At 51.3% G+C, this 205,824-nt stretch carries 199 protein-coding genes, 1 rRNA gene, 1 pseudogene and 1 riboswitch; of the genes and pseudogenes, 83 read left to right on the forward strand and 118 right to left on the reverse strand.

Features of this window, described 5'->3' with window-relative positions:
• The first annotated feature begins 327 nt into the window (after window positions 1-327).
• Window positions 328-750 (forward strand): RNA recognition motif domain-containing protein, encoded by a 423-nt coding sequence (locus CLC93_RS13800; protein WP_095506571.1) that lies wholly within the window; start codon window positions 328-330, stop codon window positions 748-750.
• Between the two features lie 47 nt (window positions 751-797).
• On the opposite strand, the gene murI is transcribed toward CLC93_RS13800, so the two are convergent.
• The gene (gene murI, locus CLC93_RS13805) at window positions 798-1,562 is read right to left on the reverse strand and encodes a glutamate racemase (RefSeq protein WP_095506572.1); all 765 of its coding nucleotides are present in this window, start codon (window positions 1,560-1,562) and stop codon (window positions 798-800) included.
• 139 nt (window positions 1,563-1,701) lie between these two features.
• Here murI and trmA point away from each other — a divergent pair, with 139 nt between their 5' ends.
• Window positions 1,702-2,805 carry a tRNA (uridine(54)-C5)-methyltransferase TrmA gene (trmA, locus tag CLC93_RS13810; protein ID WP_095506573.1) on the forward strand — a complete coding sequence of 368 codons (1,104 nt, stop codon included), beginning with the start codon at window positions 1,702-1,704 and terminating at the stop codon, window positions 2,803-2,805.
• A 17-nt stretch (window positions 2,806-2,822) separates the two neighbouring features.
• On the opposite strand, the gene fabR is transcribed toward trmA, so the two are convergent.
• A complete protein-coding gene (gene fabR, locus CLC93_RS13815; RefSeq protein ID WP_095506574.1) occupies window positions 2,823-3,428 on the reverse strand; it encodes an HTH-type transcriptional repressor FabR in 606 nt (201 codons plus the stop codon).
• A 164-nt stretch (window positions 3,429-3,592) separates the two neighbouring features.
• On the opposite strand from fabR, the gene CLC93_RS13820 reads away from it, so the two are divergent.
• Window positions 3,593-4,681, forward strand: coding sequence for an acyl-CoA desaturase (locus CLC93_RS13820; protein ID WP_095506575.1), 1,089 nt, complete (start codon window positions 3,593-3,595; stop codon window positions 4,679-4,681).
• A gap of 5 nt (window positions 4,682-4,686) precedes the next feature.
• Here the strand turns inward: CLC93_RS13820 and CLC93_RS13825 are convergent, their stop codons facing one another.
• Window positions 4,687-5,817 (reverse strand): pyridoxal-phosphate-dependent aminotransferase family protein, encoded by a 1,131-nt coding sequence (locus CLC93_RS13825; protein ID WP_095506576.1) that lies wholly within the window; start codon window positions 5,815-5,817, stop codon window positions 4,687-4,689.
• A 467-nt stretch (window positions 5,818-6,284) separates the two neighbouring features.
• Here CLC93_RS13825 and CLC93_RS13830 point away from each other — a divergent pair, with 467 nt between their 5' ends.
• Together CLC93_RS13830 and CLC93_RS13835 are read left to right on the forward strand one after the other, a co-directional pair.
• A complete protein-coding gene (locus CLC93_RS13830) occupies window positions 6,285-7,133 on the forward strand; it encodes a leucine-rich repeat domain-containing protein (protein ID WP_095506577.1) in 849 nt (282 codons plus the stop codon).
• A 415-nt stretch (window positions 7,134-7,548) separates the two neighbouring features.
• Window positions 7,549-8,505, forward strand: coding sequence for a ParB N-terminal domain-containing protein (locus CLC93_RS13835; RefSeq protein WP_095506578.1), 957 nt, complete (start codon window positions 7,549-7,551; stop codon window positions 8,503-8,505).
• A gap of 308 nt (window positions 8,506-8,813) precedes the next feature.
• On the opposite strand, the gene CLC93_RS13840 is transcribed toward CLC93_RS13835, so the two are convergent.
• The 8 genes from CLC93_RS13840 to ilvC all read right to left on the reverse strand — a co-directional run bounded on the left by CLC93_RS13840 (window position 8,814) and on the right by ilvC (window position 20,722).
• Entirely contained in the window at window positions 8,814-10,415 is a 1,602-nt protein-coding gene (locus tag CLC93_RS13840) for a recombinase family protein (RefSeq protein ID WP_095506579.1), read from the reverse strand.
• Between the two features lie 95 nt (window positions 10,416-10,510).
• Window positions 10,511-12,538, reverse strand: a complete 2,028-nt coding sequence (gene fusA / locus CLC93_RS13845; RefSeq protein WP_095506580.1) for an elongation factor G — start codon at window positions 12,536-12,538, stop codon at window positions 10,511-10,513.
• 111 nt (window positions 12,539-12,649) lie between these two features.
• On the reverse strand, window positions 12,650-14,182 hold the full coding sequence (gene ilvA, locus CLC93_RS13850; protein WP_095506581.1) for a threonine ammonia-lyase, biosynthetic: 1,533 nt from the start codon (window positions 14,180-14,182) through the stop codon (window positions 12,650-12,652).
• Window positions 14,183-14,184: 2 nt separating this feature from the next.
• Window positions 14,185-16,032: a dihydroxy-acid dehydratase gene (ilvD, locus tag CLC93_RS13855; protein WP_095506582.1), complete on the reverse strand. Its 1,848-nt coding sequence runs from the start codon at window positions 16,030-16,032 to the stop codon at window positions 14,185-14,187.
• A gap of 41 nt (window positions 16,033-16,073) precedes the next feature.
• Window positions 16,074-17,003 carry a branched-chain amino acid transaminase gene (locus CLC93_RS13860; RefSeq protein WP_095506583.1) on the reverse strand — a complete coding sequence of 310 codons (930 nt, stop codon included), beginning with the start codon at window positions 17,001-17,003 and terminating at the stop codon, window positions 16,074-16,076.
• 24 nt (window positions 17,004-17,027) lie between these two features.
• A complete protein-coding gene (ilvM, locus tag CLC93_RS13865) occupies window positions 17,028-17,285 on the reverse strand; it encodes an acetolactate synthase 2 small subunit (protein WP_095506584.1) in 258 nt (85 codons plus the stop codon).
• Window positions 17,282-18,943, reverse strand: coding sequence for an acetolactate synthase 2 catalytic subunit (gene ilvG / locus CLC93_RS13870; protein ID WP_095506585.1), 1,662 nt, complete (start codon window positions 18,941-18,943; stop codon window positions 17,282-17,284). Before ilvG ends, ilvM begins: the two co-directional genes overlap by 4 nt.
• Window positions 18,944-19,243: 300 nt before the next feature.
• On the reverse strand, window positions 19,244-20,722 hold the full coding sequence (ilvC, locus tag CLC93_RS13875) for a ketol-acid reductoisomerase (protein WP_095506586.1): 1,479 nt from the start codon (window positions 20,720-20,722) through the stop codon (window positions 19,244-19,246).
• A gap of 128 nt (window positions 20,723-20,850) precedes the next feature.
• Here ilvC and ilvY point away from each other — a divergent pair, with 128 nt between their 5' ends.
• The gene (ilvY, locus tag CLC93_RS13880) at window positions 20,851-21,726 is read left to right on the forward strand and encodes an HTH-type transcriptional activator IlvY (RefSeq protein ID WP_095506587.1); all 876 of its coding nucleotides are present in this window, start codon (window positions 20,851-20,853) and stop codon (window positions 21,724-21,726) included.
• A 5-nt stretch (window positions 21,727-21,731) separates the two neighbouring features.
• On the opposite strand, the gene CLC93_RS13885 is transcribed toward ilvY, so the two are convergent.
• From CLC93_RS13885 to recQ, 9 genes are all read right to left on the reverse strand, one after another.
• Complete coding sequence (locus CLC93_RS13885; RefSeq protein ID WP_095506588.1) at window positions 21,732-22,052, reverse strand: hypothetical protein; 321 nt, start codon at window positions 22,050-22,052, stop codon at window positions 21,732-21,734.
• A 107-nt stretch (window positions 22,053-22,159) separates the two neighbouring features.
• Window positions 22,160-24,370: a YgiQ family radical SAM protein gene (locus CLC93_RS13890; RefSeq protein ID WP_095506589.1), complete on the reverse strand. Its 2,211-nt coding sequence runs from the start codon at window positions 24,368-24,370 to the stop codon at window positions 22,160-22,162.
• An 83-nt stretch (window positions 24,371-24,453) separates the two neighbouring features.
• The gene (locus CLC93_RS13895; protein WP_095506590.1) at window positions 24,454-24,954 is read right to left on the reverse strand and encodes a GNAT family N-acetyltransferase; all 501 of its coding nucleotides are present in this window, start codon (window positions 24,952-24,954) and stop codon (window positions 24,454-24,456) included.
• A gap of 3 nt (window positions 24,955-24,957) precedes the next feature.
• Complete coding sequence (locus CLC93_RS13900; RefSeq protein ID WP_095506591.1) at window positions 24,958-25,365, reverse strand: MAPEG family protein; 408 nt, start codon at window positions 25,363-25,365, stop codon at window positions 24,958-24,960.
• A 32-nt stretch (window positions 25,366-25,397) separates the two neighbouring features.
• Window positions 25,398-26,018 (reverse strand): 3-isopropylmalate dehydratase small subunit, encoded by a 621-nt coding sequence (leuD, locus tag CLC93_RS13905; protein WP_095506592.1) that lies wholly within the window; start codon window positions 26,016-26,018, stop codon window positions 25,398-25,400.
• A 3-nt stretch (window positions 26,019-26,021) separates the two neighbouring features.
• Complete coding sequence (gene leuC, locus CLC93_RS13910; protein WP_095506593.1) at window positions 26,022-27,425, reverse strand: 3-isopropylmalate dehydratase large subunit; 1,404 nt, start codon at window positions 27,423-27,425, stop codon at window positions 26,022-26,024.
• Window positions 27,426-27,465: 40 nt separating this feature from the next.
• Entirely contained in the window at window positions 27,466-28,554 is a 1,089-nt protein-coding gene (gene leuB / locus CLC93_RS13915) for a 3-isopropylmalate dehydrogenase (protein WP_095506594.1), read from the reverse strand.
• Entirely contained in the window at window positions 28,551-30,116 is a 1,566-nt protein-coding gene (leuA, locus tag CLC93_RS13920; protein ID WP_095506595.1) for a 2-isopropylmalate synthase, read from the reverse strand. The genes leuB and leuA overlap by 4 nt, the downstream gene beginning before the upstream one ends.
• A 326-nt stretch (window positions 30,117-30,442) precedes the next feature.
• Entirely contained in the window at window positions 30,443-32,275 is a 1,833-nt protein-coding gene (recQ, locus tag CLC93_RS13925) for a DNA helicase RecQ (RefSeq protein WP_095506762.1), read from the reverse strand.
• Window positions 32,276-32,439: 164 nt separating this feature from the next.
• On the opposite strand from recQ, the gene rarD reads away from it, so the two are divergent.
• Window positions 32,440-33,384, forward strand: coding sequence for an EamA family transporter RarD (rarD, locus tag CLC93_RS13930; RefSeq protein ID WP_425439856.1), 945 nt, complete (start codon window positions 32,440-32,442; stop codon window positions 33,382-33,384).
• A 115-nt stretch (window positions 33,385-33,499) separates the two neighbouring features.
• Here the strand turns inward: rarD and rpmG are convergent, their stop codons facing one another.
• From rpmG to CLC93_RS13945, 3 genes and pseudogenes are all read right to left on the reverse strand, one after another.
• Complete coding sequence (gene rpmG / locus CLC93_RS13935) at window positions 33,500-33,670, reverse strand: 50S ribosomal protein L33 (protein WP_095506596.1); 171 nt, start codon at window positions 33,668-33,670, stop codon at window positions 33,500-33,502.
• Between the two features lie 10 nt (window positions 33,671-33,680).
• Window positions 33,681-33,917, reverse strand: a complete 237-nt coding sequence (gene rpmB, locus CLC93_RS13940) for a 50S ribosomal protein L28 (RefSeq protein ID WP_095506597.1) — start codon at window positions 33,915-33,917, stop codon at window positions 33,681-33,683.
• A gap of 127 nt (window positions 33,918-34,044) precedes the next feature.
• Window positions 34,045-34,224, reverse strand: a pseudogene (locus CLC93_RS13945) (JAB domain-containing protein); the annotation flags it as partial.
• A gap of 218 nt (window positions 34,225-34,442) precedes the next feature.
• Here CLC93_RS13945 and CLC93_RS13950 point away from each other — a divergent pair.
• Entirely contained in the window at window positions 34,443-34,658 is a 216-nt protein-coding gene (locus tag CLC93_RS13950) for a hypothetical protein (RefSeq protein ID WP_095506599.1), read from the forward strand.
• A gap of 17 nt (window positions 34,659-34,675) precedes the next feature.
• Window positions 34,676-34,957: a hypothetical protein gene (locus CLC93_RS13955; RefSeq protein WP_095506600.1), complete on the forward strand. Its 282-nt coding sequence runs from the start codon at window positions 34,676-34,678 to the stop codon at window positions 34,955-34,957.
• Between the two features lie 56 nt (window positions 34,958-35,013).
• On the opposite strand, the gene CLC93_RS13960 is transcribed toward CLC93_RS13955, so the two are convergent.
• The 25 genes from CLC93_RS13960 to lysC form a co-directional block, all read right to left on the reverse strand.
• Window positions 35,014-45,810: an LPD38 domain-containing protein gene (locus CLC93_RS13960; RefSeq protein WP_095506601.1), complete on the reverse strand. Its 10,797-nt coding sequence runs from the start codon at window positions 45,808-45,810 to the stop codon at window positions 35,014-35,016.
• Between the two features lie 54 nt (window positions 45,811-45,864).
• Complete coding sequence (locus tag CLC93_RS13965) at window positions 45,865-46,575, reverse strand: hypothetical protein (RefSeq protein ID WP_095506602.1); 711 nt, start codon at window positions 46,573-46,575, stop codon at window positions 45,865-45,867.
• Window positions 46,575-47,114 (reverse strand): hypothetical protein, encoded by a 540-nt coding sequence (locus tag CLC93_RS13970; protein WP_095506603.1) that lies wholly within the window; start codon window positions 47,112-47,114, stop codon window positions 46,575-46,577. Before CLC93_RS13970 ends, CLC93_RS13965 begins: the two co-directional genes overlap by 1 nt.
• Window positions 47,114-47,974 carry a hypothetical protein gene (locus tag CLC93_RS13975; RefSeq protein WP_095506604.1) on the reverse strand — a complete coding sequence of 287 codons (861 nt, stop codon included), beginning with the start codon at window positions 47,972-47,974 and terminating at the stop codon, window positions 47,114-47,116. The genes CLC93_RS13970 and CLC93_RS13975 overlap by 1 nt, the downstream gene beginning before the upstream one ends.
• 9 nt (window positions 47,975-47,983) lie before the next feature.
• Window positions 47,984-48,430 carry a GNAT family N-acetyltransferase gene (locus tag CLC93_RS13980; protein WP_095506605.1) on the reverse strand — a complete coding sequence of 149 codons (447 nt, stop codon included), beginning with the start codon at window positions 48,428-48,430 and terminating at the stop codon, window positions 47,984-47,986.
• Between the two features lie 3 nt (window positions 48,431-48,433).
• A complete protein-coding gene (locus tag CLC93_RS13985; RefSeq protein WP_095506606.1) occupies window positions 48,434-49,933 on the reverse strand; it encodes a hypothetical protein in 1,500 nt (499 codons plus the stop codon).
• On the reverse strand, window positions 49,930-53,586 hold the full coding sequence (locus CLC93_RS17805; RefSeq protein WP_211286877.1) for a hypothetical protein: 3,657 nt from the start codon (window positions 53,584-53,586) through the stop codon (window positions 49,930-49,932). Before CLC93_RS17805 ends, CLC93_RS13985 begins: the two co-directional genes overlap by 4 nt.
• Window positions 53,586-54,689: a hypothetical protein gene (locus CLC93_RS13995; protein ID WP_095506607.1), complete on the reverse strand. Its 1,104-nt coding sequence runs from the start codon at window positions 54,687-54,689 to the stop codon at window positions 53,586-53,588. Before CLC93_RS13995 ends, CLC93_RS17805 begins: the two co-directional genes overlap by 1 nt.
• Before the next feature lie 10 nt (window positions 54,690-54,699).
• Window positions 54,700-55,800 (reverse strand): hypothetical protein, encoded by a 1,101-nt coding sequence (locus CLC93_RS14000; protein WP_095506608.1) that lies wholly within the window; start codon window positions 55,798-55,800, stop codon window positions 54,700-54,702.
• Between the two features lie 10 nt (window positions 55,801-55,810).
• Window positions 55,811-56,146 carry a phage tail fiber protein gene (locus CLC93_RS14005; RefSeq protein WP_095506609.1) on the reverse strand — a complete coding sequence of 112 codons (336 nt, stop codon included), beginning with the start codon at window positions 56,144-56,146 and terminating at the stop codon, window positions 55,811-55,813.
• Window positions 56,147-56,156: 10 nt separating this feature from the next.
• The gene (locus CLC93_RS14010) at window positions 56,157-56,375 is read right to left on the reverse strand and encodes a hypothetical protein (RefSeq protein WP_095506610.1); all 219 of its coding nucleotides are present in this window, start codon (window positions 56,373-56,375) and stop codon (window positions 56,157-56,159) included.
• 2 nt (window positions 56,376-56,377) lie between these two features.
• On the reverse strand, window positions 56,378-57,340 hold the full coding sequence (locus CLC93_RS14015; protein WP_095506611.1) for a hypothetical protein: 963 nt from the start codon (window positions 57,338-57,340) through the stop codon (window positions 56,378-56,380).
• Entirely contained in the window at window positions 57,341-57,538 is a 198-nt protein-coding gene (locus tag CLC93_RS14020; RefSeq protein ID WP_095506612.1) for a hypothetical protein, read from the reverse strand.
• Window positions 57,535-58,185, reverse strand: a complete 651-nt coding sequence (locus CLC93_RS14025) for a hypothetical protein (RefSeq protein ID WP_095506613.1) — start codon at window positions 58,183-58,185, stop codon at window positions 57,535-57,537. The genes CLC93_RS14020 and CLC93_RS14025 overlap by 4 nt, the downstream gene beginning before the upstream one ends.
• 11 nt (window positions 58,186-58,196) lie before the next feature.
• Entirely contained in the window at window positions 58,197-59,792 is a 1,596-nt protein-coding gene (locus tag CLC93_RS14030; RefSeq protein WP_095506614.1) for a hypothetical protein, read from the reverse strand.
• A gap of 1 nt (window position 59,793) precedes the next feature.
• Window positions 59,794-60,420 (reverse strand): phage adaptor protein, encoded by a 627-nt coding sequence (locus tag CLC93_RS14035; protein WP_095506615.1) that lies wholly within the window; start codon window positions 60,418-60,420, stop codon window positions 59,794-59,796.
• Window positions 60,421-60,428: 8 nt separating this feature from the next.
• Complete coding sequence (locus tag CLC93_RS14040) at window positions 60,429-60,863, reverse strand: hypothetical protein (RefSeq protein ID WP_095506616.1); 435 nt, start codon at window positions 60,861-60,863, stop codon at window positions 60,429-60,431.
• Window positions 60,864-60,929: 66 nt separating this feature from the next.
• Window positions 60,930-61,943 carry a N4-gp56 family major capsid protein gene (locus CLC93_RS14045; RefSeq protein ID WP_095506617.1) on the reverse strand — a complete coding sequence of 338 codons (1,014 nt, stop codon included), beginning with the start codon at window positions 61,941-61,943 and terminating at the stop codon, window positions 60,930-60,932.
• Between the two features lie 15 nt (window positions 61,944-61,958).
• Window positions 61,959-62,852 (reverse strand): hypothetical protein, encoded by an 894-nt coding sequence (locus CLC93_RS14050; RefSeq protein WP_095506618.1) that lies wholly within the window; start codon window positions 62,850-62,852, stop codon window positions 61,959-61,961.
• Between the two features lie 87 nt (window positions 62,853-62,939).
• On the reverse strand, window positions 62,940-63,119 hold the full coding sequence (locus tag CLC93_RS14055; protein WP_095506619.1) for a hypothetical protein: 180 nt from the start codon (window positions 63,117-63,119) through the stop codon (window positions 62,940-62,942).
• A 3-nt stretch (window positions 63,120-63,122) separates the two neighbouring features.
• Window positions 63,123-65,339 carry a portal protein gene (locus CLC93_RS14060; RefSeq protein WP_095506620.1) on the reverse strand — a complete coding sequence of 739 codons (2,217 nt, stop codon included), beginning with the start codon at window positions 65,337-65,339 and terminating at the stop codon, window positions 63,123-63,125.
• 4 nt (window positions 65,340-65,343) lie between these two features.
• Window positions 65,344-66,843 (reverse strand): TerL, encoded by a 1,500-nt coding sequence (locus tag CLC93_RS14065; protein ID WP_095506621.1) that lies wholly within the window; start codon window positions 66,841-66,843, stop codon window positions 65,344-65,346.
• A gap of 3 nt (window positions 66,844-66,846) precedes the next feature.
• On the reverse strand, window positions 66,847-67,380 hold the full coding sequence (locus CLC93_RS14070) for a terminase small subunit (protein WP_095506622.1): 534 nt from the start codon (window positions 67,378-67,380) through the stop codon (window positions 66,847-66,849).
• A complete protein-coding gene (locus CLC93_RS14075; protein WP_169903036.1) occupies window positions 67,367-67,621 on the reverse strand; it encodes an HP1 family phage holin in 255 nt (84 codons plus the stop codon). Before CLC93_RS14075 ends, CLC93_RS14070 begins: the two co-directional genes overlap by 14 nt.
• A complete protein-coding gene (lysC, locus tag CLC93_RS17985) occupies window positions 67,618-67,893 on the reverse strand; it encodes an Rz1-like lysis system protein LysC (RefSeq protein ID WP_425439857.1) in 276 nt (91 codons plus the stop codon). Before lysC ends, CLC93_RS14075 begins: the two co-directional genes overlap by 4 nt.
• Before the next feature lie 31 nt (window positions 67,894-67,924).
• On the opposite strand from lysC, the gene CLC93_RS17990 reads away from it, so the two are divergent.
• A complete protein-coding gene (locus tag CLC93_RS17990) occupies window positions 67,925-68,140 on the forward strand; it encodes a hypothetical protein (protein ID WP_425439858.1) in 216 nt (71 codons plus the stop codon).
• A gap of 76 nt (window positions 68,141-68,216) precedes the next feature.
• Here CLC93_RS17990 and CLC93_RS14085 read toward each other — a convergent pair whose 3' ends face one another.
• The 19 genes from CLC93_RS14085 to CLC93_RS14175 all read right to left on the reverse strand — a co-directional run bounded on the left by CLC93_RS14085 (window position 68,217) and on the right by CLC93_RS14175 (window position 77,035).
• Entirely contained in the window at window positions 68,217-68,702 is a 486-nt protein-coding gene (locus tag CLC93_RS14085) for a lysozyme (protein WP_095506625.1), read from the reverse strand.
• A gap of 516 nt (window positions 68,703-69,218) precedes the next feature.
• Complete coding sequence (locus CLC93_RS14090; protein ID WP_211286878.1) at window positions 69,219-69,836, reverse strand: hypothetical protein; 618 nt, start codon at window positions 69,834-69,836, stop codon at window positions 69,219-69,221.
• Window positions 69,833-70,213: a hypothetical protein gene (locus CLC93_RS14095; protein WP_095506626.1), complete on the reverse strand. Its 381-nt coding sequence runs from the start codon at window positions 70,211-70,213 to the stop codon at window positions 69,833-69,835. Before CLC93_RS14095 ends, CLC93_RS14090 begins: the two co-directional genes overlap by 4 nt.
• A 12-nt stretch (window positions 70,214-70,225) precedes the next feature.
• A complete protein-coding gene (locus CLC93_RS14100; protein ID WP_095506627.1) occupies window positions 70,226-71,038 on the reverse strand; it encodes an adenine nucleotide alpha hydrolase family protein in 813 nt (270 codons plus the stop codon).
• Window positions 71,039-71,120: 82 nt separating this feature from the next.
• Complete coding sequence (locus tag CLC93_RS14105) at window positions 71,121-71,423, reverse strand: Y16D family protein (protein ID WP_141237402.1); 303 nt, start codon at window positions 71,421-71,423, stop codon at window positions 71,121-71,123.
• A complete protein-coding gene (locus tag CLC93_RS14110; protein ID WP_095506629.1) occupies window positions 71,423-71,632 on the reverse strand; it encodes a hypothetical protein in 210 nt (69 codons plus the stop codon). Before CLC93_RS14110 ends, CLC93_RS14105 begins: the two co-directional genes overlap by 1 nt.
• Before the next feature lie 10 nt (window positions 71,633-71,642).
• A complete protein-coding gene (locus CLC93_RS14115) occupies window positions 71,643-71,936 on the reverse strand; it encodes a hypothetical protein (protein WP_095506630.1) in 294 nt (97 codons plus the stop codon).
• Between the two features lie 172 nt (window positions 71,937-72,108).
• Window positions 72,109-72,498 (reverse strand): hypothetical protein, encoded by a 390-nt coding sequence (locus CLC93_RS14120; RefSeq protein WP_095506631.1) that lies wholly within the window; start codon window positions 72,496-72,498, stop codon window positions 72,109-72,111.
• A gap of 2 nt (window positions 72,499-72,500) precedes the next feature.
• Complete coding sequence (locus tag CLC93_RS14125) at window positions 72,501-72,731, reverse strand: hypothetical protein (RefSeq protein WP_095506632.1); 231 nt, start codon at window positions 72,729-72,731, stop codon at window positions 72,501-72,503.
• A gap of 3 nt (window positions 72,732-72,734) precedes the next feature.
• Window positions 72,735-72,956 (reverse strand): hypothetical protein, encoded by a 222-nt coding sequence (locus tag CLC93_RS14130; RefSeq protein WP_095506633.1) that lies wholly within the window; start codon window positions 72,954-72,956, stop codon window positions 72,735-72,737.
• On the reverse strand, window positions 72,949-73,143 hold the full coding sequence (locus CLC93_RS14135) for a hypothetical protein (RefSeq protein WP_095506634.1): 195 nt from the start codon (window positions 73,141-73,143) through the stop codon (window positions 72,949-72,951). Before CLC93_RS14135 ends, CLC93_RS14130 begins: the two co-directional genes overlap by 8 nt.
• Window positions 73,133-73,537: a hypothetical protein gene (locus CLC93_RS14140; RefSeq protein WP_095506635.1), complete on the reverse strand. Its 405-nt coding sequence runs from the start codon at window positions 73,535-73,537 to the stop codon at window positions 73,133-73,135. The genes CLC93_RS14135 and CLC93_RS14140 overlap by 11 nt, the downstream gene beginning before the upstream one ends.
• Entirely contained in the window at window positions 73,515-74,174 is a 660-nt protein-coding gene (locus tag CLC93_RS14145) for a hypothetical protein (protein WP_095506636.1), read from the reverse strand. The genes CLC93_RS14140 and CLC93_RS14145 overlap by 23 nt, the downstream gene beginning before the upstream one ends.
• Before the next feature lie 3 nt (window positions 74,175-74,177).
• Complete coding sequence (locus CLC93_RS14150) at window positions 74,178-74,753, reverse strand: hypothetical protein (protein ID WP_095506637.1); 576 nt, start codon at window positions 74,751-74,753, stop codon at window positions 74,178-74,180.
• A complete protein-coding gene (locus tag CLC93_RS14155) occupies window positions 74,750-75,160 on the reverse strand; it encodes a VRR-NUC domain-containing protein (RefSeq protein ID WP_095506638.1) in 411 nt (136 codons plus the stop codon). The genes CLC93_RS14150 and CLC93_RS14155 overlap by 4 nt, the downstream gene beginning before the upstream one ends.
• Entirely contained in the window at window positions 75,157-75,729 is a 573-nt protein-coding gene (locus tag CLC93_RS14160) for a replication protein P (RefSeq protein WP_095506639.1), read from the reverse strand. Before CLC93_RS14160 ends, CLC93_RS14155 begins: the two co-directional genes overlap by 4 nt.
• Window positions 75,722-76,600, reverse strand: coding sequence for a hypothetical protein (locus CLC93_RS14165; protein ID WP_095506640.1), 879 nt, complete (start codon window positions 76,598-76,600; stop codon window positions 75,722-75,724). The genes CLC93_RS14160 and CLC93_RS14165 overlap by 8 nt, the downstream gene beginning before the upstream one ends.
• A 2-nt stretch (window positions 76,601-76,602) precedes the next feature.
• A complete protein-coding gene (locus CLC93_RS14170; RefSeq protein WP_095506641.1) occupies window positions 76,603-76,791 on the reverse strand; it encodes a hypothetical protein in 189 nt (62 codons plus the stop codon).
• On the reverse strand, window positions 76,784-77,035 hold the full coding sequence (locus tag CLC93_RS14175) for a hypothetical protein (RefSeq protein WP_095506642.1): 252 nt from the start codon (window positions 77,033-77,035) through the stop codon (window positions 76,784-76,786). The genes CLC93_RS14170 and CLC93_RS14175 overlap by 8 nt, the downstream gene beginning before the upstream one ends.
• 578 nt (window positions 77,036-77,613) lie before the next feature.
• On the opposite strand from CLC93_RS14175, the gene CLC93_RS14180 reads away from it, so the two are divergent.
• Window positions 77,614-78,150, forward strand: coding sequence for a hypothetical protein (locus CLC93_RS14180; RefSeq protein WP_095506643.1), 537 nt, complete (start codon window positions 77,614-77,616; stop codon window positions 78,148-78,150).
• On the opposite strand, the gene CLC93_RS14185 is transcribed toward CLC93_RS14180, so the two are convergent.
• On the reverse strand, window positions 78,140-78,556 hold the full coding sequence (locus CLC93_RS14185) for a hypothetical protein (RefSeq protein ID WP_095506644.1): 417 nt from the start codon (window positions 78,554-78,556) through the stop codon (window positions 78,140-78,142). The genes CLC93_RS14180 and CLC93_RS14185 overlap by 11 nt on opposite strands.
• Before the next feature lie 215 nt (window positions 78,557-78,771).
• Between CLC93_RS14185 and CLC93_RS14190 the strand changes: the two genes are divergently transcribed.
• The 8 genes from CLC93_RS14190 (at window position 78,772) to CLC93_RS17750 (ending at window position 83,320) form a co-directional block, all read left to right on the forward strand.
• Complete coding sequence (locus CLC93_RS14190) at window positions 78,772-79,953, forward strand: PD-(D/E)XK nuclease-like domain-containing protein (protein ID WP_169903039.1); 1,182 nt, start codon at window positions 78,772-78,774, stop codon at window positions 79,951-79,953.
• 9 nt (window positions 79,954-79,962) lie between these two features.
• Window positions 79,963-80,862 carry a phage recombination protein Bet gene (gene bet / locus CLC93_RS14195; protein WP_095506646.1) on the forward strand — a complete coding sequence of 300 codons (900 nt, stop codon included), beginning with the start codon at window positions 79,963-79,965 and terminating at the stop codon, window positions 80,860-80,862.
• A 47-nt stretch (window positions 80,863-80,909) separates the two neighbouring features.
• Entirely contained in the window at window positions 80,910-81,092 is a 183-nt protein-coding gene (locus CLC93_RS17995) for a helix-turn-helix transcriptional regulator (protein WP_095506647.1), read from the forward strand.
• A gap of 2 nt (window positions 81,093-81,094) precedes the next feature.
• Entirely contained in the window at window positions 81,095-81,403 is a 309-nt protein-coding gene (locus CLC93_RS14205) for a hypothetical protein (protein WP_095506648.1), read from the forward strand.
• A 140-nt stretch (window positions 81,404-81,543) separates the two neighbouring features.
• Window positions 81,544-81,978, forward strand: coding sequence for a hypothetical protein (locus CLC93_RS14210; RefSeq protein ID WP_095506649.1), 435 nt, complete (start codon window positions 81,544-81,546; stop codon window positions 81,976-81,978).
• A gap of 195 nt (window positions 81,979-82,173) precedes the next feature.
• Window positions 82,174-82,779 (forward strand): single-stranded DNA-binding protein, encoded by a 606-nt coding sequence (gene ssb, locus CLC93_RS14220; protein WP_095506651.1) that lies wholly within the window; start codon window positions 82,174-82,176, stop codon window positions 82,777-82,779.
• A gap of 23 nt (window positions 82,780-82,802) precedes the next feature.
• Complete coding sequence (locus CLC93_RS17640; RefSeq protein WP_141237404.1) at window positions 82,803-83,165, forward strand: hypothetical protein; 363 nt, start codon at window positions 82,803-82,805, stop codon at window positions 83,163-83,165.
• Window positions 83,162-83,320, forward strand: coding sequence for a hypothetical protein (locus CLC93_RS17750; RefSeq protein WP_169903040.1), 159 nt, complete (start codon window positions 83,162-83,164; stop codon window positions 83,318-83,320). Before CLC93_RS17640 ends, CLC93_RS17750 begins: the two co-directional genes overlap by 4 nt.
• Window positions 83,321-83,376: 56 nt before the next feature.
• Here CLC93_RS17750 and CLC93_RS14230 read toward each other — a convergent pair whose 3' ends face one another.
• Together CLC93_RS14230 and radC are read right to left on the reverse strand one after the other, a co-directional pair.
• Entirely contained in the window at window positions 83,377-84,633 is a 1,257-nt protein-coding gene (locus CLC93_RS14230) for a tyrosine-type recombinase/integrase (RefSeq protein WP_095506653.1), read from the reverse strand.
• Window positions 84,634-84,784: 151 nt separating this feature from the next.
• Complete coding sequence (gene radC / locus CLC93_RS14235; RefSeq protein WP_169903042.1) at window positions 84,785-85,348, reverse strand: RadC family protein; 564 nt, start codon at window positions 85,346-85,348, stop codon at window positions 84,785-84,787.
• Between the two features lie 113 nt (window positions 85,349-85,461).
• Here radC and coaBC point away from each other — a divergent pair, with 113 nt between their 5' ends.
• The 5 genes from coaBC to CLC93_RS14260 all read left to right on the forward strand — a co-directional run bounded on the left by coaBC (window position 85,462) and on the right by CLC93_RS14260 (window position 89,079).
• On the forward strand, window positions 85,462-86,658 hold the full coding sequence (coaBC, locus tag CLC93_RS14240) for a bifunctional phosphopantothenoylcysteine decarboxylase/phosphopantothenate--cysteine ligase CoaBC (RefSeq protein ID WP_095506655.1): 1,197 nt from the start codon (window positions 85,462-85,464) through the stop codon (window positions 86,656-86,658).
• Window positions 86,659-86,675: 17 nt separating this feature from the next.
• Window positions 86,676-87,134 (forward strand): dUTP diphosphatase, encoded by a 459-nt coding sequence (dut, locus tag CLC93_RS14245; protein WP_095506656.1) that lies wholly within the window; start codon window positions 86,676-86,678, stop codon window positions 87,132-87,134.
• Between the two features lie 36 nt (window positions 87,135-87,170).
• Window positions 87,171-87,758, forward strand: coding sequence for a nucleoid occlusion factor SlmA (gene slmA / locus CLC93_RS14250; protein WP_095506657.1), 588 nt, complete (start codon window positions 87,171-87,173; stop codon window positions 87,756-87,758).
• A gap of 152 nt (window positions 87,759-87,910) precedes the next feature.
• The gene (locus CLC93_RS14255; RefSeq protein WP_425439860.1) at window positions 87,911-88,720 is read left to right on the forward strand and encodes an ion transporter; all 810 of its coding nucleotides are present in this window, start codon (window positions 87,911-87,913) and stop codon (window positions 88,718-88,720) included.
• Window positions 88,721-88,830: 110 nt separating this feature from the next.
• Window positions 88,831-89,079 carry a hypothetical protein gene (locus CLC93_RS14260; protein ID WP_245837169.1) on the forward strand — a complete coding sequence of 83 codons (249 nt, stop codon included), beginning with the start codon at window positions 88,831-88,833 and terminating at the stop codon, window positions 89,077-89,079.
• 90 nt (window positions 89,080-89,169) lie between these two features.
• Here the strand turns inward: CLC93_RS14260 and pyrE are convergent, their stop codons facing one another.
• Complete coding sequence (gene pyrE, locus CLC93_RS14265) at window positions 89,170-89,811, reverse strand: orotate phosphoribosyltransferase (RefSeq protein WP_095506660.1); 642 nt, start codon at window positions 89,809-89,811, stop codon at window positions 89,170-89,172.
• Between the two features lie 42 nt (window positions 89,812-89,853).
• Complete coding sequence (rph, locus tag CLC93_RS14270) at window positions 89,854-90,567, reverse strand: ribonuclease PH (RefSeq protein ID WP_095506661.1); 714 nt, start codon at window positions 90,565-90,567, stop codon at window positions 89,854-89,856.
• Between the two features lie 165 nt (window positions 90,568-90,732).
• Between rph and CLC93_RS14275 the strand changes: the two genes are divergently transcribed.
• The 12 genes from CLC93_RS14275 to CLC93_RS14320 all read left to right on the forward strand — a co-directional run bounded on the left by CLC93_RS14275 (window position 90,733) and on the right by CLC93_RS14320 (window position 99,284).
• On the forward strand, window positions 90,733-91,599 hold the full coding sequence (locus CLC93_RS14275; protein WP_095506662.1) for a YicC/YloC family endoribonuclease: 867 nt from the start codon (window positions 90,733-90,735) through the stop codon (window positions 91,597-91,599).
• A gap of 166 nt (window positions 91,600-91,765) precedes the next feature.
• Complete coding sequence (locus CLC93_RS14280; RefSeq protein WP_095506663.1) at window positions 91,766-92,992, forward strand: tyrosine-type recombinase/integrase; 1,227 nt, start codon at window positions 91,766-91,768, stop codon at window positions 92,990-92,992.
• A complete protein-coding gene (locus CLC93_RS14285; protein WP_095506664.1) occupies window positions 92,970-93,566 on the forward strand; it encodes a hypothetical protein in 597 nt (198 codons plus the stop codon). Before CLC93_RS14280 ends, CLC93_RS14285 begins: the two co-directional genes overlap by 23 nt.
• Window positions 93,567-93,663: 97 nt before the next feature.
• A complete protein-coding gene (locus CLC93_RS14290; protein ID WP_095506665.1) occupies window positions 93,664-93,909 on the forward strand; it encodes a helix-turn-helix transcriptional regulator in 246 nt (81 codons plus the stop codon).
• 10 nt (window positions 93,910-93,919) lie between these two features.
• Complete coding sequence (locus tag CLC93_RS14295) at window positions 93,920-94,228, forward strand: hypothetical protein (RefSeq protein ID WP_095506666.1); 309 nt, start codon at window positions 93,920-93,922, stop codon at window positions 94,226-94,228.
• 379 nt (window positions 94,229-94,607) lie between these two features.
• Window positions 94,608-94,772: a hypothetical protein gene (locus CLC93_RS17755; protein ID WP_169903044.1), complete on the forward strand. Its 165-nt coding sequence runs from the start codon at window positions 94,608-94,610 to the stop codon at window positions 94,770-94,772.
• Window positions 94,772-94,975 carry a hypothetical protein gene (locus CLC93_RS14300; protein ID WP_095506667.1) on the forward strand — a complete coding sequence of 68 codons (204 nt, stop codon included), beginning with the start codon at window positions 94,772-94,774 and terminating at the stop codon, window positions 94,973-94,975. Before CLC93_RS17755 ends, CLC93_RS14300 begins: the two co-directional genes overlap by 1 nt.
• Window positions 94,976-96,349 carry a helicase RepA family protein gene (locus tag CLC93_RS14305; RefSeq protein WP_095506668.1) on the forward strand — a complete coding sequence of 458 codons (1,374 nt, stop codon included), beginning with the start codon at window positions 94,976-94,978 and terminating at the stop codon, window positions 96,347-96,349. It abuts the gene before it with no gap.
• A 145-nt stretch (window positions 96,350-96,494) separates the two neighbouring features.
• Window positions 96,495-96,662, forward strand: coding sequence for a hypothetical protein (locus CLC93_RS17760; protein ID WP_169903047.1), 168 nt, complete (start codon window positions 96,495-96,497; stop codon window positions 96,660-96,662).
• Between the two features lie 113 nt (window positions 96,663-96,775).
• The gene (locus tag CLC93_RS14310) at window positions 96,776-97,396 is read left to right on the forward strand and encodes a hypothetical protein (protein WP_095506669.1); all 621 of its coding nucleotides are present in this window, start codon (window positions 96,776-96,778) and stop codon (window positions 97,394-97,396) included.
• A gap of 195 nt (window positions 97,397-97,591) precedes the next feature.
• Window positions 97,592-98,047: a terminase small subunit gene (locus CLC93_RS14315; protein WP_095506670.1), complete on the forward strand. Its 456-nt coding sequence runs from the start codon at window positions 97,592-97,594 to the stop codon at window positions 98,045-98,047.
• Window positions 98,031-99,284 carry a phage terminase large subunit family protein gene (locus CLC93_RS14320; protein ID WP_095506671.1) on the forward strand — a complete coding sequence of 418 codons (1,254 nt, stop codon included), beginning with the start codon at window positions 98,031-98,033 and terminating at the stop codon, window positions 99,282-99,284. Before CLC93_RS14315 ends, CLC93_RS14320 begins: the two co-directional genes overlap by 17 nt.
• A 487-nt stretch (window positions 99,285-99,771) precedes the next feature.
• On the opposite strand, the gene CLC93_RS14325 is transcribed toward CLC93_RS14320, so the two are convergent.
• The 6 genes from CLC93_RS14325 to CLC93_RS14350 form a co-directional block, all read right to left on the reverse strand.
• The gene (locus tag CLC93_RS14325) at window positions 99,772-101,973 is read right to left on the reverse strand and encodes a S8 family peptidase (protein ID WP_095506672.1); all 2,202 of its coding nucleotides are present in this window, start codon (window positions 101,971-101,973) and stop codon (window positions 99,772-99,774) included.
• 25 nt (window positions 101,974-101,998) lie between these two features.
• The gene (locus CLC93_RS14330; RefSeq protein WP_095506673.1) at window positions 101,999-103,108 is read right to left on the reverse strand and encodes an AAA family ATPase; all 1,110 of its coding nucleotides are present in this window, start codon (window positions 103,106-103,108) and stop codon (window positions 101,999-102,001) included.
• A gap of 351 nt (window positions 103,109-103,459) precedes the next feature.
• Window positions 103,460-104,146: a response regulator gene (locus CLC93_RS14335; protein ID WP_095506674.1), complete on the reverse strand. Its 687-nt coding sequence runs from the start codon at window positions 104,144-104,146 to the stop codon at window positions 103,460-103,462.
• Between the two features lie 14 nt (window positions 104,147-104,160).
• On the reverse strand, window positions 104,161-105,651 hold the full coding sequence (locus CLC93_RS14340; RefSeq protein WP_095506675.1) for an ATP-binding protein: 1,491 nt from the start codon (window positions 105,649-105,651) through the stop codon (window positions 104,161-104,163).
• A 124-nt stretch (window positions 105,652-105,775) separates the two neighbouring features.
• Complete coding sequence (locus CLC93_RS14345) at window positions 105,776-107,080, reverse strand: Lcl C-terminal domain-containing protein (protein WP_095506676.1); 1,305 nt, start codon at window positions 107,078-107,080, stop codon at window positions 105,776-105,778.
• 102 nt (window positions 107,081-107,182) lie between these two features.
• The gene (locus tag CLC93_RS14350; RefSeq protein ID WP_095506677.1) at window positions 107,183-108,052 is read right to left on the reverse strand and encodes a LysR family transcriptional regulator; all 870 of its coding nucleotides are present in this window, start codon (window positions 108,050-108,052) and stop codon (window positions 107,183-107,185) included.
• A gap of 137 nt (window positions 108,053-108,189) precedes the next feature.
• On the opposite strand from CLC93_RS14350, the gene CLC93_RS14355 reads away from it, so the two are divergent.
• Window positions 108,190-109,449 carry a serine hydrolase domain-containing protein gene (locus tag CLC93_RS14355; RefSeq protein ID WP_095506678.1) on the forward strand — a complete coding sequence of 420 codons (1,260 nt, stop codon included), beginning with the start codon at window positions 108,190-108,192 and terminating at the stop codon, window positions 109,447-109,449.
• A gap of 73 nt (window positions 109,450-109,522) precedes the next feature.
• Here CLC93_RS14355 and CLC93_RS14360 read toward each other — a convergent pair whose 3' ends face one another.
• Window positions 109,523-110,413 (reverse strand): LysR substrate-binding domain-containing protein, encoded by an 891-nt coding sequence (locus CLC93_RS14360; protein ID WP_095506764.1) that lies wholly within the window; start codon window positions 110,411-110,413, stop codon window positions 109,523-109,525.
• Between the two features lie 154 nt (window positions 110,414-110,567).
• On the opposite strand from CLC93_RS14360, the gene focA reads away from it, so the two are divergent.
• Window positions 110,568-111,470 carry a formate transporter FocA gene (gene focA, locus CLC93_RS14365; protein WP_095506679.1) on the forward strand — a complete coding sequence of 301 codons (903 nt, stop codon included), beginning with the start codon at window positions 110,568-110,570 and terminating at the stop codon, window positions 111,468-111,470.
• A gap of 174 nt (window positions 111,471-111,644) precedes the next feature.
• A complete protein-coding gene (locus CLC93_RS14370; RefSeq protein WP_095506680.1) occupies window positions 111,645-112,274 on the forward strand; it encodes a chromophore lyase CpcT/CpeT in 630 nt (209 codons plus the stop codon).
• A gap of 29 nt (window positions 112,275-112,303) precedes the next feature.
• Here the strand turns inward: CLC93_RS14370 and CLC93_RS14375 are convergent, their stop codons facing one another.
• Genes CLC93_RS14375 through CLC93_RS14390 form a run of 4 tightly spaced genes read right to left on the reverse strand, consistent with a single transcriptional unit; the run spans window position 112,304 to window position 118,670 of the window.
• A complete protein-coding gene (locus tag CLC93_RS14375; RefSeq protein ID WP_095506681.1) occupies window positions 112,304-113,158 on the reverse strand; it encodes a DUF7281 domain-containing protein in 855 nt (284 codons plus the stop codon).
• A gap of 3 nt (window positions 113,159-113,161) precedes the next feature.
• Entirely contained in the window at window positions 113,162-114,373 is a 1,212-nt protein-coding gene (locus CLC93_RS14380) for a phosphoenolpyruvate carboxylase (RefSeq protein WP_095506682.1), read from the reverse strand.
• A complete protein-coding gene (locus CLC93_RS14385; RefSeq protein WP_095506683.1) occupies window positions 114,370-114,999 on the reverse strand; it encodes a condensin complex protein MksE in 630 nt (209 codons plus the stop codon). Before CLC93_RS14385 ends, CLC93_RS14380 begins: the two co-directional genes overlap by 4 nt.
• The gene (locus CLC93_RS14390; RefSeq protein WP_095506684.1) at window positions 114,996-118,670 is read right to left on the reverse strand and encodes an ATP-binding protein; all 3,675 of its coding nucleotides are present in this window, start codon (window positions 118,668-118,670) and stop codon (window positions 114,996-114,998) included. Before CLC93_RS14390 ends, CLC93_RS14385 begins: the two co-directional genes overlap by 4 nt.
• A gap of 192 nt (window positions 118,671-118,862) precedes the next feature.
• Here CLC93_RS14390 and CLC93_RS14395 point away from each other — a divergent pair, with 192 nt between their 5' ends.
• Window positions 118,863-119,273 carry a hypothetical protein gene (locus CLC93_RS14395; protein ID WP_095506685.1) on the forward strand — a complete coding sequence of 137 codons (411 nt, stop codon included), beginning with the start codon at window positions 118,863-118,865 and terminating at the stop codon, window positions 119,271-119,273.
• A 283-nt stretch (window positions 119,274-119,556) separates the two neighbouring features.
• Here CLC93_RS14395 and CLC93_RS14400 read toward each other — a convergent pair whose 3' ends face one another.
• Entirely contained in the window at window positions 119,557-121,680 is a 2,124-nt protein-coding gene (locus CLC93_RS14400; protein WP_095506686.1) for a TonB-dependent receptor domain-containing protein, read from the reverse strand.
• Window positions 121,681-122,097: 417 nt separating this feature from the next.
• On the opposite strand from CLC93_RS14400, the gene CLC93_RS14405 reads away from it, so the two are divergent.
• Complete coding sequence (locus CLC93_RS14405; RefSeq protein ID WP_095506687.1) at window positions 122,098-123,615, forward strand: YifB family Mg chelatase-like AAA ATPase; 1,518 nt, start codon at window positions 122,098-122,100, stop codon at window positions 123,613-123,615.
• 76 nt (window positions 123,616-123,691) lie between these two features.
• Here the strand turns inward: CLC93_RS14405 and CLC93_RS14410 are convergent, their stop codons facing one another.
• The 5 genes from CLC93_RS14410 to CLC93_RS14430 form a co-directional block, all read right to left on the reverse strand.
• Window positions 123,692-124,927: an OmpP1/FadL family transporter gene (locus CLC93_RS14410; protein ID WP_095506688.1), complete on the reverse strand. Its 1,236-nt coding sequence runs from the start codon at window positions 124,925-124,927 to the stop codon at window positions 123,692-123,694.
• A 219-nt stretch (window positions 124,928-125,146) separates the two neighbouring features.
• Window positions 125,147-126,406, reverse strand: coding sequence for an OmpP1/FadL family transporter (locus CLC93_RS14415; protein WP_095506689.1), 1,260 nt, complete (start codon window positions 126,404-126,406; stop codon window positions 125,147-125,149).
• A gap of 184 nt (window positions 126,407-126,590) precedes the next feature.
• Window positions 126,591-127,052 (reverse strand): YiiD C-terminal domain-containing protein, encoded by a 462-nt coding sequence (locus CLC93_RS14420; protein WP_095506690.1) that lies wholly within the window; start codon window positions 127,050-127,052, stop codon window positions 126,591-126,593.
• 1 nt (window position 127,053) lies between these two features.
• Window positions 127,054-127,491, reverse strand: a complete 438-nt coding sequence (gene dtd, locus CLC93_RS14425) for a D-aminoacyl-tRNA deacylase (RefSeq protein ID WP_095506691.1) — start codon at window positions 127,489-127,491, stop codon at window positions 127,054-127,056.
• Complete coding sequence (locus tag CLC93_RS14430; RefSeq protein ID WP_425439861.1) at window positions 127,488-128,390, reverse strand: virulence factor BrkB family protein; 903 nt, start codon at window positions 128,388-128,390, stop codon at window positions 127,488-127,490. Before CLC93_RS14430 ends, dtd begins: the two co-directional genes overlap by 4 nt.
• 61 nt (window positions 128,391-128,451) lie before the next feature.
• Between CLC93_RS14430 and CLC93_RS14435 the strand changes: the two genes are divergently transcribed.
• The 9 genes from CLC93_RS14435 (at window position 128,452) to CLC93_RS14475 (ending at window position 138,283) form a co-directional block, all read left to right on the forward strand.
• Complete coding sequence (locus CLC93_RS14435) at window positions 128,452-128,670, forward strand: hypothetical protein (RefSeq protein WP_095506692.1); 219 nt, start codon at window positions 128,452-128,454, stop codon at window positions 128,668-128,670.
• 2 nt (window positions 128,671-128,672) lie between these two features.
• Entirely contained in the window at window positions 128,673-129,317 is a 645-nt protein-coding gene (locus CLC93_RS14440; protein ID WP_095506693.1) for a DUF2959 domain-containing protein, read from the forward strand.
• 150 nt (window positions 129,318-129,467) lie between these two features.
• Window positions 129,468-130,091 (forward strand): guanylate kinase, encoded by a 624-nt coding sequence (gmk, locus tag CLC93_RS14445; protein ID WP_095506694.1) that lies wholly within the window; start codon window positions 129,468-129,470, stop codon window positions 130,089-130,091.
• Window positions 130,092-130,149: 58 nt separating this feature from the next.
• The gene (rpoZ, locus tag CLC93_RS14450) at window positions 130,150-130,428 is read left to right on the forward strand and encodes a DNA-directed RNA polymerase subunit omega (RefSeq protein ID WP_095506695.1); all 279 of its coding nucleotides are present in this window, start codon (window positions 130,150-130,152) and stop codon (window positions 130,426-130,428) included.
• A 21-nt stretch (window positions 130,429-130,449) separates the two neighbouring features.
• Window positions 130,450-132,567 (forward strand): bifunctional GTP diphosphokinase/guanosine-3',5'-bis pyrophosphate 3'-pyrophosphohydrolase, encoded by a 2,118-nt coding sequence (gene spoT / locus CLC93_RS14455; RefSeq protein ID WP_095506696.1) that lies wholly within the window; start codon window positions 130,450-130,452, stop codon window positions 132,565-132,567.
• An 87-nt stretch (window positions 132,568-132,654) separates the two neighbouring features.
• Window positions 132,655-133,380, forward strand: a complete 726-nt coding sequence (gene trmH, locus CLC93_RS14460) for a tRNA (guanosine(18)-2'-O)-methyltransferase TrmH (RefSeq protein ID WP_095506697.1) — start codon at window positions 132,655-132,657, stop codon at window positions 133,378-133,380.
• 175 nt (window positions 133,381-133,555) lie between these two features.
• Complete coding sequence (locus tag CLC93_RS14465) at window positions 133,556-135,211, forward strand: AMP-binding protein (protein ID WP_095506698.1); 1,656 nt, start codon at window positions 133,556-133,558, stop codon at window positions 135,209-135,211.
• Window positions 135,212-135,287: 76 nt separating this feature from the next.
• On the forward strand, window positions 135,288-137,363 hold the full coding sequence (gene recG, locus CLC93_RS14470) for an ATP-dependent DNA helicase RecG (RefSeq protein WP_095506699.1): 2,076 nt from the start codon (window positions 135,288-135,290) through the stop codon (window positions 137,361-137,363).
• 17 nt (window positions 137,364-137,380) lie between these two features.
• Window positions 137,381-138,283: a DUF3014 domain-containing protein gene (locus CLC93_RS14475; protein ID WP_095506700.1), complete on the forward strand. Its 903-nt coding sequence runs from the start codon at window positions 137,381-137,383 to the stop codon at window positions 138,281-138,283.
• A 76-nt stretch (window positions 138,284-138,359) separates the two neighbouring features.
• On the opposite strand, the gene CLC93_RS14480 is transcribed toward CLC93_RS14475, so the two are convergent.
• Genes CLC93_RS14480 through CLC93_RS14505 form a run of 6 tightly spaced genes read right to left on the reverse strand, consistent with a single transcriptional unit; the run spans window position 138,360 to window position 145,089 of the window.
• The gene (locus CLC93_RS14480; protein WP_095506701.1) at window positions 138,360-139,019 is read right to left on the reverse strand and encodes a CoA transferase subunit B; all 660 of its coding nucleotides are present in this window, start codon (window positions 139,017-139,019) and stop codon (window positions 138,360-138,362) included.
• 3 nt (window positions 139,020-139,022) lie between these two features.
• The gene (locus tag CLC93_RS14485; protein ID WP_095506702.1) at window positions 139,023-139,724 is read right to left on the reverse strand and encodes a CoA transferase subunit A; all 702 of its coding nucleotides are present in this window, start codon (window positions 139,722-139,724) and stop codon (window positions 139,023-139,025) included.
• 41 nt (window positions 139,725-139,765) lie between these two features.
• Window positions 139,766-140,671 (reverse strand): hydroxymethylglutaryl-CoA lyase, encoded by a 906-nt coding sequence (locus CLC93_RS14490; RefSeq protein WP_095506703.1) that lies wholly within the window; start codon window positions 140,669-140,671, stop codon window positions 139,766-139,768.
• Window positions 140,671-142,686 (reverse strand): acetyl/propionyl/methylcrotonyl-CoA carboxylase subunit alpha, encoded by a 2,016-nt coding sequence (locus CLC93_RS14495; protein WP_095506704.1) that lies wholly within the window; start codon window positions 142,684-142,686, stop codon window positions 140,671-140,673. The genes CLC93_RS14490 and CLC93_RS14495 overlap by 1 nt, the downstream gene beginning before the upstream one ends.
• Window positions 142,687-143,487 carry an enoyl-CoA hydratase-related protein gene (locus CLC93_RS14500; protein WP_095506705.1) on the reverse strand — a complete coding sequence of 267 codons (801 nt, stop codon included), beginning with the start codon at window positions 143,485-143,487 and terminating at the stop codon, window positions 142,687-142,689. It lies immediately after the preceding gene.
• 3 nt (window positions 143,488-143,490) lie between these two features.
• Window positions 143,491-145,089 (reverse strand): carboxyl transferase domain-containing protein, encoded by a 1,599-nt coding sequence (locus CLC93_RS14505; protein ID WP_425439862.1) that lies wholly within the window; start codon window positions 145,087-145,089, stop codon window positions 143,491-143,493.
• 183 nt (window positions 145,090-145,272) lie between these two features.
• On the opposite strand from CLC93_RS14505, the gene CLC93_RS14510 reads away from it, so the two are divergent.
• Window positions 145,273-145,920, forward strand: a complete 648-nt coding sequence (locus CLC93_RS14510) for a glutathione S-transferase family protein (protein WP_095506707.1) — start codon at window positions 145,273-145,275, stop codon at window positions 145,918-145,920.
• Between the two features lie 12 nt (window positions 145,921-145,932).
• Here CLC93_RS14510 and CLC93_RS14515 read toward each other — a convergent pair whose 3' ends face one another.
• Complete coding sequence (locus tag CLC93_RS14515) at window positions 145,933-147,573, reverse strand: electron transfer flavoprotein-ubiquinone oxidoreductase (RefSeq protein WP_095506708.1); 1,641 nt, start codon at window positions 147,571-147,573, stop codon at window positions 145,933-145,935.
• Window positions 147,574-147,755: 182 nt separating this feature from the next.
• A riboswitch (molybdenum cofactor riboswitch) is annotated at window positions 147,756-147,889 on the forward strand.
• Here CLC93_RS14515 and moaA point away from each other — a divergent pair.
• The 9 genes from moaA to CLC93_RS14560 all read left to right on the forward strand — a co-directional run bounded on the left by moaA (window position 147,877) and on the right by CLC93_RS14560 (window position 153,612).
• The gene (gene moaA, locus CLC93_RS14520) at window positions 147,877-148,860 is read left to right on the forward strand and encodes a GTP 3',8-cyclase MoaA (RefSeq protein WP_095506709.1); all 984 of its coding nucleotides are present in this window, start codon (window positions 147,877-147,879) and stop codon (window positions 148,858-148,860) included. It overlaps the preceding riboswitch by 13 nt.
• 104 nt (window positions 148,861-148,964) lie before the next feature.
• On the forward strand, window positions 148,965-149,486 hold the full coding sequence (moaB, locus tag CLC93_RS14525) for a molybdenum cofactor biosynthesis protein B (protein WP_095506710.1): 522 nt from the start codon (window positions 148,965-148,967) through the stop codon (window positions 149,484-149,486).
• 2 nt (window positions 149,487-149,488) lie between these two features.
• Window positions 149,489-149,965 (forward strand): cyclic pyranopterin monophosphate synthase MoaC, encoded by a 477-nt coding sequence (gene moaC, locus CLC93_RS14530; RefSeq protein WP_095506711.1) that lies wholly within the window; start codon window positions 149,489-149,491, stop codon window positions 149,963-149,965.
• A gap of 1 nt (window position 149,966) precedes the next feature.
• A complete protein-coding gene (gene moaD, locus CLC93_RS14535; protein WP_095506712.1) occupies window positions 149,967-150,215 on the forward strand; it encodes a molybdopterin synthase sulfur carrier subunit in 249 nt (82 codons plus the stop codon).
• Window positions 150,216-150,218: 3 nt separating this feature from the next.
• Entirely contained in the window at window positions 150,219-150,665 is a 447-nt protein-coding gene (gene moaE, locus CLC93_RS14540) for a molybdopterin synthase catalytic subunit MoaE (protein WP_095506713.1), read from the forward strand.
• Entirely contained in the window at window positions 150,653-151,414 is a 762-nt protein-coding gene (gene modA, locus CLC93_RS14545; protein ID WP_095506714.1) for a molybdate ABC transporter substrate-binding protein, read from the forward strand. The genes moaE and modA overlap by 13 nt, the downstream gene beginning before the upstream one ends.
• Window positions 151,398-152,084 (forward strand): molybdate ABC transporter permease subunit, encoded by a 687-nt coding sequence (modB, locus tag CLC93_RS14550; RefSeq protein ID WP_095506715.1) that lies wholly within the window; start codon window positions 151,398-151,400, stop codon window positions 152,082-152,084. Before modA ends, modB begins: the two co-directional genes overlap by 17 nt.
• Window positions 152,084-152,926, forward strand: a complete 843-nt coding sequence (locus CLC93_RS14555; RefSeq protein ID WP_095506716.1) for an ATP-binding cassette domain-containing protein — start codon at window positions 152,084-152,086, stop codon at window positions 152,924-152,926. Before modB ends, CLC93_RS14555 begins: the two co-directional genes overlap by 1 nt.
• Window positions 152,927-152,928: 2 nt before the next feature.
• Window positions 152,929-153,612 carry a TIGR01621 family pseudouridine synthase gene (locus tag CLC93_RS14560; RefSeq protein WP_095506717.1) on the forward strand — a complete coding sequence of 228 codons (684 nt, stop codon included), beginning with the start codon at window positions 152,929-152,931 and terminating at the stop codon, window positions 153,610-153,612.
• Here CLC93_RS14560 and moeB read toward each other — a convergent pair.
• From moeB to prlC, 3 genes are all read right to left on the reverse strand, one after another.
• Window positions 153,609-154,367 (reverse strand): molybdopterin-synthase adenylyltransferase MoeB, encoded by a 759-nt coding sequence (moeB, locus tag CLC93_RS14565; RefSeq protein WP_095506718.1) that lies wholly within the window; start codon window positions 154,365-154,367, stop codon window positions 153,609-153,611. The two genes, CLC93_RS14560 and moeB, sit on opposite strands and share 4 nt — an antisense overlap.
• A 3-nt stretch (window positions 154,368-154,370) precedes the next feature.
• Complete coding sequence (moeA, locus tag CLC93_RS14570; protein ID WP_141237405.1) at window positions 154,371-155,618, reverse strand: molybdopterin molybdotransferase MoeA; 1,248 nt, start codon at window positions 155,616-155,618, stop codon at window positions 154,371-154,373.
• Window positions 155,619-155,757: 139 nt separating this feature from the next.
• The gene (gene prlC, locus CLC93_RS14575; protein WP_095506720.1) at window positions 155,758-157,791 is read right to left on the reverse strand and encodes an oligopeptidase A; all 2,034 of its coding nucleotides are present in this window, start codon (window positions 157,789-157,791) and stop codon (window positions 155,758-155,760) included.
• 237 nt (window positions 157,792-158,028) lie between these two features.
• Between prlC and CLC93_RS14580 the strand changes: the two genes are divergently transcribed.
• Both CLC93_RS14580 and gorA read left to right on the forward strand, forming a co-directional pair.
• Window positions 158,029-158,745, forward strand: a complete 717-nt coding sequence (locus CLC93_RS14580; protein ID WP_095506721.1) for a hypothetical protein — start codon at window positions 158,029-158,031, stop codon at window positions 158,743-158,745.
• A 153-nt stretch (window positions 158,746-158,898) separates the two neighbouring features.
• Window positions 158,899-160,254 carry a glutathione-disulfide reductase gene (gene gorA, locus CLC93_RS14585; RefSeq protein ID WP_095506722.1) on the forward strand — a complete coding sequence of 452 codons (1,356 nt, stop codon included), beginning with the start codon at window positions 158,899-158,901 and terminating at the stop codon, window positions 160,252-160,254.
• Window positions 160,255-160,376: 122 nt separating this feature from the next.
• On the opposite strand, the gene CLC93_RS14590 is transcribed toward gorA, so the two are convergent.
• Complete coding sequence (locus CLC93_RS14590) at window positions 160,377-161,696, reverse strand: serine hydrolase domain-containing protein (protein WP_095506723.1); 1,320 nt, start codon at window positions 161,694-161,696, stop codon at window positions 160,377-160,379.
• A gap of 357 nt (window positions 161,697-162,053) precedes the next feature.
• Between CLC93_RS14590 and CLC93_RS14595 the strand changes: the two genes are divergently transcribed.
• Complete coding sequence (locus tag CLC93_RS14595) at window positions 162,054-162,995, forward strand: DUF4115 domain-containing protein (protein ID WP_095506724.1); 942 nt, start codon at window positions 162,054-162,056, stop codon at window positions 162,993-162,995.
• Between the two features lie 23 nt (window positions 162,996-163,018).
• Here CLC93_RS14595 and CLC93_RS14600 read toward each other — a convergent pair whose 3' ends face one another.
• The 4 genes from CLC93_RS14600 to CLC93_RS14615 all read right to left on the reverse strand — a co-directional run bounded on the left by CLC93_RS14600 (window position 163,019) and on the right by CLC93_RS14615 (window position 166,695).
• Window positions 163,019-163,396 (reverse strand): rhodanese-like domain-containing protein, encoded by a 378-nt coding sequence (locus CLC93_RS14600; protein ID WP_095506725.1) that lies wholly within the window; start codon window positions 163,394-163,396, stop codon window positions 163,019-163,021.
• 9 nt (window positions 163,397-163,405) lie between these two features.
• A complete protein-coding gene (locus tag CLC93_RS14605; protein ID WP_425439859.1) occupies window positions 163,406-165,091 on the reverse strand; it encodes an NAD-dependent malic enzyme in 1,686 nt (561 codons plus the stop codon).
• 79 nt (window positions 165,092-165,170) lie between these two features.
• Window positions 165,171-165,701 (reverse strand): non-heme ferritin, encoded by a 531-nt coding sequence (gene ftnA / locus CLC93_RS14610; protein ID WP_095506727.1) that lies wholly within the window; start codon window positions 165,699-165,701, stop codon window positions 165,171-165,173.
• Window positions 165,702-165,948: 247 nt separating this feature from the next.
• Window positions 165,949-166,695 carry a class I SAM-dependent methyltransferase gene (locus CLC93_RS14615; protein ID WP_211286882.1) on the reverse strand — a complete coding sequence of 249 codons (747 nt, stop codon included), beginning with the start codon at window positions 166,693-166,695 and terminating at the stop codon, window positions 165,949-165,951.
• A gap of 147 nt (window positions 166,696-166,842) precedes the next feature.
• Between CLC93_RS14615 and CLC93_RS14620 the strand changes: the two genes are divergently transcribed.
• The gene (locus CLC93_RS14620; RefSeq protein ID WP_095506729.1) at window positions 166,843-167,355 is read left to right on the forward strand and encodes a hypothetical protein; all 513 of its coding nucleotides are present in this window, start codon (window positions 166,843-166,845) and stop codon (window positions 167,353-167,355) included.
• A gap of 459 nt (window positions 167,356-167,814) precedes the next feature.
• On the opposite strand, the gene yihA is transcribed toward CLC93_RS14620, so the two are convergent.
• A complete protein-coding gene (yihA, locus tag CLC93_RS14625) occupies window positions 167,815-168,456 on the reverse strand; it encodes a ribosome biogenesis GTP-binding protein YihA/YsxC (protein ID WP_095506730.1) in 642 nt (213 codons plus the stop codon).
• A gap of 172 nt (window positions 168,457-168,628) precedes the next feature.
• On the opposite strand from yihA, the gene CLC93_RS14630 reads away from it, so the two are divergent.
• From CLC93_RS14630 to CLC93_RS14665, 8 genes are all read left to right on the forward strand, one after another.
• Window positions 168,629-169,267, forward strand: coding sequence for a c-type cytochrome (locus tag CLC93_RS14630; RefSeq protein ID WP_095506731.1), 639 nt, complete (start codon window positions 168,629-168,631; stop codon window positions 169,265-169,267).
• A gap of 250 nt (window positions 169,268-169,517) precedes the next feature.
• Window positions 169,518-171,470 (forward strand): multiheme c-type cytochrome, encoded by a 1,953-nt coding sequence (locus CLC93_RS14635; RefSeq protein ID WP_095506732.1) that lies wholly within the window; start codon window positions 169,518-169,520, stop codon window positions 171,468-171,470.
• Window positions 171,471-171,839: 369 nt separating this feature from the next.
• The gene (locus CLC93_RS14640) at window positions 171,840-173,873 is read left to right on the forward strand and encodes a multiheme c-type cytochrome (RefSeq protein WP_245837170.1); all 2,034 of its coding nucleotides are present in this window, start codon (window positions 171,840-171,842) and stop codon (window positions 173,871-173,873) included.
• A 328-nt stretch (window positions 173,874-174,201) separates the two neighbouring features.
• The gene (locus CLC93_RS14645) at window positions 174,202-176,148 is read left to right on the forward strand and encodes a multiheme c-type cytochrome (protein WP_141237406.1); all 1,947 of its coding nucleotides are present in this window, start codon (window positions 174,202-174,204) and stop codon (window positions 176,146-176,148) included.
• Window positions 176,149-177,008: 860 nt separating this feature from the next.
• Window positions 177,009-177,674 (forward strand): class I SAM-dependent methyltransferase, encoded by a 666-nt coding sequence (locus tag CLC93_RS14650; protein WP_095506734.1) that lies wholly within the window; start codon window positions 177,009-177,011, stop codon window positions 177,672-177,674.
• Window positions 177,675-177,685: 11 nt separating this feature from the next.
• Complete coding sequence (gene yihI, locus CLC93_RS14655; RefSeq protein WP_095506735.1) at window positions 177,686-178,231, forward strand: Der GTPase-activating protein YihI; 546 nt, start codon at window positions 177,686-177,688, stop codon at window positions 178,229-178,231.
• A gap of 204 nt (window positions 178,232-178,435) precedes the next feature.
• The gene (gene hemN, locus CLC93_RS14660; protein WP_095506736.1) at window positions 178,436-179,812 is read left to right on the forward strand and encodes an oxygen-independent coproporphyrinogen III oxidase; all 1,377 of its coding nucleotides are present in this window, start codon (window positions 178,436-178,438) and stop codon (window positions 179,810-179,812) included.
• Window positions 179,813-180,077: 265 nt separating this feature from the next.
• Window positions 180,078-180,425, forward strand: a complete 348-nt coding sequence (locus CLC93_RS14665; RefSeq protein ID WP_095506737.1) for a DUF3718 domain-containing protein — start codon at window positions 180,078-180,080, stop codon at window positions 180,423-180,425.
• On the opposite strand, the gene CLC93_RS14670 is transcribed toward CLC93_RS14665, so the two are convergent.
• The 4 genes from CLC93_RS14670 to hutC all read right to left on the reverse strand — a co-directional run bounded on the left by CLC93_RS14670 (window position 180,422) and on the right by hutC (window position 186,724).
• A complete protein-coding gene (locus CLC93_RS14670; RefSeq protein WP_095506738.1) occupies window positions 180,422-182,620 on the reverse strand; it encodes a winged helix-turn-helix domain-containing protein in 2,199 nt (732 codons plus the stop codon). The genes CLC93_RS14665 and CLC93_RS14670 overlap by 4 nt on opposite strands.
• A 160-nt stretch (window positions 182,621-182,780) precedes the next feature.
• Window positions 182,781-184,313 (reverse strand): histidine ammonia-lyase, encoded by a 1,533-nt coding sequence (gene hutH / locus CLC93_RS14675; protein WP_095506739.1) that lies wholly within the window; start codon window positions 184,311-184,313, stop codon window positions 182,781-182,783.
• Window positions 184,313-185,998: a urocanate hydratase gene (gene hutU / locus CLC93_RS14680; RefSeq protein WP_095506740.1), complete on the reverse strand. Its 1,686-nt coding sequence runs from the start codon at window positions 185,996-185,998 to the stop codon at window positions 184,313-184,315. The genes hutH and hutU overlap by 1 nt, the downstream gene beginning before the upstream one ends.
• Before the next feature lie 15 nt (window positions 185,999-186,013).
• Complete coding sequence (gene hutC, locus CLC93_RS14685; protein WP_095506741.1) at window positions 186,014-186,724, reverse strand: histidine utilization transcriptional repressor HutC; 711 nt, start codon at window positions 186,722-186,724, stop codon at window positions 186,014-186,016.
• Window positions 186,725-186,801: 77 nt separating this feature from the next.
• Between hutC and hutI the strand changes: the two genes are divergently transcribed.
• The gene (hutI, locus tag CLC93_RS14690; protein ID WP_095506742.1) at window positions 186,802-188,037 is read left to right on the forward strand and encodes an imidazolonepropionase; all 1,236 of its coding nucleotides are present in this window, start codon (window positions 186,802-186,804) and stop codon (window positions 188,035-188,037) included.
• On the opposite strand, the gene CLC93_RS14695 is transcribed toward hutI, so the two are convergent.
• Window positions 188,034-188,432 (reverse strand): acyl-CoA thioesterase, encoded by a 399-nt coding sequence (locus tag CLC93_RS14695; protein ID WP_095506743.1) that lies wholly within the window; start codon window positions 188,430-188,432, stop codon window positions 188,034-188,036. The genes hutI and CLC93_RS14695 overlap by 4 nt on opposite strands.
• Before the next feature lie 180 nt (window positions 188,433-188,612).
• On the opposite strand from CLC93_RS14695, the gene CLC93_RS14700 reads away from it, so the two are divergent.
• The 4 genes from CLC93_RS14700 (at window position 188,613) to CLC93_RS14715 (ending at window position 192,785) form a co-directional block, all read left to right on the forward strand.
• A complete protein-coding gene (locus CLC93_RS14700) occupies window positions 188,613-190,082 on the forward strand; it encodes an alpha/beta hydrolase (RefSeq protein ID WP_095506744.1) in 1,470 nt (489 codons plus the stop codon).
• On the forward strand, window positions 190,069-190,803 hold the full coding sequence (locus CLC93_RS14705; RefSeq protein ID WP_095506745.1) for an ABC transporter ATP-binding protein: 735 nt from the start codon (window positions 190,069-190,071) through the stop codon (window positions 190,801-190,803). The genes CLC93_RS14700 and CLC93_RS14705 overlap by 14 nt, the downstream gene beginning before the upstream one ends.
• Window positions 190,800-191,933: an ABC transporter permease gene (locus CLC93_RS14710; RefSeq protein ID WP_095506746.1), complete on the forward strand. Its 1,134-nt coding sequence runs from the start codon at window positions 190,800-190,802 to the stop codon at window positions 191,931-191,933. The genes CLC93_RS14705 and CLC93_RS14710 overlap by 4 nt, the downstream gene beginning before the upstream one ends.
• A 102-nt stretch (window positions 191,934-192,035) precedes the next feature.
• Window positions 192,036-192,785: a hypothetical protein gene (locus CLC93_RS14715; RefSeq protein WP_095506747.1), complete on the forward strand. Its 750-nt coding sequence runs from the start codon at window positions 192,036-192,038 to the stop codon at window positions 192,783-192,785.
• A 7-nt stretch (window positions 192,786-192,792) separates the two neighbouring features.
• Here CLC93_RS14715 and CLC93_RS14720 read toward each other — a convergent pair whose 3' ends face one another.
• From CLC93_RS14720 to CLC93_RS14740, 5 genes are all read right to left on the reverse strand, one after another.
• Window positions 192,793-193,896 carry a PQQ-dependent sugar dehydrogenase gene (locus CLC93_RS14720; RefSeq protein ID WP_095506748.1) on the reverse strand — a complete coding sequence of 368 codons (1,104 nt, stop codon included), beginning with the start codon at window positions 193,894-193,896 and terminating at the stop codon, window positions 192,793-192,795.
• A gap of 145 nt (window positions 193,897-194,041) precedes the next feature.
• On the reverse strand, window positions 194,042-194,986 hold the full coding sequence (gene nrfD, locus CLC93_RS14725; RefSeq protein WP_095506749.1) for a cytochrome c nitrite reductase subunit NrfD: 945 nt from the start codon (window positions 194,984-194,986) through the stop codon (window positions 194,042-194,044).
• Window positions 194,983-195,660 (reverse strand): 4Fe-4S dicluster domain-containing protein, encoded by a 678-nt coding sequence (locus CLC93_RS14730; protein WP_095506750.1) that lies wholly within the window; start codon window positions 195,658-195,660, stop codon window positions 194,983-194,985. The genes nrfD and CLC93_RS14730 overlap by 4 nt, the downstream gene beginning before the upstream one ends.
• Window positions 195,650-196,135 (reverse strand): nitrite reductase, encoded by a 486-nt coding sequence (locus CLC93_RS14735; protein WP_141237407.1) that lies wholly within the window; start codon window positions 196,133-196,135, stop codon window positions 195,650-195,652. The genes CLC93_RS14730 and CLC93_RS14735 overlap by 11 nt, the downstream gene beginning before the upstream one ends.
• Before the next feature lie 70 nt (window positions 196,136-196,205).
• Window positions 196,206-196,712 carry a hypothetical protein gene (locus CLC93_RS14740; protein WP_095506752.1) on the reverse strand — a complete coding sequence of 169 codons (507 nt, stop codon included), beginning with the start codon at window positions 196,710-196,712 and terminating at the stop codon, window positions 196,206-196,208.
• Between the two features lie 424 nt (window positions 196,713-197,136).
• On the opposite strand from CLC93_RS14740, the gene CLC93_RS14745 reads away from it, so the two are divergent.
• The 5 genes from CLC93_RS14745 (at window position 197,137) to CLC93_RS14765 (ending at window position 202,646) form a co-directional block, all read left to right on the forward strand.
• A complete protein-coding gene (locus CLC93_RS14745) occupies window positions 197,137-198,045 on the forward strand; it encodes a LysR family transcriptional regulator (protein ID WP_141237408.1) in 909 nt (302 codons plus the stop codon).
• A 134-nt stretch (window positions 198,046-198,179) separates the two neighbouring features.
• Window positions 198,180-199,127: a LysR family transcriptional regulator gene (locus CLC93_RS14750; protein ID WP_169903049.1), complete on the forward strand. Its 948-nt coding sequence runs from the start codon at window positions 198,180-198,182 to the stop codon at window positions 199,125-199,127.
• A gap of 142 nt (window positions 199,128-199,269) precedes the next feature.
• Window positions 199,270-200,229 (forward strand): LysR family transcriptional regulator, encoded by a 960-nt coding sequence (locus tag CLC93_RS14755; protein WP_095506755.1) that lies wholly within the window; start codon window positions 199,270-199,272, stop codon window positions 200,227-200,229.
• Window positions 200,230-200,310: 81 nt separating this feature from the next.
• The gene (locus CLC93_RS14760; protein ID WP_095506756.1) at window positions 200,311-201,222 is read left to right on the forward strand and encodes a LysR family transcriptional regulator; all 912 of its coding nucleotides are present in this window, start codon (window positions 200,311-200,313) and stop codon (window positions 201,220-201,222) included.
• Window positions 201,223-201,314: 92 nt separating this feature from the next.
• Window positions 201,315-202,646 carry a serine hydrolase domain-containing protein gene (locus tag CLC93_RS14765; protein ID WP_095506757.1) on the forward strand — a complete coding sequence of 444 codons (1,332 nt, stop codon included), beginning with the start codon at window positions 201,315-201,317 and terminating at the stop codon, window positions 202,644-202,646.
• 61 nt (window positions 202,647-202,707) lie between these two features.
• Here CLC93_RS14765 and CLC93_RS14770 read toward each other — a convergent pair whose 3' ends face one another.
• Together CLC93_RS14770 and CLC93_RS14775 are read right to left on the reverse strand one after the other, a co-directional pair.
• The gene (locus CLC93_RS14770; protein WP_095506758.1) at window positions 202,708-203,352 is read right to left on the reverse strand and encodes a 3'-5' exonuclease; all 645 of its coding nucleotides are present in this window, start codon (window positions 203,350-203,352) and stop codon (window positions 202,708-202,710) included.
• Between the two features lie 9 nt (window positions 203,353-203,361).
• Window positions 203,362-203,718 carry a YibL family ribosome-associated protein gene (locus tag CLC93_RS14775; protein ID WP_095506759.1) on the reverse strand — a complete coding sequence of 119 codons (357 nt, stop codon included), beginning with the start codon at window positions 203,716-203,718 and terminating at the stop codon, window positions 203,362-203,364.
• A 293-nt stretch (window positions 203,719-204,011) separates the two neighbouring features.
• Here CLC93_RS14775 and CLC93_RS14785 point away from each other — a divergent pair, with 293 nt between their 5' ends.
• Complete coding sequence (locus CLC93_RS14785) at window positions 204,012-205,004, forward strand: cytochrome-c peroxidase (RefSeq protein WP_095506761.1); 993 nt, start codon at window positions 204,012-204,014, stop codon at window positions 205,002-205,004.
• A gap of 556 nt (window positions 205,005-205,560) precedes the next feature.
• Here the strand turns inward: CLC93_RS14785 and rrf are convergent.
• Window positions 205,561-205,676 (reverse strand): 5S ribosomal RNA (gene rrf / locus CLC93_RS14790).
• Window positions 205,677-205,824: the final 148 nt, after the last annotated feature.

A 205,824-nucleotide genomic window follows, 5' to 3' on the forward strand; every position in this document is an offset into this window, starting at 1 on the left:
AACTAGGTTCTAGACCCTGCTGCAATCGCCTTGCGAAGCTGCTCTGCCGTGTCAGTGGATGCGCATTATAGGGAGCTCAGATTTGCGCGCAACCCCTTTTTCAAGAAAAAAGATCGCTTGGCGATCTTTTGCTCAAAACCGGGGATCCAACGGCCGTTTTGCTGAAATATTGAACTATCGTTCTTGGTTTATTGGACAAAAGCACAAAATTTGACGGGTTTTTGACCGTTGAGACTAGAGCCAAGGCCCAATTTTTATTAGTATCCTAGATTGCGCAACAGAATCTTGAAAGCGCTGCCACACAATAACAACATAAGAGAAATAATAATGGCGAAACCATTGTTGATTGCAGGGATCCTCGCGGTGATCGGCGCAGCCGTGATCCATTTTACCGGTCTTCTATCATCTGCCGCTTTAGCCTTTGCCCTTGGCGCCGTAGTAACGGCGTTGGTTTACCAATTCACCAGTTCAACCGATGTCGCTGAACAGAACAGCATGACCCTTTACGTTGGTAACTTGCCTTACCGTGTACACGAAGGGGAAGTTAAAGCCCTTTTCGCAAGCTACGGCTCGGTTCAGTCGGTACGCTTAGTTCGCGATCGCAAGACTGGACGCCGTAAAGGCTTTGGTTTTGTCGAGATGAACGAAGACGGTGCTAAAAAGGCGATGAGTAAACTCAACGACTTCATTTTCCAAGAACGCACTTTGAAAGTTCGCGAAGCCAAGTCGCAAGACAGCGATAGTAAATAAGCCTCAGTGCTAATGAAAACAAGCGCCTTTATGGCGCTTGTTTGTTTTTAAGAGGCGTAACTCTTTAAATAGGTATTGAGTGCTGGCGGCAATTCAGCTCGAGTATGGGAAAACTCGAATCTCTTATTAAAGCCAAAGTTCTCAGCATCCGTATCCACTAATAGCGCCGCAACCCGATTAGCAATCGCACGCCCCGAGTCCACAATGCGAGTCTCTTCACCAAGCACACTGGCTATTTCATCTCTTAATACTGGAAAGTGGGTACATCCCAACACCAAAGTATCGGCACCAGAGTTGCGAACATTGCTCAGTATCATCTCAAGCTCAACCATGTTCACCGGCTCGCCTGCCAGCTTAGCTTCGGCCATAGCCACCATTTCGGACGCGGCAAATAAGTGCACCTTACAGCCGTTGGCAAAGTCTTCTATTAACTGTTGGGTGTAATCGCGCTTGATGGTTCCTAAGGTTGCCAAAACCGCAATCGAATGATTTTGGGTGAGAGCCGCTGCCGGTTTGATAGCAGGTACCACTCCAACCACAGGAATGGCCAGTCGCTCGCGTAAACTTGGCAACACTAATGTGGACGCCGTATTACAAGCGACGACCACCATACCGGCTCGAGTGTTATCGACCGCTTTACATATTAGCTCGACACAACCATCCACCAATTCAGTTTCGGCCAATCGACCATAGGGCAGACGGGCATCGTCAAACAGATAGTGGATATCGAGCTTAGGCAGTTGGCTGCGGATCTCGGCTACAATGGATAAACCACCCACGCCGGAATCGAATACCAATATAGGAGCGGACACTGATGCTTCCTGCACAATTATTGATTGCCCGTCATTTTTCCACAGCTTTAGACAGGATACAAAGCGCAATCTAACACTGGACAAACACTAACCATTCGCTAGTATTCGCCAGCACATTCTGTCGACGGCTTAAACCACCATGAATTTAGACGATCTCAATCCAGCCAACTACCAAACTCAACTCGAGCAAAAAGCTGAGGAAGTCCGCGATCAATTCGCCGATTTTCGGCCACCAGCGCTAGAGGTATTTGCCTCTGAGCCTGAGCACTATCGCATGCGCAGCGAGTTTCGTGTTTGGCACGAAGGCGATGACCTGTTCTACATCATGTTCGACAAAGCCAAACAGCAGAAAGTACGTTGCGACCAATACTTGCCTGCATCGGCGCTGATAAATCAGCTAATGCCCAAGCTGATTGAAGCTTTGCGCCCTAACGAAGTACTGCGCCGCAAGCTATTCCAGGTGGATTTTTTGTCGACCCTGAGCGGTGAGATTTTGGTAAGCCTGCTCTACCACAAGCCGTTGGATGCCGAGTGGGAGCGCGAAGCTCGCGCTCTTAAAGAGCAATTGAGCAAAGAGTTCACCATTGACCTGATTGGCCGCGCCCGTAAGCAAAAGGTCATTATGGATCGCGATTACGTGGTAGAGCGCCTTAATGTCGATGGGCAGGAGCTTGTCTATCAGCAGGTGGAAAACAGCTTTACCCAACCCAACGGCAAAGTCGCCGTCAAAATGCTGGAGTGGGCCATCGATTGTACCCGCGACAGTAAGGGTGACTTACTCGAGCTCTACTGCGGCAACGGCAACTTCAGTTTGGCCTTGGCCAAAAACTTCGACCGAGTGCTAGCCACCGAGTTAGCCAAACCATCGGTTGAATCGGCTCAGTACAACATTGCCGAAAACAAGATCGACAACGTCACTATTATTCGCATGTCAGCAGAAGACTTTAGCCAGGCGATGGCTGGGGTTCGCGAGTTCAATCGCTTGAAAGGCGTGGATCTGAAAAGCTACGACTGTAATACCATTTTGGTCGACCCACCGCGCGCCGGTATCGACGACGAGTCACTCCAGCTAGTGAACCAGTACGACAATATTGTCTATATCTCCTGTAACCCAGATACGCTGGCAGACAATATGAACACTCTAAGCAAGACTCACGAAATTCATCGTTTTGCTTTGTTTGACCAGTTCCCCTACACCCACCATAAAGAAGTGGGTGTTTGGCTTAAGCGCAAAGCCAGCTAACCACTAGTGTTTAGGGCTTAGTGCTTAGGACTTAGTGCCTCAGCGCCTTTAGCCACCATGCGCAACTGCAGCACCAATCGCTCTTTGATGGGTTTGCGTTGCGCCGCTTTCATATCCAGCGCTTCCGCTCCCGAGTGAAATACCAAGGTTACTAGCGCTTCGGCTTGTGCCCAGGCGATGTCTTTGGGACGCTCCGCTTGTTGTTCAATGTAGTGGGCCAGCTCGGCAATGAAGTGGCCAATTTCTCGCGCGACCGCGGCGCGAAATGCTGGAGTGGTACCAGAACGTTCGTGTAATAGAATTCGAAATACGTTGGGGTTAGAGTCGAGCACTTCCATAAAGGTCTCGACGGAGTTGCGAATAACACTGCCACCACTGGCTGCGCGTTGACGACCTTTGCGCATTAACTGGCGCAGTGTCAATCCACCTTCGTCCACCATGGTCAGTCCTAGCTCGTCCATGTCTTTAAAGTGGCGATAAAAAGAGGTGGGCGCAATGCCGGCCTCGCGGGCGACTTCGCGTAAGCTCAAAGACGAAAAACTTCTTTCGGCGCTTAATTGGTTAAACGCAGCGTCGACTAGTGCCCGCCGTGTTTTTTCTTTTTGTTGCGCTCTTACACCCATGTCTCGTCCTAAATAATGCCATTTCGCTCAAGATGATAGCGTAAGCGGCAGTTAATTTCAGCCGCTAAAAAATGCGACTGAGATCAGGTTAGTACTTGCTATTGTGAGCTCAGCTGCCTAGATTAGGCTTACAGTTGTAAGCTTAAATAGAAAGGCATATAAAAATGAAAAAACCCCCGCTGATTTGGCTCAACCTGTTTATCTTCATAGGTAGCGCACTTATTGCTCTAGTCGGCGCGCCTATGTGGGCCTATCAAGTTGGATTTAGCGGCATAGAAATAGGCGTGTTTGTCGCCTTTATTCTGATGAGCGGCTTGTCGATTACCGCCGGCTATCATCGCCTCTGGTCACACAAGGCCTATCAAGCCAACCCTGTAGTGCGCTTTGTGTTTGCATTGGGTGGTGCATTGGCGTTGCAAAACAGTGCGCTGCATTGGAGCTCGGATCACCGCCGTCACCACAAGCACGTGGACGATAATGAAAAAGACCCTTACTCAGCCAAGATGGGCTTTTTCTACAGTCATATTGGCTGGATGATCCGCGAATATCACTCGCAGATTTACCACGACTACAGCAATTGCAAAGACCTGAAAAAAGATAAGATTGTGCAGTGGCAACACAAGCACTACTTGAAGCTCGCCTTTTTTATGAACATTTTGCTGCCAATGATCATAGGGTACTTCACAGGTTCAGTTCTAGGCATGCTGATTCTGGCCGGTGTCACCCGTTTGTTCTTGGTCCATCACAGCACCTTTTTTATCAACTCTCTGGCCCACATTTGGGGGCGTCAGCCATACACGGCTCGCAACACCGCCATGGACAACGACCTACTGGCCTTGCTGACCTTCGGCGAGGGGTATCACAACTTCCACCACATCTTCGAGTACGACTACCGCAACGGCATTCGTTGGTATCAGTTCGATCCAACCAAGTGGTTGATTTGGGCATTATCTAAAGTAGGGCTGGCCAACAAATTACGTCGCACGCCGCAAGAGCGCATCGAAGCCGCGAAAGCCAAAATGCAGCTGCAACGCCAAACCGAATTAGCCCGCAAGCTGGGTGATCAGAGTCTACTAGAGGTGTTGGAAGCCGAGTATGAGGTGTTGGTGGAGCGCCTAACCGCTTACTACCAGGCCAAGCGCGAAAAGTTAGGCAAGGACAGCCAACAAAAATTGGCTCAGTTAAAACAAGCCCTACAACAGCAACAACAGCTGTGGCGACAGTTGCAATTGCAACTGCCGCAACGAGCTTAATTAGCCTAGCGCAGTACCTGCTTTAAGGCCTGAAGGCAAAGCGCCACGTTCTCGGAGCGAGCGCCATAGCCCATCAGGCCGATTCGCCAAGCTTTACCCGCCAAATCGCCAAGCCCCGCACCAACTTCTAAATTGAATTCGTTGAGCAAGCGCCCTCGAATCGCAGCGTCATCGACACCACCGGGGACCTTAACCGTGTTCAACTGAGGCAAGCGGTAATCCGCTTCCACAATGAACTCGATATTCAAATCGGCCAAGCCAGCTGCCAAGGCCTGATGCTGAGCTTTATGACGCGCCCAGGCTTGCTCTAAACCTTCTTCAGCTAACAAGCGTAACGATTCGTGCAAAGCATAAAGCGCATTCACTGGCGCCGTGTGGTGATAGCTGCGTTTGCCATCGCCGCTCCAATAACCCATCACCAAGGATTGGTCTAAGAACCAACTCTGACATGGCGACTTGCGTGCTTTAATCTGCTCCACCGCGCGATCGCTAAAGGATACCGGCGATAAACCCGGCACACAGGACAAACACTTTTGCGAGCCCGAATAAATGGCATCAATACCCCACTCGTCCACTCTAAGCTCCACACCTCCAAGGGAGGTCACCGCATCCACAATCGACAAGCAGTCGTACTGACGCGCCAACGCAGCTAAGGTTTTGGCATCCGACAGCGCACCGGTAGAGGTCTCAGCGTGCACAAAGGCCACGAACTTGGCCTCAGGGTGTGCTTTTAGCGCCGCTTCAACCGCCGTAGGGTCAACCGGCTCGCCCCAAGCGTTGTCCACCACCACAGGTGTGGCGCCCACGCGCTCAACGTTTTGGCGCATGCGCTCGCCAAACACGCCGTTGCGGCACACAATCACGGTATCGCCTGGTTCCACTAGGTTCACGAAACAGGTTTCCATGCCGGCTGAGCCCGGCGCAGATACCGCCAGCGTCATTGGATTTTGGGTTTGAAAGGCGTATTGCAGCAATGCTTTTAGCTCGTCCATCATACGAATAAATTCAGGGTCGAGATGGCCAATGGTCGGTTTGGACAGCGCGTGTACCACCTGCGGATACACATCGGACGGGCCTGGGCCCATAAGCGTGCGTTGAGGTGGAAAGAAAGGCTTAATACTAGGTGCTGAGATCATTGGGGGTCTCCATTTTCCTTATTCTTTTGCAAACCAAACAGGTCGCAAAACAAACGGGTTGCAAATCAAACGGGTCGCAAACCAAACGAGCGAGCTAAACGCTGCGTCTTTACAGCGAGGGTAACAAGCGAGCCGCTTCAGGCAAGCCGCATGTCAAAGTTAGTATTTAAAATCATCAAACGGTCACTATTTACTCTCGCTTTAACGCATTGTAACTCAAAGTAATCGTCAAAACTCATGAGCTAATCTAAAGCACCCCCGTACCCCCATTTCGGTTTGGCCAAACACCCAAACGAGCGGTCCACACACCGGAGGGGAGTAAAAATATAATCTTGTCCTTAACCTGCCTATTGCTAACTCATGGCCTTCCTCCAACAAACCTAAGCTGATTAAATATTGAACTAAAAAGGTGGAAGCTATATTATCGAACTTGAAAGGAATCATAATGTTAAGAAGGACTTAGCTGTATGAAAACATACGCCAATATGAAGCTGCTCACCCCCATTATTCTTGGAATCACCCTCGCAGGCTGCTCCGACTCAAGCGATGAATCGCCCGACGTTGGTGCCTCTTTTACCAACCCAGAAATGCAAGCCTGCTTGGAGAGCTCTCTGTTACACCATACCTCTATTGAAGACATTTATTCATTTGATTGCGGAGTGCTTGAAAACCCGCTAGAGCTAAACCAGTTGCCAAACTTGAAGTCTGTGTATATCAGCCACGGTACTCACAGTAGTGACGCACTCGACCTAAGTGGGCTTACGACAATCACAAGGTTTTCGCTAAGGAATTACACGCTTGATAAGCTAATTCTTGGCGACAACCCAGCTCTAGAGTACCTAAGTGTCGTTCACTTAGAGTCTGAAGACATAGACAGCAGACTAAAAAACCTTGACTTGAGCGGGGCTACGGCAATCGATGATTTTCACCTACGAGGGACTACCATCGAAACGCTTGACCTAAAGTACAATCCAGAAGTTAGGAGCATGACTATTTGGGACTCAGCACTGAGCACTCTTTCGCTTTCCCAAGCCACTGAACTAGAGAGAATCACTATCTATGAATCCCAACTAACGAGTCTGGATACATCCGTAGCTTCCAACCTAGAAAGCGTAGCTGTAAGTCGCTCGCCATTGGCATTGGTTGACCCCAGCAACAACATTTATCTAACCCACTTTCAGGTTAACGACGGCCAGATAGAATCCGTACGCTTTGACAATCATCCATCCCTAATATGGGTCGACCTGAGGGGTAATCCACTCGACGAAGCTACCAAATCCCACCTAGACAGCCTTGGTATAGAGGCTCGCTACTAACAGAAACGGCAGCGGGTAGACGGGTAGTCCTACTTGTTTACTCGCATTTCCGAAGTGCTCTCGTATACTCCAAACGTTAGAAATCGCCTCCTAGCCCCTGCTATTAAGGCATCTTTGATATAAATTTTATATCTCCACCCCCCTTGAAAAATCCTCCCATCACGCGCACACGCACCATCCCAAAAACTAATCACAGGCCTTAAATTAGAGAAAGCTCCAGAAGTGTGAACCTCGCCATTGAACAATAATTCCTACTAGTATCTAATGGTAGTTGACCATAAGGTCAAGCTAAATTAAAACGTCTCAAATTAACCGGCGCACTTCCTGACATACTCTGGAGGTGGATTTTTTATGCAAAAAAACTGACAAGGCTAGCTCAAGATAAAGCTGGCCGACTATAGGAGGATTCGAAAGAATGACAACAAAAATCGTAAGTCTGAATCCAAGTACACTGATTCCTAATCAAGCCCGCGGATTCTTGCCTGACGGCTCAATATACTTGGACGATACAACTGTCGAGCAGTTACGAAAAGAGGAGCAGAAAGAGCCAATCTTGGTCTACTGTGTGCAGGGTGACTTCCATCTTGTTAATGGCCATCACCGTGCAGAAGCTTGCTCCCGTAACGATGTACCTGTTCTAGCTGAAGTACATCACGACAAGACCCTTTCAGATGTAAATCGTGACGCCTCATTATCTAATTTTCGCAATATAACCAATGCGTTGGTAGATAAGAGGCAGCGTGAGCACATGGTTTGGCACTTCTTGCGTAAAGGCTGTGCTGACGGTCTAACTCGCGACGATTTGTTTGAGCTGTTCGGCGGTGGTGATGTAACAGATAACGCTATCAAAGCTCGGTACACTGTTTACCGATTCTTGGTTGAGAATGGCTTGCCTGTTCCGCCTCGTTACGCAGAGGCTCAAGGCCAAAAGCGCGACTTTGAAAATGGTTTGTCTGATGGTCAACGCCATCGTATTAAGGCTGATATTGAGACCGTTAACTCTATACTCCGTGAAGTCCGAGACTTGGATAACGCATCCGCCGAACTGTTGATTAACGGCTTTTACAAGTTGGGCATCTTACGCCGTGTCGAGGTATCCAAAGCCGCTGCCAAAGAACGACAGAAACCAGAGTTTCAAGAATCTGTGACCCGACATAATGAAGCCCTGATTGAGTTCCAGCGTAAGCAACTAGTTGAACAAGAAACTGCTAAAATGCTGTTCTGTCTTACTAAGACCGCTGACCAAGCCTTGATTGACCGATTAGACCCAGTGACAGAGAAGCGTTTGTATAGCCAACTCAAAGATAAGTATGACCCTGAGCCCGAGTTTGTGGCTCCTCGCTGTCCTGATACTGGTGAAGTGTTGTTGTAGTAGCTAACTCTAAAATCGAAACCAAAATGACGCGGGCCGTAACTGGCATGGTTAGGTATCAGCCGCTGATATTATCTGACCTGACTGTACCGTGATAATCAAGGCGTAGTCTTTGGATGGGAGGGTAATGAGCCTGGCTCTGTTCGACCTGTTGCTCATGGTACAGTCATTCCTGATAGCAACATCTGATTCTGGCTACTCTAGACGAAACAAAGGGGCTTCCGTGATGGTTGCCCCTGTGTCTACTCTGTACAGGATTCTGTCTACTTTTTTGTGATGGTGACGAAATCCAGACAGGATTGAAGTCTTTACTCCGGCCTAGACCACTTCAACTTAGTCCGTCCTTTAACCTCGATGGATTCCACTTCCCCATTGTCTTTTCTTGTGGCCTTGACCAGCATCGTGAACTTACTCGGTTTCTCAATCACAATTTTGCTGAACGTCTGACACAGTAGTCGGTTGAACTCAATTCTCTCTTGAGTTTGAGAGGCGTCAACCACCTTGCCCATGTCGAGCGCGTTCCAGTCAATCTTTAACTGTGGGACGTCAATATTAGTTGGTTCCATGATTTCAAGCTCTGCTCTCTTAGCTTCCAGTCGAAGCAGTGCCGCCTCAAGTCCTTTTGATGGTTGCTGAACTATTTGCTCCACTAAGCGGTCGATGGATGTATCAAGTTTTGTGATTTCGCTATTAATCTGCGCCTGAGTCATCCCGTCTCGATTAGGTATCAAGTCAATTGTTTTACCCAGCACACACAAGGCATGGTCAAGCCTGTCGCTACTGGCTCCACCTCCTTTACACGTCTTCATCTCTGCATCAGTTGCCCTGAGGTGTTTAAAACCTGAGGCGCAGCGGTACACAATCTTACCGGTAGGTTTTGAGTCAACGGAATTGGGTGGGACGACTCTAAAGTTACTGACCATATTCGAGCCACAAACAGCGCAGACAAAAAGGCCAGCATATGGGTTGTAGAACTTAGCGCTAGTTCGTTTAACTGAACGCTCTATTCGTCTAGCCTGAAACCTCTCAAACTCTTCTTCGGTCAGCAGCCTTGGGTAATACCCAGTAATGGTGTGGCTTTCCCCTTTGAGGTTGATACGGTGCTCGCCAATCATAGCTCTACCGGTCCCGAAGAACTTCTGCATCCCTCTAGTTGACCATGGTTTACTTGGGTAGTCCCGTTTAAGTTGAGTGACTATTTCATCAATCGTCACGCCTTGGGCGTATTGCTGCGCTGCCCACTGAGCTGCATCAAACAGCTTTGACGGTCTAACATAGCCACTCTTGGCCGTTACCCAGAAAGGATGGCTATTGCCGTTTACCACTGCCTTTCGGTATCCGTCTTCATCAACGTCGAGTCCTGCTTGCGACTCTTGAATGCGAAGTCTAGCTGCCTGCGTAATCCGCTCAGATTTTTTAGCAGATTCTTGGTGCGCCAAATCTAGTGACAATGCCATTTTAATGATATCTGTTAGCCCTGATGTTGGGTCGGTCAGCGTTTTGGTATTGTCATACAGGTGGTTGTCCATTGAGGTGTAAATGCGCAGTCCTGCGTTGATTATGCTCATCAGCATAGGTACGGAGTCATACACCTTTTGGCGGCTTAACCGGTCGGCATTTGTCACAACCAGAATTGAGCCTTGTGCAATCTCACCACTGTGCAACAGGTTCAAAATTCTGCTTAACTCTGAGCCTTCTTTTAGGTTGTCTCCCTTGAACGCAGACTTACCCTCATCGGAAAACACTCGGTTATCGATGGGTAGTCCATGCTGTTCAGACAGGCGTTCTAGCAACGCTTGGTCGCGCTGTTGTTGCAGACCCGTACCGCTCACCTGTCGTTCAGTAGAAACGCGTTGATAAGTGATTATGGTTGGCTGTATAGCCAAGCGAGTGCTGTCTTCGGTGGTCATCTTTACCTCAAACTAGACCATTACTTAAAGACTAACTATAGCACTCGCTAAAGCTAAAGCGGCTCATGTTGTGGTTAAAGTGCGAAGCAGTCCAACTAGTCTTGTTGTTGCAAGTCTCGCTGCACCGTTTCAGGCACTATGTCGTAGCGGTTAAAGCTCATTTCAAACAAGCCCTCACCACCTGTCATCGACTTCAACCGAGTGGCGTAATCCGACAAGGTTGCCAATGGTGCCTCGGCGTTAATATCGACCTTTTGATTGGCCTTCGCTTCGGTACCACAGACCATGGCGCGATTGGCACTCAAGTCACCAGTGATGTCTCCCAGACGCTGCTGAGGTACGGTCACTTTAAGCTCCACAATCGGTTCAAGGATCACCGCATCGGCCAAGCGAGCGGCCTCTTGGAAGGCTTTCTTACCCGCCATCACAAAGGCAATCTCTTTCGAATCGACACTGTGGTGCTTGCCATCGAGCAAAGTCACCCGCACATCTTGCAGCGGGAAGCCGGCGACCACACCTTGAGCCATGGCTTCGCGAACCCCTTTCTCCACTGCCGGGATGAAAGGCCCGGGAACCGCACCGCCAACCACCTTACTGACAAACTCAAAACCCGCGCCGCGCGCCAGAGGTTCGATTTGAATCTCCACTTCGCCAAATTGACCGGCACCACCGGACTGTTTCTTATGGCGATATTTGGCCTTAGCGGGTTTTTGAATGGTCTCGCGATAAGCGACACTTGGCTCAGAGGTTTCCATGTCCAAATGGAAGGTATCATGGGCTTTTTCCAAGGCTACTTGCACGTGCATATCGCCCAAGCCACTTAACACCATTTGATGGTCGCGCTCGCTGTGACTGACCTGCAAGCTAGGGTCTTCGCTCACCAACTTACCCAGTACTTCGGCAATTTTTTGCTCATCGCCGCGACGTTTGGGCGTTAGCGCTAAGCCGTACAAAGGTTGCGGGAAGCGCAATTGGCGAGGATGCCAATCGTCAGCATCGTGGCTGGCGTGAACTATGGCGTCCACATGCAGCGCATCGATTTTAGTCAGAGCGACGATATCACCGGCCACGGCCTGTTCGACCTCGACCTGCTTTGCTCCTTGTAGGCGTAGAATGTGGTTTACCTTAATTGGCTTGCGCTCATCACCGACAAACAGCTTGTCACCATTTTGGATCTTGCCTTGAATAACCCGCAATGCCGCCACTTTACCCACGTAAGGGTCGATATTGATGCGGAAAACATGGGCCAACGCGGGCGCATCTACATCCGGCAGTAAATCTTCGACCTCGACGCTCTCGCCATCGCCCTGATACAGCTGCGGATGGGTACCTTCAAACGGGTTAGGCAACAGCATTTCCATCAACTGCAATATCGCTTCAATACCTATGTCTTGCTCGGCACTGGCAAAGCAAACGGGCACCAGATGACCGCTTTTTAGTGCCAATTCCAGCGGTGCATGCAACTGCTGCTCGGTAAGATTTTCACCTTGCTCGAGATACAGCTCCATCAGCGCATCGTCTTCCTCGACCACCACGTCCACCAGCGCGTCATGGCATTCCATCACATTGCCAAACAGCGGTGTACTTTGCGCTTCAGGGGCGAAATAGCAATCGGCGACGCCATTTTGTGTAGGCAAATTAACTGGCAAACAGCGACTGCCAAATCGCTGCTGAATTTGTGCCAGTAACTCAGGCAACTTGTCTGGATGACCGTCGATGTGGTTTATCACCATCAAAATCGCTTTACCCTGACGTCTGGCCTCTTCAAAGGCGCGCTGGGTTACCGCTTCGATACCCTGTCCGGCATTTATCACCAGCAACACAGACTCTACCGCAGGTAAGGGCAACATAGCGCGACCGAAAAAGTCCGGCAGTCCTGGGGTGTCAATCAAGTTAATGTGGCAGTGGTGATAATCGAGGTTTAGGAAGGATGGTTCGAGACTGTGATGATGTGCTTTTTCTTGCGCGGTGAAGTCCGCGTGATTAGTACCTTTGTCGACCCTGCCTCGACTGCGGATGGCTTGCGCCGCGTATAGCAGGGCTTCAAGTAGAGAGGATTTGCCACTGCCGGAGTGTCCGAGCAGAGCGATATTCCTCAGTTGGCGAGTTCCATAATCGGACATGAGGGGCCTCCTTGAGATCTCAAATCGCAACAACTAGAACCAGTATAGAAACTCGTGCAGCTAGGGACTTGATTCAGCTCAAGAAAAATGTCGCTTTTTTGAGCGATGCGATTAACTCAAAAACGCTTGATATCCGGGTGAGGTGCTCTCGTCTTGATAGACCAATCCGAGCTCTGTTAAAAACTGCTGAAACGCGCTTTGCTCAGCGTCTGGCACTTCAAAACCCACTAGCACGCGACCAAAGGCAGCACCGTGATTGCGGTAGTGAAACAAACTGATATTCCAGCGCCCGCCAAGGGTGGTTAAAAAGCGCTCCAAGGCTCCGGGATGCTCGGGAAATTCAAAACTGTACAAACGCTCTTTGATTTCTACCGGCGGTCGGCCGCCAACCATGTAGCGAATGTGCTGTTTGGCTATCTCGTCTTGGCTGAGATCCAACACGCGATAATCCGCCGCCTGCAAACGCTCAATCAGATCTTGCAGTCCCGACTGCTCAGGGCTGGTTCTAAGCCCGACAAACACTTGCGCTTGTTCACGACTGGAAAAACGATAGTTAAACTCGGTCACCGCGCGGCCGCCGAGCATTTGGCAAAAGGCCAAAAAGCTGCCGGGACGTTCGGGGATTTGCACCGCTAATACCGCCTCGCGGCCTTCGCCCAACTCGCAGCGCTCGGAAACGTAACGCAAACTGTGGAAATTGACATTGGCACCAGAAAGCACCGCCGCCGCCTGCTGATACTCTTCATCGGTTTCGGCCAAATAGCGCTTTAGTCCAGCTAAAGCCAGTGCTCCCGATGGCTCAGCAATGGCTCGAGTATCTTCAAAGATGTCTTTTACCGCAGCACAGATTTCATCGGAAGTAACGGTCACCACGCTATCCAAGCACTCTTGTGCCAATGCAAAGGTCTTCTCGCCAATGCGCTTGACCGCAACACCGTCGGCAAACAAACCCACTTGAGATAGATCCACCGGCTCGCCAGCATTAAGGGCTTGCTGCAAACAGGCCGACTCTTGCGACTCGACCCCAATCACTTTCACATGAGGTAGCAGAGCTTTGTAGTAAGCCGCCATACCCGCCGCAAGCCCACCGCCGCCGACCGGCACAAATACCAACTGAAGCTGACGGTTTTGCTGCACCATTTCTTGGGCCACGGTGGCTTGCCCAGCAATGACGTTGAGATCGTCAAAGGGGTGAATGTAACTACGGCCTTGTTGTTCAGACAGTGACTTGGCATGAGCATTGGCCTGATCGAAACTGTCGCCATGCAGCACCACTTCGGCACCTAGGTTCACAACCGCATCGACTTTGATGTCTGGCGTGGTGGTGGGCATTACAATCACCGCCGAACAGCCACGCGACTTGGCCGCCAGCGCCACCCCTTGAGCGTGGTTGCCGGCAGATGCAGCCACCACACCAGCATCAAGCTGAGCTTGAGATAAGTGAGCAATGCAGTTGTAGGCACCGCGCAATTTAAACGAGTGAACCGGTTGGCAATCTTCGCGCTTAAGTTGCACCTCAAGCCCTAAGCGTTGACCTAGCTTGGTCATACTTTGCAGCGGAGTCACCTCAGCTACGTCATAGACCTTGGCCAGTAAGGTTCGCTGCAGCATTTGTTGCGCGCTGGTCAACGCCGATTCAGGCATGGCTAGTCTCCTAGCTTTGACAAATCACGTACCGCGCCTTTATCGGCACTGGTGGCCAGTAGCGCGTAGGCTTTAAGCGCCGGAGACACCACCCGCTCGCGCTTCGCCGGCTTCCACGGCTGCGCACTTTGCTCCATCTCGGTGCGACGAGCCGCCAGCTCGTCATCGCTAACTTGTAATTGGATACTGCGGTTTGGAATATCAATAGCAATCGCATCGCCGTCTTTCACCAAAGCAATGGTGCCACCGGAGGCTGCTTCTGGTGATACGTGGCCAATGCTCAGACCCGAGGTACCGCCGCTAAAGCGACCGTCGGTGATCAAAGCACAGTCTTTGCCCAGACCGCGAGATTTTAGGTAACTGGTGGGGTAGAGCATTTCTTGCATGCCAGGACCGCCTTTAGGTCCTTCGTAGCGGATCACCACCACGTGCCCGGCTTTCACTTCACCACCAAGAATACCGGCCACCGCATCATCCTGACTTTCATAAACAATAGCGGTGCCATTAAACACCAAGCACTCTTCGTCTACGCCGGCGGTTTTTACGATACAGCCGTTATCCGCCAGATTGCCATTGAGTACCGCAAGCCCGCCTTCTTGGCTAAAGGCTTTGTCTAAACGGCGAATACAACCGTTTTCACGGTCCACATCTAACGTGTCCCAACGACAAGACTGCGAGAAAGCCTTGGTGGTTGGAATCCCCGCAGGCCCGGCGCGATAAAAGTCTTTGACGGCATCGCTAGCACTTTGGCAAACGTCGTACTCAGCCAATACTGCTTCGAGCGAATCACCGGCCACATGGCCCACTTGAGTGTGCAGCAAGTCCGCCCGTTGCAGCTCGCCCAAAATCGCCATCACCCCACCAGCACGGTGCACATCTTCCATGTGATAGTCTGGTGTCGACGGGGCCACTTTACACAGATGAGGCACGCGGCGAGACATGCGGTCGATGTCGTCCATGGTGAAGTCCACACCGGCCTCTTGGGCCGCGGCTAGCAAGTGCAGCACGGTATTGGATGAACCGCCCATGGCGATATCCAGCGCCATGGCGTTTTCAAAGGCTTGGAAGTTGGCGATGTTGCGCGGCAGCACACGCTCGTCATCGTTTAGATAGTAACTCTGACAAAGCTCAACGATGCGCTTACCGGCAGTCAGAAACAGCTGCTCGCGATCGGCGTGAGTGGCCAACATGGAACCATTGCCCGGTAGGGATAAACCCAGGGCTTCGGTTAAACAGTTCATCGAGTTGGCGGTAAACATGCCCGAACAAGAGCCGCAGGTAGGACAGGCGCTACGCTCAATCGCCTTGGTATCCTCATCGGAGACAGACTCATCGGCGGCGGCCACCATGGCATCCACCAAGTCGAGCTTAATTAGTTTATCCGACAGACGCGTCTTACCCGCTTCCATCGGACCGCCAGAGACAAACACCACAGGAATGTTTAGACGCAGCGCGGCCATTAGCATTCCCGGAGTGATTTTGTCGCAGTTAGAAATACACACCATGGCATCGGCACAGTGGGCATTGACCATGTACTCCACCGAGTCGGCAATCAACTCGCGGCTGGGCAGACTATACAGCATGCCGCCGTGGCCCATGGCAATACCGTCATCCACGGCAATGGTGTTGAATTCTTTGGCAATGGCGCCGGCCTCTTCAATAGCACCGGCCACCAACTGACCCATGTCCTTTAGATGGACATGGCCAGGAACGAATTGAGTAAAGGAATTCACCACCGCAATAATGGGTTTGCCAAAGTCCTGTTCTTTTACCCCTGTCGCCCGCCATAGGGCGCGAGCGCCGGCCATGTTGCGGCCTTGAGTACTGGTGGCTGAACGTAGTTTTGGCATGGTCAATTCCTTACATCTAATTCGGAGTTACATGGGAGTCGTTAGGCTTCGTTGACGTAATCTAGCCAACCCCATTTGTCTTCAGTGGTGCCATCAAACAGACCAAAGAAGGCTTTTTGCATTTGCGCTGTGATCGGGCCGCGTTTGCCCTCGCCCACAGGTATTTGGTCAACGCTGCGAACCGGTACGATCTCGGCAGCGGTGCCTGTCATAAAGATCTCATCCGCTAAGTACATAGATTCGCGCGGCATGGCTTGTTCTACCACCTTGAAACCCGCTTCTTGAGCCAAAGTCATGATGGTGTCGCGAGTAATGCCCGGCAAAATCGCCGCGGTCACAGGTGGGGTGTACAAAACGCCATTTTTAACGATGAACAAGTTCTCACCGGCACCTTCAGAGATGCAGCCATTGTTATCCAGAGCGATGCCTTCTTTATAGCCGTGGCGCTTGGCTTCGCGAGAGATCAATTGAGAAGATAGGTAGTTACCACCGGCTTTGGCACCGGTAGGCATGGTGTTTGGTGCTAAGCGGTTCCAAGAAGTCACAGCCACATCAACACCGGCTTCCATGCTCTCTTCGCCCAAGTAGGCCCCCCATTCAAACGCCGCAACAATCACTTCAGCATCAGCGTCTAGCGGTGGGGTTAGGCCCAGACCCACATCGCCAATAAAGGCCATCGGACGAATATAAGCACTGCTTAGATTGTTCTTGGCAACCGCATCTTTACAAGCTTGGTTGATCGCTGCCTGATCATACGGCACGTTCATGCGATAGATTTTGGCCGAATCGAACAAACGCTGGGTGTGCTCTTTTAAGCGAAACACCGCGGGTCCCTTTGGCGTGTTGTACACGCGCACGCCTTCAAACACAGAAGAACCGTAGTGCAAAGCGTGAGACATCACGTGCACAGTCGCTTCTTTCCAAGGGATAAGTTTGCCATTAAACCAAATGTATTCTGCCGTTGTGGACATGCTTATTACTTCCTATTTTTTTAGTTATGCCGTTGCGCTGGCTTGCATGGTTTCCAACTGTGCAACCTGACACTCGTTAACGTCAACCAGTTTCAGCAGTTGATGTTGCAATAATTGTATAGAGCGTTGCGAACAGACGGTGAGCTTCATTACGCCAGCATTGGCACTAGGGTAGCGCATATCCATCTCGGTTACCGCAAAACCTCGATGACGAGTGACACGAAGGATCCGCTCCAATACTTCCGGGCGAGAACGAAACTGTACTGTTAGCTGATGATTCATGGGTTTGCCTCCATCATTTGCGAGTTTGCAGCACCTGGCGGTACCAAAGGCCAGACTTGTTCAAATTCGGGAATACACACGTGCAAAATGAACGCGTGCTCTGAGTTCAGCAGCGCGTTTAAGCCCTGCTCTACTTGGTCGGCACGCTCGATGCGCATGCCGTCGATATCAAAGGCCGCCGCTAGCGCCACAAAGTCCGGGTTATCGGATAAATCGGTTTCGCTGTAACGGGCTTCAAAGAAGAGTTCTTGCCATTGGCGCACCATGCCGAGACGCTGGTTGTCCAACAGTAAAATTTTCACCGGTAATTTACGGCGCTTAATGGTGGTCAGCTCTTGCACGTTCATCATGAAAGAACCGTCGCCGGATACCGCCACCACTTGCGCTTGCGGGCGCGACAGCTGAGCACCAATTGCCGCTGGCAGACCAAAGCCCATGGTGCCCAAACCGCTGCTGGACAGGTGATCTTCGGGACGGCGGAACCACATGTGTTGTGCCACCCACATCTGATGCTGGCCCACATCGCAGCTCACGACAGAGTCACCACTCAAGCGATCCGCTAGACTTTTCAGCAAAGCTGGCGCGTAAATACTCTCACCATCCGTGCTGTAACCTTCTGGGTAGCTCACCGCGCCTTCGGCTTTTAATTGTTCACAGGTTTTCTGCCAATCGCTGATGGTCAGTTTTGAGCCAATGGCGGTTAACGCTTGAGACAAATCGCCAATCAGCGACACATCGGCGGCGCGACGCTTGTCGATTTCGGCCGGGTCGATGTCGATGTGTATTACCTTGGCATTCGGTGCGAATTCTTCGAGCTTACCCGTGACACGGTCGTCAAATCGGGCACCGGCGACCACTAACAAATCGCACCCCTGCACCGCCAAGTTAGCCGCTTTGCCGCCGTGCATGCCCAGCATGCCTAAAAATCCTGGCATTGTCGGTTGCAGGCAGCCGATGCCTTTAAGCGTGGTCACCGAAGGGATGCCGGTTTGTTTGATAAAGGCTTTCACTGCGGCAGTAGCACCTGAACTCACCGCACCGCCGCCCAAATACAGAATCGGCTTGTCAGCATTGGCCAGCAGCTCACGTGCCTCACTCAGCTTTTGCTCTTCCAAACTAGGGGCTTCGTCGGCCAATAACAGCGGTGCTTTGTAATCGATCATCGCCTGCTGCACGTCTTTGGGCACATCCACCAACACAGGGCCTGGACGACCACTCGCCGCCAGCTCAAAGGCTTGATACAGAGTGTCCACCAACTCGTTGGGCTCGGTCACCAAAAAGCTGTGTTTAGTGCAAGATAGCGACATCCCCAACACGTCCATTTCCTGAAAAGCATCGGTGCCAATGAACGGACTTGGTACTTGGCCGGTGATCGCCACCATGGGAATTGAGTCCATCATGGCATCCGCCAACGCAGTCACTAGGTTGGTGGCACCTGGGCCTGAGGTGGCCAAGCAGACTCCGGTGCGACCAGAAGCGCGGGCGTAACCCAGAGCGGCAAAGGCCGCGCCTTGTTCGTGACGACAAAGTAAATGATCCAGCGGATGCTCGTGCAGGGCATCGTACACCGGCATAATGGCTCCACCTGGGTAACCAAATACGGTGCTCACCCCGTGGGCGGCAATCACTCTGAGTATGGCTTCGGCACCTGTAATCATTCGACTCTCTCACGTCTCGATGAACATAAAAAAACCCCCGCTTGGGTTGCAAGCGGGGGTTTGATGTTTGGGTTATTTAAGCGCTACATTTGGCTAAACCCTATCCCCCGCTCGGTGATAATAATCACCACGGTAATCACTAGTAGGACTAGTTGAGATAGGTTTAAAGCTGGCATTTAGTTACCTGTGAAAGCTTGTCGCTTCGCTTAAATTATTCAGTTGATTCTTAAGTTGTAACAAAGCCACCTAATTTGCACAAGCGCGAATTTTGCATCTTGAGCAAATTAGGCTTTAATCGCCTTAATCTAGCGCAATTTGCTTCATTGCAGTCATATATCCACGCAATTCTTCGCCAATCACTTCCACTGGGTGGTTGCGAATGGCCGAGTTAACCGCGATCAATTGCTGGTTATCGACACTGTTGGTGCCCAAATCCAAGCCTTTGCCTACGATTTCGGCAGGCAATGACATCACGTAGTCGCGCAACAGTGGCAGTGCAGCGTGGCTGAATAAGTAACAACCGTACTCTGCGGTATCACTAATAACCACGTTCATTTCATACAATCGCTTGCGTGCAATGGTGTTGGCGATCAGTGGGGTTTCGTGCAACGACTCGTAGTAAGCCGATTCTTCGATGATGCCCGCAGCCACCATAGTGTCAAACGCCAACTCAACGCCGGCTTTACAGATAGCCACCAAAAAGATGTTCTTATCGAAGTAGTCCTGCTCGTCGATTTCACCATCGTAGACTGGTGCTTGCTCGAAGCTGGTGTCGTTGGTTTGAGCGCGCCAGGTCAACAGGTTAATGTCGTCATTGGCCCAGTCTTCCATCATGGTGCGAGAGAACTCACCGCTGATGATGTCGTCCATGTGCTTTTCAAATAACGGACGCATACCTTTACTTAGCTCATCGGCCAACACATAGGCTTGAATTTTGGCTGGATTGGATAGGCGGTCCATCATGTTTGTGATACCACCGTGTTTCAGCGCTTCGGTGATGGTCTCCCAACCCTGCTGAATCAACTTAGCGGCATAGGCTGAGTCCATGCCTTCGGCCAGCATTTTCTCGTGAGCCAAAATCGCACCGGTTTGCAGCACGCCACACAAAATGGTTTGCTCGCCCATCAAGTCAGACTTCACCTCAGCGATGAACGACGAGTGCAACACACCAGCGCGATCGCCACCGGTGGCAGACGCGTAGGCTTTAGCGGTGGCCAAGCCAATCTCTTGTGGGTCGTTTTCTGGGTGAACCGCGATCAAGGTTGGTACGCCAAAGCCGCGCTTGTACTCTTCGCGAACCTCGGTGCCAGGACACTTAGGCGCTACCATGATGACGGTAATGTCGTCGCGAACCTGCATGCCTTCTTCAACGATGTTAAAGCCGTGGGAGTAGCTAAGTACCGCGCCTTGCTTCATCAAAGGCATTACGCTTTTAACCGCGTTGGTGTGCTGCTTATCAGGAGTCAGGTTCAATACCATGTCCGCTTGTGGAATAAGCTCTTCAATGGTGCCAACCGCAAAACCATTGCTGGTCGCTTTTTGGTAAGAAGCGCGTTGCTCGGCAATGGCTTCGGCGCGCAGGGCGAACGAAATGTTCAAACCACTGTCACGCATGTTCAGACCTTGGTTGAGGCCTTGAGCGCCACAGCCAAGGATCACAATGTTCCAGTCCTTAATGAAGTTACAGCCATCAGCGAACTCGCTGGCATCCATGAAACGACATTGACCTAATTGGGCCAACTGCTCGCGTAAACTCAAAGTATTAAAATAGTTCGCCATAACTGCTCCAACTGCTTTTAACGGACGGAAAGTGTGATTGTTTGAATAGACTATAACCTAGCAAAATTCTTGCTTGAAATGATATATTCGAAACTACTGATTGCACAAAGTGAAATAATATACGGATCATGGACATACGATCGCTGCGCCTGTTCTTACACTTAAGCCAAACCCTGCATTTCGCCAAGACTGCGCAACAGATGCACGTAAGCCCTTCGACGCTTAGCCGCTGCATTCAGCGCTTAGAGGAGCAAGTCGGCCAACCGATACTCAAACGCGACAATCGCACCGTCACTTTGACCCACGCCGGCATCGAGTTTTTGAAGTTCGCCCGTCAAACCTTGGACAACTGGCAGTCGCTAAAACAGCAAATTGCCGACTCTAGCGGCTTTGTTACCGGTGAGCTTAAGCTGTTTTGCTCGGTGACCGCGGTTTATAGCCACCTGCCCGGCATCCTTGAGCGCTTTCGCCAAGACTATCCCAAGATTGAAATTCAGCTGACCACTGGCGACCCGTCACTAGCAGTGGATTTGATTCAGCGCAACCAGGTGGACGTGGCAATCACCGCTCACCCAGATGTACTGCCCGAAGCCGTGTATTTCAGTGAGCTCGACGAGATTCCATTACTGGTAATTGGTCCAGCGCTGGCCGGTTCGGTGAATAGCCTGATTAGCCAAAGTCAGATCCCTTGGGCCGAGCTGCCGTTTATTTTGCCGGATCACGGACCCGCTCGACGTCGCGCCGACGCCTGGTTTAAAACCATGGAGTTTGAACCGAAAATCTACGCTAAAGTCAGCGGGCACGAAGCGCTTGTGAGTATGGTGGCCCTGGGTTGTGGAGTGGGGATTGCACCGTCTGTGGTGGTGGACAACTCGCCGGTGAAAGACAGGATTACCACTTTGCCATCCAGTGCCAATATAGAGCCCTTTACTATTGGCGTGGTGGCGCAAAAGCGGCGAGTGCAAGACCCGATATTGGCGGCCTTTTTGTCTATCGTGAATTAGGTTTACTAGCGGCTAAGTCGTTGGGCCAACCAAGCCAATTGTTGCGACTTGCTGCAGCTCTGAAAAAAGCTGCGCTGCACTTGGCTTAGCTCTAGCCACCAGTATTTGACGGCTTCCCATTGGACCAACACCCACACGAAAGCGGCGATCACCGTGCACAGCTGGTAAAAGTTGGCATCGAGCCAAAACTGTGGAGTTGGCCAATAAGCAATGACTGGAATAAGCGCAAAAATCCACAGCGTATTGCCGTACTTGCGACTCCAAAGTCGATGCATCAAGGTCGGGCTTTTTACACACAGACTCAGGTAAGCCAACAGCTGAGACATAGCTAATTACCATCTAGCCAAGGTTAACGAATGGTAACAATAGTGCCGCAAATACAACTTCATATCAACGGTCATTTAATTCCGCTAACAATACAGTTGGTTATGGGTTACTGACCCGCACGGCTTCGGTGTGGCTTGGTTGGTTTACGCCCGCCCTTAGCCGCAGGTTTTCCCTTAGGCTTGAATGGCTTACCCGCATGAACCCCGGTGTGCTTGGTAGCAGCAGGGCGGCTCTTGCCATTGGACGGCTTGCGACCGGAATGGGTTTTACGGTCTTGGCGTCCCGCTGGCGGCACCAAATGCTGTGGGCCGTTACCAATCAAATCGGCGCGTCCCATATTTTGCAGCGCTTCGCGGATCAACGGCCAGCCTTCTGGGTCGTGATAACGCAACAAGGCCTTGTGCAGGCGACGTTGGCGGCCTTTTTTAGCCACAGGCACATCATCGGCACCGTGCTTGACCTTAGTCAGCGGGTTTAGCTCGGCGTGATACATGGTGGTGGCGTTGGCCATAGGAGATGGGTAGAAGTTCTGTACTTGGTCCAGCTTGAACTTCTCTTGCTTGAGCCACAGCGCCAAATTAACCATGTCCATGTCTTCGGTGCCCGGGTGGGCCGAAATGAAGTAAGGGATCAGGTACTGTTTTTTGCCAGCGGCTTTCGAGTACTTATCAAATAGCTCTTTGAACCTGTGATAGGTGCCCATGCCAGGCTTCATCATCATGTTCAAAGGACCGTCTTCGGTGTGCTCGGGAGCAATTTTCAAATAACCACCGACATGGTGCTCCACCAGCTCTTTAACGTACTCAGGATCTTCGATTGCCAAGTCGTAACGCACCCCAGAGGCAATCAGGATTTTCTTAATGCCTGGCACTTCACGGGCGCTGCGATACAAATCAATGGTGTGTTTGTGGTCGGTTTTCAAGTGACCACAAATGCTTGGGAACACGCAAGAGTAGCGGCGACAAGTGGACTCGGCTTTTTCCGAATCACAACCCAGGCGATACATGTTGGCGGTTGGCCCACCAAGATCCGAGATAACTCCGGTAAACCCTGGTACTTTGTCGCGAATTTGCTCAATCTCGCGAAGAATCGAATCTTTAGAGCGGTTTTGAATGATGCGCCCTTCGTGCTCGGTGATCGAGCAGAAAGAACAACCGCCAAAACAGCCTCGCATGATGTTCACTGAGGTTTTAATCATGTCGTAGGCAGGAATTTTTGCCTTACCATAGGCCGGGTGGGCAACGCGTGCGTAAGGCAGGTCAAACACCCAGTCCATCTCTTCGGTGGACAATGGGATTGCCGGCGGGTTAACCCACACACCGCGATCGCCGTGGGGTTGGAATAGTGCACGTGCGCAACCCGGATTGGTCTCTTGGTGCATCACGCGTGAAGCATGGGCGTACAGGTACTTATCGTCTTTTACTCGCTCAAACGCTGGCAGCAAAATGTACTGCTTTTCCCAAGGCTTGGGCTTGGGTGGCTGTACGGTAATCGCTTTGGCCGAGTCGTTGTCGAACACTTTAACTTCGGACGGACCCGAGAGGTTCTGACAACCCACATCATCCGCCCCGTAGGGATTGGGAATCGGGTCGATGCGCTTGAGTTGGTCAAGCTTACGCGAGTCCATGCCACCCCAGTTGGCCAGCGGCTGCTTTTGAATCACAGCGGTACCGCGAACATCGGTAATATCCGCAATCGCCTCGCCTTGAGCCAAACGATAAGCCACATCCACCAGCGGACGCTCGCCGTTGCCATAAATCAGTAAGTCGCCTTTGGCGTCAAAAATCACCGAACGGCGCACCTTGTCTTGCCAGTAATCGTAGTGAGCGATACGGCGCAAACTGGCCTCAATTCCACCTAAGATCACTGGCACTTCTTTATAGGCTTCTTTACAGCGCTGGGTGTATACGGTCACAGCGCGGTCTGGACGCTTCCCGCCTTCGTTGTTGGGCGTGTAAGCATCGTCGTGACGTATTTTTCGATCAGCCGTGTAGCGGTTGATCATCGAGTCCATGTTGCCGGCGGTCACGCCGAAAAACAGCTTAGGACGGCCAAGGCGCATAAAGTCGTCTTTGCTGTGCCAGTCCGGTTGCGCGATGATCCCCACGCGATAGCCCTGAGCTTCGAGCATACGGCCAATCACCGCCATGCCAAAGCTTGGGTGATCCACGTAGGCATCACCGGTCACCAAAATAATGTCGCAAGCATCCCAGCCCAACTGACCCATTTCCTTCTTGGACATGGGCAAAAATGGCGCGGCGTCAAAACACTCGGCCCAGTATTTGGGGTATTCAAAAACCGACAAAGGCGCTTGCATAGGGACTCTCTAAGGCTAGTAAGGCCGCGGATTGTAGCAGCCTTACCGGTAAAGTACGAGGGTGTTGGATAAATTTTAGACAGCTACTGAGCTAGCTTCAAACCGAGAATAGTAAGACTGACTTTGCCCTGCGGCATGGCGGCCAGCTCAGGCAGTTGTCCCCAAGCTGAAAAACCAAAGCGCTCAAACAAATTAATGCTTGGCGTATTGTGGGAGAAAATGAAGGCCAGCAGGGTTTCAAGCCCTAAGCTTGGCGCTTTTGAAATGGCGTGTTTGAGCAGGGTTTTAGCCACGCCTTTGCCTTGAGCGCTATCCGCCACATAAATCGCTACTTCGGCGGTGATTTGATAGGCGGGACGTCCGTAGAAATCTCGAAGACTACACCAGCCCAGTATTTGCCGCTTCTCTTCAAGTACCCACAGCGGGCGCTTGTCGTGATGAGCCTCAAACCAAGCCTGACGGCTAGCCACGGATACCGCTTGAGTATCGGCAGTGGCCAATCCGGCGGGAATGCTTTGATTATAGATATCGACTATCGCTGCCAAATCGGTCTGGGTAGCGTGGCGAATTTGACCCCTGGTCATGATTTATCCTGCGAACGCGCTCGCGACGAAATTAACTATGTTCAGACCTGCTAGAACCACCAGAATAATCCAAGTGAGCAGAGTGCCCCAAAAACGGCCGAAGTGAACCGCACCGCGGCCTTGCACTAAGCCAATGGGGTGAAGCACACGAGCGATAATCCAAGCACTACCAATGGCGTGTAACCAAAGCGGAGACGTGCCTTGCGCCTCGGCGCTGACTAACATAAGCAACACAAATGGGGCGTATTCAATCAGGTTGGCGTGGCTGCGAATGTGCAGACGCATCTCCTTATTGTCACCATCGCCAACGCCGATTCTAAATTTGCGACGTCTTGCCACCACCTGATAACCCAGTGCCAAGGCGATAAGTGCAGTTAGAGCGATATACAACCCGCTGATGGCCAATTCCATTTGTGTGCTCCTGTTATTTTTCTAGTTCGAGCTTAGCTCGGGTTTGGCGCCCCCTGCCATGCCGGTAGGCTTTGCGCGTGGGCGTCGATAGCGGCTTGATGCTCTAGGGTTAATCCAATCGCATCCAGACCTTTTAGTAGATTATGCCTAGCAGCTTCGGCCAAGGTAAAGTCGAACTTTTTACCATCGGCACCAATCACTTGGCAGTTTTCTAGGTCAACTTCGATTTGCTGGGGCTGACTAGTGTCCATCCCCGCCAGCAGTTGCTGGATTTCTTCTTCGCTCAAACGCACCGGCAGCATGCCAATGTTTATTGAGTTGGAGTAGAAGATATCGGCAAAGCTTGGAGCAATAACCGCGCGAAAACCATAGTCGGCCAGCGCCCATGGGGCGTGCTCACGCGAAGAACCACAGCCAAAGTTGTCACCGGCAATCAAAATGGTCGCGCCCTGGTGCTTGGGCAAATTCAGCTCAAACTCAGGGTTGGGCTGGTCACCCGCTTCGTCTAGGTAGCGCCAATCGTGGAACAAGTGCTGGCCAAAGCCTTCGCGAGTTACTTTCGACAAGAACTGCTTAGGAATGATCTGGTCGGTGTCGATGTTGTTGTGCAACAACGTGGCGATCGTGCCTTTATGCTTGGTGAATGCTTGCATGGGTTACTCCTTATGATCGCGAATATCGACAAAATGGCCAGCCACTGCCGCAGCAGCTGCCATCGCGGGGCTGACTAAGTGAGTGCGGCTACCTCGGCCCTGACGGCCTTCGAAGTTACGGTTACTGGTAGAAGCACAACGGTCGCCAGGTTCCAGCACATCGTCGTTCATCGCCAAACACATAGAACAGCCCGGAAGACGCCATTCAAAGCCGGCATCGATGAAGATCTTATCCAAACCTTCATCTTCGGCCTGAGCTTTAACTACCCCAGAGCCAGGTACCACCAAGGCCACCACACCCTCAGCGACGCGCTTGCCTTTGGCTTGCTTGGCGGCGTCGCGCAAATCTTCAATTCGTGAATTGGTACAAGAGCCAATGAACACCTTGTTGATAGCAATCGAGTCCATGTTCTGACCCGCTTCTAAGTCCATGTACTCCAGCGCTTTTTGCATACCGTGACGCACCGACTCGTCAATGGTGTCGCGCGGATTAGGCACCTGCTGGTCGATAGCCACTACTTGACCTGGGTTAGTCCCCCAAGTCACTTGTGGCGCTATGTCTTTGGCTTCTAGCACCACTTCGCGGTCAAACTTCGCACCTTCATCGGTTTGCAGCTGTTTCCAATCGGCAACCGCTCGCTCCCAATCGGCACCTTTAGGTGCGTATTTGCGGCCTTTGATGTATTCAAATGTGGTTTCATCAGGGGCGATCATGCCCGCTTTGGCGCCCATTTCGATGGCCATGTTGCACACAGTCATGCGCCCTTCCATGGTTAGGCCTTTGATCGCCTCACCGCAGAACTCGACGACATAACCGGTGCCACCAGCAGAGCCGACTTTGCCGATAACCGCTAACACCACGTCCTTAGCTGTGATGCCAGGGGCCAGTTGGCCGCGAACTTCGACTTTCATGGTTTTGGCTTTTTGCTGGCGCAGAGTCTGAGTGGCCAACACGTGCTCGACTTCAGAGGTGCCGATACCAAAGGCCAGTGCGCCAAAAGCGCCGTGAGTCGCGGTGTGCGAGTCGCCACAAACAATCACGCAACCGGGCAAAGTAATGCCCAGTTCAGGACCCATCACGTGCACAATGCCTTGGTTTTTATGGTGAATGTCATACAGAACAATGCCGAACTCTTCACAGTTCTTAGCGAGAGTTTCTACCTGCACTCGCGCCATTGGGCTTAGCGCTTCCAGTGAGGCGCTTTTGGTGGAAGTGTTGTGGTCCATGGTGGCAAAGGTTATGCCGGTTTGCGCCACTTTGCGACCCGCCACGCGCAAGCCATCAAAGGCCTGTGGCGAGGTCACTTCGTGCACCAAGTGACGGTCTACGTAGATCAAAGGAGCCTCGTCCGCCTTGGTGGCGATTTGGTGGGCGTCCCAGACTTTCTCATACAAGGTCTTAGCCATACTACTCACTCGCTTTAACTCGATTCGTTAATGTACTGTGCTACTCATTGATGTACTGCACGATGATGTCGCCCATTTCGGCGGTATTGCGCGCTTGCTGGTCGCTATTCGGACCTATCAGCTCACCGGTCAGATAACCGTTGGACAGCGCCTTAGATACCGCAGCGTCGATGCAATCGGCCGCTTCTGCTTGGTTTAAGCTATGGCGCAGCATCATCGAAGCCGACAAAATCTGTGCGACCGGGTTGGCAATCCCCATTCCGGCAATATCCGGTGCAGAACCGCCAGCAGGCTCATACAAACCAAAGCCGCTGGCATTGGTCGAGGCCGACGGCAGCAAGCCCATAGAGCCGGTTAGCATGGCGCACTCGTCGCTGATGATGTCGCCAAACAAGTTGGAGCACAGCATCACATCAAAGTCGTCTGGTCGTTTTAGCAGCTGCATCGTCGCGTTGTCGATGTAGATATGTTCAAGTTCCACTTCAGGGAAGTCTTTGGCGACTTCTTCCACCACCTCGCGCCACAGCACTGAGCTGGCCAATACGTTGGCTTTGTCCACCGAAGTCACCTTACCGCGACGCCCCTTGGCGGCGGTGAAAGCGTTGCGAGCAATTCGCTCAATCTCAAAACGGCTGTAGCGCATGGTGTCGTAGGCGAACTCTTGGTCACCCTCGCCCTCACGGCCCTTTGGCTTACCAAAGTAGATGCCACCGGTTAGCTCGCGTACTACCAGCACGTCAAAGCCACGGCCAGAAATATCGGCGCGCAATGGCGATAGGTGCTCAAGGCCCGGGTGCAAGGTGGCTGGGCGCAAGTTACAAAACAGCTCGAAGTGGCCGCGTAAAGGCAGTAGCGCACCGCGCTCAGGTTGGTCGTTTGGTGGTAAGCCTTCCCACTTAGGGCCGCCGACCGAGCCAAATAAAATCGCGTCGCTTTTCTCACAACCGGCTAAAGTTTCTGGCGGTAGCGGACAACCATGGTTATCAATGGCAATCCCGCCAACATCGTACTCCTGATACTCGATATCGATGGAGAACTTGGTCTCAACAGCCGCCAGCACGCGTCGTGCCTGCGCCATTACCTCTGGACCAATACCGTCTCCGGCCAATACCGCTACTTGATAACTCATACTTCCCCCGCCACTTTAGTTAGTTCGATTTCGTTTTTACGACTCGCCACTTGATCGGCGCGCCAGGTTAGATTCATCACGTGCACCAGTGCACGCACCGAGGCTTCCACCACGTCGGTCGCCAGACCCACACCGTGGAAATTTTGATCTTGGTAGTTGGCCACAATGTCCACTTGCCCCAAGGCGTCTTGGCCATGGCCCTTAGCGCCTAGATTGTAGGAGCTGATTTTAAGCTCACGTTGGCTAGCGCGCTGTACCGCTTTGTAGGCCGCGTCCACGGGACCATTACCTGTGGCCGCTTCAACGATGCGCTCACCGCCTACTTGCATGTCCACACTGGCAGTCGCCATACCACCGCTATCTGAGTGCACTGACATTTGGTTCAACTGATAGTAATCGTCTTGCTTGGTTTGGCTGTCGATAAACACCAAGGCTTCCAAGTCGTAATCGAACACCTGGCCTTTTTTATCCGCCAACTCCAAGAAGCCTTGATACAAAGTATCCATGTCGTAATCACTGTCGTTGTAGCCCATTTCTTCCATGCGATGCTTAATCACGTGGCGGCCACTGCGCGAGGTCATGTTCAAGTGGTTGCGACTCAAACCAATGCTCTCAGGAGTCATGATCTCGTACGTATTTTCTGACTTGAGCATGCCGTCTTGGTGAATACCCGAAGAGTGAGTAAAGGCATTACCGCCAACAATCGCCTTGTTTGGTTGAATTGGCATGTTGCACAACTGACTGACGAGCTGTGAGGTGCGGTGAATCTCTTTGGCGTTGATGTTGCTGCTCAAACCCAACATGTTTTTTCGGGTTTCCAAGATCATCGCTACCTCTTCAAGGGAGCAGTTACCGGCGCGCTCGCCAATGCCATTGATGGTGCATTCGATTTGGCGAGCTCCGGCTTGCACCGCGGCAATCGAGTTAGCCACCGACATGCCCAAGTCGTCGTGACAGTGCACTGAGATGATGGCTTGGTCGATGTTAGGAACGCGATTGAATAGGGTTTGAATGATGTTGGAGAATTCAGATGGGACTGTGTAGCCGACGGTATCAGGAATATTAATGGTACGCGCACCAGCGGCAATCGCGGCTTCCACGGTACGACACAAGTTGTCGATTGGGGTGCGGCCCGCATCTTCACAGGAGAACTCAACATCATCAGTGTAGTTACGTGCATGTTTAACGGCGTTAACCGCCATATCTAGTACGTCATCGAACGAACGGCGTAGCTTGCTCTCAACGTGAATGGTGGAGGTCGAGATAAAGGTATGGATACGGAATTGGTCTGCCACGCGCAAGGCCTCGCCCGCTGCATCGATATCTTTGGCCACTGCACGAGACAGGGCACACACTCGGCTATTCTTGATTTCACGAGCAATGGTTTGCACCGATTCAAAGTCACCGGGAGACGACACTGGGAAGCCCACTTCCATGATGTCTACGCCCAGTCGTTCCAAGGCGAAAGCGATCTGAAGCTTTTCGTTGACCGACAAACTGGCGGCTAGCGCCTGTTCGCCATCGCGCAAGGTGGTATCAAAGATAAAGACTTGGTCCGACATTAGCGTGACTCCTGCAAAACTCGTGTATTGCGATTCAAATAAGTATAAAAAAACCCGCACTTTTCGGTGCGGGTTTTCTGGATTCTTTTGGCTTATCTAGCAACCAAAGCTTATCCCCCCACACGTGTCCGTGCCAGGTCGAGTAGTAGCTTTAGTAGTGAAACTTGGGTTGCCATTGTTTTGTTTAACCGCTCTCTGTTTGAAAGTTCAGTGATTTCGGTATTAGTGCCTGCTGCAAACAATCGCCCAAAGCTGCCAAGGTGTCAACCCTTTAGCCCAAGCTAGACATTGAAAATCCATCAAGATTGCGGATTTGTTAGTAGAAGTTAGGCGTCTCGTTGTGCCAGGTAGGACTCGATTTCCGCCATAAAGTCGGCACCGTAGCGCTCTAACTTGGTTTGGCCCACGCCTGAGATATCCAAGAACTCGTATTCCTGTGTTGGCGTCTTTTGGGCCATTTCGACCAGACTGGCATCGGAGAACACCACGTAAGGCGGTACCCCATGCTCGTCGGCCAAGCTCTTGCGTAAACCGCGCAAGCGATTGAACAACAAGCGGTCGTAGTTCTTAGGCGGCGTCTTGCCCTTAAGGCGACTGTTGGCAATCAGACGAGGCTCGGCTAACTCCAAAGCTTGTTCGCCCTTAAGCACAGTGCGAGCAGCGGCGTTAAGGCTAAGCGCTGAGCCGCGAGTGATGTCTTGGCTTAAAAAGCCCAAGTGAATCAACTGACGAGTCACACTGTACCAATAGTCGTGACTGAAGCGCTGTCCAATGGCGAACGTCGATAGTTTGTCGTGTCCGCGCTCGGCAATGGCTTGATTGCGAGTGCCCATCAGCACTTCGACCGTATGGCCAACTCCAAAGCCTTGTTTGAGGCGATACACGCAGGACAACACTTTCTGTGCTGCCTCTAATCCGTCGAAACGGGTGGGCGGGTTTAGGCATATGTCGCAGTTGCCGCACGGCTTGTGGCTCGGCTCGTCAAAGTAATTCAGCAGTACTTGGCGACGACAGGTAATACCGGCGGCAAACTCGGCCACGCTGTGAAGCTTGTGAAGCTCAACCCTAAGTTGCTCTTCGTTGGTGGAGCCTGAGCTTAACAGGCTGCGCACTCGTCCTTCATCCGCTGGGTCAAATAGCAGCAGAGCTTCCGACTCAAGCCCATCACGACCGGCACGGCCCACTTCTTGATAGTAGGACTCGATGCTCTTTGGCAGGTCGTAGTGCACCACAAAGCGCACGTTAGACTTGTTAATGCCCATGCCAAAGGCGACGGTGGCCACCACAATATCGAGCTCATCGCACAAAAAGCGCTCTTGCACACTGGCGCGAGTGTCTTGCTCCAGACCCGCGTGATAAGCCGCCGCTTTGTAGCCGGCTACTAACAGAGCATCAGCCACTCGCTCAACGTTGCGACGACTACCGCAATAGATGATGCCGCTATTGCCCTTTTGTAGCGACAAGAAGCGCTTAAGCTGCTGCATAGGCTGAAGTTTTTCAGCGACTGTGTAGCGAATGTTAGGGCGGTCAAAGCTAGAAACTTGCTCAAAGGGGTGTTGCAACTGCAAGCGCTGGACTATGTCATGACGAGTGGCCTTATCCGCGGTGGCGGTTAGCGCCATCATAGGCACCCCGGGCAAACAGGCGCGCAAACGCCCAAGGGCTGCGTAGTCAGGGCGAAAATCGTGACCCCATTGGCTAATACAATGCGCTTCATCCACTGCCACAAAGCTCACCTGAGATTCACGCACTCGCTCTAAAAAAGTGCCCGCAAGTAAACGCTCGGGCGAGACGTACAACAGCTTTAACTCACCGCGGCGAATGCGGCTAAATATATCTAGCACTTGCTCGCGGGAGCGCGTGGAGTTGATGTAATCGGCGGCAACGCCAGATTCCACCAGCGAGTCGACCTGATCTTTCATCAAACTGATGAGCGGCGACACCACTAAGGTCAGCCCTGGTAGCAATAAGGCTGGAATCTGATAGCAAACACTTTTACCGCCACCGGTGGGCATGATCACCAGACTGTCGTGGCCATCGAGCGCGGTTTGGATTACCTCGCGCTGGCCAGGGCGAAACTCGCGGTAACCGAACACCTGCGCCAACACCTGTTCTGGGCTGGAGACTTGCGGTGGAATGTCGAGGGCGGTTTCGCTCATGAGTCCTTTCAAGGTGGCTTGTGTTGGCAGAATGCGGCTTATTCTATCGGCTTGCAACGTGCTTGTCTGTAGTTCCTTTGGTGGGTTTTTGGCAGATTTTTGCTGAAACAAAGCTAGTACATTGTCTAATAAAGGAATTGGTGTTCGCCCTATCGAGGCGTACAATGTCGGCCTGCAAACTAACCGCACTGATTGATATGCAAAACTCCCAGCGGCAAGGCATTCTGTTCGCCATCGCCGCCTACGTGATGTGGGGCATCGCCCCGATTTACTTTAAGCAACTCGGCCAAGTCCCAGCCGACGAAATTCTGATGCACCGGGTTATTTGGTCGTTCTGGCTGGTGATTGCCATCGTTGCTCTACAGCGTAATTTTGGTCGCGTCAGAGCACTCGCCAAACAACCGAAAAACCTCATGGTGCTGTGTTTTACCTCTGTGGTTATCGCCGCCAACTGGCTGATATTCATCTGGGCAATCAATAACGACTATCTACTCGAAGCTTCCTTGGGTTACTACATCAACCCTCTGCTCAACGTGCTGCTTGGGGTACTGTTTCTTGGCGAGCGTCTGCGTAAACCGCAACTGCTAGCCGTAGCGGTGGCTGCAACAGGTGTGGCTATTCCACTGATAAGCCACGGTAACATTCCCTATGTGGCGTTGGCACTAGCAGGCACATTTGGGATTTACGGCCTGCTGCGTAAAAAGCTACCGGTCGATGCCTCAACCGGCTTGCTATCGGAAACCGCGGTATTGATGCCTTTTGCTCTGGCTTATTGGGTGTGGTTCACTGACTCGCCGTCGGCCAACTTGATGACCAACACCACTGAGCTAAATCTGTTGCTACTTGCTGCAGGCGTGGTTACTACCCTACCCCTGTTGTGTTTCGCCGCCGCAGCCAGTCGTATTCCGCTGTATATGGTGGGCTTTATTCAATACATAGGCCCGAGTCTGATGTTTGTGCTCGCTGTGGGTTTGTATGGCGAACCGCTGACCGACGAGAAAATCATTACCTTCGCCTTTATTTGGAGTGCTTTGGCTATCTTTACCTGGGATTTAATTCGCCATGCTAGGCGCAAACGCAAAGCGCGTAAGGCAGCCGCTCAGGCCTAATCCGACAAGCGGCTCGCCAGTGCGAGCCGTTTTTGTTTGCCACATGCTCAATCACTTTCTGGCAGGCACAAAAAAAGCTCCCAAGGGAGCTTTTTTCGAAAGGATTAAAAACCAATTACTTGATTTTTGATTCCTTGTACATCACATGCTTGCGAACAACAGGATCAAACTTTTTGATCTCCATTTTCTCAGGCATAGTGCGCTTGTTTTTGTCAGTCGTGTAGAAGTGACCAGTTTTGGCAGATGAAACCAATTTGATCTTTTCGCGAACACCTGATTTAGCCATGAGTTACCCCTTAAACCTTTTCACCGCGGGCACGCAGTTCAGCTAGAACTACTTCGATACCCTTCTTATCAATGATACGCATACCCTTGGTAGAAACGCGCAGCTTAACAAAACGTTTTTCGCCTTCAACCCAAAAACGGTGGTTTTGTAGGTTTGGCAAAAAGCGACGCTTGGTCGCGTTGTTAGCGTGTGAACGGTTGTTACCGGTTACAGGACGCTTGCCAGTTACTTGGCATACTTTAGACATGTAAGTCTCTCCAAAAAATAATCTAACGCTCGAGCATTTAATGTACCTCGTATGGCCGTCGCCCGAGGCACATAAAGAGGGCGCATTTTATACAGCATCTAAAATTAAAGATCAAGCAATCGGTGGTTTAAATCCAACCTCGTTCCGCAAACGAAACAACCTGCTGCTGACCCACTACCAAGTGATCCAGCACTCTTACGTCGATGCTACCTAGCGCTCGGACTAGGCGATCTGTGATGCCACGGTCGGCCTGACTCGGCTCGGCCAGTCCGGACGGGTGATTATGCACTAGAATCATCGCAGCGGCTTAATTGTTTAACTTATTCAGCTACTTACGGCTTCTTATGAAAGAAAGAAACAGTGTTTGGTACACACGTTGGTACACAAATCAGACGCAAGAATAGCCTAATCCAGCTGAGCTGGCTAGATATGCAGAGGCGTATTTAGTGAAAGAAGTGGCAAGCAGCCTTGAGACTCGCAAGCGATTATCCACACTAAACGAAGTTAAATCAAAAAGGCTGTGCTATGACGATTATTCTGATGCTCGTTTTTGTGATCGCTGCACTCGCGGTTGGTACTAAGATTGGATGGATGTTTGGGGTGCCACTGGTCGCATTTGGATTGTGGTTGGCAGTCGAAGCAGGCAGCGCCAGCTGGCGCAAACGTCAGGAGGATCTTTTCTGGTTCATCGGATTGGCCGGTATTGCGTTTGGCGCAATCGCGACTATTTTTAACTGGTGAGCATTAAGGAGGATGGCATGACAATTTTTCGCGGCTTACTAATGGCTTGGTGGATCATGGTTATCTTTAAAGCCATATCCTCTTACCAAACTTTCCTAAGAGCTAAAGAGCTTGGCGCACCTTTAGACGGTGCATCGCAACTATTGAGTCAAGCCTTAGTAGGTGCAGTTGCCGGGGGGATAGTCACTTTGGTATGGTTATCTGTGTTAGGTGTAAAGCATTACATGGGGCGCGAAATAGATAAACGCGTCGCAGAAGGGATTGCCAAGGAGAGGGGCGATCACAAACTAGAAGGATAAAGAGAATTGGGCAAACACTCGGGGGCTATTAAGCCCCCGTTTTTTTTGCTTGGCGATTACCACTGGCCGATTCGGAATTTCAAATAGGCTTGTTGGTAAATCGCATTCTTGCGCTCGTTGATACGATCCAGACGTTGACGCATTTCCTCACTTGAATAGTTCCCACGCCGCACTAACTCAGCCTGTTTGTTCAGGACCGATAGTTGGCGTTGGATTCGATTCAATGCTTGGCGTGCGCCTATCTCTTCGCGATGCGCTTCCATGACTTCCATCGCTCGCTCATGGTTGCCAGTCATCATCGCACTCTTGTAGCTGCCAGCAGCCTCGTTCGCGATATTGAGCGCATCATAGAAAGCGCTTTGTTGCATCGTGCTCGACGGTACCCCGCTGCCTTGGTAGAGCGTGCGGACTAATGGCAAGCGTTCGATGCCCTGGGCCGGCTTAGTAATGCCGAGCAGCTGACGCGCAACAATGTCTGACAACATCAAAGCGTATGATCCGAGCGTACCGGTATAGCCTTTAATCAGGTGTTCAACCTGTTTTGGCGATAGGCCAGTGGCTCCGCCTAGTGCTTTAACCGTGTCGCTGGTGTAAGCGTTATAGCGTTCGCTTGGTAGCTTGTTCCGGTCGCCCATCCCTTCAATTGGCGCATCACGGAAAAAGCTCTTATTGGCAACGACCTCAACGAACGGCAGAACCAATTGCGGTACCGGGTTGATTGCTAGCGTTGACATAAAGGCATGCTGGATTGAGTTGGCGGTATCCTTGCCCGATTGCGAGCCACTGCCCAGCGCAAATAAACGCTCAGGCATGGTGCCAAAGATAATCCCCAGCTCGAACGGCTTAGGCAAGCGCCAGTGTTCATCACCGAAGAAGAAGTGCCAGTTCGCATCCTTATCCCAGTTTGGCAATGCCTGGTAACGTTCGTCATCGTCATTGATTGCAGCCAAAGCAAGGCTGAACGCCATCACCTTTAAGCCTTTCATTGCCAGGTTAGCCGACAGCACTTTTAGTACCTTGTCTTTTTCCCCAGCTTTCGCAGCGCGAACCAACTTGGATAGACCTTGCAGGCGAGCGTTAAAGAAAGGAAGGAAATCGACCATAGTGCCGATTAGCGCCCAGTTACCCTTGCGGCTGTAGTCCATAAGGTCTTTAGACTCGAACGCGGCTTCTCGTACCGATTTGCCAGCTTCTCGCGCCGATTTGTAGGTAGAAAGACGGTTGGCGTTCTCAATTTTGTCGGACCAGCCTCGGTACTTCTCAATCACCTGTCCTGACTTGGTGAGCAACGAGCTCATGTAATTCTCGATCTCTTGTTTGCCCATGCCGCGCTTAGATAGGTTGCGTCGGATCTGTTGGGCTGCAGCTTCCGGATCGGCGGCATGAATGTAGCCACCTTGGAACGCCGCACCAGAGAAGATAAGCGCCTTATAGTCGTCATCCTCGGCAAAGGCTTGCTTAAGCCCTTTCATTGAATCCTTGCCGAACTCAAAGCCATCCTTGTTGATCATCCACGCATGCACCGCATCACGGATAAAGTTACGCAGCATGAAGTCCGGGGAGAGTGTAACGCCAGTGGTTAAGAATCGCTTAGCAGCTCGACCGACACGATTGAGGATTGCCTGGTTAGCCGTATCGGTAACAGCCACTAGGCCGCGCAGTAGCGCAGGATCATGCACGCGGAAGTATTGCGGTTTGCCATCAATGCGCACTGAAACAATATCCTTATCCTTCGGTGGCGTGAGCGCGAATAGTTGCTCATAACCTTGCTTGGGCAAGTCATCGAGTTTTTCGATCACCGCATCAGCTAACGCGCCACTGCGACTGTCGCCTTGTTCGTAGGCTTCTTGCTCAATCAGCATCGCCATTTCGTGATCGCCGTTCGCAGCCATCAGGTGCGCCCAATGCTCGGCTTCCTCCACGCTTTGCTTAACGCGCTGGATGATTTGAGCCTTTGGCACAATCACTGGCTTAAAGCGCAGCGATTCGTTGGAAAGGAAATCGGTACCTTTTAGGTTCGTCACCACTTCGCGCATGGCGTTGTTCTTCAGTGCCGCATCAAGCAAGGTTGATTGACGGCGCAGAATGTTTTCCAGCAAGTCTTTGGTTGAGCGGGTACCGCCTTTCAGTTCGCGGATCTGAGCAGACTGGCTAGCAATGCCTTTCTTAGAAAATGGCGCGGCAATCCAGTCGGCAATCTGGTCCATTTCTGTATCACCTTCTTCACGGAAAAACGGCACGTAGTATTCTTCATCGAATCCACTGCGTTGCTCTTCGCTAATCAGACCGGCTTCCTGGGCAATGTCCAACGTGGCGGAGTTGTGCTGGTTGTATTCCTTGCGCACCGCCTCGAACAAAGCTTCTTTCTCGGCAGGAATGTCTAGCAACTCGTTAATGTCATCTTGAGTCAGGTTGTTTTCACGACCTTGCTCCATTAATCGCTCGGCACGTTTAGCGCCCATCCAAGCTAACCAGTTGTTTAAGTCTTCTTGGGAGAGTTGGCCCAGGGTATCCAAAAGCCCGGTGGTACCTTCTTTGAATTGAATCACGCCGTCGCGCCACTCGGGTACCCCGAAGTTGAACATGCCATGCAGAATATCCGACACACCAGAGGCAAGACGCGCTGACACATAACCCATCTTGTTCAGGTCGTTGACGCCAGCCGCTTCCTCGGCGTTCTTAATCCCCACCAAGGCATCGAACACACCTTCATCAACCCGGTTCCAGAACGAATCGCTTTTCAGCTTGTCGGCGGTGCCGGTGAGGATTTCGCGGATCTTCTCGCTAAGTGACTGACTTGCTTCTTCACCTAAACCAAGCTTTTCTTTGGCGGTTCGGGTGTCAGTCCGCTCTTGACTGTAAAGCACAGAGTCTTGTTCACTATCCCGATTTGTTCGGGAGTATCGAACAGAGGAAGGATCTGAACCATCAGGGTTTATCGAACTGTCATTCGACTTAAAACCCATCACGATAGAGTTCAACATATCGTCCATGAACGCTGTATCTTTTTTGGGTATTAACCCCATCGACTCGAGCAAGCGACGAATGGCATTGGTCAACCGGCGCCACCAAATATTGCGCTTGCCGTTTTCTGGCTTGTATTGCACAAACCGAGCAAACAACTCTTCGGCCTGAACTTCTTCACTGCGTCGCCCGTAGTCGTGGCGAATGCGCTTCCAGTCGCCAGCAAAGGCCGGGTCATCGCGTGTCTTCAAAATGTCATCAATGAATTTCTTATAGTCTTCCGGCTTGATGACATTGCGCAGCCCACCGTGGGCGATAACTTCGTGCGCTAAGGTTCGCACTGCAGCATCAACGCTTTTAATATTCTCAGCAATGATCCCCGCTGTTTGAATCTCAGGGTTGTAAGCGCCAAAGGTTACATAGCTTTTGTTGTAGTGAGCCGGTCGCCCGGCCATCATGTTGTACTCAGCCTGAGTGGGAATGACCTCAATGCGAATGCCAGCAAGTGAGCCGCCTAACTTTCGAGTGATGATCTCAATCGCTTCCTGGGCCATGCGCATTTTTTTGTTGAGCGCTCGTTGTTTTAGGTTGAAGCTGAAGCTAGGAGCTGGTGAAGAAGTCTTGGCTTGAGAATGCCATTCCTTGTTCCACATGCCTTGCTCGCCATTCTCTGAAGATGCCCATCCGGTGTCGCTATTAATCCAGTCTATGACGCGATAGTCGCTTTGACTGTTAATCAGTCCTAACAGGTTTTTCGCCACCTCTTCATCGCTGGATTTAACGATGACTGCAGTGGCGTTCGCTCGATAGGTTGCAGCCAAGATCCGCTTGGCACGTTCCTCGCCTTTGAGATTCTTCGCCTTGTCCGCTTCAAAGCTGATCGAGCCAATAACGTTGTGTGCCGTATTGAGCAGGATAAGCGCATGGTCAGCCTTAACTCGATCTGCTACGCCTCTTGCGCCTATAGAAGTAGTGACACTGAACTGATCCGTAAGCGTGCGCTTTTGCAGTCTGGTTTCGGTGATAGCAACGCGCTTATTGCGGATAGCTGGCGTTGCTTTAATTACGTCCATGTTATAGCGGTCGGTAAAGAATCGCGCCTCACCGTTGTACCCGAGCACCACATGACCGTCATAGTCAATGCCAATCCCTTCAGTCGCCCTCACTATTTTTTGAGTAACCACTAAGTCCGCTTCAGAATGTTGGGTATTTCCTGAAGGATGATTGTGACTCAGGTAGTAACTAGCGGCGTTCGGTGTATCGGCAATGGCGCCAGCGACTAATGATATGTCCACTGAGGCGCCATCGCGACGACCGATAGAATGGCGAATTAACCTGATAGGTTTACGGTCTTTGTCCAGTACAAGAATGAAGAAGTTTTCTTGAGCGCGTTTTCGCAGCGGGGCAAAAATATGGGCCGCGTCTTGCGGCCCAGTTACTTGCTCAATCCCGATGTTTAGTTGCCCGACTTCTCTTTGGGCGTAAAGGGTATTAAAGTTTTCTGTGTAGTCTCGTCTTGCCGTTTGCTGTGATACTTCGGCGGCGGGGTGAAAGTCGAATTCTTGTTGGTTGGGAATATTCTCGTTAAGTTCCCCACTCGGTAGGTCGCTCGCTTTTCCGTCATAATCTGGCATCGCCTCATTCAGTAAGAACCCACCATCAGTTTGCTCAACTTCCAGTGTTTCAAATAAGCCATCAAAGGCATCAGAAATCACCGGCATTTCGCTTGCTAACGGATAAGGGTACTCGTAGTCATCGAGCATCTTCTTAAGCTCTTCGGCTTCAGTCTCTGAAATAACATTGGCCAAAAAGTCGTTGCTATAGCCCTTCGCTGCTGCCTTGTTAATTATATACGTTTCAAAAGCGCGAGCCGCCATTTCGATATTGGTTCCCCAATAAGGCTTAGACTTGCGCTTATCTAGCGTGTTACTGCGCTTTGGCATATCGGTGCTGCGGATAGCATCAATGATCCCATGAAACGCTTCGTAGGTAGCAAGGCGGATATTGAAATCTTCTGGCGTGGTTTTAACCACCTTTCCGCTTTCAACGTCGTGCTTATACACTGGTCGCGCAACGCGAGTGATGAACGGATCTCTTCCGCCATCGCGATTACCAAAGTGATTGTCTAGCGCGTGAAACCATTCGTGCGCCAATGAGCCAGCGCCTTTCTTTTTGGTCAGATTGATAACAACCAGGTCAGGCTCATAATGAGCGCTTGCCGGGTTTTTACCGCCTCGACCTCGAGCGCCGAACGCTAAGCCGAGTTGGCCATTAAGCGATAGCGCGAGCGGTGGCAGATCCAGAATCTCCGCCAAATCTAACAGGCTATCGTAAGCCTCATTGAGATCTTGCTGTCGCTTGTCGTTCTCGACCCAATTACCAAACTGCACACCTCTAAAACCAAAGGTGTTGCCGAACTGCTCAGGGGTAACGTTCTCGCCACCGCGATAGTCTTCACCGATACGCGGGGAGTTATCCGTTCGACGCATCGGAGGCTTTTGGGTTTTGTTCTTGTACTTGGCAAGCACGGCATCGTAGTTGGCATCGAGATAGTTCTTCGCCTCTAGTCCGTTGGCAAAATCGGTACCCAAGATCATGTAGTTGCCGGCAGAGATTTTTCTGAAGATGCTAAAAGTCTTATCCCCACGGAAGCGACCGACAGAGAACTTCACTGGCTGCTTACTGTCGGGTTTTCCGAGCTGGTCTTTGATGTAACTTAAAGCGCCGTCCAGCTCTCCGAAGACTTGGGTTTTACGGTAGTCCTTGTGCTGCACCTTAAACCAGTTGGTGTACTCTTTTGCGTCATCGCCAAGCCCTTTGATCAACTTGCCTTCTTCAGCAAGGATCGAATACTCACCAAGCGTCTTAATTTGGTCGGGGGTCAACTCATTGGCCAGCGCAAAAAGATCCGGCATTGCGCTAAAGGCTTTGGTTTCACGCATGCGTTCGCTTACCTGGTCCACGGTTAGAACGCCGTCAGTAATCAACTTGGCGAAATCGCGAGCGGTTTCCACTTGCTTCACCCAACGGGCGACTTTATGAGGCATGCGAGGCTTAGCGGGGATTGCTGCGCGAGTATGCGCCAATACCGCTAACAACTCAGGCGCCATTCCACCTTCCTGCAACTTCTTATAATCCGGTTGAGGGAACGACTTTGATAGCGGTTCGGCCATCAAATCAATGTCGGAATTCAAGGCGGAAGTTAGGGATGCCAGGTGTTTACGGGCGCGGGGAAGTATCTCGCCAAAGTCTTCAATCTTAGGCGAGGGTTGGTTAGCGTTCGGCTTTGGGGGCGGGTTTGTCTCCGGGGCAGTATCAGAATCCGGGACACCACGAACGGGTTTCCAATCAATCAGAGCAACGTGGTTATAGTTGATGCCTGGTGCAATCACCGCATCAAAACCTTGTGCCTTTAGGTCATCAAATGCAGGTAGATCCCAAAGCTCTTCCATTAGCTCGGCATGCGCTACAAAGAATGGTTTTTTGATGTTTGGCTCAACAATTCGGGCCGACTGATTTCGCTGCGTGATAAACATATAGCCTTTATCAGCGGCAGGCTTGGTGTGCTCAGGACCGAGCGCAGCAATGTCTTTGGCGTAAGGCTGGCCATTGATAGAATCCAGCACCGCTTGAGTATCAGCATCGTTCAGGCGCACGCGGATCACAGCTAAATAATTGTCTGCATTCTGCCAGTAGTCGTAGGCTCCGTCGCTTAACTGAGTGTCATCTTCAGTCTTCGCTATCGCATCATCAACCTTTGCAGAATCCAAACGTCCATCAGTCACCAGGCTGTCGGTGTGGCGGTACAGCGACTGAGCCAATTCAGCCTCGTATTTTGCCACTTCGCTATCGCTTGGCTTCTCGGGCGTTGGGGCCGGCTCTTCGTCAATCGGCATGCCTTTAGCGCGGCGCGTTTCCAGCGTTGGCCAAAACGTCACGCCATCGGGCGTGTAGTAGCCAGCTTCGCGCTTCAGTCGAATGATTTCCTCTTGTGGCTCAGGGTGAGTGTCAGGGTTTACGACCGGCACGGTATGACCCACGACTTGCTGAAGGAACTGGCGTTGCGCATGCGTGTTAGCAGAAACAACCGGCGACCACCACGGCGGCGGGTTGCCGCTGATTTGTGGGCGAGCGTCCATTTCCACAACTTCACCATCGAGCACGGTAAACACCATGGCGTTCTCGTCAACGTCGATTGCGGTATTAAACACCTCAAAGACGGCACCGAATTTAGGCGAATCGACAAATCGAATTTCAAGATTGGGGAAGGTGTTATTTTTGAGCTTGGCGCGGATAGCACGGATCGGCATAGCATCGGCGTTTGCTACGTCGTAGTATTCGTTTTTATTGCCAGGGTAATAAATACGGCGGGTTGGCGTACCCTTGTTGTCGCTGCTGCTCATGCCTTCAGTGGGCTCACTCCCTTCAAGAGCGTCTACTTTACTCTGAGTTTGCCCTTGGGGGCTACTAATAGTCTCGCCAGCATCAATAAACGCTTGCCAGGCAGTCGCGTCGTCGCGTCCAGCTCGAAGCGCAAGATCCATTGCATCTTTTGCCTGATCGGTAACGTCGTCATTGAACGGGCTGAACTGATAAGGGTTTGCCACTTTCACGCGAGCGGCAATCATTTCAGGGGCGAGCTTGCTGATTTCCGCATCGTACAACGCAGCCAACGGCTGTCGCTTGCCATCGGTATCCAGGTACTGTTTAACGCTATCAGCGGGATAACCTAACTGCGCTTCAATATCGCGACGGAATTCTTCAAAGGTTAGATTAGAAACATCGGGGAGTTGAACGGATTTAAAGCTTTCAGGTAGTTGGCCCATCATACCAACGCTAGCGGTACCTTCAGCTTGGGTTACTTGCTCTTGTCGCTGCCGTGTTTGCGTATCACTTCCAGCTCCGCGCTCACCATCATCTGTTGAAACGCTATCGCCTTCGCCTTCCTTGCTCTTGGGGAGTCGTTCTGGATTAGCGCCGAAAAAATCTCCGCCGGGCTTAGGTTGCGATTGTTCTTGCTGGTTCTGGTCTTGTTCGACATAGGCAATGGCTTGAGCTGGGGTAAGTGCATCGTCGCCAAATAGGCGACCGTCCGGGCTCGACGCCTTGATTAAACTGCCGATAAGCCCATCAAACAGTGTAGTCATTTTCTTGCCGCTTCGCAGATTGCGGTCGATGGCTCGAGCTAGCGTTTCCACTTCCTTCGAGACATAGCCATTCATCATATCGCCTTGGCTTAATAGCTCGTCTAAGGCTTTACCTTCACGGCGCGATTTGAACACCAGCTCAGTGGCTTCAGCGAAGATTCCGGATAGTTCATTACCCACTTCACTATTAAGCTCACGCAGCTGGGCCATTTTGCCACTGACGTTTGCGAGGCTGTTAATGATGTTCTTCAGATCCACGGTAACGGTTTCGCTGGCAAGCTCTAACAGCTTGTCCGAGCCAAAGGCTTTCGCGAATACCGCACGCTCAATGCGAGTGGCTAAATCACGATTGGCCTTGCCGTCTTTTTGGGTGAATGCGCCCTGCTCCGCTTCCGGTAGGTTACGCACGAACGCACGCACAAAGGCTTGGTTATCCGGGCTTAGAATGTTGCCGTTATCCGGCACGCTTAAGAGGCTTAGGGTTTCGCCATCCAGTGACTGCGCATCAATGCTCGCCTGCTCCATTGGGGATAGGCCCAGGCTAGCCGATTCGTTCGAGTCTTTGGTGAACTTGCGAATGCCTTCCTGGTCCAGCTCCGTCATACGCTGGCGCACCAAAATAGGCTGACGCATCCCGGCGATTTGCTCAGGGGTTAGGCCAAACTCTTCGGCGTGCTGCTCAAGGTAAGCGCGGTATTGCTTGGCGGTACCTTGGCGGTAGGCTTCAACCAAACCGGCAGCACGACCATTACCAGATTCAACAATGTTGCCATCGACAATTGGCGCACCGCGATCACTCTCCGGGGAGTTTACTAGGCGGTTGGGATTGGGGTTGCGAGAAATCTGCTTCATTTGCTGCAGACTTGCCGAGCGAGTACGGTCACGCGGCTGACGTTCGGCAGGATAGGCAGGGTTGATTCGACCATCAATAAAGTTACTGGTTACAAGGTCGTCGCCTTCAATCAGTCGATACTCAACGTCAATCAGTTGATTGCTTGGGGTGTATACCTTATCGCGACCGGCTTCAGTTACCGGTTTAATCGCAATCGCATGCCCACCTTCGACCGGCTGCACGGTTGGTGAAAGGTTGTCTTTTTGCGCGTCCTTAAACGGCTTAGCGGCTTTGGCGGCTTTGGCACTGGCAAACGGTTTGCCTTGCGCGTTACCTAAGAAGATGATGCCTTTATCGACCAGCTGCTTAGGCGCGTCTGCCAATTCCATTTGACGCTTGCGCACCATCATATTGAGTTTGCGTTTGGCTTTCTTGCGAGCTTGGCGCTCGTCCTTTTGAGCCTGAGCCAACGCTTCGCGCTCGGCTTTGAATTTATCCTGGGCAAACACCACACCTTTATCGGGAATGGCTTTCGGCTGCTCACGTTGAGGCAGTGCGGCAGGCTGTTGCGGCTCGGGAACTATTGACGCTTCGCTGTCGATGTATGGGCTAGCCAGTAAACCAGCGCCACCAGCTTGGAGGTTCTCGCCTGCGGGAATGAACTCGCCTTCTTGCTCATACGGCATAGGCTTGCGCTTATCGGCACGCTGACTGTCTTGATCCAATAAGTCGTCACCGAACTGACCAGCACCAGTGGCGGTATCAAAACCGGCTTTGCGAGCGGCAGCGGGTTGCTCGTAGTCATCGAAGTTTCTGGCGGTCGCTTGTGCCGATTCAACGTCTGCTTGGCGCTTCGCCTCTTGCTCCGTGTTCGCGTCCATCGACGCGGCCAGTGGCTCGTTGTCTTGACGAATTTTATCTGCAGCTGGGTTCTTGGTTTCGTTGGGTTGTGGGTTGCGGTTGGCGATGCCACCAATGCCACCAACGGTACCACCAAAGGCGCCACCTAAGATCCCTTCATTCACGGCAGCGTTCGCAACACCAGCATCCAGCTCGCGGCCATCAAACGGTTGCAGCGCTTGGTTAACGCCATACTTTGAAATCCCCGCTTGCGCGGCTTCGGTTGTACCTTCGGTAATAAAACCGGTTGCTGCGCTTTTCATGACGCCGTTCTTGGCGATACGCATACCCAATAGCGCTTTACCCAGTATCGGATCACCGATAGCAGAGGCTGCAAAGTTGGCCAATAGGACTTTGGGATCGGCACGAACTTCGTCTGCCACTTGCTCCGCCAATTCGGATTTTGCAGCATCCCATTTTTCTTTCGCACTGAGCTCGGGGCTGTCGGCGTGCTGTTTAGCTACCAATTCACCAAAGCGCTTGGATTCGGCCAATATCTGATCCGGCAACTCTAAGACTTCTTGGCGAGCCTCGGCCATCTGCAAGCCGGTGCCGGATGCACCACCTGGCAAAGCGTAGCCAGCGACGTTATTGGCCTTTTTCAGTTTCCCGCCAAGTTTAGCGGTTTTCGCTAACAGTCCTGCCGCACCAGCGCCGGGGATTGCGGTTGAAGCCAGTTGCCCACCCAGTTGAGCGAAGTTCAATAACCACGTATCGAAATCCGTTAGACCTTCGCCAAGGCTTACACTGCCGTCATCATTCCAGTTAACCAACGTCTTGCTGAGCGCTTCCTGACCGCTCTGTGACATTTCGGCATGATTGTCTTGCGCCCATTTATAGAACGACTCAGCGACGGCATTAGCGCCAACGAAATCAAATACCCCGCCTAAACCGGTTTGCGCACCGGCTTGAAACGCGTCGATAAAGTCACCAACGCGACCTTGCTCATTGGTTGCTACTGGGTTGCCTTTAGGGGCGTATTGGCTGGGATCGAATTTGATATAAGCCATGAACTTGCTCCAAGAAAAAACCGGCCTAAGCCGGTTCTGTAGAAAGGGGAGTGATTAGCGCTTTAACGGGTTGTAAGGCGCTGCGCCTCGAGTCGTGAAATTGACCTTGTGGGTATCGACTGTGATTGCTTGTTCAGGCTCTTCCTCCTGAAGTTGTTTCAAATAAGCGTCATAGTCGAACTGAGCGGTTAGCGTTGGCTCCGGTGTGGGTTCCGGATCTGCGGTAACGGTTTGCTCGGTCGGTTGGCCAACCATGGCCAGCAGCCCGTATTTACCCAGTGTCTCGTTATCCAAACCGGATTGGTCGATGATGGTTTGATAAGCGGTTTGAGTGTTCGCTTGCAAGTCCTTCACTGCCGCTTGGTACCCCGCCACATCGGTAATTTGGCCAGTCACCGGATCGGTAAAGTTCGCGGTCAACGATTTAGCCAACAAGGATTGTTCTTGCCCCACGCGAGCGAAAGCGCTGTGAATGTAGTTCAGCTGAGTGTTGCGGTCTTGGCGAGCGTAGTTGGTGCTGCGGTCTTCGCGGTTTTCTTTATGACGGCGCTCCTTGGCGTCTTCCGACTCCTGGTAACGACGATCATTAACGCGGTCGCGTGCTTCTTGGGCTTTCTGAGCGGCTTTCCAGCGGCGTTCGATACTCGCCTCACGCAGTCGGTTTTGCTCGTTCTGGTTAATCATTAGGGCGTATTGCGACAAGCCATGAGCGGCAGCTTTACCCGCGTCCGCAATACCTTTGCCGATGCCATACAAAAGAGACATTACGCACCTCCACCTTGCAGTTTGTTCAATAGCCCTTGGGCTTGGTTAGGTTGGGCCGGCGGTGCCTGCTCGGGCGCGTCTGATAGCAATCCTAAATTGCGACCTTCGGCTTCCGCTTCTTGCACCATGGCTTGCAGTTCTTGAGGGTTGAGCTCGCCGGTTTGCTCTTTCATCGTCAGGTAAGCACTAAAGGCGTGCGATACCACCTGATCAATAAAATCTTCGGTTAGCTCGTCTTCCGACATAGCACCGGCTTCAATGGCCAAATCAGTAAGCTCCATCAGAATTTCGGTACCTAACAGCAAGTGAAGATCGTCGGCTATTGGAAACTCTTTGAGCGTACCCATGAGCACGGTAGCCACCGCATTGCCCAAGCCTTTGGTTAGGTCTTGATTCTCAAGTACCAGGGCGGCAACGCGATCACCGGTTTCACCTTCGCCGTGAATGATCACCGTGGCGACTTTGAACGCTTGTGTTAGCTGCTCTTCTTCTTTGGCGGTTAACTGCTCTTCGCCTTGCGATTGCATTGGCTTATCCATTACTTGCCTCCCAGTTTCTTAGCTAGGTCATCCATGGAGACTTGAGGATTCCAAGCACCGTAACGATCGGCAGCGTTTGGCAGCTGCGTCATCGGGCTTAGGGGAACGGTATTCAGTAGCCCGGAAAGGTTTAAATCCACGCGATTGCCTTCACCGTCCACGCCGTAGTAAGTCATGCGCTTGCGAGCTTCTTCCGCCTCTTTATCGGCGGCATAACCTTGGATGGCGTTGCCTACCAGCTGCGAACCGGCGTTAATACCAGCGGACCACAATAGACCTTCACCGGCTGACATACCGGCAGCGGCTGGCGCGGTATTCACGGCAGCATTAGCGGCGGCGTCTGCGGCAGTTTTGGTGGCTGCGTCTGCAGCGACGTTACCCACGGCAGAACCGGTTACACCATTGGCGGCAGCATTCGACGCGGCTGCATCAATCATGAGCGTTGGGCCTTGAGTGGCAGGCAAGCTAGTGGCGGCAGTTGTCGCGGCAGTTTTGGTGGCAGTCGCGGCAGGCGCAGCATTACCCCAAACACCGGCACCGACAGCGCCTTGGGTTGCGGTTGTTGCAGCGGCACCACCAGCGGCACCAGACCAACCACCGGCAAGCGCTGAGCCTGCACCAGAGAAGTTACCAGCCATGAGCGCGGTACCGGCAGACTTCACGCCGGTCCAGGCACTAGCAATGCCGCCAGCGGCTGTACCTCCCGCCGACATAGCGCCGATCAATGCTGCTCCACCAAAATACACAGCTGCAGCGACAGCGGCGACTTTCACCACCGGCTTAACAGCCTTCCACACTTTCTTGACCACTTTCTTGGCGCCGTTCCATACCTTCTTAACGGCTTTCTTTACAGCACTCATAAGGAACTCCTAGACAGATTTTGAGTACAGCCCGCCAATTGCTTGGAAGCCGTGACGTTCATAAAGCTGACCAATCCGCGCTGCGTCGGTGTGGCCTGAGCTAACCCCTAGCATCAGGGTTTTCACTTTCGGAAACTGGGATGCCCAACGGATGAAGCGACGCAATAGCCAAACGGCTTGGTCGCCATGCTTGGGCGAAACACAAAACGCCATATCGGTGGCGTAAGCGTCTTTAGAAAAGAAATGCTCTTCCCAAAGAGCAATCAAAAATCCAACCACCTGACCGTTAACTTCAGCAACAAAGCAGTCCATGGTTCTATCGGAAATCGCACGGCGCACCATGTAGCGAGCTTTCTTGTCGCTAAACTCCACAGGGTATGAAGGCGATTCCGCTAAGGTGGCTTCGCCAATCGCTAAGATGGCATCAATGTCGTTGTGTGTGGCCAGTCGGATCATGAATTAAGGCTCCGCTCGAGTTGGACCAAAGGAACCGCCACTGCCATCGGACGGACCACCTGGCGTTGCATAGTCAGGCGGGAATACCCCCGGCATTTCGGTACCATCACGACCGCCGCTATCGTCAGGCGCTGGCGGGTACGGGGTACCGCCAATACCGTACAAGGTCGATAGCATGTTCGAGTGTTCGGCCAGTTGGTTGCGGATCATTTCGACGGCTGCTTTTTGCTGCTCCGGCGTCATGTTCGGGTTGTTCAATGCCAAACCCATCGCTTCAAGCGCTTGGTTGACGGCAGAGGCTTGCGCGTTGGTGTACTGAATGCGCATATCGTGGTCCATGCCACGCAGCTGTTTTTCCATATCCGCTTGAATCTGCGCGTTGAGCTCGCGCCAGCGTTGATCGTTTTGCAGGGTTGAAAGCTCTTTCTGGTAGTTCTGCAAAATGGCATCGCGTTGCTGTTGCAGATCCGCGCTGAGCTCCATGTTTGTAATGCCGTACTGCTGCAGCTGCTCGTCGCGCTTGGCTTGCAGTTGTGCGTTGAACTGCGCCGAATCCAAACCGTACTTTTGCAAAATCGCATCGCGACTGGCTTGCAGTGCGGCTTGATGATCCATGCCTTGCAGTTGGTATTGTTGTGCCAGGGCATCGCGTTCGCGCTGAATATCGGCCTGCTGCATGAGGGTTTCAAACTGATAGTTGGCGTTCTTATCCGCCATGCTCGCATCGTGTGCCATCGCTTGATTGGTTTTCTCGGCATCATAAGCTTGCTGCCAGCCAAGCTGCTGCGCCTGGGCGTGCGTTTGTGCGTCTTGCTGTGCAATCGGCAAAGCACGGTCTAACATCGAGCCAAGCGCGGCTGAAGTGGCAATAGAGCTGGATTGCAGCCCACGACTAGCGGCGTATTGATTGGCCAGTGCGGCGGCTCGCTGCATTAAAGGGCTGTCGGCATTCAGAATGCCTTCCATTTGATTCGCCACCATCGAAGCATCGTTCGGGTTGTACTCGCCTTGCGGGGCAAGCGTTTGGCCTGCGTAACCTTCTTTGGTGAATTCACCACCGGCAGGGTTTACTTGCACTTGTGGCGCACTGGGTAGCTGACCTTGCGGCACATCAGGCATCACGGCATCCGGCACACCGGCTTGAGTGGCTGGCGGTGGCGCTGCTGTTAATGGTGGGATCACGGTACCGGGAGTCGGTGGCGCACTCGGGTCGGATTGCTCGCCCGGTTGTGGGGCCGGCTGAAACTGATCCGAAGGTCCGCCCGGCTGCGTCACAAGGCCCGGCTCTTTAATCGTCGGGTATTGCGTCTGGTAGGTCGGGGTCAACGGTTGAGCGGTGTAATTCTGCCCAGTAGAAGGCGCACCGGTAGCCGATAGCAAACTGTCCTTTTGGATCGGTTGAATGGTGTTACCAGGCACCGGCGAATAAACCGGCGTTAATACCTGGTCCTTTGCCTTTTCGATTAAGGCCGGTTGCAGAGAAGAGTCGTTTACAGTGTTCATATTGCTATTCCGCCTGAGCCGGGTAGTGGTAAGAACTCCCAGTTCTGTTCTCGGTAATCCAGAATCAGGAGGTCGCTTTTGAAGATTTCCATTTGGCTCGCGTCCAATGCGATTTGCAGATGACCGCTATCTTTGTTGGTCATCAGCCAGTTGTACTCGGTTGCATCGTCAATCAGCTCGAGCTTACAGCCACGCATGATGCCGCGCAGGCTGTTGATGCGGTTGCCGTTCGCGGCGGTGGTTGCACCAAACATAAACTTGCCCACATCGTTCGAGCTGCCCACGGTGACACCGTAAGACTGCGAAGGAATGAGCGGAGCGCTTAAGTTGTTGTGATTGATGTTGATGCGCGTACCCCAAGTGTGAATTAGGGAGAATTCCCAAAAGCCTTCACGCAGCGGGGTAATCATCTTGATTTCATTTACGTGTCCGCCTAAGCACACTCGCAAAATGTCGTAGTTCGGACCGGTAACTTCGATAAACATGCCTGCGCCGGTCGAACCTTCGTTCTCGTTCGAGCACTGACTAAACAGTGAAATGGTTGGCTTGTTGAACGAAATACGGTCCAGCCAGAAACTCACCGACCAACGCGAGGTTTTTGGTGAGGCAATCATTTGCGAAGGTGCCTGCAAACCACTGGCGTAACCGGTCAGCTGGTAAGCCCAATAGCCTTCTACTGGCTGCGGTGGTGGCTCTACCGGCTGCACAATGATCGGGTCTTCGTCTTTCGGCGGCTGGTCTGGATCAGGGTCCGGTGTTGGATCTGGGTCTGGGTCCGGCGTTGGGTCTGGGTCTGGGTCTGGAACCGGATCAGGCTCCGGTACTGGAATCGAGCCCAAGCCATAGCGCAACAAGTTGGCCCAGGCTAAATAGGTACCGTGCCAGCTCAGTGTTGGCGCGACGTCCTGCATCATGGTGAACGCCTGATCGACCACTCGGTCATCCCAAGCTTGCAAGTGAATCCAGTGCCACGCCGCACAAACTTGCTCGTCACTGCTCGATATACCTGAACCATCGACAAACTCACTGTAGCGCGGGTTTAAGAACATCACTTCGGTAAGGTTGTTGGCCAGCGCCGTCATCAGCTGGTTATCAGGATTGCCACCGTCTTGCTGATACGCCAGCAGGAATTCGATATTGGTATCGCCGTGGTTCAAATCCTCATAAGTGGTGCTTGGGTCAGATACGTGATGCTGATAGCGCGATCGGGCGTACTTGCCGCTGTACTCCACCGTATCTTCAAAGAATTGATAGAGCTTATGCACGCGAGGCATGTAATCCGTTGCGCCGCCATCCCACTTACTGCACAGCATCATCGCGTGAGCCATGTTTAGGTTGTGGTTCTGCGGCAATGGGCGCGAGTAAAGCCCGTTGTCAGTCACTAGGTCATTGCCAACGTGCGGGTAGTAGAACGAACCGGCAACCGTTGGCTGCTTGGTTTCTGAGTAGTCTGTATCGTGACTATCAATGATTTCCTTCGCGTCCGCTAAGTAGCCTGCAATCTTGGCATCAAAACCGCTAATTCCACGGCTCTTAATGAAGTCCACTACCAACATGATGCTGCTTAGGTTGCGACCGTCTTGCAGCACTTGAATGCGCCAGTTATAGCCGTCTTTCACGTAAGGCAAGCGCCAGCCTGGTGCGGCAATGCCTCGGTTGTTTAGGAAGTATTTCGGTGCCGAGCCGTAGCCATCGGTTAGCACATTGATTTCGCCACGCGCTTGGCGTCGCTTATCGGTGTAGTAAAGCATGTGATCGCACAGCTCAACCGCCCAATCGAGATACTTGTAATCGTTGAAGGTTTCGGCCATCGCCAAGTAAGCACGAATCCAAATAGAGCCACGCCATACAAAATCGCCAGTGTCATCGCCGTTGGTACCGGTGGTGTACGGGCGAGCGCCCGGATACAAATCAGCAAACGCCGCATCCCAATCCGCTTGGCTTTGCACTTGCGCTTGGGTCAAGTCAATCACAGCAGGCCCAGGTGTCGGCGGTGGGTCAGTTGGATCAGGCGTTGGATCAGGGTCGGGATCAGGTGTTGGCTCCGGGGTAATCGGCGGCACAATCGGATCGTCCGGTAGAACGTGCGTTGCATTGTGAACCGTCATCGTAGTGAAGTCGGTTAGCGTCACACCTAAGAACGGGAACAAGCCTTCAAAGCCCTGCGCGGTGTAATACATCGGTAGCGCACTGCCGCCCAAGTCTTCAATGCTGAGCGCCTGCAAGATGCCTTCAAAGTAGCCGTTGCGCCAGTATGCGCGGTCGAACACTAGGGTTGCAGGGTCCACGTTCGTAAAGTCAAAGGTAGCGGTTGTGGTTGTGCCATCGCTTAAGGTCAGTTGGCCATCGCCTATTAGGATTTCTAAGAAGCGAGTGTTCTCAACGTCCAGCTGCCCATAGATGCCGGGATAACCACCAGCTGCACTTTGATACTGCACATCAGCAGACTTCACGCGCACGCTGTAGCCCGTTGCACTGTCGGCAATCAGGTGTAGCCAGTCTTGCGGGTTGGTCAATTCGCCAAACCATGCACGAATGCGAACGCTGCCAGAAGCGTTGCTAAATACGGGATAGGTGCCATAGGTGTTCACGCCATTAAAGACGGTACCCGCACCAGCAGGGCCAACCGGTTGCACCACATCAGGACCGTCAATCACAGGTGGTTGCGTTGGCGGCTCCACTACGACTGGCGGCGGCGTTGTTGGTGGCGGTAAGACTGGCGCCAGCGAATCTTCCACTAGCGCTTCGTAAGCCAGCTGGAAACGGTTATCCGTGCGTTGGCCTGTGTGCTTCAATACCAAGCCACCCAACTCAATCGGTAGTGGGCGCTCAATCTCAAAGTTCTCATGCAAGGCTCGCATGTAGGCTTTGCCCTGGCGAACGTAGAACAGCATCGCATCGCCGTTGTGTGCGTCATCCAGTAAATCAAAGCCTGCCAGAATGTTGCGACCTAAGCCCAGTGGCTGAGTCACGAACGCGGCATCGTCCGGGCTGTACCAATACAGCTTCAGAGTGTTGTAGCCGATGCGATAGAAAATAATGGGGCGTCCAGCCTTATCGAAGGTTAATTCGATTTCCTCAATGGTTTCGGTTTCATTGAATACAAACAATGGGAACTCCCAACCGTCATAGCTGGCGATCTCCGCGCTGGCGTTTAACGAAAGATTGGCTTGCGCACTCAGGAACAAGCGAAGAGAAAGGTCAGTGACCGATTGAAGATTGAAGCTAGAATCTGCGCCAAACTTGATACCGTTGAAATACTCCACCAAGGCGTAAGCCGACAGTTTGGAAGTGGCGACCTCTAGCGGTGGCGCTGGCGTATTTACGTCACGAATGAGCGCATAAGGCGATAGCTTTGATGTGTCCACATTCGGTGGCGGTACCGGCGTATTAACGTCTTTAACGAGCGCGTAAGCCGATAGCTTTGATGTATCAATGTTGGTACTTTGCATCGGTTCGGTGCCATCTTCGGCAATCAGGGCGTAAGCAGAAATTTGACCAAAACGCGATCCATCAGTCGTTGGTGGTCGCTCGCTAGTCTCCACAAGGGCGTAAGCAGAAATTTGACCAAAACGCGATCCATCAGTTGTGGGGAAACTGCCCTTGTCCTCAATCAGCGCATAGGCGCTTATCTGGCCAGTTTTTGCAGCCATTAGACGCTACTCACTAGCTTGTGACCAATGCGTAAGCCATCCAGCTCGGTCAGATCCCAATCCCCACCATCCGGTGCGTCGACAAAGATGTGCGAGTGAATGTTGTAATCCGCCACGGTGGTTTCAAAGTTTGGTGAATAATCCGTATTGGTGCCGTCGTGAATGAGACTTTGGACGTTGGTGGTCAACGGCACCTCACCGGCAACCGATTGGCAAATCTCAACCGCTAGCACAGTACCCGCGTCGGTCCATGCGGTTGAACCGTCCTCAAGTCCATACAGGTTTTCGTGGCCCACGGTGGCAATTTCCACATGCGTACTAGGCGTTAAATCCCAAGTGGTATCGTCCACATCGTCATGATGCAAACCGCCGCTTGACGCGGTGGAGCTGGCGGCAATGGTGTCGTCGCTGTTGGGGTAGAGCGGCACCACACGAAGCACCCCAGCATAGCCGTTATGCTTGCTGCCGCTGCCGTCCATGATGGCGAGATGATCAAAGTCAACACTGTCGGAATAACTACTGTTTGAGTAGCCGCCCCAGCGTACCGAAACTTGACCGTCAAGCGCTGCGTCGGCAGTGATGATGCCACTGGTATCGTCTATCACTACGCCGTTACGGTAGACCTTTATCGATCCTGTCGCCGTGGTCGCTAATTCAATCTCAAAGCAGTAGTGATCAATTTCATCAATCACTAGCGCTATGGGGTTAGTGTTAAGTTTCGGATTACCATCATCCATTGCCCCCAACGAAAACTTAAACTCTCTCACCGCAACGTCAGCAAAATCTGTAGCTAGAGTAATCAGTGGGGTATCCGCGCCGTTCCACACCTCAAAAATGCGCTGATAATGGGCGGTTGAGATTGAAAGATCGTGGCCAGTTCGTTTAAGCCAGCAATTGATAATCAATTTATTGCCGCTCATGGTCATTTTTTGGGTTTGACAAGAAACAAGCCGGAAAGCACTACCTATCGCGCCAGCACCAAGCGCCGTTACGTCTTGATTGCTAAACACGCTCGTCCATTTGCCGCTATTGAGCATTTGCGTTGTTGCGGTGGCGGAACTGCCAGAGTAATCATCCAGCCCGTCCATAAATAAAAGTGCCATAATTTCCCCCTTAACTGCTGCTGATGTGCTTGTGGCCGACTTTGAGCGCGTCTAGCGTAGCTAAGTCCCACGCACCACCATCCGGTGCAGCGTCAAAGATGTGAGAGAAGAGTTTGTGAGCGACGGTCGTTGCGGTGTGCGTATCACCTTGAGCCGTATTTGTGCCGTCGTTGATGACAGCCGCTATCTCACTATTGGTTGGCGCGTTGGTGCCGACGTTCTGCTTCACCTGAAGCGCGATCACCTGGTCCGCGTCAGCCCAAAGCGTTGAGGCGACCGGAACGTCATACAGGTTCTGATCGCCTGCAGTGGCGGTTGATGTGTAGGTGCTATCGGCACCGTTGAGAAATTCATCGTCCACTTCTTCAAAGTGAGAGCCACCATTAAGCGCGGTGGCGCCTGCAGCAATGGCGTCATCACCATTAGGCAGCAAAGGCAGTACGCGAAGAATGCCAGGGTAATCGTTATTCTCGGCACCACCGCCATCCATCACAAAGAGATTGTCATAGGCCAGCCTTTCCCAGTAGTTACTGGATTGCACCTGACCGGCAATGATATTCACGTTTGCATTGTGCGCCGATACGGTGGCGACGTTTTGAATGTCAATAACCTTGATGCCGTCCTTGTAGACTTGCACGCGACCGGTGGCGCTAGTGGACTGGTCCACAATACAAACAATGTGGTGAGTCACGTTTTGCTCGAGCGTGAAATAATCACCTGCTCCACCGAGCTCAATGCCTTGGTAGTTAAAACTGCCGCGCTTGGCATACACGCGATTGGGCTTGCTCATGTTCATGCTGAGATTAAAGTGATTGTTAATCCCTACAAGACGTTGCCACGCGGTAGCGTTGTTCGAGGATTGTTGAGAAGTGCGGCGAACGTGAAAACCGATGATCACGCGATTACCGGCAATCGGCAGGCTTTTAGTCTGCCAGTAGCTTGAGTCGTCGTTAAAGACTAATGCGCTGCCCAGACCATCACCGTAGGCGGTTTCACTGGTGCGCTCCATGCCAGATGATGAAACGTAATCACCACTGCCGAGCATTTGCGCTGAAACGTTGCTGGCGCTGGTATCGTAATGATCAAAGCCATCCATAAATAACAAAGCCATCAGTGACCCCTTATAAATTCAATGCAGTGTTAGCGGCTTGCAGGATTGCTTGACCGTCTGCTGTCATGTTCGCGTCAGTAACATCGACGCGGCCTTTGAAGGTGGTGCCTTCCCAGTAGCCAATCCATGCGACTGCATCGCCGTTGGCTAAGTCGAACAACACATCAGCACTGAGCTGACGCGAACCGTTAACCGCTGCGTTAAAGGCGCAAGACTGGCGAGCGTAGCTAGCTGAAGCCAGTTCGTTGTCGGTACCGTTTTCGCCGGGATCACCGTCATGCAAACTCACGCTGTCGATGGCCATGGCGTTGAGCATTTCGTTCTTTAATGCGTTGCTGGAAATCATGCTGTCATCCTCACGATTGTTTGGCGGCGAATAGCACTACATCGCCATTGGCGTTTTGAGCGACTGCCCAATAACGTTGATTGTTTAAGCCTGAGTCGTCGCCCAGTGCCTGTGGACCAATTGCTTTGTCCTGAATCGCGTGCGGAAGATTTGGCGGCTCAGGAAACGGAAACATGGGGTATGGGCCGGCTTCGGTAATGTCGGACCATTGGGGATAGTTGGGAAACATGCTTAAGCTCCGCTATAGGTGCAAGTGGCTTCGACTTCAAAAGCCTTGGTGTTGTCTTTCGGGATCGGTGGGTTATAAACCACCGTCCATTGATTGCCCTCGGGCGTGATCTCGCGACTGCCAAAGGTCAAGCGGGTGAAGCCTGACGGTTGGGCATTGGCTTGTGTGGTGCGCACGCGATTGCGAACGTGATGCCCATCGCCTTCACTTGCTGGCGTGATGCGTACCGGATAAAACAGGTCGGCTTCATCGACCACATAGCCATTGGTTAAGTAACCAGGAACGCTGGTATCTAAGTCGAGCGAGCGCACAGACCATTCGCTAAAGCGCTTGCTCATTGAGTTGGTTAAGTTCTGCAGCCACGGTAAGGCGTATTCAGTGCCATCGCCTAAGTCGCCGGTCTTACTCACTGTGAACGTGGTTTGAACCCCGGCAATATCGACGGTGCCGGTAGACTCCATCGAAAAGCCCGGAGCAAGGAATTCGTAATACACCACCAAGGCTTCGCCCGGATTCACGGTAACGGTGGTTGGGTCGCCAGCGCCGTCTTGAATCAAAGCGCGGCTAACCAAAATCCCTTCGTTGGTGTAAATCCCCACTTCACCAATCGTGCCGGTGGCAGTATCTGGCATGAACTCATAACGCATCAGCACGCGAAAATCGGCGGTTTTACTTGGACCGTCATAGCTCGCTTCAATGGCCATGCGATCGTAGCGAGAGTTGTAGGCTATCGGCGCTTCCAGCTCGGTATCGTCGGCGGTCGGTGGTGTGGTGCCACTACCGACATAACACTGAGCAAAAACGCCACCAGCGTGCGCGGGGCAGCTCGGTGCGTAACCGGCATGCAGTGCATCGGTAAAAGCTTTTAGGACCAGGTTAGAGCTCGGCTCACCTAACGGGCGCTCACCGTCCTTAGTGATGACTGCCAAACGATACTGGCCTGATAAGGTTTGAGCGCTATTCATTTACGCATCCTCAAGCGAGTGAGTGTGTAAGTTATGAGTGACGGTCAGGCTGTCGCTGGCGTCAGGGGTTTGGTCGTCGCTCGGCGCAGTGGTTGGGTACTGTTGGCTAACTAGCGCCAAATCCGTGGGTACCAAGTTTTTCGCCAAGCGACGGTTGTGAGATAACACCGCGAACAACAAATCAAAGGTGTTTATCATGCGCTCAGTTCCTCGGCGGGATATAAGTCGCCCACCAATACCCAGCGGTCATTGCCAATGCTCTTCAGTGCAACGACTGAGTTGCGACCGTTGGCGCGTGCTGCCGATGGCGAGAGCACTTGAACGTTGTAAATTGAGTCGCCTTGAAACCAAACTTCCGCGTCGGTATCGACCATAAAGAAAATGACGCTATTCGCGCCGGTCACAATATCGCCATCCAATGCGCGAGCGGTGCGACCGACGTTAACAATGACTTTGCCCTCGTCTACGGTCGGGTTGGCCGGTACTTCGTAATTGAGAATGAAGAAGGTGCGGTGATCCGTACCAGTGACCGATAGCGCGTTGGTGTCGTGCAACTTGTCCACTATGTCTTCAAGCTGGCGCGAGCTCAGTTCTGAAACACGCATCAGATCCACATCGCCATCCTGGTTAATGTGCAACAGCGAATCCGCGTAAGCGCCATCAGGGATAGTGGTCGAGCCGACAAAGCTTTCAGGTAGCTTCAAATGGTTGTCGTTCAGCTGCTCAGTGATTTGGCGCAAATTGACCGAAATGCCGTTGAGCTTGGCATTCATTTCTTCGGCTTCGATCAGGGTATCCGGCACAAACGGATCGCCGTTTTGCCAGTAAGACAGAGTAAATGACATGAGGTTGCTCCTTAGCGCCTACGTCCAAGAACTTTGGTGTGTAAGTGGAGTTTGGAAAATACGTGCGGCGGCATGCGCTTGCTGCTCATGGCCAGCTGAACCGCCACGCTGCAGCCAACGCCTTCGGGGTACAAATCCGCTCGAGCGCTCGAACGGCTCGCCCAATGCGCCTGGTCCCAATGCGCGACGTCCCAAAGCGCACCAGAGCCAAAGACCAATTGCTGTGGTGGTGCATCGGGGTTGTCTTCGTCAAAGTACAAGCGCGACTGCAGTTGCACTTCGATCACTTCGTCTAATTCCACAACTAACTTGTGCCAGCGCTTTTTAATTTCAGGACTGCCAAAGTCCATCAGGTTGGTGCGCAATACACTGGGGTACTCGGTACCGTCAAAGCTGAAAGACTTATCCAGTTGATACAGATAGCCGTCGTTGCCACCAGCAAATAACAGCTCTTCGCCGCTTAGGCTTTCACCAGAGGCGGTGCAAGCGAACGCGGTGCGATAGTTGAGTTTGAAGTAATGCGGTTGACCGTCCGCCATGAAGGTAACGCAGAGCGCGGTACCGTCATCGAAAAAGAGGCGATATTGGTTTTTGGCCTTAACGACCATCGAGCAAGTGATTTGCTCAATCTTGTTCACCAACAGGGATTCGACCGCTTGGCTAATCAGTGCCTGGTCAAAGTCACCGAACTCTTGAATGCGGTGCAATTGGGTCAGACCGCGATCATCGACAAACACCGAATCGCTAATCGTTTGCACAGTACCGGAGCGCATACCGATGCGCGTGCTTAAGCTCTTCAGCTGAAAGTCGGCATCACTGGTGCCATAAAGCACGTAGGTACGATTCTTACAGCCAATCGCGCAAGTGTTATCCGGTTGCACTGCCATCGCCGTGATCTCGTCACCGACAGCGATTTCACCACCACCGTTGTTGGCAGTGAAGTCAGTCGGCTCACCAACCGCTGAGTACACAAACGAACCGCCACGATAGCCGAGTAACAACACTTGGCTAGGCAGCGCTTCAATGGTGATTGGCGCATCCGGGGAAATGGGGCCGGCGATTTGGGTAAAGGTGGTGCCATCAAATGAGAAGGCGGGATTCTTACCATCGACGCCATAGATTTTCACGGCATCGGCGTTGCCCTTAAAGTTCATCAGGCGGGTTTCGAGTTGACCGCCAGCGTTTAGCGTTGGGGTCACTATTACTTGCCAGCCAGTTGCGGTGGCTTTATATAACTTCGCCTCAGCGCCACCGACTTCGTTGCGCATCGCAAACACTTCGCCTTGATACAGGAACGCGCCGATCACCGGGCCTTCGCCTGGCACTGGTTGAATCAAAGCGCGTTGCGCATCCATAGCAGCATCTAACGCCGCCAGTGCAGTCTCGTTATCGGGGAATGGGTAATCCGGCAGATCACCAATCTGAATCGTGGTGGGCGAGCTGCGTCCGTCAAAGCGCTCAAAGCCTAATACGCGGCGATAGCGCCCAAGCGGGTCTATCTCGATGTTGGTTAGCTGGCGACACATGCCCGGCGGTACATCGCTATCGGCCATGGCGAGGTTTAAGCCGCCATACAAGCGAACCGGCGCGTTACTGTATCGACGCATGCTAAACCCTTACCGAAGGCAGCTGGTCGATGCACAGCTGATTGTAGAGGTCGCCAAAGCGCATGCTCGCCTTGGTATAAAGGTCATCGTCACTTTCATACAGCGCGTAATACATCAGCGCCTTGTAAACGATGCAGTCGTGATACTGAGCAGGGACCAGGCTGCGATGATGATCCCGAACTAGGTTGTTGTAGATACGCTGGTAGCTTATCTGCAAGTCATAGGCTTGATCGGGCGTTGGGTAGAGGTAGATACGGTTATTCGGTGCAATCACCGCGACCGTTGGCATACCGGTTTCGTCTTGGCGACCGTCAAACTCGGCATCCCACTCTTCCCATTCGAGTAAGCGCAAGTTGCGAACAATCTTGAGCTTGTTGAATTTGGTTGGGGTACTGATACCAAGCTCACCGGCTCGGTATTCCCACTGGTTCACAATTAGTGAACTTGAATCACGGCGCCACAAAAAGCGCCAATCATCCTGAGCTTGTTGGATTTCACGGTTGGCTTGCTGAACCCAGTTCACCAACCGCTCGTTAATCCCGCTTTGGTTTTCAGTAGTCAGTAACTGCGACTGCCCGGACAAACCTGATTCCAGTCGCAGCAGGGCGACCATTTCTAAAAACGTCATGGCGAGCCCTAGTCAATGAATGCAATCGGTTCGAAAGGCCAGCGTTGAACCTTCGACTCTTTCAGGATGTTTTGTTGAGTGACTGGATCTTTCACTGTTTTGTAGCGCTTCTGGATGGCGTTCCGCAGAATGTCATAAACGCCATAAGGCACCGTAACTTCTTCGTCCTTTTTAATTTGGTAAGGCACACTGTTGAAGATGACCTGAATGTAATTCAAGCCTTCGTCGTTATCTGAGAAAACTCGAAGAGTGACTTTACTCGGTTGTTTCTTACCGGCCTTTGGAGCGGCAGTTGGATTGGCCGTTGCTTCGAATAGAGCCGGTTCTTGCTCTTCAAGAAACGCGATAACGTCTTTGCGGTCTTGACCTTTCAAATCAACGCCGTGTGTCTCAGCTGCGTATTTCACAAGCTGGGCAGTCGAAGTTTTTTTGGTTATTGCCATGGGGTTGTCTCCAATTGGGCATAAAAAAGGCTCCCAAAAAAGGGAGCCTTAGATAGCGGGGTTAGGTTATGAAGGATCGACCTCGGCACCCACCTCGACACGGACCATCCACGCATCGTTGAGGATCTTGGCGACATACCAAGTCTTCCAACCAACGGAACCGTTTTGGCCCAACTCGTCGCCATGCTCAGGCTTACCAGGCTGGCGAACCATCGGCTTGATCGCGCCACCGGCTTGCTTAGAGCCTTTCAGCGGGATACAGCCAAACGCGTTCTGCGCCAGGAACAACACCGGATACACATCCGAGCTAGTGCCACCAGTCGAAATAGCGGTGTCACCGTGCGCGGCACCGGCATCAATCCAAGGGTCAAACAGCGGTGAAGACACATAACGCACATCTTCTACGCTGCCCAACTCTTCCATGCAGATAGGCTTACGAGAGCCGTACTCTGCAACAGGGGTGAAGTTCGGCATCTTACGAATGCTCGCTTCAATGTCGGTGTGACACACAGCCACATACGCCGCTTCCACCGGAGTGGTCGAGTAGTTCACGCTGCCAGATAAGATGCTGGTGATCTTCTTGGCGCGTCCCGCCTTCAGGGTGCGAACCGCTAGACGCTGCTCGCGAATGGTTAACGGGGCAACCACTTGGTTACGTGCGCTTACGCCATTGGCGTAAATCACGTTGGTACCACCGATAAGCTCACCGAAGGTGATCATTTCGACAGTTTCCGCCGCTTGCTCACCGGCCATCATCGACATATCAGAACCCACTGGGTCTTCATGCAGATCGTTAACCTTGTCGCTCAGCGGCATCCAAGCACCATGCTGCTGCAAGGTGGCTTCTACATCGTCGTAACGAAAATCGGTACTAGATGGACGCACACCTTCAGTCAGCGGAGTAAGCGCTGGTGGTAGCGGGATTGGGCGACGAAACTTAATAACTTCGCCTTTGTTGCGGGGCATAGGCTTGTTCAAGCCCATTTTGGATAACACGATGATAGGTTCAGCGTGCTCCAACATTTTCTTTTCGGCATAGGCGCCTAAACGCGCACCAAGATCGCCGTAAGTATTAGCCATAACAGACTCCTAGAGTTAGCTAGTGATTTGGTTGAAGTAATCAATCGGATCAACGTCGTCATCAGCGACTTGCGCACGCGCTCCGCCTTTGCGGGGCAACTCGGCATGCTGAGACAACTTGGTTTGTTGCGATTGTTGTGAGGCTTGAGCGGGTGGCTTCTGGTCCGAAGATTGGAAGCTGCTCGACGCCTTATAGAGATCGAGAGCGCCACTGACTTCGCTGGCGAGTTTGGAGTTCGCCGCCTTTTGCACGAATTCCGGCTGCTGTGATAACCAGTTCCCAAAAGCGGGGTCGCTTTGGAATGTGGCTGCGTCCGGGTGACGTTGCAGTAAAGCTTGAACTTCCGACTGCTCGCGCTGCGCTTGCTCCTGGGCAAGTCGCTGCTGCTCTATCGGGCTTAATCGTTCGTCTATGTACTGGGCAATTTCGGGAAAGTCCTCACGCAACTGAGCCGCCAAGTCGCCTTGATCCGGGTCAGTGTTGTTAGGGTCATCCTCGGGTTTGCCTTCGCCAGAACCGGCGTTCGGCTGCTGTGCTTGCTGCAGTTGCTTTTCAAGCTCGCTCACCTTGCGGGAGTAACCAGAAACGCGGCCTGCATTGGCCTGCACATCGTTGTGAAGCTGCTGGTTCTGTTGTGCCAAAGCGTTAAAGGCTTCGCGTTGTGCGTCAGTCGCGCCAGCCCAAATGTCTTCCTCACCAGGAGGGTCGTTTGGGGTGTCGTCGTCCGATGCCTTTGGCTCGTCTTTATTGCCCGGCTGATCCAACTCATTAACGTCATCCTCGGTACTGCTAGGGTCTTTCGAGCCTGCGTTTTCCTCGGTTAATTCGTTAAATGCGTTGATTGCATCCTCTTCCGTTTCCACGGTCGGGGCTGCGCTTGATTGCTGTTGTGCTTGGTCTTTACTCATGGTGTGCCTCTTTGCAGTCCATAAAAAAACCCGCTCAACAGCGGGTATAAAAAAACCGCCAAAAGGCGGTCGGTATTTGAGGGGCGATTAGTCGTCTGCCAGTTCAGGCGTGCTCGGGTAATCGTCCAGAATGTGTTTAATCTGCGCTATCTGTCCGCGGATCTCGGCGGCGTCGATGGGGTCGCGCATTTCGGCTAAGTCTTCTAGCAACTCCTGACGCTCTCGCTCAAGGCGCTTAGCGACTTTGCTCCAAGTGAGAAGGCTCATGACTTACTCCAAGCCGTAGTTAGCGGTTTGACCGGCATTTTGCTTAATGCGTACTTCGGCCATGAATTTATCCCACTCCAACTGATTGCGAGTTCGGATCTTCTCAAGCTCAGTGAGTAGCTTCTCGGTATTGATTTGCTTCGCCTGGGCCAGCTTCATCACTTCGATGCGCTCGGCAGACTCGTTAGCTTGCATGCTAGCGGCAATCTCTTGCTGTTTGGTTTGCGCAGAGAGGTGCAATTCAGACATATCCATTTGATGCTTCTGTTGCGCTAACTCCTTCTCAAACGCCATCTTCGCTTGTTGACCTTGCTGGCGCATCTGCTCAACCACAATCGCCGGGTCGCTCGGTTGGCCAGCGCTCTCTTCCTGTTGCTTGTGATAAGCCTTGAGCTCGTCTTCGGTAGGAATAATCGACTTCGGCAACTGCTGAGTCTTCGCCCATTCGCGTAGGATCTCAGTAGCTTTTAGCGCCAGCACTGGCCTAAAGACTTCGCTATTGCCAGCGGTGTTAATGAAATTGGTCATCGCTTGCGCCACTTGCTCTTTAATCAGTAAAGCGCTGGTGCCGCGTGCTTGGATCTGGAAATCGCCTTTAATTTCGTTATCGTCGCTGTGTTCCATGTTGAAGTGGTAGAAGTCGCTGATTAGCGGCGTGGTGATATGATCATCCCAATACTTCACCTGTTCACGGCGAACGGTATTAGCGGCGTTCATTAGCATGCTCATGCCGCCCAAGGTTTGACTGGCCGGGCCTTGCTCGCCTTGTTGCAGCATTGGCACGCCAGAAACTTCGTCAAACAGCACGCGAGCGACTTGGTAAACGCTGGATAGGTCAGCGATGTGGTTGTTGAACTCAAACGCGCTCATGGCTTGCTTAATGTCCTGAACGTTGCCGTTGAGCTCCCACAGTTTCTTGGGTCGCAACTTCCAGTCTTCGCCCGAACGCGGCTTCACGCGGTCCTTACGAATACCCAATTGCGGACCGGAGGTAATGGCACCGTTATCCACCATCATGCGCCAGAAGGCGTTGATAATGCTTTGCTCGTCGCGTACTGAACGCGGGATACCATAACCAAAAATACACGCATCATCCGGCTCCCAGCAAAACACGCGATAAGGCATCGCTTGGCTGTATTCCATCAGCGAGAGTTTGGCGCCTAGAACAATGCCACCGCAGTAGAACACCACGGCATCAATCTCGTCCTGGTAATCCTCATGCTCTTCGTCCATCGGCTCAATCACTTCGAGCTCTTCAAGCACTTCGCGAGCAATCGGACCGTGATACTCCCACGTTTCAAAGCGGGTATCGTTTAAGGTGTCACTCAAACCGGCTAAGGTGCGAATGTCATCCATGTAGGTGGAGCGATGCTGTGTTTGCTGCGCTGTCATGGCCAGCAGCTTCTTTACGCGGTCCCGATCAAAGCCTCGACGGCGCGGTAAGTTGCGGACTTGCTTGCGCGAAAGAAAACGGCGCTCGAATACGAACTCAGCTTCTTCAATCGTGCTGGCAGACATATCCGGAAAGAAATCCCAAGGGCGTACCACTTCGCAGCCCGGAACAAAGCTGTGCTTGAGCACTTGCTGAAAACCTTCAGGCGTATTGAGGTAAACCTTGTCAGTCTTGCCCAGTACCACCGGACCTTTAACCACACCACTACCAACCACACAGGCATCATGAATGATGCGGCGTGATTTGGCGTTGTAGCGAGTTTCGACCAACTGGTCATCAATCTTTTGTCGCATCTTGTCGCACGCTTCATCGACCATAGCCTGCTTGCGCTTGGCGACTTGTGAGCGGGAAACGATATTGCCTTGCTGGTCTTTAAACTGAAAATCGCCTTCACGGAACGGGGTTTCTTCGTCTTCCACCATTGCCGCTAAATCAGGATCGGGCGTAGGGTCGATGCCCCAGTTCTTATCGTCATTGGGAAACAGCAAATCAATCAATTGCGCCTTACCGGCGTTGGTCTTGGCTTTAGTGAGCTTGATGAATGCCTGGCAACCGTCGTTCTCTTTGATGGCTTTCAGCGTTTCGGGATCGTAAATGCCGTTGTAGTTGCGCAAGTCTTCTACCATGCGCATTTCCACAAGGTTGCGGTCTGTCATGGTGTCAGAAAGTTTTAGCTCCAAGTCCATCGCAAGCGCATCGACCTTAGATTTCGGGTCGTACTCATGTTCGTAATTCTTACGATAAGTGTTCTTCGGGCTGTCACTCATGGGGTTAATATCCTGCTAGTGAGTCGGCGGTTTGGGTCGGTGGCTGTCCACCGTAAAACTCGTCGGTCGCCGCGTAGTTCACTTCGCCCTGAGCCCCTTGGCACAGGTACTGAAGCGCATCATGCGGGTGAGAAAACTTGTTCTTGTCGGCAATGCTGGTGTAGCGAGCATCACCGGCTACTTGAATGCGTCGCAGCTGATAGCCACCGTTGAAGCCTTTGCGCAATACGGAGCATTGTGGCGAGAGCACAAAGTTCGCATCATCGCGTTCGGCATTGTTCAAGAAGTAGCGCACTGACTCCCAGCGATTCTCGGGTTTGTTCGAGGTGGTGCCATACGCCAAAATGCCGTATTCGGTGTTTAAGATCTCAATCGGGCTATTCTCGTCGGTGTCCGACTTACCGAGCCCTGACGGATCGCAATACGCTTCCCAGCACGCCTTGGGCATGTTGGGGTAATCTTTTTTGAGGATTGGGATCAACTCGTCCAAGAAGGTCCGAATCCCCATGTTTTCGGAAATGAACTCACGAATGACGCGCAACTGACCGTTCGGGGTCAATTGGCCCAGGATACAAGCCGGGGTGCGTCCGAAGTCAAAACCCATCAGCAACTTGCCGTGCTTGGGTAGCGGCAGCTGATTGAATTTCGATACGTGCAGCACATCGTTCCACTGACCGCGATAAATCGGTAGACCGTCCGCCACGGTGCCATATTGATTGGCGAGGTTAACGCGAATCCAGTCATCGGCTTTCGATTCGACTTGGCGAATGTAATAGCCATCAGGCAAGTTATTCAGGTTCTCAGCGTCAGGGTTTGGTACCCATTCGCTATAGCGGTTCTTGCCTTCACCGCGAACGTGCTCAATCACACCGCCGGGCTGTCGTAAGAAGTGCCAACCTTCAGGCTTAATCTTCTCGGCTAACTCATAAAGCCAGTGATCATCATCCGGCGCGTTGTAATCGCCAATCATGCCGTGCCAGCTTGGACCGCCATCCATTGCACTCGGGTATCGACCGTGGCGACCGTCGCACATATCGACAATTGGCTTTGCCAGCTCCTTGACTTCGTTAAGCCAAAAGCCGGTGGTTTGTATCCCGCGCAGCTTCTTCACGCTGTCGGGTCTGTCGAGCGCCATAAACACCAGTTCCGATTGAACGGTGGTACCATCCGGCAAATCAAAGTTCAGGCTGTGCGTCGGTGGAAAGTCCATGTTGAACTTGCCCAGTTGCACATCGGCGTTATGGTAGAGCTCCTGCCAGTCCTTGATGGTCGTGCCTTTCAAGTCCGGGTAGGTGTTACGAACCGCAATCCAGCGACTCTTGCGAATGCCGGTAGCGTTTGGCGCCTGTTCACACATTTGATTGAACACGCGCATGCAGCTGCCGTAAGTCTTGCCTGAGCCAAGCGGACCCATCAGCATCGTGACTGGTTCGCGCCCAAGCATGTACTCTTCCAACACTTCGCCCTGGGCAATAATGTCGAAACGATATTTCTGTTGAGCCATGCGCTAGCTCTTTGGTTTGTTGCCGCGCCCCATCAAGTTGATTTCCACCAACGGGCGCTTGATGTTCAGGTCGATCTTGTCGGTAAACATCTTGAGGTTCTTGCCCAGCAGCTCGAGCGCATGCAACTTAGAGCTGGTGCGATAATCGTGCTCGATATACATGCCTTCTTCATCCACTCGGGTTTTAATTCCCGACAGTGCCGCAGCGACTTCAGCCGGTAATTCGTCCGGGCGCTTTAACAGTCCGTTGTCGTGGTAGAGCTCGCGCATATCAAAGAAGGCGATTTTGGCCAGCTCCTGAACCACGCGATCGGCAGTGACGGTGTACTTAGTACACAGCCGCTCCATGTGCCAAGCGATTGCCGCTTTGATTTTGTCGTTCTTAAGCAGCTGCGAGCCCTTCACTTTGGGATGCTTGTATTCCGCTTCTTCAGCCGCGTGGGTAGCGCAGTGTTTCTTGTCTGCGATGTAGGCAAGCACGAACTTGCGCTGTTGGCCGGTGTATCCCGACCAATCGAATTCATCAGCTTTGGCCATCGGATGCGGCTTGCTTCAATTCGCGCTCTTTAATCTCCATCGTCAGTAAGTGTTCACGCTTATGGCGACGGTCTTTGAGCACTTGATAAATAAAGTTCACAACAAAGGTCAGTACCCCGAGCACTATCCCGCAGTAAACGGCAAAATCGTGAACGGAAAAAACGCCACCAGTAATGGTACCGGCGGACGCTGAATAGCTAAGGGCGGCTAGAGTTTTCGAGGTACTAAGATGCTCTGTCATGGTTGGGTTACTCCGCTTCTCCAATCCCTGAGCTGTTGAATATCGCTCTGGCATTGCTTCAAGGTTTTAAGTAAGGCCAGTGTGTATTCGGTCAGCTCGGCATTGGTGTTGCCAGTAAAGCGGGGTATCGGGCAACTGGGTATGAGCGATTCGGGTGGTGGCTCTAGCTGCACTTTGGTCACTGTCACCGTTCGAGTGATCGGCTCCGTGCTGCAGCAGCCGCTTAATATCGTTAGGCACAGGACTATCAGCCCAGCGTTTAACTTGTTCATTCTCAGCCCTTAGCGCATCGAGCGCGGTCAGTTGCTGTTGATAGGCGGCACCAATCGCCGCTTTGGCTTGTTCGTTGCGTTGATTGAGCAGGACCAGGCGTTGATATTCGGCCTTAAGGCGTTGCTTTTCGGCTTCCTGGTTGCGAACGGTTTGGGTGAGTGCATCGAGATCGCTTTGCAGGACTTGTTGCGCCAGTACCGCGTGATCGCGCTCCGCCTTGTAGCGTTCGGCCTTGAGATAGAGTGAGCCCATGAACAAACCCATCACGACCGCCACGATAAGCACCGCGCCAATCAATAGCGTTTGGCCATTACCCAATAACCTAAGCATTGCTCAGTACCCCGCGCAGACAGTAGCGGCGTTCTTGTTCGCGCCGAGAGACTAGGCCCGGCAGCTTAACGCCGTTCGCCCAAACCCAGCGACGCAACTCATTGCAGGCTTTCAGTCGATGCCCTTGCATCAGATAAGCGCGAAGCGTGGAGCGCTCGAACGCGCCTGGGCCAACGTTGTAGATGAAACTCAAATAGGCGATGTGCTCGCCTCGGGTTAAATGCAGTGGCGCGGTGAGCTTAAGCAGTGCGTCGTTGTGGCGGCTTAAGTCTTTGGCCAGCTTCTCTAAGCATTCGGCTTCCGTGAATACCTGACCTTCTTTCAGTTTTGGGCTGGTGTGACCGTAACAAGCCGTCATGATCCCGGCAGGGTCAACATAAGTGGTGAGCATCACGCCTTCCTTTTCAGCGATGAACGCGCCAGCGAAGGCGACCGCAGCGGTGAACCCCAGCGCGGTAAGAGCTTTTGCTAATTTCATAAAGTCCCCAGAAAAAGAAAACCCGCAGCCAAATTGGTGCGGGTATCAAAGGGTGGTTGTGTACGGATTCACATCAGACGATGCTTCAACAGTGGGAACGACCCACCATTAAGAAATTAATAAACTTATTTTTGTGATTTGTGAAGCGTTCGAGCCAAATCAAAAAAAATAGTTGAAGGGCCGGCGCTGAAAAATAAATGAGCGAGAAGTTAATGAATTCTAACCTCTCGCTTTAACATTCCACTTTTGCGCATGCTTACTGCACCAAGGATTCGATTCCATTCCATCGCTTTTCTCGCTTCAGTTAACGCTCAACGAAGGTTAACCGCTGTTTCACTGATTGGTTTTGAGTATTCAGTGAGGGTTCAGTGAGGGCTCAGTGAATACTCATATCTCAAAGGCGAGTTGCGTGGATATGCGATCTCGCTCTTCATCGTAAAGTAAAGCGGAAGCTGAGTTAACAGACTCTATACGCTCTACGAGAATCTGAGTTCGGGTTTCTTTTGAGTGCGGCTGTTAGGTACCTTTCCAAGCTTTGTCGATCCCGATATTTCGAGCCACATTGGTACTGTCCGCGCTGGCAAGTGGTAGTTGAGAGAAAATTCGTCCGTTTAACATACGAAGTCCGTGAAGTTTGGCGATTGGATAGCCGTTCGCATCAACTACATGACGAATAACATCCTTAAGCCTAGCTACGCATTTCTTCGGGTATTTAACGTCGTACTCTCCACAACTCCCGATAGCCACACGATCAAACTCTTCGCACAATCGAATAAATCGCTCGTCTGATTCATTCATGTGCCAAACGGGAACGCCGCATGCTCCATGAGGCCACAAACTAATTAGTTCATCGTTCTCGACTTCGCCACCACCTATAACGTCAGGGATAATGGCAAAATCAAAGCGTGGGTGATTCTTCCAATGTTCAACGAAATCATAATAACCAGTCCAATTGATTTCCCCGCCTTGTTTCCACTTAGTAAAGGCTCCATTATCGAATGCAAAGCTCTGACAAATCTCACTAGCTAACCCTAATTGGTCTGGTCGCGCATAGCTGACAAACGCATGACGTCCATGCCATGCTTTGATTGCGCAAGTATCAGGTGTTATAGGGCCGCCGTGATAATGGATCATGGAGTCCTCTTGTACTGCTTGCGGGTGATTTCGTCCTCAATTTCCTCAAACTTAGTTTGCAGAAGAGATATGCACTCTCTGACTTTTAGTAATGCGTCCATATCGCTTTTAGCTTTCTTTTTAATATGCTCGACTAACCGTACCAATACCTTTGACTCACTTTTCATCGCCTCGTCTAGTTCACGCCTCAACCTTAAAATCAGCGCTTGCTCTGCCGTTTTTTCCTGAAGCTCGGCAATTTGTCGGCAAGCCTGCTTGATCACGCTATCTTCGGCTCTAAAAACCGATTGGCGTATACCGTCAGGATCTACCCAAGGCTTTAAGTCGATATGGAACTGATTGGGCAAGCCTGCTACTTTTGGTTTGTTTGAGTTCATCGCAGCCCCCTTCTAGGTGAAGCACATTCCAGTGTCACAAAATTGGATCAAGTCGAGTTGAGTACCGCGCCCATCATCCACAAAGGTTTGTACGCCCAAAGGATCGGCTGAACGATTAACCCGGTATTGTGGCCACTTAGCTATCAGGTTCTTCTCAAACTCCACCGCCTTTGCAAACTCTTCAGGGTGATTGGCTTGCATATCTGCCCAGTCGTTATTGTGTCGGTTTGGACACATCCAACAATGCGAGCGCGGTGGCGTAGGCAAGCCAGCGTCTTCAACAATCTGAATACACATTTGCCTGGTGAGCATCATTTCAACTAGCGGGTAGACGCGATTCCATTTACCACCAGTGACTTTAACGCGCTGAGCCTCGTCGATAGTGATACCCAGCCACACTTCCACGCCGCGCTTGGTCGCGTACTTTTCACCGTATAGCTTGTTGATGTGTCTCTGAAACGGTTCAGTTTTCCACTTTCCTGAGCAAAAGCCTGGCATCTTGCTTATCTCGCCAGTGTCGTCGTTCACAATGAAGAATGGTGGCAACACTCTCTCGTCATCGTTTTTGGTTGTTAGGTCGTGCTCGGTGTACTCACTTTTTTTGATGATATGGTATTCAATACCCATCGCTTCGCACAGTGGCAGAATGTGTTCGCGCTGATAATCAAAGACGTTCGACATTTCACGTTCAGTATCGACCATCACGATCAGATCTGGTTTTGGCAACTTGCCTTGCGAGATTAAAACGATCATCGCGTTTGATTGTGTGCCACCGCCACTGGATAAAACGTTAATCCGGTCCGGGTTGTATCGCTTAAAGGTCATTACGTTGGTTCTCCCCGTAGCAATGATAAAGGATTCATCGGCCCCTGGTAACAGCTTGCATCGAGACTGATTGAAACTTGGGTTAATACAGTCCTTCGGAATACAGCTCGTCGCCACTGCCGCCGTTGCGCTTCAGGTCAAACGGTTGGCCATTGGATTTCACTAACTCCATCGCTTGCTTACGGTCGTAGAATTGACCGAACTGATCGATGAAGCCTTGTTCCTCGCCGTAGCTTTGGCGCAGTTTCTTCCAGGGGATGCGAGTATGCGACTCGATCCATTTGATTTGTTCGTGCATCGGTTGGCTGTAATGACGCGGCCCTAGTACCACGAACGTTCCCACGCGCACAGCTGCACACACGATTTTGCGAGTAACTTCACTCACTAGATCACCTCCGCTTTTCGCAGCTCAATCAAATCATCAGCGGTATAGCCACTGGCCTGCAGCGCGGTTAGCTCCTTAACGCTTAATCGGGTTGATTTCTCAAATGGCGTGAACGTGCCGACCATCGAGCCAATCAAGCAGCCGTCCGGGTTGTAGACTTGGTTATCTCGGACTTCAAAAACCATCTGTTGTGTTCTTTGGTTTTGCATGGTGGATTCCTTATCGAAGGGCATCAGCGATTTGATCGATGAGCTGATGGATTTCGTGGCATTCTTCATTGGTGCGTGCGGGGTAATGATTTAGCGCAGCGACCAAATTGGGTGTTGGCGCGTCTTGATCCGCCTTGGGGTTTGCTACCAGCTCTACGCCAAGAAACATTGCCACCTCTTCAAGATGCTTCTTAACGCTCACTACCGAGCTAAACGAATCTGCTATGCGTTCAAAGCTTGGGAGGACCGGCGCTTTCGCTGAGATTTGGGTTTTTGGTGCATTAACTTGTTCTGGGTAATCCATGGTTAGCTCCTAAAGTGGATTGGGGTTAGTCGGGTATAGGCTTCGGTGATTGTCATTGCTGACACTTGCCAGTCATTCCTTAGCCATACGCTAAGGCGATTAGGTTGTAGGTGGTAATAGACGCGACACAGACCGTCACTTAAGTAGTGCGTTGCGCCTTTAGGCGGTTTGCTTATGCTGGTTCGCATGGACTGTCCTCCGTCATGTTGTAAAAGCGCAGGGTATTGCGGAACTCCCGGCTCCATGGCCAGTTATCCAGAATTAGCGCTTCTAGCTCCGCTTCATTGAGTACCGCCGAATCACCAATCACTGACGCATCGGTTAGTTGATCGATGATGCGTTGATAGTCGGCTTCGTGGTTTTGAGGCAGTGGGAAATTCCAGCCGCGTTCTTCAGGCTGAAAGTCATCGTCGTTATCGAGTTGGTAAATCATCATTGCGCAGTATTCGCGGATCTTGAGCTGACGCCTTTCGTTCGCCTTTAGATACAAAGCGCGGTGTCGCCGTTGAGCCGTGCGAACGTTGCGCAAGATGACGTTAATTTCGACCTTTACGCCGTTCATGGTTAAGCCTTTCGAGCTCGTTGGCGGTTCGCCTGCACTTCTTCTGAATCAACCAGCGCCTTATTGGCCCAGGCGGACGTTGATACTCGTATCCAAAGCGATTCGGGTATTCCTTTACCGGCCATGTAGTGAGCATGCAGTTCCCTTAGCATTTCGGTTTGCGTTTCTAAGGCTCGCGCTAGGCGATCGAGCAAGTGCGGATCAGCTTTGGTTCGCATACGTAAAAAGCTCATGACTTATTCCTTAGAGAACGGATTGCGAATGTAGTAATCGAGGGTGTTCAGGCGCTCTAGTCCCATCAGGATTAACGTGGGTAGCCAGAAGGCGGTGATCCAAATAAGACTCTTGAGCTGAAACACTCGCGACTCAAAGCGCTCGAGCCAAAAGATATACATCACCGCCACCGGGGCGCTTAGCGCATACAAGTAAAGCCAGTACCAAAAACTAAGATCAGCCATGGAGCACCTTCCTCATGTTTTGTTTGATTAGTTGGATTTTCATCGCCTGGACCCAAGCGGTTGTGCGAATGAGCAGCGTGCGCAGTTCGCGGTCGTCTTGACTGTGGCTATTGCGCAAGCGTTCGGCCTGCAGCTTCAAGTCATCCACTAGCAGACTGTCCAGCTCGAGCAGTTGTTTACTGATCATCGGTTTGCTCCCGAAACTCGACTGGGCGAGGAAAGTAGAAAGCGAACGGCTGAACCAGTTCGTGATAGCCTTCACACTCGTACAGTTCGGGCTCGTACAGGTGCAAAAAGTGCTTCTTGTCGAAGGCGTACAGTTCAATCGCATCTTCATGGCCAATGGATAGCAGCTGACGACCATCAACCACATTGCAGCCCACTTCCTCACAGACCAAGGCAAGCGCCCAACGCATCACGAAGTTGCGCTGACCTACGACCAACTGACTCCAATCAATGCCTTCCGATTCCAGTTTGTCGTTTGGGATGCGGACCGTGTGGGTATGCGCCAGCTTGTGCTCACCAAAGTATTTGGCGGCTTGAGCGCTACCTAATGGCTTAGTGCTTTGCTGTGCTTCCATAGTGATATTCTCCTGCTGAGACTGGTAATAACTTGGGATCGACGGCTTGAAAGTCCACGATGAACACCAAGCGTTTGTCGTCGTTTTCGTATCTGAAGTTTTTGAGCTGGATTTTGCAGAAGACTTTGTCCTGCATGGTGTAGGTGAGTTCGCCGTTTTCAGCGCTTTCTAGGTGCGCCCACTCGTTGAGTAGCTTTTCATCAAGTTTCAGTTCGGGGTCACAGGAGCCGTTGTAGATATACCCCAAGAGCTCAAAGTTATCGCTGTATTGTTCTTCAAACAGCATGGCAGCTTCGACAGGGTTACTTACCTTTGGCAACGGCTCAGATAGTTCGTCGATAAAGGTTTCGCAGTGACCAACGAAGTCAAAACCAAATTCGGTATCGCCTTCTCCCTCGTCATCACAACCAAGAATGCCCATGCCGAACTCGATGCCGTTATCCATATCCATCGACAGGCCAGCGCCAATCAGCTCCGGGATCGCGGTCAGTTGCTGAACTATTTGCGTCTGAATCGCTTGGACCAGATCGGGCAAGCGGATATATATCGGGTTTTCCGCCTTCTCATTGGTGATTACCAGGCAGCACTTGGGGTCGCTTAGGTCGATGATCACTGGTTCTTTTTTAGGATCAGTCATAACTCATTCCCAATTCAGTTCGTTAAGTAAGGTGCGAGCGAAGCTTTGCGCTTTGCTGAGGTGATCAAGCAGCTCGTTGCCGAGTCGCTGATAGTGCGGGTAGCAGTTCCTAAGGAATTTGGCGTGCGGGTATTTGCGCCCGAGCTCGTTGGCGAATCGACGCGCCAAGCGCTTGGTGGTGAATTGCATCTGGCCGGAGCCACCGCAATCGTTACATAGGCGGATTGTTCCGTAGCGGCGAGAAATGCGTTCGCCGGTACCACGGCACTTAGGACATTTGGTGGTGCCAACGTGCTCAGCTAACAACACAATGGCTAATGCTTTTGCTTTGTCTTCGGTAAACCCACGCTGGATTAAGGTGCCAGTGATACTTACCTTCAACTTGGCTTCAGATATAGGGCAGTTGGCTATCCGAACGGCGAGCATGTAACAGCCAATCGGACAGTTCGCTTCTAGCTGGGAGATGATGCCCAGGGCATCTTCCCTTTCAAAGCGAATCACTGAGCGACCGCCACCACTGTGCCAGTTTGCGGTTTTGAGCGCAGGAGTGGTGAATAGGCGTTCAAGAGTTATGTTCACTTCGCCACCTTCTCAAACTGACCTTGCAAGTAGGCAAGAATGACCGTTTTAGCTTCGTCCCAGCCGTAGCAAACCGCAGTGGCGTAATTGACGGTACTCATGCGAGTAAGCCAATCGCGCTGCAATTTAGTTGGTGCTTTGCCGTGAGGTTTTGGCGCTTTCATTTCGATGTACAGACCGTGTAAGCCATGCGCCGGTAGTGACAAAAACAAATCGGACACACCGGCTTTCACACCCTCCGCTTTCATTCGTGCGGCTTCGCGCTTGTTGCGAAAACCACCGTTCGGCACGGCGAATAGGTAATCAAATAGTCGGGTATTGCCAAACTCAGGGAAATACCTCCCAAGCGGTTGATTCTTGGACCAGGACACTAGACTGGTCTGATGCTGTTGTTCGAGGCGTTTCATTTGGCTCTCCGCAGCTGCTCGCGCAACTTTGCGCAATCGGCAGACACTCGTTCTGGTTTGGCTCGGCGCGATTCGTTTGGTGCCTGGGCCGGCGTTGGAACTTCATCATCAAAGTTGGCACCATCGCGAATGGCTTTCACCACTTCGTCATAGCGCTTATTGAATCGCGCTATTGAGTCGCGTTCGTTGGTGTGGGTTAACGCGAAATGACCAACTCGTTGACCGGCGACATACACAGCGGCATGACTCCATTTGTGATCGGCTGGCCAGCGACCGTGGCGGCAAAACTCCTTGAATGCGTTTTCCCGCGAAGGCAAGCCAACGTCTTCTGGTTGCGGTTTGCACAGTTCAACAAACTCGGCAGGGTTCACGGTCCAAGGTTGCAAGCCTGCGCGGTCTTTAAAGCGAGCGATGCCACGGCGAAATTGCTCTGGCGTTATCCCGGCTTCTTCCAGTACGTTGGCAAATTCGTAAATCACGGTTTCGGTCTGCTCACCAAAACGACTGGCGAAATCGCGGGTATACATCAACATCGCCGGGATCAACGCGCTAGCCACCAGCTCAACCATTGTCGCGGCCTCGTCTTGCGTCTGCTGCGACTTGCTCTGCGACGTTGAGCGCTGATTGGGTGTTTGATTTGCGTTGTCCATGACTAACTCCGTTGTTGTTCGGGGTTGAGCTTTGGCCGGTCGGTGTATTCATCGCACGGTCTTGCGCCTTCGATAGCCAGTTATTGACGAATCGCAGCATCCCCCCAGCTGTTTTCCGTTTGGTAGGGTTGGCGTAGAGCCATGCAGCGATTTTGTTTATCTCTGTTCGGCAGTCCACGGCAGGATAAAAAGAACTCACTTCTTGAAGGTGAGTTGCGGTGAACTTAAAGGTCTGATTGTTTCGATTCGTGTGAAGCTCGATGATCACTTCTTCTTCAATAGGATTTGGCAGAGTTTGTTCAGGCGAAGGTTTGGGGCTGGAGCTGAAACTTGTTTCGGCTCCGGGCATGTTGTCTTTCCCTTCCTTTCCTTTCCCTTCCTTTCCCTTCCTTTCCTTTCCTAAAGGTACCGATACCGTAGCGGTGTAGTCGTCATACAGTCCTGATACAAACTTTTTGATTTCACTAGCTTTCTTCTTATTGATGACCTGATTGGCCTCGAAGTTAGTGATATGCCCAATAATGCGGTGTCGTCCGTCTTGAAGATGGTCGCCTGTGAACAGTGCTATGTAGCCTATTTCGGACAGCTCCCGTAGCAGTACGGTAATGTTGTTGGATAACTCCCGTATCGGGAATACAAAGCTCTCTACCAGCTTAGGGTTAGCGTTGAAATAACCTTCATCATCAGCGAAGTTCAGCAAGCCTATCGCTAACAGCTGCGCTTCAGCTGAGACATACGCGAGAGGTTCGCTAGACCAAAATTCAGGCTTGATGGTTCGGATACGTGGCATAACTAACGCGCTCTGTTGATAAACTCGAAATCGTCGCGGCAATCCACGTCACAAAAGCAACGGTCGCCGGTCAGGCTGTCGCAATAGTGGCAACGACCGGTGTTAATCAGACGTTCGTTATTGCGATTTTCTATTTGGTGAGCAATGCGCATTTCTTGTAGCTCATTCGCTTGATCGATTACATCAGCCATGTCTATTCTCCGGTTGGGTGGGGTCTATCAGAAAGAGCTGCACTTCGTTGTCACACTTGAGTGCAGAGAGGATTTTTTTCGCCACTTCAAAGTGGCAGCGCTTGGTTTCGCCTTTTGCGATTCGGATTAACGTTGAGTACGGAAGGTTGTGTTTTTTAGAGAAATTCTTAAGCAGGCCCGTGTATTGGTGCATGCCCTTTAATGCGGTAATCATCACCTGGTAAGGCTGTTGATTGATGCTCATTGCTCAGCTCCCTGTCGATACTTAAAAGTAACAATAGACAGCATTAAGAAATGATCAAGTACGCAGATTTCTGCGTAAGAACGCTTTGGGTTTCGGTTTTTGCGCAATTTTCTGAGTTTTTAGGCTGAATTCTGATAATTTGTGTTTCAGCTCTAATTTTTTAATCGCCGAATGGAATATGCTTGCCAGCAATCATTTCGAAAAGTTATAAAAAATGCTGCATATTTGTAACTTAGCGGCAAAAAAGTGACAAGAGTGGCAACTGCCGTTGCTGGGGCGACTCCGCGCCACTAATCTTTGGAGACTGATGGTTCCTATACTTCTTACAACAATTTTGTTGTATGCGTATACTATCAAGACCTGCGCCTTACGCTCAGAGCAGTAGGAGTAAACTGAACGATAGACAGAGGCCAGTAGTTTAGAAATGATGCAGAGGGAATTGTGAAGGAAAAGGTAAATAATAGCGGTCGAGAAAAGAGGATTAATAAAATTATAATAAGAGTGGAACGCTGCTATTAAAAATAATGTTTATTGTAAATTAAAAATAAAAACAATAATAAACGGAATAGGTGAAGATTATGTCTGACGCTAAAGCAAGTTTTGTAACGAGACTTGTATTTAAAAATAAAGAGAAAGATGAGAGTGGCGACACTTCCATTGAACTCTTAAATGAGGACGCTTCAATAGAAGCGGTACTTGCTGAAAACATAAAACATTTCCTTGTTCTGCATCAGCTGAACGCTACCACATTCTCGGTGAAAGCTAATGCACATGGGCATAAGATAAATCGACTTGTCTTAGGCCGGATACTTAAGCAGCAATCGAACCCCACGCTATCCACAATAGAAACAATATTAAAGACAATTCAGCTTTACCGCCCAAATACCAATATGGCTCACCTTCTCACTAGGAATCACTTCCTGCAAAATAAAGGAGTGGATACAGAGAACTATCAACGTCTAACTAAAGCTAATTTCAAAGAAAGGTTGCGGGACGTATTAGTTTCCATGATGGAGATGGGTTGGATAGAGATAGAAAGTGAAGAAAGATTTAATATGATTGTCGATTACACAACTCATGAGTTTAAGAAAAATACTGACGTAATCATTGATTAGAAGCATCGCCTCTATCCTGGTCATGACTGTCTTTAAGTTCCGTGAATTTTAGGAGCTTTGCTCGCGCCTCTCTTAGTCGAACCGCTTTTGCCTGGCAATCAGGCATCCGATGTATCGCCCCATATTCATGTAGCATCTTATCAGCGCGTCTTAACCGTAATAGTTCGTGGTGCTCAATACCGCGTTCCTCGCTAAGCTCAAACAGCTCGCGAAGCTCTTCATATTCTGCCACGCGGCTATCAAACCTTTGCTGAATCGACTTAAAGTATTCCTCTCGGTCTTTCAGCGATTCTCCGGATTTCCATGCGACCCAGTATTGCAGGCTCATAGTGATCATAACCAAACAACAAGCAATCACCGCCGTGGCAAGATCGCGCAACGACACGCCAAATTCCGCAAATTCCATTTCAACCCTCTCCCAGCTGGCGTGCAGCTTTGGTCCCAATGTGACTAATTATTAACCATTTTTTAATCATGAGCGACATTTTAGAATACACTAAATAACAAAACGGAATATCAAATCCATAGTTATAACTAATCGTTATAGATGTTAATTGGATGCTCAAAAAGCAATCATCTAAGCTTTATAGGTTACTTAAAAGTATCCAAGAGGCAAAAGCAGTGACTAATGTGTATCGAGCGGTATTTGAACCCCTAAAGAAAGCGCCCAGTAATGTGATCACTATCTCCTATTCCAGCATAGAGGCTAACGGCCAGTCTGATGCCCAGCAAAAGGCTAGAGCTCTTTTGACTCGAGAAGGTGTTAACCCTGCTCACTACAAGAAAGTAAAGATCACTCAGCAGCGCTCGTTAGAGCTTGACGCTAACCCTCTAACTGAAGAACCAGACAATGCTAAGTCAGCTGGCACAGGGAACGTGCCTACAGCTGAACCAGCAGAAGAACCTACCCAAGAAGACCTAATTCAAGCCGAGATAGCCACGCTGAATGAACGCCTAGCGAAACTAGGCCCAGGTGAAAGCTTTTACATCGACGGTTTGAATGACGAGGTGTATCACGGCTGCGATGGCGTTTCCTGCTCCAAGCTCAAACTCTTTATCGACTGTCAGGCGAAATACAAAGCCAAATACATCGACGGTCTGATCCCGCCACCGGAAAAAGCTTACTTCGATTTTGGCAAAGCCGTTCATGCGCTCTTACTTGAGCCGCATCGCATGGACACTGATTTTGTGCTGCAGCCTGAAACTATCAAAGTTCGTCGAGGTAAAGCTTGGGATGAATTCAAAGCCGAAGCGGATGCGAATTTTCAAATCGTTTTAAACCAGAAGCAATGGGATGACCTGAAACTGGTTTGCCGCTCGATAGAGTCATGCGAACAGGCGCAGGCAATGGTTAGCGGTGGCGTTGCCGAACGCAGCTACTTCAAGCGTGATGCTGAGACAGATCTGATTGTTAAGGTGCGCCCTGACTACCAAAACGAAGGGCTGCTGATTGATGTGAAAACGTCAGACAGCGCCAACCCACGCTTTGTAAAACCGAAGTTCAAAAAGCTGGGCTACCACATTCAAGACGCCATGTATCTCGATGTTAGCGGGGCTGAAGAGTTCGCCTTTCTAGTTATTGAATCTAGTGCGCCATTCGTTATCACTCCCCGCGTTGAAATGGAAAATCCAGTTCGCCGTTTGGGTTATCTCAAATACCGCAAAGCGATGCGTGAATTAGCCTGGGCGCTGACGGTTGACGACTGGGCTACTTACACCGATCCCGCTGAGTGTGTGGTGATTGGCCTTACTGAGTACGAAGAGCGCGAGCTTGCGGCTTTAGAAAGCCAAATAGCCGCGTAGGAGGTTGTTATGTCTGCCGCACAAAATAATAAAGTTGTGAGCCTATGGAAAGACGAACCGGCGAACCAGCCGCTTGTCAGTCGTGGGCTAGACGAATCGGGCTGGAATGCTCTGTGTACGTCAATATTTCCCGGCGCTTCCCACGACAGCATTTTGCTCGCTGTGGATTACTGCCGCGCCCGAGAAATGGACATTATGATGAAGCCGGTCCACATCGTCCCGATGTATATCAAGGACGCGCAAACCAACCAGAAAGGCTATCGCGATGTGATTATGCCCGGTGTTGGAATGTACCGGATTCAAGCTGCCCGTTCGGGCGACTATGCCGGTGCGGATCAACCGCAGTTCGGTCCAACCATCACCGAAGAGTTCACCGACAAGCAAGGCAAGCCGGTAACGGTGAGTTATCCCGAGTGGGCTTGTTACACCGTCTACAAACTTGTTGGTGGTAGTCGCGTACCGTTTAGCGCGACTGAGTTCTGGCGCGAGAACTACGCGACCATGGGCGCTACCAATTGCCCTAACGCCATGTGGCAAAAGCGACCAGCAGGTCAGCTACTCAAATGCGCAGAATCGCAAGCGCTTCGCCGTGCCTGGCCCGAGATTGGTCAACAGCCGACCTATGAAGAAATGGAAGGCAAGACCTACCACGAAGAGAAAGAAATCAATCCAGCACCTAAGACCAAGCTTGATGAAGTTGTGGCGGACGCTAACGAAGCGGCGAACGTCGAGAACGAGCAATCGGTGATGGATCTTGCTTTTCGAATTTCCGAAAGCGAAAGCCAAAAAGAACTGGCCAACGTGGGCCTTGAAATTAAGAAGCTCAAAGAAGCTGGCAAGCTCTCAGCAGCCGATTTAACCAAATTACAAAAGGCTTACCAAAGCCGTCTTATAACCATGAAGGGCTAGGGGAAGGCTGGGAGCCGTGCGCGTTTTCAATCAAGAGGTATTAGTTCATGAATATTCGACTGCTCACCCGCAAAGAAGTGGCTTACCACGTTGGAGTGTCATCAACGACGATCAGTAATTGGGTCAAGTTAGGCATTTTACCAAAACCCGTTACACGCACTGGAATGCGCCCACGCTACAGCGAAAAGCACATAAAAGCCGCTGTTAAGTATCTTAAACAGGAGCATTAGCCATGTTTATTACTCACCCAAAAGGCGAATCGACAAACATACGCCACACCCTAAATCTCAGTGTCGTGACCGGGATTTATCTAGATGAAAATCGCCCTAAAACCATCCAGTTTTTCTACCACAAAGACGAGTCGATCGAATGGTATCTGGATAACGCCGACGAAGCCAAGGCAGTATTTGAAGCCATTAATGCGCTGATTAAGCCGATAGATATTTCTTCGCTGGTGGGCGGCGCCAAAGATCTCAAACCGTACAGCCTTGAAAAGGAATTCGACCATGAAACCCATTCTGACCTTGCAAGACGCACATAGACAACTAGGGATTAGCCGCACGACATTTTGGCGGTTACGCAAAAAAGGGGTAATCCCAGACCCAATTCAAACTGGGCTCTACAAAGGAATGTACCAGGCAGCAACGATTGCAAACGTACTAAAGACTTTGGAGTTTACCGATGACCCCGAACAACCGACAGAAAATTATCAAAGCTCTAAAAGCTCACAACTTAAAAGCTTTAATACCTATTTTCGAGGCTGAAGACAGTCTTCGCTCTTTAACCATCGTTGAGCGCGAAACCATATTGAAAGCAAAAGAAAGCTTGGCAAGTTGGCCTCAAGAAGAGGAGCTGCGATCAACTGCATGGCTCAAACAAAAACTGCGTGAATCCGTCAACAAAGCGCGTCTTGAAAGCGTTCATGCCAATCAACTGCACCCCATTGCTGTCGGTAATTGCGTACTCGTACCCCACGTTGATAAAGGGTACGCCCTGCCAGGTGGGGGTTATACAACGGATCACCTTCAAGCGGTAAAGATTGCAACGCGCCTTTCATTAATGATGCGCCACTGCAAACCCTTCACGTTCCGAATTCCAACCAAAGGAGCGGCATGATGGGGGCTCAAACTACCTATATTTGCGACCGCTGCGGAGCCAAATCGCATCGAATAATGGAGTCGCTAAAAGTATCGCTTTATTGGGGGAAGTTGTGCGCAGCTGGCGACCACACCCCTAAAAACTACACCTACTGCGGACAGTGCTTAGAGCATGTAACTAAAGTCGTAAGAGCCGCGTTTAAGGAGGCAATCAATGGCTAGCCGAGGAATCAACAAAGTCATCATCGTTGGTAACTTAGGGCAAGATCCTGAAGTCCGCTACATGCCGAACGGCAACGCGGTGGCTAACTTCACCGTCGCCACCAGTGAGAGCTGGAAGGATCAACAAGGCCAACAGCAAGAGCGAACTGAGTGGCATCGCATTGTGACGTATCGCCGCTTAGCTGAAATCGCCGGGGAATATTTGCGTAAAGGCTCAAAGGTTTACCTTGAAGGCAAACTTCAAACCCGTAAATGGCAAGACCAATCGGGCCAGGACCGCTACACCACCGAGATAGTTGCGGACCAAATGCAGATGCTGGACACCCGCAACGGTACGCATTCGCCAAGCCCGGCTTACAACCAAAGCCAAGGCAATCAACAGCAACGCGGTCAGCAGCAAGGCGGGGGCAATCGCCGCCAGTCTCAGCAGCAAATGGCGGTCGATCCCCAACGACCGAACGATCCGCCACGCCAGCAGCAACCAAGGCAGCAAGGTAATCAGCAGAATCAACAGGGGATGCTCGGACCGAACAGCAATGTCGATGACGGTTGGGATGACGATATACCGTTCGCGCCTTACCCCAGCATATTGGCTTAGGAGAGAATTATGGACCCGATACGTTGGCTACTGCTTTTCTTTGCGCTGTGCAGCTTCACGATTTTTGTGCCGCTCATACAAACCCTAATCAGGCAAAAAGAGAATCACACCATGCTTATCCTGGTCGCGATTATCGCACCGGCAATCATTATCTGGATAACGAAATGAAGACTGACACCTTAAGTAAATGCTTTGTCGAAACCGCCGCGTTAATTCAGGAGTTGCGCCAAGCAATACGTGAGAAACGTTCAAACCAAAACTTAATGGTTCTGGCTGCGCAGCTAGATTGGAAGAAAGACTGGCTTGGGCATGAAGTGGGAAAAGTCGTGGACCATCATCGAGAAGCCAGAAAGCAACTGGCTTGCCACCTCGCTGAAAAGAAATGACCGAGTACGCTCATGAATTGCTGGACTATGTGATGGCGTTTAACCGTGTTTCACAAGCCGAAGCGGAAAAGTATTTGGACGATAACACCGATGGGCTTTGGCGGCTGCGAACCGAACCGTTACCGATGGATGGCGTGATATACGAACAGGATTAACAACGAATGCTTGCAGAGCTTTGCCCCCTTGAGAGGGGGCTTTTTTTGCGTGCGTTTTACCAAGCTTTGCGTAGAGGCACTACCACATTGAGCGCGTCAGGTTGGCGTAACTCTTCTAATCTAGCCCACCACTTTGAATACGCTTCCGCTTGAGGCTTTAGGTATTCGCTTTTGTCGTATACCGCACGAACCCCGGTGATTGAGTGGCCCAACATGATTTCAGCAATATCTGTTGTCGTAAAGTCAGAGAAGTTCGTTCGGGCCGTTCGGCGTAGGTCGTGTGCTGTGAAGTGGGCGATTTCACCACCATGCTCTTTGATCCAGGCGATTGCCATTTGTGAAGCCCTGTGCGTATGAAAGTACACTTTACCCAATGGGTCGCCCCATCGTGTCGTTATGAGTCGATCTCCGGGGTATCGGTCGAGCATAGCCTGAAGGAATGGCTTCCACTCGTCGATAATTGGATGAATTAAATCTTTCTTGGTTTTCTTACCCGCTTTGTGGGAGTTCGCAGGAATTCGCCAAACTTGCGTATCCATATTGAACCAACTTTTGAAAGAACGACAAAGCTCTGCCCCGCGACAACCGGTATACAAAAGGAACAATAGAGTATCGCTATGTTGACGCTCCAAATCCCCACTGTCACAAGCGCGAAGTAACCAATGCAGTTCGGTGCGATTTAGTACACGATCGCAACTGTTTAGGACCACGCCAAGATCATCACCAGCACGAACATGCACTAGAGGATTGTCATCGCATATTTGGCGCTTGAGCGCCCACCGAAGGCAATTGCGCATAAAGGACAGTGTGGCCGATGCTGTTGGTGGGGTTTTTGCAGCGATACCATCAAACACGTCCATCCACTCCCACAGCCTAATAGAGTTCACATATCGCTCACCCAATATCGGCTTAACGTGTCTGTCGTACTGGTAAACCAGTAACTTCGGATTTTGCAACTCCCCTTCGACTTTGGCCTTGTAGTAGCGATGGAAAGTCTCATTCAGCGTGAGCTCGTCACTATTCTTTTTGCGCTCGTTATCTTGCCATTTAGCAGGGTCGAATCCTTCATCACGGACCTGTTGTAGTACACGGTGTTTTCGGCGTGCCTCCGCCAATGAAAGCTCAGGATAGCTCCCAATTCGCAATCGCTGCATTTCCATAATTTCGCCGCGCTTGCTTTTTAATCGGTAGCGATATTGGAACGTGATAGCTCCCAACGCACTAACGCGAACACTTAGCCCTTGTTTATCAGCCTTTTCAAAAGGCTTCGTAGGCTTTAGATGGATACTTTTGAGGTATGAATCTGTAAGCATGGTCGAATCCTCAGTTTTGGTACACTGATTGGTACACAAATCTATTTTTCACCCGTTGATAAATACTGCTGAATTACTGAAGTTTTTTGTTTCAGTTACAGCTAACCATAGGCTTTAGCTAGGTTTTCTGCTGAATCTGAAACAAACAAAGTCAGAAAATAGCGAAAGAAACTGATTTGTTATCCAACTGTTGCTTTTGCACTAAAATAAGAGCCGCTGCTCGCTTTTCCAGCACGATTTTTACCACTTCGCGCGGATAAACCGCTGCGGCGTTAATTGTGCCCTCGAAAACTGGCTGAAATTCAATCACTCGATGCTGGTTATCCAGCAATAGTAGTGCAAACACCTCGCGGTCTTTGTGGCTTAGCTTTTGTTGTAAGAAGCGTTTAGTGTGCTCGGGCGAGGTTAGCGGCTGGCTGCCTTTGACTTCCGAATAAGCCAAACGCGAGCCAAGTTCTAACGCCGCCAGTAAACACGCGATTCTAGCAGGGCCTAAGCCATTAACTCGACGCAACTGGCTTTGGCTTGAGCTGGTGAGTCCGGCAAGGCCATCAAGCTCGTTGAGAATTGAGCGCGCTAGTGACACCGCACTTTGCCCCTTGGTGCCGCTACCAAGCAACAAAGCTAATAACTCGGCGTCGCTCAGGGCTGAGGCCCCCATATTCAACAGGCGCTCTCTGGGCCCTTCTCCCTTTGGCCAATCCCTTATTGCCATCCCTTCTCCTTGGGTCGCGTCCACAATTCCTTTGCAATTAAAGGTAGTGCATTTCGAAACCATCGGCGGCTGTGGTATGTTAAGCCGCAATAAAAGCCAACCAAATTAGTCCTATGAGCTTAGCCAATAAGAAAATTTTGCTGGGTATTGGCGGTGGTGTCGCTGCCTACAAGTGCGCAGAACTGACCCGTCAGCTGAGCAAGGCCGGCGCCGAAGTCCGAGTCGTCATGAGCAAAAGCGCTACTGAATTTATTACGCCGCTGACGCTACAAGCCCTGTCGGGTAATCCAGTCGGATTAGATTTGCTCGACCCGGCCGCAGAAGCCGCCATGGGACACATAGAATTGGCCAAATGGGCTAATGCCTATGTCATTGCCCCTGCCACCGCCAATTTGCTAGCGCGTATGAGCGCGGGCATGGCCGATGAGCTGATTACTACCGCAGCTCTGGCCACTGATGCGCCAGTGGCTGTGTGTCCGGCAATGAATCAACAGATGTATCGCCACGCCGCCACTCAAGCCAACCTTGAGACCTTAAAAAGCCGTGGGGTTCATATCTTTGGCCCAGCCAGCGGTGAGCAAGCCTGTGGCGATGTGGGCCCAGGTCGCATGATTGAGCCGGAGCAAATTGTTGAGCAGCTGCAAGGCCTGTTCGTCGAGCCTGTATTAAATGGCGTGAGCCTGCTGATTACCGCGGGCCCTACCCAAGAAGCCTTAGACCCGGTGCGCTATCTGACTAACAAGAGCTCAGGCAAAATGGGCTATGCCTTGGCTGAGCAAGCCGTCGCCCTTGGTGCGAATGTCACTCTGGTTAGCGGCCCTGTGAGCTTGGCCGCTCCAGCCGGCGTTAAGCGCATTTCGGTGGAATCAGCTGCAGACATGCACCAAGCGGTGATGGCCGAGGTTGAGGCCCATCAAGTATTTATTGGCTGCGCTGCAGTGGCTGATTACCGCCCGGTGAGTGCTGCCGAGCAAAAGATTAAAAAGAGCAACGCCGAGATGAGCCTTGAGCTAGTGCGCAATCCAGACATTTTGGCGGATGTTGCCAAGCATGCTAAGCGTCCCTTCACCGTAGGTTTTGCCGCTGAGACTAATGACGTTGAGACCTACGCGCGCGGCAAGTTAGAGCGCAAAAATCTGGATATGATTGCCGCTAATGACGTATCAAAGGCCGGACAAGGCTTTAATGCGGATACCAATGCGCTCACCGTCTATTGGAAAGACGGCGAGCGTGCGCTAGCGCATGGACACAAACGGCAGATTGCTCGACAATTGCTGCAACTGATTCAATCACACCTTCAATCAAAATAAACAAAGACGACTGATCGATGAAAACGCCTATCGAAGTTAAGATTCTAGATTCTCGCATTGGAAGCGAGTACCCACTTCCACAATACGCAACTCCAGGCTCAGCCGGTATGGATTTGCGCGCCGTATTGGATGAGTCACTGACCATTCAACCTGGCGAAACCAAGCTATTGCCAACCGGTATCGCTATCCACGTAGCCGACCCAGGTTTGGCGGCGGTGATTTTGCCGCGCAGTGGATTGGGCCACAAACACGGTATTGTGCTGGGTAATCTTGTGGGTCTTATCGACTCGGATTATCAAGGTCAGCTAATGGTGTCTTGCTGGAATCGCGGTCAGAGCGAGTTCACCATTGAGCCTGGTGATCGCATCGCACAGCTGGTTTTTGTACCAGTTGTGCAAGCCGAGTTTAAAGTTGTCGACGAATTTGCCGATTCAGAAAGAGGAAGCGGTGGTTTTGGCCATTCAGGTACCAAGTAACAACAACCGCTAAGTCATCAAGGAAGTAATAACAACATGGCAGCCAATAATAAGAAAAACCGCCGTCAGCAGATTTTAGAGTGCTTGGCGCAAATGCTGGAAACCGCTCCGGGCCAGCGCATTACCACCGCCAAGCTTGCCGCTGAGGTAGGTGTTTCAGAAGCCGCGCTTTATCGTCATTTCCCGTCAAAAGCTCGCATGTTCGAAGGGCTTATCGACTTTATCGACGAATCTATTCTGTCGCGCATTAATCTGATCATGCAGGAAGAGAAAGACACCAGCACCCGTGTTTACATGGTGCTGCAGCTGTTGTTGGTGTTTGCCGAGCGCAATCCTGGCATCTCTCGAGTACTGAGCGGCGATGCCCTTTTGGGTGAGCACGAGCGTCTGCGCAGCCAGATTGCCCTGCTGTTTGGCAAAATCGAAACCAACCTAAAGCAGATTCTGCGCGAGCACAGCCTGCGCGAAGGCGCCAACTTAAAAGCCGATGAAGCGGTAATCGCTAATTGGTTGTTGGCCTACGCCGAGGGCAAAATCAGCCAGTTCGTGCGCAGTGAGTTTAAGCAAAAGCCAACCTCGAATTTCCGCGAGCAATGGCCTTTGATTGAGTCGCAGTTGGCTTAATCGCTGCAACTCGACACTCAGCCTTACCAAGCCCGCTAAACTCTAGCGGGCTTTTTAATGCGCCTAGCGTTGTGTCGCTTTGGAAATCCCTTACAATAAGCGCCTGCTAAACCTTTACCGAACAATAAGCCCCTGAGGAGCGCATGAGCAAACTGACCAATCAAAAACTGCAGGACTATTTTTTCCGCCTGCGCAGCAACAAAGTATTTGAAATGTTCGTGGTCAGCGTCATCATTTTCTCGGCGCTAATGGTAGGTGCTAAAACCTACGAACTGCCCCCTGTACTGCTGACGGTCACCAATATTCTGGATTGGACCATCACCTTCATCTTCATGGCCGAAATCACGGTGCGCTTTATCGGTGAGCCCAGAAAACGGGACTTCTTCAAAAACGGCTGGAATGTATTCGACACCCTAATTGTGTTGGTGAGCGTTATCCCAATCGATAACTCAGACATGGCAGTGATTGGCCGTTTGGTGCGTATTTTCCGTGTGCTGCGGATGATATCTATCATTCCAGAGCTGCGTACCCTGTTGAATTCTTTACTAAAAGCCTTGCCTCAGCTGGGTTATGTGATGCTGATGATGTTTATCATCTTCTACATTTACGCCGCCATTGGCAGTACATTTTTCGCAAAAGTCGATCCTTTCTTGTGGGGTGATATCAGCATCAGCATGCTGACTTTGTTCCGCGTGATGACCTTTGAGGATTGGACTGATGTGATGTACGACACCATGGAAGTCTATCCGCTGAGTTGGATTTATTATTTTACTTTCATCTGCTTAACCGCTTTTGCTTTCCTAAATATGGTGATCGGTATCGTGGTCAGCACGCTAGAGGAAGAGCACCGCCTGCAAGATGCAGAGCGCGCTGAGGCCGAGGGCGAGCCAACGCTAAAAGAACTGCAGGCGGAAATCCAAGAGCTAAAAGCCCTGATAAAAGAGCAACATAGCGTTCGCTAAAAGCTTCGATTTTTTTCACAGGTTCAGAGCCGACTGAATGTCGGCTCAGCTCCTAAGCTTGATGCAGACAAAGTCACTTTGTCCGATCACATCAAGATATTAAGGAGCTGATGATGGCCTATGTAATGATTGACGGTAACAAGTACGAAAAAGAACTCATCGACATGGCGCGCGCTCACACCACAGGTCGTGGCGAAGGGCGCATCTCTCGCGATGAGGCGATGGATTTGATCAACTCAGCCCAGGATGGCCATCGTGTTACCGACACAGAAATGAGTACCCTGCACTACATTCGCGATAACTTTGACTTCACCGATGCCGCGGCCACTTGGTTCGATAACGAAATTTCTAAGTGGTAGTTCGCAGTAAGTAGTAACTAGTTAGCAGTGATTAGAAACACAAAAGCCGACTCATTAGAGTCGGCTTTTTGCTACTAACACGGGGCAAAATTAGATGCCGTACTGCTCGCGGTAAGCACTCACCATGGCCAGCTCTTTGTCCATGCCAGGTTGTTGCTCAAGGTAAGCAATCAGGTCGGCCAGCTTAATGATAGAAATCACTGCACAGCCAAAGTCGCGTTCCACTTCCTGAATAGCAGACAGCTCGCCTTGACCCTTCTCTTGACGGTCTAGCGCGATAAGTACACCAGCCAGCTCAGCATCGTTGGCCTTGATGATTTCCATGGATTCGCGGATCGCAGTGCCTGCGGTAATCACATCATCCACTAGCATGACCTTGCCGTTTAGCTCTGAGCCCACCAAAGAGCCACCTTCGCCGTGGTCTTTCTTCTCTTTGCGGTTAAAGCAGTAAGGTAGGTCTTGGCCGTGGTGGTCATTTAGCGCAACCACTGTGGTGGTGGCAATTGGAATGCCTTTGTAAGCAGGACCAAACACCAAATCGTAATCCACACCAGAATCCACTAACGCGGCGGCGTAAAAGCGGCCTAGGCGCGCCAAGTCCTTACCCGTGTTAAACAGGCCGGCGTTAAAGAAGTACGGGCTAGTACGGCCAGACTTTAGGGTGAACTCGCCAAAACGCAGTACCTGGCGCTCAATGGCGAACTCGATAAATTCTCTTTGATAGTCTTTCATGAATTAACTCTGAATCTCTGTAGTCAGTTCTCTAACCTAGGCTTAGCTTAAAGCCGCTTTTTGCGCGTCGGTGATTTCACGAATACCGTGCTTGGCCATCTCTAGCATGGCTAGTAGCTCTTCGTGGCTAAACGGCGCTTCTTCGGCGGTACCTTGAATTTCGATGAACTGGCCAGTTTCGCTCATGACCACGTTCAAGTCGGTATCCGCTGCGCTGTCCTCTGGATAGTCCAGATCGCAAACCGCTTCGCCTTTGTAAATGCCAACGCTCACCGCAGCAATCATGTGCTTAAGCGGGTTGTTTTTTAGAATGCCTTTGGCGCGAGCCCAATTCAGCGCATCAACCAGAGCCACACAGGCGCCACTGATAGACGCGGTACGAGTGCCACCGTCGGCCTGAATCACGTCACAGTCGATGGTAATGGTGTTCTCACCTAACAGAGTTAAATCCACCGCGGCGCGCAGGGCGCGACCAATCAGGCGCTGAATTTCCTGAGTACGACCAGACTGCTTACCGCGAGCAGCTTCGCGGCCCATACGAGTGTGAGTTGAGCGAGGCAACATGCCGTATTCGGCAGTGATCCAGCCTTTGCCTTGGCCTTTTAGAAAGCGCGGCACGCCTTCTTCAAAACTGGCAGTACAAAGCACCTTGGTATCGCCAAACTCAACCAACACCGAACCTTCGGCGTGAGCAGTGAATTGACGAGTAATGGTGACAGGACGGGTTTGCTGGGGGGTACGTCCGCTGGGTCGCATGAGCATTTCCTGAGAGCTGATTTTGAGTGCTGCATAGTATACGTAAACCCTGATTCAATCGCCATGATTTAGCGGATGTGGCTCTAAAAACAGCCGCTTATCGTTTCAAAAGCAACGAGGTTGGGCATATAATCGCTAAGACTCAAATAAATCTTGGGAATCCAGATGATCCACAGCATGACCGCCTACGCTCGCGTAGAACACAAAGCCGAGTGGGGCAACGCCTCTTGGGAAATTCGTTCGGTAAACCAGCGTTACCTAGAAACCTATATTCGCCTACCAGAAACCATGCGATCACTGGAGCCGACCCTGCGCGAACGTCTGCGCAAGCGCCTTAACCGAGGCAAGGTTGAAGTAAACCTGCGCCTAGACATCAAGAAAGACGACGGCGCCGGTTTGTCCTTAAACGAAGGTCTAGCCAAGCAATTGCTGCAATCGGCTGAGTGGCTGCACGGCCAAACTCAGTCGGCTGCCCAAATAAACCTAGTCGACGTGCTGCGCTGGCCTGGTGTGATGAGCGCCGATGAGCAAGACATGGACAGCGTTGGTAAAGAACTGATGCAGCAGTTCGACAAGGCTCTTGATGACTTTGTAGCTGCGCGTGCCCGCGAAGGTGAAGCCATCAACGAGATGCTGCAAACTCGCCTAAGCTCAATCGAAGAACAATCGGCCTTTTGCAACAAGCGTATGCCAGAGATTTTGCAGTGGCAGCGCGAAAAATTGTCTAACCGCTTAGCGGAAATCAAAGACGAGCTAGACCCTGCCCGCATCGAACAAGAGATGATTTTGCTGGCGCAGAAAATGGACGTGGCAGAGGAAATCGACCGTCTGGATGCCCATGTCACCGAGACTCGTCGCATCCTGAAAAAAGGTGGCGCCTGTGGCCGTCGTCTGGACTTTATGATGCAGGAGTTCAATCGCGAATCGAATACTTTGGCGTCTAAGTCGATTAGCTCCGACATAACGGCTTCGGCGGTGGAGTTGAAGGTGTTGATTGAGCAAATGCGAGAGCAGATCCAGAACTTAGAATAACGATTCCCGATTTTTCTAACATCCCTCTAAAGCCCTTATTTACAGGGCTTTTTTTATAAGCTATGTTTCTACTTAATTCAGAACGTTTCTGAAAACTGGTAACACAATCGGTTACACGATGGATACACGAGCGGTTACACGGTAGCGGTTACACAGGGAGTAGAGCATGGCAACGGGCAGTAGACACACCAGAACCCCACTAGGTGACGGAGTATACAAACGCATCACCACGACTGGCGCAGTGGCTTATGAGCTGCGTTACACCATTAACGGACGGCGTAGGTTCTACACGCTGAACGCCACCACTAAGACGCTGGCCAAGGAAGAAGCCGCCACCATTAAGAAGCGCATTAGAACCGAGGGATTCGACCCAGTGGCCGAGAAGAAGCGTTTAGACCGTTCTGAGCTAAAGACGGTTAACGACTTGTTTGTCGTATGGCAACAGGACAACGAGAAGCGCCTAGAACACCCTCACATCCCCGCACGCTACTATAACGACAAGATGAAGCCTTACATTGGTGAGCTGGCCATTGGCAAAGTGACACCGCTGGATATAAAGCGCATCATCGAAAAGGAAGCCAACCGAGGCAAGTTAACCAGCGCTAACAAGACCCTCATTCATGCCAAGCAGCTATTCAACACGGCCATAAAGCTAGGCTTAATCACTGCCAACCCTGCCGCAGCATTCAAGACTTCGGACGCAGGAGGCAAAGAGACACCAGGTGAACGCGCTCTGTCATTCGATGAAGTAGCACACGCTTTTGGTGTATTCAGAGAACACCGTGACCGATTCACTCGCGATAACTACCTGTTTGTGGCCATCACCCTATGCTTGGGCATTCGTAAGAGTGAGCTAGTCAAAGCCCAGTGGTCAGAGTTCGACTTGAAAGACGGTTGTTGGTACATCGACGCCAGCAGAACCAAGACCCGCAAAGGAATCTGCGTTCCACTGCCTAAACCTGTCATAGCATGGCTAGAGGAGCTTAAAATACGCGCTTGTGGCTCTGACTATGTTCTACCACCAAGACGCAAAAGCAAGTCACCACACGTAAGCCAAGACACGGTTAATCACGCTGTGGCCAAGCTGTTTGGCAAGAAAGTCGATGGCAATAAGAAGCCCTTACCCAATGTCATGGGCGACCTTGAATATTTTCACATCCACGACTTACGCCGCACCTGTCGAACCCTGCTTTCTGAACTGAAAGTAGACAGCCGAACCGCTGAAATGTGCTTAAACCACAAAATTAAAGGCACCGAGGGAATATACGACCGATACACCGCCTTTGATGAAAGACTGTCAGCCCTTACCAAGCTGGCCGAACGTATCGCGCCAATAGTAAACAACACCAGCAACGTATTAGAGCTTAAACATGGACAAAGACGCTTGGATTAATCCGCTACCAGAACACCAATACCAGTCGAAACTGGATCTGCTACTAACAGAGCTGTGCGAAGCATCCGCTGGAGTCGAATATGGGTTTATTCTCAATATCAAAGAGTTTTGTTGGCGATTCCTTGAGACAGGGGAGACAAGATTTATTGACCAGGCAGTGATTAACTGTGCTCATTGGCGAATACCTATCACCCCTATACTGGCAGAATTGGTAATGAGCGCAGCCGTTATCAAAATGTCTGGCAACCAAGCAGCATCCAGAAAGACAAAATGCCCAGTTGAGCGGGAAATATCAGAGGGCTTCACTATTCGCGCTCTGGCTTTGCTCACTGAATTTTGTGGGCTTACCTTACACGAAGCAAGCGTAAAAGCTGCATCAGCCCTAAGCCACCACCACCCAGACTTCACTAAAAAGAGCTCCACAATCGAAAAGCTGTACGCAGCAAAGGCTAAAGACCTTGGCGAGCGACTAAGAAGCCGCAAACCCGATGGCTGGTCAGTGACAGAACAGCAAAAGTTTCTAAGTGAATTCCCCCAAACAACCCCGCAAGCCCTGCTGGGAGAGCGCCGATAATACTAGGGGAATATTTTTGACAATTTTATTCCCCTCCAATTTGGCCTGATAAATCATTTAATCGTTCCTGTACTCATTGAACCACGCAGGAACAAACATGCAATACATCGAACCAACCAACCAGCAACGCGCCGAGATTCTAGCAGCCAGCAACGTTGAAGTTGACCGCCTTGTTAGCACCGACGAGCGCGACAGCATTTCGCCAATGTCTCGCACTTCACTATGGCGAGCAATCAACACTGGCGAGTTCCCCAAACCTGTCAAATTAACAGCCCGCCGCAGAGCCTGGCGACTGTCTTCACTTCTTTGGTTTAACCATCTGGCTGAACAAGCCGCAAATTAAGGAGCCTTTCATGGACTCAAAACGCATCGACACCTTTGCCGAACTGCTTTTACAAGCTGGCCAAAAGGGGATCACCACCTTTCAAGTAATTGGAAAGCTAAAGACCCCTTGCCCGCACCACTATGCGCGAGTGTTGCGCCGTAACGGGGTGCCAATCACCAGAGGCAGCATATACGCACTACCAGACCAAGAAGCCGCTCAAGCTTGTTTGAACTGGCTGAACGGTGAACGAAAGAAAGACGGTAAGCGAATGCTTAACGAGGGTGAGTGTATTTATTACCTGGGCAAGTTCCCAGAAAGCAAAAAAGCCGCCTGTTAAGACGACTTTTCACTTGTATCAGCGCTTTAGAGGGGTGTTACCAGCACCCCAACACTACACATCAGCAAGGTAATGATAAACGATGAAAAATTATTTGACCAGAAAAGACGATCGGCGTATTGTCGCAGTTGTTGGACTAGACACCCAACAACACAGCAGGCGGCTTAGACACCCGCAAGCGATGACGAGTACAGGACAATCCAAACCCTCTTTTGATACCAATGCACCCGCGTTGTATCCAGAAAACGGGAACGGAGTAGCGAACCAAGACGCATCGACGTCAAATGTTCCCGCCCTCTGGGCGATCCTGTACCGCCCATTGTCTTGCGGTTTGCTACTCACCCGCCTGTATCGACAATTTGATACAGGACTCTTAAACATGGTTTACACCTTTCTAATCGCCAGAACTGGCACCCCAATTGCCCACTTGAGCAAGGTTCGCACGCGCTCAGTATTTGCCAAAAACGAAACGCAAGCCCGCGAAGCATTGGCACCTATGCCACTGATATTCCTAAGCCGCACACCAGCGCGGAGGGCTTCGTAATGTCTGAACAACAAACCTTTATCGCTTGGGTATCCGACAACATGAGCGGATCAGAATGGTCGTACCAAGACGGCACCGAGTTTCTACACGTTAACGGCCAGTTTATAGGCGGTTACATAACAACAATGCGCAGCTACTTTGTCGCTCAGAACGAGCATACAGCGCGATTAATGAAGCTGTTTAAGGCTGACAAGGAGCAGTAAATGGAAAGCCTTTCCCTTTCAGCAATGGCTGATGAATCGACCCTGACCGCAGCTATGGCGCACGAAATAGACTTGGGTTATGAGTTCGCATCTTCTATTGAGCCTGACCTATTCAAAAGCGGGTTCCACCGCTCAGTAGCGATTGAGTATCAACGCAGCTACACGGACAAAGCCCCAACGCTTAAATACTTGGCGGATAACTTCCACGACTCGTTAATTGGCGCGGGATGGTCGCAAGCTGATGCCCAGGCGAAAGTTGAGCGACTAGAGCAACACGCAGACCGCCGAGCGCCCACGGTTGACCAGATTCAAGCCGCAATCGGTAAATTGAGCGCTAAGCAGCCTGATAAGCAAAAGGTTTACACGCTGAGTTATGGCTTTGCTGGCTACGATGCCGAGTTTAGCTATTTGATGAAGCGTTACATTCCCGCGGCTTCGCTTGGGATGGTGTTTGGTGCGTCTGGAGCCTATAAATCGTTTTTAGCGATTGCTTGGGCTTGTTCCATTGCGACTGGCAGACCTTGGAACGGCACACCAGTAACACAAGCGCCAGTGCTGTACATCGTTGGCGAGGGAGGCGTTGGCGTGCCAAAGCGGATCTTTGCTTGGTGCCAGGAGTACAACAAAGGCCAGTCCCCAGACGAGCTGTGTTTGCTCAACTTCCCGATCCCTATGGCAGACCTTGCCCACACTAACAACTTGATCAGCACCATTAAGGCAGAGCAAAAGCGACTAGGTAAGAAGTTCGGCCTCGTTGTTATCGATACGCTAGCCCGCTGTTTTGGCGCAGCAGACGAGAATCGTTCAGACGATATGAACGCCTTTGTTTGTGCTTGTGACCGAGTTAAGGCGGAGACTGGCGCATCTGTGCTTGTGGTTCACCATAGCGGCAAAGACGCAGCCAAAGGAGCGCGAGGTTCAACAGTAATGAAAGCCGCTTGTGACTTCGAATTTCGAGTTGAGCGACACAATGACGACCACGAAACAGGGTTGATTCTGACTTGCACAAAAGCCAAGGACGACAAAGAGCCAGCGCGCCAACTGTTCCCACTGGCGGAACGCTTTGTTCGAAAAGACAGTGACGGTGACGACGTTGTTAGCCTCGTTTGCTCAGATACAGGCCAGACACCACCAGAGCCAGAACCAGAGCGAGACCCAAGCAAAGCGCTAGGGAAGAACGAGCAGATCGTTTACCAAGCCGTAAGAAGCCGCATGGCCAACGGTGAGTCGACAGCGCGAAAGGTAATCATTGACGACTTAAAAGCCCAAGGAATCGCCGTTAAACACTTCTCTCGATGGGTTAATAACTGCGTTGAAGCCGATGTTATCGAAGACCGCGAGGGCTTGTTAATCGCCAAGGTAGCAAGTCAGTAAGAAAATTCCTCATTCCTCGTTTGCCTATACATCTGAGGAATGAGGAAAAACAGATTGAACTATTCCCCATTCCCCAAGTGTCTAGGCAAAAGGGGATGGGGAAAAATTAAAACTAGAAAGGGGAAAGCCCCAAGGAGCGCTAAAAATGGAAACCAAACAGACTAAAGAAACGTTCTACATTGCCCGCGTTGGCACAACTACCGACTGGGAATATGGAACCTTTAAGAACGGCACTTACACCCCTGTTAAGCGTGTAGGGAGCTACCAAGAAGCGTTAGCACTGGCAGAAGCCAGGGAAAAACAAACCGATTAACTACGTAGCCTTTGCCCGCCCTAAAAAGCGGGCTTTTTTTGACCTAAAACACTGTATAGATATCCAGTATTGATGATATAATAGACAGTGCAATCAGTAACTTGGAGTTAACCATGACAAAACAACGCTTTAGACACACAGCCGGACTAACTTGGGGTGAGCATCTAGTGGGTAAGGCTTCGCCAATAATGCAGATCGCCGCCGAGGGAGTAGACGCAACTCTCGACCAGGTTGAAGCGCTAATGAACGACCAAACCCGCAGCCGAGCGGAAAAGTCGCCAATGCTTATCAAACTTCGTGATGATGCGCTAAAGCGCTTAACCAGCAACTACGAAAGCTACAGCCATCAGCGCAAAACAGAAATGGACAGCCTAGACAATGAGTACGACCGCCAGTTCGACACGCTGATGAACCGTACTGATGCCATGCTGACCTATCAGGCAGTGCGAGACCTAGAAACTGGCGAAGTTAAGCCGGAAACAATGGCAGACGCTAGCGTGCTGGAAGCGCTAACCAAGCTCAGCCCAGTAATTACTGGAGTTAATCCTGAACGCCTCGACGGCGCAAAAATGCTTTACACCAGAAATAACAACCCAGAGCTGGCCGAAAGACTCGAAACCACTTACGCGCAACACGGAAACGCCGAAGGCAGCTTTGGAATGATGCGCAAAGCGATTAGTGATGTGGCCAACGAAGTAGACGTGGCAGCATTGGAAACCCGCGTGGAAATTTAGGTGCCGAACGTCAGTCGGACGATAAGCGACAGCCTGTGGATGCCTCCAGCTCGCGACAGGCACTAACATTGCGAGGTGATTTATGTTCGTACCAACCATGCCAGGAAAGAAGAAGCGCAAACGCATTATTTTTCCAGTGAATAAAAAGACCATTCCCGTTCAGGAACCCACCAAGAAAGAGTAAGCGAGGCTGATATGAAACAGTGTGATGAACGAGAGCTTCTATTTGTCGAAGCCTACGTAAACAACAACGGCAAAGCAGCACCCGCCGCCATCGTTGCAGGCTGGAAAGAATCTTACGCTAGACGGTTTGGCCCTGACATTGCCCAGCGCCCACACGTTGCCGCAGCTATCAATCAAAAGCGCTTGGAAGTGTTGAACGATGCCAAGTCACCGCTCGAATGGAAGCTCAGAATATTAAAGCAAGTGGCCGAGAACGGCGCACGACTGGGTGAGGACGGCACGATGGACAACCCGCGAATGGTGATTCAAGCCGTTGAAGCTATGTCGCGCCTCGATGGTGATATGTCACGGGGTAATGTTGATCCAGCCGAAAGCATTATGTTGCCGCCGGCTTTCGAGATTAAGCGAGTACCACAGGAAAAAACGATAGAGCACAAAGGAGCGGTTATCGATGTCGAGAGTAGTTAGTAATCCGCAAGCCGATTTTATTGAAGACAGCACCACACCGACCCTTTTATTTTGTGCTGGCCTTGGAGCTGGCAAGACGCTAGCCAGTGAATATAAGGTAGTTAACTTTGTCTTACAGAATCAGGGAATAGACGTACTTTACGCCCTGCCCAGTTACCGACTGGTAAAAGACACCATTCAACAACGCTTACCTGCCACGCTTCGCGCTATGGGCATCAAATACAAAATGATGGTAGCCGACCAGACAATCATTGTCGGTCAAAGTCGAATCCTACTTAGAAGTTATGACTCACCAGAGACACAGCTAGTTAGCTTTGAAGTTGGCCTGTCAGTAATCGATGAATTGGACGTTCTACCGCTAGAGCAAGCCCGCAGGGTATACCAGCTTTGCGCAGCTCGAACCCGACAAGGGCAAGACCGACTGCCAAACCAGATCGCGATTGTATCGACTCCAAACCAAGGCAAAGCGGGGTTAATGTACGAGCTGAGCCTGAAAGACAACGTTCGGACAATACAGGCACCAACCGCATCAAACCCAGCAGCAACACAGCAATACATCGACCAGCTAAAGAACACCTTTACCCCTGCCCAGCTTGGTTGTTACCTATTTGGCGAGTTTACCGACCAAGTGAGAGGTTTATTGGTTTATAGTCAGTACGACCCAGAGTTAAACGATTCACGAGAGCTTGTGAAACAGGGTGATAGGCTCCACATCGGCGTAGATTTTAACGCAGGGCTTTGTTGTGGCATTGTTGGGGTTAAAAGAAACGGCCAATTGCACATAGTTGACGAGTTCCACCACGAGCGAGACGTTCAATCACTATGCCAGGCAATCATTGACCGTTACCCTCGACACCACGAAAACGGATTAATCACAGCTTACCCAGACGCATCTGGACAGAACCGCCACGCAAGCGGAAGCCAGACGATGCACAACATAATGCGCAGTGACTACGGTCTAAGCCTAAGTGTTGATACCACCAATCCAAGGATTTTGGACAGGGTGAATACGGTTAACGTAGCCTTTGAGAACGCCTCACAGGAGCGCAATCTATTCGTTAATAGGGAAACCTGCCCAGAGCTTACAAAGTGCCTTAGAAGCCAGATTTACGACTCTAAGACACTACTGCCTGACAAGCTTGGAGGCTTTGACCACGTACTAGATGGACTAGGGTATTTGGTGTATCGAGTTAAGCCGATTACGCAGCCAATATTCGAGCTAGGGATAAGGTTTTAAGGGTGTGTGACCATTTCCTGAAACTGGGTGAAACTGAACATAGAATAGAAGCTAGAGTAAAGACTCTAAACTGCCTGCCAAACACGTATCTATGCTCAGAATCGCCCGTTTCAAGCCTTTTCAATATCCAGATTTATCGTTAATATCGTGTTACATGGATAAAGGGGTAAAAATAGCGTTTTTCGGAACGAGTGGTAACACAATCGGTTACACATTTGAAAAGCCTATCAATGACACCCCTGCCAAACCCTTGTTTTAAATGGATTAATTGATTGCCACCCGTGATTCAGATCCAGAACTTGGAATAGGCTTTAACTGGAAGATGGTTATGGCAACCTCACAGAAGCTTAATTGCTTTCGTGTTGATACTCGTTCGCTCAGACTCCCGAATTACAGTCATTTGAAGGGTAAGAGAAAATAGATCAGGACACTAACTCAATTGCCGAGATGCTTCACTCTGGGCAATTGAGTCACTGCTACTAAGTCGTTAAGTTCTGATTTGAGTAGGTACAGAAACTCTTGGTTGAAGCTCCGTAAGAACCTGAGAATAGCTTTTCAATATATCGCTGAAAATTTCCTTATGCTTTGGCGCCTCTAATGTAACGACAAACGCGTACTTAATTGTCGGTGCCTTTGAACCATCAATTGCTCCTCCACCATCTCGAGCCATATAGTGGAGTTCGAAACAGGGCTCATCAAGACTACTACCGAGCTTGCTTTTGTCTGCATGTAACACTGATTCCCACTTCGCAGCATCACGTCGAAGTTCCGCTTCAGTTGCGACTTTTACCTGCTGGAAGAAACTCTCCTTTTTACCCGGCCTAGGAGACCAGCTAATCTCAACACCGGCTTTTGTATACATGGAGGTATCTTGCGGATCTACAGGGGTCGAAAAGCAGCATGTAGCTTTGATCTTGACCTTCCCATTAACCCCCGAATTAGGAATTGGGAGAGGAACGCGCAAATACTTTCCAGGCAACAATTCTCCCTGATATAAGATACGAGCAACTCCATCAGGAGATTCAATCAATTCACTTACATCATCGGGAACTTTACCCCATCCAACTTCCTTCTGGTCAAGCCCGTTGCAATGAGCGGCGTTTATCATCAGTGACTTAATCGCCAATGGTGAAACAGCATGTCCCATCAACGCTCTCACGCCAACGGCTTTTCTTAATGCGTATGGAGCTGCAAAACTAGTCCCTTGTTGAGGCACTAGAGTTGGAGAGCTATCCGCTCCTGTTACATGAAAATAATCGCTTGTAGCACCTCCAAAAGCCAGTAAGTCTGGTTTCACCCTTCCTGGGGCGCGACCTGGACCGACAGCACTGTAAGGGGCCCTTGCCCACGTGCTTGCCATCGAATCTGATGCTCCAACAGCAATCGCATTCACACAATCAGATGGTACCTGAACCCTATCTAGCTGAAGTAAGGAGTCTGCTTGCCCATTATTACCAGCCGCTACTGTCAAGAAAGTGTCGCCATCGGCTAGATAGGAATCGATTAGCGACGTCCATGCATGAATTTCATCGTCTTCTATCGATAAATCAGGCCCTAAACTCAAATTAATAAATTCATACTGCCGGGAAAGAAGAATATCTTCGATATGGTTTAGAGTACGATAAAGCTCAAACCTATCTTCCTTTGCAATGTTCTCATCTAAAACGCGGTGATGATCAACATAAGCATAAGGTCTCTCTGGTGTTGTTCCTGGCTTTATCGGGCCAAACAAGAACGCGGAAGTGACTCCAACACCATGCGGCGGACCGTCTGGATGATCTGCCGCATTGGCGTCAGAAACTCTATAATCCCTGACCCATCTTGACAAAACATTTTGCTGGGGCATCCCACCATCTAATATAGCGACGCGAACATCTTCAGCAATTGGAGGCTCAATCGGAAGATTTATTGGGCTGGGCACAGCCATCGAACGAACTACGGGAACAAAAGTCCTTAGCACAGGCATTGGCCGCACAACGCGGACAAAAGAGTATTTTGCCAAATCTCGTAACTTCGTCTCATCTCCGATCAAAGGAACAAACCAGAGGTTCGCAACGGATATAGACATTTCCTCACTCGGCTCAAAACCAAGTTTTTTCGCATAAGCCAGAAAAGAGGATTTTATGAATTCAGAAGAGCCTCCAGGTATAAGTTGTAGACCAGCTTCAAAGGCAATAGGCTCACTACCCAAGCCGGCTTTTACTTTTTGCTCGGGCGCAACACATTCAATACTCCAAACCTTATGAATATCATCAGCTCCAGGAGTATCATCACTAAAATTAGTTAGTTTCCTACCAAATTCCTGGATCTGTTGCCTCTTCCCTGCAACAAATAGGCTCGTAGTTGGTGACTCTTCGGGCTCACCTTTGCGTGTCCATCTATCAGGCCTTACCTCTGAAGCTTTACTGCCTATGGAGCGAACCCCCATCTCTCTCAAGAGGCGCTTTGGGAAGTGTCCTTTCGCGATGTAGGAAGGATGAAGAGTGACTTTAGTAACCGCATAATCACGTGGGCAAAGTTCGTCATCGTACTTTTCTAATTCTTCGGATACCGCAGTAAAATGTGGTTTAAGTCTCTTAATAGACTCTTGAACAGAATACAGAGAGCCCCCTGGAGGGTTCATTTTGGGTGGTGGCGCGAGCTCTGTAAGCTCCTCAGCTTTCCCGATCAGATAGTTCTTCTTGGTCACTTCTTAATCCTTTAACTTCATGAAGTTAGGCGGCCTTAGTTCTCTTTCGAATAGTGTCTCGACTTACTCCAAACACTTTTGAGGCTTTTTGCTGCGATAGACCATGTTCAGCTACCGAGCGAGCTGCCAATTCAATGCGCTCTGACCTAGCTAGCTCATCAATATTCGGCACTATATGGTTGACTATATTTTCTTCAAACTCTACTGGGTTGATTACTCGCAACTTACGAAGCTTATATACGATTCTTTTTATGTTGCTATAAGACGTCCCCTTCACCCCAAGAGATATAAGCTTCTCCCAGGCGGTGAAATACTTCCTATCTTTGCCAAGAAAACTAGCTACAGCTTTACTTACATTTTCCTCAGAAGGATTGCTAAATGTGATTTCTACATCGAATCTTCTCCAAAGAGCAGGATCCACCAATTCTGGGTGATTAGTTGCAGCAATCAACATACCCCCTGTCGGCCATTCCTCTAGCTCTTGAAGCATCACAGTTACTAATCTCTTTATCTCACCAACGTCCGCTTCATCGCTTCGTTTCTTGGCAATCGCATCGATTTCATCCAAAAGCAATACGCATGGGTGACTCTTTGCAAACTCAATAACAGACCTTAGATTGCTACCCGTTTTGCCAAGATAACTGCTCATAACTGCTGTCAAATCAAGCGCATAAAATGGAACATCCAACTTTGAAGCTAGCCATCTAGCTGTCATCGTTTTTCCAACGCCAGGAGGGCCTTGGAAAATAAGAGAGCTTGATGGTCTCAGCTCCAAATCCAGAAGCAACTGGGAGGAACGCCTCTCGCTAATCACTTGTTCTAAAGCTTGTTGTAAAGATTCATCCATCAAAGGCTTTTCTGAGAAAGAGTTATCACCGTAACGCTTGAGAAGCGGAAAAGAGCTGTCTTCAGAAGACTCAAACAAATTACTATCTGTCGCCTCTTTATTATTTCTCCTTAAAACACCATTTGATCTTGCAGGTTGAGTCTTCAAAAGATCTTCAAGTTTGGCTCCTAAATCCGCATCTTCTTTTCTCAGTTTTCTAACTAGCTTGGCCAGATATAGCCTAACATCTGCGTCTTTACCTGAAAGGACAAGCCTCATCAATGACACTAGTTCATCAGGTTTAATCATAATTCCATCTCACTTTCTCTGCCCCTTAGAAATCCAAGTCTTCAAGGGTGACTAGTTTTAAATTCTCCAAGACATTATAGCCACCAAACCCACTAACAAGCCACCCTTTAAAGCTAAAACTATGGCTAAAAAATAAGGCACAATAGAAAACTAGGCACCAAAGGACGTTGAGACTGTGCTTAGATTATTAACCTCTGCGCAGTTCACTAAGCTATACACTTGCCCAGAAACGGCGAGAGAGACCTCTTTGGGCGGATAATAGTCGCTATACATCGCTCTCGGCATTTAAAGAATTCAAACCTAACTGTCATCAAAAACTCTCAATCTCTAGACCTACTAGTAGACGTCAACTCATTCGATCTTGTAACCAACCCCATATATCGAGTGAATCAGCTCTTCCACACTAGCCCCAGCCAACACCTTCTTGCGTAAGTTCTTAATGTGACTATCGATAGTCCTATCGCTCACCACGCGATCATCGGTGTAAGCGCTAGTCATCAGACTATCACGAGAAAACACGCGACCAGGACGGCTCATCAGCGCCTTGAGCATACGAAACTCTACAGGTGTCAGTTCAACATCCACCCCACCGGCTAAGCACTGGTACTTATCCAAGTTCAGAGTGACATCTCGATAGCTGAGAACATTCTCGGTTTGTGTGGGCGTAACGGAAGAGGTGCGACGCAGAATACTCTTCACTCGAGCCACCACTTCTCTGGGCAAGAAAGGCTTACACACATAGTCATCGGCACCTAGCTCTAGGCCGAGTAAGCGGTCAATCTCATCCACTCGTGCGGTTAGCATCATGATAGGAAGATTGGAAAACTGGCGTACTTCGCGACAAATACTCAGGCCGTCTTTACCCGGTAGCATGAGATCCAAAATCAAGAAATCTAGCGACTCCCTTTGCACCGTTTCCACAGCATTTGTGCCCTCGAGCAGGATAGACACTTTATAGCCGTCGGCCTTGAGGTAATCGGCCAGCAGCTCAGCAATTTTTTGCTCATCTTCGACAATCAGTACGTGCTTGTTGGTCATCTTTACTCTCGTCACTAATCTTTTAACGGCAGTCTCAGCTCGATTTTCACACCACCAAGCTCAGACGGGCTAGCACTAATTTCACCGCGGTGGGCTTTGGCGATATTGCGACAGATGGCCAGTCCAAGTCCCGCACCAGCGGTGCGACGATTGCGCGACTGCTCTTGTCGATACAGAGGCTCAAAGAGTCGCTCACCCTCGACAGCGCTTATGCCGGGGGCACTGTCTTCTAGGCTAACCAGCGCATGGTTCGAGTCGCGCTTCAGCGTAATTCGAAGTCGCCCAGGCGCATCTGTGTAAGCCAGTGAGTTATTGAGCAGGTTGTCCAGTAACTGCCTTAGCCTTTGCGGATCGGCTTCTATCTCGGCCTGCTCGTCGAGCTCTGTCTCTAGGATTATGCCTTTCGACTCAGCTCTGTCTTCCAGCATACCAACGGCATCGGAAAGCGCATCGCTTAGCGACAAGCTTTGCATGTTATATCTAAGCCCACCGACCTCGGACACCGACAACTGATACAAGTCGTCTATCAAGGTTCGCAAGCGCGCCACCTCTTGTGCCATGGATTCCATTTGCTCGAGGTTCATCGGCCGTATGCCATCTTTAATGGCTTCGAGCTCACCCATTAGCACAGCGGTTGGGGTTCTGAGTTCGTGGGAGATATCGGCAAACCAGCGCTGTCGGGCACTTTGGGCTTCATCCAGTTTGAACGCTAAGTGGTTAAGATCCGCCATTAACTGGCCTAGCTCGTCTTTTCTTTCGCCACTAAGACGTACTTTATAGTCACCGCTGGACATGAGTGACACGCCCTCGGCCATGCGTTTTACTGGAGCCAACAAGCGACGCGCCACCAAATAAGACACCACAGTAGCCAGTAGTACTGACACTAGGGCAATCAACAAGCTAGTGGTGTATTGCTGGCGGGAAAACGCGGTCTCTGGCGCGGTTTCAAAATGGCGCTTGGGCGCACTGTTGAGCTCGCCGATCTTGCGATCGTTAAGAGCTATCGCCACTCGAATCGGATTGGCCTCGTTAAACTCGCGAACCCCAGCAACGTAATCCCCTTGGGCGTCGAGTAGCACGGTCGCGGCTGGAATGTTACCTGAAGCCTGCCCACGCGGCGGTCGACGAGAATCACTAGGCCCACCCATTCTATCTCTTGGCGGCGGACGACGTTCAGCGCCCCTGTCTCCACGAGTGGCAGGCGGGCGACGCGATAACTCGCGTGCTGAAGTATCATTACGCATCAAGTCGCCAAAGCGACGATTGGTCAAGCTATTCCAACTCTCACCATCGGCTTGGTATTGGCTAGCCAGTGAGCTCGCCAATCGCTCCAAGCGAGTTTGCTCAAGCGCGTTGACGTAGTCGAGAAAGCCTCGCTCAAAGCTCCATCGCGCCAAGCCCAGAGTGGCGGCGAGGACAACAGCGGTAACGCCAAGGAAAGCTAAGACCAATTTGGTGGATACTCGCATGCTCGCTCGATTGCTTGTTCTAGGTGTGGTGGACATAAACCCTTCTCCCTAGTATCACCATTTCTGACAAAGAAAAAAGTGCGCAAGCTACTGAATTTTGTAGAAAGCGCACATCAGCGAAACTCAAATACGGGCCGGCAGGGGACACCGGCCCGAAGGGTTAGTCGGCGTCGCGAACTAAGCGAACATAGTTATCAATACGAATCGCATCGCCTTGTGGCCCATGACCTTCGGGATAATCAGCGGCATCACCCACTTTTGGGTCACTGCGCTGAGCGCCTGCACCGTGCACGTCTTGCCACTCGCCGTTCATGTAACCTAGTGCTCGGCCAAAGTTCACATACACAGCATTGCCGCCATTCACTGAAGACCAGTTTTTGTGGGTGGTACTCGTCCAATAAGCGGGGTAGTCGGCTTGACCGCCCTCGTTGGTGATTTGGGTCGACTCGAACACTGGGTCTATCGCTGCACTGTCGGTGCCATCTGGGGAGCGACTGTAGTCCACCAGTGCTTGTAGTTCTTTGGCGTTAGGCACTCGCCAATCGTTATAGCCAAGGTAGTAGTCGTCGTTCATGGCCTGAGCATAAGCAAGTGCCGCCTCCCAGTTCATGCCTGTGCCGCTGTCAGCCTGCGACCACATCAAACCGGTGGATGCATCGCTAATGGTGCCATCGCCATTGTCTACTAGCTGATTGTCGCCATAGCCGGCCTCGCCACGCACATAAAGCAGATTGAAGGTTTTCGCCTGGCCGTGCAGTTCTACGCCATAGCCTTTGATGCGACCGTCGGCGAAGTTCACGCCGAACAGTAAGTCGATGCCATTAGCGCCAATGCCGTTGTAAACGCTGGTCGTGGCGTATTGAGCATCAATGATTCGCTCGCCCGCATTCTGGTCGCCATAGCCAAACCCAAAGTAGTTGGTGTCGATAAAGGGCACTAGGTCAGAGGTATCGCTACCCTCGTAACCACTTGGGTCTACGCCGCTAAAATCAATCAAGGAATACAGCTCTTTGATGGTTGGCAGACGCCAGTCGTTGTAACCTCCAGTGATGACCTCACTGGCGGCTGCGGCCGCTTGTTCATAGCCAAGTTTATCGGATGCATCGATTACACCATCACCGTTTTGATCTGGCGATTGTTGCCACATCAGCCCGGTGACATTGTCGGTGATAGTGCCATCGCCATTGTCGGTGAAGTTCGGGCCATGACCTTGATGTTGCGCATCCTGACCGAAAAACTCATAGCCAAGTACCGGGCAGTCAATCACTGACTTAGCGTTAAAGCACTCTGATTGACCTGTATCGGCAATCAGAGTCGTTGGCTCGGGTAGTGGCGCTGGGGTGCTGCTATCGCCACCATTGTCGACATCCGGTGTTTCGTCGATAGGCGTGCTGGTATCGCTGCCACAGCCGGCAGCCAATAAGCTGCACAAAGTGATAATTGCTAAGCGGTGGGTATTAGTCATCTTGAAGCCCTTTTATTATGCGCTGATGTTGATGACTAGATTAATCGGCAAAAGTGCAGACAATGTGCAGAAAGCTAGGATTAATAGGCCAGATGCGGCGAGTTAGCTCGAACGAATCGAATCCACCAGCCACTGTGCCGCCGGGCCTATGTTGGCTCCCCAAATCATATCGATGCCCCAAAACATGGCGCTTTGATGGTAGCTAAGCTTTAGTGCTACCAAGCGCTTCGATGCAATCCAGTCGGTCGCCAATTGCTTGGGCATCCAGGCAAAGCCCGCGCCGGCGAGCAGCATTTCGCGATACTGAAAAAAGCGTTCGCAAATAATTTGCTTAGAGGAAGCGTTAAGCGAGTCGTGGATCATTTCGTGCCCGCTTTGACGAGGCTTGTACAAGAGTTGGTGATAACGGCCCAAATCGGTTTGATCCAGCTCGCCGCGCTTCTTGCTCAAAGGGTGGGTCGTTGCAACAAGACACACCCATTCAATGTTGTCGATCTGCAGCCACTCTTTGCCTCTGTGTAAGCTCATCAAGTTAGGCACAATACCGACGTCTATGTCTTCGCCAATGAGGTCGTACTCTTCGGACTCAATTAGCCGCACGTTGGTATTTTCAAATTTGGCGGGCAACTGAGCCAGCAGTGAAGCGATTTTTGGATAAAGCACCATAGGATGCACAACAAAGGACACTTCATCCTCGACCCCCTGCTGAATGGATGAGGCTTTGGCTTCCATCGCTTCGATGCGCGGCATCACCTCTAGCGCCTGAAAATACAGCGATTTAGCAAAAACTGTGGGGATTGGCGGCTTTCCCGGGTGACGCTCAAACAATGGCTTGCCGAGATCGGTTTCCATGTTTTGCAGTACTTGGTTCACAGTCCACGCGGTGCAACCAAGCTGGCGAGCGGCCGCTGAAAACGAGCCCGTCTCAACGACTAAGGCTAGATACTGCAGTCTTTCAAGGGTAATTAACATGGTCTGTGCTCGAGTCGACTAACTCAAACCATTCTAACGCAGACCTACTAACCGAACCAGTAGGTGCTGCTTTTACTCGCTAGTTTAACTTGCGCTAAAGTTGCTCCAATACGTAATTCCTACGAAGGACAACTGCAATGAAAAGAACCTTGATTTCTCTTACCCTGGCGAGCCTGATGACCATGAGCGTCGCCCACGCGACACCAGCCGAAGGTAAGTCTCGTGCTGAGATGGGCGTTGACGAGTACACCTTGCTTGCACCGGATCAAAACCGCTACAGCTTTAAGAACTTGCAGGAGTTTACCAAGAGCAAATCGATTGACGCCGGTACTCGAGCGCCTCTGATGTTTGAATACGCCACCGTTCCTTCAATTGAGAATATGGAATTCACCCACAAAGGCCAGAAGATGCAGCTGCAAGACATGCTGGCAAAACACCGCGCTGACGCCTTTATCGTGCTTAAAGATGGCAAGATTGTTCACGAGCAGTACTTCGATGGTCAAACCGACCGCACCCATCACTTGATGATGTCTGTGACCAAGTCGTTCACCGGTATTCTGGGCGCCAGCTTAATTGCCGAAGGCAAACTAAAGCGCGATGCTTTGGTTTCTGAGTACGTCACCGAGTTAAAAGGCACGCCTTATGGTGACGCCACCGTAGGCCAAGTGCTGGATATGGTTAACAACGTAAACTATTCAGAAGAGTACGAAGATCCAAATGCTGACGTGTTTAAGCACATGAAAACTGTTGGCTTTATGCCAATGGAGCACGACTACCAAGGTCCGAAAACCGTTCGTGATTTCGTCTCCAAGCTAGACTCTGACGGCCCTCGCCCGCACGGCGAAGAGTTCCACTACATCTCTGCGAATACCGACGTTGTGGCTTGGATCCTAGAAAAAGCCTCTGGCATGCCGTATGAAAAGCTATTCCAAGAGCGCATTTGGAGCAAACTGGGTAACGAGCGTGACGCTTTCATCGTTGTTGACACCGTAGGTGTTCCAGTGGCTTCTGGTGGTTTAAATGCAACCGCTCGCGATTTGGCGCGTTTTGGCCAGATGCTAGCCGACCAGGGTAAAAACCTTGCGGGCGAGCAAATTCTGCCAGCTGCGGCAATCAAAGATGTAGAAGCCGGTGGCGACATTCAAGCCTTCTACAAAGGTGGCTACGGCGTTCCAGGCAAAGCCTTTGAAGGTTGGAGCTACAAGAACCAGTTCTGGCACACCAGCAACGAAAACAAGGCTTATACAGCACTTGGTATCTTTGGTCAGTGGATCTATGTTGACCCAACGGAAAACGTAGTTGTTGTGCGTCAAGCCAGCTCTCCAGCGGCGGTTACCGATGAGTGGGATGCAGAGTTCCTTTCAGCCATCGACGCTATGATTAAAAAGCTGAAGTAATCTGAGAGCTCAGCTTCATCGAAAAACCCCAAGCACAAGCTTGGGGTTTTTGTTTGGCATCAGCGCGCTTTTCTCAGCGCTGCACCTCTTGCATGGCTAGCTCAATGACTTTCTCGCGCAATAGATTGTCACCGTCTTCTGCACGCCAAATAAAGGATAGCGGCCGCTGCATATTTAACTGGTCAAAGTTGAATTCAACTAAGCGCCCGTCCGCCAACCCATGTGCCACATCCAGATATGGCAAGCAGGTCAGGTAGCTCCCTGTTTCCACCAACGCCAAAATGGTGCCCACATGGTCGTATTCGCGCCACACAGAGAGTTCACCAAGATGGCCATGCATGGCGCTGTCAAAGATCATTCGCACCCCGGAGCCTGATTCGCGCAGTACCCATTTGGCCTGTTCTAAGTCCGCGAGCGTAAGGGAAGCTTTGCCCACCAGCGGATGATTGCCACTGGCGACTATGCTCAGATGATCCTCGCACCAAAGTTGCTGGGCGATACGCACATCGTCGCAGCGCCCTTCGATAATGCCAAAATCGCACTGATAGTCGCGCACCGCGTTAATCACACTGCCGGTATTGGCCACTCGCATCTCAATGCGAACCTCAGGGTATTGTTGATCGCACGCTCGAACTAACTGAGGAAACAGATGCGATGCGGGGGTTTGGCTGACCGCAATTGACAGTTCTCCGCTGATTTTGTGCTGCTCAAACAAGCCGGTTTCAATTTGAGTAGCATCAGCCAACAATCGTTTGGCTCGTGGTCTTAACCACTCACCCCAGCTGGTCAAGCGCATGCGCTTGTTTTGTCGCTCAAACAAAGCGCGCCCTAACTGGCGCTCTAACTGGGCCAGCGCCATGCTAGTGGCCGACTGAGTCAAAGCTAGCTGCTTGGCGGCTTGGCTAACACTTTGGGTTTGTGCAATGGCGTTAAACACAGCCAGTTGTTTGAGTGTGTATCGCATAGGCTCGCTCGAGTGTTTTAGCATCAAGTTAACTGATGTGTCTTATTATAAATATCAATTTTACTTAATATAAGCCAGAGCCTACCCTTACTGGCGTTTACCCTTGCTAGACAACATCCTCGCTTCGTATTCATCTTGTTAGGACGCCTTCTTCATGGCCAGTGCTTCAGATTCTCAATTCTTCAACCCTTCACAAATGATGGCGCAAGCCGAGCAATACGCCGTAGGCAAGGCATCTAAATCGACGCGTATGATATTAGGGCTCGGCGCATTGGCCGGTTTGTTCGTCGGCCTGGGCTTTGTATTTTATATCTCGGTCACCACGGGCAGTACCGCAGGTTGGGGCATGACTCGGCTAATTGGCGGTCTTGCTTTTAGCATGGGCTTGATGCTGGTTATCGTCTGCGGTGGCGAGCTGTTCACCAGCTCTGTGCTATCAATCATCGCTCGTGCCAATCGCCAGATTTCTACCGGAAAAATGCTACGAGTGTGGGGCAAGGTCTACTTGGGTAATCTAATCGGTGCCTTGGTGCTAGTGGCGCTTATCACCGGCGGCCAGCTTTACAATCTCAATGATGGGCAGTGGGGGCTTAACGCCATGCACATCGCTCAACACAAGCTACACCACACTCCAGTACAAGCGCTGTGTTTGGGAATTTTGTGTAACTTGCTGGTTTGTTTGGCGATCTGGATGACGTTTTGCACCAGCAACATCGCCTATAAATTGATGATGATAGTCCTGCCGGTAGCTATGTTTGTCTGTGCCGGCTTTGAGCACTGCGTTGCCAACATGTTCATGGTGCCGATAGCGATTGCCATCAAGGCCACCGCGTCACCTGAGTTTTGGACCAGCATAGGCGCAACTCCAGCTGAGTTTGCCGACTTGAATCTGGCAAAGTTTGTTTTGGCCAATCTGATTCCGGTGACCATTGGCAATATCATTGGCGGCACTGTATTGGTGGGTTTGAACTTTTGGTCTATCTACCGCTTGCCTGTCGAAAAGAATCTGGCCGTATCGGTGCAAAACAGCTCCCAACAGCCTCAGTCGCCGGCTTAACTCATCAACTGAGGTCGACGCGAGCAAATCTCAGGCGTCGACTCTGAGTCCTCTCAATACTCAAGTCACTCGTTTCCTTTTAGGGTGTTAGCTGTGCAGTCGCTGACACCACGGGTTTTTCTTGGCATACTGGCGCTCAAATAACCCATCGACATTCGATTCAAGGACGATGACATGAAGTATTGCCTGGCCCTGCTGGCACTGTTTGTAAGCCTTTCCACCTCTGCCCACTCTGTCTCCAAAGACCGCTTGAAAACCCTAGCTCATTGGATGGAAGGCCACTTCACCTCCGAGGCACAAGCACAACAAGACCAAGACTTTTTCAATATTCACCTGAATATGAAAACCGTGTGGCCATCCGAGAAAGACTACTGGTTGTACGTAGAGCAAGCCGCAGCGTCTTCGCTAGAACGCCCCTATCGCCAGCGCGTGTATCGCCTTGAGCGCCTAAGCGACAACCAATTTGTCAGCCACGTGTATACTCTGGACGACCCACTAAAATACGCCGGCGATCACCAAAAGCTACTGCCATTGGCCAAGCTTAAATCCACAGATGTAGTGTTAAAGCCTGGCTGTGAAGTCTATCTAACTTGGAATGAAGCCACACAAGCTTTTGAAGGTGGCACCAAGGGTAAGAACTGCTTTAGTAAGCTTCGCGGTGCGGCCTACGCCGTATCAGAGGTGACAGTGACCGAGAAGGGCATCGTCAGTTGGGATCGCGGTTACAACGAAGCTGATGAGCAGGTATGGGGAGCGGTGAAAGCAGGCTATGTGTTTGATCGTCTGCAGACCCATAGCCACTAATCGCTTATCAAGCGTTTGTATCCAACGCTCTATTCGAACGCCTTAGGCAAGAGTATTAACTGGGAGCCATGCATTAGCATGGCTTCTTGGGTGATGGCCAAACGCTGAGTGAGCACTTGGTCTACTGCACTTTGCCAGGCGCTATTAGCGATGCGACTCAGGCGTTGTCGCGCAGTCGCTTGTTTATCGTAAGCCGCTTGCTTGGAGTAGGCTTGCAACTCATCGAGACAAGCCGGCCACAAAATGGCGTTTAATCTCGGCGTATCCAGCGCCATACAAAGTCCCGAAGGATCCGCATCGTAGTAACCCACGACCTGCGTGTCCTGATGCAGCATTGCCAAAAAGCGCTTGGTACCCGCCCAAAAACCATCGCCTTTGTAGAGAATGATGGCATCGCCAAGCGTTGAGGGCAGTTGCTTGGCCTCTATGGCATCAAACGCCTCTAGGTTTTCAACCATCACCACCTGCTGAATTTGAGCAAAATCCAATGACCCCAAATCAATTCGGTGCGTCACGCCTTCTTTCGCCTTTTCGCTAAGCCCCGCTTCGGTTAGAGCTCGGCCCAAGGTCTTTAACAACACCTTGGTTTGATTGGGCGACAAGTCGGCCTGCTTCTCATCGGCGGTGATCGCGACTTGTTGGATTCGAGTCGTTGGCTGTGCATCCGCTAACAGCGGCTGATAGCCCTCTAGCTTTGCCAGAGTGGCGAATAAGCGATGCTTTTCGGCGGTAGTGAAAACCAGCTGCTGACCTCGAACACGCACTAAGTCAGGATATTCTTCGATTAGGTACTGACTGAGGCGTTGTTGAATCGGCAACGAGAGTTTGGTCGGCTTTTGCTGAAAATTGGATAGCGCTTTTATTAATTGCTTAGTCAGCGCCATCGACTATCTAAGCCCCATGGTCACATCTTCAATGATGTAGTTGTCAAACGCCTGATGTTTTTGGCCGTCTCTATCCAGCGCAAAGTAGGCCTGCTCTTCGGCGTTTAATCCCTCGTAGCCAGCGATCACTCGATAAATCCAAAGCTCTGGGTCAAAGTCCAATTCTTGCTGCTTGAGGTACGCCAGCGCTGAGCGGGTTTCGCCGCTATCGATAACCTCGCAAAAGAAGTCGTCTACCGCTTGCTTGATAGGCTCGGCTTCGACTTGAATCTGCGTTTGCTCTTCTAAGCTAAAGGCCTCGCCCGCCTGGAGCGCCTCATCGGCCTTGTCGCGACGGATCTTAAGCTTGGCCAGCAGTGGCAACATCGCATCGCGATGCTCCAAGTCTTGAGTGTTAATCGCCGCACTCCTAATAAAGCCAGGCGCTTGATTAAACAACTCGCTTGGGTGCGATTCCGCGGCGTAATCTCGCGGCTGATAATCGGGGTTTTGGCGGCAATGCAGCACAAAGCCTTTGAGCAGCTGCGAGCGCTCTAAATGCTCGCGGAACTTGCCAAGCAGGCGCAACAAACGGGTTTGCGCGGAAGCCAACTCAAAGCTCACCTCGGCGTGGGTTTGCTGCAAGGAGACAATCAGCAAACGACGCAAATCGCGATCGCTGCCGGCAAGCTCAGCCAACTCGTCAAACTTCAACAGCTCCAGTTGGTCTAACAGCTCGGAGACTTGCTGTTGTGCTAGCTGGTTCTCGCGAATTTTGGCGCTGACCGAAGACACGTAACCAAACTCGTTGTGGATGCGATGCCACAAGCCACGCACGGAGCGCTGCAGACTCTCGCTCAAGGAGTAACTGGTTTCGGCCAGTTCCTCTAAAAACACATCCGCTTCGCGATACGCACCACGATGCATCGACTCTTTGTAGTTGGCCACCGTGGTGCGAATACGCGCCAAACGACCGGCCATGTTGGCGTCCACCTGGCGATTGCGCTCATCTGCAAGCCCAGACTCCAGCAGGTTGCGAACCGCACGCCGCAAGCGCAGGTCTTCGCCGGCTTGTGGGCGCCACAGTACCTGAGCCTCCATCAACTTTTTCAGCTGAGCTGGCGACAATTGAGTCTCGTCCACATGGCCACTGGTGTAGGCCTGCATGATCACCTCGGCATGATTGCTCAAGGTGCGCAGCAGTTTAACCCCAGCTTTTTTGACCGACTGACTCACAGCAAGTCTCCTTGGGATTGCTCAGCTGTTTGGGTCAGTGCCAGACGCTCGTTTTCATCGATGTATTTGATTACATCCATCACGTAATCCACCTTACCGGTGGCGATGAAAATTTGTTTGTCCTCGTTAGGGCGCACTAAGTAGCCCAACTCTTGCAGGCGCTTAAACACCAGTTTTAGCTGAGCATCGATGCTCGACGAGCTGGAGTTAAACAGCGCATAGCGAGCAATTTTGGCCAGGGCTTCAGCAAAGGCAGGCGAGTCTTCAATGACCCCTTGTAGCTCGTGTAGACGCAGAATGTCACCTTGGGTCAGGGGCGCGTTATGGCCCAAACTCTCTTGCACTAGCACCAACCACTCCACCAGCGGCAATAAGCTGCTGGAGATGTCTTTGAATTGGCCGGTAAGCCGCTTGCGCTCGTCATCACCAAGCTGGCGATACGCGGCAAAGCGCACTTGCCCTGACGAGGCGCTGGCTAGAGTACGGTTAAACAGATTGAGCTGAGTTTCCACCTCTTCGCGGTTGGCATCCACCTCTAAGAATTGGTGTGCCTCGTCGTGGCTCACTTGGCAAATAAACTGACCGGATAACAGGGCTTCAAGTACTCGACCTTTGGTGCTGATCATGCGCTAACCTCCTCAATCTGACGACGCTCGGCTAAACGCTGCTTTAAGCTGCTGACAGCCGGCTCCACGGTTTGCAGTTGTTTCTTTTGCTTGTCGATAAGGTAGCGATTGGCAAACAAGTTAAGCACCTCGGATTCTGGGTTGGGGAAGGCCCCTACTACAGTAATTTGATGACTGGCGCAGGCGTCGAAAATCTTCTTGACGTTGTGGTGCGCTAAAGTGCCGATTTCATCGATTGGCCAGTGAATCGTGACCTCACTTTGGCCGCGCAATAAACGCGTAAAGGCCAGCAAGAATTTACACAAAATCAGATAAGCCATACCGTGCGACGATGACTCGTTGAGCTGCTTATCGGTGCGGATCAGCAGCTGACTCTTGCCCTCGGTTAACTTGAGCTCTACATCGAGCAATTGACTGATGCCCTGTTGGGTGACCGCACGCCCAAGAATATCCAGCACTTGCTTAAAGCAATCACCATAGTCTTGGTTGGGCAGTTGATGCTCATCGTCGGCGAGCCAAGCTTGGTGCAGCGCGCCAAAGCGCTCCAGCTCCGGCCAGAATTCCAGCTCGCTAATGCGTGAGCGAATATGCACTGAAGAGTCTGACACCCCGTCCAAAAACAGCTCTTGCTCCACGGCCTGACTGATGCGTCGGCTTTGCTGTCCAATGGCCTTGTCGATGTCTTTGAGTACCGCGTGGTACTGGCTCAGGGTGTTGCCCAAGTTGCGACCATGGCTGTGCAAGACTTCGCGCTTTTGCGGAATTAGCTTAAAGATAAGCTCTTTCAGTTGCTCGACGGTTTTGGTGATATTTAGGCGCGGAATGCCCTGCTCGTCTTGATAGAAACAGGCTTGGCGGCTGTGCTCCCAAAATTCGGACAAACTGGTACCGGCTTTCTGACCGATGCGATTATCAAACTGGCGCAACTGAGCCTCGAGGGCATCGGTGAGTTGTAGGTATTTGCGCAATAATTGCTGCGCTTGGTCCAGTCGCTGCTCCACATCGCCACTTTCTATCTCGGCGGATTTAGGTAAAGCCAACGAAGCTAACTTGCCCAAAAGCTCAGCCAGCTGGTTCAAGCGCTCGCGCAAACCTTGCAGACTGGTATCGAGTTCGCCCACTAGGGCTTTTAAGCGCTTCTGCTCTTCGCGGAACTTAGCTTGCGCCTGATTCTGCTGACGTTCGGCTTCTGCTTGGCTGGCTTGCGATTGACTCAAACTGGCTTGCAGCTGAGTCTTTTGCTTGGTGTAAATCTGCTGATACCAACGCTCGTAATCCGCCACTTGATGGCGCATCTGCTGAGTGTCTTGTATGTTCTGCTTGAGTTGCTCGATGCGGCCCTTGAGCTTGGCAATCACCTCTACGTCCACATCGCGAGCCGCCAACTCGTCCTTAAACCACTGTTTTAGCTCTTTGATTTGTACTTTGTGTTGGCTGTGATTGGTTTGACGTTGAGTCTCTAGCGCGTCAATTTCGGTTTCTATATCAGCGCAGATTTGCTGCCAATGCAGCTCGAAATCGCCTTTTTGCTGGCCAAACTCATCTTTGAGTTGCTCTAGCGCCTCAACTTTTTTCGATTCCAGCTTGGCAAGCTCGCGCTTTTGCGCGTCGAACTCGGCTTCAGCGTTGCGCTTGCGCTGATTGAGCGCCTGTTGATGCTCTTGTTGCAGCTGTCGCTGCGCCTGCTGCAAACGCTGCCGCTCTTCGGTCTTTAGCAGTCGTTCGCTCTGTGCTTGCACTAGCACTTGCTCTTGCTGGCGAAGCTCAGCGGTGATTTTAGCCAACTCGCTCTCGGCCTGCGCTTTGGCGTTCTCAGCGCTGTTTAGATTGGTTTCAGCCACGCTCAGCATTTGCTCAAGCTCGGCTTCGGAGCGGGCAAACTCGGGCGCTTCGATGGCGCTTAAATCCAGGTGAACACCAAACAATTCCGCCTGACTGTGACTACTCGAGCCGGGCTTTAAGTCTTTGCGCGACAGTAAGCTTGGGTCTATCACCTTACCAATGTGGCTTTGCCAGTCGCTGACTTCGCTACGCAGGTATTCCAGTAGCGTGTTGTCGCCCGGATAGCGCAATTGCTGCACGCGAGCAAGCTCGGCTTCAGCACTTTGATGATCGCGACGAGCGTTATCCAAGCTGCGCTCCGCTTGATGTTGGCGGCGTTTGAGTTGGCTAACCTCAGCTTGCACTTGCTCGCAGCTTTGACGGCTGGCGTCTTCTTGCTCGCTGGCCTGTTCCACATTGGCTTGAATCAAACGATACGCCTGTTGCTCCTCAGCACTGGGGCCCGCCAAGCTAATCCCTGAGCGCAAACGCTCTAACGTCAGTTGTAACTGGTGTAGCTGGCCATCGAAGTCTTGCTCGGTGGCCATGCGACGCTGATTCTGTTCTTGTAACAGGCTTTGCAGCGCGTCTGCCGCTTCGCGTTGGCGCGCTGCTAGCTGCTCGCTGTGCTCGTCTTTTTGGCGAATCAGCTTGTCTTGCTGACGGTTCAAACGTTCGGCTTTTTCGGCTAATTGCTGGTTGTAAGCCGCTTCGATGTCCTGGTGCTGCTCGGTGAGCAGTCGATACTCTTGATTGGCGCCTTCTAGCTCACTTTGCCAGCCTTCAAGCTGAGACAAGTTGTGCTTGTGCGTGTCGATGTCCTTGTCTTGCCAGTCGTTGAACTCGTCTTCAATGGCGTTAAGCGCATCGTCCGCACGCTTCACATCGGCTTTTGATTGGGATACGGTCAGCGCTAAGCTATCTCGAGTTTCATCCCAGTCCGCTTGCACTTTGGCTAAATCTGCCTTGGCGGTTTGCCATTGAATTTGCTGAGATTCTTGCGCACTGACAAGCTCAGCTTTGTCCAAGTTCAATTGGTGCTTAAGCTGCCCAAGCCGAGTCTGGGTTTGGCTGAGTTGGTGTTCTTGATTGAGTACCTGCTCAAACTCACTCGATAAACCGTCAAAATCGCGCACTAGCTGACATTCGTTGAGCCAGTCTTCTACCTTGTTACGGCTGAGCTTTTGGGTTGGCGTTTGCACCCCGTCTTCTTCCAAGATGGCGGCGATCATCGCCTTGATGGTCTCCATCTTGCCTTCGCGCGAGTGCACCGCGCGGATCAGCTTTTCGATATGGCGCAGCGAGTGCTGGCTGTCGCACAAGCTAAATTGGCGCGCTAGCGCTTGCAGGTTGCGACGGTCGGACGAGCTGGCAAGCCCGCTGCGGTCGTTTTGAATCACGCCGCGATACTCTTTGTTGTTGAGCTTGTTTGAGCAAATCAGTTTTTGGCCACGGAAGTAGCGCATCAGCTCGGCCACCGGCTTAGGACGTACCTCGCCGGTTAAGTCTTCACCCAGAAAATCGCTGAGTTCAAAGGGCGCGTCGACCAAGCGATACACCACAGCATTGGCCGAACCGGTAAGAATAGCCATGCACACCTGGTCGTCAGAGCGCTGATATTCATAGACGATGTAACTGGTCTCGCGGGGCAAGTACCAAGCCTGAAAGCTGTCACGCGTGGCGGGTACCACTCGACTCGGCGCTTCGCCGTAGAACACAGGTAACAATCGTTGCAGGGTGGTTTTACCGGAGGCATTGGTGCCGCAAATGTTGGTGTGTCCGTTCACCTTGAGTTCGACGTAACCCGGTAGGTGGGTGTCGATCAGTAGTATCCTAAGCAGACTTTGCATGGTCTTCCGTTGGTATTGCTATGTTGTGTTTTATCATACCGCGAGTACCTGATATTGCTAGCGCTCAAGCCAGTAAACCCGTCTGAAAACTGGGTAAGGGACGGAAAATTGTGCCAAGCCCCAGTAATTCCTTGCTAAGCAGGTCGAGCACGACGTATCTTGAGCGTTAAAACAACAATAAAGCCGAGCTTGATGAAACGACTGATTTTAGCCTCTGTAGTGGCCGCCGTGGGCCTGAGCGCCTGTAGCAGTCAACGCAGTAAACCCGCGATTGATACGCCGTTTGAGTCCAGGTTTAGCACCAAAGTCCTAAACAACGACGCCAAGCTGTTTACCTACAGCATGGAGATGTTCAAACCGACTCGGCGCATCACGTCGCGTGAAGAATATATGAGATACCGCCCAAGCACGGAGTCGGTTGAAGCCCTGCTCGACCAGAAAGTTACCAACATCCTCAACTTCAATCGCTATTGCCGCGAGGGCTTCACCGAGCTAGACCGCTTGGTTCTGAGTGACTACGCCATGGTGCGCGGAGAGTGTAATGAAGCGGCCACCGAAGAAGACCGCAAACGCTTTCCGAATATTAAAAAAGCCAGACGCTAAGCGAGTCACCTTAGGTCTTTTTTGCATCACTAGTAATTCTCAAACCCGTGTGTCATACCCGTGCAAAAACGTCGCCCCCGTGAAAAATCGTCACCCCCGTGAAAACGGGGGCGGGAATATAGCGAACCGCCATTGGCAACTGGTTAGATCCCCGTCTCCACGGGGATGACAGACATAAGAATTGGGATGACGAACATAAGAACTAGGATGACGGACGTAAGAACTGGGACGACAGATACAAAAGAGCCAGTGCAATGCACTGGCCCTTGCCAACCCAGAGCGCTTAGAAACGATATCCCGCGCTAACGGTGAAGTGACGTCCCATCATAGGCATGCCGTAGAAAGTTTCGTACTTCTTATCCATCACGTTGTGAACATCCAGAGCTAGGTGGAAGCCTCCAAAGCCTTGCTTCAGACCCAGATGAATCACAGTATTTGCCTCCAGCTCCACGCCCGGCATATTGCCGCGCTCTTGCAACGAGGTTTCGGTCTTGCCGCGATACTGAATACGTGCGTTGGCATGAGTTTGATCCCAATTAAACGCCACACCAGCGTTGGCAACTATTTGAGGCGGACTGAACCAACCGCGGTGCTCTGCACGACCATCACTGTACTTGGTAGTGATATCGGTTCTGCTGGCGTTGGCAAACCACAACCAAGCGTCAGTTTGGTAACTCGCGCTAGCATCCCAACCTCTTGTCACATCTGTGGTTGGTTTGTTAGTGCGATACAGCACAGGCAGCTCGTTACCCAGAGGCGGTGCTCCGGCTGGCAGCATTGGACCCAAAGCGCTTAGCGGACCGCCAAACAAGGTCACCGGGGCTGCCACGACATCGGTAAAGGTGTAACCTTCGTGGTCGTACTTATAACTGCTGATTTGCACGGTTAGGGCATCTTCAAACCAGTTGCCTTTCACGCCGAACTGATAGCCTTTTTGTTTCTCAAAGCGCAGCGGGCGCTCTTCGTACTCAAAGCTATCCAAAACCATGGATGGAACACCGATACCGCTTAGCATGCCATACAGTACGGTCTGCACAGGACGCTGCGAGTTGTTGTATTCGCTCAGACCCGGAATACGCACCGTCTGACCGCCAGAAGCAAATAGGCTTACGCCACCACCAGCGTGCACTTGCAGAGAGTAATAAGGACTTAGCTCAGATTGACCGCCAATGATACTGTCGCTGCGAGTACCAATGCCAACGTCGGCATATCTACCCACTTTAAGGTTTAACTCGCCATAGATCGCCATCTTCTTGAGTTCGTCTTGATACAAGAAGTATGGATTTGGCAGCTCATCGGTGGAGACTGGCATGAGAGTCGGACCAAACTGCCCCATCACCTCAGTCACCATGGCGTCGTCTTTGACTTCGCCTTTGGTCCAATCTAACTCACCACCAACGCGGAACGATGCCCATTCAGACAAGGGCGTGACACCAAAGCCACGGACACCCACTTGGCTCTTCTTCTGCTCACCATAGTTGACCAGTTCATCCGGCAACACCAAGGTCTCTTTGTCTTCGTAATTCAGATAAACGTTCAAGCCAAAGTCTTTGCTGCTTTCAGCAGTTGGAGTGAAGTTCAAACCCAAGTTGTAGAAACGACGGTCACGCTCGGCTTCTTGGTCAACTTCCACTGGCGATAGGCCATCAGCAAAGCGCTTTTTGGTTAACAGCGCTTGCGCTAACAGTTCAAACTGAACATCTTCGCCAACATTAGTCGCCAGCTTGAAAGTAGGCACTAACTGACGGTAACCGCGATCTTGATAGGTATTAACGTGCTCAACCAACTCGGTAACCGGGCCAAACGGACCAAAGCTGGTCTCCTCTTTGCGCTCGCGATACTGCTCGCCTTTAAGACCATCGGTTTGATGGTAGTCGATATTCAACAGAACTGAGACGTCGCCTTTATAAGAAAAGGTACCCACTCCACCGTAGGTCTTCTTACTACCACCGAAAGCTCTGATCTGATTTTCACCATCAATTTTCTTAGTGGTGATTTCGATAACCGAGGTATAGCCACCAAAGCGGCTAGGCAGTGGACCGTAGTGAACCGTGATGCTTTCAATCAGGTTTACCGGAATGGTATTGAATTCCAGGGTGTTGTTGGCGGCCGAGTTATACGGACGACCGTCGAGCAACATTAGCGTCATGCGTGAGGAGTCACGGCCGTTACCGCGCACCAGCATCCAGTCTTCGCCGCCCGGATCGCCGCTACTTTTGAGAGTGATACCCGCTTGCATGGACAGAAAGCTCGCCAATCCGTACGGATCGTAGCCAGCGGTGAATTTTTCAATGGCTTCTGCTGTGAATGTGCGTGAGCCGGCTACATCTGTGTTCTGGCCTGCTTGCACCTGCAAGCTAGCCGCCACAGCGAGTGCAGCCAAAGTAAGGCGCTTAGTTGATCGCATTGAGTATCCCCTGAATTATTTGTAATTTTTTTCGGAGTACCTCTAGCCATTCACAAGCCCTACCTTGTCTTAGCCAACCCCAACATTGATATAATTTTTGTTATAATGTTACCTCAATATAACAATTATCATTATCGACCTGTCAAGCACTCAAATCGCTGCTTGTTAACAGTCAACCCTCACGACAGGCTTCCAAGCCTAGTTTGGTAGCTATTAGCAAGACGCTTTGACGGCATTAACTTTTATTCCTCAAATGCGAAATATCGATGAATTAATCACAGCTGTGTCTGCCAATTGAACTGAATCCACAGCGACCACTCAGCCACTCTCAGCGAGCTGATGCAAATTCATACTTTTGGCTGATTTCGCAGGCCTGCTAACCCCCTATGCTCATGATTTGTCGAGGAAGGAGCCTTTATGTCGCTGGCCAGCGTGGTCACTCGAGCCAATACCGGGCTTAACACCAGCTTGGTCAAAGTCGAGGTGCACCTGAACAATGGATTACCCGGACTGCATTTGGTGGGCTTACCAGAGACTTCGGTACGCGAAGCCAAAGAGCGAGTGCGTAGCGCGATTTGCAACTCTGGTTTTCGCTTTCCTCAAAAGCGCATCACGGTCAATTTGGCGCCCGCTGACGTGCCTAAGCAAGGCGGTCGCTTTGACTTGGCCATCGCTATTGCCATACTGCTGGCTTCTGAGCAAATTGAGTCACTGGTATCTACGCGATTTGAGCTTATCGGCGAGCTCGCCCTAGGTGGCAACTTACGCGCCTGCAAAGCCTTACTACCTGTGATTCTCGCCGCTCAAAAGCGCGATGCCTTGCTGGTAATGCCTGCGGCCAACGCGGCGGATAACGCTTTGGTGCAGGCACCTAAAGTGGCCTTGGCCAGAAACCTTTGCGAAGTGGTTGAGTGCCTTACCGGGCAAACCCAGCTGCCTGCTCAATTGCCCACCAGCAACACCGACAGTGCTGTGCCTGAGTTACCTTGTTTAAGCCAAGTCGTTGGACAGGCCCAAGCCAAACAGGCGCTAATGATAGCGGCCGCCGGTGGGCACAATTTGTTGATGCTCGGCAGTCCTGGAACGGGTAAAACGCTATTGGCCAATTGCTTTCGCGGTCTGTTGCCACCGGTGGGCAACCAAGACGCTCTGGTCAATGCTGCATTGCATTCGATAGCGGGTGTCGAAAAAGCCTCGGACCAACTGCACCAAGCGGCATTTCGCAGCCCGCACCACTCTTGCTCAAGCGCCGCCTTGATTGGCGGTGGTACAAACCCTCTACCGGGTGAAATATCCCTAGCTCACGCAGGCGTGCTCTTCTTAGACGAGCTACCTGAGTTTGCCCGCAACGCGCTCGAGTCCTTGCGCGAACCGTTGGAATCGGGTCAGGTGTACATATCCCGAGCCCAACGCAAACAAGTGTTTCCGGCGCGCTTTCAGCTAATTGCTGCGATGAATCCCAGTCCTTGCGGTAGCGCCAATGGCCAAGCTCGCTCTTCCCCGGAGCAAATTCGGCGCTATCTGAGTAAGCTCTCCGGCCCCTTGATTGACCGCTTTGATTTGAGTGTCGAGGTCCCCAATTTACCCAAAGGAACCTTGGTCAATGGTCTGAAAGCGAAGGAGCAAATGACTAGTGCGCAAGCAGCTAGCCTGATTGTCCGCTGTCGAGCAGTACAACGCGAGCGCGCCGGGGTACTCAACCACCAACTTAGCAGCAGCCAGCTACTGGAAAGCAGTGGCTTTGCAGAAAAAGACTTACTTTATCTAGAGGAGGTCATGACCAGACTGAATTTGAGCGTCCGGGCTTTTTATCGGTTGTTGCGGGTCGCTCGTACCATTGCGGATCTCGCCGGTTCAACACAGGTCGAACGAAGCCATATTGCTCAAGCACTTGGCTATCGCGCTATCGATAAATTGCTGGCGCAGCTGGGCTAGCAGCGAAAAACTATGACCCAAAAAGATGGCACAAAAAAGGCGAGCCCAGGCTCGCCTCTTTACCGAGAACCTTAACTTAGAAGCTGCGGCTGTATTGGATGCCGTAGATCAAAGCGTCGGTTTGAGTTTGTGCGCTAAATGCTAGCTGCTCGTTTAGCGGCTCGTAAACATCGACCTTTTCGCTTGAGATGAAGGTCAAACCAAAGTCCAGGCTACCTTTCTCAGAGATCTGGTAGCTCACACCCGCCGAGTACCAAACGCGGTCAGAACATGGAATGCTGATCACGCGCTTTTCAGCTGGAATTGGGCTGTTGTCCAAAGCGATACCAGCACGTGCAGTCCACTTGGGAGAAATGGTGTAAGTACCACCGATGGCGTAGCGGTATGCATCCTGCCAACCATAGTCGCGATCAACGTCGCCCAAGTCAGATTTAAAGGTCAGCTTTTCGAACTCGCTCCACTTGGTCCACTGAACACTGTAGTGCACGGCAAACGCATCGCTTACCTGGTGGAAACCAGAGAATTCGGCAATGTCAGGCAAGTTGAGGGTCAGTTCAGACAAGGCAATAGGTCCCGCAAGTTCGTGAACCGCCACGCCCTCGCCACTGGCGTTCATTTTGATACCTTGACGGTAGCTCAAGCCAAAGCGATGGTTTTCGTTAACTTCGTACATCAGGCCTGCATCTAGGCCTGTCGCCCAACCGTCGCCTTTAAAAGTCAACATATCAACCGGTTGTTCACCACCGATCTTGCGGGTAATCTCGCCTTCACCGCGAACCAAGTTCACGCCTAAGCCTAATGACAGACCGTCGGTGATCTTATAAGCAATCGAGGCATTGGCGTTGTAGGTGGTGATTTTGGTTTTACCGCCAACTAGACCGGCGAAGCCCATGGCCGAATTATTAAACTCGTCAGAGAATTCAGAGCTGGTACCAAAGTTGCTGAATGCAGCCAGACCCACGCTCAAGCGGTCGTTTACCGGCTGAACGAAATAGATGTTTGGCACTAGGGTGGTTTGAGTCACGTCTTTTTGATCGGCGATTGGGCCGAAAGTTGAAGAGATGTTGGTGACATTAGTGCTTGGGTCAACCAGGTTGGCGCCCAAAGACAGTTGCTGGCTGTCAAAACGAGTGATGGCCGCTGGGTTGCGAGCCAATACGGAGGCGTTGTCTGCAATAACCGCTTCACCGGCGTTTGCACGGCCCACACCAGTGGCTGAATGAGTGGTTACTTGAAAGCCTGCAGCGCTTGCTTCAAATACGGAAAGTGCAGCCACAGCAATAGCTACAGCGCTAAGTTTGTATTGTTTCATTATTGGTGTCGTCTTGTTATTAGAATGATTACTCAGCGGCGAGTCTACTGCTAGCTAGGGGGTAACTGGTAGGAGAAGTGCAAATTCGGTCGCTTTTTTTGACCGACAGCTAAATATCAACGACTTAGGAAGCAAAAAAAGCGACCATAAGGTCGCTTTTTGAACGTAAATTAACGATCGCTTAACCCTGTTAAACAGCTCGTTTCATTTCGGTTCGACTTAGAAAGAACGGTTGTATGACACACCGATGATCACAGCGTCAGTTTGGGTGATAGCGGTCATGGTCGTTCCCCCCAGAGATTCGCTAATTGGCGTCTTCTCACCATCGATGAAGGTAAAGCCAGCGTCGATGCTCGACTTGTCGCTCATGTGGTAAGTCGCACCGGCTGAGTACCAAATACGGTTTGAATCTGGGATCGAGATTACGCGCTTATCCGCTGGAATTGGGCTGTCATCGCGAGCAATACCTGCACGTAGCGTCCAAGAGTCATTTAGATCGTAAGTAGCACCAATGGCCGCGCGGTAGCTGTCCTTCCAGTTGTATTCTTTAGGGTATACGAACTCAGGGTCGGTTCCGATGAAGTCAATCTTGTCGAACGCGCTCCAACCAGTCCACTGCAAGCTGTAGTGCACAGCAAACTTACCGGTTAGCTTGTGGTAGCCAGAGAATTCAGCAATTGCAGGTAGGTTTAGATTCAGACGTGATAAAGACTCGTCAACAACACCACCGCTGTTGAAATCACCCTTGCCTTTGGCTTCAAACTTTGTGCCGCTGCGATAGCTCAAACCAAAACGGTGATCTTCGTTGATTTCATACATGGCGCCAACATCAAGATTGTAGCTCCAACCATTACCTTCAAACTGAAGATTGGTTGGAACATTAATAATCATGTCCACGTTGCCTTGACGAGTAAACTCACCTTCACCATAAATAGCGTTAACACCCATGCCTAGGCTGAACTTGTCGGTCAGCTTATAAGCCACAGACGCGTTTAGGTTGGCCGTCATAACTCGAGTCTTGCCACCGAACATGCCAGCGCGACCTTCGTCTGCTTCGTTAAACGCTTTGGAAAACTCTGAGGTAGTACCGAAGTTGGAGAATGCAGCAAAACCCACCGCCAAGCGGTCGTTCACTGGCTGAATGTAGTAAAGATTTGGCACTGGCGTCGTTGCAGTAACGCCAGACTGGTTTGGAATATTAGCTTCGCTACCCAAGCTACCGGTTGACTTGATATCAGTCAGCTGAGTACGAGGGTCGATTACGTTCAATCCACCAGAGAAGCTCGCTTCTTTAAAACGAGTCATGGCCGCAGGGTTGCGCGCCAGTACAGAAGCGTTGTCAGCGATAACGGCTTCACCAGCGTTGGCACGACCGTTACCAGCGGCAGAGTGAGTGGTTACCTGAAAACCAGCGGCGCTTACGCTGGTCGATGCCATAACAGCAGCGGCTAGCGTGCTGATGCGTGCAAATTGTTTCATTGAGTTTGAGCCTTGATTTCGTGATTACTTATATTTCGGCTCGGGATATTACTGGCAATCGACCCGCTACTGGTCTGACAAGCATGTTTTATCGCCATTTCGCGGAAAATAAATGACGATAGCAACACACTAGCTAACTATGGTTAACTTTTGTTCACTTGAGGTTCACTGGGATTTAGCTTTCTTACTCGCCTTGCGCAAGGGCCACAAACCGGCCGCTAAAGCGCGCTGCCACGGTGTTTTGGCTATATAGTTCCACTTCAAGAGATAGCGAAAGACGGCCTTTGGGATTGAAAGCCAACTCCTTAATGTCACCATCCCAGCGACAGACCGCCAATGGTGTTGGATCAGTGACTGGCGCACTGTAGCGAATGTCGGCTTGCGCCAACACTATGTCGCCTTTGAGTCCTGCCTGCTCAAGTAGCCACCACACCAGCCCCCAGCCAGTTAGGGTGCATTGAGTATAAATTGCTCCGGCAAACATGGTGTTGTGCAGGTTGAGATTATTAGGAGCCAGTTGAGTTCGCGTGGTGAGCTGCTTCGCAAGCCCCTCTGCCACTTCGAGCTGCATGAACTGACTGAGTGGAATGGTCTGATGCCACGTCTGTTGTAACTCGGCAGCTAGGGCTTTGAAATCGCTGCGCATGCTACACCTGAAGCTGAAAGGTCACAGGACCATCGTTGGTTAACGACACTTTCATATCGGCAGCAAACTCGCCGGTGGCCACTTTGACCCCTTTTGCTTTGCAGTGCTCAACGAAGTCCAGATACAGCTGTTTGGCCAAATCTGGGGCGCCGGCGCCGGAGAAGCTCGGACGCATGCCCTTTTTAGTATCCGCCGCTAAGGTAAATTGAGACACCACCAATAGCTCGCCGCCGGTTTGCAGCAAGCTGAGATTCATCTTGCCTTGCTCGTCTTCAAACACTCGATAGTTGAGTACCTTGTGGGCCAGCCGCTCTAGTTTGTCTTTGTCGTCATCGCGCTCAACGCCCAACAACAACAATAAACCCGGGCCAATTTCGCCCGTGGTGTTGCCGTCAACCTGCACATCTGCGCGGCTGACTCTTTGTATCAATCCAATCATTGTTCCATCTCAGAAGGCGATTGTTTCGCTTGTTCGCGCGCCTCAAAGTACTCCGGAAATGCTGCGGTTATCTCGGCGCCAAACAAAACGATAAGCCAAGACAGGTATACCCAAACGAATAGAATGGGGATCGCCGCCAGCGCTCCATAAATCGCTTCGTAGCTTGGAAAGTGAGTCACATAGGCCGCAAAGGCCTTTTTACCCAACTCAAACAGCAAGGCCGCCGAAGTTGCCCCGACTAGGGCGTGCCAAAATACCACTTTTCGATTGGGTACTGCCATGTACAGCAGTAAGAAAGCTGCCACCGAGAACACCAGGGGTATTCGCTTCATCACAAAGGCAAACACCCCTGACAGTTGGCTATCAGAGAAGAGATTTAGCGATACCAAGTAAGAAGTGGCCGCCAAGCTGGCGCCCATTAAGATTGGGCCTAGAGTGAGCACCATCCAATACATTGAGAAAGACACCATAAGGCGTCGCGGCTGCTCAGAGCGCCAAATCTCGTTCAGCGTCTTATCGATAGCCGAAATCAGCAACAGCGCAATAACCATCAGTGCGGCGATACCCACCATGCCCCCTTTCGAGGCATTATCGACGAACTGACCTATGTATTGCTGCACCGTGTCGCCCGAAGCGGGCACGAAATTGCCATAGATAAAATCTTCAATGCTGGTGCGAATGTTAGCAAACACCGGGAAGGCCGATAGCACCGACATGGTCACTGCAACCATGGGCACCAAGCTCAACAGAGTCACGTAGGCCAAGTTTCCGGCGCGTACTCGCACCTGGTCACGACGCATGCGCCCGATTAAGTACTTGGCAAAATCCAGTATTGCCTGAAACGCTGGTCCGGCTTGTGCAAATTTAAGATATCTCACGACTTTCCAATCAGTTGTCAGTCCTTTATGGCTAGAGTAACCTTGTTAACTATTAAGTGACAAATGTTAAGGAAGTCCAACAATGTCTGATCAAGGTTCCGCCGGTAACGTTATCGCCGCCATCGCCAGCTTTTTCATCCCAGGTCTAGGGCAGTTAGTGCAAGGCCGCGTAATCCCAGCGATTTTGTTTGCTATATTTGCTTTCGGTGGTTACGCAATGTGGTTCCTGATTGCACCAGCGATTATCGGCGGCATTGCTCACCTGTGGTCCATTATCGACGCAGCACGATTTAAGGGATAAATATGAAGCATAGACTCTGGCTGGTATTGGCAATGGCATTCACCTTAAGTGCCTGTCAAAGCGCGTACTATGGTGCGTGGGAAAAAGTAGGCGTTCACAAGCGCGACATTATGGTCGACCGTGTGGAGGACGCTAAAGAGGCTCAGGAAGAGGCTCAACAAGAATTCAGCTCGGCCCTTGAAGAAATGCAAGCCATGTTGGGCAGCGACGGTGGCGATTTGCAGCGCGCTTACGAAAAAGCCGCTGACGAGTACGAGTCCGCTGCTAGCGCCGCCGAAAATGTCACCGAGCGCATTAATGGTGTGGAGAGCGTGGCCGAAGCGCTGTTTGACGAGTGGCAGCAAGAAATCGGCGAGATTTCCAAAGCCAGCCTGCGCAATACCTCACAGCGTCAGCTCAGAGATACCCAACGCAATTACCAAAACCTAATTCGCAGCATGCGTCGCGCCGAGTCAAAAATGACACCCGTGCTAACGACCATGAAAGACAACATGCTGTATCTCAAACACAACCTCAACGCGCGCACCATTGGCGCTATTGAGGGTGAGTTTAACAGCCTCAAGCAGGACATCGACGGCTTGATTAAAGAGATGAACAAGTCGATTCAAGAGTCGAACAAATTCATTGAGTCCATGCAGAGTAGCTAGGACTCGAGCAAAGCGGTTAAGCGGTTAAAGTCTCTGGCTGGCACTAGACTCGAAGGCTTTAGCCTTGAGAGCGATAAACTATAGCGCTTTGTCGCCGCTGCACTGCTTTGTGATACACTTTCGCGCTCACTGAAACTTGGCGAGGCGTTTATGTCTGCAATTGGCACCCTTTTTATCATGTCGGCCCCAAGTGGCGCGGGCAAATCTTCTCTTATCAATGCCCTGCTGGATTCGGGCATGGAAAACGCTGCCGTGTCGGTTTCGCACACCACTCGCGCGCCGCGTCCTGGCGAGGTCAATGGCCAGCATTACCACTTTGTTGGCCAAGACGAATTCAAAGCATTGATTGAACAAGGTGCCTTTTTTGAATGGGCCGAGGTATTTGGCAACTATTACGGCACCTCCAAGCAGGCCATTGAAGATCAGTTGGCGCAAGGCATCGACGTATTCCTAGATATCGACTGGCAAGGCGCCTTGCAGGTCAAAAAAATCATGCCCGATGCCCAAGGTATTTTTATTCTGCCGCCGTCGCGTGAAGAGCTAGAGCGTCGTCTGGTTGGCCGAGGTCAGGACTCTGCTGAAGTTATTGCCGGGCGAATGGCCGAAGCCGTTTCAGAAATGTCCCACTATAACGAGTATGACTACATTCTGGTGAACGACGATTTTGACACTAGCTTGGCCCAGTTAAGCGCTATCGTAACCGCTCGTAGACAGCGAAAAGCTAGTCAAATCGCGGCACACAGTGATATGCTTAACGATCTGTTGGCAGGTTAGCCAACTTAATGTACAATTTCGCGTCATTTTATCCCCCGAACACAGGAGTTCTACATCCATGGCTCGCGTAACCGTTGAAGATGCAGTTGACAAGATTGGCAATCGCTTTGACCTAATCCTAGTGGCGTCTCGTCGTGCCCGCCAAATCGCCGTACAGGGCAAAGACCCTATGGTTGAGGAAGAGAACGATAAGCCAACCGTGTTGGCACTACGTGAAATCGAAGAAGGTTTGGTAACCGCTCAAACGCTAGACAGTGACGAGCGCCAGGCACTTCGCGAAAAAGAAGCGGCTGAAATTGCAGCGGTAGCCGCCATTGCCGAGGGTCGCACGCTGTAACCCTACATAGGAGTATCTTATTTGTACCTGTTTGAAAGCCTGAAGGAAGCGGCGTCAAGTTATCTCGAACCCGAACAGGTTGATTTGCTCCAGCGGGCCTTCGTTGTTGCCAGAGACGCACACGAAGGCCAAATGCGCTCTAGCGGTGACCCCTACATTACCCACCCGGTCGCCGTAGCCAGAATCCTTGCCGACATGCGCCTTGACCATGAGACTCTCATGGCCGCCTTGCTGCATGACGTGATTGAAGACACCCCTGTTACTCAAGAAGAGCTTGCCGGCCATTTTGGCGAAACCGTGGCAGAGCTAGTCGAGGGTGTATCCAAGCTAGACAAGCTCAAATTCCGCGACCGCAAAGAAGCGCAGGCGGAGAACTTCCGCAAAATGATGATGGCCATGACTCAGGACATTCGAGTGATCCTGATTAAACTGGCCGACCGCACTCACAACATGCGCACCCTGGGCTCACTGCGCCCGGACAAGCGCCGTCGCATTGCTCGCGAGACCATGGAAATCTACGCCCCGGTAGCCAACCGTTTGGGTATCCATAACATCAAAAGCGAATTGGAAGACTTGGGCTTTCAGGCCTATTACCCCATGCGCTATCGCGTGCTCTCTGAAGTGGTTCACAAGGCTCGTGGCAACCGCAAAGAGCTGATGCAAAACATCGGTGACGAAGTGCGCGGACGTTTGGCGGAAATGGGTATCGATGGCAAAGTCATTGGTCGCCAGAAGAATCTGTTCTCCATCTACAAAAAGATGAAGAGCAAAGAGTTGCAGTTTCAGGAAGTGATGGACATCTATGCGTTTCGCATCATAGTCGACGACACTGACACCTGTTACCGAGTGCTTGGCGCTATGCATGGCTTGTACAAGCCTCGCCCAGGGCGCTTTAAAGATTATATCGCCATCCCGAAAACCAATGGTTACCAGTCGCTACATACCTCGATGCTCGGCCCTCACGGTGTGCCGGTGGAAATCCAAATCCGTACCGAAGACATGGACCAAATGGCGGACAAAGGGGTAGCGGCGCACTGGCTCTACAAAGCCGGTGGCGAACAAAGCTCTACCACCTCGCAGGTGCGTGCTCGTAAGTGGATGCAAAGCCTGCTGGAGTTACAGCAAAGCGCGGGCAACTCCTTTGAGTTCGTAGAAAACGTTAAAACCGACCTATTCCCCGACGAGATTTACGTCTTTACCCCGGATGGTCGTATTCTTGAGCTACCTGTGGGCGCCACCGCGGTGGACTTTGCCTATCACGTTCACACTGATGTGGGTAACACCTGCGTTGGTGCGCGAGTTAACCGTCAGGCCTATCCGCTAAGCCAGCCGCTGATTTCCGGTCAAACCGTCGAGATTATTACCGCCAAGGGCGCACGTCCCAATGCCGCCTGGCTGAACTTCGTGGTGACCGCCAAAGCGCGCTCACGCATACGCCAAGTGCTCAAAAGCTTAGAGCACGACGACGCGGTTGCACTGGGCAAGCGTCTGTTAAACCACGCATTGGGTGATGCTCATCTCGAGGACATCAACCCTGAGCAAGTGCAGCAGGTGCTGAAGGATACTCGCCACGACAGTGTTGAACATCTACTCGCGGATATCGGTCTAGGCAACGCCATGAGTATTCTGATCGCACAGCGCTTGTTGGGCGAGAAAGTCGATACCTCAATCGAGGACGTGGAAGAGAGTGGCCACAGCCTACCAATTCGCGGCGCTGAGGGCATGTTGGTGAGCTTTGCTAAGTGCTGTCGCCCAATTCCAGGCGACCCGATTATGGCCCACGTCAGCCCAGGTAAAGGCTTGGTGGTTCATATGGAGTCTTGCGCCAACATCCGCGGCTACGAGGGCGAGCCAGACAAATACACACCTGTGCAGTGGGCTCCGGGAGATCATAACACCTCCTACGAAGCCAACATGCGCATTGAGATTGTGAATCACACCGGTGCACTGGCGAAGATCACCAAGATCATCGCAGAGGGTGAGGCCAATATTCACAATCTAAACACCGAAGAAAAAGACTCTCGAGTGTATCTCATCAGCGTGTTAATCACGGTGAAAAACCGCATTCATCTTGCCAATGTGATGCGTAAGATTCGAGTACAACCGGAAGTGTTGCGCATCTCACGTAATAAGAGCTAGCGTAACAAAAGCTAACGTAACAAGAGCTAGCGCAACAAAAGCCAGCATACCGAACGCTGGCGCAATAAGAACGAATAAGGCAAGACCATGACACCAGAACGGCTACAGCGTATTAATCAGATGCTGGATAAGCGCCAAATCGACCTGACTTTGTGCCTGGAAATGGTGCACAAAACACAGAATTTGGCGGCGATTCTACGCACTGCTGACGCCGTTGGTGTGTCTAAACTACACGCCGTTTGGCCTGACCCCAAAATGTGGGTTTCCGGCCACACCGCCAGCGGCTCACAGCAATGGGTCGATGTGCATAAGCACGCCAGCACCAAAGAAGCCATCGAGCATCTGCGCGGCCAAGGCATGCAGATTCTGGCTACCAACCTTTCCGATCGGGCGGTCGACTATCGCGAAATCGACTACACCAAGCCCACCGCCATTTTAATGGGCCAAGAAAAATTCGGGATCTCCGAAGAAGCCCTAACGATGGCCGACCAGGACATCATTATTCCCATGGAAGGCATGGTGCAATCCCTCAACGTATCCGTGGCCTCAGCGCTCATTCTTTACGAAGCCCAACGCCAGCGACAACTGGCGGGCCTTTACGACACGCGCAAAATTGACGAAGCCACCTGCCAACGAATTTTGTTTGAAGGCGGCCATCCGCTGTTTGCCAAAGCCTGTAAACGCAAAGGCTTGCCCTACCCTCACGTAGACCAAGACGGTCAAATCCAAGCGTCTGACGAGTGGTGGGCTAAAATGCAGATGACCCAAGAAGCCTGGGAACACTTGGACGACGACGAACCGCAACAGGTTTGACCAGAAGACAACGGTAGAATAGGCGCTGGCGCGACATTTGTTGTGTCAGGGTTGCGTTGGTTTAACAGACAGGCAACTGGCGCATCGGTACAATACCTCCTAATTTTTATTACCTTTGTCTAATGTGCGAAAAGTCGTCATACTCAGACAAACGATGGAAAAAAGGTGCGAACTGATGCAAACGAGTGTCAAAACTCAGCTAGAAATGCTGGACCACTGGGTAGAGCAGCAAGGCGATAGAGTATTCTTACGCCAACCGATTAACGGCCAATACGTCGACTACACCTGGGCTAAAGTCAAACAGCAAGCACAGCAGCTTGCCGGCAGTTTGCGCCACTTAGGGCTGCAGCGTGGCGACAAGATTGCCATCCTTTCTAAAAACTGTGCCGAGTGGTTTATCACCGATCTGGCCTTGATGATGGGCGGCTACATCAGTGTGCCGATTTATCCGACCGCTAACGCCGATACCATTCGCTATGTAGTCCAACACAGTGAAGCCAAAGCCGTATTCGTGGGTAAGCTCGACTTCTGGAAAGACCAAGAAGCCGGCGTCGGCGGTGACATTCTGCGCCTAGCTATGCCATACGACACCATGCCTGCCCAATACAGCTGGGAAACCTTGCTGAGCAAAGGTGAGCCACTGACCGATTACCCATATCCTAAGCTCGACGAGCTGATGACCTTAATTTACACCTCGGGCAGTACCGGTAATCCCAAGGGCGTGATGCACGACTATGGCGCTTACTGCCTGACCTCGCGAACCATCGCCGAGCATTTGGGTGGTTCTATTGATGATCGCGTATTGTCCTACTTGCCATTGGCGCACATCACCGAGCGTACCTACATTCAGGGCGCTGTGTTCTACTACGGTGGTACTGTCGGCTTTGCCGAAAGCTTGGATACCTTTGTTGACGACGTCAAGCGCGCTGCACCAACTCTGTTCTTGTCGGTGCCACGTCTTTGGACCCTGTTCCAAAAGAACATTATCGAGAAAATTGGCGAGTCCAAGCTCAACTTGCTGCTAAGCCTGCCAATCATCAAAGGATTGGTGGCCAAGAAAATTCGAGCCGAGCTGGGTTTGGCGCACGCTCGTGTGTTGGGCTGTGGTTCTGCACCCGTGGCACCGTCGCTACTTGAATGGTACAACCGCCTGGGCATGAAGATCACCGAAGCCTGGGGCATGTCAGAGAACTGCGCTTACGCCACGCTCAACTTCCCATTCCGCCAAGACAAAATTGGCACAGTGGGCAAAGCTGGCTTGGGTTGTGAAGTGCGCATTGGCGACAATGACGAGCTGCAATTTAAGTCACCGGGCAACATGCTGGGTTACTACAAGCAAGAGGAAGCCACCAAGGAAGCCTTTACCGAAGACGGTTATCTTCGCACCGGCGATTGCGCCTCTATCGATGCCGATGGCTTTGTGACTATCACAGGTCGTGTGAAGGATAACTTCAAGTCGGCCAAGGGCAAGTACGTGGCACCAGTGCCAATTGAGCGTAAGCTGGCACAAAATACCGACATCGAGCTGTTGTGTGTGATGGGCGCAGGCCTGCCGCACCCAATCGCATTGATTCAGCTGTCTGACGTGGCCTCGGCGCGCAATCGCGACGAAGTGCGCAACTCGCTAAAAGCCACCCTAGACCAAGTTAATCAGACTCTGGAATCTCACGAGATCCTGGATGCCATGGTTGTGGTTAGCGAGAAATGGGATGTGGACAATGACGTGCTTACCCCAACGCTGAAGATCAAACGCCATGTGTTGGAGCAGCGCTTTAACTCAGTGGTTGATGGTCTTCGCAAGGGCGTGGTTCGCTGGCAAGACGAACTGTAAAAGCGCGTAGCGCTAGCCATGCCGCCAAACACTGGTTACTATATGTATATGTTTACAGTGTTTTGGTGGCAACTGCTTGCAACAACTGGATAAACTGGCCGTCACCGAACTCAAGGGCGTCGGCCAGAAACTCGCCGAAAAACTAGAAAAACTGGGCATCTCTAGCGTCCAGGATCTGCTATTTCATCTGCCGCTGCGCTACCAAGACCGCACTCGCATCACCCCCATTATCGATTGTCTGCCCGGCTCACACACCTGTGTGCAAGGCGCCATTATCAGCTCTAACATCAGTTATGGCCGCAAGCGCATGCTGACGGTTCAAATCGAAGATGCTGGCGCACGCATGACCTTGCGCTTTTTCAACTTCTCGATGGCACAACGAGACGGCCTCAAAAACGGTTTGAACATTGCCGCCTTTGGCGAAATTCGCCGCGGTATGAAAGGGTTGGAGATCATCCATCCTGAGTATCGTCTGCTCAAAGACGACGGCCCGCAAACGCTGGAAGACAGCTTAACTCCTATCTACCCCACCACCGAAGGGCTTAAGCAACTGAGTCTGCGCAAACTCACCGACCAGGCTCTAGACAAGCTCAGCGATAAGAATCTAAGCGAATGGCTGCCCAAACACGAACAACCCAATAGTTTGTCACTGGCAGACGCGGTTCGCCTGTTGCATCGCCCGCCACCGGATGTATCGCTTGAAGCGCTAGAACAGGGTACCCACCCGGCGCAACATCGGTTGGTATTAGAAGAATTGGCTGCTCATAGCTTAAGCATGCTCACCCTTCGACAACAGGGGCAAATTCAACAGTCACCTCCACTGCCTGTGGACAATAGCCTGACTCAGAAGCTACTCGACCAGCTGAGCTTTAGCCCAACCGGAGCGCAGCAGCGAGTGGTCAAAGAGATTAACCAAGATTTAGCCAAGCCCCACCCCATGATGCGCTTAGTCCAAGGTGACGTAGGCTCGGGTAAGACTCTGGTGGCGGCGTTAGCCGCGTTGACTTGCATCGCGAATGGCATGCAAGTAGCACTAATGGCTCCTACCGAATTATTGGCTGAGCAACACGCCAACAACTTTCGCGCTTGGTTTGAGTCCATGGGAATTGAGATTGCTTGGCTTGCCGGCAAGCTAAAGGGCAAGGCCCGCGCCGCCTCGCTGGAAAAAATCGCCTCAGGTGAAGCGGCCATGATTGTCGGCACTCACGCCATCTTCCAAGACCAGGTGGCCTTTAAGCAGTTAGGACTTATCATCATCGACGAGCAACACAGATTTGGCGTGCATCAACGCTTAAGCCTGCTCGACAAGGGGGCCAACGGTGGGCTTGTACCCCATCAGCTGATCATGACGGCCACACCAATTCCCCGCACCTTGGCGATGACCGCCTACGCTGATTTAGACACCAGTATCATCGATGAGCTACCGCCCGGGCGAACTCCTGTGACCACCGTGGCGATTCCAAACAGCCGTCGCGAGCAGGTGATGGAGCGGGTTAAAAAGGCGGTCACCCAAGACGGACGTCAGGTGTATTGGGTCTGTACCCTTATCGATGAATCCGAAGTGTTATCGGCTCAAGCCGCCGAAGAAGCCCACCAAAGCTTGTGCGAATCCTTGCCTGAATTGAGTATTGGATTGGTCCACGGAAGAATGAAACCGGCCGACAAACAGACGGTTATGGATCAATTTAAATCTGGCGAGTTGAATCTTTTGGTGGCAACCACTGTCATAGAAGTAGGAGTGGACGTGCCCAACGCCAGCTTGATGATTATTGAGAACCCAGAACGCTTGGGTTTGGCACAACTTCACCAATTACGTGGTCGCGTGGGTCGAGGCTCGGTCGCCAGCCATTGTGTGCTGTTGTACCAGCCGCCGCTCTCCCATACTGCCACTAAACGCTTAGGCGTGCTGCGAGACAGCAACGACGGCTTTGTTATCGCCCAAAAAGATTTGGAGATTCGAGGCCCTGGGGAGGTACTGGGAACCAAGCAAACCGGACTGGCAGACATGAAAGTCGCTGATTTGGTTCGCGATCAAGTATTGATTCCCGACGCCCAGCACCTAGCGCAACGGCTATATCAGGAGTATCCTGAATCCGTAGGGCCACTTATGCAACGATGGTTGGGAAACCGTCAAATTTATCGACAGGCTTAGTTTTAGCAGGAGCAAGCATGCAGACCAACCCGGAAGATCGCCTCATTCCTCAGTCGGCCGCCCGTGGAGCCAACCAAATCGCGATCGTCGTCATTATCGCAGTCATCGCCATCTCGATTGCCGCTTATTTGTATTTCAGCGACGCGCCATCTGACGAGCCGAACCAACCGGCACCGATTACCGTAGAGACTCAAGCACCGCAAGAGCCTTTGCCAGTAGAAGCGGAAATCACCGAGCCTGAGATTGAAGCCGAACCCGAGCCTATTGAGCTTGAGCCCATGCCCGAGGCACCGGTACAACCCGAGCCTATTGAGCCAGAAGAGCCGGAAGTAGTACTTCCTGAGCTCGGTGAGAGCGATGACTTTACCAAAGAGACCTTGGCCAGCGTGGCCGATGGCATGAGCTTTGACAACTACCTCACCGACCACAGCCTGTTGCGCAAATTCGTGGTATTCGTGGACAACATGGCCCAAGGCGAATTAGGTCGCAAAGTCTCGCCGGTTAAAGCCCCGTCAGACCCGTTTAGCGCCGTAGAAGTCAAAGACAAGATTTACATCGACCCGGATAGCTATCGCCGCTACGACTTTTACGCCGAGTTTCTAAATCAGCTCGATGAAGCTGAAATTGCCACGGCTTACCAAGGGCTTAAGCCTCTGATAGAACAAGCCTTTGACGAGCTTGGTTATCAGAACACGAAGTTTGAAGACCAGTTAATCGATGCTATCGATTTAATGCTCGATGCACCGGAAGTCCCAGGAGCGATTGAGCTGACCTCGGTGAGCGTAAACTACAAGTACGCCGACCCTGAGTTGGAAGCCTTACCGGCCGCGCAGAAACTGATGATCCGCATGGGGCCGAAAAACGCCGAAAAGGTTAAGGCGGCACTTAAGCGTCTTCGAGGCCAGTTAACCCAAGAGTAAGCGCAAAAAACCACGCGCAATAAAAAAGCTGCCACTTAGAACAGTAGGCAGCTTTTTTTGAGTTTAAGGCGAGTGCTTACGACAACGTCATCTCTGGCACTTCGGCAGGTACAACAAGTTCAGCAGCGGTCTTCTCAATGATTTCCTGAACCGAGACGCCTGGCGCTCGCTCAACCAAATGGAATTTGCCATCGCGAATTTCTAAGTAAGCCAAGTCGGTTACTACCTTCTTGATACAACCCACACCGGTTAATGGCAAAGTACATTCAGGCAAAATTTTCGAGTTACCTTTTTTGTCGGCATGCATCATGGTCACTATGATGTTATCCGCACCGGCCACCAAGTCCATGGCGCCGCCCATGCCCTTAATGAGCTTGCCTGGGATCATCCAAGAAGCGATGTTGCCATTCACGTCCACTTCAAAGGCACCCAATACGGTTAAATCCACGTGACCGCCACGGATCATGGCAAAGCTCTCAGCGCTGGAGAAATACGAAGCGCCAGTCACAGCGGTGACGGTTTGCTTACCAGCGTTAATCAAGTCTGGGTCTAGGTTCTCTTCGGTAGGGAACTCACCCATGCCCAACAAACCATTCTCCGATTGCAGCATGACTTCCATGCCGTCGGGAATATAGTTGGCCACCAAAGTCGGAATACCGATACCTAGGTTGACGTAGAAGCCGTCTTGCAGCTCTTGTGAAACTCGCTGTGCGATTTGTTCTCTTGATAGTGCCATGATTTATCCCGCCTTAACCGTACGTTGCTCAACACGCTTTTCAAAGGTGCCCTGAATGACTCGGTCCACATAAATACCTGGGGTGTGAATGTAGTTCGGGTCTAGGCTGCCAGCGGGAACAATCTCTTCCACCTCAACCACGGTGATCTTGCCAGCAGTGGCCATCATAGGGTTAAAGTTGGCCGCGGTGTTGCGGTAAATCAGGTTGCCCATGGTGTCCGCTTTCCAAGCCTTAACCAGAGCAAAATCGGCAGTGAGTGATGGTTCTAACACATAGTCGCGACCATCGATGTTACGGGTCTCTTTGCCATCGGCGACCGGAGTACCAAAACCTGTGGCAGTGAAGAACGCCGGAATGCCCGCGCCACCAGCGCGAATTTTCTCAGCCAGCGTGCCTTGCGGGGTCAAAATCACTTCCAGCTCACCAGATAGCATTTGACGCTCAAACTCGGCGTTCTCGCCCACGTAAGAGGACACCATGGTGCTGATCTGGCGGTTTTGCAGCAACAGGCCCAAACCAAAGTCATCGACACCGGCGTTGTTAGAAATCGCGGTCAGCCCCTTGATGGGCATTTCGGTCATGGTCTTAATCAAACCTTCGGGAATACCACATAACCCGAAACCACCGACCATAATGGTCATGTCGCTAGTCAGCCCTTCCAGCGCCTGCTGGTAAGTGGTGACGACTTTATTCAGTCCTGCCATTTATGTTGTCCTTTCGATCTGTGTTTACTGCTATTTATTCGTTATTTCTGCTGGGCTTTGGCCAAAATCGCTTGCGCGACTTTGGAGCCATTGCAACGCTCTAACGCGGTGCAGATGTCAGCCCCAGCTTTAGCGACATCCTCGAGTGACACGCCGGTTTCAATTCCCAGACCCTCGAGCATGTATAGTAAATCTTCGGTTGCCAGGTTACCGCTAGCCCCGGCGGCATAAGGGCAGCCGCCTAATCCAGCTACCGCAGAATCAAAGCATGCCACACCTAGATCAAGGCACGCATTGATATTTGCCAGTGCTTGGCCGTAGGTGTCGTGAAAGTGCAGCGCAATCGCTTCCATGGGCACTTCTTGCGCCACGGCTTTGACCATGGCTACTGCTTTGTCTGAGGTGCCCACGCCTATAGTGTCCCCTAGCGAGATTTGATAGCAGCCGCGGCGATACAACTCACCGGCTACCCATGCCACTTGCTGTGGGTCAATCTCACCTTCGTAAGGGCAGCCCAATACGCAAGACACATATCCACGCACCGGAATACCCAGCTCTGTAGCCTTGGCCATCACGTCATCAAAACGCGCTAGCGACTCTTCAATGGAGCAATTGATGTTCTTTTTAGAGAAGCTCTCAGAGGCGGCAGCAAAGATAGCCACTTCATCGGCTTTGGCCTCAATAGCGCCTTCGAGTCCGCGCAGGTTTGGCGTTAGCGCGCAATAGCTAACCTCAGGTTTGCGCTCAATTTGGGCAAACACTTGAGCTGAATCGGCCATTTGCGGCACCCATTTGGGTGAGACAAAGCTGCCCACTTCAATTTTGCTAAGACCCGCTTGGGTCAGCGCGTTTATTAAGGCGACTTTGGCTTCAAGTGGCACCGCCACTTCGTTTTGCAAGCCATCACGAGCGCCAACTTCAACGATTTCGACTTTGGATGGGCGCATTAGCTTTGCTCCTCAGCAAACGTCATAGCCACCAGCTGAGCGCCATCGCTAACCATATCGCCAGGCTGGAACAAGAACTCATCCACCACACCCGCTTTTGGCGCGGCGATGGTGTACTCCATCTTCATGGCTTCCATGATCATAAGCCCCTCTCCGGCTTCCACCGATTGGCCAGCCTGGGCCAACCAACTCACCACAGTGCCGTTCATTGGTGCGTTTAGCGCGCTATCCGAAGCACCTGCGCCCTCGCCAGTGTCGGTTTGCGGCAGCTCAAAGGCAAAACTCTGCGAGCCAATAAACAGCTGCACGCGCTCGTCGTCAAAGTGCACATCGGCATTTAGTCGATAGCCGTCTAACTCGGCCTCAATGCCGTGCTCGGTCAGCTCGGCGTGCACCAAAACTGGCGCTTGGTCTGTGCCCAAACGAACCTGCCAGTCACCACCGCATTGGCTTAGCTGAATGCTTTGCAGCGCATCTTGTTCATCCAGCAACTTCCAGCTTTGTTTAGCCGGTGCGTTAAGCTGCCAGCCCACCAAACTCGACCAAGGGGAGCTTGGGTCTTGCGACTCACCTGCCGCGCTTTGCACCTTTTGTTGCTCCACCAAAGCCAGGTAAACACCTGCTAAGCGCAGCGCCTGCTGATACTCTTGGCTGTCTTGCGCTTGAGTCGCCGGAAGTGCGTGGTCTTCGATAAAACCAGTGGTTAGCTTCTCAGCCACAAATGCTGGGTGCGTGATGATTTCCGACAAAAAACTCAAGTTGTGCTTAATGCCGCCAATTCGATATTGCGAAAGGGCGCGCTGCATGCGATTCAGTGCGCGCTCGCGAGAGACATCCCAAACAATCAATTTGGCAATCATAGGGTCGTAGTAACGGCTAATGTCGTCACCTTGGCGCACCCCGGTATCCACCCGTACGTACTCGCTCTGCTCTGGCTCTTTTAACAGGCTCAAATGACCTGTGGCTGGCAGAAATTCGTGTTGAGGATCTTCGGCGTAAACCCGTACTTCTAGCGAGTGACCATTGGTGCCAATCTGGCTTTGCTCAAGTGGCAGGGTTTGGCCATTGGCGACCAATAACTGCCATTCGACCAAGTCTTGGCCCGAGGTCATCTCGGTGACCGGGTGCTCTACTTGCAAACGGGTATTCATCTCCATGAAGTAGAAGCCACCGCGCGCATCTAACAAGAACTCAACGGTACCCGCACCAACATAGTTAATGGCTTTCGCCGCACGCACCGCCGCTTCGCCCATTTTCACTCTTAGCTCATCGCTGAGACCCGGTGCCGGCGCTTCTTCCACCACTTTCTGGTGACGGCGTTGCACCGAACAGTCACGATCGCCTAGATAAACCGCGTTGCCGTGAATATCGGCAAACACCTGAACTTCCACGTGGCGCGGTTGTTGAATAAAAGCCTCTAACAATAGAGTGTCATCGCCAAAGCTCTGCATTGCTTCGCGACGGGCCGCCTGAATGCCATCCAGCACTTGCTCGTGAGAGTGCACTAGGCGCATGCCTTTACCACCGCCACCAAAGGCAGCTTTTACCATTAGCGGGTAGCCAATGCGCTTGGCTTCCGCGAGTAGCAAGTCGTCGTCTTGTTCGTCACCGTGATACCCAGGTACTAGCGGCACGCCAGCATCGCCCATCACCTCTTTTGCCGCTGACTTTGAGCCCATTAGCTCAATGGCTTTGGCACCCGGGCCGATAAAGCGAATGTCATTTGCCTCACAGGCCTTGGCAAACTCGGAATTTTCCGACAAGAAACCGTATCCTGGGTGAATCGCCTCAGCGCCTGAGCGCTTTGCGCAATCGATAATGCGTTGGTACTGCAGGTAGGATTCCGCACTCGGTGCCGGGCCAATCAAAAACGCTTCGTCAGCCATTTGCACATGGCGCGCATGACGGTCAGCTTCTGAGTAAACAGCCACAGTGGCCACGCCCAACTGTTTCGCGGTTTGAATCACTCGACAGGCGATTTCACCTCGGTTTGCGATAAGAATTTTGGCAAACATTTAGCTCTCCTGGCTGTTATTTAGCGCGCTCCATTGCGGGGCTTGGCGTTCGAAAAAGGCATTTAAGCCCAACTGACCTTCGGCGGATACTCGTGCTTTGGCGATGGTTTCGGCAGTGTGCTCAATCAGCTCTGCATTGATAGGACTGGCGGCCACCTCACGCAGTAAGGCTTTGGTGGTCTTCATGGCTTGTGGGCCGTTGGCCAACCAAGCTTGAACAATCGGCTCGGCAGCGGCGCGCAAGTCGTCGGCTACCTCGTGCACCACGCCTAGGTCTTTGGCGGTTTCCGCATTAAACACTTCGGCGGTCAGCATGTAGCGGCGCGCTTGGCGCATACCCATGGCGCGCACCACGTAGGGACTAATGACTGCAGGGATGATCCCCAATTTAACTTCGCTTAAGCAGAACTTGGCGCTCGGGTGCGCAATGGCGATATCGCAGCAAGCCGCCAGACCTAAGGCGCCACCAAACGAAGGCCCTTGAATCAGCGCCATGCTTGGCTTGGGAAACTGATCTAGGTTGGCCATCAAGGCCGCCAACTCACGGCTGTCAGCCAAGTTCTCGGCTTCAGACATTTTGGCCTGCTCGCGCATCCAATTCAGATCCGCACCGGCACTAAAGCACTTGCCTTCAGCGCTCAAAATCAAAGCGCGGGAGTCATCACCACTGAGCTGGCCTAACGCGCGGTTTAACTCAGCGATAGTATTGGCATTAAAGGCATTGTGAACCTGAGGTTTGGCCAACACTATCTCGGCCACGCCATTGTTATGGCGAATAATTTTTATGTCTTGATAGTCCATGGCTTACATCCTAAATACGCCAAACTTGGTTTCTTGCGCCGGCGCGTTCATCGCCGCCGATAGCGCGAGCCCAACCACATCTCGAGTTTGCGCTGGGTCGATAACGCCATCGTCCCACAAGCGAGCACTGGCGTAGTAAGGATGACCTTCTTTTTCGTACTGCTCGACGATTGGCGCCTTAAAGGCCTCTTGCTCGTCTTGGGGCCAATCGATGCCTTTGCGCTTAAGGCCATCGCTGCGAACCTGAGCCAGAACATTGGCCGCTTGTTCGCCACCCATCACCGAAATACGAGCGTTCGGCCACATCCACATCATGGTTGGGTCGTAAGCGCGGCCACACATGCCATAGTTACCAGCGCCATAACTGCCACCGATAATCACGGTGAATTTAGGTACATCGGCGCAGGCCACCGCGGTCACCATCTTGGCGCCGTGTTTGGCAATGCCTTCGTGCTCGTACTTTTTGCCCACCATAAAGCCGGTGATGTTTTGCAAGAACAACAGAGGAATGCCGCGCTGTGCACACAGCTCGATGAAGTGAGCGCCTTTTTGCGCGCTCTCGGAGAACAGAATGCCGTTGTTGGCAACGATGCCGATGGGGTAGCCGTGCAGGTTGGCAAAACCGGTCACCAGAGTGGTGCCGTAATTGGCTTTGAACTCATCGAACTTGGAGCCATCAACGATACGCGCAATCACCTCTTTCACATCAAAGGGTTTGCGCAAGTCTGTACCCACCACGCCGTAAAGCTCAGCTGGGTCATATTTCGGCGCTTCGACTTGAGAGGTGGCCACTTCCATTTGCTTGCGACGATTAAGACGGGTCACCGCTTGGCGGGCAATTTCTAACGCGTGGTCGTCGTTCTCGGCAAAGTGATCCGCAACACCAGAGATTTTGGTGTGCACCTCGGCGCCACCGAGCTCCTCGGCAGAGACTTCCTCACCGGTGGCTGCTTTTACTAGAGGCGGGCCCGCCAGGAAAATACAGCCTTGTTCTTTAACGATGATCGACTCGTCACACATGGCCGGAACATACGCACCACCTGCGGTACACAGACCCATCACTACCGCAATTTGCGGAATGCCTTTAGAGGACATGCGCGCTTGATTGAAGAAGATGCGACCAAAGTGCTCTTTGTCGGGGAAAACTTCATCTTGGCGCGGCAGGTTGGCACCACCAGAGTCCACTAAGTAAATACAAGGCAGATGACATTTTTCGGCAATCTCTTGGGCGCGCAGGTGTTTTTTAACGGTTAGTGGGTAGTAGGTGCCGCCCTTAACCGTGGCATCGTTAACCACAATCATGCACTCCACGCCTGAGACGCGACCGATACCGGCAATAACACCAGCTGCAGGCACCGCTTCGTCATAAACTTCGTGAGCCGCCAGCTGTGCCACCTCCAAAAATGGCGCGCCTGGGTCGAGTAGTCCCGCTAAGCGCTGACGCGGCAGCAACTTACCTTTGCTCAAATGGCGTTGTTGGGCGGCTTCACCGCCCCCTTGGGCGATAGTTTCGCTTAACTGGTGCAGGTCGCTCACTAGCGTCTGCATGCTGGCTTGCTTGGCGGCAAACTCATCGCTACGGACTCGTACCTGAGACGTAATTTGGCTCACGGGCTACCTCAAAAAAGTCGATTTATTTAGAATTTTTATGACCTGTATCACACTAGCGGAAGTTTACGTAAAGGTAAAGGCAACTTTAGTGGCTGATAAATAGCCTTTTTGACCCCTACACTCGTAGGATCCGAAAAATGCGCTATAGTGAGGGTGAAAAGGGAGGTGTACCACATGGAGCTATTGTTCTGCCCCGAGTGTATTGACTCACAAAAAGTGCTGCTGGGCTTGTACGAGAAGCTAGCGCAGTTTCGCGCTCGTCAGCTCGACAGCCAAGACCCAATAGACATGGCGCAAGTCGCGCAGATCAATCCCTTTGGCGAACTACCCATATTGCGCACCGACGACGAGCAAACTCTGGTGCACTCCACCATCATCATCGAATTCCTCGACGAAGAGTTTCAGCAAGGTACTCAACTGATTCCCCACGACCCGCGTTTGGCTCGCGAAGTTCGCCTACTTGACCGACAGATACACGAACAGCTACACCTGCCACTGCTCAGTTTGCAAAACGAGCAAAGGAAGCCTCTGCCAAGGCAAGACAGAGACCTAATAAGAAACAGTCAGTCGAAAATTGAAACCGCGTTAGAGCAGTTAGAGTTGCGATTAGAGACAAACCATTGGGTGGTGGGCGATGCCTTTAGCCTAGCGGACTGTACCTTGATACCCACCCTGTCATTGGCTTCAAGCGTTTACCCCTTCAGCACGCGGCACCAGCTCAATCGCTACTGGCAACAGGTGAAGTTTCGCGGCTCGTATCAATTGCTGCAGCAGCAGCTAAAAGACATGAAGGGGTTTAAAAACCCCTTCATAGCTCAGTAGCAAATACGCTTATTACATGTTGGTGTAGTTAGGACCACCGCCGCCTTCTGGCGTCACCCAAGTGATGTTCTGGCTCGGGTCTTTAATGTCACAGGTCTTACAGTGGATACAGTTTTGCGAGTTGACCACAAACTTGCGCTCATCCCCTTCTTCCACCACTTCGTAAACCCCTGCAGGACAGTAGCGCTGCGCCGGCTCGTTAAACTCAACGAAGTTAACTTTCAGCGGAATATCCGGGTCGCTCAAACGCAAGTGACTTGGCTGATCTTCTTCGTGGTAGGTGTTGGTCAGGTACACAGACGACATCTTATCGAAGGTGATTTTGCCATCGTACTTAGGGTACTCGATAGCCTTGGCTTCTGAGGCCTTTTGCATGTTGGCTTCGTCACGAGCGTCGTCTTTCAAGGTCACCGGCAGCTTACCGCCAAACCAGTTTTGGTCGATGAAGTTAAACGCGCCACCCAAAGTGGTACCGAACTTGTGCATGGCTGCGCCGAAGTTGCGAGCGCGATATAGCTCGTCGTACAACCAGCTGTCTTCAAAGGCTTTTTGATGCTTGCTCAAATCCGCTTCGCCAGCCTGTAATGCAGCAAAGATGCTTTCTGCTGCCAGCATGCCGCTCTTCATTGCGGTGTGGCTGCCCTTGATCTTGGCGAAGTTCAGAGTACCGGCATCGCAGCCCACCAAAATACCACCGGGCAGTGTCATTTGCGGCAGTGAACTCAAGCCACCTTTGGCAATGGCACGGGCACCATAACTAATACGCTCACCGCCTTCGATAACGTTCTTGATCAGAGGGTGAGTTTTGTAACGCTGGAACTCATCGTACGGGCTGATGTTGGGGTTCTTGTAGTTAAGGTCGATAATCAGACCCAACACCACTTGGTTGCCCTCGATGTGATACAGGTATCCGCCACCTGAGGCTTCGCCTTCCAGCGGCCAACCGCCGGTGTGCACCACTTTGCCCAGCTCGTGCTTGTCGGCGTCGATTTGCCAGATTTCCTTAAAGCCAATGCCGTAGTGTTGCGGCATCTTACCCGCGTCCAGCTGGTAGTCGGCAATCAGTTGCTTGCCCAAGTGACCGCGACAGCCCTCGGCAAATACAGTGTGCTTGGCCAGCAGCTCCATACCCGGCATATAGCCATCTTTCTCTGAGCCATCGGCGCCAACGCCCATGTCGCCAGTGAGCACGCCTTTGATGCGACCTTGCTCGTCTTTGAGTAATTCGCTGGCGGTAAAGCCTGGGAAGATTTCGACGCCAAGGGCTTCGGCTTGCTCGCCTAGCCAACGGCACAGGTTACCAAGGCTAATGATGTAGTTACCCTCGTTGTGCATGGTTTTCGGCACTAGGGTGTTGCTGAATTTGGCGGCCTTGCTGTCGGATTTGAGCAAGTAGATTTCGTCGCCAGTTACCTGAGTGGTGACCGGTGCACCATCGGCTGCCCAGTTAGGCAATAGCTCGTCCAGTGCGCGAGTCTCAAATACCGCACCAGATAAGATGTGCGCGCCAACCTCTGAGCCTTTTTCGACCACACAGATGCTGACCTCGGCTGATTGTTCTTGCGCCAGTTGCGCCAGACGAATCGCAGTAGCGAGACCAGATGGGCCTGCGCCAACAACGACTACGTCAAATTCCATTGATTCCCTTTCCATGCTCTCTACCTCTTTCTGCGGCCCCTGTTCAAACAGGTGTTTATTATTTTGCCTATACCTTACCCCAATTCCCCAAGGCGTAACACCGTTAACCCTTCGATTACATTCGCACAAATTTTCACTTAGCCCACAGGGTCTACACTGCAGGTACTAGATCAGACCAGTTAATTAGCTATAATGAAATCTAGACAGCTCTCCGAGCCTTCCCGCCTAAGTCGATGATATGGCGAGTTGGCCGTGGCATTGGGCCACCAGGGATCGCATAGAAATACGCGGTCCTCCCGGACAATTGGAAAGGTGAACATGTCGCATACCTTAGAAGACGGTTTTGGCCGTCGGTTCCACTATCTCAGGCTCTCGATCACCGACGTCTGTAATTTTAGATGCAGCTACTGTCTGCCCGATGGCTATCGCCCCGATGGCAAGCCGAAGTTTCTCAATCTCGACGAACTGACCCGCGTGATGCAGGCGTTTGCCAGCCTTGGCACAGAGAAAATCCGTATCACCGGCGGTGAGCCCACCATGCGCAAAGACTTCGTTGAAGTGGTTCGTCGCGCTGCTGACACTCCCGGCATTAAAACAATCGCCACCACCACCAATGGCTATCGCCTCGAGAAAAACGCCAAAGCTTGGTATGAGGCAGGACTGCGCCAAATCAATGTGTCGGTGGATAGCCTAGACCCTCGCAACTTTTATCAAATTACCGGTGAAAACAAACTCGAAGAGGTGATGCGCGGCATTTATGCCGCTCTCGATGCTGGATTTGAGCGAGTAAAAATCAACGCTGTGCTGCTAAAAGGCTTGAACGATCACCAACTGCCGCAATTCTTACAGTGGATCAAGCCACTACCCGTGGACCTGCGTTTCATCGAACTGATGGAAACTGGACTGGGCAAAGACTATTTCGATAAGCACCACGTATCTGGCGCTCACTACCAAGCTCTGCTGCAAGCGCAGGGCTGGCAATTGCAACCAAGACACCGTAGCGATGGACCCGCACTCAACTACGCCCACCCGGACTCGAAGGGACGTGTCGGCCTTATCATGCCTTACTCCAAAGACTTTTGCGCCACCTGCAATCGACTCAGAGTGTCGGCCAAAGGCCAGTTGCATTTGTGCTTGTTTACCGAGCATGGCATCGACTTGCGCGACTTGCTGCAAGACGACTTGCAAATGCCGCAATTACAACAGCGCTTGCGCAACGCATTACAAACCAAAAAAGCCACACATGAACTGCATTCTGGACTGACTGGCGTACGCCAACACCTGGCTTCTATCGGGGGATGATCGCAATTGGGATCTGTTTGGCAGATTTAGTTTCCAGCATCCTTATACTAGTGACGTTTTTTGTGTGATCGATTAGACACAATTTCTAAATTCAAGGACAAGTTATGGGCCACCTATCACAAGCGAACTTTGTGCCGTTAAACATTGCCGTGCTGACGCTATCTGACACGCGCACCCTAGAAACCGACAAATCAGGTCAGTTTTTGGTGGACTCTATTGAAGCGGCTGGCCACAAGTTGGCGGATCGCAAAATCATTAAAGACGACAAGTACGACATTCGCGCTGTGATGTCAGAGTGGATTGCATCGGACAATGTGCAGGTCATCATTAGCACAGGTGGCACAGGCTTCACCTCGCGTGATAGCACCCCAGAAGCGGTTAATGTGCTGTTTGACAAAGAAATTGAGGGTTTTGGTGAGCTGTTCCGCTACATCACCTTTACCGAACTTGGCACCTCAACGGTTCAGTCTCGCGCCCTAGGTGGTATGGCCAACGGCACTGCGATTTTCTGTCTGCCCGGCTCTACTGGCGCGTGTCGCACCGGCTGGAACAAGATTTTGGTTGAGCAACTGGATTCAACCCATAAGCCGTGTAACTTCGTCACTCACTTGAAGACGGTAGACTAAGCATGGACCACGGATTTACCCATATCACTGCCGAAGGCAACGCCCATATGGTGGACGTCACCGAGAAATCAGTGACTGAGCGTGTCGCGATTGCTGAAGCCTCGATTCACATGGCAGAAGAAACCCTGTCGATGATCCTCGACGGCTCGCACCACAAAGGTGACGTGTTTGCCACCGCCCGTATTGCCGGTATTCAAGCCGCCAAGAAGACCTCAGATTTGATTCCACTGTGTCACCCGTTAATGCTGACCAAGGTGGAAGTGGATTTGTATCCCGACCGCGAGACCAACTCGGTACGCATCGAGGCGCTGTGCAAGCTTTCGGGCAAAACCGGGGTAGAAATGGAAGCCCTGACTGCCGCCTCTGTGGCCGCTCTTACCATCTATGACATGTGTAAAGCGGTGCAAAAAGACATGGTGATTGGTCCGGTTCGACTGTTGGAAAAACGTGGCGGTAAGTCCGGCCACTTCAAGGTGTAACATGATTAAAGTTTTATTTTTCGCTCAGGTTCGCGAGCGCTTAGGTCAAGCCAGTATTGAATTGGACGCCGATGGTGTTGCCACCACAGAAGCCTTGCGCGAAGCCTTGGCCGCCAAAGACGACAAGTGGAGTCAAGTGATGGCCAACGACCAGCTGTTAGTGGCGGTTAATCAAACCATCAGCAACTGGCAAGCCGAAGTCAAAGATGGCGATGAAGTTGCCTTCTTCCCACCGGTCACCGGAGGCTAATTCATGATCCGCGTACAACAACAGGATTTCGACATTACCGCTGAGTATCAAGCTCTGGCGCAAAACCAATCCGCTGGCGCTATCGTGACCTTTGTTGGCAAAGTGCGCGACATGAACGACGGCAAACCTGTGTCCACTTTGACCCTTGAGCACTACCCGGGCATGACCGAAGCCGTGCTTGAGCAAATTGAAGCCGAAGCCCGTGAACGCTGGCCACTGCTAGATGTCACCATCATTCACCGAGTAGGCCCGTTAGAGCTTGGCGATCAGATTGTTTATATCGGGGTTAGCAGTGCCCACCGTGGCGCCGCCTTTGACGCCTGCGAATATCTCATTGATTTCCTTAAGACTCGCGCTCCGTTTTGGAAGCTCGAGGGCACTGGCGACTCTCAGCACTGGGTTGAAGCCAAGGACGCTGACCAACAGAGGGCTGAGATGTGGCAAGACTAGCACCGTTATTAGCGTGCATTTTTGCATTGGGAGTGCTTGTTAGCAGCCCGGCTAAAGCTGCGCAATTAACGGTAGCTGTGGCTGCTAATTTCAAGCATACCCTTGAGGTGCTGGCGGAAGACTTTGAAAAGCAAACCGGGCACACCATCAATATTGCCACCGGCTCAACCGGCGCTTTGTACAACCAAATTGTACACGGTGCGCCTTACGATTTGTTCTTCGCCGCCGATACAGAGCGCCCTGAGCGATTGGAGCGCGAAGGCTTGATTGCGCCTGGCAGTCGCTTTAGCTACGCCGTCGGCGTGTTGACCTTGTGGCGTCCGCAACAAACCCCACAGCTGAGTATGCTGCGCAATTGGGGCAAAAAGGTCGCGATTGCCAATCCTAAGACCGCGCCTTATGGCGTGGCAGCCGAGCAGGTGTTGTCGGCCATGAAGCTCGACAAGGATTACCGCCGTCGCTTGGTCAAAGGCAATAACATAGTGCAGACCTATCAATACGTTGAAAGTCGCAATGTGGAAATGGGTTTTGTCTCATTATCACAATTGCGCGCCGCCGGTGTTGACCACAACTATGTTGAAGTGCCGCAGCGCTACTACGACCCTATCGTGCAGCAAGCGGTACAACTAAAAACGAGCCAACAACCTGAACTCGCCAAGCAATTCGCGCAGTTTGTTCAGGGCAATACCCACATCATCGCCGACGCCGGTTATCGCACCCCAGGAGCCATTGATGTCAGCGGACTTTGAAGCGCTGCTAATTACCGTAAAACTCGCTCTGGTAACCACCTGTTTATTATTACTAATTAGCCCGCCAATCGCTTGGTGGCTGGCTCATAGCCGGCATCGCTTTCGCACTCTAGCGGAAGCCTTAGTCGCGCTGCCTTTAGTGCTACCACCCACAGTATTGGGCTTTTATTTACTGCTGGCTTTCTCGCCGCAGTATTTACCTGGCGCGGTTTGGCAGGATATTACAGGGCAATCGCTGGCGTTCTCGTTTACCGGACTGGTCATCGGTTCGATGATCTACTCACTCCCTTTTGTCGTGCAGCCGCTGCAATCCGGTTTTGCCACTTTGGGCAACCGCGAGCTAGAAGCCGGTGCCACCATGGGCATGAGCCGCTTTCAGCGCTTTTTGTACATAGTTATCCCGATGACCAAACGCAGTTTTATGCTCGCGGCTACCTTGGGCTTTGCTCACACCATGGGCGAGTTTGGCGTGGTTTTGATGATCGGTGGCAACATACCGGGTGAAACTCAGGTGATTTCCATTACCCTGTTTGAGCACGTAGAAGCGCTCGAGTATCAACGCGCCCACATCATGGCCGGTGGTCTGATGGTGTTTAGTTTAGTGCTACTGCTGTTTATTTACGGCTACCTCAATCGCAATCAATCGCAGCAATCGGCGAGGTTTTGGTAATGCAGTTAGCCTTAAGTATTCACCAAAAGCTGGGTAATTTTGCGCTCGCACTGGATTTGTCCATCGAAGCCCAAGGCATTATTGGTGTGTTTGGCAATTCTGGCGCCGGAAAGACCAGCCTATTTCGCTTTATTGCCGGCCTTAATCAAAGCGAGAGCAATCAGGCTTGTCGAATCGAGCTCGATGGCCAACTGTTAGAAGACAGTACTCAGGGTAAATTCGTCCCAGCGGAAAAGCGTCGTATCGGCTTTGTGTTTCAAGACTCGCGGCTTTTCAATCACCTGACGGTGGAGCAAAACCTCAAGCTGGCGATAAAAATTAGTCGGCGCAAGCCGTTGATTGACGTTGAAGACGTAATCCAAGGTTGTGGTATTCGCGACTTATTAGCGCAATCGGCTGAAGCCTTAAGCGCAGGCCAGCGCCAACGTGTAGCCATTGCCCGCGCCATCCTTGGCTCGCCAAAACTGCTATTGCTAGACGAGCCATTAGCGGCGTTGGACATAGATTCACGCCAGCGTTTGCTTGAATTTCTCAATCGAGTGTCGCAATCCATTCCTATGCTGTTTATCAGCCATTCGGTTTCTGAGACCCTGACCTTGTGCGACCCGCTGATTTTGCTGGAAGACGGTAAAATTGTGGCTCAGGGTAGCCGCGAAGACTTGGCGCAAAAGCTGCCCAAGCGACGCGCTAGCGCCTTGGTGGAGGCCTACCATCCAGACAGCGGCGAGTTGCGCCTGAAAGTCGACCCAGAGCTATTGCCTGAGTTTGCCGAAGGCCAGCGCATTGGTCTGGTGGCCGAACCTTCCTGGCTGAAATCTCGCGCGCCGTTTAAGGGCAACTAGCCGTGGCGCTTGAGGTGCTGTTAGAACATCAAGATTGGTTGGTGATTAACAAGCCAGCCGGTGTTCACTTTCACAGCCAAGACGGCAATGCTGGTGTGATAGCTCAACTGCAAGTGCAGTTAGGCTATCCGCTGTTTGCGGTGCACCGACTCGACACCATGACCTCTGGGGTACTGCTGGTTGCCAAAAGCTCCGCCAGTGCCGCAGCCCTTTCTGCACAGTTCGCCAATCGCACCACTGAGAAGCGCTACATAGCCCTTGCTCAGGGCAAGCCTAAGAAGAAACAAGGGCTTATCAAAGGCGATATGCAAAAGGCGCGACGCAGCCAATGGAAGCTATGTAAGACGCTCGAGAATCCTGCGATCACTCAATTTTTTAGCCACTCCCTTGGCGAAGGGCTTCGCCTGTACCTATTGCGTCCTAAAACCGGTAAGACCCACCAGCTGCGGGTGGCACTAAAGAGCTTAGGCTGCCCGATACTGGGTGATGTCCTCTATGGCGGAGAAAGGAGTGGTGGTGAAACGTCGGAGCGCGGTTACTTGCACGCCTGGCGTCTAGGTTTTGAGTGGCTAGAAGAAAAGATTTGGGTAGAAGCCCCTACCGAACAGGGGCTATTTGCTAATGCCGAGCTGCAAGCTCAGCTAACCGCTTGGCGGATGCAAGAACCCGCCTGGCCTGCGCTTTAGTCTTTAGCGCAAACCGCGCAACTGGGGTTTGGTCCCAATTTAAACTCGTTAAACTGCATGGTCATGGCATCGATCATCAATACTCGTCCAGACAAGACTTTGCCCATACCCGTAATCAGCTTTATCGCTTCAAGAGCTTGCAAAGTACCCACGGTACCGACCACAGGGGCCAGAATTCCCGATTCCACACAAGTTAGGTGTTGTTCGCCAAATAAAGCACTAAAACACTCGTAGCAAGGCGCGCCTTCACTGTAATCGAAGACGGTTAGCAAACCTTCCATGCGAATCGCCGCTGCCGAAACCAAAGGCTTCTTAGCGCTGAAGCACAAGCGATTCAGCATTTGACGCACGTCGACGTTGTCGGTGCAATCGAGCACCACGTCGTGCTGGGCCACTTGCTCGGCCATTTGCGCCTCGTCTAGGCGAGCGTTAATCGCATTAAGCTCCACCAACGGATTAAGCTCAGACAAGGTTTTTACGGCAGAATCGACTTTGGCCATGCCAATGCGCGAATCCTTATGCAGCACTTGGCGCTGCAGGTTGGACAACTCGACCGTGTCGAAATCCACCAGTGTCATTTTGCCAATTCCGGCCACTGTCAGATATTGAGCCGCTGGGCAGCCCAAACCACCCAAACCCACCACCAGTACTTTGGCTTGCTTGAGCGCTTCTTGGCCATCAATGTCCATGGCCTGAATTGAAATCTGGCGAGAATAGCGAACCAGTTCGCTATCGGTGAGAATATCTTCCATCATGACTTAGTCCAACACCTGCTGATAAGGCTCAATAGTCACTTGAGCGCCGGCACTGACGTTACCCAAATCTTGCTCAAGCACGATAAAGCAATTGGAGACGCTCATGGAGGTCAGCATGCCAGAGCCTTGCGCACCTGTGGTGATGACTTGTAATCGTCCCTGCTCGTCATAACTGTAGATGCCGCGCTGGTACTCCACTCGACCAGGATGCTTGCGAATATCGCAAGCCAGAGTGGCTGGCAAGCGCAAGATAGGCTTGGGTGTTACACAGGATAGCTTTTCCAAAATTGGCGTGACTAGCTTGTAGTAGGTCACCATGGAGGACACTGGATTACCTGGCAGGCCACAAAATAGCGCAGAACCAATTTGTCCAAACGCAAAAGGCTTGCCCGGCTTAATCGCCAATCGCCAGAAATTGATTTGGCCCAGCTCGTCGAGAATTTGCTTAACGTAATCCGCATCACCGACGGACACGCCACCAGAGGTGATCACCACGTCCGCCTGCTCAGACGCCCGCTTGAAAGCGTCGCGAATGGCGTCCATATCATCGGGGATCACGCCCAAATCGATATAGTCAACGTAGGAGCGCGACAGCAAGCCCTTGATGGCATAACGGTTGGAATCGTAAATGTCCCCCGGTTTTAGCTCGCTACCCACGGGTTTGAGCTCATCCCCGGTTGAGAAAAAGGCTACGGTAATGCGACGAACCACTTTGATTTTATCCACGCCAATGGTGGCAAGCACGCCCATCTCAGCCGCGCCGATACGCTGTCCGGCCGCATAGATTTGCTCACCGCGACGCGCCTCTTCGCCTAATGGACGCACATGCGCGCCCTTGCGCTTGGCCGGTAGTAGGCTAATTTGGTCGCCGTTTGCTTCGGCGTTTTCTTGCATTTGTACCGTGTCGTAGCCCGCTGGCACTTGGCCACCGGTCATTATGCGCACGCAAGAATTAGGCGGCGTCTCGCCCTGATAGGGATGACCGGCAAAAGCGGTACCCACTAAAGTCAGAGGTTTCTCGGCAAGACCGTCGTCAAAACGATAGGCGTATCCGTCCATCGCCGAATTATCAAAAGGCGGCAGGTCTATCTTTGAGCTGACCGAATCGGCCAACACTCGGCCCATGCCCTGATCTAGCTCGACCCATTCGGTGTCCAGAATTGGCTCTACGTGACTTAAGATTCTCTCTAGGGCAAGGTCTGGGTGCATAAGCCCAGGTTGCGAGCAACAATCAACAATTGCTTTGGCCATTAAATCGGTCTCTCGCTCAATAAAAAATGAATATTCGATCCAGCTATTATGCCAGCTTAGCGGCATCAGACCATGATCGACACATCAGTTTCGACCACAGGTGTTAGCAAAACGGCCACTTTAGTGTGGCCGTTTGTCTCTAGCGAATACCGCTGTGCCGCAGCAAAGGCTCAATGCTCGGCTCGCGGCCTCTAAAGCCCACGAACAAATCCATGGCTTCTTTGCTGCCACCCGCTTGCAATATATTGGTCAGGAAATCTCGACCGGTTTGCGGGTTGAAAATGCCTTCCTCTTCAAAACGCGCAAAGGCATCCGCGGACAGTACTTCGGCCCACTTGTAGCTGTAGTAACCCGCGGCATAGCCGCCCGCAAAAATATGAGAGAAGCTATGCTGGAAACGATTGAATTCAGGTGCCGGGATCACTGACACTTCAGCGCGCACTTGGTTGAGTACCTTTTGCACTTCAGCACCAACCTTTGGGTCGTACTCGTGGTGCAAACGAAAATCGAACAAGGCGAACTCTAACTGGCGCAACATCATCATGCCCGACTGGAAGTTCTTGGCGGCTAGCATTTTGTCCAACATGGCTTTTGGTAGTGACTCGCCAGTCTCATAATGACCCGAGATGAAAGCCAGCGCCTCTTCCTCAAAGCACCAGTTTTCTAGGAACTGACTCGGAAGCTCGACCGCATCCCAGGCCACTCCATTGATGCCTGACACTCCAGAGGTGTCAATCTCGGACAGCATGTGGTGAATGCCGTGGCCAAACTCGTGGAACAGAGTAGTCACTTCGTCGTGAGTAAACAGCGCAGGCTTGCCATCCACAGGCCCGTTAAAGTTACAGGTCAGATAAGCCACTGGCTTTTGCAGACCGTTTTCAGAGCGCAAACGCTCGCGGCACACATCCATCCAAGCGCCACCGCGCTTGTTCTGACGAGCGTACAAATCCAGATAAAAGCTGCCTTTAAGCTCGCCGCTTGCGTCAAAGATGTCGTAGAAAGTGACGTCTTGGTGCCAGGTATCCACCCCTTCGCGGGCTTTGATTGCAATGCCAAACAGACGCGATACCACTTCGAACAAACCGCTAACCACTTTGGCTTCTGGGAAGTAAGGACGCAGAGCCTCTTGTGATATTTCGTACTCGTGCTGTTTTAGCTTCTCGCCATAATACGCGTAGTCCCAAGCATTGAGTTTCTCGACACCGTGATGGGCTTTGGCAAACGCCGCTAACTCGTCCACTTCTCGCTGTGCTTGCGCTTTGGATTTCTGCGCCAGCTCGTTTAAAAACTCCAATACTTGCTCTGGAGTTTGCGCCATTTTGGTCGCCAATGACTTATGGGCATAGCTCTCAAAACCTAGCAATTGCGCTAACTCGTGGCGCAACGCCAGAGTCTCATCAATGATGGCGCTGTTATCGAACTCGCCAGCATTTGGGCCTTGGTCAGAAGCGCGCGTCACAAAGGCGCGGTACATTTGCTCGCGCAGACTGGCATCATCGGCGTACATCATCACAGGCAGATAGCTTGGGAACTCTAGCGTTAGCAAGTAGCCCTCTAGCTCGCGAGCTTGCGCTTGGGCTGCCGCAGCGGCAATTGCGGACTCGGGCAGGCCTTGCAAGCGTGAGTCGTCTTCAAGCTGCACGGTATAGGCTTGCGTGGCGTCCAGAACCTGATTGCTGAACTGACTCGAAAGTTCAGACAAACGGCTGACGATTTCGCCATAGCGCTTTTGCTGCTCAGCATTCAAGCCAATACCCGAGAGTTCGAAATCCCGCAGCGCGTTATCAATCACTTTCTTCTGCGCTGTGGTCAAAGATTCAAAACTGCTATCCGCTTTGATTTGCTTGTACGCCTGATACAGAGGTTTGTGCTGGCCAACAAAGGTGGCGTATTCAGACAGCATTGGCAAACAGGCGTCGTGGGCTTCGCGCAAGTCATCGCTATTCACAACCGAGTTCATGTGAGACACAGGTGACCAAGCTTGCGACAACTTATCGTCCACCAGCTCGAGCGGCGCGACCAGATTTTGCCAACTTGGCGATGCTTGGGTCAGCACTTGTTCAATCGCCGCTTTTCCCTCAGCAATGGCTTGCTCGATGGCAGGCTGAACCTGATTAGCTTGGATTGCAGAGAAAGGCGGTAGAAGGTGAGATTCGGATAAGGGATTGGCCATGATTGAATTTGCTCTTTTTGGCTGGAGATTAGTGTTTATATTGGGTAAGCCTGACACATTTTCAAGTGTAGCGCCGATCCCACATGGTGAATTAGTCCTCACACATACGCATTAGTTTGATCTGATGCAAACTTTGCCCACTTTTTTCGCCGATGCGGAAATCTTAGGTTGCCCCGGCACTTAAGCAGCAATAATATCGGCGTAAATTCAAATCATTATCATTTACTAGAGGAAGCCATGCGCGCTAAATCCATTGCATTGTTAATCAGCCTGCTGGCGGCCGGTAGCATGAGTGCTCAAGCCAACGACTGGGAATTCGACGCCAACCTAGGCTGGGACAACAAGTACGTTTCAGAAGGTCGTAACAATTTAGACAAAGGCGGTATCGTCTGGGGTCATGTGGGCGCGAGCAAGAATGGTTTTAACCTGTTTGCCGACGTGGGTCGCGGCGACCAAGAGCACTACATTGAGTACAACATTGGTGCAAGCTACGCCTTTGAAGTGGAATCACTTGGCGTTGAAGCCGGCTACATGCGCGTAGAAGAGTACCCAGACCGCCCTGCCTCGTACGGCGAATACTTCCTTAACTTGGATTACAGCCGCTTTGCTTGGCTAACACCTACGGTCAATTACTTGTATCACGACAAGAACAAGGGCAGCTTCCTAACCGTAGGACTTGAGAGTGCTTGGGATCTCACCGAGCGCTTGAGCTTCACGCCATACGCGGCTCAGTCTTGGGATTACGGTTATGCATTAGAGAACTTCTCTGGCGAGAACAACTTCCAATTCGGGGTTAACCTAGACTACGAAGTGAATGCCAACTGGAGCATCAATGCCAACCTGAATCGCTCAATAGCCGGTGAGAGTATCAAGCAAGAGCGCATTCGCGAAGGCAAAGACTTTGCTGAAATCAACCAAACCTTTGGCGGCGTGTACGTTAATTACACTTTCTAAAGCCTTAGAGTTTGTTAAAAAGGTCAACGTGAGTTGGCCTTTTTTTGTGCCTGGTGCTCAAGCAACAGAACGGATTCTGACCATTTTTCGTTGCTTGCCCGGTCTAAAGCTCTACAATGCCAACTACAACAAGCCTTAAGGAGTATCCAGTCAATGGCGCAACACTTTGATTATATTTGTTTAGGAGCCGGTAGCGGCGGCATTGCCTCGGCCAATCGCGCGGCGATGCGTGGAGCTAAGGTGGCTTTGATCGAAGCCAAACACCTAGGCGGCACCTGTGTAAACGTTGGCTGTGTGCCAAAGAAAGTGATGTGGTACGGCGCTCAAGTCGCTGAAGCCATTAACTTGTTTGCTCCTGACTATGGTTTCGACGTTGATGTTAAGGGGTTCGACTGGAGTACTCTGGTTAAAAACCGCGAAGCCTACATTGAGCGCATTCACGGCGCCTATCACCGTGGCTTAGACAGCAACAAAGTAACCCTAATCGAAGGTTACGGGCACTTTGTTAACGCCAATACCATTGAAGTGAATGGCGAACACTACACTGCGGATCACATCAATATCGCAGTCGGCGGTGAGCCGGTTATTCCAAACATTCCTGGTGCCGAGCACGGAATCGACTCCAACGGTTTCTTTGAGCTAGCCGAGCAGCCTAAGCGCGTTGCCGTGGTTGGCGCTGGCTACATTGCCGTTGAGCTGGCGGGTGTTTTACACGCCCTTGGCAGCGAGACCCATTTGCTGGTGCGTAAGCACGCGCCACTGCGCAATTTTGACCCCATGCTGACCGAGCACCTTGTAGAAGTGATGGCCGAGCATGGACCTAAGCTGCACACGCACTCAATCCCAGAGTCGGTAGAAAAGCACGATGATGGTTCGCTAACCCTCAAGCTACAAAACGGTGAGTCAGTTACCGTAGATTGTTTGATTTGGGCCATTGGCCGTCGTCCTGTGACCAAGTCCATCAACATCGAAGCTGCGGGCGTTGAGCTCGATGACAAGGGCTTTGTTAAAGTGGATGAGTATCAACAGACATCACAGCAAGGCATTTACGCTGTGGGCGATATTATTCAAGGCGGTATCGAGCTAACCCCAGTAGCCGTGAAAGCTGGCCGTCTGCTGTCTGAGCGTTTGTTCGGCGGCATGGATGGCGCCAAGATGGACTACACCAACGTGCCTACCGTGGTGTTTAGTCACCCGCCGATCGGCACCATGGGGCTCACCGAGCCGCAAGCCAAAGAGCAATACGGTGAAGACCAAATCAAGGTATACAACTCGTCGTTCGCCGCCATGTACAACGCCATCACCGCCTATCGCCAGCTCAGTCGCTTTAAGCTGATTTGCGCAGGTCCTGAGGAAAAAGTGGTGGGGATCCACGGCATTGGTTTTGGTATGGACGAGATTCTGCAAGGATTTGGCGTGGCTATGAAGATGGGCGCAACTAAGGCGGACTTTGACGCCTGTGTGGCGATTCACCCAACCAGTGCTGAAGAGTTTGTTACTCTAAGATAGTCAGGGACAGGCAAGCACCTTGCTCGCAAACACCTCAAAAAAATCCACTGGTTAAATTAATAGCCAGTGGATTTTTTTGCTTGTTCACTCGGCCAACTCCCTTTGGCCTGTAACCGGATTGCTTACTTAGCGAAGTACTTAACGATAGAGGTTAGTCCGTTCAGGTCATAGCGCTCGTTCTCGTAAGTCATCGACTGTGGCGCAGATGATTGCTTAACGATTGCTACGTCACGCTCAACATCGATGTAGATCCATTGGCCGTGAATACCGATTGCCATGAATGCTTCTTCACCTGGAACGTGGCTAACCCACCATTGACCGCGGTAAGACCACTCGCCGGCTTTCATGTTCACACTTGCATCTGGGCCATTGCCAAATGCTTCTTTGCTACCGCCTGCTGCTAGTTGGTCAATCACTGATTTAGGTACAACTTGCTCGCCGTTGAACTTACCATCGTTCAGCATCATTGCTGCGAACTTAGCCAGGTTGTCAGGAGTCGCATTTAGACCACCGCCCGCTACCGCCAAACCAACTGGGTCAACCAGTACGTAAGTGTCGCCATAGGTTCCTAACTTGCCCCAAAGGTCATCTTGCAGGAATTCCGTGAACAAGGTGCCGGTAGCGTTACCCGTTACCCAGTTAAGCACGTCAGTCTTAGGGGTTTGATAGTGGAAAATCTCGCCGTGCTTCAGACCTTCTTCTAGCTTAATGTCTTGCAAGAAGCCGTACATGTTCGATGGGTAAGTTTTGCCTTCTTGTTTAGGTAGCCAGCCAATCACAGCGCCGTAGCGTGCTACGTCGGCCTCTGGGTCGGCATAGTCTTCGTTGTAGTTCATAGAGTTGGTCATATCCAACACCTGTTGAACTGTTGCACCACCGAAAGCGCGGTCTTCAGCAAGTTCTGGCACGTACTTAGATACCTTGGCGTTTGGATCGATTTTGCCATCAGCGATTGCCATCATTGCCGCAAGACCACCGAACGACTTGGTGACTGACATCATTTGGTGTGGCTGGTCTTTGTGCATGCCGTTGCGATAATTCTCATAAACCACCTTGCCACCGTGAACGACGACGATTGCATCACCCCATGTCTCATCCATGAACTGGTCAAAACTGCGCTCAACACCGTCTTCGTTTTTGATCTTGATGCTTTCAACCGACTTGTCGATAGCACGTTCAAGTTCGATGGCTTGTTTCGCTGGTGCAACGTCAGCAGAAGCGAAAAACTCACGCATGTGCTGGTAGGCATAACGGTTAAAAGGAACACCAAAAATGGCATTGTCTGCTGTCACTTGCTTGTCATCGGGAACCACAATGCCGTTGACCGGTTGCATAATGCCAAGTTCTTCATACGACTTGTACTTGTCTGCACCTTCGAGATCTAACGCCGATGCACTCATGGTTACTGATGCGATTACTAATGCGAGTAAAGTCTTTTTCATGTTGCTTACCTTCTAGTGGTTTAACTTCGCCATGCTTAAGGCAAAGTCTGAAATAACTGTGTCTGCCGTTTAGCCTTTGACTGTATTGAACCACTAATTCATTTTAAGCGAATATAAAAACCTTAAAGCATGACATTAAGGTTCGTTTTAAGAGGGGAGTAATCAAGGTCAGTAGTGGCGAAGGTCGCTTCGACAGGGTGAAACCGCATTGATCGCGACGACATCACACTGTTTCCGCATTTTATCGACGCATCGCTCACTAAAAACACACATTCGCGCAATAATTGGCCATCCCATCAAGTGCTGTTCAGGGTTAGCCTGATAGCATCATGGTAGGAAACCCTAATAAGGTGAATTATGCGATTGGTAACAAAGGCGATAAGTCTGCTCTTTGCGACGTCTTTGACCCTGGCTGCGCATAGCTGGGCAATGGATGATTTTGGCGATTTTGGTGACTTTGGTGATTTCGGTTATGAGCAAATGGCCGAGCCTGTCCCTATGCCTGAACCTATGCCAGTACAACCTGCCTATGAAGCGGTAGCAGAGCCCTTGCCGGCGGAGCCCGTTTACCAAGAGCCTGAATACATGCCCGAAACTCAGCCCATTGAGCCTGAGTACGAGGCCATTGCCGAGCCGCTTCCAGCGGAGCCCGAATTTGAAGCTATCGCTGAGCCCCTGCCCGAACATTCTATTGACAATCTCGACCCTGAGTACGGCGTTACCCCGCCAGAAAGCGTAGACCCTGATTACACAGTAATTCCGCCGGACGAGATTGACCCAGATTATGGCGTGATGCCGCCGGGAGAAATAGACCCTGACTATGGAGTGGTGCCACCGGGAGAAATAGACCCAGACTACGAAGTATATCCGCCGGAAATCGACCCAGATTGGGAAATCTACCCGCCGGAAATTTTACCGCCCGTCATCGTTGTGCCGCCGCCAATTTGGTGGTTGCCAGACCCTTGGTACCCGTGGTGGCCAATTGGCATTTACGGAGCGACCCGTATTATTGATGGTAAGAAGCACAGAGAAACCGTGCTCAGTCACGTTCGCTTAGAGGCCGACGAGGAAACTCGTGTGCGCGTTGCCGATAGTCGCAAAGAAGTACTAATGGATGGACAGATTCAAAGCGGTAATAAAATCACGCTGCAAGGTCGTCCGCCATTTGCGGTGACCTTGGGCGATAAGGATGCGGTACAAGTGTGGTTCGAGGGTAAACCAGTAGATTTGAGCGAAATGCCCGAAGGCCAGGTGGTCTACTTCCAGCTGCCCTTTGCTCACCCGAAAGCGCGCAAATAGCGCGCTTGATCAAACTGACAAAACTATTGCGCTGGGGTTTGCAAGGGCAACCCGGCTAAATTCCAGCCGCGAAACCCACCCGCCAGCGAATACACTTGACGGTAGCCCATCAATTGCAGGTTAAGCGCGGCCAACGCGCTGCGATAGCCGCCTCCGCAGTACAGCACCAACACCTGATCCAAGTCTGGATAACGCTTTTCCACGTCGCGCTCGATCACCCCTTTGCCGAGATACTCAGCATTGGGCAAGTGACTCACCGCCCACTCGCTCTGCTCGCGCACATCCACCAGCGTCATCGAGCGTGCTTCGCTCACCCAATCCTGGTACTGCGCTAGGCTAATTTCCTGAATTTGCGCCACCGCCTGTTGGCACAGCTTTTCGAATCTCGGATTGTGCTGCATAGAGTCTCCTTAAAACGCGGTGCGTTTGTACTGACGATACTCTGGATGCCAGAAATTAGACTCGATGGCTTGGCCCAACTCTTCGGCACTCATCAGCTGAGCAATGCCCTGCGACATCGCGGTCTGCGCCACGGCATAAGCAATGTGCTTGCTCACTTGGTGAATCTCTTCAAGTGGTGGCAACAGTGGCCCCTCGCCATTCAGCGCCAATGGCGAGCACTCGGCTAAAGCGCGGCTAGAGGCCATCAGCATTTCATCAGTGACACGAGAGGCTTTCACCGCCAGTACGCCCAAACCAATGCCTGGGAAGATATAGCTGTTGTTGCACTGGGCAATCGGAACTATCTCCTCACCCAATACCACTGGCGGGAACGGACTGCCGGTGGCGACCAAGGCTTTGCCTTCGGTCCAAGACAGAATGTTCTCCGGCGTGGCTTCGACACGACTGGTAGGGTTAGACAAAGGGAACACAATCGGCTGCTCACAATGGCTGGCCATGGCTTTGATGATGTTCTCGCTGAACAAGCCTGGGGCACCTGAAACACCAACTAATACAGTCGGTTTGGCATTGTTCACCACGTCCAACAAAGACACATTGTCTTCGCTTAGCTGCCAGTCTTCGATAGCCTCAGGTGATTGGGTCAGTTTTTGCTGGAAGTCGAGCAGATTCGGCATGCCCTGTTGCAACAAGCCCCAACGGTCAACCATAAACACCTGCGAGCGCGCTTGGTCATCGCTAATGCCCTCGGCGACCATCTGCGCAATAATGGCCTCAGCAATACCACAGCCAGCAGAGCCCGCCCCCAAGAAGGTGACGCGTTGATCTTTGAGCTGAGTGCCGGCGGCCTTACACGCGGCCAGCAGCGAGCCCACGGTCACTGCCGCAGTTCCTTGAATGTCGTCGTTAAAACAGCAGATTTTGTCTTTGTAGCGTTGCAATAATGGCATCGCATTTTTCTGTGCAAAATCTTCAAACTGAATCAGCGCATCGGGCCAACGACGTTGTACCGATTGAATGAAGGCTTCCACAAACTCGTCGTACTCGTCACCACTAATGCGGTTGTGACGCCAACCCATGTACATAGGATCTTGCAGACGCTGTGGATTGTCGGTACCCACGTCCAGCACAACGGGCAAGGTGTAGGCCGGACTAATACCGCCACAACCTGTGTAAAGCGCCAGCTTGCCGATTGGAATCCCCATGCCACCAATGCCTTGGTCACCCAGACCCAAAATTCGCTCGCCATCGGTCACCACAATCACTTTAACGTTGTGACGGTTAGAATTATTTAGCACGTCATCGATTCTGTCCTTGTCCGGATAGCTGATGAACAAACCTCGGTTGCGACGATAAATGGTAGAGAACTGCTCGCACGCCATACCCACAGTTGGGGTGTAGATAATCGGCATCATTTCCGAGATGTGATTCTGAACCAGTCGGTAAAACAGGGTTTCATTGGTGTCTTGGATATTGCGCAAATAAATGTGCTTATCCATGTCGCTGCTAAACGAGGCGTATTGCTGATAGGCACGAGCCGCTTGCTCTTCAATGGTCTCAATGGCGTGCGGCAACAACCCCTCAAGATTAAAAGAGTCACGCTCTGCGGCAGTAAAGGCACTGCCTTTATTCAATAGAGAAGTTTCGAGCAACGCCGGGCCGGCGTAGGGGATGTAGATCGGGCGCTTGTTATCCACGACAAGGAATCCTGTAACTAAGAAAAGGCGGCAGTCGATTCGTCATCGACTGCCAATCCATTGATAATAGTCGCTATTATTATTCGGCGGTGCTTTCTTGCATGATTGACGGAGTCTCTTGACCCGCCATTGCAGCTAAGTCTTTGTCGATCAGGTATAGCGCCTGACCGTTCTCGCCCACCATTTCAATTTTATCGACGATAGACTTAAACAGCTTTTCTTCTTCGTGTTGCTCTGACACATACCACTGCAAGAAGTTAAAGGTTGAGTAGTCTTGATTGGTGAATGCTTCGTGAGCCAAGCCGTTGATGCACTTAGTGATCATTTGCTCATGCTCATAGGTGTATGAAAACAGAGATAACAGGCTGTCATACTTGGCTTGAGGAGCGTCGATGCCACCAATGATTGGCATAGCGCCAGTCTCGCTAACATAGGTGAATAAACGGCGCATGTGCTCCATTTCTTCATCGGCGTGGGCGCGCAAAAACTCAGCCGCTCCCTCGTATCCTTTGTCTTCACACCAGGCGCTCATTTGCAGGTAAAGATTGGAAGAAAAGAATTCTAGGTTAATTTGCTCGTTTAAACGGCTAACCATGTTTTCTGACAGCATCAGAGTGTACCCCTTTAACAGTGATCCGATAGGTGTTTTTTTCTAACTGGCATTGTTGTGAAAGGGCGTAGGAAAATCAACCATTAAAGGTGGTCTTTCATGGATCTTGGCTTACATAGTACTTTTTTCTTGTTTGCCGCACGGCCACATTTGGTGCAAATGAACTTAGGGTCCTCTACAAAACTCAGTAATAGCTCAAACTTGGTTTGATAGGCGCTTTTACTCCACTTACAAATCGCCTTGTCGCTCATGACTCTCCCGCTATCGGTTTTTGAATAATGTACAAATCAAATCGATTCTTCTTGGTTTCGATTTGGCTATCGGGTGCTTGCTCGGCCATAGGCGAAGCATAATCCGGCCGTTTTACCACCACACGCTTAAGTGCTGCTTGCTTGGCCGCGGCCAGTAAAGCGTCCGAGTCAAGGTCAGCGCCCACTAGCCCCTGGAAGATGGCCATTTCCTTTTTCACCTGAGCCGACTTCTCGCGGTGGGGGTACATAGGGTCGAGATAGACCACATCCGCCTGCGCGCCAGAAACTAGATAGTCAGGCCCTTGCGAGTGCACCAGACGCATACGCTCGCTTACCCAAGCTCCAATGTCTGCATCACTTTGGGCGCGTTTTAGCCCATCGGCCAGCAAGGCTGCGACAACCGGGTGACGCTCCACCATGGTGACCTTGCAACCTAAGCTCGCCAGTACAAAAGCGTCGCGACCTAACCCAGCGGTCGCATCGATGACACTGGGGTTAGCACCTTTTTTAAGCCCCACCGCCTTGGCTATCGCCTGGCCGCGCCCGCCACCAAATTTACGACGATGGCCCACGGCACCGCCGACAAAATCCACCACAACCGGCTTCATTTTAGCAAAATCGCGCTGAATCAGACCCAGACAATTGTCTTGATAAACCAAGCTATAGGGCGCTTCTGAGTCATGGCACAGGGCAAACTCATCAGTCAGTGCATTCCGCTGTTCAGAGTCTAGCTGCAGATTGATTGCGACACGGGTCACGATTCGATTCCAAGGGATGAAAAACTCAATATTATGCCTTAACTATCGACTATGCATTAGCAGTTTCTAACGGCATACTGCGCTGTGATTCACACAAGAGCGAGAAACTCACCTTTGAGTTTAGAAAAATCTATGACTTCAAAAAAATCTATGACGTCGACAAAACTGCTTTGGTTGCTAGCAAGCATTTGCGCGTTAACCGAAGCTCTGCTTTTCGGACTAAGCCAATACTATCAACTCGCCTTGGGCACTTGGGTCGATTGGTTTCGCTTGAGCAACCTCGCTCTACTGTTTGCCACCGTGGTGCTGGCTCTAACTCAACACAAGGGACAGCTGGCACTAATTGGCCTGGCGCTTATCGGCGCGCTCAACCTTTCACTGGCGCTTCAGCAAAGCCATACCAATCAACAGATTCAACATTTTCAGGCCCAGGCGGGCGTTGAAGAAGGCGCCTGCGCATTAAACTTTGAGGCGCCCGTTTACCCAAGTTGGCTGGAGTATTCAGGGGAGTGCTCTAGCCTGGTTAAAGTGTACGGCATCGAACTCAGCCAGCTACTGATATCACTGGCCGGACTGGGCTTATTAATACTTGTTTTTGCTAATATAAGGCAGATTCAGGTTCGGTTCAGTAAGCCGGGGTTATAGTTTATTCCAAGCAACATCAAGGCTAATTCAATTGCTTCTTTCAGACCCCTATTTGGGGTCTTTTTTTTGCCCTAAATTCCTATAGCTCGGTTCGATCACAGCGTTTGGCAACACTCGTTTATCAATTGAGATCTCAGATCACAGATCCCGTTTAAGAAACAGAAATTCGCTTGGTAATTGGTCAGGCCGCCCTTAGTCTTGAAGGCGAAGGGTTAAGGGTTAGTTTTATATCTTTCGATCAATGTATTTGCACTGGTGTGAGTGCATTCTAGAACCGCTTATTGTGGCGCCCTGTGGCTTATGCGACAGGGCTTTTTTCTGCCTTTAGTATTTTTTAGAGTATTTACTTTAAAAAGCGATCGCACCGATCTATAATGGCTTGGAGTCTTGTTAGCCAGTCCCCGATTTAGGCTGGTAATCGATTATTCGCCGAAGCTTTTAGCTTCGGCTTTTTTTTGCTTATTCTTCGGTGGGAGTGTCTTTAGCAGGCGCTTCGGGCAACTGGTAGTGTGCGGTTAACCAATTAATCAATTGGGGTATGCCTAGCTTTTTCAGCGACGAGAAAACTTCAACCTGAACCAAGTCAGCATACTCTTCATAATGCTTGCGCACTTTAAGCAGAGTCGATTTGCGCGCCCCCTGCTTCAATTTGTCGCATTTGGTAAGCAGCGCCAGCACTGGCAGGTGATTGTGGATCGCCCAGTCGATCATTTGTTGGTCGATGTCTTTAAGCGGATGGCGAATGTCCATTAACACCACGATGCCACACAGTGACTCGCGATCTTGCAGGTACTCAGACAATGCCGCTTGCCACTTTTCTTTTAGGTGCAATGGCACTTGGGCAAAGCCGTAGCCCGGAAGATCGATCAAGCGGCGATCTTGGTCTAGCTCGAACACATTGATCAATTGGGTACGTCCAGGCGTTTTAGAAGTACGCGCAAGACTTTTCTGTTGAGTTAAGGCATTTAAGGCGCTGGACTTGCCAGCGTTCGAGCGGCCCGCAAAGGCAATCTCTATTCCTTTGTCAGCGCCAAGGTGACGAATGTCAGGTGCACTGGTCAAAAATTTGGCCTGACGAAAGTCGATAAAAGAGGTTTCCAAACTTAACTCCAACCGAAAAATGTATGAGGGGTGCTAATTCTGCGTAACAAATGCTTACTTTTGACAAATTTAGTGTAAAATATGGCGCAGATCACGAAATCCCTATATTAACACGCTTACCGCAGCGCGAAGTAAGCTCAAGATAATAATCCTAAAAAGAAGTTGGAACGCTATGAAAAAGTTAGCCCTTACTCTCTCTGTGATTGCCGCCATGTCTGCTCCTGCGATGGCTGCGGATGATGCCAAAATCGTCGGCAACGCCGAAGCTGGCAAAGCTGCCGCTGCCCTTTGTATGGCTTGCCACGGTCCTGACGGTAACAGCCCAATCGACATGTATCCTAAGATTGCTGGGCAGCATGAAGCATACCTAAATAAGCAATTAACCGAATTTCGTCTAGCTGGTAAAACCGGTGGCGCACAAGGCCGTATGGACCCTGTGATGCTAGGCATGGCTATGCCACTAACCGACCAGCAAATTGCTGACCTAAGCGCTTTCTACGCCTCACAAACAGGCAGCGAAAACCCAGCCGCTAAAGCCGACGAGCACGGCAAGCAGCTGTACACAGGTGGTGATGTAAACCGCGGTATTACTGCATGTATCGCTTGCCACGGTCCTAACGGCGAAGGCGTTGAATTGGCTGGCTTCCCAGCGGTTGCCGGTCAGCATGTGGCTTACACCAAAGGTCAGTTAGAAAAGTTCCGCGACGGTCAGCGCAACAACGACCTGAACGGCATGATGCAAGACACTGCCAAGAAACTGTCAGATGAAGATATTTTGGCCCTGTCAAACTATATTGGCAGCCTTAAATAGCTGACAATATTTGGCAACAAATGACCAACAAAAAAGAGTGACTTACGTCACTCTTTTTTTTGCGTCTGATCCGCGGTTGGCCAACTGGATCCCAGCTTAATTGCGAAAAATTTCACCAACTTCAAATAATTGATCCCTATCACCTTAGTAGTAGGAACTTGTTAATAATATCGAGCCTGCGTTTGGAATTATTCAAACTTTTTCTAATAAAAACATAAATTAGATTTTACTAAACCTTGCAGGGGTAAGTATGAACAAGAAACTATTATGGGTAGCCATGTTTGCGGCGGCGGGATTAGCTGGCTGTAACGACGGCAAGGACGGCCCACAAGGTCCTCAAGGACCGCAAGGCCCAACCGGCCCAGTAGGCCCAGGTGTTACACCACCAGTGGCTGAAATCATCAATGACACTAACGTCAATATCATCGGCTACGAGCTAGGTGACAATGTCATCAGCTTCGAATTCCAAGTAACCAACGAAGAAGGCCTTGCCGTAGACAAGCTAAACCGCGCTTACGCGAAAGTAGCTTCTGTTCAAGACGGCGGTTTGGGTACTCCTCGTGACGGTGGTACTGGCTACTACAGCCACAAAGAAGGTCGCTACGGTCCGGAAATGACCGAAGGCGCGACTTTAGAACAAACCGAGACTGGTATCTACAAGTTCACCACTCCAATCTCTGTAACTCCAGATATGGATGCTCACATTTCACTGCGCGTGGGTGGCGATGTAATCCCGTCAACTCCGTACCTGATTGTACGCACATCCGAAGCCTTTGCTAAGACCACTACCGATTCAGGTTGTTTTACATGTCACGAAAGCTTCAACGAAAATAATCCAGACTGGTACTACGGTGCTCACGCCAATGACTACATGGGCGAGTACAGCAACTTGTTCGACGACAAAGAAGGCCAAGTTGCTTTTGTTGACAGCTGTATGAACTGCCACAACCAAATCACCAAGTCGCCAAAAGACGACAACGGTGACTACGTGCCAGGTGTTGGCGGCTACGCTACCAACACCATGCAGAAAATCGGTCACGTAAACCACAAAGAATTCGTTGCAGGTTTTGACGGACTGAATTGTACTTCTTGTCACGTGGACCAAGCGATCACTATGCCAGAAGGCGGGCGTGGTTGTTCTGACTGTCACTCAAGCATGGGCTCTAGCTCATTTGCAGCTGATGCAGACTACCGTGCGATTCACGAAGCTAAGCACATAGACAAACGCAAGCAGTTGCTTCAAGACAACGCATTCTCTGTAGAAGTGATTCAAAATCGTAAAGGCGAGTGGTGTAACTATGTTACCGCGAAGCCTGGTGTTGATTTGCAAACTATGTACGAGAACAATGAGTTCTATTTGAGTACTTACCTTCATAGCTACGACGCTGATAACAAGTTGTTTGTAAACCGAGCTTTGCACAACCGTACGGCTCCGAAAACCGTCGAATTTGAACCAAGTCGAAATGTAATGGCTATCTGCTGGATTGCAGAAGAGTACTTCAATGATGACCGTGAACTTCAACCTGCAGAGCCAGGAGCTTGGTTGCCAGGTTATGACCTCGCTGGTTCAGTACGCTTGACCTGGACTGACGTTACCGGTGACGGCAAGAACGTCATGGTTCATGCAAACTCTCACGAAATTCGCAATGTAATGTCGGATGAAAGCTGTACTGGTTGTCACAACGCCGCGCACACTCTTGAAGATATCTTCATGTACGATAAGGGTGACGGCACGGCGAAAACCAAACCTCACGCTACCTATGGCGGTCTGAGTGAAGGTGGTCTGGGCTGTATCGCCTGTCACAACAGCGGCATGACCCGTGGCGAATCAGCAGGTTGGGGTCCAATGATCCACGACTTCCACTTCGGTGCAAAAGCGAAAGAGCGTGGTGCATTTGATTCGACCAAAGCTTCTGCGGATAAGTTAGACGGTGCAAACTGTAAAGCTTGTCACAGCGATGGCGTGGATCTAAATGACGTTCCAGCTTTCTATATGCTTGTTAAGAACAGCGGTAGCAAAGCACCTATCTCAGCCAACTGTACTAGCTGTCACACCAGTGATTCAGCCAAGGCGCACGTTGAGCTAAACGGTGGTGATTTGAACTCAAGCTCTGACAACACTGTTGAAGCTCAAGAATCTTGTGCTGTTTGTCACGCTGAAGGCAAGTCCTTTGGTATCGACAAGTTCCACAATGTTAACTAACAATAATAGTTAACCAAACCAAAGCCCCGATCCTTGGATTGGGGCTTTTTGATCCTCTCCAACGCCAAAGCTAACGCCCGGTTAATTTGTAGCCGCTCTGTTACTGATTTAGCGTAAAACAAAACACTTAGGCCTAAGTGATAGCCATTACCACTCTCAAACTGTGACATTCGTCACACGCGGCTGTTCAGTTGTTAATCGATCTGCCTAAGGATTAACAGATCCCGCCGGATTTGTACCCCTTTCGAGATAAAGTTGAAGCAGATCACGTCAAAAAACGGGTGCCTTGATAGGATTCCGACAGATTCGCAGTAAAAGCAGGAGCTTAACTGCTGGTCAATAACAATGAAAACTATGCAGGGGTTCACGATGAACAAAAAACTATTATGGGTAGCTATGTTTGCTGCTGCTAGCTTAGCTGGCTGTAACGGCAAAGATGGAGCACAAGGTCCTCAAGGTCCTGAAGGCCCAGAAGGTCCAGAGGGTCCAGAAGGCCCAGGTCAGGTTGTTGAGTCTTCCGAAGTCACCAATCTACAACTTATCGACCACATGATTGAAGACGGCAAAGTCACTGTCGAATTCAGCATTGCAAACGAAGACGGCGTTGCTATCGCCGGTCTACAAGACGCTTCTATTTACCTAGCAGCAATGACTGAAAACGGTATTCAACGCGCCCGTGACGGCAGCGTAGGTGGTGCCGTTAAAGCGTCTGACGAAGGCGCAACTCTGACCATGACCGATGCCGGCATCTATCAGTTTGTTGCTCCAATGGCTTCAGTTCAGTCGGACACCGACGCTCTGATTCGTCTGCAAGTTGGTGGCGGTGAAAGTGAAATCGCTTCTACCCCTTACACCATCATTGCTAAGCCAGACAACTTGCATACTACTACCACCGAGACATGCCACACTTGTCACGTTGACTATGCAACTTCTAAGCTTAAGCACCCATCACAGACTGCGTATGACCTTGAAGGTAATACCGACTTGCTTGGTGGTTGTATGATGTGTCACAACAATGTTCCTCGCGGCAAAGACGCTGACGGTAACTACGACAGCACCGGTGGCTACGCTAAGAACACCATGCAGAAGATTGGTCACATCAATCACCAAGAGTTTGAAAAAGACTTCACTCCTGCTAACTGTTATACCTGTCACGCTGAACCAGTAATGAACACTGATATTACTGGTAACGGTTGTACTGACTGTCACTCATACGAGTCAACTCAGATGCTAGCCTCTTCACTGGCTTCTTCTGGTCTAGACATTCGTGAAGTTCACGCTCAAAAAGTTGCTGGTATCAACGAGCGCAAAGAAGTTCGCGTTAACTACAAAACCACTACTGGCGCGCCTTACTGGGATGCTAACGTTCAAATTCCAACCAAGGATGCGGACGGTAATGACATCGTTCAAACTGGTGGTATTTGTACCGATTTGAGCCTGTTTGATGTAACTGGTGATACCGAAGTTCAATTGAATATTGCAGACCTTTATGCAGACCACACATTGACTTATGCGGGTGCATATATCCATGGTTACGACTCCGAGAACAAGACCATTGTTGGGCGTGCTATCGTCCGCAATACTCACGTTTACGAAGAACGTGAATCAGGCACTCGCTCTATCTGCTGGCCGAAGCTAGATGTTGGCTATGACAACGCTAATTTAGTTGCAAGTACTCGTACTACCTTCGGTCTTGGCGAGCTAGACGGTGACCTTGCTGGTTACACCGGTGGTACTCTGAAAACTAGTTTCTCCAAAGTAGTTTCTACTGATTTTTATGATGATGATCGAGTAGACGCTCCGAAGTTTGAAGAACAGGGCGACTATGAACGCCGTCACAACGTTGACGCAACTGCATGTACCGACTGTCACAACAGCGAAATGAACTACCACAAAAACGGTAGCTATCAAGAAGGCGGTTGGGATTGTGTCGCTTGTCACAACAACGGTCAAGACCGTCGCGCAGCATACTCTGGCCCAGGCTTCGGCCCAATGGTTCACAGCATGCACTGGGGTGAAGGTAACATGAACTCTGGTCGCAAGGTTGACGAAGAAGGCAACGGTGTTGCTAACTCTGCTGACCGTTTGAACGCGGACAACTGTGTGTCTTGTCACTCAGGTGGCATCGACCTGTACGCAGTACCTAACCAGTTCATCCTGTCCAAGGCAATCAATGGCGGTACTTCAGGTGTGATGACCAGTCCAATCACTGCGAACTGTTTTGCCTGTCACAGTGATGACCAAGCGGTTGCTCACATGACTCAGAACGGCGGTGAAATTAACATCGCAACTAACAAGTACGGTGAGTTCTGGTACGAAGCTTCTACCAACGAGTCTTGTGCAACTTGTCACTCGAACGGTAAGACTTTCGGTATCGACGCATTCCACAGATTTGAGCGCTAATACAGCTCAACAAGTGGCTCGGTAATTCAAAGTAGAATTAACTGAGGTTGAATCAAAAGGGAGCGATTTTCGCTCCCTTTTTTGTGTTCAAACTCCTCCACCACATGCCCCTCTGAAATTCCACGTGAAGCCGATCACAACTGCGCAACATAACACCTAAATTAGCTACCAATAAAGTAGTAGATCGGTCAAAATCTAATCAGAATCTAGCGCAAGGTGTAATGGCACCAGAATAGGTGCCGTCGCCTGTCGAGACTGTTGTGATGTTAGCTCTGCAGGCAACGCAGTTTGTGTTGTTTCGATAACGAAAATAATGCAGGGGTAAATCATGAACAGGAAACTACTATGGGTAGCCATGTTTGCCGGAGCAACTCTTCTTGGATGTAGTGACGGTAAAGACGGCGCACAAGGACCACAAGGTCCGCAAGGTCCTCAGGGACCCGAAGGCCCGCCAGGACCAGGTGCACCGCCACCGGTTGCCGAAGTCATCAATGACGTCAATCTCAACATTCTGTCTTACGAAATCGGCGACAATGTCATCTCATTCGAGTTCGAAGTCAGCAACGAAGAAAACCTTCCAATTGTTACGCTAAATCGCGCCCAAACCAAAGTCGCCTCGGTGCAAGAGGGAGGCTTAGGTACGCCGAGAATTGGCGGTACTGGCTATTACAGTGAAATCGATGGTCGCAATGGCCCAGAGATGACCGAAGGCGCGACCCTTGAGCAGGTTGAAAACGGTCGCTATAAGTTCTCAACACCAATTAGTGTCACGCCGGACAACGACGCTCACGTCACTCTGCTGGTTGGCGGGGACAAAATCCCTCAATCCAAGTACTACGTGATTCGCACGTCAGAGTCGCTGGCCAAGTCAACCGACGACATGGCGTGTATGAGCTGCCACGTCGACTATGCCAACACCCCAGCTACACACGCTCGCTACGTCGGTGTCTACTCCAACCAGATTGCTGACAAAGCCGGCCAGCCCGCTTTTGTTGACAGTTGCTTGGGTTGTCATGGACACCTGCCAAGAGCTCAAGACGAGAACGGTGACTATATTCCCGGTGCTGGCGGCTACGCCAATGCCACCATGCAGTTAATTGGCCACGTAAGGCACCAAAACTTTGTCTCAGGCTTTGAAGCCACCAACTGCATGAGTTGCCACCTTGAGCCAGTCACTCGCACTGACAGAGGCTGTGTGGACTGTCATGGCGATAACTTTGCGATTGCCTCTAGTGGCGTTGACTGGCGTCAACAGCACACCAAAGTGGCGCTGCGCAACGCTTGGTACGACGACAATCCGGTCACTGTTGGCGCTCCCGCGCTCAACCAATACAACAACTACTGTTGGGATGTGACCGTTGGCGAGATGAACCTCAAGGAAATGTACGCCGATGGTGCGGGTGATTTAGGCTTTAGTGCCTACCCACACACTTACGACGCACAGAACACTCGATTCTTGAGCCGTGGTACTCGTTCAGTGGCACCTTTGAGCTTTAGTGAAGACGGCAAGACTGCCACTTTGTGTACTCATTCCGGAAGCCCGGACGACTTGCCGGCCGATATCGACCCAACCATAGCCTTCACCCCGAGCGCAGCGTTTACTCAAGACGTCAACAATGGCTATCCAGTCACAGCCTCGGTTCGAGTCTATGTAAAAGGTGCGGTTGAGGCGGATGAGTACCTAACCGTCAATGGCAACGCCAATCCAATTCGCAATGTAGCGACCGATATGGCCTGCTCCACCTGCCATAACGGCGGTGCGCCACTGGGTTTGACCTATCGCGCCGAGCCTCGTACCAGCGAGTTTGATCACAGCCATTACGGTGCCTTCCAGGAAGGCGGCAAGGCTTGTATCGCTTGTCACCATTCAGGACAAGAGCGCAACATCTCTAGCGGCTTTGGTCCCATGATCCACGACGTTCACTTTGGCGCGATAGCTCTAGAGCGCGGCGAAAAGCTGCCAGAGCGCGCCTCAAGCGAAAAACTCAACGGCGCCCATTGCGTCTCTTGTCACAAGGATTTGGACTTGAGCGCAGTACCCGCGTTTGAAATGCGCAACGCCGCTGGCGGGCGCTCACCGGTATCCGCTAATTGCGTAGCCTGCCACAACTCGGATGCGGCCAAAGCCCATATGGTAAGCCAAGGCGGCTACTTTGATGTGGCGTCTGGTGTGGACGGTCGCGGTGACACCACAGTGCAAGCCACCGAGAGTTGTGCTGTCTGTCACGGTGAGGGCAAATCCAACGATATCGCTCTATTCCACAAACTGAATTAACAGAGCCTAGGGAGTTGAATCAAAGAGCCTGGCAAAGCGCCAGGCTCTTTGTCATATAATTGTCACAAATTCCGTAACCATTGAACCTAAATGGTTTTTGTGATGTAGGGCTGTTTTCTTCCTGTAGCTAGACCAAGATTATACATTTGTCCAATTTTGTGACGATTTTAACGGTTGACTCGAGCGTTAGGATGGGATAAAAATAGGACAACTTAACGCGAGCTACACCAAGTTTTAACAATGATGAACGAATCGGTGTGCTTGTGGTTGAAGTGAAAAAATAATAAATACAATAAACAACAATAAGATAGATGCTTCGGAACAATTGATCCTCAAAAATGTGAGGTTTATCGATTGCTAATTAATCTGGAGTCTTTATAGTAATCCCATCGCCAGCGAGTAATCGATCGATGGAATTACTTCCATCAAGGCGGCTTCTAACAAGGAATGCAGACTTCTAGGATTGAAATCTGCGGCACTGGATAGCTAATAGCGACGGATGCACCGGCAGGAAGCGCGTTATCAGGATGGTATTTGATTTATAAAACACGGATGGTTGATTTAGCGTCAAGCTGACGACTCTACGAAGCGTTTGTCTTCACCCGGTACCTACTGCCCTCGATGGCTTTAGGGAAAATAAAAGGTCAAAAAGACCGAGAACAAGAAACCAAGCACGGATAGCCGACAACAAAAAGATGGAATTGAGCCAGGATAGCTCGATTATTAGCAGGGATTCTTAATTAGCTTATGATGTTAGCAAGCATCTAATTCCGAAGGCGACAGGGTCTACTCTGTCGCCTTTTTTATATTTTCAGCTTGCGTATAATTAAACCCAATCATTGCAAGACCATAGGAACGCTATGCCGGCCTGCCCGCTTTGTCAGCACCCTCATACTGCAGCGTATCACCGCGACAAAAAGCGTCATTATCACCAATGCCAGCAGTGCCAGTTAGTGTTTGCCGACCCCAGCAGCTTGCTGCCGCCCACCGCTGAAAAACAGATTTATCAGCAGCACGAGAACTCGCCCGAGGACTCAGGGTACCGCAAGTTTTTGTCTCGCTTAGCCCTGCCTCTGATTGAGCGTTTGCCGCTGCAGCAACAAGGACTGGATTTTGGTTGCGGTCCAGGGCCAACCTTGAGCCTGATGTTGGAAGAGTCCAACCACACCATGGCCAACTACGACCCTTACTTCGCTCCCGATCGCTCAGTGCTGCGCCATCAATATGACTTTATTACCTGTACCGAAGCGATTGAACACTTTTATCGCCCAGGCCGCGAATGGCAGTTGCTGTGTAGCTTGGTAAAAGACAACGGTTGGTTAGCCTTTATGACCAAAATGGTGAAGAGCCCACAGGCCTTCGCCAATTGGCATTACAAAAACGACCCGACCCACGTCAGCTTTTTCAGCCGCGAAACCTTCGAGTTTCTGGCCAAACGAGACGGTTTTACGCTGGAATTTATCGGCCAAGACGTGATTTTGCTGCAAAAATCAGCAAACTTTGGTATAAAGCGCTCCCTGAGTTAAGAGGAAAGCCCATGTCACGCAGCAAGAAGTCGCGCAAAATTAATAGCAATGGCCCTCGCCTACAGCCCAAGGCTAAAGCGAAGTCAGTACCTGAGTCTAAGAAGAAAGGCAAAGGTCGCAAGTCTGGAAGCCGCGCGGATACCGCTCAAGCCAAGCCGCAAACTAAGGCCAATGCTGCGGTGGTCAAAAGTCCAATGCACGGCAGTAAGAAGCCGATTTCATTGGTTGCTAAGCGTCCTCAAACCCAAACCAAGTTGCCTGAAGCAGAGCGTCTAAACGAGACTCCACCAGAGCAGCGTTTGATGCAGCTGGAAAACGATCCGCGTCTTAATCGTTTGCTCGACAAAGCGGATTCGGGCGCCAAAATGTCCGCTCAAGATCGCAAGTGGATGAATGAGCAGCTAGACATTATCTCGGCGCTGATGGACCAATTGGGCATCGAAATTGACGAAGCACCTGATCACGAGCAAAACGCTAACCTCAGTGACGACGAGCGAATGTTAGCCGACTTCGACACCAGCTTAGACTCGCTACAAGACTTCCGGTCCGACAAATAATCACCTTTGTCTCATTTTGACGTTTTGGGTTGTGCGATGGCGCACAACTCCAAGGCTCCCTACTGGCACGATCCGCTAAATTACGCCAAAGTTTAGCCAACTATTCAGTTGCGTTTTTGCAACCGGGTTCAAAGTTCACTGAACGAAAATTCGGCATAATTCGCAATCTGCTAATTCAGACCAAATTACAAACGGAGGCAGGCCTTGCCTAGTTCGACACAAATTAGTTGGGATCAGGCCATGATCCAAAAGTATAACTACAGTGGCCCTCGCTACACTTCTTACCCAACCGCGTTGGAGTTTAACGAGGAGTTTGCCGAGACTGATCTGCTGACGGCCATTGAGTCGAGCGACAGCCGTAAGTTATCGATTTACCTGCACGTACCTTTCTGCCACAAGCTTTGCTACTACTGTGGCTGTAACAAGATCGTGACTCGCCACCAGCACAAGGCGGATCAATACATCGAGTACGTGGCTCAAGAAATTCTAAAGCGCGCACCATTGTTCAAAGATTACCAAGTAACCCAGATGCACTGGGGCGGCGGTACTCCGACCTTCCTAACCGAAGAACAAGTGGCTCGCGTCACTAAGCTGATTAAAGACAACTTCAACTTCGCAGAAGAAGGTGAGTTCTCAATTGAGATTGACCCGCGCGAAATCGAATTGTCTATGCTGGATACCCTCAAAGCGGCTGGCTTTAACCGTATCTCGGTTGGCGTACAAGACTTCGACAAAGAAGTGCAAAAAGCGGTTAACCGCGAGCAAAGCGAAGACTTCATCTTTGAGCTAATTGCCAAAGCACGCGAGCTGGGTTTCGTGTCCACCAACGTCGACCTTATCTATGGCTTGCCGCATCAGACGCCAGAGCGTTTTGCTAAGACCATTGAGCGCATTCTTGAACTGTCGCCAGACCGCTTGTCTGTGTTCAACTACGCACACTTGCCAGCGCGCTTTGCCGCACAGCGCAAGATTTACGATGAGCACTTGCCATCGCCACAGCAAAAGCTAGAAATTCTGCGTCAAACCATCGAAACCCTAACCGGTGCCGGTTATCAGTTCATTGGTATGGACCACTTTGCTAAGCCTGACGACACTCTAGCCAAGCTGCAACGCGCCGGTAAACTGCACCGCAACTTCCAGGGTTACACCACTCAAGAAGAGTGTGACCTGTTGGGCCTTGGGGTTTCGTCAATCAGCCAGATTGGCAACTGCTACGCGCAGAACCAAAAAGATTTGCGCCCTTACTACAGCTCAATCGACGAAAGCGGTCACGCGCTGTGGAAAGGTTGCTCGCTGAACCAAGACGACAAAATCCGTCGTGCGGTAATCAAGCAGCTTATCTGCCACTTCGAGTTAGACATGGCGACTATCGACGAGAAGTTTGGCTTGGTATTTGAAGATTACTTCGCCGAAGATCTGAAGTTACTGCAAACCTTCATCGACGATGAGCTAGTGACTTTGGAAGACCGCGTAATCCGCATTAGCCAAACTGGTCACCTGCTGATCCGTAATATTTGTATCTGTTTCGACGTTTACTACCGCGAGAAAGCTCGTCAGCAGCAGTTCTCTCGAGTGATCTAAAGCTTAAGAAACCGAACAAAGTCTTAAAACCCAGCCAAGCGCTGGGTTTTTTGTGGAAAGATAGCGCATAAAAATTCATCAGCCGAAACACTTTGAAACACGCAAGCCTCTGAGTTAAAACCAATTAAACTTTTTCATCAGGTTTTTAAGATGGCTTTTTAAGAATAATTATTGATTTAATTACGATTTAGATCAGGCTGCAGCTCTGCTTAGGGTGTTGACTTGAAGGTAAGCAATTTTTGCTTTCACTCAAGGAGAAACCATCATGAAGATTCGCACCTTTGCTATCGCCGCGCTTGTTGCTGCTACCCCACTGGCTCACGCTGAAGACAAACAAGCAATGAGCCCCTACATTGAAAATGCATTAATCGACGTATGTAAAGCCGCGATGAGCGACAACGTGTTCCGAATGAACAAAACCATTAAGAGCTATCGCCTGAAAACCAAGACTGTCGCACTCAAGGTGGTATGTAACGGTGAAGACATTACGACCTTTGCTGCAAACCAAGGTGCAAACCGCACTTCAGAACGTTTAGAGCGCAGTGTGGGTAGTGTGGGTATTCAAGACATCGCCATGCATCAAAAACTGCAGGTGACCTTTGATTTGGATTAATTTTGCACCAAGCCCTGAAGTTGGAGTCGCTTGCGCTGTTGGCTAAGCGACTCTTGTATGTAGGCCATCCACTGCGGGTAGCGAGGCGACGCCTCAAGTTGCAATAAAGCAGGATGCGGACCGCCGTAATTGACGTCATGCCAGCTCAACCAGCCCTCTGCTAGTGCCTCAGAAAAGGCCGCATGGGCTTTGTCCAGATCGCCATTGACCGTGTGCGCTATGACATCGACCACGCCAAAACCAGACACACCGACACGATTAAATCCTTCAATTCGTTCGAGCACCTTATTGGCGTGGGTCTGAGCCAAGGCATCATTACCTAGCTGATACTCGCTCCAAGCTAGATCAGCCAGTGCATCAAGGCGGCGCCCCAATTGATAGGGTTGCTGTTGCGGCGCAATTTGCAAAGCGTGCTGCAAAGAGCGACTGGCCCCCGAGAAATCCCCCGAAAGCATTTGCACTCGTCCCAACATATATTGGGCATCAAAGCTGTTATTCAGCGAAGCGTACATTTCAGCCACACCTACTGCATCGTGGTAGCGGCCTTGAATTAACAGGGTAATGGCACGGCGATAATAGTTAGCCTCTGCCGACTCATAGCTAAGGTCCGCCGAGTAGGTCTCTACTGCCATCTCCGGAAGATTGAGTGCAAACTGGCTGTCCGCCATCAAATACCGCCAGGGCTCAAACTCGTCGGCTTTTTGGATCAAGGAGATGGACTGATCAAAACGCCCTTTCCAAAAATACAGCCGCGTGAGTAGCTGTCGGCCAATGTCGTAGTGCGGCAGCATGGACACCAAATACTCCAACTGACGCACCGCATCGCCGTTTTGACCTAACTGACTGCGCAATCGCGCTTGCTGAAAGTTGGCTAAGGGGTAGCTGATATTGGAATCTGTGGCGTTTTGGTATTGGCTTAAGGCCTCCTCAAAACGCCCCTGAGAGCGCAACATGTTGCCAAGTATCACTCGAATTTCGGGGTCACTGCCGCGCATCGCCAAAGCCACGTTAAAGGACTCGAGCGCCAGCTCGTATTGGCCGAGCCGGCGGTAGTGGAGCGCCTGTAAAAACTGAAAACTGGCACTCTCACCATCCTCAACTTTGGCCTGCTGATATATCTCACCAAGGTTGGGCAGTTGATAACTGGACTCGTAGCTGGCTAGGCGAAAGTAACTGATCGCCAGCTCAGACAAAATCTCACCGCGGTCGGGATAGGTCACCCGCGCCTGCTGCAAAAGCTCGGCCGCGCTAATTAAGCTCAATACAGGGTCGCTGTCGACCGCTCGGCGAGTACTGCGCGCCTGATTAAGTAGCGCCAACACCTGTACTTCTTGCACCGATAAGCTAGCCATGTCTTTTTGCGACTCGCTAGAGACTTGAATAAAGCGCGCTATGGTACGACTGACCGTATTGACCAATTGTGGCCACTGGGACTCATCGGACTCAAACCCTTGGCTCCAAATCACCGCGCCAGAGTCTTGCTTTACAAAGCGCACATTGATCTGAATGGTGTCATTGTTGAGCGTTACACTGCCGTTAATCGCAAACTGCTGGTCGGGGTCTACTTGGTCGCGACTATTGCTGTTGGCAATTAGCACAGGAACTCGCATACCGCGCAGTTGAGACAATTGAGTGAGCACTTGCTCACCCAATACATTGGCAATGGTTTGGCTTTGATCGCCATTGTCCATGCCGTTAAAGGACTCAACTATTAGCGCGATAGGCTTATCACCTGTGGCTGGCTGAGCCTCGATGGACTGCCACCATAATGCACCACTCAACAGCGCAGCGGATGCCACTCCTGCACCAAGGACAAAAGGCCACCAGCGCCTGTGTTGTGTGGTCAAGGGCGCGCTAGGCTGCTCTAGCGCAAACGGATTTTCCGCCAGCTCCAGCATGTAGCCTTTCTTGGGAATGGTCTTAATGAAGTGGTGCTGCTTGCCATCATCGTGCAGCTGTTTACGCAGCACCGAAATTGCCCGCGTCAATCCATCGTCTGAGGCGTACTTTCGCTGCCACACGGCGTCGAGGAGTTGCTCCCTAGAAACCACTCGATTGGCATGTTGCGCTAGGAATACCAGCACCGCCATGACTTTAGGCTCTAGATGGACGGTTTCTTCATCGCGCTGAATCAATGAGCGCTCGGAATCGACTAACCATTCACCGACGTTGAAGATTATAGATTGATCACCCATGCATCCGCTCTAGCCAGTGTAATGTTCTAATTCTAGCTCAGCTAAAATTGGCAAAGAGGCCCAAATGCAACGAAAGATTTCAGGGAATTTTTCAGGAGTATGGCCTAACCCATGCATTGCATAGTTATGCACGGGTTAGCACCATGGTATTGCACCAGTGTTAGAAGCTGGCGAGCTTGCCTGATGGGATCAGCTGGTTGTAGCTAGCGCTGGCCAACAAAGCTGTTGCCGCATCAATGTCAGGCGCGAAGTAGCGGTCTTTGTCGTAATAGTCCACCAACTCGCGCAGCTGCGCTTTGGCATCAGCAACGGCTGGGCTCGGCTGCAATGGTGCGCGGAAGTCCAACCCTTGTGCGGCCGCCAACAGCTCCACCGCCAACACGCCACGGCTGTTTTGCGCCATGTCGTACAATCGACGAGCGGCAAAGGTTGCCATCGAGACATGGTCTTCTTGGTTGGCCGAGGTCGGTAAGCTATCCACCGAACCTGGGTGGGCTAGGGTTTTGTTTTCCGAAGCCAGTGCCGCGGCGGTTACCTGAGCAATCATGAAGCCCGAGTTGACCCCGCCATTTTCCACCAAGAATGGCGGTAACTTGGACAGGCTGGAGTCAATTAGCAGAGCGATGCGACGCTCGGCTAATGCCCCGATTTCGGCAATTGCCAAAGCTAGGTTATCCGCAGCCATGGCCACAGGCTCGGCGTGGAAGTTACCCCCCGAGATGATGTCGCCTTCTTCAAAGAATACCAGCGGGTTATCGGTGACACCGTTGGATTCAACCGACAAGACTTCGGCCGCTTGTCGAATTTGAGTTAAACAGGCGCCCATCACTTGCGGCTGACAGCGCAGTGAATACGGGTCTTGCACCTTTTCACAATCGATGTGGCTGTCGCAAATCTCTGAGCTCTCTTGCAGCAAATGACGGAAAATCTCAGCGGCATCGATTTGGCCTTGTTGGCCGCGAATGGCATGTACTCGAGCGTCAAAGGGCGCCCGCGAGCCCATAGCCGCTTCAACGCTCATTGCTCCCACTACAGAGCCTGCGGCGTACAAGTCTTCCGCCATAAACAGACCTTGCAGCGCCAATGCGGTCGAAGCCTGGGTGCCGTTAAGTAGCGCTAAACCTTCTTTGGCCGCTAGTTCTATCGGCTCAAGGCCCGCTATTGCCAAACCCTCTTCAGCAGACAGAATTTCACCTTGGTAGCTCACCTCGCCCTCACCCAGCATTGGTAGGCACATGTGCGCCAAAGGTGCGAGATCGCCAGATGCACCCACAGAGCCTTTCTCTGGCACACAAGGGTAGACGCCCGCGTTGAGCAGTTGAATTAAGAACTCGATAACGGATAGGCGAATCCCAGAGAAACCGCGGCTCAAGGCGTTGATTTTCAGCAGCATCATCAAGCGCACGGTGGAGTCTTGCATGTACTCACCGGTGCCAGCCGCATGCGATAGCACAATCGAGCGTTGCAACAGCTTTAAATCTTCGGCGGCGATGCGCGTGTTGGCCAGCAAACCAAAACCGGTGTTAATGCCGTACACCACCTGGTCTTTTTGAATCACTTGCTGCACCATTTCGGCGCTCTTATTAATGCCTTCAATGGCGCTGTCGCACAGACTGAGGTTTAATCCCTGATTATTAACCGCGCGCAGTTGCGACAAGGTCAGCTGACCGGGAACTAGCTTAAGCTCCAACATTAGTTACCCTCCATCATTGGCAGGTCTAGACCCTGCTCTTTGGCACAGTCTTTGGCGATGTCATAGCCAGCGTCAGCATGGCGCATAACTCCAGTGGCTGGGTCGTTCCAAAGCACGCGAGAAATGCGTTGGTGAGCGGCATCGCTGCCGTCACACACAATCACAACACCCGAGTGCTGACTGTAACCCATGCCCACACCGCCACCGTGGTGCAATGATACCCAAGTGGCACCGCCCGCGGTGTTTAGCAGAGCATTCAACAGCGGCCAATCGGACACAGCATCTGAGCCATCAAGCATGGCTTCGGTTTCGCGGTTTGGCGAGGCCACAGAGCCCGAGTCCAAGTGATCACGACCAATCACCACAGGCGCCGACAGCTCGCCATCGGCAACCATTTGGTTAAAGGCCTGCGCAAGGCGCATACGGTCTTTAAGTCCCACCCAACAAATACGTGCTGGCAAGCCTTGGAAAGCGATACGCTCGCGCGCCATGTCCAACCAATTGTGCAGATGTGGGTCGTTCGGAATCAGCTCTTTGACCTTGGCGTCGGTTTTGTAAATGTCTTCGGGATCGCCAGAGAGTGCCGCCCATCGGAAAGGACCAATGCCTTCACAGAACAATGGACGAATGTAAGCAGGTACAAAACCAGGGAAATCAAAGGCGTTGGTAACACCCTCGTCAAACGCCATCTGGCGAATGTTGTTGCCGTAATCCGTAGTAGCCGCGCCAGCCGCTTGCAAGTCCAGCATGGCTTGCACTTGCTTGGCCATCGACTGCTTGGCCGCTTTTACTACTGCTGCTTCGTCTTTTAGACGCATCTCAGCAGCCTGCTCTAAGGTCCAACCTTCTGGCAAATAGCCATTTAGCGGGTCGTGAGCCGAGGTTTGGTCGGTCACTACATCTGGCACAATGCCACGCTCCACTAGCTGAGGGTAAATTTCCGCAGCGTTGCCCAACAAGCCCACAGATACCGGTTTGCCGGTGTTATTGGCTTCATCAATGATGGCCAGCGCTTCGTCTAAGCTGTGTGCCTTAACGTCCACATATCGGGTGCGTAGGCGAAAATCGATTCGAGTTTCATCGCACTCAACCGCCAAACAGCTAAAGCCGGCCATAGTCGCCGCCAGAGGCTGAGCACCACCCATGCCACCTAGACCACCGGTTAAGATCCAGCGTCCTTTAGCTTCACCGCCAAAGTGTTTCTTAGCCATGGCCACAAAGGTTTCGTAGGTGCCCTGGACAATGCCCTGCGAGCCGATGTAAATCCAAGAGCCTGCGGTCATTTGACCGTACATGGCCAGACCCGCTTTATCCAACTTGTTAAAGTGCTCCCAGTTAGCCCAAGACGGCACCAAGTTAGAGTTGGCAATCAGCACGCGTGGCGCATCGGCGTGGGTCTGAAATACGCCCACCGGCTTACCGCTTTGAACCAGTAAGGTCTGGTTATCTTCTAGTCGCTTAAGTACCTCAACAATCTTGTCGTAGCTGGCCCAGTCGCGCGCGGCGCGGCCAATTCCGCCGTAGACCACCAGCTCTTCTGGTCGCTCGGCCACTTCTGGGTCGAGGTTGTTCATCAACATGCGCATCGGGGCTTCGGTCAACCAAGACTTACAGTTGAGCTTGGTTCCGGTTGGGGCTTTGATGACCCGTGAGGTATCCAGACGCGGATTTGAACTATCAGTCATACAACTTCTCCGTGCTTATGATTCGTGTAATGGCAGTTGTCCCCCCAGTCGATAGCGACTGCCGGGATGGGTTAGCAGGGCAAAACTCACCACACCTTGTGAGCTCCAGGTGCGGCGGCTAATTTGTAAACAAGGCTCGCCCAGCGCAATTTGTAAGCGCTCGGCGATGGCTTGGTCAGCCGCGATAGCTTCTATAGTGTGGGTGGCTTGGGTCAGCGGGGCGTGACGCGACAAATATTCATGGGGGGTTAGCGACTCAAAGCTTTGCTTGAGATAGTCTGGCACCAACTCTGGGTTTACAAAGCGCTGCTCTAGCTGAATCGGGTAACCGTCTTCGCAGTGCACTAATTCGCTATAGGCCAGTTGGGTATCATTTGGCACGCCTAGAGCAACCGCCAGTTTGGCTTGAGCCAATCGGGGTTCAACGCAAATCGGCTGTACCGAGTAGCCATGGCCGCGCTCTTTAATTTCATCGGCTATATTGCGAATGGCCAACATGCTCGACTGGCTTTTTAGCTCGGCGACAAAGGTACCCAAGCCTTGCGAGCGCATCAAAACACCCTGCTCACAGAGCTCGGTTAAGGCGCGTCTGGCCGTCATTCGGCTGCAGCTAAACTGTTGAGCTAGCTGATTTTCTGAAGCCACTTGCGAGTATTCAGGCCACTCGCCAGCTTCGATACGCTGGCAAATGTATTGCTTAATCTCGACAAATTTAGGTACTGGCATCACATTCCACCACTTTTTTGTTATGCTGGGCAGAGTAACTTGTATATACAACCAAATTCAAGCAGGGAACACAAAAAATGAACTGGCAGCATTTGTGGATCGACGTCAATCTGGCTTGCATGACCGAGCAAGCCGACCAGCCTTATGGCGTCATTGAAGACGGCGCGGTGGCCATCGAAGACGGTAAAATTGCTTGGGTAGGCAAACGCTCTGAACTGCCAGAATTTGATCAGCACAAGGTTGCCATTCATCGCGGCAATAGCGGCTGGATGACCCCAGGACTTATTGATTGCCACACTCATCTTGTATTCGGTGGTGATAGAGCCAAAGAGTTTGAGCAACGCTTACAAGGGGTGAGTTACGAGACCATTGCCAAGCAAGGTGGCGGCATTCGCTCCACCGTTGCTGCGACCCGCGCCGCCGATGAACAAACCTTGTTTGATAGTGGTCGCAAGCGTCTTAATGCGCTAATGCGCGAAGGGGTCACTCAGGTCGAGATAAAGTCCGGCTATGGCCTGGATCTCGAAAACGAGGTAAAGCAACTGCAAGTCGCCCGCTATTTAGGCGAGGTACACCCAATCGGGGTTAGCACCACCTGTTTGGCCGCTCACGCCCTGCCGCCAGAATACGCCGACCAACCCGATGCCTACGTGAATTTGGTTTGCGACAGCATTCTTCCCAAAGTGAGCGAGCTGGATTTAGCCGACGCGGTCGATGTGTTTTGCGAAGGCATCGGCTTTGACTTAAGCCAAAGCGAAAAAGTACTTAGAAAAGCGGTGGAGTTAGGGCTTAAGCCCAAGATGCACGCCGAGCAGCTGTCCAACTTAGGCGGTAGCGCGCTGGCCGCAGAGCTGGGTGCACTGTCAGTGGATCACATAGAGTTTTTGGACGAGAACGGTGTGAAGGCCTTGGCTAAATCCGGCACAGTGGCTGTGTTATTACCCGGTGCCTTTTACTTTTTGCGAGAAACTCAGTTACCGCCACTGGACGCCCTGCGCGAGCACGGCGTGCCGATGGCAATCGCCAGTGATTTCAATCCCGGCAGCAGCCCTATCTGCTCACTCAAGCTGATGCTCAATATGGCCTGCACTCTGTTTAGTATGACCCCAGAAGAAGCCTTAGCTGGAGTGACTCGCCACGCCGCGAAAGCGTTAGGGCTGGAGCAACAAATGGGGCAAATCAAGGCAGGAATGCAAGCCGATTTGGCGCTTTGGGACATACAGCACCCGAGCGAGCTGAGTTACAGCTATGGCGTCAATCCGCTGCAGGCGCTGATGATTCAAGGTAAGTTACAGCAAATCAGCGCGACTTAAGCGGTTAGTTCCGCAAGCTTGGCTCGAATTGCCTCAGGAATGGGGCAACTCTTGTTGGCTTGGTAGTCATAGTGAACCATTTGGGTCACTTGTTGCGCGAATTGACGGTCGCCTTGGTACAGGTCTTGGGTGACCTCAAACGATGCGTTGCCCACTCGACTAATGTGAGTTTCCACTCGAACCTCAGCGCCGTAAAAACTCGGCGCCATTAGCTTCACCTCAAAGCCCGCCACAATCAAATTCCAAGACTCCATTTTCAGTCCTGGATTAAAGATCTCAAAGATAGGCTCGCGAGTGGCTTCGCACCACACAGGGATGACAGTGTTGTTGATGTGCTGCAACCCATCGGTTTCGCAAAATCTTGGGGTAATGGTTTCGACTAATCGCCCAGACATCGGCTATTCCTTTGATATTTATTCTAGTTTTTTGAGTAACACTGAAGGCTCAGCTTGCCCAAGTGTAAGCGAAAATGCACACCCTTTGTTAGGGGGGAAGGTTTACATGGTGACTGCCTGTGTCATTATGGGCAAACCCTAATCTACCTGATTTAACACGATTATCGAGGGGCTTCACGGATGAGAGTCAGATTTTCCAGCCTGTTATTACTGCTGGCATTTTTTATTTTACCCGCGAGTGCGCAGACCGAAACACAGACCTGTTACGTTGAAGGACTGTCCGAAAAACTGCAATGCGGTTCGGTCTCTGTGCCGCTAGACCACCAACAGCCAAGCGGCGATCAGATTGATGTTCACTATCTGGTTCTGCCAGCCATTAAACCCATTCCCAACCAAGCCCCGCTACTAGCGATTGCCGGTGGTCCAGGGCAGTCAGCCATTGATAATGCGGCCCTGTTTGACAAGGTGTTCACCAAAGTTCGCCAGACCCGCGACATCTTGCTCATCGACCAAAGAGGCACAGGCCAATCAGCCATGCTGGCTTGCGACGAGTACTCGCTAAGCCAGCAACTGGCGATGGACGACAGCCAAGTCGACCACAGCGTCGAAATCGATAAGTGCTTGCAACAACAGCAATACCCGGTTCGCTGGTTTGATACCGAATCTGGTGTGCGCGACTTTGAATTGGTTCGCCAGGCACTGGGTTATCCAAGCGTGCATTTATACGGAATTTCATACGGCACTCGAGCGGCTCAAGTGTATTTGAAGTTGTTTCCTGACCTGGTAGAAACCACCACCCTAGACGGCGTAGTACCCATGCAGCAGTCTGTGATTGCTATCGGGCAAGCCATTGAGCGCGGCTTCAACATGCTCCTGCAGGATTGCCAGGAAAACGCCAATTGCCACAACACCTATCCAGACTTGGTGCTGCGATTCAACGACTTGCAAGCCCGCTTGGACAAGCAACCAGAAAACCTGACAGTCGCGCATCCACTAACCGCAGAGCCTAGTCCGCTGACTCTGACCAAGGCCAAACTACTTGGTGCTTTGCGTCTGGCCATGTACTCGCCTACGACTCGAGCGCTCATCCCCTATGCAATCGATGCGGCAAGCCGAGATAACTTTCAGCCACTGCTTGGCCTAATTAGCCTATCCTCGGGCGCAGGTGACATGGCTATGGGCATGCACTTATCGGTAATTTGCGCTGAAGATTTTCACCGCATCGACGCCACCCTGCGCGAATCACTGCAAGCCTCTTATATGGGCCGCGAAATGCTGAAGTTGTTTGATGCCGCCTGCCCGATTTGGGATATGCCACCGGCGCCTGAGCAATTCTCTGAGGTGCTGAAAACCGATAAACCCGTTCTTCTGCTGTCGGGGCAAATGGACCCGGCAACTCCGCCGAGCTGGGGAGAGTTGGCTACGGTCGGCCTGACCAATGCCAAGCATTTGGTGTCGCCATACGCCGCCCACGGCGTGGCTATGCAGACCTGTGCCAACCGCCTTATCGCCGATTTTATCAATGCTGGCACCCTTGAGGCGCTTGAGTTGGAGTGTTTTGACAAGGACACTCGTCGCAGCTTTTACCTAAACGCCAATAGCACAGAGCCTCAATCATTTGCAGGGGAGTCGAACAGTGATTCAAATTGATAATCTTTCTAAACGCATTGGCGAGGTTCAAGCTCTAGACCAACTGAGTTTTAGCGCTGAAGACGGTCAAATCACGGGCTTACTTGGCCCCAATGGCGCGGGCAAAACCACTTGCCTGCGGGTCTTGTTCGACTTGCTCAAAGCTGACTCGGGCGCTGCCTTTGTCGATGGGACTCAAGTGGACAAAGAACCCGTTGTCGCCAAGCAAGGACTGGGACTCTTCCCTGACCCCTTTGGGCTTTACGAGCGATTGACCCCGAGAGAGTACATCGAGTACTTCGCTTCGCTAAACGGCATGCCGCGTGCACATGCCAAAGAGGCCACCCAAAAGGTCCTCGACAGCCTCAAGATGACAGATATCGCCGATAGACGTTGCAAAGGCTTTTCCCAAGGCCAACGCATGAAAACCGCGCTTGCCCAGGCGATTGTCCACCAGCCAAAAAACATCATATTGGACGAGCCCACTCGCGGCTTGGACGTAATGAGCACTCGAGTCCTGCGGGGTATCCTGTCGGACTTACGCGCTCAGGGACATTGTGTCTTGTTCTCCAGCCACGTTATGCAGGAAGTGGCGGCCTTGTGCGATCGAGTCATTTTGATGTCAAAAGGCAAAGTGGTGGCTCAGGGTTCGCCGCAAGAGTTAATTGAACTCTCTGGTGAAAACAATTTGGAAGACGCCTTTATCAGGCTGATTGGTAGCGACGAAGGAATTGCCGCATGAGTGCGATTATGACCATTCTTAAAAAAGAACTGCTGGATGCATTTCGCGACAAACGCTCGGTGATGGCCGGCTTGTATTACTCCATTGGTACACCTGTGATCATCAGCCTGCTATTTATGGTGTTGATTGGCAAGGTGACCTCGCCCGACACGCTTTACCTAGACATTCAGCACGGAGAGCGTGCGCCGGATTTAGTCCGCTACTTGACCTCAAACGGCATAGAACACGGTGAAGAAGAGCAACGCAAAGCCATTACGTTGCGCATTGGCGAAAACTACGCGAGCCAGTTAAGCGAAGGCTTAGAAGCTGACGTTTACCTTGAAGCCGACTTTTCTAACAATGAGCTACAACAGTCGATAACGCGCCTTCGCCGCGCGGTTCAAGCCTATGCCGGTGAAATCGGCAGCCTGCGCTTAGTCACTCGTGGCGTGGACCCAAGAGTCATCAAGGTGATTGCTCTGCACGAGCAAGACAGCTCGGCCGCCAAAGCCCGCGGCGGCTTTATTCTGGGCATGGCGATTTTTATCATGATTTACTCTGTGTTCATCTCAGGTATGAACCTGGCCATCGACACCTCCGCTGGTGAACGTGAACGCGACTCGCTAGGACTGTTGCTGAGCCAACCCATCACTCCGATGAGTATTGCTTGGGCCAAAGTAATCTGTGTCACTGTGTTCGCCATGATAGGGCTCGCACTCACCCTGATTTGCTCCAAAATTGCCTACACCTTTGTGCCCTGGGAAGAGCTTGGGTTTAACGTCAATATCGATCAGACTTTGGTTAGCGCCATGCTCATTGTTGGCTTTCCCATCGCATTAATGGCCGCCAGTATGCAGCTGTTTGTGTCTTTTATGGCCAAGACCTTTAAGGAAGCGCAAAGCTATTTGACCATGGTTTTGTTTGTACCCTTAGCGCTTGCCATGACCGCCAACTACGAAATCGCCCCTCACGTGTTGAAATGGCTGCCGGTCTCCGGTCAGCAGCAAGCGCTGATGACTTTGGTTAAGGGACAAGCGCTACCTATGCAAGAACTACTGGTTTCTTCGTCACTTACCACAGCCATCGCGATTGGCCTGACCTTGGCTATCGACCGTTTGCTAAAAAGTGAAAAGGTGGTCTTTGGTCTTTGACGACCGGTCGGTCATTGCCTACTTTTAAAACACCCTCGGCCAGTGTGGCCGAGTCAAACCCAGAGGTGTGTGGTTGGGTTTTACTAACCAAAGGAGTAGGTTATGAACCTCCGTTCCCCTATCAAAAATCTAGCGTGGGCGAGCTTGCTTGCGCTAGTCAGTACCTTTACCTTCGCCAAAGAAGAATCTCTTGCTCGGGTTTACACCATGTACGTGGACTATGCGGATCAGCCCGCTTTTGAGCAAGCCTTCAAGAAGCATGTTAAGTGGCGTAAAGACGCCGGCGACCCATGGACTTGGAATGTGTACCAAGTGGTGGATGGCAAAAGCATTGGTGCTTACTTGGTCCGCAGTGGTAATCACACTTGGGCAGACTTAGACGCAGCAGAAGCCTTTGGCCCTAAAGCCAGCAGTAACTGGCGCAGTGGCCCGAGTCAGTACCTCAAAGGCGTCAATATGATGATGACCTCTACTTGGGGTGATGCCGTCAATTGGCCAGAAGAAAACTTCAATCCGAAGTTCTATCAGATCGTTAAGTACCGAGTCCATATCGGCAAAATGCAGCAGATGCGCGATGCCGCCAAGGACATACACAAAGCGATTGTCGATACCAAGTGGCCGATGAAATACGCCTTTGTGCAGACTGAATCCGGTGGCTCGGGCAACACGGTGCGCTTGGTTTTGCCTTACGAAACTTGGACGGCGATGGAAGCGCCTGAAATGAAGTTCATGGACATGCTGACTAAAGCCTATGGCAAAGAAAAGGCCGAAGCCGTATTGGCCAACTGGATTGGCTCAATCAAGTCTTCGACCAGTTATATGCTGCGAGCTCGTCCGGATATGACGAATTAAGCTCGCCTTATTGGTTATAGCTGATTCGATAAATTACGTTAGCACCGTCGTCAGACACTAACAGCGACCCGTCTGGGGCGACTGCCACATCGGCAGGGCGTCCCCAGGCTTCTTCGCCCTGCAGCCAGCCCTTGGCAAACACGTTCACTTCGACCACTTCATTGCCTTTCAGACGCACCTCGCGCACTCGATAGCCTACTTTGGACGAGCGATTCCAAGAGCCGTGCTCGGCCACAAACACGCTTCGCTGGTAGTCTGCAGGGAATTGCTCACCGGTATAGAAAGTCATTCCGAGCGGGGCAACGTGGGCGCCCATTCTAACTTTTGGAAAGACATAGTCCTCCGCCTTGCGATTGGCGCCAAACTCAGGGTCGACCACATCCCCAGCGTGAAAATAGGGGTAACCAAAGTGCTGTCCAATTTCAGCGAGATGATTCAGTTCGCAATCGGGAATATCATCGCCCATGTGGTCACGACCGTTGTCGGTAAACCAAAGATCACCGGACTCTGGGTCAAAATCGAAACCCACGCTATTGCGCACGCCCAAAGCGACATCTTCGGCTTTGCCAGTTTTTACATCTAAGCGCAGAATTTTACTGTACTCGGGTCCCGCATCGCAGATGTTACACGGCGCACCCACAGGAATATAAAGACGACCTTTCTCGTCAAAGCGCAGATACTTCCAGCCATGGTGTAGGTCTTCCGGCAAGTCGTCATAAATCACGGTTGGCTCTGGAATGCTTGGCCAGTTCTTTTCGATGTTTGAATACTTCAGAATCTTGCTGATATCGGCTACGTACAGGTCGCCTTGGTAGAAGGCGATACCCGATGGCATGGTCAGCCCCTTATCCACGACAGTGACCTGACGCGGTACTCTCATGTCGACACCGGCCAGACCACCGCCGGTAACTGCATACACTTTGCCGGCGCGACGACTGCCAACAAACAGCATACCTTTGTCGCCAAACGCCATTTGACGAGCGTTCTCAATGTCGTCGACAAAGACTTCGATGTTAAACCCTACAGGCAGCTCGATATCTTGCAGCGCTAGCGTGTTCGCCATTGCTGGAGTCAGCGCAAACACGCCAGCAGCTAAAAGCCATTTCTTCATTGAAAATCCCTGTGTTCCAAATTACAGATTCCAGCTTAGACGGCTTAATCAAGAGATACAATTCCAACGAGACCAATGAGTTGCTAAAAAAATGCCACCTGTGGAGGTGGCATTCGACCTAAAGAAGTGGCCAAGGCTTAGCCGACTAGGCTACTGTCATCTGTCCTGCATAAAGTACGAAATGGCGCAGCAACAAAACCCCTAGCAGACTGAAACTGGCGGTCATGGCTACGTATCTAACCGTGCGTTTCGCGGTTGCGCCCATAATCAGGTTGGCGAACAAAGGTAGCACCATACCCAGAGAAACAATGCCCACCCAGAACACCACTCCCCAAAAGCCAGGGCCTAAGGCTTGCATTGCTGCGACTTCACTGCGTCCACCTGAGAGAATGAGTCCACTAAAGAAGGTAAATAACATTACAATCTCAAGCAGTATCAGTGGAATTTCAATGCCGTGAATAAAGCGTACTTCGGCGGCGTCGGGTTGGCCTTTGAGCCATATGCCACCAAGTAGCACAGCGGCGGCACCTGAGGACAGTCCTGAAATTAAGAACAATAACGGCAGCACTGGATTGCTCAGCATTGGATAGCCAACTAAGGCCGATAATAAGAAGCCTGTGTATGCCCCTAAAGACACAGCCAGAATAACCAAGACTCCGGTATAAGCCGCCTCGAAGCGCCACAGACGCTCGAGCCAAGGCTGTAGTTTAGGCGCGCGTTGCTCTACCCATTCCATAATCGGCTGTTGAAACGCACAGCCCAACCACAGAAATAGCACCAGTTGATAGACCATGAGTACCAAGACGCCCATGGACATTACCGATCTCGGATTGTAGAAAACCAGGATCTTCCAAAACTCCAGAGGTTTGGTCAGGTCGACGACTAAAATCCCCAGCCCTAAAAATATCGAGATGGGCGCAATAATCGCAGCGGCTTGAAAATAAGGCGAGCGATAGGCCGCCCATCCTAACTTGATGTGCTTTAGAAAGATGGCAAAAGTCACCGCGCCCGCAGAAACTCCCGCGAGAAACAAGTACCAGGCAATCGGCCAATGCCACACCAATGAATCAAAATGGAGTGCTTCACTCATAGTCGTATCTCCCCTGGTTTTGCGCTGACGCGAAACACTTTAGGACGCGTGCCCAACGATTCTTTGTCGCGGTAAGTTGGCGTTACTTTCAGCCTTTGCACTAATGTGCTGTGTGGGTCGTTAAGATCGCCAAACACCAGCGCTTTGGTAGGACAAGCGTCAACACAAGCCGGCTGGAGTCCTTTCTCCAAACGCGACTTTTGGCAAAAATCACACTTGTCGACGGCTTTGGTCTGCGGGTCTACATAGCGCACCTGATAAGGACAAGCGGCAATACAGTACTGACACCCAACGCATTTGAACTCATCGACAGCAACGATTCCGGTATTTGGGTCTCGATAGGCGGCGCCTGTGGGGCACACTCTGACACAAGGGGCGTTTTCACAGTGTTGACAACTGACCCGCTCAAACCGATAGAAAGGCGCATCCCCACTGCCATATGGGCCGGTTCGGCGAATGCTCAGCCGAGACACAGATTGAGGTACCTGGTTGGTCTCGCGGCAGGCTTGTGAACAAGCATCACAACCTATGCACTGACTCTCGTCATGGAGTAAAGCTAGGCTGCGGCCTTGAATCTGTTGTCTGGTTAGCGAGCTGCCGGCCAGCGGCGCTACCGCGGTAAAAGCCGCAAGTGCACACCCTCCAACAAGAAAATTTCGACGACTATTGCGCATCTTGCTCTCCTTTTGGTGCTTGGTGACACTCTACGCACAGTTGGGTGATGGCTTCTGGTGACATAGTTACCACTGGATCTTGTTCGGGATGAAGCAGGTGGCAGGCACTGCAACTCAATCGGTTTTGATGAACATCATGGGTCCAGTGGCCTCTTTGAAGCTTCTCGGATTCGTGGCACTTCATACAAGGCTTGGTCTGTTCAACTTTGTCGATTTCTGCCTGTTGGCCAAAGTCAATCAGCGCTGACTCGCCTCTGGGGTGCTTGCCTTTGGCGCCGTGACAGTCTTGGCAATGAAGGTCAAGACCCTCCGCGCCATGTAGCCCCAGCATTTGGCCGTTCTTACGATGGCATTTAAGGCAACTGGAGCTATCATTCGCCTCGGCCAACACAGGCAAGCAAAGTAAGACGACTAATACCGCTGTGAGAAACTGTTTTAACCCCAACAGTAACGGGTGAAAAAATTGTGGATACATAATGGCTCTCCGATCCATTGACTGCTGTTCACACAATGGAGCCAGAGCGAACTCTGGCTCGTTTTAGGACTTAGGCGGTTAACAGATTTTTCCAGCCAGTCGATTCGTAAGATTGGTCCGTGCGCAACTTCACCAATTTGGCACCAATAGAGTTAAGTGCTGTACTCATGAATTTGGCGTATCGAGCAGGCTGCTTGGAGACATCCGTCAGCGCCATCTTCACTTCTGAGGTGTGGTTGTCGATAACCACAAAGTCCAGCTTGCATTTGCGCAACTCGCGGTGCATTTCTTCGTCGTCCTTACTGGTTTCTGCAAGGTCCACGATTTGGTCTAAATCCGTGTGATAGAGAACTGAATACCTTTGATTTTCGAGAGATTCGATATCGCGAATAAGATTCAGGTCTCGTGCAGCGAACTGGTGAGGTGCAACAGCAACTTTGAGCTCTTTATTCGACGTTATACTGTTCTTGAAAAACTTAATGCAGGTCCATACAAAAGACACTACCAATAGAGGAACAATTAAAAACCACACCATCCAAAGGAAGCCATAACTAAATAAAACTTGAGCGATTGACATAATAAACCCCTTATTACTATTAATTTACCTCGCAATTATTTTTTACAACTAAATCAAGTAACACCACAAGCAAGCAATAATGATCCAAATCAATAATTACTCGAACTAACTAGTTATAAGAACAAAAGAACAAATTCCTTGTATATATGCATTATTCAACTTTTGAATTTCTACAAAAACCTCAGATAAAACTGCATAAAATGGAATTCCTTATTGCATAACTAGCAAATTCAAACAAACCAAATAAACACCTGAAATACAGCAGAAACACCGCCCACACTGACTTATTTAAAAGTTAAATTTGCAAAATTTGATTTTAATAATATGCACCAGTGAACTTTATAAATATTCATTGATTTCGACTGTTAGATATATAAGAATCTGAATATTGGCAGGTAGAGATTTATATTTAGGTGGTAAGCTAATGAATAAATCAAAACTAGGACATTTGGAATTACAATGCCTCGCCACCTTTGTTTCATTAGTGGACCATCACTCTGCAACCATCGCCGCCAAAGAGTTAAATATACCTATCGATAAAGTCTCACGACAAATTAACCAATGTAGAAAAGCAATTGGAGACCCATTATTTACTCGAAAACAACACGGATTAGAGCCAAACGCTTGTGCAGTTTCAATCGCACCTATGGCTCGAGAGATTCTGTATCAGGCTAAGAAAATCGAAGAGGTATCGCGCAAGCTTTTGGGGGCTCCCCCACTCTTAGAGCGCTATCACATCGTCACGCCCAACCTCTTACACTTGGCACTAGGATGCGCCTGGACGAAATGCCAGCCTGATTACACTGACTACATATCGCTTGCCTGCTCCGCTTGGTCAAAGGATTCGATGGCTCAACTAGTCAGCGGCGATGCCAGATTTGGACTCTATCTTGACTATGCACCGATCACTTTGGACCAATCCTGCAAAGGGCTGCAAACCATCGAGCTAAAACAATTGCCCAACTTATACCTGTTGGCCCATGAACAACACCCTATATGGAAGTCCGGCAACCTAAGCACAGAGCTTCACCGATACCCCAATTTGGGAGAGCAGCTGGCACTTGGCAACACTTGCACCCAGCCCTGCCTAGAGCGATTAGCGACTTTGGAATCCAATCTTCAAGATGCACAACACTTGTGCTTAGTTCCGATTGTGACACTGAACCTAGTCTGCGAGCTGATGCCTTCGTTGAACGCAGAAACGCTTTCTGTACGACACACAATGAATTATTACCGCCACCGAGCGGTACCCAAGTTGTTTGCTATCGGTCAACCCGAGCAGTTGAAACGATTACAGTCGCCGCTGATAGACACAATTAACTATATGATTTGATGAATTTTATTGATGTGGCACATGGCAAAAACTACGAAGCCCGTGTTTGAATGGAGAGGGCCCTCTTACCAATTTCAGCGCAGTGCATTGCTCCTAGAGGCGATGGGAATACTTTGTAAATCAGGGACGTAATCGTGAATCAAGATCTCGCTAAGCTCGACTATTTTGCACTAAAAACCTTAGTTCTGCTGTATCAGAGCAAGAGCTGCAGCGATGTCGCTGAACAACTGAAAACCTCGCAGCCCAAGGTGAGTCGAGTGTTGAGTCAGTTGCGACAAGCACTGAGAGACGAGTTGTTTGAACGTAGAAAATACGGCTTGGCTCCAAACGATTTTCTGAAGCAACTTATCCCTCAAATTGAGTCGATTCTGCAAGGCTATGAAACGTTAAGCGCTCAGTTGAGTAGCCCGGTAAACAAGCCTGCCCTAAATATCTCAGCGCAAGAGCAAATGGCTCCTTGGCTGCTCAATTCGGTATCCCAAGCGGCACGCGAGCTCAAAATGGAATTTGAGATTAACACTCAACCCTACTCTAGAACTTGCCAAAGCATATTGTCTCAAGGGGTGCTCCACTACACCTTGTCGGTCAACCGAGCACCGAAAGAACTGTATGACAACCTGATCATTCGCGAGCTGAGGCGATTTAGTATTGCCGCTCGAAAAGACCACCCAATCTTTGAGAGTATTCGCTCAGTGGAGGACTTACTTGAATATGGGTTAGTTCTGATTTACCACAGCACCAAGAGCAAACTCAGGCAGCACATTGAAGAGTACGCTCTGTCTAGAGGAATCAGACCTAACATCAAGCTGATGACAGAGAGCCTGAACTTGGCCCTGATGAAAGCGCGCAATAGCGACAACATAGTATTGATTGGTCTTTCAGTGAATCATGATTGCCAGTGCCAACAGTATGGTGAGGGAATTAAATGCATGGACATTTCCGATATCTGGCACGAAAGTAATATTCGTCAAGATCGCATGGAGCGTCGTTTCTTGTATCTTCAGAGCCACGCCAGTAACGATCAAAGGTTAACTCAAACCATAGTCCGTCATCTAAAAGATCCGCACACACCAAAGCACTGATTAGGCGAAGATCTGGGTCAACAAATCAACATTCAACTGTTTACCCCAAGTGCAAATAGTGTCACAGAAATCGCTACTGCAACTTCAAGGGCTAAATAAGCTAGGGGTATAGTGACTCGAGTACAAGCATCAGGGATGAACTATGCGACTGAATCGAGAGTTGTCATCGTTAGACATATCGGTGTTCTTTGTTTTCAAGAAGGTTTTTGAAACGCAAAGCGTGGGTATTGCCGCAAAAGAGTTGGGATTTCAACCCTCTAAGGTGAGTCGCGCATTAGCCGCGCTAAGAGCGGCGCTGGATGACGAGCTGTTTGTACGGCGAAAAGCCGGGCTCACTCCCACACTCACTGCCGCCAATCTTTACGACAACCTGTCACCGGCATTGGCTCAATTCAACACCGCTTTTGACAACATCGATGCTGATACCCACAACACCAAAAAAGTGGCGATACACGTCAGCTCATACTTGATAGCGGCCTTTGCCAATAAACTCAGTCAAACCTGCTGTAATTCGTCGATTAACTCTTCAGACTTCTTGTTACACGAGGTAAACGAGTCTTCGGCGGATCGCTTGCAAAGCGGGGAAGCCGATATCGTCATTTCGCAACAGCCAGTTCACGGCAAAGATATTGAGCACGAACTAATTGGCGAGCAAAAAACCTTGTATGTGATGGCCGCGCCTTCCCACGAAATTTGGCAAGCTGGCGATCCGGGTGATCTAGACAGTCTCGCCAAGTTTCCCTTTATTTACCTATCGAGAGATGGCTTTAACGACCGTATTGACCCGTTTGAATCCTACTGTCGTGAGAACGATATTTTGCTCAGGGAAATATGCAAAGCTAATTCATACGCCGAGTGGATAGCCAATGTCAGCAGCGGCCGTTTTGTGACTTTTGTCGGCTCGCAACAAATCATGCAGCACACGGTAGAGTTTGGTGGCTTCAAAGCGATTGAAATGGCCAAACAAACTGCATCGATACTTCACCAATCGTTAATGATCCCAAGGTTTTACATCAGTTACTCGGCTTCTATGGTGGACACCGGACCCTCGCCTACTCTTGAGTTAGTAAAGAAAGCCTACACGGAACTTGCCGTCAGTTAGTTTCTGATTCGTCTACACCTTGCCCAGCGCCCCATAAGTGGTTAGCGTATATAAAGAAATAAGGTCGAGGTACTTGAGTAAATGATCATTACAACTGAGCGGCTTCAGTATTTATGGGCAGTGGCCGAGTCGGGTTCTTTCTCTGCAGCTGGTCGAAAACTTGGGTATAGTGCGGCCGCGGTGCAACAAGCCATCCAAGCCTTTGAGTTTGACCTAGAAGCGACCCTGTTTGACCGCCAGCCCGGTAAGAAACCTACCTTGACCAAGCTGGGCCAGCATTTATACCTGCAAGCTTTGGAAGTGCTGCCCAAGCTAGAGGGCATGGAAAAGTTCGCCCAAGCCATCAGCGATGGCCAAGAGCCTCAGCTAAGGCTCGCGCTGCATGGCATGACCTTGTTTCCAAAATACCAGCAGGTGTTACTCGAGCTCCAACAAGCGTTCCCCACATTGGACTTGTTACTGTTGGATGCCGATGACGCAGTGCTTTCTTGCGACAAGGCGCGAATTGCCAATCATCCCAGCTCACCTCTGGCTGACATCATTCTTTCGCCTGGACGGCTTCGCAAAGATCACGGCGGCAATGAGAAAATTATCGATAGAATTCAATGGCGAATTGTCGCTGCTAGCAAGCATCCCCTGAGTAAGAGAAGAGGGGTGTTAGGTCAGGAAGATCTAGACCAATACGCTCAACTCTACCCTGTACCCGGCATCATTTTTACCAAAGAACTCACCGAGGGGATCCGCCTCAGTAGCCGTCTCATTCAATACTCGCGCTTTTATCAACTGAAGGAGTTTCTATTGGCTGGGCTTGGCTTTGCGGTGTTTCCAGCGCGTCTGGCACAACCTTATGTCGATAGCGGTGAGTTAAAGTGTCTATCGCTGGATTTTGACGACGGAGAGATCAACTGGGGCGTAGAGCTCGCGTGGGCTCCCAACCTTGGCGCAGCTGGGCGTTGGCTAGTCGACAAGTTAAGTGAGCTACCAAAAGGCTAAAGCATTGCTTTAAGGCGCCAAAGGATCGCAACCTATAGTTTCGGCATAATTAAGTCGTCTCAAATATTCAAATTCATTTAGGAAGCTCGCCCATGAAAAAATCTTTGCTATGCGTCGCCTTGGGTGCTGCTTTGGTTTCGAACCTCGGTCTTGCTACCCCAGCAAGCTCGGCGGTAACCGACAATCCGTATGCCACGGCCCAAGAATTAGAGCTAATGCAGGGCTTTCCTGTCCCTGCAGACAAACAAGTGACCAAAGCCAATGCGCTGCAAACCCCTCCTTTCAACCGTTGGGCTTATCAACACATGCGCATGTTTTACCCAAGCGCAGGTATCCCAGCTGCCGACAAGCCTGTGCCTCTAGACAAGGCTATCGATAGTAAGTTTGCAGCCTCTGTTAAAGTGGCCAATGCCGACGGAGAAATGCGTAGCTTCGATCAATTCATGACCGAAACCTGGGCCGATGCCATTGTTGTCATTAAAGGTGACAAAGTCATCTTTGAAGAGTACCGCAACGGCATGCACTCGAATCAGCCGCACCAAATGATGTCAGTGACTAAGTCGTTTGGCGGCTTGATGGCAATGATGAACATTCACGATGGTCGCTTTAGCGAATCACAAAGGGTTGGGGATATCGTTCCAGAACTCAAAAGCGCAAGCGCGTTTGGCGACGCGACAGTGGGGCAGGTGCTAGATATGACCAACTCCATGGACTTTCGTGAAGACTATGCCGATCCAAGCTCGGGCATTCGAACCTATGGCGCTGTTTTGGGCTGGACTGAAAAACTACAAGGAGTAGATTACCCAACCAATTTGTACGCTTATCTGCAGACGCTGCAAGCACAAAGAGAGCACAAACACGGCGATGTATTCCATTACCAAACGCCAAAAACCGATGTCGTTAACTGGGTCAACAATCGAGTCACCAACCAGTCTTTTCAAGAGGACATGTACAACAAGTTGTGGTCTAAATTGGGGACCGAAGGGGAGACTTATGTGCTACTCGACGACAATGCAACCCTAGTTGCCGGTGGCGGTTTAAATGCCACACCAGCCAATTTGGCCAGATTTGCCACTATGATGCTAAACGATGGTGTCTTTAACGGCGAACAAGTAGTGCCGAAAGCGATTGTGGAGCAACTGGCTGCCGGCGGTGATCGCCAAGCTTTTGCCAACAGCCCGGATGCGTCTGACAACATGCCAGGCAACGAGTGGAGTTATCGCGCTCAATGGTGGGTCAGTCATACCCCAGGTTACGAAGCCTTCACAGCGATTGGTATCCACGGCCAGTGGCTTTACATCGACCGCGAGCGTGATGTTGCGATTGTTAAGGTGTCTTCCGCGCCCGAATCTTTTACTCCGCGTCAGGAACGTTACGACTTAAACGGCCTACGCGCTATCGTTGACTACGTCAGCGCTAACTAACAATCACTGACTCCTAAACATAAAAGCACCGACATCCCTGAACGTCGGTGCTTTTTTATCTTTAAAACTGGGCCAATCGTTGCAGATAGTCTTCGATTTGCCGCTTGGGAACCGTGCTTAGTTTGGATAATTGCTCGAAACTGAGCGTATCCAATTCAGTTCTGCGCTTGATATCACTGAGTAATTCAAGCCATAGATAGGCGGTCATCTGAGCATCGGCGAGCGCTCTGTGAAACACCCCTTCTGTGGGTAATTGCTTGTATTCAACTAAGGTCCCGAGCTTGTGATTCGGGGCGTCTTGAAACACGCGTCTGGAGGTCAGCAGCGAACAACCAAAACTGCCTGAGTAGCTGTGGCCGATGCGCGCAAATTCGGCATCCAAGAACTTGCGATCGAAACTGGCGTTGTGGGCCAACAGATTAAAATCACCAATGAAGTCAGCAAAGCGATGCATCACCTCTTCACATGGCGCCGCGTCGGTGAGCATAGAATTACTGATGCCGGTGTAATCTTCGATGAATCTGGAGATCCGCATTCCAGGGTTCATTAACTCCTGAAACGACTCGACAATCTCACCCTTCACTAGCTTTACCGCACCAATTTCTATGGCTCGATCGCCGCGGTCTGGGGATAAGCCGGTAGTCTCAAAGTCGAGAACGACAATAGTATCAGCGGCAATCTCCACAGGAGTCGGCTCTAACAACATAGGTGGGCCTTAAAACTTCTTAGGTGCATAACCTGTGGCCACTTCAAGCCCAAGCTCGCGTCCTAATGCGGTCATTGGGTGCACAACCACTAAGCCCTTCACTGACTTTTTGAGCTTACCCATGTCGGCTTGCTCTTCCTTAGTCAGTGCGCGATGAAACTTCATTGAAGTGATCGTTTCGCCCTTCGCACTCAGCTGTTTGCTTTGCTTACTTTTGAGGGTATTTATCTTCGCAGTCAGCTTTTTCATTTCCCGCTCAATTTGAGCGATCACATCTAGCTGCTCAGCGCGCTTAGCCGCCGTTAACTTGTGGCGAAACTTATCCAATTGATTATGGGCTTTTTGCAATTCGTCTTTGACGCTCATGGGAAACCTGAGATTAAACATTATGAGGGGGAGTATTGTAGCAGAACCGGCGCAAGATACTGGAACTCTAGTGGCTACTAAGCAGATAGATAGTGGAGGAACAGTACTTCGAATTGTAAGTTACTTTTACCATATCTTGAGATTTTTTGCCGTGATTAAACTCACAACCAAGCTATCTAAAAAACAAATAAACATAATAGATTCATTAGGTTATGCCAATCCTGTTTTTCTCTTTAGACTAACGCCAGAATAACAACCCCACTGATTATCCGTGTATTTAATCGAGGACACCTATGACACAACTCCGCGTTATCACCCTGGCTATCTCCGCATGTCTAACGAGCTCATTTGCCTTGGCCAAAGAACCGATTCAAGTAATTGAGCCAGTGAAGATCACCGAGCCAGAGAAAGTAGAGCTTGGCAAAATGCTGTTCTTTGAGCCGCGATTATCCAAGTCCGGATTTATCTCCTGTAACTCCTGTCACAACCTGTCTCTCGGCGGAGTAGATGCATTAACAACCTCGATTGGTCACGAATGGCAGGAAGGTCCAATTAACTCGCCAACCGTATTGAATGCTGACTACCAACTGGCTCAGTTTTGGGATGGCCGCGCGAAGGACCTAAAAGAACAAGCCGCAGGGCCTATCGCCAACCCTAAGGAGATGGGCTTCACCCACGAGTTAGCGGTAGCGACTGTGGCTTCTATGCCAGCGTACCAGGCTCGCTTTGAAGCAATCTACGGTAAGGATAGTGTCAACATAGACAATATCACTGACGCCATTGCTGAATTTGAGAAGACGTTAGTAACCCCCAACAGTCCTTTCGACTTGTACCTGAAAGGCGATAAAGATGCGATTAGTGCCAGCGCCAAGAGTGGTTACCAGCTATTCAAAGATAAAGGCTGCGCGACCTGTCACAACGGCCCTGCAGTCGGTGGCACCATGTATATGAAGATGGGTCTAATAAATCCGTTCCACACCGATAACCCTGCCGAAGGACGAATCGCAGTGACCGGTAACGAAGCGGATAGAAACGTATTTAAAGTACCGACGCTTCGCAATATTGAACTCACCTACCCCTACTTCCACGACGGCCAAACCTGGACGCTCGAAGAAGCGGTAAACACCATGGCCGACATCCAACTCGCTAAGTCCCTCACCGAAGAGCAAACCGCCGACATGGTCGAGTTCCTCAAATCCTTAACCGGCGAACAACCGCAGATCACGCTACCCATTCTGCCACCATCAAACGCCAACACCCCGCGCCCAGTCCCCTTCGCCAAATAAGCGAAACCAAAGAAAGCGGCCCAAGGGCTGCTTTTTCTTTGTCTGTTTACCAATGCAAGACTACTCTCAAATAAAGAACCCACCACTCCTCTATACGAGTAGGGATTAGGGATTAGCGATTAGCGATTAGCGATTAGCGATTAGCGATTAGCGATTAGCGATTAGCGTCTCTAGTATAAGCTCGAAGAGACCTCACATGGGGGTGACAAATTCGTCGGGAACGAATTTGAACGCACTTTAGTGCGGCCCGTAGGGTGACCTACAAGGAAGTAGGTCATAAGAGGACCGACGCGCTAGTAGCGGCTTTGCAGTTAGCAACGGGCAGGTTCATCTTTCCCTGCGAGGAGCCTGGCGGTGTCCAGGCCTTCGCAGAGCTCAGGCCGTTACGCCGGCGAAGGCCAAACTCTTGGCCTTCTTATTCCCGGCTCCACCCTACTATCACATGGGTCGAACTCGCTTCGCTCGGCTCTTTATTTCCCCATGTGAGAGCACATCATCAAACATCCAATAACGAAAAAGGGCCTCCCTTTCGGGAAGCCCTTTTTCATTATTAGAAGCCTGGCGGTGACCTACTCTCACATGGGGAAACCCCACACTACCATCGGCGCTATTGCGTTTCACTGCTGAGTTCGGAATGGGATCAGGTGGGTCCACAATGCTATGGCCGCCAAGCAAATTTGGTGTGTTCTAAATCAATTCGAAAAAGCTGATAAGTTCAAGCAAATCATTGCCCATATCAAACCCATCTGGGTTGTATGGTTAAGCCGCACGGGTCATTAGTACAGGTTAGCTCAACGCCTCACAACGCTTACACACCCTG

This window comes from Paraferrimonas sedimenticola, from assembly GCF_002282855.1.
In the GTDB taxonomy this organism is placed as follows: Bacteria; Pseudomonadota; Gammaproteobacteria; order Enterobacterales; family Shewanellaceae; genus Paraferrimonas; species Paraferrimonas sedimenticola.

Bases quoted from the DNA above. Each gene is read 5' to 3' on its own strand.
- CLC93_RS13800 (WP_095506571.1), top strand. From the start codon at position 328: ATGGCGAAACCATTGTTGATTGCAGGGATCCTCGCGGTGATCGGCGCA.
- trmA (WP_095506573.1), top strand. From the start codon at position 1,702: ATGAATTTAGACGATCTCAATCCAGCCAACTACCAAACTCAACTCGAG.
- fabR (WP_095506574.1), bottom strand. From the start codon at position 3,428: ATGGGTGTAAGAGCGCAACAAAAAGAAAAAACACGGCGGGCACTAGTC.
- CLC93_RS13820 (WP_095506575.1), top strand. From the start codon at position 3,593: ATGAAAAAACCCCCGCTGATTTGGCTCAACCTGTTTATCTTCATAGGT.
- CLC93_RS13825 (WP_095506576.1), bottom strand. From the start codon at position 5,817: ATGATCTCAGCACCTAGTATTAAGCCTTTCTTTCCACCTCAACGCACG.
- CLC93_RS13830 (WP_095506577.1), top strand. From the start codon at position 6,285: ATGAAAACATACGCCAATATGAAGCTGCTCACCCCCATTATTCTTGGA.
- CLC93_RS13835 (WP_095506578.1), top strand. From the start codon at position 7,549: ATGACAACAAAAATCGTAAGTCTGAATCCAAGTACACTGATTCCTAAT.
- CLC93_RS13840 (WP_095506579.1), bottom strand. From the start codon at position 10,415: ATGACCACCGAAGACAGCACTCGCTTGGCTATACAGCCAACCATAATC.
- fusA (WP_095506580.1), bottom strand. From the start codon at position 12,538: ATGTCCGATTATGGAACTCGCCAACTGAGGAATATCGCTCTGCTCGGA.
- ilvA (WP_095506581.1), bottom strand. From the start codon at position 14,182: ATGCCTGAATCGGCGTTGACCAGCGCGCAACAAATGCTGCAGCGAACC.
- ilvD (WP_095506582.1), bottom strand. From the start codon at position 16,032: ATGCCAAAACTACGTTCAGCCACCAGTACTCAAGGCCGCAACATGGCC.
- CLC93_RS13860 (WP_095506583.1), bottom strand. From the start codon at position 17,003: ATGTCCACAACGGCAGAATACATTTGGTTTAATGGCAAACTTATCCCT.
- ilvM (WP_095506584.1), bottom strand. From the start codon at position 17,285: ATGAATCATCAGCTAACAGTACAGTTTCGTTCTCGCCCGGAAGTATTG.
- ilvG (WP_095506585.1), bottom strand. From the start codon at position 18,943: ATGATTACAGGTGCCGAAGCCATACTCAGAGTGATTGCCGCCCACGGG.
- ilvC (WP_095506586.1), bottom strand. From the start codon at position 20,722: ATGGCGAACTATTTTAATACTTTGAGTTTACGCGAGCAGTTGGCCCAA.
- ilvY (WP_095506587.1), top strand. From the start codon at position 20,851: ATGGACATACGATCGCTGCGCCTGTTCTTACACTTAAGCCAAACCCTG.
- CLC93_RS13885 (WP_095506588.1), bottom strand. From the start codon at position 22,052: ATGTCTCAGCTGTTGGCTTACCTGAGTCTGTGTGTAAAAAGCCCGACC.
- CLC93_RS13890 (WP_095506589.1), bottom strand. From the start codon at position 24,370: ATGCAAGCGCCTTTGTCGGTTTTTGAATACCCCAAATACTGGGCCGAG.
- CLC93_RS13895 (WP_095506590.1), bottom strand. From the start codon at position 24,954: ATGACCAGGGGTCAAATTCGCCACGCTACCCAGACCGATTTGGCAGCG.
- CLC93_RS13900 (WP_095506591.1), bottom strand. From the start codon at position 25,365: ATGGAATTGGCCATCAGCGGGTTGTATATCGCTCTAACTGCACTTATC.
- leuD (WP_095506592.1), bottom strand. From the start codon at position 26,018: ATGCAAGCATTCACCAAGCATAAAGGCACGATCGCCACGTTGTTGCAC.
- leuC (WP_095506593.1), bottom strand. From the start codon at position 27,425: ATGGCTAAGACCTTGTATGAGAAAGTCTGGGACGCCCACCAAATCGCC.
- leuB (WP_095506594.1), bottom strand. From the start codon at position 28,554: ATGAGTTATCAAGTAGCGGTATTGGCCGGAGACGGTATTGGTCCAGAG.
- leuA (WP_095506595.1), bottom strand. From the start codon at position 30,116: ATGTCGGACCAAGTCTTTATCTTTGATACCACCTTGCGCGATGGCGAA.
- recQ (WP_095506762.1), bottom strand. From the start codon at position 32,275: ATGAGCGAAACCGCCCTCGACATTCCACCGCAAGTCTCCAGCCCAGAA.
- rarD (WP_425439856.1), top strand. From the start codon at position 32,440: ATGTCGGCCTGCAAACTAACCGCACTGATTGATATGCAAAACTCCCAG.
- rpmG (WP_095506596.1), bottom strand. From the start codon at position 33,670: ATGGCTAAATCAGGTGTTCGCGAAAAGATCAAATTGGTTTCATCTGCC.
- rpmB (WP_095506597.1), bottom strand. From the start codon at position 33,917: ATGTCTAAAGTATGCCAAGTAACTGGCAAGCGTCCTGTAACCGGTAAC.
- CLC93_RS13950 (WP_095506599.1), top strand. From the start codon at position 34,443: ATGACGATTATTCTGATGCTCGTTTTTGTGATCGCTGCACTCGCGGTT.
- CLC93_RS13955 (WP_095506600.1), top strand. From the start codon at position 34,676: ATGACAATTTTTCGCGGCTTACTAATGGCTTGGTGGATCATGGTTATC.
- CLC93_RS13960 (WP_095506601.1), bottom strand. From the start codon at position 45,810: ATGGCTTATATCAAATTCGATCCCAGCCAATACGCCCCTAAAGGCAAC.
- CLC93_RS13965 (WP_095506602.1), bottom strand. From the start codon at position 46,575: ATGTCTCTTTTGTATGGCATCGGCAAAGGTATTGCGGACGCGGGTAAA.
- CLC93_RS13970 (WP_095506603.1), bottom strand. From the start codon at position 47,114: ATGGATAAGCCAATGCAATCGCAAGGCGAAGAGCAGTTAACCGCCAAA.
- CLC93_RS13975 (WP_095506604.1), bottom strand. From the start codon at position 47,974: ATGAGTGCTGTAAAGAAAGCCGTTAAGAAGGTATGGAACGGCGCCAAG.
- CLC93_RS13980 (WP_095506605.1), bottom strand. From the start codon at position 48,430: ATGATCCGACTGGCCACACACAACGACATTGATGCCATCTTAGCGATT.
- CLC93_RS13985 (WP_095506606.1), bottom strand. From the start codon at position 49,933: ATGAACACTGTAAACGACTCTTCTCTGCAACCGGCCTTAATCGAAAAG.
- CLC93_RS17805 (WP_211286877.1), bottom strand. From the start codon at position 53,586: ATGGCTGCAAAAACTGGCCAGATAAGCGCCTATGCGCTGATTGAGGAC.
- CLC93_RS13995 (WP_095506607.1), bottom strand. From the start codon at position 54,689: ATGGCACTTTTATTTATGGACGGGCTGGATGATTACTCTGGCAGTTCC.
- CLC93_RS14000 (WP_095506608.1), bottom strand. From the start codon at position 55,800: ATGGCTTTGTTATTTATGGATGGCTTTGATCATTACGATACCAGCGCC.
- CLC93_RS14005 (WP_095506609.1), bottom strand. From the start codon at position 56,146: ATGATTTCCAGCAACGCATTAAAGAACGAAATGCTCAACGCCATGGCC.
- CLC93_RS14010 (WP_095506610.1), bottom strand. From the start codon at position 56,375: ATGTTTCCCAACTATCCCCAATGGTCCGACATTACCGAAGCCGGCCCA.
- CLC93_RS14015 (WP_095506611.1), bottom strand. From the start codon at position 57,340: ATGAATAGCGCTCAAACCTTATCAGGCCAGTATCGTTTGGCAGTCATC.
- CLC93_RS14020 (WP_095506612.1), bottom strand. From the start codon at position 57,538: ATGATAAACACCTTTGATTTGTTGTTCGCGGTGTTATCTCACAACCGT.
- CLC93_RS14025 (WP_095506613.1), bottom strand. From the start codon at position 58,185: ATGTCATTTACTCTGTCTTACTGGCAAAACGGCGATCCGTTTGTGCCG.
- CLC93_RS14030 (WP_095506614.1), bottom strand. From the start codon at position 59,792: ATGCGTCGATACAGTAACGCGCCGGTTCGCTTGTATGGCGGCTTAAAC.
- CLC93_RS14035 (WP_095506615.1), bottom strand. From the start codon at position 60,420: ATGACGTTTTTAGAAATGGTCGCCCTGCTGCGACTGGAATCAGGTTTG.
- CLC93_RS14040 (WP_095506616.1), bottom strand. From the start codon at position 60,863: ATGGCAATAACCAAAAAAACTTCGACTGCCCAGCTTGTGAAATACGCA.
- CLC93_RS14045 (WP_095506617.1), bottom strand. From the start codon at position 61,943: ATGGCTAATACTTACGGCGATCTTGGTGCGCGTTTAGGCGCCTATGCC.
- CLC93_RS14050 (WP_095506618.1), bottom strand. From the start codon at position 62,852: ATGAGTAAAGACCAAGCACAACAGCAATCAAGCGCAGCCCCGACCGTG.
- CLC93_RS14055 (WP_095506619.1), bottom strand. From the start codon at position 63,119: ATGAGCCTTCTCACTTGGAGCAAAGTCGCTAAGCGCCTTGAGCGAGAG.
- CLC93_RS14060 (WP_095506620.1), bottom strand. From the start codon at position 65,339: ATGAGTGACAGCCCGAAGAACACTTATCGTAAGAATTACGAACATGAG.
- CLC93_RS14065 (WP_095506621.1), bottom strand. From the start codon at position 66,843: ATGGCTCAACAGAAATATCGTTTCGACATTATTGCCCAGGGCGAAGTG.
- CLC93_RS14070 (WP_095506622.1), bottom strand. From the start codon at position 67,380: ATGGCCAAAGCTGATGAATTCGATTGGTCGGGATACACCGGCCAACAG.
- CLC93_RS14075 (WP_169903036.1), bottom strand. From the start codon at position 67,621: ATGACAGAGCATCTTAGTACCTCGAAAACTCTAGCCGCCCTTAGCTAT.
- lysC (WP_425439857.1), bottom strand. From the start codon at position 67,893: ATGAACAAGTTAAACGCTGGGCTGATAGTCCTGTGCCTAACGATATTA.
- CLC93_RS14085 (WP_095506625.1), bottom strand. From the start codon at position 68,702: ATGAAATTAGCAAAAGCTCTTACCGCGCTGGGGTTCACCGCTGCGGTC.
- CLC93_RS14090 (WP_211286878.1), bottom strand. From the start codon at position 69,836: ATGATCCATTATCACGGCGGCCCTATAACACCTGATACTTGCGCAATC.
- CLC93_RS14095 (WP_095506626.1), bottom strand. From the start codon at position 70,213: ATGAACTCAAACAAACCAAAAGTAGCAGGCTTGCCCAATCAGTTCCAT.
- CLC93_RS14100 (WP_095506627.1), bottom strand. From the start codon at position 71,038: ATGACCTTTAAGCGATACAACCCGGACCGGATTAACGTTTTATCCAGT.
- CLC93_RS14110 (WP_095506629.1), bottom strand. From the start codon at position 71,632: ATGCAAAACCAAAGAACACAACAGATGGTTTTTGAAGTCCGAGATAAC.
- CLC93_RS14115 (WP_095506630.1), bottom strand. From the start codon at position 71,936: ATGGATTACCCAGAACAAGTTAATGCACCAAAAACCCAAATCTCAGCG.
- CLC93_RS14120 (WP_095506631.1), bottom strand. From the start codon at position 72,498: ATGAACGGCGTAAAGGTCGAAATTAACGTCATCTTGCGCAACGTTCGC.
- CLC93_RS14125 (WP_095506632.1), bottom strand. From the start codon at position 72,731: ATGAGCTTTTTACGTATGCGAACCAAAGCTGATCCGCACTTGCTCGAT.
- CLC93_RS14130 (WP_095506633.1), bottom strand. From the start codon at position 72,956: ATGGCTGATCTTAGTTTTTGGTACTGGCTTTACTTGTATGCGCTAAGC.
- CLC93_RS14135 (WP_095506634.1), bottom strand. From the start codon at position 73,143: ATGATCAGTAAACAACTGCTCGAGCTGGACAGTCTGCTAGTGGATGAC.
- CLC93_RS14140 (WP_095506635.1), bottom strand. From the start codon at position 73,537: ATGGAAGCACAGCAAAGCACTAAGCCATTAGGTAGCGCTCAAGCCGCC.
- CLC93_RS14145 (WP_095506636.1), bottom strand. From the start codon at position 74,174: ATGACTGATCCTAAAAAAGAACCAGTGATCATCGACCTAAGCGACCCC.
- CLC93_RS14155 (WP_095506638.1), bottom strand. From the start codon at position 75,160: ATGAAACGCCTCGAACAACAGCATCAGACCAGTCTAGTGTCCTGGTCC.
- CLC93_RS14160 (WP_095506639.1), bottom strand. From the start codon at position 75,729: ATGGTTGAGCTGGTGGCTAGCGCGTTGATCCCGGCGATGTTGATGTAT.
- CLC93_RS14165 (WP_095506640.1), bottom strand. From the start codon at position 76,600: ATGCCACGTATCCGAACCATCAAGCCTGAATTTTGGTCTAGCGAACCT.
- CLC93_RS14170 (WP_095506641.1), bottom strand. From the start codon at position 76,791: ATGGCTGATGTAATCGATCAAGCGAATGAGCTACAAGAAATGCGCATT.
- CLC93_RS14175 (WP_095506642.1), bottom strand. From the start codon at position 77,035: ATGAGCATCAATCAACAGCCTTACCAGGTGATGATTACCGCATTAAAG.
- CLC93_RS14180 (WP_095506643.1), top strand. From the start codon at position 77,614: ATGTCTGACGCTAAAGCAAGTTTTGTAACGAGACTTGTATTTAAAAAT.
- CLC93_RS14185 (WP_095506644.1), bottom strand. From the start codon at position 78,556: ATGGAATTTGCGGAATTTGGCGTGTCGTTGCGCGATCTTGCCACGGCG.
- bet (WP_095506646.1), top strand. From the start codon at position 79,963: ATGTCTGCCGCACAAAATAATAAAGTTGTGAGCCTATGGAAAGACGAA.
- CLC93_RS17995 (WP_095506647.1), top strand. From the start codon at position 80,910: ATGAATATTCGACTGCTCACCCGCAAAGAAGTGGCTTACCACGTTGGA.
- CLC93_RS14205 (WP_095506648.1), top strand. From the start codon at position 81,095: ATGTTTATTACTCACCCAAAAGGCGAATCGACAAACATACGCCACACC.
- CLC93_RS14210 (WP_095506649.1), top strand. From the start codon at position 81,544: ATGACCCCGAACAACCGACAGAAAATTATCAAAGCTCTAAAAGCTCAC.
- ssb (WP_095506651.1), top strand. From the start codon at position 82,174: ATGGCTAGCCGAGGAATCAACAAAGTCATCATCGTTGGTAACTTAGGG.
- CLC93_RS17750 (WP_169903040.1), top strand. From the start codon at position 83,162: ATGACCGAGTACGCTCATGAATTGCTGGACTATGTGATGGCGTTTAAC.
- CLC93_RS14230 (WP_095506653.1), bottom strand. From the start codon at position 84,633: ATGCTTACAGATTCATACCTCAAAAGTATCCATCTAAAGCCTACGAAG.
- radC (WP_169903042.1), bottom strand. From the start codon at position 85,348: ATGGCAATAAGGGATTGGCCAAAGGGAGAAGGGCCCAGAGAGCGCCTG.
- coaBC (WP_095506655.1), top strand. From the start codon at position 85,462: ATGAGCTTAGCCAATAAGAAAATTTTGCTGGGTATTGGCGGTGGTGTC.
- dut (WP_095506656.1), top strand. From the start codon at position 86,676: ATGAAAACGCCTATCGAAGTTAAGATTCTAGATTCTCGCATTGGAAGC.
- slmA (WP_095506657.1), top strand. From the start codon at position 87,171: ATGGCAGCCAATAATAAGAAAAACCGCCGTCAGCAGATTTTAGAGTGC.
- CLC93_RS14260 (WP_245837169.1), top strand. From the start codon at position 88,831: ATGATGGCCTATGTAATGATTGACGGTAACAAGTACGAAAAAGAACTC.
- pyrE (WP_095506660.1), bottom strand. From the start codon at position 89,811: ATGAAAGACTATCAAAGAGAATTTATCGAGTTCGCCATTGAGCGCCAG.
- rph (WP_095506661.1), bottom strand. From the start codon at position 90,567: ATGCGACCCAGCGGACGTACCCCCCAGCAAACCCGTCCTGTCACCATT.
- CLC93_RS14275 (WP_095506662.1), top strand. From the start codon at position 90,733: ATGATCCACAGCATGACCGCCTACGCTCGCGTAGAACACAAAGCCGAG.
- CLC93_RS14280 (WP_095506663.1), top strand. From the start codon at position 91,766: ATGGCAACGGGCAGTAGACACACCAGAACCCCACTAGGTGACGGAGTA.
- CLC93_RS14285 (WP_095506664.1), top strand. From the start codon at position 92,970: ATGGACAAAGACGCTTGGATTAATCCGCTACCAGAACACCAATACCAG.
- CLC93_RS14290 (WP_095506665.1), top strand. From the start codon at position 93,664: ATGCAATACATCGAACCAACCAACCAGCAACGCGCCGAGATTCTAGCA.
- CLC93_RS14295 (WP_095506666.1), top strand. From the start codon at position 93,920: ATGGACTCAAAACGCATCGACACCTTTGCCGAACTGCTTTTACAAGCT.
- CLC93_RS17755 (WP_169903044.1), top strand. From the start codon at position 94,608: ATGGTTTACACCTTTCTAATCGCCAGAACTGGCACCCCAATTGCCCAC.
- CLC93_RS14300 (WP_095506667.1), top strand. From the start codon at position 94,772: ATGTCTGAACAACAAACCTTTATCGCTTGGGTATCCGACAACATGAGC.
- CLC93_RS14305 (WP_095506668.1), top strand. From the start codon at position 94,976: ATGGAAAGCCTTTCCCTTTCAGCAATGGCTGATGAATCGACCCTGACC.
- CLC93_RS17760 (WP_169903047.1), top strand. From the start codon at position 96,495: ATGGAAACCAAACAGACTAAAGAAACGTTCTACATTGCCCGCGTTGGC.
- CLC93_RS14310 (WP_095506669.1), top strand. From the start codon at position 96,776: ATGACAAAACAACGCTTTAGACACACAGCCGGACTAACTTGGGGTGAG.
- CLC93_RS14315 (WP_095506670.1), top strand. From the start codon at position 97,592: ATGAAACAGTGTGATGAACGAGAGCTTCTATTTGTCGAAGCCTACGTA.
- CLC93_RS14320 (WP_095506671.1), top strand. From the start codon at position 98,031: ATGTCGAGAGTAGTTAGTAATCCGCAAGCCGATTTTATTGAAGACAGC.
- CLC93_RS14330 (WP_095506673.1), bottom strand. From the start codon at position 103,108: ATGATTAAACCTGATGAACTAGTGTCATTGATGAGGCTTGTCCTTTCA.
- CLC93_RS14335 (WP_095506674.1), bottom strand. From the start codon at position 104,146: ATGACCAACAAGCACGTACTGATTGTCGAAGATGAGCAAAAAATTGCT.
- CLC93_RS14340 (WP_095506675.1), bottom strand. From the start codon at position 105,651: ATGTCCACCACACCTAGAACAAGCAATCGAGCGAGCATGCGAGTATCC.
- CLC93_RS14345 (WP_095506676.1), bottom strand. From the start codon at position 107,080: ATGACTAATACCCACCGCTTAGCAATTATCACTTTGTGCAGCTTATTG.
- CLC93_RS14350 (WP_095506677.1), bottom strand. From the start codon at position 108,052: ATGTTAATTACCCTTGAAAGACTGCAGTATCTAGCCTTAGTCGTTGAG.
- CLC93_RS14355 (WP_095506678.1), top strand. From the start codon at position 108,190: ATGAAAAGAACCTTGATTTCTCTTACCCTGGCGAGCCTGATGACCATG.
- CLC93_RS14360 (WP_095506764.1), bottom strand. From the start codon at position 110,413: ATGCGATACACACTCAAACAACTGGCTGTGTTTAACGCCATTGCACAA.
- focA (WP_095506679.1), top strand. From the start codon at position 110,568: ATGGCCAGTGCTTCAGATTCTCAATTCTTCAACCCTTCACAAATGATG.
- CLC93_RS14370 (WP_095506680.1), top strand. From the start codon at position 111,645: ATGAAGTATTGCCTGGCCCTGCTGGCACTGTTTGTAAGCCTTTCCACC.
- CLC93_RS14375 (WP_095506681.1), bottom strand. From the start codon at position 113,158: ATGGCGCTGACTAAGCAATTAATAAAAGCGCTATCCAATTTTCAGCAA.
- CLC93_RS14385 (WP_095506683.1), bottom strand. From the start codon at position 114,999: ATGATCAGCACCAAAGGTCGAGTACTTGAAGCCCTGTTATCCGGTCAG.
- CLC93_RS14390 (WP_095506684.1), bottom strand. From the start codon at position 118,670: ATGCAAAGTCTGCTTAGGATACTACTGATCGACACCCACCTACCGGGT.
- CLC93_RS14395 (WP_095506685.1), top strand. From the start codon at position 118,863: ATGAAACGACTGATTTTAGCCTCTGTAGTGGCCGCCGTGGGCCTGAGC.
- CLC93_RS14400 (WP_095506686.1), bottom strand. From the start codon at position 121,680: ATGCGATCAACTAAGCGCCTTACTTTGGCTGCACTCGCTGTGGCGGCT.
- CLC93_RS14405 (WP_095506687.1), top strand. From the start codon at position 122,098: ATGTCGCTGGCCAGCGTGGTCACTCGAGCCAATACCGGGCTTAACACC.
- CLC93_RS14410 (WP_095506688.1), bottom strand. From the start codon at position 124,927: ATGAAACAATACAAACTTAGCGCTGTAGCTATTGCTGTGGCTGCACTT.
- CLC93_RS14415 (WP_095506689.1), bottom strand. From the start codon at position 126,406: ATGAAACAATTTGCACGCATCAGCACGCTAGCCGCTGCTGTTATGGCA.
- CLC93_RS14420 (WP_095506690.1), bottom strand. From the start codon at position 127,052: ATGCGCAGCGATTTCAAAGCCCTAGCTGCCGAGTTACAACAGACGTGG.
- dtd (WP_095506691.1), bottom strand. From the start codon at position 127,491: ATGATTGGATTGATACAAAGAGTCAGCCGCGCAGATGTGCAGGTTGAC.
- CLC93_RS14435 (WP_095506692.1), top strand. From the start codon at position 128,452: ATGTCTGATCAAGGTTCCGCCGGTAACGTTATCGCCGCCATCGCCAGC.
- CLC93_RS14440 (WP_095506693.1), top strand. From the start codon at position 128,673: ATGAAGCATAGACTCTGGCTGGTATTGGCAATGGCATTCACCTTAAGT.
- gmk (WP_095506694.1), top strand. From the start codon at position 129,468: ATGTCTGCAATTGGCACCCTTTTTATCATGTCGGCCCCAAGTGGCGCG.
- rpoZ (WP_095506695.1), top strand. From the start codon at position 130,150: ATGGCTCGCGTAACCGTTGAAGATGCAGTTGACAAGATTGGCAATCGC.
- trmH (WP_095506697.1), top strand. From the start codon at position 132,655: ATGACACCAGAACGGCTACAGCGTATTAATCAGATGCTGGATAAGCGC.
- CLC93_RS14465 (WP_095506698.1), top strand. From the start codon at position 133,556: ATGCAAACGAGTGTCAAAACTCAGCTAGAAATGCTGGACCACTGGGTA.
- CLC93_RS14475 (WP_095506700.1), top strand. From the start codon at position 137,381: ATGCAGACCAACCCGGAAGATCGCCTCATTCCTCAGTCGGCCGCCCGT.
- CLC93_RS14480 (WP_095506701.1), bottom strand. From the start codon at position 139,019: ATGGCACTATCAAGAGAACAAATCGCACAGCGAGTTTCACAAGAGCTG.
- CLC93_RS14485 (WP_095506702.1), bottom strand. From the start codon at position 139,724: ATGGCAGGACTGAATAAAGTCGTCACCACTTACCAGCAGGCGCTGGAA.
- CLC93_RS14490 (WP_095506703.1), bottom strand. From the start codon at position 140,671: ATGCGCCCATCCAAAGTCGAAATCGTTGAAGTTGGCGCTCGTGATGGC.
- CLC93_RS14495 (WP_095506704.1), bottom strand. From the start codon at position 142,686: ATGTTTGCCAAAATTCTTATCGCAAACCGAGGTGAAATCGCCTGTCGA.
- CLC93_RS14500 (WP_095506705.1), bottom strand. From the start codon at position 143,487: ATGGACTATCAAGACATAAAAATTATTCGCCATAACAATGGCGTGGCC.
- CLC93_RS14510 (WP_095506707.1), top strand. From the start codon at position 145,273: ATGGAGCTATTGTTCTGCCCCGAGTGTATTGACTCACAAAAAGTGCTG.
- CLC93_RS14515 (WP_095506708.1), bottom strand. From the start codon at position 147,573: ATGGAAAGGGAATCAATGGAATTTGACGTAGTCGTTGTTGGCGCAGGC.
- moaA (WP_095506709.1), top strand. From the start codon at position 147,877: ATGTCGCATACCTTAGAAGACGGTTTTGGCCGTCGGTTCCACTATCTC.
- moaB (WP_095506710.1), top strand. From the start codon at position 148,965: ATGGGCCACCTATCACAAGCGAACTTTGTGCCGTTAAACATTGCCGTG.
- moaC (WP_095506711.1), top strand. From the start codon at position 149,489: ATGGACCACGGATTTACCCATATCACTGCCGAAGGCAACGCCCATATG.
- moaD (WP_095506712.1), top strand. From the start codon at position 149,967: ATGATTAAAGTTTTATTTTTCGCTCAGGTTCGCGAGCGCTTAGGTCAA.
- moaE (WP_095506713.1), top strand. From the start codon at position 150,219: ATGATCCGCGTACAACAACAGGATTTCGACATTACCGCTGAGTATCAA.
- modB (WP_095506715.1), top strand. From the start codon at position 151,398: ATGTCAGCGGACTTTGAAGCGCTGCTAATTACCGTAAAACTCGCTCTG.
- CLC93_RS14555 (WP_095506716.1), top strand. From the start codon at position 152,084: ATGCAGTTAGCCTTAAGTATTCACCAAAAGCTGGGTAATTTTGCGCTC.
- moeB (WP_095506718.1), bottom strand. From the start codon at position 154,367: ATGATGGAAGATATTCTCACCGATAGCGAACTGGTTCGCTATTCTCGC.
- moeA (WP_141237405.1), bottom strand. From the start codon at position 155,618: ATGGCCAAAGCAATTGTTGATTGTTGCTCGCAACCTGGGCTTATGCAC.
- prlC (WP_095506720.1), bottom strand. From the start codon at position 157,791: ATGGCCAATCCCTTATCCGAATCTCACCTTCTACCGCCTTTCTCTGCA.
- CLC93_RS14580 (WP_095506721.1), top strand. From the start codon at position 158,029: ATGCGCGCTAAATCCATTGCATTGTTAATCAGCCTGCTGGCGGCCGGT.
- gorA (WP_095506722.1), top strand. From the start codon at position 158,899: ATGGCGCAACACTTTGATTATATTTGTTTAGGAGCCGGTAGCGGCGGC.
- CLC93_RS14590 (WP_095506723.1), bottom strand. From the start codon at position 161,696: ATGAAAAAGACTTTACTCGCATTAGTAATCGCATCAGTAACCATGAGT.
- CLC93_RS14595 (WP_095506724.1), top strand. From the start codon at position 162,054: ATGCGATTGGTAACAAAGGCGATAAGTCTGCTCTTTGCGACGTCTTTG.
- CLC93_RS14600 (WP_095506725.1), bottom strand. From the start codon at position 163,396: ATGCAGCACAATCCGAGATTCGAAAAGCTGTGCCAACAGGCGGTGGCG.
- ftnA (WP_095506727.1), bottom strand. From the start codon at position 165,701: ATGCTGTCAGAAAACATGGTTAGCCGTTTAAACGAGCAAATTAACCTA.
- CLC93_RS14620 (WP_095506729.1), top strand. From the start codon at position 166,843: ATGACTTCAAAAAAATCTATGACGTCGACAAAACTGCTTTGGTTGCTA.
- CLC93_RS14630 (WP_095506731.1), top strand. From the start codon at position 168,629: ATGAAAAAGTTAGCCCTTACTCTCTCTGTGATTGCCGCCATGTCTGCT.
- CLC93_RS14635 (WP_095506732.1), top strand. From the start codon at position 169,518: ATGAACAAGAAACTATTATGGGTAGCCATGTTTGCGGCGGCGGGATTA.
- CLC93_RS14640 (WP_245837170.1), top strand. From the start codon at position 171,840: ATGAACAAAAAACTATTATGGGTAGCTATGTTTGCTGCTGCTAGCTTA.
- CLC93_RS14645 (WP_141237406.1), top strand. From the start codon at position 174,202: ATGAACAGGAAACTACTATGGGTAGCCATGTTTGCCGGAGCAACTCTT.
- CLC93_RS14650 (WP_095506734.1), top strand. From the start codon at position 177,009: ATGCCGGCCTGCCCGCTTTGTCAGCACCCTCATACTGCAGCGTATCAC.
- yihI (WP_095506735.1), top strand. From the start codon at position 177,686: ATGTCACGCAGCAAGAAGTCGCGCAAAATTAATAGCAATGGCCCTCGC.
- CLC93_RS14665 (WP_095506737.1), top strand. From the start codon at position 180,078: ATGAAGATTCGCACCTTTGCTATCGCCGCGCTTGTTGCTGCTACCCCA.
- CLC93_RS14670 (WP_095506738.1), bottom strand. From the start codon at position 182,620: ATGGGTGATCAATCTATAATCTTCAACGTCGGTGAATGGTTAGTCGAT.
- hutH (WP_095506739.1), bottom strand. From the start codon at position 184,313: ATGTTGGAGCTTAAGCTAGTTCCCGGTCAGCTGACCTTGTCGCAACTG.
- hutU (WP_095506740.1), bottom strand. From the start codon at position 185,998: ATGACTGATAGTTCAAATCCGCGTCTGGATACCTCACGGGTCATCAAA.
- hutC (WP_095506741.1), bottom strand. From the start codon at position 186,724: ATGCCAGTACCTAAATTTGTCGAGATTAAGCAATACATTTGCCAGCGT.
- hutI (WP_095506742.1), top strand. From the start codon at position 186,802: ATGAACTGGCAGCATTTGTGGATCGACGTCAATCTGGCTTGCATGACC.
- CLC93_RS14695 (WP_095506743.1), bottom strand. From the start codon at position 188,432: ATGTCTGGGCGATTAGTCGAAACCATTACCCCAAGATTTTGCGAAACC.
- CLC93_RS14700 (WP_095506744.1), top strand. From the start codon at position 188,613: ATGAGAGTCAGATTTTCCAGCCTGTTATTACTGCTGGCATTTTTTATT.
- CLC93_RS14710 (WP_095506746.1), top strand. From the start codon at position 190,800: ATGAGTGCGATTATGACCATTCTTAAAAAAGAACTGCTGGATGCATTT.
- CLC93_RS14715 (WP_095506747.1), top strand. From the start codon at position 192,036: ATGAACCTCCGTTCCCCTATCAAAAATCTAGCGTGGGCGAGCTTGCTT.
- CLC93_RS14720 (WP_095506748.1), bottom strand. From the start codon at position 193,896: ATGAAGAAATGGCTTTTAGCTGCTGGCGTGTTTGCGCTGACTCCAGCA.
- nrfD (WP_095506749.1), bottom strand. From the start codon at position 194,986: ATGAGTGAAGCACTCCATTTTGATTCATTGGTGTGGCATTGGCCGATT.
- CLC93_RS14730 (WP_095506750.1), bottom strand. From the start codon at position 195,660: ATGCGCAATAGTCGTCGAAATTTTCTTGTTGGAGGGTGTGCACTTGCG.
- CLC93_RS14735 (WP_141237407.1), bottom strand. From the start codon at position 196,135: ATGTATCCACAATTTTTTCACCCGTTACTGTTGGGGTTAAAACAGTTT.
- CLC93_RS14740 (WP_095506752.1), bottom strand. From the start codon at position 196,712: ATGTCAATCGCTCAAGTTTTATTTAGTTATGGCTTCCTTTGGATGGTG.
- CLC93_RS14745 (WP_141237408.1), top strand. From the start codon at position 197,137: ATGAATAAATCAAAACTAGGACATTTGGAATTACAATGCCTCGCCACC.
- CLC93_RS14755 (WP_095506755.1), top strand. From the start codon at position 199,270: ATGCGACTGAATCGAGAGTTGTCATCGTTAGACATATCGGTGTTCTTT.
- CLC93_RS14760 (WP_095506756.1), top strand. From the start codon at position 200,311: ATGATCATTACAACTGAGCGGCTTCAGTATTTATGGGCAGTGGCCGAG.
- CLC93_RS14765 (WP_095506757.1), top strand. From the start codon at position 201,315: ATGAAAAAATCTTTGCTATGCGTCGCCTTGGGTGCTGCTTTGGTTTCG.
- CLC93_RS14770 (WP_095506758.1), bottom strand. From the start codon at position 203,352: ATGTTGTTAGAGCCGACTCCTGTGGAGATTGCCGCTGATACTATTGTC.
- CLC93_RS14775 (WP_095506759.1), bottom strand. From the start codon at position 203,718: ATGAGCGTCAAAGACGAATTGCAAAAAGCCCATAATCAATTGGATAAG.
- CLC93_RS14785 (WP_095506761.1), top strand. From the start codon at position 204,012: ATGACACAACTCCGCGTTATCACCCTGGCTATCTCCGCATGTCTAACG.